General features: G+C 53.6%; 221 protein-coding genes, 2 other RNA genes, 13 pseudogenes and 2 riboswitches (2 of these 238 only partly in view). Of the genes and pseudogenes, 58 read left to right on the top strand and 178 right to left on the bottom strand.

Going from position 1 to position 230686, the window contains the following annotated elements; translation table 11 throughout:
• A protein-coding gene (locus B9L21_RS08285; RefSeq protein WP_063167356.1) for a thioredoxin family protein crosses the window boundary here: on the bottom strand, nt 1–463 show its 5' portion. The gene continues 101 nt to the left of window position 1, outside the view; only the first 463 of its 564 coding nucleotides appear in the window; the start codon lies at nt 461–463; its stop codon lies off the left edge, out of view.
• 132 nt (nt 464–595) lie between these two features.
• On the opposite strand from B9L21_RS08285, the gene B9L21_RS08290 reads away from it, so the two are divergent.
• The 3 genes from B9L21_RS08290 to B9L21_RS08300 all read left to right on the top strand — a co-directional run bounded on the left by B9L21_RS08290 (nt 596) and on the right by B9L21_RS08300 (nt 3427).
• Nucleotides 596–1582: a hypothetical protein gene (locus tag B9L21_RS08290; RefSeq protein WP_225995640.1), complete on the top strand. Its 987-nt coding sequence runs from the start codon at nt 596–598 to the stop codon at nt 1580–1582.
• Between the two features lie 187 nt (nt 1583–1769).
• Complete coding sequence (locus tag B9L21_RS08295) at nt 1770–2774, top strand: LLM class flavin-dependent oxidoreductase (RefSeq protein ID WP_063165969.1); 1005 nt, start codon at nt 1770–1772, stop codon at nt 2772–2774.
• A gap of 5 nt (nt 2775–2779) precedes the next feature.
• A complete protein-coding gene (locus tag B9L21_RS08300; protein WP_063165970.1) occupies nt 2780–3427 on the top strand; it encodes an MOSC domain-containing protein in 648 nt (215 codons plus the stop codon).
• 142 nt (nt 3428–3569) lie between these two features.
• On the opposite strand, the gene B9L21_RS08305 is transcribed toward B9L21_RS08300, so the two are convergent.
• The 8 genes and pseudogenes from B9L21_RS08305 to B9L21_RS08345 form a co-directional block, all read right to left on the bottom strand.
• A complete protein-coding gene (locus tag B9L21_RS08305) occupies nt 3570–5369 on the bottom strand; it encodes an ABC transporter ATP-binding protein (RefSeq protein WP_063165971.1) in 1800 nt (599 codons plus the stop codon).
• On the bottom strand, nt 5353–7089 hold the full coding sequence (locus B9L21_RS08310) for an ABC transporter ATP-binding protein (protein ID WP_063165972.1): 1737 nt from the start codon (nt 7087–7089) through the stop codon (nt 5353–5355). The genes B9L21_RS08305 and B9L21_RS08310 overlap by 17 nt, the downstream gene beginning before the upstream one ends.
• Before the next feature lie 271 nt (nt 7090–7360).
• The gene (locus B9L21_RS08320; RefSeq protein ID WP_063165974.1) at nt 7361–7786 is read right to left on the bottom strand and encodes an STAS domain-containing protein; all 426 of its coding nucleotides are present in this window, start codon (nt 7784–7786) and stop codon (nt 7361–7363) included.
• Nucleotides 7787–7850: 64 nt separating this feature from the next.
• Nucleotides 7851–8285: an ATP-binding protein gene (locus B9L21_RS08325; RefSeq protein ID WP_023817603.1), complete on the bottom strand. Its 435-nt coding sequence runs from the start codon at nt 8283–8285 to the stop codon at nt 7851–7853.
• A 12-nt stretch (nt 8286–8297) separates the two neighbouring features.
• Entirely contained in the window at nt 8298–9743 is a 1446-nt protein-coding gene (locus B9L21_RS08330; protein WP_063165975.1) for a SpoIIE family protein phosphatase, read from the bottom strand.
• Nucleotides 9744–9971: 228 nt separating this feature from the next.
• The gene (locus B9L21_RS08335) at nt 9972–11075 is read right to left on the bottom strand and encodes a GerAB/ArcD/ProY family transporter (RefSeq protein ID WP_063165976.1); all 1104 of its coding nucleotides are present in this window, start codon (nt 11073–11075) and stop codon (nt 9972–9974) included.
• Between the two features lie 64 nt (nt 11076–11139).
• Nucleotides 11140–12345: a Ger(x)C family spore germination protein gene (locus tag B9L21_RS08340; RefSeq protein WP_063165977.1), complete on the bottom strand. Its 1206-nt coding sequence runs from the start codon at nt 12343–12345 to the stop codon at nt 11140–11142.
• Nucleotides 12342–13968 (bottom strand): annotated as a pseudogene (locus B9L21_RS08345) (spore germination protein). The gene B9L21_RS08340 and the pseudogene B9L21_RS08345 overlap by 4 nt, the downstream one beginning before the upstream one ends.
• Before the next feature lie 129 nt (nt 13969–14097).
• Between B9L21_RS08345 and B9L21_RS08350 the strand changes: the two are divergent.
• Nucleotides 14098–14325 (top strand): hypothetical protein, encoded by a 228-nt coding sequence (locus B9L21_RS08350; protein ID WP_063165978.1) that lies wholly within the window; start codon nt 14098–14100, stop codon nt 14323–14325.
• Between the two features lie 299 nt (nt 14326–14624).
• Here the strand turns inward: B9L21_RS08350 and B9L21_RS08355 are convergent, their stop codons facing one another.
• From B9L21_RS08355 to B9L21_RS08370, 4 genes are all read right to left on the bottom strand, one after another.
• Complete coding sequence (locus B9L21_RS08355; protein ID WP_063165979.1) at nt 14625–16334, bottom strand: ABC transporter permease; 1710 nt, start codon at nt 16332–16334, stop codon at nt 14625–14627.
• A complete protein-coding gene (locus B9L21_RS08360) occupies nt 16309–17208 on the bottom strand; it encodes an ABC transporter ATP-binding protein (RefSeq protein WP_063165980.1) in 900 nt (299 codons plus the stop codon). The genes B9L21_RS08355 and B9L21_RS08360 overlap by 26 nt, the downstream gene beginning before the upstream one ends.
• Nucleotides 17205–17582, bottom strand: a complete 378-nt coding sequence (locus tag B9L21_RS08365; protein WP_128733422.1) for a GntR family transcriptional regulator — start codon at nt 17580–17582, stop codon at nt 17205–17207. The genes B9L21_RS08360 and B9L21_RS08365 overlap by 4 nt, the downstream gene beginning before the upstream one ends.
• A gap of 387 nt (nt 17583–17969) precedes the next feature.
• Nucleotides 17970–18695 (bottom strand): YetF domain-containing protein, encoded by a 726-nt coding sequence (locus B9L21_RS08370; protein WP_063165981.1) that lies wholly within the window; start codon nt 18693–18695, stop codon nt 17970–17972.
• 158 nt (nt 18696–18853) lie between these two features.
• Between B9L21_RS08370 and B9L21_RS08375 the strand changes: the two genes are divergently transcribed.
• The 5 genes from B9L21_RS08375 (at nt 18854) to B9L21_RS08395 (ending at nt 25307) form a co-directional block, all read left to right on the top strand.
• Nucleotides 18854–19945, top strand: coding sequence for a GerAB/ArcD/ProY family transporter (locus tag B9L21_RS08375; protein WP_063165982.1), 1092 nt, complete (start codon nt 18854–18856; stop codon nt 19943–19945).
• Complete coding sequence (locus B9L21_RS08380; RefSeq protein WP_063167358.1) at nt 19945–21480, top strand: spore germination protein; 1536 nt, start codon at nt 19945–19947, stop codon at nt 21478–21480. Before B9L21_RS08375 ends, B9L21_RS08380 begins: the two co-directional genes overlap by 1 nt.
• Nucleotides 21477–22625: a Ger(x)C family spore germination protein gene (locus B9L21_RS08385; protein WP_063165983.1), complete on the top strand. Its 1149-nt coding sequence runs from the start codon at nt 21477–21479 to the stop codon at nt 22623–22625. Before B9L21_RS08380 ends, B9L21_RS08385 begins: the two co-directional genes overlap by 4 nt.
• 121 nt (nt 22626–22746) lie before the next feature.
• The gene (locus B9L21_RS08390; protein WP_063165984.1) at nt 22747–23940 is read left to right on the top strand and encodes an MFS transporter; all 1194 of its coding nucleotides are present in this window, start codon (nt 22747–22749) and stop codon (nt 23938–23940) included.
• A 74-nt stretch (nt 23941–24014) separates the two neighbouring features.
• A complete protein-coding gene (locus B9L21_RS08395; protein ID WP_063165985.1) occupies nt 24015–25307 on the top strand; it encodes a sensor histidine kinase in 1293 nt (430 codons plus the stop codon).
• Between the two features lie 308 nt (nt 25308–25615).
• Here B9L21_RS08395 and B9L21_RS08400 read toward each other — a convergent pair whose 3' ends face one another.
• The gene (locus B9L21_RS08400) at nt 25616–25822 is read right to left on the bottom strand and encodes a DUF6501 family protein (RefSeq protein WP_063165986.1); all 207 of its coding nucleotides are present in this window, start codon (nt 25820–25822) and stop codon (nt 25616–25618) included.
• 191 nt (nt 25823–26013) lie between these two features.
• Between B9L21_RS08400 and B9L21_RS08405 the strand changes: the two genes are divergently transcribed.
• Together B9L21_RS08405 and B9L21_RS17615 are read left to right on the top strand one after the other, a co-directional pair.
• Nucleotides 26014–26787: an SDR family NAD(P)-dependent oxidoreductase gene (locus B9L21_RS08405; protein ID WP_063165987.1), complete on the top strand. Its 774-nt coding sequence runs from the start codon at nt 26014–26016 to the stop codon at nt 26785–26787.
• Nucleotides 26788–26853: 66 nt separating this feature from the next.
• Complete coding sequence (locus B9L21_RS17615) at nt 26854–27030, top strand: hypothetical protein (protein ID WP_168157883.1); 177 nt, start codon at nt 26854–26856, stop codon at nt 27028–27030.
• Nucleotides 27031–27235: 205 nt separating this feature from the next.
• Here B9L21_RS17615 and B9L21_RS08410 read toward each other — a convergent pair whose 3' ends face one another.
• From B9L21_RS08410 to B9L21_RS08480, 15 genes are all read right to left on the bottom strand, one after another.
• Nucleotides 27236–27430: an NETI motif-containing protein gene (locus B9L21_RS08410; protein ID WP_063165988.1), complete on the bottom strand. Its 195-nt coding sequence runs from the start codon at nt 27428–27430 to the stop codon at nt 27236–27238.
• 104 nt (nt 27431–27534) lie between these two features.
• On the bottom strand, nt 27535–27684 hold the full coding sequence (locus B9L21_RS08415) for a DUF2639 domain-containing protein (protein ID WP_071880193.1): 150 nt from the start codon (nt 27682–27684) through the stop codon (nt 27535–27537).
• A 79-nt stretch (nt 27685–27763) separates the two neighbouring features.
• Entirely contained in the window at nt 27764–29821 is a 2058-nt protein-coding gene (locus B9L21_RS08420) for a transglycosylase domain-containing protein (protein WP_063165989.1), read from the bottom strand.
• Between the two features lie 162 nt (nt 29822–29983).
• Nucleotides 29984–31657 carry a DHA2 family efflux MFS transporter permease subunit gene (locus tag B9L21_RS08425; RefSeq protein ID WP_063165990.1) on the bottom strand — a complete coding sequence of 558 codons (1674 nt, stop codon included), beginning with the start codon at nt 31655–31657 and terminating at the stop codon, nt 29984–29986.
• 10 nt (nt 31658–31667) lie between these two features.
• Nucleotides 31668–32306, bottom strand: coding sequence for an HlyD family secretion protein (locus B9L21_RS08430; protein ID WP_063165991.1), 639 nt, complete (start codon nt 32304–32306; stop codon nt 31668–31670).
• 3 nt (nt 32307–32309) lie between these two features.
• Nucleotides 32310–32750: a MarR family winged helix-turn-helix transcriptional regulator gene (locus B9L21_RS08435; protein WP_063165992.1), complete on the bottom strand. Its 441-nt coding sequence runs from the start codon at nt 32748–32750 to the stop codon at nt 32310–32312.
• A 210-nt stretch (nt 32751–32960) separates the two neighbouring features.
• A non-coding RNA gene (ssrS, locus tag B9L21_RS08440) (6S RNA) lies at nt 32961–33149 on the bottom strand.
• Nucleotides 33150–33212: 63 nt separating this feature from the next.
• Nucleotides 33213–34772 carry an acyl-CoA carboxylase subunit beta gene (locus B9L21_RS08445; RefSeq protein ID WP_063165993.1) on the bottom strand — a complete coding sequence of 520 codons (1560 nt, stop codon included), beginning with the start codon at nt 34770–34772 and terminating at the stop codon, nt 33213–33215.
• A gap of 289 nt (nt 34773–35061) precedes the next feature.
• Entirely contained in the window at nt 35062–35844 is a 783-nt protein-coding gene (locus B9L21_RS08450) for an enoyl-CoA hydratase (protein WP_063165994.1), read from the bottom strand.
• Entirely contained in the window at nt 35822–36772 is a 951-nt protein-coding gene (locus B9L21_RS08455) for a hydroxymethylglutaryl-CoA lyase (protein ID WP_063165995.1), read from the bottom strand. The genes B9L21_RS08450 and B9L21_RS08455 overlap by 23 nt, the downstream gene beginning before the upstream one ends.
• A gap of 104 nt (nt 36773–36876) precedes the next feature.
• Nucleotides 36877–37089: an acetyl-CoA carboxylase biotin carboxyl carrier protein subunit gene (locus B9L21_RS08460; protein WP_063165996.1), complete on the bottom strand. Its 213-nt coding sequence runs from the start codon at nt 37087–37089 to the stop codon at nt 36877–36879.
• A gap of 22 nt (nt 37090–37111) precedes the next feature.
• Entirely contained in the window at nt 37112–38464 is a 1353-nt protein-coding gene (locus B9L21_RS08465; protein WP_063165997.1) for an acetyl-CoA carboxylase biotin carboxylase subunit, read from the bottom strand.
• Between the two features lie 63 nt (nt 38465–38527).
• Nucleotides 38528–40162, bottom strand: coding sequence for an AMP-binding protein (locus B9L21_RS08470; RefSeq protein ID WP_063165998.1), 1635 nt, complete (start codon nt 40160–40162; stop codon nt 38528–38530).
• 59 nt (nt 40163–40221) lie between these two features.
• Nucleotides 40222–41364: an acyl-CoA dehydrogenase gene (locus B9L21_RS08475; RefSeq protein WP_063165999.1), complete on the bottom strand. Its 1143-nt coding sequence runs from the start codon at nt 41362–41364 to the stop codon at nt 40222–40224.
• Nucleotides 41365–41502: 138 nt separating this feature from the next.
• On the bottom strand, nt 41503–42129 hold the full coding sequence (locus B9L21_RS08480; protein WP_063166000.1) for a TetR/AcrR family transcriptional regulator: 627 nt from the start codon (nt 42127–42129) through the stop codon (nt 41503–41505).
• A gap of 258 nt (nt 42130–42387) precedes the next feature.
• Between B9L21_RS08480 and B9L21_RS08485 the strand changes: the two genes are divergently transcribed.
• Together B9L21_RS08485 and B9L21_RS18050 are read left to right on the top strand one after the other, a co-directional pair.
• Nucleotides 42388–42636: a hypothetical protein gene (locus B9L21_RS08485; protein WP_063166001.1), complete on the top strand. Its 249-nt coding sequence runs from the start codon at nt 42388–42390 to the stop codon at nt 42634–42636.
• A gap of 5 nt (nt 42637–42641) precedes the next feature.
• Nucleotides 42642–42776 carry a hypothetical protein gene (locus tag B9L21_RS18050; protein WP_257722303.1) on the top strand — a complete coding sequence of 45 codons (135 nt, stop codon included), beginning with the start codon at nt 42642–42644 and terminating at the stop codon, nt 42774–42776.
• Between the two features lie 49 nt (nt 42777–42825).
• Here the strand turns inward: B9L21_RS18050 and B9L21_RS08490 are convergent, their stop codons facing one another.
• Nucleotides 42826–43614: a GNAT family N-acetyltransferase gene (locus B9L21_RS08490; protein WP_063166002.1), complete on the bottom strand. Its 789-nt coding sequence runs from the start codon at nt 43612–43614 to the stop codon at nt 42826–42828.
• A gap of 180 nt (nt 43615–43794) precedes the next feature.
• Here B9L21_RS08490 and B9L21_RS08495 point away from each other — a divergent pair, with 180 nt between their 5' ends.
• Nucleotides 43795–44052, top strand: coding sequence for a DUF6154 family protein (locus B9L21_RS08495; protein ID WP_063166003.1), 258 nt, complete (start codon nt 43795–43797; stop codon nt 44050–44052).
• Between the two features lie 247 nt (nt 44053–44299).
• Here the strand turns inward: B9L21_RS08495 and ilvA are convergent, their stop codons facing one another.
• Nucleotides 44300–45508 carry a threonine ammonia-lyase gene (gene ilvA, locus B9L21_RS08500; RefSeq protein WP_063166004.1) on the bottom strand — a complete coding sequence of 403 codons (1209 nt, stop codon included), beginning with the start codon at nt 45506–45508 and terminating at the stop codon, nt 44300–44302.
• Nucleotides 45509–45744: 236 nt separating this feature from the next.
• On the opposite strand from ilvA, the gene B9L21_RS08505 reads away from it, so the two are divergent.
• The 4 genes from B9L21_RS08505 to B9L21_RS08520 all read left to right on the top strand — a co-directional run bounded on the left by B9L21_RS08505 (nt 45745) and on the right by B9L21_RS08520 (nt 50174).
• Nucleotides 45745–46911 (top strand): MFS transporter, encoded by a 1167-nt coding sequence (locus B9L21_RS08505; RefSeq protein WP_063166005.1) that lies wholly within the window; start codon nt 45745–45747, stop codon nt 46909–46911.
• A gap of 221 nt (nt 46912–47132) precedes the next feature.
• Nucleotides 47133–47408 (top strand): hypothetical protein, encoded by a 276-nt coding sequence (locus B9L21_RS18275; protein WP_143424847.1) that lies wholly within the window; start codon nt 47133–47135, stop codon nt 47406–47408.
• A 38-nt stretch (nt 47409–47446) separates the two neighbouring features.
• The gene (locus B9L21_RS08515; protein WP_063166007.1) at nt 47447–48712 is read left to right on the top strand and encodes a two-component system sensor histidine kinase NtrB; all 1266 of its coding nucleotides are present in this window, start codon (nt 47447–47449) and stop codon (nt 48710–48712) included.
• A gap of 94 nt (nt 48713–48806) precedes the next feature.
• Nucleotides 48807–50174: an MATE family efflux transporter gene (locus B9L21_RS08520; RefSeq protein ID WP_063166008.1), complete on the top strand. Its 1368-nt coding sequence runs from the start codon at nt 48807–48809 to the stop codon at nt 50172–50174.
• Between the two features lie 126 nt (nt 50175–50300).
• Here B9L21_RS08520 and B9L21_RS08525 read toward each other — a convergent pair whose 3' ends face one another.
• The 7 genes from B9L21_RS08525 to B9L21_RS08555 form a co-directional block, all read right to left on the bottom strand.
• On the bottom strand, nt 50301–51194 hold the full coding sequence (locus tag B9L21_RS08525; RefSeq protein ID WP_063166009.1) for a DUF1028 domain-containing protein: 894 nt from the start codon (nt 51192–51194) through the stop codon (nt 50301–50303).
• Between the two features lie 141 nt (nt 51195–51335).
• The gene (locus tag B9L21_RS08530) at nt 51336–51467 is read right to left on the bottom strand and encodes a YjcZ family sporulation protein (protein WP_020959727.1); all 132 of its coding nucleotides are present in this window, start codon (nt 51465–51467) and stop codon (nt 51336–51338) included.
• 33 nt (nt 51468–51500) lie between these two features.
• Nucleotides 51501–51599, bottom strand: coding sequence for a YjcZ family sporulation protein (locus B9L21_RS08535; protein ID WP_011231081.1), 99 nt, complete (start codon nt 51597–51599; stop codon nt 51501–51503).
• A gap of 131 nt (nt 51600–51730) precedes the next feature.
• Entirely contained in the window at nt 51731–52660 is a 930-nt protein-coding gene (gene rarD, locus B9L21_RS08540; protein WP_063166010.1) for an EamA family transporter RarD, read from the bottom strand.
• A 180-nt stretch (nt 52661–52840) separates the two neighbouring features.
• Nucleotides 52841–52930 (bottom strand): YjcZ family sporulation protein, encoded by a 90-nt coding sequence (locus B9L21_RS08545; protein WP_108209749.1) that lies wholly within the window; start codon nt 52928–52930, stop codon nt 52841–52843.
• A 90-nt stretch (nt 52931–53020) separates the two neighbouring features.
• A complete protein-coding gene (locus tag B9L21_RS08550) occupies nt 53021–53206 on the bottom strand; it encodes a CorA family divalent cation transporter (RefSeq protein WP_225995655.1) in 186 nt (61 codons plus the stop codon).
• A 15-nt stretch (nt 53207–53221) separates the two neighbouring features.
• Nucleotides 53222–54112 (bottom strand): cation diffusion facilitator family transporter, encoded by an 891-nt coding sequence (locus B9L21_RS08555; protein WP_063166011.1) that lies wholly within the window; start codon nt 54110–54112, stop codon nt 53222–53224.
• Between the two features lie 174 nt (nt 54113–54286).
• Here B9L21_RS08555 and B9L21_RS08560 point away from each other — a divergent pair, with 174 nt between their 5' ends.
• Complete coding sequence (locus tag B9L21_RS08560; protein WP_063166012.1) at nt 54287–54985, top strand: class I SAM-dependent methyltransferase; 699 nt, start codon at nt 54287–54289, stop codon at nt 54983–54985.
• Nucleotides 54986–55198: 213 nt separating this feature from the next.
• Here the strand turns inward: B9L21_RS08560 and B9L21_RS08565 are convergent, their stop codons facing one another.
• From B9L21_RS08565 to B9L21_RS08575, 3 genes are all read right to left on the bottom strand, one after another.
• Entirely contained in the window at nt 55199–56017 is an 819-nt protein-coding gene (locus B9L21_RS08565; protein WP_063166013.1) for a D-alanyl-D-alanine carboxypeptidase family protein, read from the bottom strand.
• A gap of 33 nt (nt 56018–56050) precedes the next feature.
• The gene (gene deoD, locus B9L21_RS08570) at nt 56051–56761 is read right to left on the bottom strand and encodes a purine-nucleoside phosphorylase (protein ID WP_063166014.1); all 711 of its coding nucleotides are present in this window, start codon (nt 56759–56761) and stop codon (nt 56051–56053) included.
• 281 nt (nt 56762–57042) lie between these two features.
• Nucleotides 57043–57447, bottom strand: coding sequence for a hypothetical protein (locus B9L21_RS08575; protein ID WP_063166015.1), 405 nt, complete (start codon nt 57445–57447; stop codon nt 57043–57045).
• A 131-nt stretch (nt 57448–57578) separates the two neighbouring features.
• On the opposite strand from B9L21_RS08575, the gene B9L21_RS17625 reads away from it, so the two are divergent.
• Nucleotides 57579–57737 (top strand): hypothetical protein, encoded by a 159-nt coding sequence (locus B9L21_RS17625; RefSeq protein WP_017437412.1) that lies wholly within the window; start codon nt 57579–57581, stop codon nt 57735–57737.
• Between the two features lie 35 nt (nt 57738–57772).
• On the opposite strand, the gene B9L21_RS17630 is transcribed toward B9L21_RS17625, so the two are convergent.
• Together B9L21_RS17630 and B9L21_RS08580 are read right to left on the bottom strand one after the other, a co-directional pair.
• Nucleotides 57773–57937 (bottom strand): hypothetical protein, encoded by a 165-nt coding sequence (locus tag B9L21_RS17630; RefSeq protein WP_168157884.1) that lies wholly within the window; start codon nt 57935–57937, stop codon nt 57773–57775.
• 119 nt (nt 57938–58056) lie between these two features.
• A complete protein-coding gene (locus tag B9L21_RS08580) occupies nt 58057–58374 on the bottom strand; it encodes a hypothetical protein (protein ID WP_063166016.1) in 318 nt (105 codons plus the stop codon).
• Between the two features lie 156 nt (nt 58375–58530).
• Between B9L21_RS08580 and B9L21_RS08585 the strand changes: the two genes are divergently transcribed.
• Nucleotides 58531–59655, top strand: coding sequence for a DUF2515 domain-containing protein (locus B9L21_RS08585; RefSeq protein WP_063166017.1), 1125 nt, complete (start codon nt 58531–58533; stop codon nt 59653–59655).
• A 32-nt stretch (nt 59656–59687) separates the two neighbouring features.
• On the opposite strand, the gene B9L21_RS08590 is transcribed toward B9L21_RS08585, so the two are convergent.
• Nucleotides 59688–59867 (bottom strand): YozD family protein, encoded by a 180-nt coding sequence (locus B9L21_RS08590; protein ID WP_008879287.1) that lies wholly within the window; start codon nt 59865–59867, stop codon nt 59688–59690.
• Between the two features lie 132 nt (nt 59868–59999).
• On the opposite strand from B9L21_RS08590, the gene B9L21_RS18055 reads away from it, so the two are divergent.
• Nucleotides 60000–60122, top strand: coding sequence for a hypothetical protein (locus tag B9L21_RS18055; protein ID WP_257722304.1), 123 nt, complete (start codon nt 60000–60002; stop codon nt 60120–60122).
• On the opposite strand, the gene B9L21_RS08595 is transcribed toward B9L21_RS18055, so the two are convergent.
• From B9L21_RS08595 to B9L21_RS08610, 4 genes are all read right to left on the bottom strand, one after another.
• Entirely contained in the window at nt 60104–60748 is a 645-nt protein-coding gene (locus B9L21_RS08595; RefSeq protein WP_063167359.1) for a hypothetical protein, read from the bottom strand. The two genes, B9L21_RS18055 and B9L21_RS08595, sit on opposite strands and share 19 nt — an antisense overlap.
• Before the next feature lie 131 nt (nt 60749–60879).
• A complete protein-coding gene (locus B9L21_RS08600; RefSeq protein ID WP_063166018.1) occupies nt 60880–61098 on the bottom strand; it encodes a YozE family protein in 219 nt (72 codons plus the stop codon).
• A 426-nt stretch (nt 61099–61524) separates the two neighbouring features.
• Entirely contained in the window at nt 61525–62523 is a 999-nt protein-coding gene (bioB, locus tag B9L21_RS08605) for a biotin synthase BioB (RefSeq protein WP_063166019.1), read from the bottom strand.
• 197 nt (nt 62524–62720) lie between these two features.
• Nucleotides 62721–64160, bottom strand: a complete 1440-nt coding sequence (locus tag B9L21_RS08610) for an NAD(P)/FAD-dependent oxidoreductase (RefSeq protein ID WP_063166020.1) — start codon at nt 64158–64160, stop codon at nt 62721–62723.
• A 181-nt stretch (nt 64161–64341) separates the two neighbouring features.
• Between B9L21_RS08610 and B9L21_RS08615 the strand changes: the two genes are divergently transcribed.
• Nucleotides 64342–64935 carry a DUF502 domain-containing protein gene (locus B9L21_RS08615; RefSeq protein WP_063166021.1) on the top strand — a complete coding sequence of 198 codons (594 nt, stop codon included), beginning with the start codon at nt 64342–64344 and terminating at the stop codon, nt 64933–64935.
• Between the two features lie 62 nt (nt 64936–64997).
• Here B9L21_RS08615 and B9L21_RS08620 read toward each other — a convergent pair whose 3' ends face one another.
• Nucleotides 64998–65936 (bottom strand): magnesium transporter CorA family protein, encoded by a 939-nt coding sequence (locus B9L21_RS08620; protein ID WP_063166022.1) that lies wholly within the window; start codon nt 65934–65936, stop codon nt 64998–65000.
• A 294-nt stretch (nt 65937–66230) separates the two neighbouring features.
• Nucleotides 66231–66377 carry a hypothetical protein gene (locus B9L21_RS17635; RefSeq protein ID WP_168157885.1) on the bottom strand — a complete coding sequence of 49 codons (147 nt, stop codon included), beginning with the start codon at nt 66375–66377 and terminating at the stop codon, nt 66231–66233.
• A gap of 182 nt (nt 66378–66559) precedes the next feature.
• Between B9L21_RS17635 and B9L21_RS08630 the strand changes: the two genes are divergently transcribed.
• Nucleotides 66560–66850, top strand: a complete 291-nt coding sequence (locus B9L21_RS08630) for a HesB/YadR/YfhF family protein (RefSeq protein WP_063166023.1) — start codon at nt 66560–66562, stop codon at nt 66848–66850.
• A gap of 24 nt (nt 66851–66874) precedes the next feature.
• On the opposite strand, the gene B9L21_RS08635 is transcribed toward B9L21_RS08630, so the two are convergent.
• From B9L21_RS08635 to B9L21_RS08710, 17 genes are all read right to left on the bottom strand, one after another.
• Nucleotides 66875–67282, bottom strand: a complete 408-nt coding sequence (locus tag B9L21_RS08635) for a hotdog fold thioesterase (RefSeq protein ID WP_063166024.1) — start codon at nt 67280–67282, stop codon at nt 66875–66877.
• A complete protein-coding gene (locus tag B9L21_RS08640) occupies nt 67279–67596 on the bottom strand; it encodes a hypothetical protein (RefSeq protein WP_063166025.1) in 318 nt (105 codons plus the stop codon). The genes B9L21_RS08635 and B9L21_RS08640 overlap by 4 nt, the downstream gene beginning before the upstream one ends.
• A gap of 14 nt (nt 67597–67610) precedes the next feature.
• Nucleotides 67611–68027 (bottom strand): acyl-CoA thioesterase, encoded by a 417-nt coding sequence (locus B9L21_RS08645; RefSeq protein ID WP_063166026.1) that lies wholly within the window; start codon nt 68025–68027, stop codon nt 67611–67613.
• 113 nt (nt 68028–68140) lie between these two features.
• A complete protein-coding gene (gene tlp / locus B9L21_RS08650; RefSeq protein WP_063166027.1) occupies nt 68141–68368 on the bottom strand; it encodes a small acid-soluble spore protein Tlp in 228 nt (75 codons plus the stop codon).
• A gap of 29 nt (nt 68369–68397) precedes the next feature.
• A complete protein-coding gene (locus B9L21_RS08655; RefSeq protein ID WP_011231056.1) occupies nt 68398–68541 on the bottom strand; it encodes an acid-soluble spore protein N in 144 nt (47 codons plus the stop codon).
• 55 nt (nt 68542–68596) lie between these two features.
• Complete coding sequence (locus tag B9L21_RS08660; protein ID WP_011231055.1) at nt 68597–68728, bottom strand: FbpB family small basic protein; 132 nt, start codon at nt 68726–68728, stop codon at nt 68597–68599.
• A gap of 123 nt (nt 68729–68851) precedes the next feature.
• Nucleotides 68852–69379, bottom strand: coding sequence for a TlpA family protein disulfide reductase (locus B9L21_RS08665; RefSeq protein ID WP_063166028.1), 528 nt, complete (start codon nt 69377–69379; stop codon nt 68852–68854).
• Nucleotides 69380–69515: 136 nt separating this feature from the next.
• On the bottom strand, nt 69516–69665 hold the full coding sequence (locus tag B9L21_RS17640) for a hypothetical protein (protein WP_008879304.1): 150 nt from the start codon (nt 69663–69665) through the stop codon (nt 69516–69518).
• A 102-nt stretch (nt 69666–69767) separates the two neighbouring features.
• Nucleotides 69768–70616, bottom strand: coding sequence for a sulfurtransferase (locus B9L21_RS08670; protein ID WP_063166029.1), 849 nt, complete (start codon nt 70614–70616; stop codon nt 69768–69770).
• A 119-nt stretch (nt 70617–70735) separates the two neighbouring features.
• The gene (locus B9L21_RS08675; RefSeq protein WP_063166030.1) at nt 70736–71008 is read right to left on the bottom strand and encodes a YpbS family protein; all 273 of its coding nucleotides are present in this window, start codon (nt 71006–71008) and stop codon (nt 70736–70738) included.
• Nucleotides 71005–71193, bottom strand: coding sequence for a hypothetical protein (locus B9L21_RS08680; protein ID WP_063166031.1), 189 nt, complete (start codon nt 71191–71193; stop codon nt 71005–71007). The genes B9L21_RS08675 and B9L21_RS08680 overlap by 4 nt, the downstream gene beginning before the upstream one ends.
• On the bottom strand, nt 71190–74945 hold the full coding sequence (locus tag B9L21_RS08685; RefSeq protein ID WP_063166032.1) for a dynamin family protein: 3756 nt from the start codon (nt 74943–74945) through the stop codon (nt 71190–71192). Before B9L21_RS08685 ends, B9L21_RS08680 begins: the two co-directional genes overlap by 4 nt.
• Nucleotides 74946–75128: 183 nt before the next feature.
• Complete coding sequence (locus tag B9L21_RS08690) at nt 75129–75710, bottom strand: isoprenylcysteine carboxyl methyltransferase family protein (protein ID WP_063166033.1); 582 nt, start codon at nt 75708–75710, stop codon at nt 75129–75131.
• Nucleotides 75707–76774 carry a type III polyketide synthase gene (locus B9L21_RS08695; protein ID WP_063166034.1) on the bottom strand — a complete coding sequence of 356 codons (1068 nt, stop codon included), beginning with the start codon at nt 76772–76774 and terminating at the stop codon, nt 75707–75709. The genes B9L21_RS08690 and B9L21_RS08695 overlap by 4 nt, the downstream gene beginning before the upstream one ends.
• A gap of 213 nt (nt 76775–76987) precedes the next feature.
• Nucleotides 76988–77932 carry a hypothetical protein gene (locus tag B9L21_RS08700; protein WP_063166035.1) on the bottom strand — a complete coding sequence of 315 codons (945 nt, stop codon included), beginning with the start codon at nt 77930–77932 and terminating at the stop codon, nt 76988–76990.
• A gap of 156 nt (nt 77933–78088) precedes the next feature.
• Entirely contained in the window at nt 78089–79396 is a 1308-nt protein-coding gene (locus B9L21_RS08705; protein ID WP_063166036.1) for a nucleobase:cation symporter-2 family protein, read from the bottom strand.
• Nucleotides 79393–79980, bottom strand: a complete 588-nt coding sequence (locus tag B9L21_RS08710) for a xanthine phosphoribosyltransferase (protein WP_063166037.1) — start codon at nt 79978–79980, stop codon at nt 79393–79395. Before B9L21_RS08710 ends, B9L21_RS08705 begins: the two co-directional genes overlap by 4 nt.
• 117 nt (nt 79981–80097) lie before the next feature.
• A riboswitch (purine riboswitch) is annotated at nt 80098–80199 on the bottom strand.
• A gap of 595 nt (nt 80200–80794) precedes the next feature.
• Between B9L21_RS08710 and B9L21_RS08715 the strand changes: the two genes are divergently transcribed.
• From B9L21_RS08715 to B9L21_RS08725, 3 genes are read left to right on the top strand one after another with little or no spacing between them, the layout of a single operon-like run.
• Entirely contained in the window at nt 80795–80956 is a 162-nt protein-coding gene (locus tag B9L21_RS08715) for a hypothetical protein (RefSeq protein WP_047818297.1), read from the top strand.
• A 21-nt stretch (nt 80957–80977) separates the two neighbouring features.
• A complete protein-coding gene (locus tag B9L21_RS08720; protein ID WP_063166038.1) occupies nt 80978–81448 on the top strand; it encodes a cytochrome c oxidase subunit II in 471 nt (156 codons plus the stop codon).
• Between the two features lies 1 nt (nt 81449).
• Nucleotides 81450–83099 carry a b(o/a)3-type cytochrome-c oxidase subunit 1 gene (locus tag B9L21_RS08725; protein WP_063166039.1) on the top strand — a complete coding sequence of 550 codons (1650 nt, stop codon included), beginning with the start codon at nt 81450–81452 and terminating at the stop codon, nt 83097–83099.
• Nucleotides 83100–83139: 40 nt separating this feature from the next.
• On the opposite strand, the gene B9L21_RS08730 is transcribed toward B9L21_RS08725, so the two are convergent.
• The 18 genes from B9L21_RS08730 to B9L21_RS08815 all read right to left on the bottom strand — a co-directional run bounded on the left by B9L21_RS08730 (nt 83140) and on the right by B9L21_RS08815 (nt 105607).
• Nucleotides 83140–84645 carry a carboxypeptidase M32 gene (locus tag B9L21_RS08730; protein WP_063166040.1) on the bottom strand — a complete coding sequence of 502 codons (1506 nt, stop codon included), beginning with the start codon at nt 84643–84645 and terminating at the stop codon, nt 83140–83142.
• A gap of 115 nt (nt 84646–84760) precedes the next feature.
• Nucleotides 84761–86698, bottom strand: a complete 1938-nt coding sequence (locus B9L21_RS08735; RefSeq protein WP_063166041.1) for an ATP-dependent DNA helicase — start codon at nt 86696–86698, stop codon at nt 84761–84763.
• A 148-nt stretch (nt 86699–86846) separates the two neighbouring features.
• A complete protein-coding gene (locus tag B9L21_RS08740) occupies nt 86847–87983 on the bottom strand; it encodes a THUMP domain-containing class I SAM-dependent RNA methyltransferase (protein ID WP_063166042.1) in 1137 nt (378 codons plus the stop codon).
• Between the two features lie 143 nt (nt 87984–88126).
• An RNA gene (gene rnpB / locus B9L21_RS08745) (RNase P RNA component class B) lies at nt 88127–88524 on the bottom strand.
• Between the two features lie 100 nt (nt 88525–88624).
• On the bottom strand, nt 88625–88921 hold the full coding sequence (gene gpsB / locus B9L21_RS08750; protein WP_063166043.1) for a cell division regulator GpsB: 297 nt from the start codon (nt 88919–88921) through the stop codon (nt 88625–88627).
• A 228-nt stretch (nt 88922–89149) separates the two neighbouring features.
• Entirely contained in the window at nt 89150–89386 is a 237-nt protein-coding gene (locus B9L21_RS08755) for a CotD family spore coat protein (protein ID WP_063166044.1), read from the bottom strand.
• A 429-nt stretch (nt 89387–89815) separates the two neighbouring features.
• Nucleotides 89816–91087 carry a ribonuclease H-like domain-containing protein gene (locus B9L21_RS08760; protein WP_063166045.1) on the bottom strand — a complete coding sequence of 424 codons (1272 nt, stop codon included), beginning with the start codon at nt 91085–91087 and terminating at the stop codon, nt 89816–89818.
• A gap of 109 nt (nt 91088–91196) precedes the next feature.
• The gene (locus tag B9L21_RS08765; protein WP_063166046.1) at nt 91197–93488 is read right to left on the bottom strand and encodes a DEAD/DEAH box helicase; all 2292 of its coding nucleotides are present in this window, start codon (nt 93486–93488) and stop codon (nt 91197–91199) included.
• Nucleotides 93489–93558: 70 nt separating this feature from the next.
• Complete coding sequence (locus tag B9L21_RS08770; RefSeq protein ID WP_063166047.1) at nt 93559–94344, bottom strand: IclR family transcriptional regulator; 786 nt, start codon at nt 94342–94344, stop codon at nt 93559–93561.
• A 139-nt stretch (nt 94345–94483) separates the two neighbouring features.
• Nucleotides 94484–95272 carry a fumarylacetoacetate hydrolase family protein gene (locus B9L21_RS08775; RefSeq protein WP_063166048.1) on the bottom strand — a complete coding sequence of 263 codons (789 nt, stop codon included), beginning with the start codon at nt 95270–95272 and terminating at the stop codon, nt 94484–94486.
• Nucleotides 95273–95278: 6 nt separating this feature from the next.
• A complete protein-coding gene (locus B9L21_RS08780; protein WP_063166049.1) occupies nt 95279–96496 on the bottom strand; it encodes an NADP-dependent malic enzyme in 1218 nt (405 codons plus the stop codon).
• 179 nt (nt 96497–96675) lie between these two features.
• Nucleotides 96676–98859 carry a malate synthase G gene (locus tag B9L21_RS08785; protein ID WP_063166050.1) on the bottom strand — a complete coding sequence of 728 codons (2184 nt, stop codon included), beginning with the start codon at nt 98857–98859 and terminating at the stop codon, nt 96676–96678.
• A 107-nt stretch (nt 98860–98966) separates the two neighbouring features.
• On the bottom strand, nt 98967–100412 hold the full coding sequence (locus B9L21_RS08790; RefSeq protein ID WP_063166051.1) for an FAD-linked oxidase C-terminal domain-containing protein: 1446 nt from the start codon (nt 100410–100412) through the stop codon (nt 98967–98969).
• Entirely contained in the window at nt 100409–101767 is a 1359-nt protein-coding gene (locus B9L21_RS08795) for a (Fe-S)-binding protein (protein WP_063166052.1), read from the bottom strand. The genes B9L21_RS08790 and B9L21_RS08795 overlap by 4 nt, the downstream gene beginning before the upstream one ends.
• 2 nt (nt 101768–101769) lie before the next feature.
• Nucleotides 101770–103092, bottom strand: coding sequence for an FAD-binding oxidoreductase (locus B9L21_RS08800; protein ID WP_063166053.1), 1323 nt, complete (start codon nt 103090–103092; stop codon nt 101770–101772).
• Between the two features lie 178 nt (nt 103093–103270).
• A complete protein-coding gene (locus tag B9L21_RS08805; protein WP_063166054.1) occupies nt 103271–104167 on the bottom strand; it encodes an NAD(P)-dependent oxidoreductase in 897 nt (298 codons plus the stop codon).
• A complete protein-coding gene (gene hyi, locus B9L21_RS08810; RefSeq protein WP_063166055.1) occupies nt 104164–104958 on the bottom strand; it encodes a hydroxypyruvate isomerase in 795 nt (264 codons plus the stop codon). Before hyi ends, B9L21_RS08805 begins: the two co-directional genes overlap by 4 nt.
• Before the next feature lie 64 nt (nt 104959–105022).
• Entirely contained in the window at nt 105023–105607 is a 585-nt protein-coding gene (locus tag B9L21_RS08815; protein WP_063166056.1) for a TetR/AcrR family transcriptional regulator, read from the bottom strand.
• A gap of 176 nt (nt 105608–105783) precedes the next feature.
• Between B9L21_RS08815 and B9L21_RS08820 the strand changes: the two genes are divergently transcribed.
• Nucleotides 105784–106671: an ABC transporter ATP-binding protein gene (locus B9L21_RS08820; protein WP_063166057.1), complete on the top strand. Its 888-nt coding sequence runs from the start codon at nt 105784–105786 to the stop codon at nt 106669–106671.
• The gene (locus tag B9L21_RS08825) at nt 106668–107468 is read left to right on the top strand and encodes an ABC transporter permease subunit (RefSeq protein WP_063166058.1); all 801 of its coding nucleotides are present in this window, start codon (nt 106668–106670) and stop codon (nt 107466–107468) included. Before B9L21_RS08820 ends, B9L21_RS08825 begins: the two co-directional genes overlap by 4 nt.
• Before the next feature lie 55 nt (nt 107469–107523).
• Here B9L21_RS08825 and B9L21_RS08830 read toward each other — a convergent pair whose 3' ends face one another.
• The 3 genes and pseudogenes from B9L21_RS08830 to cysK form a co-directional block, all read right to left on the bottom strand.
• Nucleotides 107524–108162: a Bax inhibitor-1/YccA family protein gene (locus tag B9L21_RS08830; protein WP_063166059.1), complete on the bottom strand. Its 639-nt coding sequence runs from the start codon at nt 108160–108162 to the stop codon at nt 107524–107526.
• A 412-nt stretch (nt 108163–108574) separates the two neighbouring features.
• Nucleotides 108575–109096 (bottom strand): annotated as a pseudogene (locus B9L21_RS08840) (AbrB family transcriptional regulator); the annotation flags it as partial.
• A gap of 42 nt (nt 109097–109138) precedes the next feature.
• A complete protein-coding gene (gene cysK / locus B9L21_RS08845) occupies nt 109139–110062 on the bottom strand; it encodes a cysteine synthase A (RefSeq protein ID WP_063166060.1) in 924 nt (307 codons plus the stop codon).
• A gap of 221 nt (nt 110063–110283) precedes the next feature.
• Between cysK and B9L21_RS08850 the strand changes: the two genes are divergently transcribed.
• Together B9L21_RS08850 and B9L21_RS08855 are read left to right on the top strand one after the other, a co-directional pair.
• Nucleotides 110284–111387, top strand: a complete 1104-nt coding sequence (locus tag B9L21_RS08850) for a histidine kinase N-terminal domain-containing protein (RefSeq protein ID WP_063166061.1) — start codon at nt 110284–110286, stop codon at nt 111385–111387.
• A 44-nt stretch (nt 111388–111431) separates the two neighbouring features.
• Nucleotides 111432–111788, top strand: coding sequence for a hypothetical protein (locus tag B9L21_RS08855; RefSeq protein WP_063166062.1), 357 nt, complete (start codon nt 111432–111434; stop codon nt 111786–111788).
• Nucleotides 111789–111863: 75 nt separating this feature from the next.
• On the opposite strand, the gene B9L21_RS17645 is transcribed toward B9L21_RS08855, so the two are convergent.
• Together B9L21_RS17645 and B9L21_RS08860 are read right to left on the bottom strand one after the other, a co-directional pair.
• Complete coding sequence (locus tag B9L21_RS17645; protein WP_168157886.1) at nt 111864–112004, bottom strand: hypothetical protein; 141 nt, start codon at nt 112002–112004, stop codon at nt 111864–111866.
• Between the two features lie 73 nt (nt 112005–112077).
• A pseudogene (locus B9L21_RS08860) lies at nt 112078–113471 on the bottom strand (hypothetical protein).
• A gap of 196 nt (nt 113472–113667) precedes the next feature.
• On the opposite strand from B9L21_RS08860, the gene B9L21_RS08865 reads away from it, so the two are divergent.
• The 3 genes from B9L21_RS08865 to B9L21_RS08875 all read left to right on the top strand — a co-directional run bounded on the left by B9L21_RS08865 (nt 113668) and on the right by B9L21_RS08875 (nt 115624).
• A complete protein-coding gene (locus B9L21_RS08865) occupies nt 113668–113853 on the top strand; it encodes a hypothetical protein (RefSeq protein ID WP_063166063.1) in 186 nt (61 codons plus the stop codon).
• A 20-nt stretch (nt 113854–113873) separates the two neighbouring features.
• Complete coding sequence (locus B9L21_RS08870; RefSeq protein WP_063166064.1) at nt 113874–114164, top strand: spore coat protein; 291 nt, start codon at nt 113874–113876, stop codon at nt 114162–114164.
• 95 nt (nt 114165–114259) lie between these two features.
• The gene (locus tag B9L21_RS08875; RefSeq protein WP_063166065.1) at nt 114260–115624 is read left to right on the top strand and encodes a S8 family peptidase; all 1365 of its coding nucleotides are present in this window, start codon (nt 114260–114262) and stop codon (nt 115622–115624) included.
• Nucleotides 115625–115829: 205 nt separating this feature from the next.
• Here B9L21_RS08875 and B9L21_RS08880 read toward each other — a convergent pair whose 3' ends face one another.
• The 4 genes from B9L21_RS08880 to B9L21_RS08895 all read right to left on the bottom strand — a co-directional run bounded on the left by B9L21_RS08880 (nt 115830) and on the right by B9L21_RS08895 (nt 117295).
• On the bottom strand, nt 115830–116408 hold the full coding sequence (locus B9L21_RS08880; RefSeq protein WP_409071362.1) for a YitT family protein: 579 nt from the start codon (nt 116406–116408) through the stop codon (nt 115830–115832).
• A 194-nt stretch (nt 116409–116602) separates the two neighbouring features.
• Nucleotides 116603–116773, bottom strand: a complete 171-nt coding sequence (locus B9L21_RS08885) for a twin-arginine translocase TatA/TatE family subunit (RefSeq protein WP_011231011.1) — start codon at nt 116771–116773, stop codon at nt 116603–116605.
• Nucleotides 116774–116881: 108 nt separating this feature from the next.
• Nucleotides 116882–117061 (bottom strand): H-type small acid-soluble spore protein, encoded by a 180-nt coding sequence (locus B9L21_RS08890; RefSeq protein ID WP_063166066.1) that lies wholly within the window; start codon nt 117059–117061, stop codon nt 116882–116884.
• 3 nt (nt 117062–117064) lie between these two features.
• On the bottom strand, nt 117065–117295 hold the full coding sequence (locus tag B9L21_RS08895) for a hypothetical protein (protein ID WP_225995642.1): 231 nt from the start codon (nt 117293–117295) through the stop codon (nt 117065–117067).
• A 65-nt stretch (nt 117296–117360) separates the two neighbouring features.
• Here B9L21_RS08895 and B9L21_RS08900 point away from each other — a divergent pair, with 65 nt between their 5' ends.
• Nucleotides 117361–118356, top strand: a complete 996-nt coding sequence (locus tag B9L21_RS08900) for an acyltransferase family protein (RefSeq protein WP_063166067.1) — start codon at nt 117361–117363, stop codon at nt 118354–118356.
• A gap of 60 nt (nt 118357–118416) precedes the next feature.
• On the opposite strand, the gene thiE is transcribed toward B9L21_RS08900, so the two are convergent.
• The 15 genes and pseudogenes from thiE to B9L21_RS08975 all read right to left on the bottom strand — a co-directional run bounded on the left by thiE (nt 118417) and on the right by B9L21_RS08975 (nt 134914).
• A complete protein-coding gene (thiE, locus tag B9L21_RS08905) occupies nt 118417–119082 on the bottom strand; it encodes a thiamine phosphate synthase (RefSeq protein WP_063166068.1) in 666 nt (221 codons plus the stop codon).
• A gap of 5 nt (nt 119083–119087) precedes the next feature.
• Nucleotides 119088–119891, bottom strand: a complete 804-nt coding sequence (thiD, locus tag B9L21_RS08910; RefSeq protein WP_063166069.1) for a bifunctional hydroxymethylpyrimidine kinase/phosphomethylpyrimidine kinase — start codon at nt 119889–119891, stop codon at nt 119088–119090.
• A 15-nt stretch (nt 119892–119906) separates the two neighbouring features.
• Nucleotides 119907–120716 carry a hydroxyethylthiazole kinase gene (gene thiM / locus B9L21_RS08915; protein WP_063166070.1) on the bottom strand — a complete coding sequence of 270 codons (810 nt, stop codon included), beginning with the start codon at nt 120714–120716 and terminating at the stop codon, nt 119907–119909.
• 185 nt (nt 120717–120901) lie between these two features.
• The gene (locus B9L21_RS08920; RefSeq protein WP_063166071.1) at nt 120902–121924 is read right to left on the bottom strand and encodes a glycosyltransferase family 2 protein; all 1023 of its coding nucleotides are present in this window, start codon (nt 121922–121924) and stop codon (nt 120902–120904) included.
• Nucleotide 121925: 1 nt separating this feature from the next.
• Nucleotides 121926–123605 (bottom strand): DUF6044 family protein, encoded by a 1680-nt coding sequence (locus B9L21_RS08925; RefSeq protein ID WP_172796408.1) that lies wholly within the window; start codon nt 123603–123605, stop codon nt 121926–121928.
• Nucleotides 123606–124157: 552 nt separating this feature from the next.
• Nucleotides 124158–125138, bottom strand: a complete 981-nt coding sequence (locus B9L21_RS08930; protein ID WP_063166073.1) for a phosphotriesterase — start codon at nt 125136–125138, stop codon at nt 124158–124160.
• On the bottom strand, nt 125138–126820 hold the full coding sequence (locus tag B9L21_RS08935) for a long-chain fatty acid--CoA ligase (protein ID WP_063166074.1): 1683 nt from the start codon (nt 126818–126820) through the stop codon (nt 125138–125140). The genes B9L21_RS08930 and B9L21_RS08935 overlap by 1 nt, the downstream gene beginning before the upstream one ends.
• A 201-nt stretch (nt 126821–127021) precedes the next feature.
• Entirely contained in the window at nt 127022–127858 is an 837-nt protein-coding gene (locus tag B9L21_RS08940; RefSeq protein WP_063166075.1) for an HAD family hydrolase, read from the bottom strand.
• Nucleotides 127859–128012: 154 nt separating this feature from the next.
• Nucleotides 128013–129206, bottom strand: a complete 1194-nt coding sequence (locus B9L21_RS08945; protein WP_033009290.1) for an NRAMP family divalent metal transporter — start codon at nt 129204–129206, stop codon at nt 128013–128015.
• On the bottom strand, nt 129203–129973 hold the full coding sequence (gene pxpA / locus B9L21_RS08950) for a 5-oxoprolinase subunit PxpA (RefSeq protein WP_063166076.1): 771 nt from the start codon (nt 129971–129973) through the stop codon (nt 129203–129205). The genes B9L21_RS08945 and pxpA overlap by 4 nt, the downstream gene beginning before the upstream one ends.
• Nucleotides 129960–130940, bottom strand: coding sequence for a biotin-dependent carboxyltransferase family protein (locus B9L21_RS08955; RefSeq protein WP_063166077.1), 981 nt, complete (start codon nt 130938–130940; stop codon nt 129960–129962). Before B9L21_RS08955 ends, pxpA begins: the two co-directional genes overlap by 14 nt.
• Nucleotides 130933–131629 (bottom strand): annotated as a pseudogene (gene pxpB, locus B9L21_RS08960) (5-oxoprolinase subunit PxpB). The gene B9L21_RS08955 and the pseudogene pxpB overlap by 8 nt, the downstream one beginning before the upstream one ends.
• Nucleotides 131626–132375 (bottom strand): IclR family transcriptional regulator, encoded by a 750-nt coding sequence (locus B9L21_RS08965; protein ID WP_063166079.1) that lies wholly within the window; start codon nt 132373–132375, stop codon nt 131626–131628. The pseudogene pxpB and the gene B9L21_RS08965 overlap by 4 nt, the downstream one beginning before the upstream one ends.
• Before the next feature lie 132 nt (nt 132376–132507).
• Complete coding sequence (locus B9L21_RS08970; protein ID WP_063166080.1) at nt 132508–132936, bottom strand: GNAT family N-acetyltransferase; 429 nt, start codon at nt 132934–132936, stop codon at nt 132508–132510.
• Nucleotides 132937–133393: 457 nt separating this feature from the next.
• Complete coding sequence (locus B9L21_RS08975; protein ID WP_063166081.1) at nt 133394–134914, bottom strand: bifunctional ADP-dependent NAD(P)H-hydrate dehydratase/NAD(P)H-hydrate epimerase; 1521 nt, start codon at nt 134912–134914, stop codon at nt 133394–133396.
• A gap of 188 nt (nt 134915–135102) precedes the next feature.
• Nucleotides 135103–135210, top strand: a riboswitch (SAM riboswitch).
• Between the two features lie 87 nt (nt 135211–135297).
• Between B9L21_RS08975 and B9L21_RS08980 the strand changes: the two genes are divergently transcribed.
• Genes B9L21_RS08980 through B9L21_RS08990 form a run of 3 tightly spaced genes read left to right on the top strand, consistent with a single transcriptional unit; the run spans nt 135298 to nt 137853 of the window.
• Entirely contained in the window at nt 135298–136311 is a 1014-nt protein-coding gene (locus tag B9L21_RS08980; protein WP_063166082.1) for a methionine ABC transporter ATP-binding protein, read from the top strand.
• Nucleotides 136301–136966 carry a methionine ABC transporter permease gene (locus tag B9L21_RS08985; protein ID WP_063166083.1) on the top strand — a complete coding sequence of 222 codons (666 nt, stop codon included), beginning with the start codon at nt 136301–136303 and terminating at the stop codon, nt 136964–136966. The genes B9L21_RS08980 and B9L21_RS08985 overlap by 11 nt, the downstream gene beginning before the upstream one ends.
• A 41-nt stretch (nt 136967–137007) precedes the next feature.
• On the top strand, nt 137008–137853 hold the full coding sequence (locus B9L21_RS08990) for a MetQ/NlpA family ABC transporter substrate-binding protein (RefSeq protein WP_409071361.1): 846 nt from the start codon (nt 137008–137010) through the stop codon (nt 137851–137853).
• A 263-nt stretch (nt 137854–138116) separates the two neighbouring features.
• Here the strand turns inward: B9L21_RS08990 and B9L21_RS08995 are convergent, their stop codons facing one another.
• The 11 genes and pseudogenes from B9L21_RS08995 to B9L21_RS09045 form a co-directional block, all read right to left on the bottom strand.
• Nucleotides 138117–138512 (bottom strand): ClpX C4-type zinc finger protein, encoded by a 396-nt coding sequence (locus B9L21_RS08995; protein ID WP_063166085.1) that lies wholly within the window; start codon nt 138510–138512, stop codon nt 138117–138119.
• 58 nt (nt 138513–138570) lie between these two features.
• Nucleotides 138571–138975 (bottom strand): thiol-disulfide oxidoreductase DCC family protein, encoded by a 405-nt coding sequence (locus B9L21_RS09000; protein ID WP_063166086.1) that lies wholly within the window; start codon nt 138973–138975, stop codon nt 138571–138573.
• A 15-nt stretch (nt 138976–138990) separates the two neighbouring features.
• Nucleotides 138991–139242 carry an SOS response-associated peptidase family protein gene (locus B9L21_RS09005; RefSeq protein ID WP_225995656.1) on the bottom strand — a complete coding sequence of 84 codons (252 nt, stop codon included), beginning with the start codon at nt 139240–139242 and terminating at the stop codon, nt 138991–138993.
• Nucleotides 139243–139269: 27 nt separating this feature from the next.
• The gene (locus B9L21_RS09010) at nt 139270–140205 is read right to left on the bottom strand and encodes an alpha/beta hydrolase (protein ID WP_063166087.1); all 936 of its coding nucleotides are present in this window, start codon (nt 140203–140205) and stop codon (nt 139270–139272) included.
• 37 nt (nt 140206–140242) lie between these two features.
• Complete coding sequence (locus tag B9L21_RS09015; protein WP_063166088.1) at nt 140243–142084, bottom strand: monovalent cation:proton antiporter family protein; 1842 nt, start codon at nt 142082–142084, stop codon at nt 140243–140245.
• 406 nt (nt 142085–142490) lie between these two features.
• Nucleotides 142491–144170 (bottom strand): acyl-CoA dehydrogenase family protein, encoded by a 1680-nt coding sequence (locus B9L21_RS09020; RefSeq protein ID WP_063166089.1) that lies wholly within the window; start codon nt 144168–144170, stop codon nt 142491–142493.
• 18 nt (nt 144171–144188) lie between these two features.
• Nucleotides 144189–144754, bottom strand: a pseudogene (locus tag B9L21_RS09025) (AMP-binding protein).
• Nucleotides 144751–145140, bottom strand: coding sequence for a MerR family transcriptional regulator (locus B9L21_RS09030; RefSeq protein ID WP_063166092.1), 390 nt, complete (start codon nt 145138–145140; stop codon nt 144751–144753). Before B9L21_RS09030 ends, B9L21_RS09025 begins: the two are co-directional and overlap by 4 nt.
• 146 nt (nt 145141–145286) lie before the next feature.
• The gene (locus tag B9L21_RS09035; RefSeq protein ID WP_063166093.1) at nt 145287–146075 is read right to left on the bottom strand and encodes an ABC transporter permease; all 789 of its coding nucleotides are present in this window, start codon (nt 146073–146075) and stop codon (nt 145287–145289) included.
• A 2-nt stretch (nt 146076–146077) separates the two neighbouring features.
• Complete coding sequence (locus tag B9L21_RS09040) at nt 146078–146851, bottom strand: ABC transporter permease (RefSeq protein WP_063166094.1); 774 nt, start codon at nt 146849–146851, stop codon at nt 146078–146080.
• On the bottom strand, nt 146841–147818 hold the full coding sequence (locus B9L21_RS09045; RefSeq protein ID WP_063167362.1) for an ATP-binding cassette domain-containing protein: 978 nt from the start codon (nt 147816–147818) through the stop codon (nt 146841–146843). The genes B9L21_RS09040 and B9L21_RS09045 overlap by 11 nt, the downstream gene beginning before the upstream one ends.
• Before the next feature lie 164 nt (nt 147819–147982).
• Here B9L21_RS09045 and B9L21_RS09050 point away from each other — a divergent pair, with 164 nt between their 5' ends.
• Nucleotides 147983–148243: an MbeD/MobD family mobilization/exclusion protein gene (locus B9L21_RS09050; RefSeq protein ID WP_063166095.1), complete on the top strand. Its 261-nt coding sequence runs from the start codon at nt 147983–147985 to the stop codon at nt 148241–148243.
• Nucleotides 148244–148310: 67 nt separating this feature from the next.
• Nucleotides 148311–148466, top strand: a pseudogene (locus tag B9L21_RS17925) (DUF1259 domain-containing protein); the annotation flags it as partial.
• Between the two features lie 327 nt (nt 148467–148793).
• On the opposite strand, the gene B9L21_RS09060 reads toward B9L21_RS17925, so the two are convergent.
• The 23 genes and pseudogenes from B9L21_RS09060 to B9L21_RS09170 all read right to left on the bottom strand — a co-directional run bounded on the left by B9L21_RS09060 (nt 148794) and on the right by B9L21_RS09170 (nt 172029).
• Entirely contained in the window at nt 148794–149486 is a 693-nt protein-coding gene (locus B9L21_RS09060; protein ID WP_063166096.1) for an ABC transporter ATP-binding protein, read from the bottom strand.
• A complete protein-coding gene (locus B9L21_RS09065) occupies nt 149470–150249 on the bottom strand; it encodes an ABC transporter ATP-binding protein (RefSeq protein WP_063166097.1) in 780 nt (259 codons plus the stop codon). Before B9L21_RS09065 ends, B9L21_RS09060 begins: the two co-directional genes overlap by 17 nt.
• Before the next feature lie 11 nt (nt 150250–150260).
• A complete protein-coding gene (locus tag B9L21_RS09070) occupies nt 150261–151250 on the bottom strand; it encodes a branched-chain amino acid ABC transporter permease (RefSeq protein WP_063166098.1) in 990 nt (329 codons plus the stop codon).
• Entirely contained in the window at nt 151247–152119 is an 873-nt protein-coding gene (locus tag B9L21_RS09075) for a branched-chain amino acid ABC transporter permease (protein ID WP_063166099.1), read from the bottom strand. Before B9L21_RS09075 ends, B9L21_RS09070 begins: the two co-directional genes overlap by 4 nt.
• 18 nt (nt 152120–152137) lie before the next feature.
• A complete protein-coding gene (locus B9L21_RS09080) occupies nt 152138–153346 on the bottom strand; it encodes an ABC transporter substrate-binding protein (RefSeq protein ID WP_063166100.1) in 1209 nt (402 codons plus the stop codon).
• Nucleotides 153347–153841: 495 nt separating this feature from the next.
• Entirely contained in the window at nt 153842–154432 is a 591-nt protein-coding gene (locus tag B9L21_RS09090) for a hypothetical protein (RefSeq protein ID WP_063166102.1), read from the bottom strand.
• Between the two features lie 55 nt (nt 154433–154487).
• Nucleotides 154488–155612, bottom strand: coding sequence for a cupin domain-containing protein (locus tag B9L21_RS09095; RefSeq protein WP_063166103.1), 1125 nt, complete (start codon nt 155610–155612; stop codon nt 154488–154490).
• Between the two features lie 13 nt (nt 155613–155625).
• Entirely contained in the window at nt 155626–156114 is a 489-nt protein-coding gene (locus B9L21_RS09100; RefSeq protein ID WP_063166104.1) for a DinB family protein, read from the bottom strand.
• Entirely contained in the window at nt 156105–157052 is a 948-nt protein-coding gene (locus B9L21_RS09105) for a fumarylacetoacetate hydrolase family protein (protein WP_063166105.1), read from the bottom strand. The genes B9L21_RS09100 and B9L21_RS09105 overlap by 10 nt, the downstream gene beginning before the upstream one ends.
• Nucleotides 157052–157480: an acyl-CoA thioesterase gene (locus B9L21_RS09110; protein ID WP_063166106.1), complete on the bottom strand. Its 429-nt coding sequence runs from the start codon at nt 157478–157480 to the stop codon at nt 157052–157054. The genes B9L21_RS09105 and B9L21_RS09110 overlap by 1 nt, the downstream gene beginning before the upstream one ends.
• 15 nt (nt 157481–157495) lie before the next feature.
• The gene (locus tag B9L21_RS09115) at nt 157496–158722 is read right to left on the bottom strand and encodes an FAD-dependent oxidoreductase (protein ID WP_063166107.1); all 1227 of its coding nucleotides are present in this window, start codon (nt 158720–158722) and stop codon (nt 157496–157498) included.
• A 44-nt stretch (nt 158723–158766) separates the two neighbouring features.
• Complete coding sequence (locus B9L21_RS09120) at nt 158767–159036, bottom strand: hypothetical protein (RefSeq protein WP_225995657.1); 270 nt, start codon at nt 159034–159036, stop codon at nt 158767–158769.
• An 82-nt stretch (nt 159037–159118) separates the two neighbouring features.
• Nucleotides 159119–159784: an MFS transporter gene (locus B9L21_RS09125; RefSeq protein ID WP_063166109.1), complete on the bottom strand. Its 666-nt coding sequence runs from the start codon at nt 159782–159784 to the stop codon at nt 159119–159121.
• Nucleotides 159785–159848: 64 nt separating this feature from the next.
• A pseudogene (locus tag B9L21_RS09130) lies at nt 159849–160271 on the bottom strand (DUF6444 domain-containing protein); the annotation flags it as partial.
• A gap of 87 nt (nt 160272–160358) precedes the next feature.
• Nucleotides 160359–160532, bottom strand: coding sequence for a hypothetical protein (locus B9L21_RS17930; RefSeq protein WP_225995643.1), 174 nt, complete (start codon nt 160530–160532; stop codon nt 160359–160361).
• 6 nt (nt 160533–160538) lie between these two features.
• Nucleotides 160539–161075, bottom strand: a complete 537-nt coding sequence (locus B9L21_RS09135; protein ID WP_225995644.1) for an MFS transporter — start codon at nt 161073–161075, stop codon at nt 160539–160541.
• Between the two features lie 132 nt (nt 161076–161207).
• A complete protein-coding gene (locus B9L21_RS09140) occupies nt 161208–162386 on the bottom strand; it encodes an acetyl-CoA C-acetyltransferase (protein WP_063166111.1) in 1179 nt (392 codons plus the stop codon).
• Nucleotides 162387–162467: 81 nt separating this feature from the next.
• Nucleotides 162468–164180 (bottom strand): acyl-CoA dehydrogenase family protein, encoded by a 1713-nt coding sequence (locus B9L21_RS09145; protein ID WP_063166112.1) that lies wholly within the window; start codon nt 164178–164180, stop codon nt 162468–162470.
• A 36-nt stretch (nt 164181–164216) separates the two neighbouring features.
• The gene (locus B9L21_RS09150; protein WP_063166113.1) at nt 164217–165791 is read right to left on the bottom strand and encodes an AMP-binding protein; all 1575 of its coding nucleotides are present in this window, start codon (nt 165789–165791) and stop codon (nt 164217–164219) included.
• Nucleotides 165792–165906: 115 nt separating this feature from the next.
• Nucleotides 165907–166686 carry an enoyl-CoA hydratase/isomerase family protein gene (locus tag B9L21_RS09155; RefSeq protein ID WP_063166114.1) on the bottom strand — a complete coding sequence of 260 codons (780 nt, stop codon included), beginning with the start codon at nt 166684–166686 and terminating at the stop codon, nt 165907–165909.
• A 69-nt stretch (nt 166687–166755) separates the two neighbouring features.
• Entirely contained in the window at nt 166756–167616 is an 861-nt protein-coding gene (locus tag B9L21_RS09160) for a 3-hydroxyacyl-CoA dehydrogenase family protein (RefSeq protein WP_063166115.1), read from the bottom strand.
• A 104-nt stretch (nt 167617–167720) separates the two neighbouring features.
• Nucleotides 167721–169940, bottom strand: a complete 2220-nt coding sequence (locus B9L21_RS09165) for a helix-turn-helix domain-containing protein (RefSeq protein WP_063166116.1) — start codon at nt 169938–169940, stop codon at nt 167721–167723.
• A 100-nt stretch (nt 169941–170040) separates the two neighbouring features.
• Nucleotides 170041–172029, bottom strand: a complete 1989-nt coding sequence (locus B9L21_RS09170; protein ID WP_063167363.1) for an acetoacetate--CoA ligase — start codon at nt 172027–172029, stop codon at nt 170041–170043.
• A gap of 237 nt (nt 172030–172266) precedes the next feature.
• Here B9L21_RS09170 and B9L21_RS09175 point away from each other — a divergent pair, with 237 nt between their 5' ends.
• Genes B9L21_RS09175 through B9L21_RS09185 form a run of 3 tightly spaced genes read left to right on the top strand, consistent with a single transcriptional unit; the run spans nt 172267 to nt 174611 of the window.
• Nucleotides 172267–172521, top strand: a complete 255-nt coding sequence (locus B9L21_RS09175) for a FeoA family protein (RefSeq protein ID WP_044744400.1) — start codon at nt 172267–172269, stop codon at nt 172519–172521.
• Nucleotides 172514–173248, top strand: coding sequence for a FeoB small GTPase domain-containing protein (locus B9L21_RS09180; protein ID WP_063166117.1), 735 nt, complete (start codon nt 172514–172516; stop codon nt 173246–173248). Before B9L21_RS09175 ends, B9L21_RS09180 begins: the two co-directional genes overlap by 8 nt.
• On the top strand, nt 173217–174611 hold the full coding sequence (locus tag B9L21_RS09185) for a nucleoside recognition domain-containing protein (RefSeq protein WP_063166118.1): 1395 nt from the start codon (nt 173217–173219) through the stop codon (nt 174609–174611). Before B9L21_RS09180 ends, B9L21_RS09185 begins: the two co-directional genes overlap by 32 nt.
• Nucleotides 174612–174860: 249 nt before the next feature.
• On the opposite strand, the gene B9L21_RS09190 is transcribed toward B9L21_RS09185, so the two are convergent.
• The 9 genes and pseudogenes from B9L21_RS09190 to B9L21_RS09225 form a co-directional block, all read right to left on the bottom strand.
• On the bottom strand, nt 174861–175487 hold the full coding sequence (locus B9L21_RS09190) for a histidine phosphatase family protein (RefSeq protein ID WP_063166119.1): 627 nt from the start codon (nt 175485–175487) through the stop codon (nt 174861–174863).
• A 61-nt stretch (nt 175488–175548) separates the two neighbouring features.
• On the bottom strand, nt 175549–175716 hold the full coding sequence (locus tag B9L21_RS09195; protein WP_225995645.1) for a hypothetical protein: 168 nt from the start codon (nt 175714–175716) through the stop codon (nt 175549–175551).
• Between the two features lie 186 nt (nt 175717–175902).
• A pseudogene (locus B9L21_RS18060) lies at nt 175903–176121 on the bottom strand (zinc ribbon domain-containing protein); the annotation flags it as partial.
• A pseudogene (locus B9L21_RS18195) lies at nt 176122–176298 on the bottom strand (DUF5634 family protein); the annotation flags it as partial.
• Between the two features lie 77 nt (nt 176299–176375).
• On the bottom strand, nt 176376–178355 hold the full coding sequence (locus B9L21_RS09205) for a putative bifunctional diguanylate cyclase/phosphodiesterase (RefSeq protein ID WP_063166121.1): 1980 nt from the start codon (nt 178353–178355) through the stop codon (nt 176376–176378).
• Nucleotides 178356–178488: 133 nt separating this feature from the next.
• A complete protein-coding gene (locus B9L21_RS09210; RefSeq protein ID WP_063166122.1) occupies nt 178489–179226 on the bottom strand; it encodes an IucA/IucC family C-terminal-domain containing protein in 738 nt (245 codons plus the stop codon).
• Entirely contained in the window at nt 179226–180038 is an 813-nt protein-coding gene (locus tag B9L21_RS09215) for an ABC transporter ATP-binding protein (protein ID WP_063166123.1), read from the bottom strand. The genes B9L21_RS09210 and B9L21_RS09215 overlap by 1 nt, the downstream gene beginning before the upstream one ends.
• 18 nt (nt 180039–180056) lie before the next feature.
• Entirely contained in the window at nt 180057–181109 is a 1053-nt protein-coding gene (locus tag B9L21_RS09220) for a FecCD family ABC transporter permease (RefSeq protein WP_063166124.1), read from the bottom strand.
• Nucleotides 181106–182107, bottom strand: coding sequence for a FecCD family ABC transporter permease (locus B9L21_RS09225; protein WP_063166125.1), 1002 nt, complete (start codon nt 182105–182107; stop codon nt 181106–181108). The genes B9L21_RS09220 and B9L21_RS09225 overlap by 4 nt, the downstream gene beginning before the upstream one ends.
• A 202-nt stretch (nt 182108–182309) precedes the next feature.
• Here B9L21_RS09225 and B9L21_RS09230 point away from each other — a divergent pair, with 202 nt between their 5' ends.
• Together B9L21_RS09230 and B9L21_RS09235 are read left to right on the top strand one after the other, a co-directional pair.
• Nucleotides 182310–183281 carry an ABC transporter substrate-binding protein gene (locus B9L21_RS09230; RefSeq protein WP_063166126.1) on the top strand — a complete coding sequence of 324 codons (972 nt, stop codon included), beginning with the start codon at nt 182310–182312 and terminating at the stop codon, nt 183279–183281.
• A gap of 234 nt (nt 183282–183515) precedes the next feature.
• Nucleotides 183516–184004, top strand: coding sequence for a PCYCGC motif-containing (lipo)protein (locus B9L21_RS09235; RefSeq protein WP_063166127.1), 489 nt, complete (start codon nt 183516–183518; stop codon nt 184002–184004).
• 82 nt (nt 184005–184086) lie between these two features.
• Here B9L21_RS09235 and B9L21_RS09240 read toward each other — a convergent pair whose 3' ends face one another.
• From B9L21_RS09240 to B9L21_RS09260, 5 genes are all read right to left on the bottom strand, one after another.
• A complete protein-coding gene (locus tag B9L21_RS09240; protein ID WP_063166128.1) occupies nt 184087–184815 on the bottom strand; it encodes a 3'-5' exonuclease in 729 nt (242 codons plus the stop codon).
• Nucleotides 184808–185851 (bottom strand): DUF294 nucleotidyltransferase-like domain-containing protein, encoded by a 1044-nt coding sequence (locus B9L21_RS09245; protein WP_063166129.1) that lies wholly within the window; start codon nt 185849–185851, stop codon nt 184808–184810. Before B9L21_RS09245 ends, B9L21_RS09240 begins: the two co-directional genes overlap by 8 nt.
• 17 nt (nt 185852–185868) lie before the next feature.
• Entirely contained in the window at nt 185869–187170 is a 1302-nt protein-coding gene (locus B9L21_RS09250) for an ammonium transporter (RefSeq protein WP_063166130.1), read from the bottom strand.
• Between the two features lie 176 nt (nt 187171–187346).
• On the bottom strand, nt 187347–187754 hold the full coding sequence (locus B9L21_RS09255; RefSeq protein WP_063167364.1) for a VWA-like domain-containing protein: 408 nt from the start codon (nt 187752–187754) through the stop codon (nt 187347–187349).
• Nucleotides 187755–187938: 184 nt separating this feature from the next.
• Complete coding sequence (locus B9L21_RS09260) at nt 187939–188133, bottom strand: YozQ family protein (protein WP_063166131.1); 195 nt, start codon at nt 188131–188133, stop codon at nt 187939–187941.
• A 149-nt stretch (nt 188134–188282) separates the two neighbouring features.
• On the opposite strand from B9L21_RS09260, the gene B9L21_RS18070 reads away from it, so the two are divergent.
• On the top strand, nt 188283–188411 hold the full coding sequence (locus tag B9L21_RS18070) for a hypothetical protein (RefSeq protein WP_255396856.1): 129 nt from the start codon (nt 188283–188285) through the stop codon (nt 188409–188411).
• 15 nt (nt 188412–188426) lie between these two features.
• A complete protein-coding gene (locus B9L21_RS09265; protein WP_063166132.1) occupies nt 188427–188939 on the top strand; it encodes a YndM family protein in 513 nt (170 codons plus the stop codon).
• Between the two features lie 226 nt (nt 188940–189165).
• On the opposite strand, the gene B9L21_RS09270 is transcribed toward B9L21_RS09265, so the two are convergent.
• Both B9L21_RS09270 and B9L21_RS09275 read right to left on the bottom strand, forming a co-directional pair.
• Nucleotides 189166–190356 carry a toxic anion resistance protein gene (locus B9L21_RS09270; protein ID WP_409071360.1) on the bottom strand — a complete coding sequence of 397 codons (1191 nt, stop codon included), beginning with the start codon at nt 190354–190356 and terminating at the stop codon, nt 189166–189168.
• A gap of 2 nt (nt 190357–190358) precedes the next feature.
• A complete protein-coding gene (locus tag B9L21_RS09275) occupies nt 190359–191003 on the bottom strand; it encodes a 5-bromo-4-chloroindolyl phosphate hydrolysis family protein (protein ID WP_063166134.1) in 645 nt (214 codons plus the stop codon).
• A gap of 161 nt (nt 191004–191164) precedes the next feature.
• Here B9L21_RS09275 and B9L21_RS18075 point away from each other — a divergent pair, with 161 nt between their 5' ends.
• Together B9L21_RS18075 and B9L21_RS18280 are read left to right on the top strand one after the other, a co-directional pair.
• Nucleotides 191165–191293 carry a hypothetical protein gene (locus B9L21_RS18075; protein ID WP_255396855.1) on the top strand — a complete coding sequence of 43 codons (129 nt, stop codon included), beginning with the start codon at nt 191165–191167 and terminating at the stop codon, nt 191291–191293.
• 6 nt (nt 191294–191299) lie between these two features.
• Nucleotides 191300–191513: pseudogene (locus B9L21_RS18280) on the top strand (SIMPL domain-containing protein); the annotation flags it as partial.
• Here B9L21_RS18280 and B9L21_RS09285 read toward each other — a convergent pair.
• From B9L21_RS09285 to B9L21_RS09320, 8 genes are all read right to left on the bottom strand, one after another.
• Nucleotides 191503–192237 (bottom strand): hypothetical protein, encoded by a 735-nt coding sequence (locus B9L21_RS09285; protein ID WP_063166135.1) that lies wholly within the window; start codon nt 192235–192237, stop codon nt 191503–191505. The pseudogene B9L21_RS18280 and the gene B9L21_RS09285 overlap by 11 nt on opposite strands.
• A 137-nt stretch (nt 192238–192374) precedes the next feature.
• On the bottom strand, nt 192375–193640 hold the full coding sequence (locus B9L21_RS09290; RefSeq protein ID WP_063166136.1) for an MDR family MFS transporter: 1266 nt from the start codon (nt 193638–193640) through the stop codon (nt 192375–192377).
• Nucleotides 193641–193781: 141 nt separating this feature from the next.
• A complete protein-coding gene (locus tag B9L21_RS09295) occupies nt 193782–194522 on the bottom strand; it encodes a CAP domain-containing protein (protein ID WP_063166137.1) in 741 nt (246 codons plus the stop codon).
• 464 nt (nt 194523–194986) lie between these two features.
• On the bottom strand, nt 194987–197626 hold the full coding sequence (gene mngB / locus B9L21_RS09300; RefSeq protein ID WP_063166138.1) for a mannosylglycerate hydrolase: 2640 nt from the start codon (nt 197624–197626) through the stop codon (nt 194987–194989).
• A 19-nt stretch (nt 197627–197645) separates the two neighbouring features.
• Nucleotides 197646–199541 carry a PTS 2-O-a-mannosyl-D-glycerate transporter subunit IIABC gene (gene mngA, locus B9L21_RS09305; protein WP_033011134.1) on the bottom strand — a complete coding sequence of 632 codons (1896 nt, stop codon included), beginning with the start codon at nt 199539–199541 and terminating at the stop codon, nt 197646–197648.
• 121 nt (nt 199542–199662) lie between these two features.
• Entirely contained in the window at nt 199663–200400 is a 738-nt protein-coding gene (locus B9L21_RS09310) for a MurR/RpiR family transcriptional regulator (RefSeq protein WP_033011117.1), read from the bottom strand.
• 83 nt (nt 200401–200483) lie between these two features.
• The gene (locus B9L21_RS09315; protein WP_063166139.1) at nt 200484–201233 is read right to left on the bottom strand and encodes an SIS domain-containing protein; all 750 of its coding nucleotides are present in this window, start codon (nt 201231–201233) and stop codon (nt 200484–200486) included.
• A gap of 115 nt (nt 201234–201348) precedes the next feature.
• Nucleotides 201349–202785: an NAD-dependent malic enzyme gene (locus B9L21_RS09320; RefSeq protein ID WP_063166140.1), complete on the bottom strand. Its 1437-nt coding sequence runs from the start codon at nt 202783–202785 to the stop codon at nt 201349–201351.
• 251 nt (nt 202786–203036) lie between these two features.
• Here B9L21_RS09320 and B9L21_RS09325 point away from each other — a divergent pair, with 251 nt between their 5' ends.
• Entirely contained in the window at nt 203037–203930 is an 894-nt protein-coding gene (locus B9L21_RS09325; protein ID WP_063166141.1) for a DMT family transporter, read from the top strand.
• 175 nt (nt 203931–204105) lie between these two features.
• Here B9L21_RS09325 and B9L21_RS09330 read toward each other — a convergent pair whose 3' ends face one another.
• Complete coding sequence (locus B9L21_RS09330; RefSeq protein WP_063166142.1) at nt 204106–204657, bottom strand: DJ-1/PfpI family protein; 552 nt, start codon at nt 204655–204657, stop codon at nt 204106–204108.
• Between the two features lie 146 nt (nt 204658–204803).
• Here B9L21_RS09330 and B9L21_RS09335 point away from each other — a divergent pair, with 146 nt between their 5' ends.
• The 3 genes and pseudogenes from B9L21_RS09335 to B9L21_RS09345 all read left to right on the top strand — a co-directional run.
• Nucleotides 204804–205532: an NAD-dependent deacylase gene (locus B9L21_RS09335; protein ID WP_063166143.1), complete on the top strand. Its 729-nt coding sequence runs from the start codon at nt 204804–204806 to the stop codon at nt 205530–205532.
• Nucleotides 205529–206401: a fructosamine kinase family protein gene (locus B9L21_RS09340; RefSeq protein ID WP_063166144.1), complete on the top strand. Its 873-nt coding sequence runs from the start codon at nt 205529–205531 to the stop codon at nt 206399–206401. The genes B9L21_RS09335 and B9L21_RS09340 overlap by 4 nt, the downstream gene beginning before the upstream one ends.
• Nucleotides 206402–206468: 67 nt before the next feature.
• Nucleotides 206469–206762 (top strand): annotated as a pseudogene (locus B9L21_RS09345) (L,D-transpeptidase family protein); the annotation flags it as partial.
• Nucleotides 206763–206801: 39 nt separating this feature from the next.
• Here B9L21_RS09345 and B9L21_RS09350 read toward each other — a convergent pair.
• The 4 genes from B9L21_RS09350 to gltB all read right to left on the bottom strand — a co-directional run bounded on the left by B9L21_RS09350 (nt 206802) and on the right by gltB (nt 215926).
• Nucleotides 206802–208895, bottom strand: coding sequence for a GDYXXLXY domain-containing protein (locus B9L21_RS09350; protein WP_089134999.1), 2094 nt, complete (start codon nt 208893–208895; stop codon nt 206802–206804).
• 146 nt (nt 208896–209041) lie between these two features.
• Nucleotides 209042–209626, bottom strand: a complete 585-nt coding sequence (locus B9L21_RS09355; RefSeq protein ID WP_063166145.1) for a phosphatase PAP2 family protein — start codon at nt 209624–209626, stop codon at nt 209042–209044.
• A gap of 114 nt (nt 209627–209740) precedes the next feature.
• Entirely contained in the window at nt 209741–211225 is a 1485-nt protein-coding gene (locus B9L21_RS09360; RefSeq protein WP_063166146.1) for a glutamate synthase subunit beta, read from the bottom strand.
• 141 nt (nt 211226–211366) lie between these two features.
• Nucleotides 211367–215926, bottom strand: a complete 4560-nt coding sequence (gene gltB / locus B9L21_RS09365; RefSeq protein WP_063166147.1) for a glutamate synthase large subunit — start codon at nt 215924–215926, stop codon at nt 211367–211369.
• Between the two features lie 125 nt (nt 215927–216051).
• On the opposite strand from gltB, the gene B9L21_RS09370 reads away from it, so the two are divergent.
• Nucleotides 216052–216963 (top strand): LysR family transcriptional regulator, encoded by a 912-nt coding sequence (locus B9L21_RS09370; protein ID WP_063166148.1) that lies wholly within the window; start codon nt 216052–216054, stop codon nt 216961–216963.
• Nucleotides 216964–217185: 222 nt separating this feature from the next.
• Here the strand turns inward: B9L21_RS09370 and B9L21_RS09375 are convergent, their stop codons facing one another.
• Nucleotides 217186–218172, bottom strand: a complete 987-nt coding sequence (locus tag B9L21_RS09375) for an NADPH:quinone oxidoreductase family protein (RefSeq protein WP_063166149.1) — start codon at nt 218170–218172, stop codon at nt 217186–217188.
• A 201-nt stretch (nt 218173–218373) separates the two neighbouring features.
• On the opposite strand from B9L21_RS09375, the gene B9L21_RS09380 reads away from it, so the two are divergent.
• Nucleotides 218374–218961, top strand: a complete 588-nt coding sequence (locus B9L21_RS09380; RefSeq protein WP_033011094.1) for a Uma2 family endonuclease — start codon at nt 218374–218376, stop codon at nt 218959–218961.
• A gap of 222 nt (nt 218962–219183) precedes the next feature.
• Here the strand turns inward: B9L21_RS09380 and B9L21_RS09385 are convergent, their stop codons facing one another.
• From B9L21_RS09385 to B9L21_RS09400, 3 genes and pseudogenes are all read right to left on the bottom strand, one after another.
• On the bottom strand, nt 219184–220536 hold the full coding sequence (locus B9L21_RS09385; protein WP_063166150.1) for an aspartate aminotransferase family protein: 1353 nt from the start codon (nt 220534–220536) through the stop codon (nt 219184–219186).
• Nucleotides 220537–220729: 193 nt separating this feature from the next.
• Nucleotides 220730–221050, bottom strand: a pseudogene (locus tag B9L21_RS09390) (helix-turn-helix domain-containing protein); the annotation flags it as partial.
• Nucleotides 221051–221620: 570 nt separating this feature from the next.
• Nucleotides 221621–222127 (bottom strand): annotated as a pseudogene (locus B9L21_RS09400) (PucR family transcriptional regulator ligand-binding domain-containing protein); the annotation flags it as partial.
• A 217-nt stretch (nt 222128–222344) separates the two neighbouring features.
• Between B9L21_RS09400 and gabP the strand changes: the two are divergent.
• Nucleotides 222345–223742: a GABA permease gene (gene gabP / locus B9L21_RS09405; RefSeq protein WP_172796427.1), complete on the top strand. Its 1398-nt coding sequence runs from the start codon at nt 222345–222347 to the stop codon at nt 223740–223742.
• Between the two features lie 210 nt (nt 223743–223952).
• Entirely contained in the window at nt 223953–224261 is a 309-nt protein-coding gene (locus tag B9L21_RS09410; protein ID WP_063166155.1) for a hypothetical protein, read from the top strand.
• A gap of 146 nt (nt 224262–224407) precedes the next feature.
• Here B9L21_RS09410 and B9L21_RS09415 read toward each other — a convergent pair whose 3' ends face one another.
• Both B9L21_RS09415 and B9L21_RS09420 read right to left on the bottom strand, forming a co-directional pair.
• The gene (locus B9L21_RS09415; protein WP_063167366.1) at nt 224408–225832 is read right to left on the bottom strand and encodes a site-specific DNA-methyltransferase; all 1425 of its coding nucleotides are present in this window, start codon (nt 225830–225832) and stop codon (nt 224408–224410) included.
• A gap of 568 nt (nt 225833–226400) precedes the next feature.
• A complete protein-coding gene (locus tag B9L21_RS09420; protein ID WP_063166156.1) occupies nt 226401–230168 on the bottom strand; it encodes a bifunctional RecB family nuclease/DEAD/DEAH box helicase in 3768 nt (1255 codons plus the stop codon).
• A 403-nt stretch (nt 230169–230571) separates the two neighbouring features.
• On the opposite strand from B9L21_RS09420, the gene B9L21_RS09425 reads away from it, so the two are divergent.
• Nucleotides 230572–230686, top strand: the 5' portion of a protein-coding gene (locus B9L21_RS09425; protein ID WP_413229274.1) for a hypothetical protein. 506 nt of this gene lie beyond the right edge of the window; the window shows 115 of its 621 coding nt (coding positions 1–115); its start codon is at nt 230572–230574; the stop codon falls past the right edge of the window.

Genomic DNA, 230686 nt, shown 5'->3' on the forward strand with positions numbered 1-230686 from the left:
ATTCTCCGGTGACCGGAATGCCGTTGTTTGGGCGCGAATCGTCAAGCTGGCCGCGATAGACGCATTTCAGTTCGCGGTCAAAAATGTAAAAATCCGGGGTGCAGGCGGCGTCGTATGCTTTCGCCACTTCCTGCGTCTCATCGTATAAGTACGGGAACGGATAGCCGAGCTCTTCGGCCACCTTTTTCATGTTTTCCGGCGAGTCCTCCGGATATTGTTCAGCGTCGTTGGCGTTGATCGCGACAAACGACACCCCATTTGGCATGTAGTCGTTCGCTAAGCGGACGAGTTCGTTCTGTACATGTTTCACAAACGGACAATGGTTGCAAATAAACATAATGACGGTCGCGACATCCGATTTTACATCGTCAAGGCGGACGAGTCGGCCATCAACGGCGTTCGTGAGAGCAAACGGCGGCGCCTGTTTGCCAAGCGGAAACATGTTCGATTCAACGGCTGGCATCGTGAACACCCTTTCTCTCCTTTTTTCTTCCTCATTATACCAAAGGGCAGACCTCCCTACAAATATGCCGCCCAAACCGAACAAACAGGCATCGCATATGATGCCACATAGGCGAATGGAAAGGAGGTTTTTATGCCATTGATTTACATGAACAAGCAAATGAATCCCCGTGTATACAGCGCGGCTCCTCCTCCATCCTCACACGTCATGTTCTACCACCGCCGAACGGCCGCAGACGAACTGCTCGACGAGCAAAAACAGTTATTTGAACAGCTGGCAGAAACGCTCGCCCGGCTCGAGCGGGCGGTCGAAGAGGGGAAAATGAAACAGGCGCAACAGTGCGAGCAGACAGCTGGCGCCTTCGCCCACCTTGAACAATCGCTTGTCGCCGGACAGGAGGAACAGACAAAGCTTGGCGGGCAGCTCGTTCAGGCGCTCGCTGATCTCAGGCAGACGATGACAGCGGGGCAAGCGGAGCAAACAAAGCTCTATCGGGAGCTCGCCGAAGCGCTCGCTCGCCTTGAGCGATCCGCTGAAGCCGGACAACAACAGCAGGCACAGCGAAGCGAACAGTGGACGGCAGCGCTCGCACGCATCGAACAAACCCTCGCTGCCAGACAGAAAGAGCAAGCCGAATTCACCAACATACTCGTTCGCCTTGAGCAATCGCTCCTCATCCAGCAGCAAACAGAAAGCGAGCGGCAGCGTACATGGGAAGAACAATTTGCAAAAGAAAAAACAGCGCGCCAAGCCGTCATTGAAGCGTTGACCGTGCAAAGCGAAGCGGTGCGCCGACTCGAACAGCGGACGGCCGAGCGGGAACAGCTGGCCGAAGGGATGGCCGCCCGCCTTGAAGGGCAAGAAAAACTGTACCAAAAGCTGATCGACCAGCTCGAGCTGCAGCATGTCTTTCATCAGACGGTGATCGAACGGCTCGAAGCGCAGGAAGCGGCGCAATACAAAATCACCCGTCAGCTTGACAGCTTAAAAGAGGCGCTATACGAACGGTGTTCATTTATCGTTGACAGCGTGAAACAGCTGTTTCATTCCTTCTTCCCCGGGCGCAGCCAAAAAGCCCGTCGTCAAACGGCCGAACAGAAAGAGTCGATCCACCTTTAGGCTTAGCGGCCGACCGCAAGCGGGCAGGCCGCCTATTGGACTCCTTCCTTGCCCAGTCCGCCGCCAAAAACGGCGGACTATTTTTTGGTCTCGCTGCGAGACTAGGCAAATCAATGGACAAAACAGAGCCAAACCGCGCATAATAAGAACTATCTATTTGCACCTTGAACAAAGAGGAGGAACGATGATGGCGCTCGAGCTCAGCGTCCTTGACCAATCGCCGATCGCCGAAGGCATGACGGCGGAAACGGCGCTTGAAAACACCGTCCGGCTCGCCCAATTTGTCGAAGAGCTCGGCTATCAGCGGTTTTGGGTGTCCGAGCATCATGACACGAACAGCCTCGCCGGCTCATCCCCGGAAGTGCTGCTCGGCCATATCGGGGCGAAAACGTCGCGCATCCGCATCGGCTCCGGCGGCGTGATGTTGCCGCATTACAGCCCTTATAAGGTAGCGGAAAATTTCCACGTCCTTGCCGGACTCCACCCCGGCCGTGTTGACTTAGGCATCGGGCGGGCGCCCGGCGGCATGCCGCGGGCGACGATCGCCCTGCAAGGCGACAGACGCCGACCGGTCGACCGCTATCCGGAGCAAATCGATGACTTGCTCGGCTACTTGTATGACACCCTTCCGCCGGTGCATCCGCTTTATGGGGTGAAAGCGACGCCGATCGTCCAATCGCCGCCTGATGTATGGCTGCTCGGCTCGAGCTCGGAAACGGCCAAGCTGGCAGCGGATAAAGGGTTGCCGTACGTGTTCGCTCAATTTATTAACGGCGAAGGCGGCGAACAATATGCAACACTGTATCGTGACCGATTTACCCCATCTCCGTATTTGGCCGAGCCGCGCGCGATGGTCGCCGTGTTTGCGATTTGCGCCGAGACTGATGAAAAAGCAGAATGGATTGCCGGCAGCCTCGACTTGACGCTGCTGATGATCGAGCAAGGGATGGCGGTGAACGGCACGCCAAGCCCGGAAAAAGCCGCGGCGTATCCGTACAGCCCGTACGAGCGCAAACGGGTCGCGGACAACCGGAGACGAATGATCGTCGGCAGCCCGGCGCGCGTCAAAGACGAATTATACCGGTTAAGCGAAGCGTATGAAACAGAAGAGATCATGCTCGTTACGATTACATACGATTTCCATGACAAGCTCACCTCTTTTCGGCTGATTGTCGAGGCGGTATGGGGGTGAAACGAATGCGAATCCTTTCGATTAACATCGGAAAGCCAAAAACAGTGGAGGTCCATGGCGAGCTGCTAGTGACCGGCATTTACAAAACGCCAGTCGCCGGACCGGTCGCTGTCGGCAAACAAAACGTAGCCGGGGACGGGCAAGCGGATCTTGTCCATCACGGCGGGGAAGACAAAGCCATTTGCGCCTATCCATCAGAACATTTCGCCTATTGGGAACAGAAATATGCCCGTCCGTTTCCCCCAAGCTCGTTTGGAGAAAACTGGACGCTCTCTGGACTGACCGAAGAAAATGCATGTCTTGGCGACATTTATGCCGCCGGCACGGCGCTCGTGCAAGTGTCGCAACCGCGCCAGCCATGTTCGAAACTCGCCCTTCGCCACCGGCTCCCGGATTTGCCGAAAGCCGTCTGTCAAACGGGAAAAAGCGGATTTTATTTTCGGGTGCTGAAAGAAGGCATCGTCGAGCCGGAAGCCCCGCTGGTCCTCATTGAGCGTGGCGCCGGGGAGCTATCGATCGCCTATATAAACCACATTTACTATCATGAGCGGGACAACATCGCAGCCCTAGAACAAATCGCCCATCACCCGGCCCTATCAACGAGCTGGCGCGAAGCGTTTCTTCACCGCCTCACCAACGAGAGAAAACGGTAAACCGTTAAGATAACATCGTTCGCCTATTTAGCGTAACTTGCGAAAGATCGCCAATCACAAAACAGGCGCCCCTGTTTGAACGGCACTCCTGCATGCTTTGCAGCACTCCGTTCGCCTGTCGGGGCGCCTTTTTCTCTTCTCGCTACGCTTGCTGCACACCGCGCTCCCCATAGCGGCGATACAAATGGAAATAAAAGCCTCTCGCCGCCAACAACTCTTCGTGCGTTCCTTGTTCAATCACCTTGCCTTCGTTCAACACGAGAATGCGGTCAGCATGTTGAATCGTATTCAGCCGATGGGCGATGACAAAACATGTCCGGCCGTCCATCAGCCGCGCGAGCGCTTCTTGAATGCGCACTTCCGTCACCGTATCGATATTGCTCGTCGCTTCATCCAAAATCAATACGGACGGGTCAGCGACCATCGCCCGGGCGATGGCCAACAGCTGCCGCTGTCCTTGGCTGATCCCCCCACCGCCCGACGTCAAGACGGTGTCATAGCCGTTTGGCAGCTTCATAATAAAAGAATGGGCGTTCGCCTTCCGCGCCGCTTCCTCCACTTCTTCATCCGTCGCCTCAAGCCGCCCGTAGCGAATGTTGTCGCGAATCGTTCCTGAAAACAAAAACGCATCTTGGAGCACAAACGCCATATGCCGGCGCAAGCTTGCCCGCCTGATCGTCCGGCTGTCGCGGCCATCGATGAAAATCGCCCCCGCGTCCGGATCATAAAAGCGGGTTAACAGCTGAAGCACCGTCGTTTTGCCCGCTCCAGTCGGACCGACGAGCGCGACGGTTTCCCCAGGAGAAACGGAAAAGGTGACGCCGCAAAGCGCGGGGCGCTGCTTGTCGTATGAAAACACCACATCGCGAAACTCGATATGCCCATCGAGCCGATCAAGCACTTCCGCTTCCTGCTCATCTTCCGCTTCGCGTGGGGTATCCAACATTTCCAACACCCGCTCCGCGCCGGCTAATGCGGACAGCAACGTGTTCCATTGGTTGGCCAAATCGTTGAGCGGGCGGGTAAACTGGCGGGCGTATTCGGCAAATACAACGATCGTGCCGACTGACACGGCGCCTTTCGCCGCAAGCCATCCACCGATGCCGGCAATAAGCGCGAAACTCAAGTTGTTTAAAAAGTTCATCAGTTTCGGAATGAAGCCGGAATACGTTTGCGCCCAAAACCCGGCCTGTTTCAGCTCGGCGTTTTTGCGCGCCAACTCCGCTTCCATCCGCTTCTCTTGAGAAAACAGCTTCACGACTTTTTGGCCGGAGATGACCTCTTCAATAAAGCCGTTCATCTCGCCAAGCGCGCGCTGTTGTTCGCGAAAGCGCGCCTGCGTCCGGCGCGTAATCCAGCGCATCCCGGCGTACATGAGCGGCACAACGACGAGCGTTACGCCCGTCAACACGATGCTAAGTGAAACCATCACTGCCATCGCGCCGATCAGCGTCAACGTACTGGCGATCACTTGGGTGACGGTGCTGTTAAACGTTTGGCTCATGTTATCGATGTCGTTTGTCATCCGGCTCATCAATTCGCCTTGCTGGCGGCGGTCAAAAAAAGAAATCGGCAGCTCATGAAAATGGCGAAACAGCCGCTTTCTGATCGCATGCACCGTCCGTTGGGCAACATCGACCATCCAATAGTTTTGCAAAAACGTCGCCGCGCCAAGGGCGGCATAAATGGCAAGAAGCAAAAGCAGCATCAGCACGAAGCCGTCCGTCTTCCGCCCGACAATATACCCGTCAATCATCCGGCCGATCATGTACGGACCGGCAAGCGCCAGCGCCGAGCTGGCGACGACCATCGCCACCGCTGCGAACAGCTTCCGCTTTTGCGGGGCAATAAATGCCCAAAGCCGCCGCAATGTGCCTGCGCTGTTTTTTGCCCGCTGACCTGTCCCAAGGCGCGCTCCGTGGTGGCTATGGCGTAGTAACATTGCTTTGTCCCTTCTTTCCTTCCTGCGTAGCGACAATCCGCCGGTACAGTTCGCTTGTCGCCAGCAACTGCTCGTGGCTTCCTTGGGCGATTAAACGGCCGTCTTCCAAAAGCAAAATCGTGTCAGCCGCCATCGCCGTGCTCACCTTTTGCGTCACCATCACCGTCGTGCACGCATACCGACGCAATGCATCGAGCAGCTTCGCTTCCGTCGCCGCATCGAGCGCGCTCGTGCTGTCATCCAAAAGTAAAATGTGCGGATCGCCGACCAATGCGCGGGCGATCGACAGCCGCTGCTTTTGCCCGCCTGATAAATTGACGCCTTTTTGACCTACGAGGGCGTCATACCCATCGGGAAACTTGGCGATCGTTTCATGGATTTGTGCATCGCCCGCCGCCCGCATCATCTCTTCCGCCGTCGCCGCCGGATGGCCGAACCGGAGGTTATCGGCGATCGTCCCGGAGAATAACAGCACTTCCTGCGGAACGAAACGGACGGCCGCCCGCAGCTGCTCTAACGAGAATTCGCGTACATCGATGCCGTCAATCAACACCCGCCCGGCGCTTGGCTCATACAAGCGGGGAATCAATTGAAGAAGCGTCGATTTCCCGGATCCGGTCGCCCCCAAAATCGCTGCCGTTTCTTGCGGACGGATGACAAATGATACGTCGGAAAGGGCGTCATGCCCGCTGTTTGGGTAGCGGAACGAAACGTGCTCAAACCGGATTTCGCCGCGCCGGACTGTCAGTCCGTTCATCCCGCCCGCTCCGCCTCGCTCTTTCGGCTCATCAAGCAGTTCGGCAAGGCGGGCAGCTGAAGCGCGCGCCCGCGACAACGCCATCGTAATAAAGGTGAACATGGATAAGGCGGCCGTCGCCCGCGTCGCATAGTTGACAACTGCAACGACTTGCCCGGCGCTCGCCGTCTTGGCCTCGACACCGAAGCGGCCAAAAAACAGCACCGCGACGATGGCCGCGTTCATGACAAACAATAATACCGGCGCGATCGTCTCGACGAGACGGAGCACGCTCATCGTCCGCCGCATCAGCGCATCGTTTGCCGCTGCAAACCGCTCTTGCTCATAGGCCCCCCGCATCCATGCCTTAATGAGGCGCATGCCGGCCAAATTTTCGCGCATCACGCCGTTGACGCGGTCTAACGCCCGCTGGACGGCGGAAAACGATGATACTGCCTTTTTCATCCCCCACAATAAAAAAGCGGCCGACAGCGGAACAGCTACTGCCAAAATAAGCGCTAAACGGGAATGAACGACAAACGCCATGCCGACGCCAAAGACGACGAGCAGCGGTGCACGCAAGGCGATGCGCAAACTCATAAACAGCATGTTTTGCACTTGCGTTACGTCGTTTGTCATCCGGGTAATGAGCGAAGCCGCCGACAGCTGTTCAATGCGCGCTAACGAAAACGACTGAATTTTGGCAAATAGCGCCGTGCGCAGCGCAAAGCCGTATTCCTGTCCAACGTAAGCGGCAGCAAACGAATTGGCGATGCCGGCGGCAAACGCTAACAGCGAGGCGCCAAGCATGACGGCGCCCCACGTCAAAATGGCGGTGACATCCCGTTTGATCACGCCATCATCAATGATTTTTCCCATCAACAGCGGCTGCCAAAGTTCAATCGCCAGCTCTGTCAACATCAACAGCCACGCTAAGGCCATCCATTTCCGGTACGGCCGCAAATAAACAAGCACTCGCCGCACGCTGCGCCCCCCTCTCCTGTTCCGACCTTGGCGTCAGGCCGCACGCTGCCTCTCTTCCTAGTTTTATTCTAAACTCGAAACATTTTTTTGACAATGATGGCGCCTTTCCGAACCCGTTTGCCATGTGAACAAAAAAACCCCGAACGGACGATCATGGCCGCTTGGGGTTTTGCAGCGCCAACATTCTCGCTGCCAGTCAACAGTTGCCCACCGGCGGCTGCAAACCACCGCGGGCATCTTTTTGTCACAGCGCCGTTCCAACGAGGGCGGTTTACGGCCGGCATTTCCGCCATGCCGAATAGAGCTCCTCTTGGCCGACTGAATCCGGTAAGCGCAGCGGGGGGAGCGACAGCAGCTGCTGCTCATCGGCAACGATTGGCAATAGCCGGTCAAGCTTGGCAATGAGCAAAATCTTTTCTAACACAGCATTATCCCGGACGATCATGGCCATGGCCCGGCTGGCGCTGACCACTTGCTTGAAAAAGCGGACAAGAAGCGCCAACCCGGTGCTGTCCAAAAATTGGAGGCCGCTGACATCGATCAAAACAAGGCGGCGTTTGACGGCAACTGCCGCCATCGCCAGTTTTTGTTCCGCGGCAAGCTGTGTATCATAAGCGAGCCGCCCGGTCAGCTTAATGCACTCGTATGCAGACTCCGTAACCATTTCAAGTTCAAACGACAACCGATGCTGTTTCATCATATCCCCCTATCGTTGACCAGCCATGCCCCACCCCCGCTGCCCGCGTTCACCGAGACGCCGGCTAAAACGGTCTATGTTGCGCTCTTTGCATTTTCATCACCAGCACCCGCCGCCCGCCTGCCCGCTCCACTAAAGCCGTCGCGTCCATAATTTCATGAATAAGCAATAGTCCGCGCCCCGATTCAGCGAGAAGCACATCGGCGAGCGTTTTTCCGCCGAGTTGTTCCATCGTTTCCTGTGGGATGCCGCCGCCGTCATCCTCGACCGCCACCGTCACTTCATCGTCTGTCATAGAAAAAGACAACGAAACGACCCCCTCTTCCAATCCCGCCTGCCGGACGGCTTTGACGGCATTAACTACCGCCTCATGCACCGCCAGCACAAACAATTCGGCATCGCGGACAGCAAATAACCAGGCGGCTTGCTCTGCGATCAGATCGCAAAATGCAATCGCCTCCTCGCTCGCCTCGCAGCGCACCATCCACTCGGCTATCAAGTTGGCTCCCGCCTACCCATGGACTGTAATTGACAACAAACAAATGTCATCGGACGGACGAGCGAGCGAAGGACTTTGACTAATTAACTGTTCTAGGAAACGTTTATCCGGCAAATGGCGGTACGTTTGGGTGCATGTACGAATTTTCTCGATGCTTTGCAAAATGGACGGATCCATTTCCTCTAAAATGCCGTCTGTATACAACAGCAACCGGGCTCGCCGGCCGTAGTCGATCACCCCTTTTTCAAACGGCAAAGAAAACGGGCTGCCGATCGCCAGGCCGCCTTTATCGAGCTCGTGCACGCTTCCATCGTCAAAGACGAGCAGCCCGGCCGGATGGCCGGCGTTCGTGTATTCAATTTTTCGCTCTTTCGTATCAATGACTAAGTAAATCATCGAAAACAAATAACGGATGTCATTTGCCTCATCCGGAAATAAGCTTTGCACATGCTTCTCCAGCTCACTCGCCACGGAAACGGGGTCAATGACGCGCACGATCAATCCGCGCAAAAGCGAGCGGAGCAGCATGCTCACTAACGCCGAGGAAATGCCGTGGCCCATCACATCGATGACGATCACTCCATAGCGGTATAAATCGATTTGGTAACAAGCGTAAATATCGCCGGATAAATCATCGGACGGAATATAAACCGCTTCCATCGTCACCGCCTGATTTTGAATGAGCGGCGTCAACAAATTGTGCTGGATTTTTTTCGCCAGCTCGACTTGGCGCCGACGCTCGGCCTCCTTTTGTTTCCGCTTGGTGATATCTTCCGCAAGGACAACATACCCGCTTGAGCTGGACACCGGAATGACCGTGTAGGCAATATGGACCGGCGTACCGTCTTCGCGTTGCACCATTCCTTCCCCGGATGGCCGCTTCTCGAGCGAAAACGGAAGCGATGTTTGACCGCCATGGCGGAAAAGCTCCCAGATCGGGCGGCCGACCGCTTCCTCTTTTCGGCGTCCAAACAGCGTTTCAGCGCTGTTGCCCCAATCTTGCACCGTCCCGTCCGCTCTCACCGGAACAACGGCAAACGGCGCAGAAGCATAAATGGCGCGCAGCACCTCCGCCGGCGTCAAAGAGGCGGCAGGCAGCGCACAATCCCGTTCCGCAAACCGCCAAACGAGCCATTCCCCTTCGCTGCCTGATAGCCGATAGACGTTCATCCAACTCGTATAGGCTTTCCCGCTTTTCGCTACATGGCGCGCTTCTCCTTGCCAACATCCGTCCTTTTTTACCGCCTCGGCGATGCCATCTAACAACGCGGCCGACCACTCGGCTGAAAACAGAACGCCGACCGGCTGCCCGACTAATTCATGTTTGGCAAATCCGAGCCATCTTGGCGTCAGCTCGCTGACCGCAACAATCAAAAGTTGATGGTCGGTCATCACCATGCCGCTGCCCAACTGTTCCGCGTCTAGCTGATCGATCGCCTGTACATTCGCTTTCACCATCGTTCAACCCTTTTTTGTTATAATCAACATCCATCGCTTTTAGCTGACACCGGCTTCCCGAAACAAACACGCGCATCGGCGCCGGGTTGTTTCCACCCCGCCTTCGGGTTGCATGTTCAGCACCACATTTCGCCCCATTGTTCCTCGTAGGAACAGGTTATTGTTGTATTCGTGTTTTTTTGCGGTTTTTCCTGCTTGCTGCCGCATAAATCTTCTAGTCCGTTTTTCTTATTTTGCTGATTGTCCAAACCGCCGGCGAATCGCCGCAATCACAAGCAAGAGCACCGGAATGATGATTTGCAGCGGGATGTGCAGATAGAGCGTGACAATCTTTAATCCTTCATGAATATGTTCCGCATAGTTGCTGGCGATGGCGACCGACAAAAACAGCACGAGCAGCCCGAGCGGATAGACGAGCCGCTGATAGCTCGAAATGCCAAACAAGTTGGCCGCCCCGACGACCCCGGCATAAAAAAAGATGGAGACTTTAAAAAACCCGCCAATAATCAGGGCAATCATAAAAAAGACATCAAGCCGCTCTAAAAAGTGAGCGACTTGAATGCGGCGGATCGTATCCAAAAGCGGAAACGACGAACGCGACGCCGCATCAGGACCGAGGACGGCCATATTGATCGCCATAATGATCGCCAAATTGACTCCGCTCAGCACCATGCCAGCGACCCCGACTCTTCCTACTTTTACCGGATTGTTGATATATGGAAACAGCATCGTAAACACGATCATCTCTCCGAACGGAACATATAGCGTTTCGGTCAACACCGTTTTCCACACCCGCCTCCAGCCTTCCTCCAACACCGGCTGCAGCTGGGTCACGTCAACCAGCCCGGAAACAAACACAAGGATAAATCCGGCGAGCGCCAAAAAGTACAACACCGTCAAAAACAGCTCACCGGTGCGCGCCAACACCTCGAACCCTTTATAGACGCCATACATAATGGTCAGCGCCATAATGGCATTTAACACGAACAACGGCGTTTCCGGGTAGGCAAACGTCAGCAGCAGTTCGCCAAAGTCGCGCAGCACACGGGCGGCAATGTAAAGAAAATATGTAATATAGACAACCGCCAACAGTTTGCCGAGCGGCGCCCCGACGATTTGCGGCAAATAAGCGGTCAACGGCTGGTCGGGATAATACTCGAACAATTGGCGATAAACGAAAAACAACAGCAGCCCGAGCGCCAAGCCGAGCAAAATGGCGATCCATACATCTTGCTTGGCGCTCACGCCGAGCGGAATGACGATGGCGCTGCCGTGTTCGAACAGCACAATTAACACAAATAGCTGGCGTGCGTTAATTTTTATGCGCTCCAACTGAATCTCACCGCCTTTGCCTAGTCAACTCCCCTCCCCCATGCCGGCTTTGGCCGGCGACCATTTATTCTTCTATATATGGCTTATTCCGCAGCCCGGTGCGGCGGATGTACAGATCAGCCGTTACAGTGACGTCAAGTTCGGGAAAATAGCGGTCGTGCCACTCTTTCTCGATCTTCTTCCATAAGCGCGGGGCAGCGCGGTGAACCGCGTCGCCAAACCCGAAAATATCCGTTTTTTCACGCTGGGCCGTTTCAATGGCTTTTGTAACCTCCTGTTTGACGTTCCGTTCCAGTTCTTGTTCTAAACGGAATACCACGCCGGCGTCGGCTAGGTTAATGGGGACGCGCGCCTCGCTGATGTCGCCTTCCGCCTTGATATGAACGGAGATGGATGGCCGACCGTTGTTGACGCGCGCCTCTACATTCGTTTTCGCCCGCGCCGCCCGATAGCCGATCGCTTCCTGTTTTCCTTCCCACGGAATAGTGAGATTCGTTTGATGAATGCGGTCAAGCACCCACATCATGCCGCGCGCCGTCGGCCCGTCGGCCCAGCCAATCAGGCGGCCGTTTTTAAACAGCGCCAGCCCGTTCAACGTGACGCGGGCATCAGGCACGGACGACTGCACGTTTTCTTGCCGCTTCCCTTTTTTTAAGCCCCCTTCAATCGATACCCCGGTTATGACCGGGTTTCGGCCGGGCGAAGCGATGCCGCGAATCGCCCACCAAACGTCTACATTAATCGTTTGTCCCCAAGCCATTTCGGAAAATTCAAGCGTTCTAATAATTTGATTGGCGGAAATTTTATCGATTGGCGTCAGCACCGAAAGCGTGTCTTTCGCCGAATGGCCGCGGGCGATGACAAGGCGCGCCGTCGTCCGGAACTGCTGACTGCGCTCCATCGCATCGAACACCCCGTCCAGCCCTTCGCGCGCCAGCTCTTCGCCGACGACGACTAAGTTCGTATGGGCGTAATACAGAAGACGCGACACTTTTTCCGACGCTTTCCGGCTTGCCTCGACCAAACTGTCCCCGGTTGACGTATAAATCGACACCGGCACCCCGGCCGCCCCGCCGCCGCGCTGCGTCGCCCCGGCGACGTTGCCCGGGTTGACGACTTGAAAGGAAGCGAGATACTTGCCGTCTTCTGTTTTATCGAGGCCAACGGCAATGACAAACGCCAAATCGGTCAGCTCTTTTTTGCTCCAACAGCCCGAAAGCAAACAGACGCAGGCGGCAAACGGCAAAAACATGCCAAGCAGCCGTTTCATGACTCATCCCCCTTCTCTTGGCGCGACGGCGCCGGCGGCTGCGGCTTTTGGTCGCCCGATTGGCGAACGATATTTTTTTGGTTAATCAGGCGCGGCCGCTCGCGAAACATCCATGTCGGGACACGGAACAGCGTATCGCCTATATTTGACGGCGTAAACGGAGCGAGCGGCGACATATACGGGACGCCGAACGAACGCAAGCTGCATAAATGAATCGTCATGACCAAAATGCCCATCATAATGCCGTAAAACCCGAACATCGCCGCCAAAAACATGAGACCAAACCGGATGAGCCGCGCCGAGATGGCAATGGCAAATGACGGCGTCGCAAAGCTGGCAATCGCTGTAATCGAAACGACGATGACCATTGCCGACGAGACAAATCCTGCCTCCACCGCCGCCTGGCCGATGACCAAAGCCCCGACGATCGACACCGCCTGGCCGACGGCGCGCGGCAAGCGGACGCCGGCCTCGCGCAACACTTCAAACGTCACCTCCATCATGAGCGCTTCAACAAATGCCGGAAACGGCACCGCCTCGCGCTGGGCGGCGATGGCAATGACGAGCTGGGTCGGGATCATCTCTTGATGAAACGTCGTCGCCGCGATGTAAATGGCCGGGGCGACAAGGGAGATAAAGAAAATGAGCACGCGTAAAAAACGAAGGGCTGTCGCGATGTCAAAACGGGCATAATAATCTTCAACCGCTTGGAAAAATTGAATGAACAATGCTGGTGCGACAAGGACAAATGGCGTCCCTTCGACAAAAATAGCGACCCTTCCTTCAAGCAAATTGGCGGCGACAATATCGGGCCGCTCCGTATGGTACGTTGTCGGGAAGGTGGTAAACGTCTGATCTTCAATCAATTGTTCGATATAGCCGGACTCGAGCACGCTGTCAATGTCGATGCGGCGGAGGCGCGTCTTCACTTCCTCGATGATTTCGTCATTGGCGATTCCTTTCACATACATGATGGCGACATCGGTTTGCGTCACCGTGCCGATTTGCATCGTCTCCAGCCAAAGGTTCGAGTTTTTAATGCGGCGGCGGATCATCGCCGTATTCGTGCGCAGTGATTCCGTAAACCCTTCGCGCGGGCCGCGAATGGCGATTTGCGTCTGCGGTTCTTCAATCGAGCGGTATTGCCCGCCTTTTGTGCTCGCGCTAATGGCAAACGGCACCCCGTCAATGAGCATCACCGTCTCCCCGGAAAACAGATCAAAAAACAGCTGCTTCCATTCGGCGACATGCTTGACGCCGCCAACCGCAGCGAGTTTTTTTTTCAATCCATTGAAACCGCTCTTTTTCCTCGAGCGCGAGCGGAAACGACGCCGTAAGGAGCGGCATAAGCAAAAACTCGTACACATTTTTTTCATCGACGAGCCCGTCGACAAAGACGATGGCCGCTTTCATTTGCGTTTCCTGGCCGAGGGAAAAACGGCGAATGACGACATCGCTGCTTTCTCCGGTCGCCCGCCGAATGATGTCGATGTTCACCGCCAGTTCAGGTGACAGCGGCTCTTGCGGGACGTCCGCCGCTTCGCCGCTATGGTCGGTCCCTTCTTGCTGCACACCGTCGTTCATCCGATCCTTTTGCCGGCGCATCCCCCACTGAAACAACATGCCCCTCTCCTCCTTGCTCCGTGTCACTTTTATCTTCCATTATAGGCAATCAGCCAAAAGTGTATACGGGGGTGCATCATTCCTCCCTAGCCGGAGAACACTAAACGAAAAAGCGGCAGGTGGCTTGCATTGAAAGTCGTATTCCTCTCCCTCGCCTTTATGCTGCTGTTGGGCGGAACGGCGGTAGGGATGGACTTGTTGCTAGGATTAACGTTGCTTCAATCGTTTCATAACGTGCTCAATCCGTTTCGCGTGATGGAAACACCTGAGCTGTTTCTGTTATTCCTTTTTATCGCTTTTTGGCTGCTTGACTTGCTCACCGTATGGCTTTGGCGTCGGAAAAAGACGGCGTCTTAATCGAGTAGGAGAGGGTGACTAACCCTCGTCCTCTCACACCACCGTACGTACCGTTCGGTATACGGCGGTTCCATTAAGTCTGACGCAGAGATTCATATCGTTGATAAAGACTCTTCAGCCCTTGGGGAAGTTTGCCGCCCGCTTCCTTCAGATTCTGCGTCGCCGCAGACACCCTTGCGTTAAGCTAACTGCTACTTCTGCCTTCGCAGTTCGGGACTTTCACCCTATAGACTGCACCCATGCCGGGCGCACACGGACAAAACGGGCAGAGGATCGGCCCCTGCCCGTTTTTTATTCGTTCATTTTTTGATCAAGTCATCTCCCACATGCCGCCGTTCGAGCCATTGGCGCACATGTGTATAGTTTTCCGCGAGCCCCAAGCCGAACGAATCGCCGTCGCTTTGCAGCAGTTCGACGTCTCCGTACCATATGCTCACGGTGCCCATCATGTTTTCGACCGGTTCGTTCCACAAGTCTTGTTTCAGGGCGCCGATAAACGATTCAATTTCCTTCGGCTCAGCTAAAACAAGCACCGGCTGCCCTGTATTCATGTTTCGTATCGTCACTTGGCGGATCGGCGAATAGCCGCCCGGGCGAAGCAGTAAATGGTACTGCTGTTTATACTCTTTCGACTCCATAATGCGGCGAAAATGCGTCATATACGGTTCGACCGGCACTTCATAGCGGCGGAGGAGGCGCGTGCCGTCTTTGAGCACATAGCCGATCACCACCGACTGAACGTTGCCAAGACGGGGCGGCGACGGTTGATCGTGCGCGAGCTGCTGATGAAACGCCCGCACCGCCTCGATATTTTCTTTCGTGCGGAGAAATTGGTCATATTCTACAAACGAGCGGCCGATCTGCTCCGGGTGTTCAAAGTTCATCGTCGACTGACCAAAGTACACTTGCTTAATGTCTGCCACTGCCGGCACGCGCTGCTCATAGCCGGTAAGATCGATGCGGATGAGAAAGGCAAGAACGGCCATCACCGCCGCAAACGCGACGTACCCTTTCCAGCGGTGAAATACACGCCACGTTTTCGCGATGACCATCTGGGCAATCGCGTACCCAAGCAAAGAAAACGTTATATAGCCGAAGACGATCCAGCCCCATTGCCGCTCCACTTCTCCAAAATAAAAGCCGCCGACAAGCCACGAGCAAAACGCGACCCCATACACAAACAGCGGACGGAGCGCCGGAAACGCCAGCGCCTGCCCGGCCGCTTCTGACGGCCGCCGCTCATACAGCCAAACCGCGAGGCCAAACAAAAGAAGCGCCAACAGCAGCAACAATCCCGTCTCCCCCGCGTTCATCGCCTGATCCATCAACATCGCGTAGCGAAGCGGAATCACCAGCCGATCCAACTCTGTTGACAAATAATACACATCCGGAAACCCAGACAATAATAATGATAAATTCGTGTAAATCAAAATCAGCATGCCGGCCGGGAAAAAGAGAAAAATATTCGTCAGCACGACATGAAGCGCCGATTGGCCGACGAGAATGCCTACAGCGATGCCAAGGGCGAAGATGACCGTTTCCATGACAACCGTTTCACCGAACCAGCGCCATACGTCCGCCGGCTCGATCGGCCATGGCAGGTCAAGTCCATACAGGCAGCCGATGGCAACAAGAGCTACTGTAAAAAGCGGCACAACTAACATGAGCCAGCCGAATACGATTTGGCTTGTGAGCAATTCGGTGCGGCGGATGGGTAAACTATGAATAAAGTCGGCCGACCGTTTGTCATGCATATAGCGAAGCGCCCCAGCCGATGCCAGCACGGGGACAAGCCAGGCGATCAATGTTTCCAACCCATTGGATATATAGTATACATTTTCCCACTGCGGCACATTGCCCACTTTCGGGTCATATTCGGAATACGCGAGCGCGATCGGCAGCACGATCGCCGCCAGCCATAGCAGCGAATGAATGATGGCAACCCAGCCGATTTGACGAAGATTTTGCGTCCACATGGCACGATTAGCCGACCACCGTTTCACGGACATGAGCATCGCCCCCCATTTCATACATAAAAATTTCTTCGAGCGACAGCGGCAGCACATCAAGGATTAGCGGATGAAACGTGCGGACCGTCTCCTCTATGCGCCGCTTTTCCCCGCGGACAATCAGGATGGCGATGCTGCCGCGCTCCTCGCGGTGGACGATATCGAGGCGTTCGGCCAATTCGCCCGGAAATCCATCACGAAACGCCAGCTGCAGTTTATGCATGCCGGCTCGCAATTCATCCAAATCGCGCTCGAGCTGCACCACACCGCGCGCCATCAATCCGACCGTGCCGCATAAATCTTCGAGTTCTCGCAAATTGTGCGATGAGATAACGACGGTCATCTCCCGTTCGACCACCTCATCAATCAACAATTGTTTGACGTGGCGGCGAACGAACGCATCGAGCCCATCGAGCGGCTCATCCATAATGAGCACATCCGGCTGAACGGAAAAAGCGAGCCAAAAGGCAGCTTGGCGCTGCATGCCTTTGGAAAACTGCTGAATCTTTTTGTTTGGATCAAGCGCAAAGACGGACTGCAATTCCAGAAACCGTCCGCGGCTGAACGAAGGGTACAGTTGCTCGTAAAAATCCGCCATTTGCCGAATTGTCGCGTGCGGAAAAAAGTAGACAAAGTCTGGCAAAAATAAAATTCGCTGCTTCACTTGAACGTTTTCCCACAACTCCTCGCCATCAATTGTAATCGTCCCGCGGTCTTGGCGGAGAATGCCGGCCATCATCTTGAGCAGCGTCGTTTTTCCGGCGCCGTTCGGGCCGAGCAACCCATAAATCACTCCTTTTGGCACCATCATGTTCGCGCCCTTGACGGCCGCAAACCGATCAAACGTTTTCGTCACGTCCACAAGTTGAATCACGATCCTCCCCCTCTTTCTTCCCCTTCTCGAATCCATTGCCATAACTGCTCATTCGTCACCCCTAAAAACCGCGCCTCTTTGACAAGGCGGACAAACTGCTCACGGACCGCGGCGACCGCCTCGATGTTTGGTTCTTTTGAACGCGGGGCGACGAAACTGCCTTTCCCTGGAATCGAATAAATCCAGCCTTCGCGCTCCAGTTCGCGGTACGCTTTTTGAATCGTATTTGGGTTGATCATCAGCTGTTTCGCCATCGTCCTGACCGATGGCAGCTGATCGTGCGGCTGCCATAGTTCGCGAACGATCATTTCTTTCATTTTGTCAATCAGCTGCTCGTAAATCGGCTGGCGGCTTCGCAAATCGAGCTCAAACATCTCCCCTCCTCCTCTCATTGTCACAACCGTACTATAACCAATAGTACACATAAAACAGAAGAAACACAAGCACTTTTTTTAAATGAAAGTTAAGGAATGCAGCCGATCCAAGAAGGTTGGCGACCGAGTGAAAAATGTGCCTCGACAACGTTGTTTTCCTTTGAAACGTCTTATAGAAGACCGTGTTTTTATCACGTTGGATGGTCGATCGAATGGGAATGATGGTTTTTCACTCCTCTTGAGAAGGGCGTGATTTCATAGAAATGCGGTATTCCCCTGAGTGAGAAAGGCATAAAAGCAGCCGTTCTCCGCATTTCGAGGAGGGGCGGTTTTTTAAGAAATCGTTGTTTTCCGCCTCCAGCTTCCTCATTAGTCGTCCCGCCACGATCATGATTCTTCCTTCAATCCTTGCTGCTTCGGCATCTTCCCCTCAGACGGTCGATACGTCTGTACAAACAATCCCTTCCCTTCCAACCACTCGGCAATCAATACCTCTTGCCATGAAGAGACTCCTTGTTTGCGCAGTTCCGCGGTGAGCCACTGCTCATTTTTCCCAAGCTCCATAAGTTCATCTCGCAACAGCTGGCCGTCGCGAACGAGCGTCACCGGCACATAGACGGGATGAGGCGGCAAGTGGAAATCTTCGCGCGTCGTTTTTTGATGATCCGCTTGTTTCAGCACGCTAATTTCTCCATCCGCTTCCAAAAAGCAAAACGCCACTTCACGGATCGAAAACGTCTCATGTTTGCGAAGCAAGCTTTGCAGTTGGTTGAGGGTGAGGCGGCTTTTTTTCAATGCCTCGTAATCAATGGCGCCGTTTCGAATAAGCACTGTCGGTTTTCCTTCGCTCCACAGGCGGAAGGAAAGCCACTTTTGGCTCGCATACTCGACCAAAAGCAACATCCCTCCCCAAAGGGTGATCGAATAGATGATGTACCAAAGGTGAATATGGTCGTCATACAGCGCATTGCCAAGCAGCTCGCCAAGCACGATGGCAGCGATAAACGTAAACGGGCTCATTTGGCTGATCAACTTTTTGCCGGCGATTTTGACGACGGCGAACAACAGAATAAAGCCGATGACAAGTTCAAGCGTCAACTGGAGCCATTTCATAGCACGCCCTCCTTACCATGCTGTGAATTTTCGCTCTTCCTTTGTATTGTGCCTCTGACTCCTCAGAAGTTTCGCTATTGGGTTGACGTTTGAAAGAATAAATCCCCCTGCACTGGAAACAATACTTAAAGATAGTCATAGGAAGAAAGGGATTCATAATGAATGGACAGACGCTCAGCGTTCTGCAGGTTTTATGTATGGTTATGCTGTCAGTTGGGCTGATGAATCATGTGATCGTTATCCCCTTTATGCTCGAGGCCGCTCACCGCGATGCATGGATCGCCGCCTTGGGAGCATTGGGGGGCTTGCTCATCTGGCTGCCGCTTCTTTATTTCATCCTCAAACAATTGAATGGCGAGCGGTTGTTCGACTGGCTAAAAAACCGTTTTTCAAGCCCAGTAGCCTATATGGTGGCCGGTGTCAGCACCATATTCTTGCTTCTTCATAGCTTTGTTACATTAAATGATACCATCACGTTTACCACAACTTCTTATTTGACGGCGACGCCGCGGTGGGCGCTGATTGTTCTCATCGTGATCGCCTGTTTTTATAACGCGTATCGAGGCATCGACTCGATTGCTAATACAGCGATGATTATTTGGCCGTTTGTCATTGTCTTCGGCTTTTTTGTCATGCTGTCAACCACTCCCCATAAAGACTATTCGCTGCTCAAGCCGATGCTTGAGCACGGCATGGCGCCTGTGCTTCGTGGCATGATGTATGCTGGGGCGGGGTATGCGGAAGTGGTCGTTCTTTTATTCCTCTCTCACCGCCTGCCGCGCCCGTTTTCATGGAAAGCGCTTGCCGCCATTGCCTTCTTGACGGCCGGTCTGAGCATCGGTCCGACGATCGGGGCCATTGTCGAATTCGGACCCGAACAAGCGACACGTCTTCGCTATCCGGCGTTTGAACAATGGCGGATGGTCAGTTTAGGGACGTACATCGAACATGTTGACTTTCTGTCGGTCTATCAGTGGCTGTCCGGTGCTTTCATCCGCCTTTCTTTGGCAACGGCGCTGATTGTGGAACTATTCCCGATCCGCCATTCGCAAACGCGCCGTTGGGTGCTTATCGTTCTTTACTTAGCGATCACATTGGCGGCCTTGGCACCGGGTAGCGATGAACAATTTTTGCGTTTTGTCAAACATTGGGTATTGCCATCATCACTGCTGTTTAGTCTTGCACTGTCTGTTGTGTTAGTCAGCTTAGCTCTATTGACATACCGTAAAGAGAAAAGAGGGATGGCATGATGAAACAGCTCATGCGCGCCGCCCAAGGTAAGCGGCTGAAAGACGATTACACCGGATTGGAGACTGTGATCATCTCCGAAGAAGCATTGCGCATGATGTATGCCAAATGCTCTGACGTCATCATGACGGAAACAACGATTTCATCGCCTTTGTCTGACGGTTCGTCGGCTGTAGTGCATTTGCTGTTTATTTATTGTGAAGAATTGTGCGATACACAAATGTTGCAAAAGACCATCTATCCGATGTTTCGTGCGCTGTGTGAACGGCATCCGTGCTTCTCGCCTGCTGACATCGAAACACGCAAGCCGCCCGCACTCGAATACATGGGACACGAAGTGCGGATCGATGATCTCAACTTGAGACTGTTTAGCGGCGATTTGCTCATTTACTTTCGCGAAGCGGACGTCTTATACGCAATGCCACTCGCCAGCCCGCCCAACCGCGACCCGGAGGAGCCGAACACAGAAGTGTCGATCCGCGGGCCAAAAGACGGATTCATTGAGGAAATCAGCAAAAACGTAGCTCTCATCCGCAAGCGGCTGCGCTCGCATCGACTCGTCTATGAGCCGTTCATCATCGGTACGCGCAGCCAGACAAAAGTCGGGCTACTCTATGTTGATGATATTGCGAACACAGCCATCATCGATGAGGTGAGAAGCCGTCTGCTCAGTTTATACATCGACTCGGTGACCAGCACCAACCAAATTGAGGAATGGCTATCCGACAGTCCGTTTTCTTTGTTTCCGATGTTTGGTTATACCGGACGGCCTGATTTTGCTGTCAATTCGCTTCTTAACGGCCGTTTTATCATCTTAGTGGACGGGGCACCGACCGCCTTGATCGGTCCGGCCAATTTAACCTTTTTGCTGAACACATCGGAAGATAACAACACGTTTTTCCTGTTTGTTGTGTTTCAGCGTCTGCTTCGGCTGGTTGGTACGTCGGTTGCCATTTTTTTGCCGGGCGCCTGGGTCGCGCTCACCTCGTTCCATCCAGATCAGTTGCCGTTCACCTTGCTGGCCACGCTGATTTTATCGCGCCAGGGGGTGCCGCTTCCGGTACCGCTGGAAATGTTTGTGATGATGATTTTGTTTGAAGTGTTTAAAGAAGCTGGAATGCGGCTGCCGATCGCCATCGGGCAGACGCTGTCGGTTGTTGGCGGCTTGATTATCGGACAAGCGGCGATCAACGCTGGACTTGCCGCCCCAGCCACACTCGTTATTGCTGCCATTTCTGTCATCTCAACATTTACGCTTGTCAATCAAAACATCGCCGGCAGCGTCACTTTGCTGCGCTTTATCGTTCTCACTTTCGCTTCCGTTCTTGGTTTGTTTGGGTTTATCTTGTCGTTGTTTCTCATTTTGACTTATGCGGTCAACTTGCGCACTTTCGGCATTCCCTATTTGACGCCGCTGGCGCCGCCTTCAAAAGATATCGGGAAAGTGTTTATCCCGAGCACGTGGAAACAGTTCCGCACGCGCGACCGCATTGTTCGTCCGAATGATCTCGTTGCAAAAGAGAGGGAACGAAAATGAGGAAGCAGGTCATTCCCATCATCGCCTCTATCATGCTGCTTGGCGGTTGCTGGGACACGCGCAACATCGATCACATTGTCTACATTCATTCAATCGGGGTCGACTACAAAGATGGCCAAGTAATTGCCTACGTGCAGTTGGTCGGTTTCACCGCCCTTGCCAAAGTCGAAGCGGGGGGCGATAAAGAAAAAGCGGCGGTTTCCATCGGCAAAGCGCTGGGCGAAACATTTAACATCGCTACCGACAAGATCTATCCTTCCATTCAACAAAGAGTGTCGTGGGGCCATGTCAAAAGCATTGTCTTTACGAAACGCGCCTTGCAAAAAGATATTGTGGCCGATGTGATCGATGTGCTGAACCGTTACAATGAAATTCGCCATACAGCGTGGGTGTACGCTACTGATGAGCCGCTTTCCGACTTATTTGAAACAACGCCGCTGCTAAATGCTTCCTCATATTATTCACTGTTGTCTAATCCGGAAGAAATTTTCCAACAAAGTTCGTTTATCCGCCCGATCCGTCTCAGCCGATTGATTGCTGCGATGGATGAAAAAGCTGATACAGCTAGACTCCCTTATTTAACAATCGAAGACAATCGTTGGGCGGAAAATAAGAAGCCAAAACAAATGTTGGCTATATCCGGCGTTTGTTTTCTTCATGATTACCGTTTGCAAGGGTGTGAGCGCCGTTCCGATTTGCAAGGGCTCCGCTGGATTGAGCGGGACATTCGGCGCACCCCGATTTATGTCAAGCAAAAAGGGAAAACTGTTGCCTCTCTAATCGTCCATGATCCAAAAACGAAGTGGTCGGTTGGCGTGAAGGACGGAGAGCCTGCTTTTACTATAAACGTTGAGGCGCAAGGAAGTCTCCTCGAACTGCGTGAACCGCTCTCACGAAAACAACTGACCAAACTGGCGGAACAAACGGTGAAACAAGAAATCCACCGCTTATATGAACTGGGGAAAGAGCGACAGATCGATATATTGAATCTAGCGGAACAACTGTATCGCGAGCGTCCGAATCTCTGGAAAAAACATCAGACCGACGGCCTCATCCCGCTCAATAACCACACGCTGTCCGTAAACGTCAAGCTCGTCATCAGCGCATCCGGAAAAGAAAAACTGAATTTTCGCGCCGGCGATTGAAAAGACAAAAACGGAGCGCCCTCTTGCCTGCGCTCACGCCGGGAAATGGGGCTTTCTCCGCTGGCGAAGATCAAGTATAATTAGCCATATTAAGATCGATTTTGCGGAACGGGGGAGAACGATGGACGCTCATACGGAACGAACGAGCGCCGCCAACATGACTGTCTATCCGATTTTGTTCGCCATCAGCCTCGGACATTTCTTGAATGATGCCATGCAGGCGGTCATCCCGGCGCTCTTTCCGATTTTGCGCTCGACGATGGAGCTATCGTACACCGAAATCGGCTGGATTGCGTTTGCGCTAAACATGACGTCGTCGGTCATGCAGCCGGTCGTCGGTTTATGGACGGACCGGCTGCCGTCGCCGCGTTTTTTGCCGCTCGGCATGGCGGCGAGCTTGCTCGGCATGGCCGGGCTCGCCTTGGCGCCGAATTTTTGGTTTGTCTTGTTGTCTGTGCTGTTGGTCGGAATCGGTTCAGCCGTCTTCCATCCGGAAGGATCGCGCGTCGTTTATTTGGCGGCCGGTGCGCGGCGGGCGTTCGCCCAATCGATTTATCAAGTCGGCGGCAATACCGGCAACGCCTTGGCCCCGCTGTTTACCGCCCTGATTTTTGTGCCGTTCGGCCAAAAAGGAGCCGCTTGGTTTATGCTTGCCGCGGCTGTCGGCATCACCTTGCTTTGGCGCGTTTCGCACTGGTATGGTCATGAACTTGGCCGCCGTCCGGCGCCAAGCCAAACGAAAAAGGCGCAGCGCACCGATCCCGGACACCCGGTGGCGTTTGCGCTTGCCTTGCTCGTCTTTTTAGTGTTTGCCCGTTCATGGTATTCGGCCGGCATCTCGAACTATTACCAGTTTTACTTAATGGAAACGGCCCACATCTCGGTGCGCGAGGCGCAAGTGTACTTGTTCGCCTTTATGATCGCCGGTGCGATCGGAACGCTCGTCGGCGGGCCGCTCGCCGACCGGTTCGGCAAGCGCAACTTGATTCTCTGGTCGACGCTTGGAACCGCACCGTTTGCGCTCGCCTTGCCGCACGCGCCGCTTTCGCTTGCGCTGCCGCTGTTGCTGATCGCCGGCTTTGTATTGTCGTTAAGCTTCGCAACGTTTGTCGTCTACGCCCAAGAACTGCTGCCAAACCATGTCGGCATGGCGTCCGGCCTGATCGTCGGCTTGGCATTTGGCATGGGGGCGCTTGGCGCCGTCGTGCTCGGCAACATCGCCGACTTGTCGTCGCTCAACACGTTGATGATGCTTTGCAGCGCGCTGCCGCTGTTTGGCGCCTTGGCGGTTTGGCTGCCGAAAGACAAATCATAAAACTATTTTTCTTTCAACCTCTTTCCGATTATAATGGAAGACGATGATGTCCATCCGGTTAGGAGATTTTTTGTATGGCAGGCTTATATATTAATCAGCACGTCCTCAATAACTTATTTTATATTTTAGTCACCGTGTTTGCCTTTTCATTCATTTATGACCACAGCCCGGCGATTCAGCGCAAACCGCTGTACAACCGGGCGCTCCTTAGCACCTGTTTGGCGCTGGCGTCTGTGCTGTGCATGAAATTTCCGATTTATATTGATCCGACGTGCATCCACGATTTCCGGCAAATTCCGTTTTTGCTTGGAACGCTCTATGGCGGCGGTGGCGTCGGAGCTGTGCTGTTTGTCGTGTCAATGCTGGCGCGCACGATTTTGTATGGGTTTCAGCCGTTGACATTGATCGTTTACGCCATTATGCTCGTTGCCGCGGCGGCCGCCTCGCCGCTGTTTCGCCGGCTGCCCCGGTCCGGCAAGCTGTTCACCGCCATTTGGCTGACGTTTTTACTGGCGGTGCTCACCACGTTTGTCGCTATCATCATCGCCGATTTTCCGGTGACGAAGCCGTATATCGTGTATTTCATTTTGATGCCGCCGTTTGTGATGATGTTTGCGGTCTATTTGATGGAAACGCTCCATGAGGCCCAGCTCGCCCGGGCGGAACTAATGAAGATGGAAAAAATGGAGATCGTCAGCCAGCTGGCCGCCAGCATTTCGCATGAAATTCGCAACCCGCTCACTGTCGTAAAAGGGTTCATCCAGCTGCTGCAAACCGGGCCGCTGCCGCGCGAGACGGAGGAGCGGTACATCCGCATCGCCTTAGAGGAAGTCAAGCGGGCGGAAGCGATCATCCACGACTATTTGACGTTTGCCAAACCAGCGCCGAAAGAAACGGAGCCGATCGATGTAGCCGTCGAGCTTCAGAAAGTATTGCAAATGATTGCGCCGATGGCGCATATGCATTCGGTCGATCTCGCTTCCTCTCTTGAACACGCCGTCGTCACTGGCAATGTGCAATATTTCCAACAATGTTTCTTGAATTTATTCAAAAACAGCATTGAAGCGATGCCAAACGGCGGCACGCTTCGGGTGACGGCCGAGAACCGGGAAACATCGGTCGTCATCACCATTTCCGACAACGGCATCGGCATGACGAAAGAACAAGTGCGCCGCTTCGGTGAACCGTATTTCAGCACGAAAGAGAAAGGAACCGGACTTGGCGCCATGGTGGCAGTGAAAATCATCGAGCAAATGGGGGGAACGTGGAAGATCGAAAGCGCCGTCCAAAAAGGAACGACGGTGACGATTACCTTGCCGGCGCGCCGGGTGCGGCCGCCATCGGCGCAACAGAGCACCGCCGGCTGAATCGAGTAGGAGAGGGTGACTAACCCTCGTCCTCTCACACCACCGTACGTACCGTTCGGTATACGGCGGTTCCATTAAGTCTGACGCAGAGATTCATATCGTTGATAAAGACTCTTCAGCCCTTGGGGAAGTTTGCCGCCCGCTTCCTTCAGATTCTGCGTCGCCGCAGACACCCTTGCGTTAAGCTAACTGCTACTTCTGCCTTCGCAGTTCGGGACTTTCACCCTATAGACTGCACCCATGCCGGGCGCACACGAAAAACGGATGTCCGGTTTCGGACACCCGTTTTTTCATGGCCGCTAACGCAGTTATTGTACTTCTTCAAAATAATCTTTGTAAAACCCGCCGACTTTTCCGCTGTTGTCGACCACAAAATAAAACTCATCCGTTTCATTTTTCACTTCATACACGTTTCCCGGCGTCAAGACATGGTTGACGATGTATTTTTCCGCGTTCGTATGGACGCATTTCACTTTCTTGATCGTCGGCCGGGTCGCCCATGTGTAATGGATCATGGCGTCATCTCCTTTTCTTTATAGTTTTCCCCTTTCTTTATTGTAGCGGCCCGGACAACCAGCTGCAACGTTCAATTTGCCGCCATGGCCGGCTCCTCAATCGTTGGCGGCGGCAGACAACCGTGCTATAGTGAAACTATGCGGACACCCGCCAGCAAGCCGGGTCATCATTTTCGAAAGGGGAGACTCTTATGTTTTTGCCTTCATTCCGTTTGGACGGAAAAACGGCGCTTGTGACCGGAGCAGGGCGCGGCATCGGCCGGGCGATCGCCATCGGATTTGCCGAAGCCGGAGCGGACGTAGCGCTCATCGCCCGCACCAAAGCGGATTTGGAAGAAACGGCAAGCCACATTGAATCGCTCGGGCGGAAAGCGTACATATGGCCGGCCGATGTCACCGACCGGGAAGCGGTGCACAAGGCGGTCACCGGCGTCAAGCAACAGGCTGGATCCCTTGACATCATCGTCAACAACGCCGGAATGAACATCCGCACCCCAGCTTTGGATGTGACAGACAACGAATGGGAAACGATCATAAACACCAACTTAAAGTCAGCGTTTCTCGTCTCGCAAGAAGCAGGACGCGTGATGAAAGAACAAGAACGAGGCGGCAAAATCATCAACATTGCCTCGGTCGCCGGCCATGTCGCCTTGCGCACCGGTGTGGTGTACGCGGCGACCAAAGCGGCGCTCATCCAAATGACGAAAGTGCTGGCGTTTGAGTGGGGGCGCTACGGCATTCTCGTTAACGCCATCGGCCCGTGGTATTTCCGAACGCCGCTCACGAAAACGCTGCTTGAAGACGAAGCGTATGTGAACGACATTTTAGCCGTCACCCCGCTCAGACGGATCGGCGAGCTGCCTGAACTCGTCGGCCCGGCCGTGTTTCTTGCCTCCGATGCGGCCAGCTACATCACCGGTCAAACGCTATTTGTTGACGGCGGCATGACGATCCATGGCTTTTGATAAAGCGGGGCCAAATCGTACACCCTATAAATGCGCCCAGACTATATCGACAAGGAGGCCGCAAACATGAGCGACCAAGAAAGCAAACGGCAATTTCAAGACGACTTGGATCAATACCGGATGGACAATGTCATCCATGCCCCGAAACACTACGTGTACCAAGTCGGTTACGAAGCGTCAAGCGGCAACCCGACCGGCGACCATCGGGAAGCGAAAAAAACGCGCGAATGGCCGCACAGCTGAAGGAGCTGGCCCTAAAAGACCGTTGGCCGAGGCGCAAGACAAAAGGGTTTTTACCGGAGTGAATACGCATAATGCAGCGATAAGGAGGGGGCTGACTGCCTTTGTGAGACTCCCCTCCTTTTGCTGTCGGCATGGAAAGTCGGCAACGATGGTGCAAGCCGAAAGCGAAACGCAAGCCATGGCGGCCGGCTAAGGACGCCCCTGGCTACGGCTCGTCGCGCACCGCCTCAAATTCGATGATGCGCCCGCACGGCTCAACTGTCGTTTCGCCGTTTGTTTTCACTTCGCGGAAAATCGGCTGCTCAACGCGTCGGATAGGGCGGTATCCTTCTTGTTTCATCCGCTCTAAACAGGCGGCAATCGTTTCACCTTCGGCTACAGTAAACCGTTTTTTCTTCATTCCGTTCGGCGTTCGTTCCTTTCCCGGCCAAACGACCGGTGCGCCTCCCTCCTTTCCTTTGTTATTTTGCCCGAAAAAAAGAAGCCGGATCCTTTTTGTCCGGCTCAGCGCGTCTTTTGCACATATTTTCGGTACAGCCCGTACAGCTCCGTCGCCTTGTACGTTTCGATTTTTTTCCGCCCGACCGGATGACGGGCGATGCCTGCCTTTTTCAACTCGGCGACAAGCCATCCTTTCGATCCGAAATGCGCCATGGCGCTCCCCCCTTTTTCGCGCGGCTTGTCTTTATATATATGCGCCTAAACAGGGGATAAGAACGCCTTTGGCAACAGCTTATTCATGCTTGCCGCCATGCCTTTTTCCATGCTTTTTTTCTTTTTTCTCTTTTTTGTTTTTTCCTTTTTCATGACCGGGCGGGCGCGGTTTTTCCTTCGTTTCCTTCACCTTTGGCGGCGCGGATTCAGGCGCGCGTTGCCCGCGCTTTTTGCGCTCTCGTTCCTCTTGTTTGACGAGCGGCAGTGAAAAACGAGCAGCTGGCTGGCCGGCCAGCGCCTTCTCCATGATGTGGCGGAAAATGACCGCCGCTGTTTCCCCGCTTGTCGTCGTCAAATAATGCGTGCGATCCGGCCGGTCATAGCCGAGCCAAAGCGCGCCGACGAGCTGTGGCGTATAGCCGACCATCCATTGGTCTTTCACTCCGTCGATGCCGGGGATCGTCATTTCCGTCGATCCGGTTTTGCCGGCGAGCTCCCGTCCAGGGATGGCGGCGCGCTTCCCGGTTCCTTCGCGGATGACGCCTTGGAGCAACAACGTCATTTGCTGCGCCACCTTTTCGGACGTGACGATCGTTCGCTGCGGCTTCCATTCCGCCACCTCGCGGCCATAGGCATCGACGATTTTCGTAATGAGATGGCCGTCCGGGCGGGCGCCATCGCTGGCAAATGCGGCGTACGCTTCCGCCATCTCGAGCGGCGAGACGCCGCGGGACATGCCGCCAAGCGCGATGCCGAGCTGGCGGTCCTCTTTTTCCAAAGGCAAGCCGAATCGGTGCAGCGCATCCATCCCTTTGTCGAGGCCGATTTCGTTTAACAGCCAGACGGCCGGCACGTTGAGTGAATGGATGACCGCTTCATACATCGTCACCGTGCCGCGGTACGTGTGATCGTAGTTTTGCGGGCGGTAGCCGCCGAAATCGAGCGGCTCGTCTTTGAGCGGCGAAAATGGCCCGTACCCTTGTTCGAGCGCCGGCGTATACACAGCGAGCGGCTTAAGCGCTGATCCCGGTTGGCGCCTGAGCTCCGTGGCGCGATTAAAGCCGCGGAACACATGGCGGCCGCGGCCGCCAACTAACGCCTTCACCCCGCCTGTTTTCGGATCGAGCAGCACCGCGCCGCTTTGGACGGGCACCTCATCCGGACTTGACGGGAACAGCGAATCATCCGCATACACCGCTTCAAGCGCTTGCTGCATGTTCGGGTCAAGCTCCGTGTAAATGTGCAGTCCGCCGGAAAGGACATCGCTTTGCGTCAAGCCGTAGCGCGTGATCGCTTCGCGGATCAGCTCATCGACATAATAAGGATACTTCCCGGCATACGGGTCACGCTTCGGCTCTTGCTCGATCGCGATTCGCTCGCTTTTCGCGGCGCTCCATTCTTGATCGTCGATATAGCCTTGCTCTCTCATCAGCGCCAACACCACGTTGCGCCGAGCGATAGCTTTGTCGTAATGGCGGAGCGGCGATAAGGCGGACGGCGCTTTTACAAGGCCCGCTAACAGCGCCGATTCGCTTAGCGTCAGTTCGGAAACGTCTTTGCCGAAATACGTTTTCGCGGCGCTCGCCACTCCCCAAGCTCCGGCGCCAAAATAAACACGGTTGATATACATTTCTAAAATGTCTTTTTTGCTGTACGTGCGCTCGATTTTTTGGGCAATCAGCCATTCCTTCCACTTCCGAGCCAACGTTTTTTCATTCGTCAAAAAAACGTTTTTCGCCAGCTGCTGGGTGATCGTGCTGCCGCCTTCGACCCATTCCCCGGCGCGAACGTTGCGCCATACAGCACGCAAAATTCCGTAATAGTCGACGCCGTTATGCTCATAAAAGCGGCGGTCTTCCGTCGCGACGATGGCTTGGAGAAAATGGTTTGGCACGCGCTCAATCGGCACTTCTTCGATGTTCGCCGCCGCCAGCTTGCTTGCCACGCGGCCGTGTTCGTCATAAATGACCGTTGCTGTCGGCAGCGGCTTCTCAAGAGCGGCGATATTTTGCCGGTTAATCGCCCAATGAAGGGCGGCAACGAGGGCACCCAACGCCAAAGCGATGGCAACGAGCGCTCGGAACCAAAGCCGTCTTCGCCTCGCTTGTCTCATGTGCTGTCTGCTTTGCCGCTCCACCTCTCCCCCCCCCTGAACATTCGCTGCAATTATAGCGTTCGCAAACGGCCGTTTGTTTTCGGCTGTCGTCCGGCCGTCAACGGCCAAAAATGTTCATCAGGAACGAAAAAGGTCGTGAAGATTTAATTGTGGAGTAACATTTTACACGAAACCACCAGCCTCTTATGCTGACGGTGATTTCTGTTTTTTTCCTTTTAAGAAAAACGCCATGACAAGCGCCACCACCGTTAAGCCAGTCGCGACGAAAAAGGCGTCGTTGATTCCTTCCACCGTGGCGCGTTGCTGCACCAAACCGTACAGCAGCTGGGCAATGGCGTCATCGCTCGGGATGACTTGCTTCAGCTGGCTGACGAGCCCCATAAAGAACGGATCGTTTTCCGTCATTTCATTGCGGTACGTTTCGACATGAAACTTGGCTCGGTTGGACATGATCGTCACCAAAAACGCCGTTCCGAGCGAAGCGGCCACTTGGCGAATTGTATTCGACATGGCCGTGCCATGGCTGTACAGATGGCGCGGCAAGGCGTTTAACCCTTCGGTCATGATCGGCATCCCGAGCATCGACATGCCGAACATCCGGAAAATGTAAAGCCAAATCAAATGGCTGTATGGCGTATCCATCGTCAGCTTGCTGAACTCCCACGTCGTCACAGCGGTGATGATCAAGCCGACAATAGCAAGCAGCCGCGCGCCGATGCGGTCGAACACCCAACCGGAAATCGGCGACATGATCGCCATGACGATCGCCCCCGGCAGCAATAGCAAACCGGCATCGAGCGGCGTAAAACCGCGCAAGTTTTGCAAATACACGGGGAGCAAGACCATCGCGGCAAACATCGCCATGTTAATGACCGAACCGATGACGGTCGCCAACGTAAACACTGGGTAGCGGAACACACGGAAATTGAGCACCGGATGCTCCGAGCGCAGCGAACGCCATGTGAACATGATGAGGAACAAGGCGCCGATGACAAGCGAAACAACCACTTCCGTCTCGCCCCATCCTTTGCTTCCGGCCTCGCTGAAGCCATACAGAACGCCGCCAAACCCGATCGTGGAGTAGACCGCCCCTTGCACGTCCAGCACTGGATTGCCTTTACGCGGCGTATGTTTCAGCCAGACGGAGGCGAGCACAATGTCTAAAATCGCGATCGGCAACACAACATAAAACAAAAGGCGCCACGTATAATGCTCGACGAGCCAACCCGAAAGCGTCGGACCGACCGCCGGCGCAAACATCATCGCAATCCCGACTGTTCCCATCGCCACCCCACGGCGTTCCGGCGGGAAAATCGACAGCATAATGACCATCATGAGCTGCATAATAATGCCCGCTCCAACCGCTTGCGTCAGCCGTCCCGCGAGCATGACGGCAAACGTTGGAGCGATCGAGCAGACAAACGCACCTATGGAAAAAAATGACATACCCGAGATAAACAACGTTTTCGCCGGAAACTTGGCGATTAAAAACGGGCTGATCGGAATAAGCACTCCGTTGACAAGCATGTAACCAGTAACGAGCCACTGGATTGTTGCGGTTTCAACATTGAAATCTTGCATCATATGCGGCAAGGCGACGTTGATCAACGTTTGATTTAAAATGGCGACAAACGCTCCTAGCATGACCGTTGCCACGACTTTGCCGCGGCTGCCGATGTCGCCCAACCCGCCTTGGTTTTGTCCGGACGAGGCAGCTGGCCGCGCGGCTCCTGCCGGCTCGGCCCCGCCTGCTGTCTCACCCACGGCCGAAGCCGGTTTGCGCCGGCGCAGCGCGATGTTGATGACGGCTAGGACGAAAACGGCAAAGACCATGTAGCTAATGACAAATGTAGACATCGCTCATCACCTACTTATGAATGCGGACGGTGACGTTCATGCCCGGCACAAGTCCGGCTCCGCTGTAGTTGTCGATGGAAATCGTCACCGGAATGACTTGAGTCACTTTCGTGTAACTGCCCGTTGCGTTGGAACTCGGCAACAAGCTGAACGTATTCGCTGTCGCATAGCCAAGCTTTTCCACTTTTCCGCTGAATTGGCGGTCTGGATAGGCGTCGACATAAATATCGACATCTTGACCGACTTTGACATCCTCGATATCTGTCTCTTCAATGTTCGCCGTCACCCACAAGTCGTTTAAATCAAACCCGCGAGCTAGCGGCGTCCCCGCGGCGACAAACGAATCTTTGATCGCGCTTTGCTGGGCGATCGTCATCCGGTGCGGCACGGTTACCGGCACCGTCGTTTTCCCATCAGACACCGCACCGATTTCTTCCCCGGCAGAAAACGTTTTTCCTGTCTCCCCCCGCCAAGATGTCAGCTTTCCGGACAGCGGCGCAGCAACCGAGATCACTTGGCCGTCAATGCGGGCGTTGTCCGTTTTAATGTAGTTGGTCGTTTCATTGATATAATAATAGGCGGCAAATCCCCCGCCGACAAGCAAAATGAGCACGATGATGTTCAGTACAAGCAATCGTTTCACGTTCACCGTTTATTCCTCCCCGAGCAAAATGGTTTTTACTTTCTCTTGCAGCCGCAAAAACTGTTCAATTTCCTCCGGCGGGACGAGTTCCTGAATGCGTTGGAGCCGCCGGCGCAGCACCGACTGCTCGCCGAACGCCAAGGCGACAATTTCTTTCCCTTTTTCCGTCAAGCTCAAAATGACCGCGCGCCGATCTTGTTTCGACGGCTCGCGAACAACAAGGCCGGCGCTAACGAGCCGGTCAACCGTGCCGCTGACATTGCTGTTGCTTAAGTTCAGCTTTTCCGCCAAATCGTTTAGACGGATATGCTCTTTTTTCAACAACGTGTACAGAACCATCAGCTGCACTTCCGTAATCCCGACGCGGGCCGCATCCTCGCGGATCAGGCGATACAGCGCCTTTTGCGCCCGAAAAATGGCGTACATAATGTCTCGGCTCGTTCCTTCCATTGATCCACCCCCTTTACTCACCAACCCGAATAATTTCAATACGAATTATTTTTACACGAAATATGATTATAGCATGGAAATAAGAAAAATCAACTGTATTGTTTCCTTCGCCTACAAAAATCACCGCCGCCCTGTTGAAACAAGGCGGCGGTGGATGCCGTATAAACAAAAAAGGCGCCCGTTTGGACGCCTTCGCCGATTATGTAAGGGATCCGCGCCGCGGTTGCCGTCGGCTGAATGCAGTTTCTCAACCACGCTCTACTAGGTGGGTGTTCGCAGAAACGTTCCTGCCGTCCTCGCTGACGAATTGGAGGCATGGCATTCCGGTTTCGATATAGAACTCCCTTTTCATTGCCATCGGTTGAAACTTCATTCTACAACGCACAACGCAGCAGCGGATTGGTGATTATTATCATACACGATCCTTAGTTGTTTGGCAAGGGGGACAACCATCCATTTTTTTCAAACCGGATACACCCCATGCTTCCGTTCGGAAAAGGCCATGTATTTGGACGTATACGCGGCAAATCGGCGGATGAGCTCGCCGCGCAGCTCGTTCGGTGCAACGATCCCGTCGATGACAAGCTCGGAGGCGAGACGGTAAATGTCGATGTCGCGCCGATATTCTTCCCGCTTTTGCTCAACAAACGCCGGCCGCTCTTCCGGCGGCAGTTCGGCAATTTTGTTCGCATAGACGGCGTTAACAGCCGCCTCCGGTCCCATCACCGCGATTTGGGCGTTCGGAAACGCAAGGCAGCAATCCGGTTCAAACGCCGGTCCGGCCATCGCGTAAAGCCCGGCGCCGTATGCTTTGCGGACGATGATCGAAATTTTTGGCACTGTCGCTTCCGACATCGCCGCAATCATTTTCGCCCCGTGGCGGATGATGCCGGCTCGCTCGACTTTCGTACCGATCATAAAGCCCGGGATGTCAGCCAAAAACAACAGCGGAATATGGAACGCATCGCAAAGGGTAATAAACTTTGCCGCTTTATCAGCTGAATCATGGAACAGCACCCCGCCTTTGACGCGCGGCTGATTGGCGATAATGCCAATCGGCTGGCCGCCAAGACGCGCCAAGCCGGTGATGATTTCCGGCGCAAACAGCTTTTTCACTTCGCAAAACGATCCTTCGTCAATGATCCGCTCAATTAAATCATACATATTAAACGGCGCGTTTTGGTTCGCCGGCAAAATGTCTTCAATCGTTTTGTCGAACGATTTCGGCGGCTTCGCTTCTGCAACCGGCGGTTTTTCGCTATAGTTGGACGGAAAATATGACAAATAACGGCGCGCATAAGCGATCGCCTCTTCTTCCGTTTTCACAAGCACATCGCCGCACCCCGAAACAGTGCAGTGCATGCGGGCGCCGCCCATTTCTTCAAGCGTTACTTTTTCACCGATAACCATTTCTGCCATGCGCGGCGAGCCTAAATACATTGACGCATTGCCTTCCACCATAATGACGATATCGCAAAACGCCGGAATATAGGCGCCGCCGGCCGCCGACGGACCAAAGAGCAAGCACACTTGCGGCACTTTCCCCGACAGTTTCACTTCATTGTAAAAAATGCGCCCCGCCCCGCGCCGGCCGGGAAACATTTCGATTTGATCGGTAATGCGGGCGCCGGCCGAATCAACTAAGTAAATGAGCGGACAGCGCAGCTTTTCCGCCGTCTCTTGGATGCGGATGATTTTTTCGACCGTGCGCGCCCCCCAAGAACCGGCTTTGACGGTCGAGTCGTTCGCCATCACACAGACAGTCCGGCCGTTGATTTTGCCGATGCCGGTCACAACCCCATCCGCCGGCAGCCCGTCAGCCAGGCAGTTGGCAAACAGCCCGTCTTCCACTTCCAAGCCGTCATCCAGCAATAAGTTCAGCCGGTCGCGGACAAACAGCTTTCCTTGGGCGGCGTTTTTCTCATGATATTTCGGCGCCCCGCCTTTTTTGATGTCGGCCGCCCGTTTCTCCAGCTCTGCAGCCAGCGCAGCACGTTCCCTAGCCGTTTCCTTCATCCCCATGTCGTCCCCTCCTTGCTTCGTTTACGCCGCCCGTTTCGCAGGCGGCATGTTGATCCGTTGAATGTCATGCCCGCCAACACCGTTCAATGGCATGACACACCGCGGCCAGCCACTTTGAGGCAGCACTTTGACAGCAAGTTCCCCATGCGCGCTCCGCAAGCAGCCCGCCCCGGCGCAGCACGTTTGGCCGCGCCGTTTTGGACGGCGGCATTGAAGCGCCTGCGGTCGTTTGTTTAGAAACGTGCCAACGACCGTTCCCGATGCTTTTGGCCGGCCGCGTTGAAGCGCCTTACTCCCCTTTGTATACCGGTTTCCGTCTTTCTTTAAACGCCTGCAAGCCTTCCAACCGGTCTTTTGTCGGAATCGTCGCCTCATAGGCGAGCTGCTCGATCGCCAGGCCGGTCTCTAGGTCGACGTTAAACACACTTTGCACCGCCCGTTTCGCCTGGCGGACGGCAATCGGCGCGTTTTCGGCGATTTGCCGGGCCAATTCAAGCGCCCGCCCCATCAGTTCAGCGCGCGGCACGGCGTATTCGACGAGGCCGATTCGCTCCGCTTCCTTGGCCGTGATCCGTTTGGCGGCAAAAATCAGCTCTTTCGCTTTTCCGATGCCGACAAGGCGCGGCAACCGTTGGGTACCGCCCGCTCCCGGAATGATGCCAAGCGACGTTTCCGTCAACCCAAGCTGGATGTCATCAGCAGCGAAACGAATGTCGCACGCCAAAGCGAGCTCGAGCCCGCCGCCAAACGCCGAGCCGTTTAACGCGGCGATAACCGGCTGCGGCACTTTCTCCACCTCGTTGATCGTTTTGCTGATCAAGGCGACCGCCTGCCGCACTTCCGTTTCATTCATTCCCGCCCGCTCCTTCAAATCGGCGCCGGCGCAAAACACTTTTTCTCCCGCCCCGGTCAAAATCACAACACGTACATCTTTTCGAAACTTGATCTCTTGCAAAAGGCTGCCAAGCTCTAGGAGAAGCGCTCTGGAAAGCGCATTGGCCGCCTCCGGGCGGTTTAACGTCACGATGGCAATGCCATTTTCTTGCATTTCAAACGATACGAGCGTCCCCACTTTTCTCTTCCTCCTTGAATGAATTTGCTGATGATGAAATCGTTTGTAAATAGCGGCTTGGGAGCGGGCGGCCGATTTTGTCGCGAATAAACAAGGCCGCTTTCGTCAGTTGCTCCACATTAATGCCGGTGTCAATTCCCATGCCGTGCAGCATGTACACTAAATCATCGGTGGCAACGTTTCCTGATGCTCCCGGAGCGTACGGGCAGCCGCCGAGGCCGCCAAGCGAGCTGTCAAACGTTGTGATCCCCATCTCCATCGAGACTACAATATTGGCGAGCGCTGTCCCTCTTGTATCGTGAAAATGCATGGCGATCCGCTCGGCTGGAAAACGGCGGAGCACCTCGGCAAGCACGTCCTCGACTTGTTTTGGCGTCGCCACGCCGATCGTATCGCCAAGCGACAGCTCATCAATCCCCATCGTAAACAGCCGGTCAGCGACCGTGAGCACTTGATCGACGGCAACTTCCCCTTCGTACGGACAGCCAAACACCGTCGAGACGTAGCCGCGCACTGTTTTTCCTTCTTGCTTGGCCGCTTTCACGACTCCTTCCAACACCGGAAACGTAGCGGCGATTGTTTTGTTAATGTTTTTTTGGTTATGCGTTTCGCTTGCTGACATGAAGACGCCGACTTCATCGACCCCGGCGCTAATCGCCCGCTCAAGCCCCTTCTCATTCGGGACGAGCGCGGCATACGCGACGCCGTCCTTGCGGCGGATGCCGGCTGCGACTTCGGCGGCATCAGCCAGCTGCGGAATCCATTTTGGATGGACAAATGACGTCACTTCGATATACGACAACCCGGTTTCCGACAATAAATTGATCCAGGCGATTTTGTCAGCCGTCGCGACCGGCGCCGCTTCGTTTTGCAAGCCGTCGCGCGGACCGACTTCTTTAATCGTCACCTTCGTCGGCCATCGGCCCATGTCCGCTCCCCCTTTTCGCTTTGTCCCCCGTCCCCTTGCCTTTTGCCATACCGAACGGCAAATTCCCCCCTATTGTTAGCGGAACGGTTCGCGCGCCTGTTTCCTTACTCAATCTCAACGAGTACGTCGCCCTCGTTGACGAAATCCCCTTCTTGCACATGAATGTGCTTTACTGTGCCGGACGTCTCGGCAGCGACGGGAATTTCCATTTTCATAGATTCTAAAATAATGACATCTTGCCCTTCTTCGACGCGGTCGCCGACGGCGACGACAATTTTCCATACACTTCCGGCCATGGTGGCAGTGACTTGGTTCATCGTTTCTTCCTCCGTTTCTGCTTCATTTTGTTTTCGTTGGCTGCCAATAGTTTGAAAGAAAATCGGTCGTCGTTTCCCCGGCACGGAACGCCGGATGGGACAATACCGCTTTAAGCAGCGGGATGTTCGTTTTAATTCCTTCAACGCGATAGTCCCGAAGCGCCTCGAGCAAGCGTTCAATCGCCGATGTCCGATCCGGGCCTTTGGCGATCAATTTGGCGATCATCGGGTCATAAAACGGCGTAATGGTGATCCCGCTTTGGACCGCCGTTTCATGACGAATTCCTCCCCTTTGAGGAACGGAAAAGACGGCAATGCGGCCGGGCGACGGGTAAAACGTGTTTGGGTCTTCGGCATAAATGCGCACTTCAATGGCATGCCCATCGCGGCGAATGTCTTCCTGCTTATAGCGGAGCGGCTCGCCGGCGGCGATGCGCAGCTGCTCTTCAACGATGTCAATGCCGGTAATTTCTTCGGTCACCGGATGTTCGACTTGGAGCCGAGTGTTCATTTCAAGAAAATAAAAGTTTTTTTGTTCGTCGACCAAAAACTCAATCGTGCCGGCGTTCGCATAACCGATATAACGTGCTGCCCGCACGGCAGCTTCGCCCATCTTCCGCCGCGTTTCTTCATCTAAAAACGGCGACGGCGCTTCCTCCACCACTTTTTGATGGCGACGCTGGATCGAGCACTCGCGCTCCCATAAGTAGACGCAGTTGCCGCGCCCATCGGCGAGCAGCTGAATTTCAATATGGCGCGGACGTTCAATATATTTTTCAATATACATCGTCCCGTCGCCGAAAAACGAAGCGGCCCGTTTTTGGCTGCCTTCAAACGCCTGGCGCAGCTCCGCTTCATCGCGGGCGATGTGCATGCCGATGCCGCCGCCGCCTGATGATGCCTTCAGCATGACCGGATAGCCGATCGAAGCCGCGGCTGCCGCCGCTTCATCTGGACTGTCTAACGCAAAGGAGACGCCTGGGACGATCGGGACGCCGGCTTTTTCCATCGTCCGCCGCGCTTCGATTTTGCTGCCCATCGCGGCAATGACATCCGCCTTCGGACCGATAAAGACGATTCCTTCCTCCTCACAGCGGCGGGCGAACGCCGGGTTTTCCGAAAGCAGCCCGTAGCCGGGATGGATCGCTTCCGCTTTCGCAACCTTGGCGACTTCGATCATTTTTTCGATATTTAAGTAGCTTTCCGCCACGCGCGGCTTGCCGATCAAATACGCCTCATCAGCGAGCTGGACGTGAAGCGAGTCAGCGTCCGCTTCCGAGTAGACGGCGACCGTTCGGATGCCGAACTTTTGGCACGTGCGGATGACGCGGACGGCGATTTCGCCGCGGTTGGCAATCAACACTTTCGTAAACATCCTCTCACCCTTTCGCAAAAACTGAGAATGCCGCCGGGCGGATGAACCGCCCGGCACGGCCGTTTAAGTCGTTAAGCCGAGGCGCTGTTTCGCCATTTCCCGCAGCTTAAATTTTTGAATTTTCCCGGACGCCGTCATCGGGTACGAATCGGTAAACTCGATGTAGCGCGGGATTTTATGGCGGGAAATGTTGCCGCGGCAAAACTCGCGAATTTCCTCAGCGGTCGCCGTTTCGCCGTCCTTTAAGATGATCCACGCCATCACTTCTTCCCCGTACGTTTCATCCGGCACGCCGACGACTTGAACGTCCAAAATTTTCGGATGTTTGTATAAAAACTCCTCGATTTCGCGCGGATAAATGTTTTCGCCGCCGCGGATAATCATATCTTTCAGCCGGCCGGTGATGCGGCAGTAACCGTTTTCATCCATCGTCGCCAAATCGCCGGTATGCAGCCAGCCGTCTTGGTCGATCGCTTCGTTGGTCGCTTCCGGGTTGTTGTAGTACCCTTTCATCACATGGTAGCCGCGCGTGCACAGCTCCCCTTGCACGCCGCGCGGCACTTCGTTGCTCGTGCCCGGCTCAACGATTTTCACTTCCACACCCGGCAGCGCGCGGCCGACCGTTTCGACGCGCAGCTCAAGCGGGTCGTCGGTGCGCGTCTGGGTGATGACCGGGGACGATTCGGTCTGGCCGTAGGCGATCGTAATATCGGTCATGCCCATTTTGTTAATGACCGCTTTCATCACTTCGACCGGGCAAGGGGAGCCGGCCATAATGCCGGTGCGCAGCGACGACAAATCGTATTTGTCGAAATCCGGGTCGTTCAGTTCGGCGATAAACATCGTCGGCACGCCGTGCAGCGCCGTGCACCGTTCCGCCGCCACCGTCTCGAGCACCCGCTTCGGATGAAACTCAACAACCGGCACCATCGTCGCCCCGACAGTGACGCACGCGAGGGTGCTCATGACGCAGCCAAAGCAATGGAAAAACGGCACCGGAATGCAAAGACGGTCACCTTCGCCAAGCTTCATGCATTGCGCCACTTGGTGGGCATTGTTAATGATGTTATAATGCGTCAACATGACCCCTTTCGGGAATCCGGTCGTCCCTGATGTGTATTGCATGTTGATCACATCGTGCGGATCAAGGCGCTCTAACCGTTCATCGAGCTCTTCTTCCGTCACCTCATGCGCCATCGTCAAGATGTCATTCCATGTAAACATGCCCGGATAGCGCCGATCGCCGAGCAAAACGACGTTTTTCAGCTTCGGCAGCCGCTTGGACTGCAGGTTCCCCGGTTCGGCCGTGCGCAACTCTGGGACAACGTTGTACAAAATGTCGATGTACGAAGAATCGCGGTATTGTTCGATCAAAAAGAGCGTCGTTGAATCGGACTGCTTCAGCAAATACTCAAGCTCGGCCGCTTGGTAGTTTGTATTGACCGTAACAAGCACTGCGCCCATTTTCCCGGTCGCAAACTGGCAGGTGATCCATTCCGGGACGTTTGTCGCCCAAATGGCGACATGTTCCCCTTTTTCAATGCCAAGCCGCATCAAACCGCGCGCGACAAGGCGGCAATAATCATTAAACTGCCGGTACGTCAGGCGCAAGTTGCGGTCGGCATACACGACCGCCTCATGATCCGGGTATTGCCTGGCGCGCTCCTCTAACAATTTCCCCACAGTCACCGCTAACATCGACCGTCTCCTCCCCTTTGTCCGAATTCACTGTTATGGATATGCGCATCGTTCCGCTTTTAGCATCCGAGTTGGCGGGCGATGACGAGACGCTGGATTTCCGATGTGCCTTCGCCGATTTCCATGAGCTTGATATCCCGCAAGTGGCGTTCGACGCCGTATTCTTTCATATAGCCATAGCCGCCGTGAATTTGGATCGCCTGATTGCAGACGCGGAACCCCATTTCCGACGCAAACAGCTTGGCGAACGATGCTTCTTTGGTAAACGGTTTCCCTTGGTCTTTCAACCAAGCCGCCTTGTACACCATATTGCGGGCAAGCTCAATTTCCATCGCCATGTCAGCGAGCTTAAACTGGATCGCTTGAAACTTGGAAATCGGCTGGCCAAACTGAACGCGTTCTTTCGCGTATTGAAGCGCTTTCTCAAACGCCGCTTGCGCGATGCCGACGGCCAAAGCGGCGATCGAGATGCGCCCGCCATCAAGCGTGTACAAAAACTGCTTAAACCCTTTTTGCGGATCGCCCAACACGTTTTCTTTCGGCACGCGGACGTTCTCAAAAACAAGCTCACACGTATTGGAGGCGCGGACACCCATTTTGTCGTAATTCGAACGGATTGTAAATCCTGGGGAGTCGGTTGGTACGATGAGAGCGGTGATGATGTTTTTGCCGCGCGCGTCTTTGCCCGTGACGGCGGTAACGATCACTTGCCGCGCGTATTGGGCGTTCGTAATCCAGCATTTTTCGCCGTTGATGACATATTCATCGCCGTCAAGCACCGCGGTCGTGCGCGTGCCGCCGGCGTCCGACCCGGCGTTCGGTTCAGTGAGCCCGAAGGCGCCAAGCGTTTCCCCCTTTGCCATCGGCACAAGCCACGTTTGTTTTTGTTCTTCCGTCCCGAAGTAATAAATCGGGCTCGCCCCGAGCGAAACGGCAGCCGCGTAGCTTAACCCGGTGCCGCCGCAGGCGCGGCCGATTTCCTCAACGGCAATGGCGTATGAAATCGTATCGCCCCCGGCGCCGCCATACTGCTCCGGAAACGGCAAGCCCAACAGCCCCAGCTCGCCCATTTTGCGGAACACTTCACGCGGAAAATGCGCCTCTTCATCCCATTTCGCCGCGTATGGGGCAATTTCCTTCTCCGCAAAGTCACGAACCATCTCTTTAATCATTTGTTGTTCTTTCGTCAACGAAAAATCCATCTTCTCCCTCTCCCCCATTTGAAAAATGACTATATGAAAACCGACTAGCCGGTTTTCAGCTGGAACGGAAATAGACCAACGGTTATTTGCTTCGGCGACTATCGAGACCGACTAGTTGGTCTGTGCGCAACAGACCGCTTATTCGGCGGGTGGCCGCAGCAAAAACTGTGCCGCCGCCGGATGCTCTGGGTCGCGAAGCACCGCATGCAAAATGAAATCGGCAAAATAGCTCGCAATCTCCTCAATCGACAGCGGCCCGTCCGGATTGTACCATTTGTACGTCCAGTTCACCATGCCGATGATTGACATGCCGGCAATCTCCACCGACAGCTCCGGACGAAACTCGCCGGCCTCGACTCCCTCGCGGATGACGCGAAAAATAATCTGTTTAAATTCTTCGCGCTTTTCATTGATCAGCTCGGCGTATTCCGGTTTTAAGTACGTGCTTTCCTGATAAAAGACGGTGATATGCGGTTTATATAAATGAAATACTTTGACAAACGATTGAACGATGGCGTACAAGCGCTCGGTCGGCGTCGAACAGCTTTCATACGCTTCCTGCGCTTTTGTCAGCGCATACGTAATAAAGACGTCATGAATATGGTACAGCAACTCGTCTTTCGATTTAAAATTATGGTAAAACCCGCCTTTCGACGTGTCGCTTTCCGCGACGATGCGGTCGACCGTCACGCCATGGTAGCCATATTTCTCAAACAAATGAAGAGCGGTGTCGATAATGCGGTCTCTGAGCGGTTTGTCAGCCATAACAGTCTCCTTCGCATCGATCGTAAAACATTTCAAAAAAAACGAAATATTCTTCTTGTTTATTAAGATACTCGACAGCTGCAACCATTGTCAACAAAAATCGTTCCGGCGCCCGAAAAATGGAGGCGTCTTTCGCCGCACACCGTCCGACCGGCTGCGCGAGCCCTGTCCCCTAGCCGCACGAACTGAAACAAAACAGATGCCTTATACATAATCACGGCCGTTTTTCCAAAAGATAAAAACCGGAGGTGGCTTCCATTGGAACCGATGTTATGCCCGAACTGCAAAACGAACCGGACGCGGTTTCACCTCATCGAGCAGCACCCACGGGCGGTCAAGCTCGACCCGCATACCGGCGATATTGAGCACGAGTACACAAATGACGCGCTCGAACCGTTCCATCTCCCGTACCGCGGCCCAAGCTACCGCGTCCAATGCGGCGTCTGCGGGCTGATTGAAGATGCAGATATGTTCATTCAGCGCGCCAAATCTTCTCCATTGGGGTGATGAACATGACAAACAAAAACCAAACACCGTCCTCCATCGTTGACCAAAAGCAGCTCGTCAACGACAAGGCGAAAGCGATGCGGGAGCGCGGCGGCGAGCACATTCGCCGCGGCACGCCCAACGGCGCAGACGGACAATAACCGCCAGCTTGCTTTTGCCCACAAGCAAGCTGGCGGGACTTCCGCCTTTCTAACGGTACATCGCCCACAATCCGATATCGCAAAAGCCAAGGCGATGATAAATGCGGCCGGCGTCTGGATTGTCATAAAACAAGCACGGCATCTTCCCTTCGGCAAGCAAATCACAAACGAGCTTCGCCACGATGGCGCTCGCATATCCTTTCCCGCGATGTTCTTGATCGGTGCAGACGCCGACGATCATCGCCGACAGCGAATTTTCCGCCGCTGTCGATGCCGCCGCCACCATCTTGCCGTCTTGTTCAATATAGTACGTTCTCGCTGAATTCGTTTCCATCGCCTTCACCAGCATGTCGCGCGCCGTCGGCCTCGTGTCAAACTCAGGAATGCGGCGCCGCAAGTCAATGATCCGATCAACATCGGCCCATCCGGCTGTTTTGACGGCGAACGCCCCCATTTCTTGACGGGCGCATTCATCCGTCCGGCACTCGCAAAAGTAAAGGGTCCGCTTCGCCCCGAGCGGCAGCCGCTCTTCAAACTGCCTGGCAATTTCCTCTTTACCGGACAGCTCGACAGGCAACGAGCGGGCGGTCTCGCGGATGAGACGAGCAAAGCCATCGGCATCAAAATCGCCAGGCGCGTACGGAATGTAGGAATCATAATAACGGAGCAGCACTGCCTTCAGCGAGCCGTTGCCGTCAAACTGCCCCCAGACGTCCTGGAAATCGGCGTCATAGCCAAATGACTCAATATCGCCGATAATAAACAAGTTGAACGATGGGTCTTGCTGTAAAAATAAAAACACTTGCTCATGGTCTTCCTTCGTTAACCGACGAATCATGGCGCCCCCCCGCTTTTCGAATGATATTTTTTCCATTATACTATAGTGTATATCCGTTGCCAATGGCGGAATGATCAGGAAGAAGGAGACGGCCGGCAACTGTGAGCGGCGGATGCTGTCAACCGGCGCCGGCCAACTACGAAGAGAGGAGGAAGCCCGCTTTCCATAAGCGAGGCGGCGATGCCGATGAAGTTTATTGATGATCTATATGAATATTACAAAGACCGGCTGACCGGGGATGAAGAAGACGCTGAAGCGGTGGCGATGTCCATTTTGGATGAACTCGACCGCCGCGACGTGCTGAAGCTGATCGGTGAGATGACCGATGAAGAGCTGCTCGGCATGTTCGGCCTGTACTTGTTTGAAAGCTTGAAAGCGAAAATGGCCCGTGAAGGCCTCGGGGCCACGCGACCGCAAGAGGGACCGCGCGTCCATTGATAAAAAACGGCTGCCCCGGCCAGACAGAGCCGTCTGTACGGGGGACAGCCGCATGTTGCGAACAAAGGCCGGGGCTTGTCATGCCTAACAGCCTTTAACGGAACGATGAACTGCGCAAACCGTACGGAACGTGCTCCGTCATCAGCCCGCCGCGAATGCGTCTTCCGCTTTCCCCGCTTAAAAGCCGAAAGGCTGTCTTCGAATGGAACGCTCTCCCACTTGCGCTGACGCTTCTAGTTCGAGCCGCCTACCGGTAAAACTGTACGTCATATCCTTCTTTCAATAACACTTGATAAATCTGCTGGATATGATCTTCATTTTTCGTCTCGAGTGAAAAATGAATTTCCGCCTGGCCCGGCAGCACTTTGGCGCCGATGCGCTGGTGGTGGATCGACATCACGTTTGCCTCGAGTTCGGCGATAATGCGCAGCAGCTTGTTCAATTGCCCCGGCTTATCGGAAATGATCGTCGTAAACGTAACAAAGCGGCCGGCCTCGACAAGCCCCCGCTCGATGATGCGGGAAATCAACGTCACATCAACATTGCCGCCGCTTAAAATGGCCGCGACTTTTTTGTCGCGAAACGGGAGCTTTTGATACAAAAGCGCCGCCAGCGGGCAGGCTGCCGACCCTTCGACGAGCAGTTTGTTCCGCTCGAGCAAATAAAGCATCGTCCGCGAAATTTCCGCCTCCTCCACACAAACAACGCCATCGACGTACTGCTCGATATATTGGTACGTAATATTGCCCGGCTTTTTCACCGCGATGCCGTCGGCGATCGTATCCGACGCGGCGATGGCGACCGGCTGCTTATGGCGGAGGGCGGCGGTCATGCCGGGGCAGGCTGACGACTCAACGCCATACACCTCGACGGACGGCTTCAGCTGTTTTAATGTCAACGCCAGCCCCGCAAGCAAACCGCCGCCGCCGACCGGGCAAAGGACGACGTCCACATCGGGAAGCTGCTCCATCAACTCTAAGCCGATCGTTCCTTGGCCAGCCATGACGGCCAAATCGTCAAACGGGTGCACAAACGTCATTCCCCGCTCGCGCTGCAGCTCAAGCGCATATTCGAGCGCCTCATCGAACACATCGCCATGCAAAACAACTTCCGCTCCGTAGCTTTTCGTCGCTTCGATTTTGCTTAGCGGCGCCCCTTTCGGCATGACGATCGTGCACGGAATATGAAGCATACCGCTTGCGTAGGCGACTCCTTGGGCATGATTGCCGGCCGAGGCGGCGATAACACCGCGCGACCGCTCTTCGTCGGTCAACGACATAATTTTATTGAATGATCCCCTTACTTTAAACGACCCCGTTTTTTGCAAATTTTCAAGCTTCATATACACGTCATTGCCGGACAACCGGCTGAACGTTTGCGAATGTTCAAGCGGCGTTTCATGGACAACGCCTTTCATTTTCGCCCTTGCTTGTTCAATGTCTGTTAACGTCAACATCCCCAAACCACCCTTTCTGATCAGGCGATCGGTCCTTTTTTGCCCCGCTTTGCGATAGAAACAGCGAACGGAAAAGCCGAGCTCTTTAGAGATGGAATGAAGGCGCACCCTGCATTTCATCAACGACGGAAATATTGTATCATAAAATCACCGCTTCATCATTCATCGATATGGTTTGCGTTGCTTTTTCCTTGAGCGATGGCGTACGATAAAAAGAGTGAAGGAGGGAATAACTTATGCAGCAACGCCGCCCTTTGTTGCTTTTATCGATCGTCATGTTTTTCGTTATGTCAGGTTTTGGCATCATTATTCCCGTATTGCCGTTTCTCGCTGAAGAAGTAGGGGCTACTCCGCTTGAGCTCGGGTTGCTCATGGCGGTGTATTCGCTCATGCAGCTGTTGTTTTCCCCGATGTGGGGACAGCTGTCCGACCGTTATGGCCGTAAGCCGGTATTGCTCATCGGCATCACCGGGCTGTCGTTATCGTTTTTCCTTTTTTCCGCAGCCGAAACGCTCATGATGCTGTTTATCGCCCGCTTGCTTGGCGGGGCGCTGTCAGCGGCAGCGATGCCGACCGTGATGGCGTATGCAGCCGACGTCACCACACCGGATGAACGCGGAAAAGCGATGGGAGCGATCGGCGCCGCAACCGGGCTCGGCTTTATTTGCGGACCGGCCATTGGGGGAATGTTTTCGCAAACAAATTTGCAGCTGCCGTTCGCCATCGCAGGAGCGCTATCGGCGGCGACAGCGCTGTTCGTATGGTTCGTTTTGCCGGAATCGATGCGCCAACCAGCCGCCATCCGATCGACCAGCCGGCAGCCGCTCGGAGAAATGATGAGAAGCCCGTTTCTTTATTTGTATTTGCTGCAATGGACAGCAACGCTCGCTCTCGCCGGGCTTGAGGCAACGTTTGCTTACTTCGCAGATCGCCGCGCCGGGCTCGGTTCAGTTGAGCTCGGATATATTTTTATGGTGATGGGAATCGCCAGCGCCTTCGTCCAAGGGGCGCTCCTTGGACGATTGATCAAACGGTTTGGCGAGGGCCGTGTCCTTCAGGGCGGGCTTGTCGTCTCGGCTCTTGGCTTTGCATCTATTTTACTCGTGCAAGACTTTTGGACGGCCGCCCTTTTTTTATCGATCTTCGGCATCGGCAACGGTGTCATCCGTCCTTGCGTCTCCTCGCTCATTACAAAGCAGGCGGCCGGCCGGCAAGGGAGGGCGGCCGGACTATTGTCATCATTTGATTCGCTCGGCCGCATCATCGGCCCGATTATCGGCGGCGGTTTGTTCAGCTATATGGCCGGGCTTCCTTACTTGTTCGGCATCGTTCTTTGCCTTGTCGGTGCGGGATTGTACGGGCTGTTTGCCGCCCGCAGCCAGGCGCGCCGTTTGCTTCCTTAATCCGCTCCTCTGATGGCGGATTTTTATTGATTATTTAGCACATAGTTTTATAAAAAATACAAAGAGATAGATAAACAACTGTCACTGGCATCTGTTTTTCTTGTTCATCATTTAGCACATCGTTCGATTAAGGCAAACAAACTCGTTTGAGAATAGGCAAACATAGATGAATTTGCTAATATGGAAGAAAAGCATTCGGAGCACGAAAGAATGAAACGGTGGTGACCGAAAAATGGCATGATACAGCGCCGGGCGTCGCGGCGTGGACAACGACGGCAACGAGCGGCCGTCAAGACGATGATACATACGTTGTGACATTGGCTGAAACAGCGTTTTACCCGAAAGGCGGCGGCCAGCCGTCTGACACCGGCATGATCGCCGGCTTGCCGGTTCGAAACGGCAGGCAACGATGGCGGCCTCCATTGATGCCAACTGTCACTGACCGTTCAGCACATATAAGGGCGTTCCTCATAGCCAAAGACGAGTCACTTTTGTAAAATAGGAAATGAGATGTGTAGCTAAGGAGTTTGGAAGGATGAACGATCGATTGGTACAACAACAAACTGAAGAGCTCGAGCGAAAGTTGCGCGCTTATGAGCGGCTCATCGAACAGCTTCCGTTCCCATTTGTGTTTACCGATTACGAAACCGGAATCACCATCGAAAAAGGCCGCGGCAACGATGCCCGGCCGCGCCTGCACCCGGTCCCGGCCGCCCCTGGCAAGGAAGCGGAATGGCAGTGGGACATTGACTTGTATCACGATGTGCCATTTGAAAAGGTTGAGGCGTTTTTAACACCGCTCCTTGACCTTGTTCCGCATCATATCGTTTTCGTCGACAGCCATGGCATCATTACGCTTTGCAATTTGCAGGCGGCCATCGACACCGGCGTCGACCGCGACGCCATCATCGGCAAACATATTCGCGAGTTGCTGAAGCTTCCCGACGAGCTGATCGCAACACTTCAATCGCTCGAAAGGGGCGAACCGCTTTACAATCACGAAGTGCTCGACCGCTTTTACGGCATCGTCAATACCCGCTTTATTTATAATGATGACGGATCGGTCAAACGGGTCATTAGTATGTTCCAATCGCTCAGCATGATGAAAGAAACGGAAAAGTTGGCCGTCGCCGGCCGCATTGCCGCCGGCATCGCCCATGAAATCCGCAACCCGCTGACGACGGTGCGCGGCTATTTGCAGCTGCTGAAAAATGATTTGCCGGATCGCATCGCGTCGCTCGTTGAGCGGCTGCTCATCCCTGAACTCGACCGGGCGAACAACATCATTACCGACTTTTTAAATATCGCCAAACCGGCCGACGTGAAAATGGAGACGTTCAACTTGCACCGCTTTTTGCGTGATGACGTCGGTGTTTTGCTGCAAAGCGAAGCGCTGCTTCATAATGTGAACGTCCATTTTGATCTTGATGAACAGCTTGACGATTATGAAATGAACGGCGACCGCAGCCAACTGCTGCAAGTGTTTTTAAACTTATTCCGCAACGCCGTCGAGGCGAAAGTCGCGAAGACGATGAATGTGACGGTCAGCAGCTGGAAAGCAAACCATATCGTCCAGCTTCGCTTCTGCGATGACGGGCCCGGCATTCCGTCGTCGGTCATCGATCATATTTTTGATCCGTTTTTCTCAACGAAAGAAACGGGGACAGGGCTTGGCCTTTCATTGTCGAAAAAAATCGTCGAACTGCATCGGGGAACGATGAAAGTGCAAAGCGGCGGGGGCGGCGCCTGTTTTCTCATGGAATTTCCGCTCCGCAGCCAGCCGCCGTTTCTTACGTCGTAAACGGCTTCCGGAAGGGGATGGCGCCCTGTCTCGGGAGCGGAAGATTGATGATTTAGCACAATGTGTTGTTTCTTAAGCTAAAGGAGGGGCCGCTATGGCAATGACCGCTCCAGCCGCCGGAAAATGGCGACGTCTGTTCGCTTTGTTTCTCCCTATTTTTGTTTCGCAGGCCGGCCAATATATGATGAATTTTACTGACGTCGCGATGTCCGGCCACGCGAGTGCCGAAGATCTGGCCGGGGTGGCGATTGGCTCCAGCCTATGGGTGCCGGTGTTCACCGGGGTCGGCGGTATTTTGCTCGCCCTGTCGCCAATCGTCTCCCAGCATTTCGGCGCCGGACGGCATGAAGATATTTCCCGCACTGTCATCCAAGCGCTTTATTTGTCCGTCGCAATCGCACTCGCCCTCGTCCTGGCCGGCGCGGTCGCCGTGTCGTTCATTTTGGAACAGATGCAGCTTGAAGAAAGCGTCCGGTACATCGCCTCCCATTATTTGCTGGCGTTGTCGCTCGGAATCATCCCGCTGTTCCTTTATGCCGTGCTTCGCTATTCGATCGATGCGCTTGGGCAGACGAAAGTGACGATGTGGATTACGCTCACCGCCTTGCCGATCAACATGCTGTTCAACTGGCTGTTCATTTACGGACACGGCGGATTTCCGCGCCTTGGCGGCATCGGCACCGGCTATGCGACAGCAATCACGTATACGTACTGCTTTGTGTCCGCCGCCTTGGTTGCTGCCAAATTTCGCCGCTTTGCCCCATATCGTGCGTTCGCGCGTTTTTATCGCCCTTCATGGGCCACATGGAAAGAGCTGCTCAAAACAGGGGTGCCGATCGGGTCGGCCATCTTTTTTGAAACGAGCATTTTTGCCGCTGTAACGCTGCTTGTCGGCCGATTTGGCGCCGAAACAGTCGCCGCCCATCAGAGCGCCCTTAACTTCGCTTCGCTGTTGTATATGATTCCGCTCAGTTTGTCAATGGCGCTGACGATCGCGGTCGGCTTCGAAGCGGGGGCCAAACGGTATGAAGACGCGAAGCAGTTTTGCCGAATCGGCATTGCCATCGCCTTGGCCGTCGCTGCGGCTGCTGCTCTGTTTCTTTACGCCTTCCGCGGCCATGTCGCCCGGCTGTACACGAACGATCCCGCTGTGGCGGCGCTGACCGGAAAGTTTTTGCTGTATGCGATCTTCTTCCAGTTTTCCGATGCCATCGCCGCTCCCATTCAAGGGGCGCTGCGCGGCTATAAAGATGTCAACGCCGTGTTTTGGGCCGCTCTTCTCGCCTACTGGGGCATCGGACTTCCCGTCGGCTGTGCGCTCGCTCTGCTGACCGCCGCCGGGGCGTTCGGCTACTGGATCGGCCTCATCACCGGGCTGGCGGCCGGAGCGCTTTTCCTCAGTTTTCGCCTGCGGGCCATCTGGCGCCGCCACGGAAGCCGGCGCACGCCGCTCGCCTCGTAAGGCAGAGGCGCCCGGGCCAGCGGCTATAAACAAAGCGAAGGATGCCCATCATTCGGGGCATCCTTCATTGCGACGATGTCAAAACGGACAAGCCGCAAAACGTTCCGGTTGACAACCGGCTGCTGTTTAGTCCGCCGCCTTTGGCGACGGCTGTTGTTTCATATACGCCAGCACGTCAAGGTCGATCTTTCCTTTTCCCGCTTCGCGCTCTTCAAAGTTTTCCGTATGTATATACGCCGTCAGCGCCTGATGGAGCGCCTCGCTGTCCCCCGTTTTTTCCTCCGGCAAATAGCCAAGGCGGACCAGCTCGGCGGCAACTTCCTCCTTGACCGCTCCTTCAATCGCTGCCACCTTCTCCGGCCGCGGCTTCTCGAAATACAGCTGCCGCAATTGATACAGGCGGATCAGCTCCTCGATCGGCTGCGAATGGTCATCGACGCGCAAATCGATATAACGGTCATTGAAGCCGCCGTATCCCCCTCCTTCTTTTACGACAAGCAAGGCGGCCGACTGTTGGCCGCGGCGATCCCCTCCTGCCGCTTGGCCTGCTTGGAGCGCCTTTAACAGCCGTTCGGCGAGCGGGCCTTTCGTCTGTTCAAACGTTTTTCCCATCGCCAACACGGTTTCCTCTCCAGCTAAAATGTTGCCTTGGGCTGCATAGTTCGGACCGGTGATGCCGCCGGCCCACGAATAACATTTTTTCCCGGTGAACGTCGCCGCCCGGCCTTTGGCGTCAACGATGCCGACTTGCCGCAAATCGCGCTCGCTGTCATCAGCAATGAGCCGTTCGAGCGTTTCTTGTGCCGTTTTTCCTTCGGCCATCCACTCGAGGCCGCGCGGGCCGTACGACGTGTTGGCGTACGACTGCGTCGCCACCGCCCCGACGCCTGCTTTCGCCCATGGCACAACCGCGCCAACGCCTAAAAATTTCGACTGGACAGCAATGCCAAGCTCCCCGGTCGCCGGATCGAACGCGACGATCGAAAACGTCGCGACCACGTCTTTCGGAATGCGTTTCATTTTCCCGCCCTCCACGTTGCGCTGAATTTTTTATTCTCCTTTATAGTTCTCCTCTTCCCTCCGGTCTTCCTGCCTCTTTCAAAAAAATGACGGGGGAAACGGCCGTTGCCCGGCCGCCTCCCCCGCTTGCCCATCATCTGCTTAGCACCAAGTTGCCCCGACGATAATGAGCAAAATAAACAGGACGACGATCAACACGAAACCGAAGCCGTAACCGCCGTAGCCCGGATAACCGAAGCCATAGCCGCCCCAGCCGTAGAAGCCATATGGCATATTCGTCACCTCCTTGCTAACAGGTAGGGTTCATTAATACACCCAACCACCGATACATGCACATCCGACAATAATTAACAAGATGAACAGAACGACGATCAGCGCAAACCCGCCGCCGTAAGCTGCACCCATTTGCCAGCACCTCCTTCGTTTTTGTACTAGTAGACTATTCACGGAGCGGGGAATTGGTTAGGTGTTTCGGCAAAAATGGGTATTTGCCGCGCGGGGGCAAAAAGAAAGACGGCCCGCCATCCGGGCCGCCGTTACGCTTGCAGCGAATTTTGCTTCCATTTTTTTCGCTCCGGCGCCTGCCTAATTTGTACGATAGAAAACAGGATCAACGCCGCCCAAATGCAGCTGAATGCGTACAAATGGGCTTTCGTGAACGGTTCACCGAACAAAAAAACGCCAAGGAGAAGGCTGATCGTCGGCGAAATGTATTGCAAAAAGCCGAGCATTGTCATCGATACGCGCTGTGCCCCTTTGGCAAAATACAAAAGCGGCACAGCGGTGGCCGGTCCAGCTCCAGCAAGGAGCACCCATTGCCACCATGCCGCTGCCCCGATGAGCGCCGGCGTTTCGTTGTATAGCCATACTAAGTAAATGACCGAAATCGGCATCACCGCCATCGTTTCCAACGTCAGACCGACGGATGAGTCAACGCTCGCCAACTTTTTCACTAAGCCGTAAAATCCGAATGACAAAGCGAGCGATAGAGCCACCCACGGAAATGAACCGTATTCCACTGCCATCACGGCCACGCCGACCGCAGCGAGAAAAAAGGCGATCCATTGCCCAGCGCTTAGCCGTTCGCGCAATACCACCGTCCCGAGCGCCACACTGACCAGCGGGTTGATATAATAGCCGAGGCTGGCTTCAACGATACGGTGATGGGTCACTGCCCATATGTAAATAAACCAGTTGGCGCTAATGAGCAGCGCAGCGGCGGAAATCCCCCACGCTAACGCCGGCCGGCGGCGCATCGCCCCAAGCTCTTGGCGCCAGGCAGCGAGCCGTCCAGTCGCCGCCAAAAGAATAACCATAAAGCCGAACGACCAAATGATGCGATGGGCCAAAATCTCAAGCGCCGGACGCGCCTCAAGCAGCTTCCAATAGAGCGGCAGCACCCCCCATAACAAATACGAGGCGGCGGTATATAGGATCCCTTGTTTTTCTTCACTAAGATGCCCCACGTCATGATCCCCTTTTCCTTAATATCTCCGTTCCATTATACCGCCGCTGCCTAATTTTATCTATACAAAAGTCCGGCGGGCCACAGCAAAACGGGGCGGCGCCCGTCCCCGTTCCCTTGCAGCCTTGCTTGGCCGCGCCGTTTGACTTGTTTCCGCTTTTATGTTTTTTCAGGCTGCCGCTTACCAACCGACACAAGCACAACCGACAATAATCAATAAAATGAACAAGACGATCACAAGTGTATAACCGCTGCTGACGAAACCGCTCATAGCGGGCACCTCCCTTATGGATTCACGGGACCATCATATGCGCCCGCCCGCCCAAATGGCCGGGCAAATGCCCACTTTCCGGAAAAACCCCTATTTTTCTTTCGTCCCCGTCTCCCCCCACCAACCTTTTCGTTTGAAATAGAGGGCGATGAGCGCGGCGACAGTAGCCATAAGGAGCAACGCGAGCGGAGGATAACCGTATCTCCATTTCAGCTCCGGCATGAACGTAAAATTCATGCCATGTTGGCTGTACCGGAAACGCTCGCTGCGGAGCACCGGCAAGCAGGTGTCTTACCCTTGCCGATCCACCTGCGCTTCCGGCTCGACATGGACGTGCGTCGCCCGGATGTTATGCCGTTTTTTCATCAGCCGTTCGACTTCGTCGGCGATTTCATGACTTTTCGCCACTGTTAAGCGCGAATCGACGCGGATCGTCACTTCAAGCACAATATCGTTGCCTAGCGTGCGCGCCTTAATGTCGGCAACATCGCGCACACCGCCCACCGCAGCGATTTCTTCGCGGTAAACGGCGAGCTTCCTTTCATCAAAACCGTCGGTCAACGTATGCGCCGTTTCCATAAAAACTTCCCATGCCGTTTTGCAAATGATCGCGCCGATGATGAGCGCCGCCAGCGGGTCAAGCCATGGCCACTCGAGCCGCGCCCCGACGATGCCGATCGCCGCTCCGGCGCTGACAAGGGCATCCGATAAGTTGTCTTTCGCCACGGCGGCGAGCGCCGCACTGTTCGTCCGCCGCGCCAACCGGGCATTGACGGCGTAAATAAGGAGCATGACTGCTGTCGAGGCGAGGGCGACCGCCGCCGCCAGCCAATCAGGGGCGGCCTTCTTTCCGCCATGAAGAAGCGTACCGGCGCCGCTGATGACAACATCAATGCCGATCGACATCATTAAAAAGGCGGCCAAAAGCGACGAGATGTTCTCCGCCCGCGAATGCCCGTACGGATGATTACGATCGCGCGGTTTTTTGGCGATTTTCATGCCGATATAGACGGCCGCTGAAGCGATCACATCGCTCAAATTATTCCAGCCGTCCGCCTTCACTCCGTCCGATCCAGCGGCTGACCCGGCGAAAAGTTTGCCGGCCGCCAGCAAAAGATAAACAGCGATGCTTAACAGCGCGCCGGCCTCAGCCCGTTGTTTCCATTCCACATGCTTCACCAACCTAGCCGTTTCATTCTTGCACGTATCAGTGTACCAGCTTGATATCGGTTGAGTCTACAGCAAGAAAATTGCCTCCCTTCACGAGTATAGAGACAAGCAAACTTTTTTGCCTAAAAACAAAATCGAACTCTTTTGCGTATGATAAACCAATTCAAGCGAAAAGGGGAGAAACAGATGACTTCGTATTTGAACTGGTTGGCGGAAATGGGGATCGACGGCGCCCATCCAGGCGGCTTTGAGTTAACAAAAAATATATTACGTAAACTTCATATTGACCGTTCATCCTCAGTGCTTGACGTCGGCTGCGGAACGGGGCAGACCGCCGCGTATATTGCCGAACAGTACGGGGCGGATGTGACAGCGATCGATCTCCATCCAACGATGATCGCCAAAGCGAAACAGCGCTTTGCCGCCATGGCTGTTCCGGTTCGCCTGCACCGCGCTTCGGTCGAAGCGCTGCCGTTCCCCGCTGAAACATTTGACCTCGCGCTTTCTGAGTCGGTGCTCGCCTTCGTTTCACTGCCGAAAGCGCTCGCCGAAATTCGTCGGGTGCTGAAAAAAGGCGGCACGTTCATCGGCATCGAAGCATGTCATGAGCGGTTAACCGGCGCCGCGCAGCAGCGAATCACCGCTTTTTATGGCTTCCGGCAGCTGATGACGCCGGCCGAGTGGAAAGGGACGCTTGAACAAAGCGGATTTCGCTGCCGCCATTTTTCCTACACAGCCGCGGCAGAAGCACCGAGCCAAGGGGCGCCGCTCATCATCGCCTTTCCTTCGACACCGGAGATGGCCAATATGTGGCAGACGCATCAGCAGCTGACGGCACAGTTCGGCGACCGACTCGGCTATTGCATCTTTTGGTGCGAAACATAACCTTCATGCAGCCATCGCCGCCGCGCCAAACAAAATAAGGTGTCCTCTTTCGAGTCAGTGAACAGCACGGCTAGCCTAAAAGGACGCCTTTCTCCATGAGAGACATAAAATGTTGTCCTGCAGAAAACGTTCATCATGTATGCAGCAATGAAAAAAGGGGGCCCTGCCGCTTTTGCGACACCCCCGTCCAAACTTTTTGAACTCTAGTTCTGCTTACACTTTTTTTACTGTTTGAAAATATTCTTCAAGCGTCAAGCCGCGCTCTTTGATCACTGCGGCCGCCTTCCGCCCGACATAACGGATATGCCACGGCTCATACTTGTAGCCGGTCACCGCTTCCTTTCCTTTCGGGTAGCGGATGATGAACCCGTACTCGTGCGCATGGGCGGCAACCCATTGCCCTTCTTTTGTCGCTCCGAACGCCTCCGTCAGCTGATAGCCGGCCGAGCGGCTGCTAATGTCGACCGCAAGCCCGGTTTGGTGCTCGCTTTGCCCCGGATGGGCGACCGCTTGGACGGCTTTTTCTTTCCCTTTTTGCCGCACTTCTTCGGCAAAAACCACCTGCTGCCGTTCATACGACCGATAGGCGGAGACGGCCACAAGTTCAATGCCGTCGCGGCGGGCAGCGGCAAACATCTCTTCAAGCGCCGCAGCCGCCTCAGCCCGCATATGCCGCTTTTCTGCCTTCGGGTCATCAAACGAAAACGGCACGCGCGGCACGACTAAGTCGGCCGGCTTGTAGCCGGGCGGAAGCGACTGTTCTTTATTGACAAGCACTAAAATGTTGTCCGGATTCATGATCACCTTTTGCCCATTTTGCACCTTGATGACGTTCCAATATTTCTCCTCAAGCTGCAAGTCGGGGTCAACCGGACGGTCGTCTGCCTTGCCCGATCCATCGCCGCCGGGCTGCACCGCGCTTTCCGGAGGCTGTCCGGATGGGCCGGCTGGGCTGCGGTCGCCGCTTTCCCCTGTTTGGCAGCCGGCGAGCAATAGGCACGCCAGCATTGCCGCTTGCCATCGCTGTTTCATTCGTCTTCCCCTTTTCCGTTTCCTAGCAAGTCGTTACACACCGCTGCGGATCGCCGCTTCGAGCGCCACTTCAATCATTTCATTAAACGTCGTTTGCCGTTCTTCGGCCGTCGTCTCTTCCCCGGTGACAATATGATCGCTTACGGTCAGCACAGACAACGCCCGGCAGCCGAATTTCGCCGCCAGCGTATAGAGCGCCGCCGTTTCCATTTCGACAGCCAGCACGCCGTAGCGCGCCCACGTTTCCCAGTTTGGCTCATCGTTGTAAAACAGATCTGCCGTAAAGACGTTGCCGACTTTGAGCGCCAGCCCTTTTTCCACGCCAACGTCATACGCCGTCCGCAGCAAGTGGAAATCAGCCGTCGGCGCGTAATCGCGGCCGCGGAAAATGAGCTGGTTCATGTTCGAATCCGTTGAGGCGCTCATCGCCAAAATGACGTCGCGCACGCGCACATCCGGCTGAATCGCTCCACATGTTCCGACACGGATGAGCGTCTTGACTCCATAACTTCGAATTAATTCATTGACATAAATTGAAATGGATGGCACACCCATCCCGGTTCCTTGTACGGAAACGCGGTGCCCTTTATACGTTCCGGTAAAACCAAGCATGCCGCGCACTTCGTTGTAGCATGCCGCTCCTTCTAAAAACGTCTCAGCAATATATTTGGCACGCAGCGGATCGCCCGGCAGCAAAATGCGCTCGGCAATCTCCCCTGGCTTTGCTCCGATATGTACGCTCAATGTGATTCCTCCTTCTGTTCAAACGATCATGATCGAGTCAGACTCTTGTTTATCATATCATATGTTTGCGGAAAATGGCAGTCTCGTCTCGAGTAGCTGGGGCAGCGAGCGGGTATACTATTCGTGCCCACTTGGCGGGAAAGGAGGAAAGACGGTGAAAAAGAAACTAGAGCAGGCGGTGGAATACGCCAATAAAACAAATCCATCGTCAAAAGCAAACAACCAACCGTCGACGTCAAAAAAAGAAAAGACAAAATTTTAAGGGAGAACTGCTCTCCCTTTTATGACGTTTTGGAACGGTAATCGTCGCGGTGGCGGCGCGCTAAATACCTTTCGTTGATATACAGCACTTTTTTATCTTTGCTGCGCGTATATTTCTTCTCGCGCCCACGCCGCCTGGCGAGCAGCCAGCAAGCCAGCAAATACAGCGGCAAAATCAGCTGCATCGCTCCGGCGAAAACGTACCAAAATCCGCTAATATCAGCCAGGTCGCGCAAGTAAACGTCAATGCCGCCAAACCGATAGTACATCGCAGCGACAATGGCAGCAACGGCGACGATATTGGCGGCGTGGAGAAGAGGAATGCTTCTCCAGCGGAACAAAAACCGCTCGACCTGCCCTTTGATCCAAAGCGACGCGGCGATCAAGACAACGCATAAAAGCAGCGACAACGCAAGTGCGGCCATCGTTTCGTCCCCTTCCCACATCTCTTCTATTCGGATCCGCCCGCCTGAGGCCGCTTGCAAACATTTTCCGCCGATGAACCCCCCTTTTGCCGCATACACTAACGACGACAACGGTTCAAGGAGGGAACACGATGGGCAAAAAACACCGCAACCGCATTAACGGGCAGAAAAAGAATAACCATATTCCAAAAGAGGCGTTGATCGCCGAAGACGCGGCGCACGCCAAAGAATATTCCGCCGCCGGCGGCCGGAAAAACGGTCCAGGCCATCACGACAACCCCGAATCATAATTAATCGTAGAAACCCTTGTGCCACACAAGGGTTTCTATCGCGGTTCCGACGGTTCGACTTCGTCCCAAGCAAGCGTGACGACTCTCGTATAGTCTCCGCGTTCGATTTCTTCTTTCGTTGCTTTTTCGTTCAGCTCCTCGTCATCATCAATTCCTGGCGCCACCGTCGGCGCATCGCGGCGCTGGCTGTGATTTTCCACCGAATCCGCCCCCTTTCCTTTCTTATCCGTTCCCTAAACCGCCAGGCTTTATTCGGTATTTTTTCTTTTATTATACCATCATCAGCCATCAACGCGCGATTATATTTTTGAATATTCCGTCAACAAACACGCTGGCGCTCTACCGGTTGCCAGCCATCCGGGCAGAGGCGGTAATACGTCTGTCCTTTCCGTCCTTCGTCGATGAGCACAATATCGCCCGTCCCCATAAACCGGGCCTGGCAGTTTTTCGGCATCAAATCCGCCACGTTAAACATCCGGTACAAGATCGACAACGCCTCGTGATGATCAGCCGCCGTCACCGTAAGCCGGCATACTTGACGATAGCCTTTCGTTTCCCCGAAGCGCGGCGTTTGAAAAATGGCCGCTTCATAAGCGCGTTTTGCCATCCACATCTTTTTCCCCCATAAACGAACCATTGTTTTCCTCTCCCTTCCCCTGATAATCGACCGTCTGTATCCTATACTATTAGTGATTGCGTTTGTCGATTCCTTCGGCAAAACGGCGCACCTTTTGTCGAAGCGGTCGTAGTCTTTTTGACAAAATCCGCGACCTATGCAAGGAGGGACACCTGGATGCCGACTCGTCTGCTCGCCTTATTGCACCGCCCGCTCCAATACGCGTACCGCTCTTTTTTATACCGCCACCCGGTTCGCCTCGCCGATGCCGACTTGCTCCGCCGGATGATGACCGCCCGCCTTTCCCCTTCGCCTCCTCGGCAGCTCAGTGCCGAGGAGGCAGCCATCGTCGCCGCCATCCGGCGGAAAACAGCGGAACATAACCGCAACAACGTCACGCGTACGGCGGCCTATTTGGCGTTTTTCGAGCGCCATTTGGAAATGCACTGGGCGTTTTTGGCTCACCTCGTCTCGCGTAACGGCGGCTGGAACATGACCGACTTGCGCGGCGGCCTCCTGCCGTTGTTGTTGCCAAAAGAAACGGTCGCGCCGCTCTTTTTGTTTCTGGAGCGAGCCAATGCGCTCATTTTTCACGACGCTTATCCGCAGCTTTTGTTGTATGAGGAAAGCAAGCGCCAAGGAACGCCGCTGTTTCATTTGCTGCCGTTTTTCTCCGTCTCTTCGTTTATGAAGCCGCTTTGGGAACATTTTTGGAAAACGGGCGACGCCGCGCTGCTTACCGTCGCGTTAATTATTAACGAACAGCAGTACATCCAGCTTCGCGTCATTGAACACCCGTTTTTCCGCGCCCGTGTGCTGTCGAGCTGGCCGTTTATCGCCGAGCAATGGCTCGGGTTCAATGATGTGCTCATCCCTCTAGCCCGCGGCCGCAGCGGCGCTTTAGTTGGAACGACCGTGCGCGATTTTTCTGATGTTCATCACCGCATTCACATCGGCAAAACGCTGTACAGTTTGCTGCTGTTTGATCCGCGCCTGTTTCGCCGCGCCTACCGCTTTGCCCGCTGCGTTCCCCATAGCGGCTCGCGCGCCGACTATTGGCCGCAAACGTTTGCCGCAACATATGATGGACGCCGCCTGTACAGCCCTCGTCTCGAGGCCGCCTGGCCGGATCTTGCGCACTCTTTTGACGACCGGCGCGACTGGTTCACTGATGACACGATCATGCGGGCGCTTGAGACGCTTCCGCTGCCGGCCTCGGGCGAAATGACAGACCGCTACAAGCGGCATTTGGCCATGATGAAAGCGGCCGCCATCGCGGCGGCCAAGCCGGCGGGCGTCTAATCCCGCCTCGAACATCATAAAAACGACGAGGGTTACTCGTCGTCGACATCAATTTCTTCATCGATAATGCATTTTTCTAGCAAATAGTCAAACGTAATATCGGCGAGCTCCTCAAGCTCCTCCTGCGTCGGCACAAAGCCGCGGCGAATGAGTTCTTGGTAAAAAAACTCGGCGATTTCCTCCGTGTCAATAATCACTTCAATTTCCTTCACCGCATCTCGCCCCCTTTGTAATGTTGTATGTCGCCGCCTTCCGTTTTATGTCAAAAATCATGTTGTACTACTTTTTCTGTCTTCGCCATACATATGTACTAAACAAAACAAACATACGGAGGGCGGAACGAAATGGACAAGCTGACTACATTGGATAAAATGATGGAAACAGTTGTCAACGGGCTGGCTGCGCTCGTCATCTTCGCCGGCATTCCATATTTTCTCTTTATTCTTTGTCAGTTTCTATTATGGTGATTGACGATCGCTTGTAAACGCTGAACAACCGTTTCCATCATCCGTTTATATTGATCATCGCCAAACCATTCATACAGCGCTTTATAGTCGTTGTACATATCGAGCAGCTCGTCGACCGACGGTCCGCTGTTTTCGCCATTAGTCAGCGGCAGCAAAAGCGACGCGTTCATCGGTGTGGCGATGACAATGTCCTGCACGAGCGTGACGGACGTTTCCTCCCCGTCGGCAAGCGGAATAATGTCTTCAAGATGAACTTCAATTTCCCAGCCGTCCGTCAGCCGCTTCAATTCATAAATCGTCTCTTCCCATCCTTCCCCGTAGTAGCGGTAAATTTCCGTCCGCACCCCGACGACTTTGAACAAATGGCCGCCATAATCGCGGACGCGGACAATTTCACCAAGGAAAAACGGCAGCTCAATTTCAATTTCCTCAGCGATCCATAAATCGCCTGTAAACTCAGACAATAAAACGAGCGCCTGCTCGGTAAACAAACTGTGGCCATGGTTAATTTCGTATAAAAACGTGCCGTCAATTTGTTGGATATCGGTGACGGTCCCGACCGTTCCGTACAATGTGTTGACAACGATATCACCGACGGAAAATTTCGGGCGTTTCGGCGCGCTCATCGGCATCTCCCACCCTTTTGAACAAATGGTTAGTATAGTATATGCATGCATGAAAGGGTGGACACCTTTGCCAGCGCGGAAAAAGCGGTTTGAAAGCGCTCCCAATACACAAAACAGGAGCGTTTTCCTAGTTACGCTTCATGCAAAAACTGCTCCCACAGTTCATCAAAAATGACCATGCTTTCCAAATAGTCGCCGTGTAACTCCAAATAGACGCTTAATTCTTCATAATCCGCTGATCCTTTCGGAAAGCTGTGGTCGTCATACGCCCCGTTCGCAAACCGCACGACCGGGTCTTCTTCACGCCCGTGGCGGAAGCGCAATAAATAGCGGTAAAACGATCTTGCCATGTTTCCCCATCCTCTTCCTTTCTCTTTGTTGCTATTATAATGAGCTTTTTCATGTTTGTGAAGCCTTTTTTCGCCGCTTGTATTGCCATCGTACGCGCTAAGCCTGCTTTTCATGCCAAAGATCGAGGACTTTCATGAATCTACATGCAACCGTCCTTTCCGTCATACGAGCGAAGAAGCGCGAATATCCTAGCCTTCCCCACTAATCGGGCTGCCTTCGATCATAAAGCCCCCGCGCATAGGCCGCCGCTCCCGGCATGCCGTCTCCGCCTGTCACCACCTCGAGCAGCGCGCATGAAAAAAGAGTGTCCCGAAAGCAGCCGGGACACCCTTGTCCGTTGCTAGATACGCACTGAACACTTCGGTAATACCATATCTTCCATCTTTCTTAAGGAAAGGCGGCCTTTGAGGCCACCCCCTCAACCGTTATACAGCGCCGGCTTGCGGCGCCGGAGCAAACTCGATCTCAAACCCAAGGTCTTCAAGCATCTTGTAATCGGCCGACTTTTCCTGCCCGGCGGTTGTTAAATAATCGCCGACGAAAATGGAGTTGGCGGCATACAGACCGAGGGGCTGAAGCGAGCGCAAATTCACTTCCCGTCCGCCGGCGATGCGAATTTCTTTTGTCGGGTTCATATAACGGAACAGCGCCAACACTTTTAAGCAATAACGCGGATTCAATTCATTCGTTCCGGCGAGCGGCGTCCCGTCGATCGCATGCAAAAAATTGACCGGAATCGAATCGGCATCGAGCGCCCGCAGGCTGCGCGCCATATCGACAACATCTTGCCTCGTTTCTTTCATGCCGATAATGACGCCCGAGCACGGCGAAAGCCCCGCTTCCTTCACCGTTTCGACCGTCCGCACCCGGTCATCATATGTATGAGACGTCGTAATATGCGGATGGTGTTGTTTCGACGTGTTAATATTATGGTTGTAGCGGTCCACCCCCGCCTCTTTCAGCCGCGCGGCTTGTTCCGGCTTTAACATCCCAAGGCAGGCGCACACTTTCAGCCCGAACCGTTCCTTAATTTCTTTGACGGCGGAAACGACCGCGTCTACTTCCTTATCGCTCGGTCCGCGGCCGCTCGCGACGATGCAATACGTTCCGATGCGCAAACGGTGCGCCTCTTCCGCCCCACGTAGCAACGTTTCTTTATCGATCATTTTATACGTCTTCACCGGTGCCGTCGACACGGCGGACTGCGAACAGTAGCCGCAGTTTTCCGGACAAAGGCCGGATTTGGCGTTGATGATCATGTTCAATTTCACCTTATTTCCATAATAAGTCGAGCGGATTCGGTACGCCCCTTGCAAAAGAAGGAGCAGCTCCTCGTCCGGACAGTCGAGCATCGCCAGCGCCTCTTCATCAGCCAGCTCGTACCCTTCAATCACTTGTTCGGCTAATGACAGCCAATCAGCCATCTTTTCCTCTCCCCTTTCCCATCATTACATTTATCGTAGCGGACAAAATCGATTATTGTCAACCTATTTTTGTTTTCTGTTTACCAAATCGTACAGCAGCCAAACCACCATGCTTCGGCGTGATGAACAGCCGCCTTCAGCCCATGCAAACAAAACAGGCTGCCGTTCTTAGCGACAGCCTGTCTCGTTTCGTTCGCTTAACGCGTCAATTTTTCAACGATGTCGCGGGCGATCCAAACGCCGCAAGCGCTTGCCTGAGCGAGGCCGCGCGTAATGCCGGCGCCGTCGCCGCCGACATACAGCCCGGCGATTTCCGTTTCAAACCGATCGTTCAGTTTTGGCCGCGCTGAATAAAACTTCGCCTCAACGCCGTAAAACAGCGTATGCTCAGACGCGAGCCCCGGAGTGACATGATTGAGCGCTTCTGTCATTTCGATCAAACTTTTCATCGTGTTGTACGGCAGGACAAGGCCTAAATCGCCCGGCACCGCTTCTTTTAACGTCGGTTCAATAAACCCTTCCTTGATCCGTTTCTCCGTCGATCGCCGCCCTTTTAAAATGTCGCCGTATTTTTGCACGATGATGCCGCCGTTAGACAAGGCGTTCGCCAGCCGGGAAATGTCACGGGCGTATTCGTTCGGCTTATCAAACGGATCGGAAAATTTGTGCGAGACAAGAAGCGCAAAATTCGTGTTGTCGCTGCCGAGCTTCGGATCTTTGTACGCATGGCCGTTGGCAAGCATAATGCCGGAATGGTTTTCGACGACCACATGCCCGGACGGATTGCTGCAAAACGTCCGCACTTGCGTCCCGACTGACGTGTTGAAAATAAATTTTCCCTCATATAAATGCTCGTTAATTTCCTGCATCACAATGTTCGACGTTTCGACGCGCACCCCGATATCGACTTGGTTGTTAATCATCCGCAGACGGCGCTTGCGCAACACTTTGTTCAGCCAGACCGAGCCGTCGCGCCCCGGGGCGATGACGACTTTTTCTGCCGTCAACGTTTCACCGTCTTTCAGCACGACCCCTTTCACTTCATGGCCGCCTTCCGTCCGTTCCGTCACGATGTCATCCACTTCTGTTTGAAAGCGCATCGTAATTCGCTCGCGCAAATATTCAAAAATGCTTTGTAAAATTGCTAAGTTTTGCTCTGTTCCTAAATGGCGGACATAAGCGCGCAGCAGCTTCAGCCCGGCGGCATAAGCGCGCCGCTCGATCTCTTTCACTTTGTCTGTCATCGGATCGGTCATCGACGTCGTCGCCCCGTGTTTTAAGTTGATTTCATCCACATAACGGATGAGTTCAAGCACGGTTGAAGCCGGCAAATAATCGGTCATCCAGCCGCCGAATTCGCTCGTGATGTTGAACTTGCCGTCCGAATACGCTCCAGCCCCGCCGAAGCCGTTCGTAATCGAACAGGCGGGCACACAGCCGGCATAATCTTTTTTGCCGGCCGGCGGCGGGCATTTCTCAATTTTTTTCTGCAAAATCGGACAGTTGCGCTTATATATATCATGCCCTTTGTCAATCAGGAGCACGTTCGCCCCGGGCAGTTTGAGCGTCAGTTCATAACAGGTGAAAATACCGGCCGGCCCGGCGCCGACCACAATCACATCGTAATGATTGGTCATTGTGCCATCCCCCATTTCTTATATTCCATTCGGAAGTATACGAGACATTCATTGATTCGTCAAGAAAAAATACGAACTTTTTATGTAAATTCGGTCATGAACGTTCGATTTTATTGCTAGTTGTGCAAAACGAAAAAAATTGGTATGGTGAGAGAAGACATAAGGAAAGGGAGGAGAACGGATGCGCTTTTTTGTGAAAAATTTTGTAAACGGCATGCTGACGATCGTGCCGATTTTGTTAGCGGTGTATGTGTGCTACAAAGTGTTCGCTGTATTGGACGGGCTGCTTGGCCAGTACGTCCGCCCGTATTTGGACGGCCGCTACATCCCCGGCCTTGGCTTGCTCGCCACGGTTGCGCTCATCACGGTGTGCGGCTGGCTGTCGACGCAATATGTAAGCGGCCGCCTCATTCGGCTTGTCGAGCGGTTGCTTGAAAGCATTCCTTTGATGAAGACCGTTTATTCGGTCGCGAAAGATACGATCGCTTCCTTCGTCGGGGAAAAACGGTCATTTTCGCAAGTCGTGCTCGTTACGGTGCCCGAGAGCGGCTGGAAATGCCTCGGCTTTATTACAATGGACGATGTCGGCGCGTGGCACGATCCGCTTGCTGATTATGTTGCTGTTTATATTCCACAGACATTTCAAGTCGCCGGGCTTACCCTTCTCGTCCCGAAAGAGCAGGTCGAAGTCATCGACATCTCGCCGGAAGAAGCAATGAAGTTTATCCTCTCCGGCGGCGTCGCGGCCCGCAAGCAAAAACGGCTGCCCCAATGACAGGGCAGCCGTTCATATTGCCAGCCGAAATACGTGTTTGCTGACGAGAATTCGTTCGACCGTCAAAAATATCGTTTTTTCCAAAAAATGTACGCGGTCGCCGCCGACAGCGAACCGGCGAGCACCATGGCGACGGCAAAGGCGTACGGGGAGTGCTGGAACGGAATCGGCACGTTCATGCCGTAAAAACTCGCCACCATCGTTGGCAACGAAATGACGATCGTAATGGCAGTCAAAAACTTCATCACGATGTTTAAGTTGTTCGAGATGACCGAAGCGAACGCATCCATCATGCCGCTTAAAATGCTGCTGTACACTTCCGCCATTTCGATCGCCTGCTTGTTTTCAATAATGACGTCTTGCAGCAAATCTTGGTCATCTTCGTACATGCGCAAATAGTTGAGGCGCATGAGCCGTTCCATGACGATATTGTTCGCTTTCAGCGACGTCATAAAATACACTAAGCTTTTTTCCATGCTAAGAAGCGAAAACAGCTCCTTGTTTTTCATCGACTGGTGCAGCTCTTTTTCGATTTCGCTCGTCCGCCGGTTGATTTGCTTCAAATAGCGCAAATAATACGTCGAAATCATGTAGAGCATTTGCAAGGCGAACCGCGTTTTCATAAACGTGTAAAAGTTTTTGATCTTGTTTTTTGAAAATTCCTCAAAAATCGGATTTTCTTGTAAACAGACGGTGATAAAGCATATATTCGTAATAATCATGCCAATCGGAATCGTTTCGTATATCGGGCCGTCGATCTCGTCATGGGCGACGATCGGGATGTCGACGATAATCAACACATGGTTATCCTCTTTTTCGATGCGCGACCGCTCTTCGTCGTCAAGTGCGTCTTTGATCGAGTCGATCGGAATGTCCAAATGGTGGGCGATGTAACGAATTTCGTCCTCCGTCGGGGCGACGAGGTTGATCCAGCAGCCGTTTTCAATCCGGTCGATTTCCCGCATTTTGCCGCTGGCATCGGACAAATACATTTTCATCATCTAGCATCCTTCCTCCTTTTCACGCGAGGAAGGCGGCGGCTCTTCCTTTCCGTCCGGAGCCCGTTTTCGTATGATGAGCAGCGGGCGAGAAAAGGAACAGGCCGCGTTCCCCGCTATATTCGGGTTCCGGTTCGTTCGAGCTTGAACTACTCATATACGAAAACGCCACTCCTTTCAAAAAATATCCCTCAAATAATGATAGCGCGGACCGGCCCATTTGTATAGTAGCTGCCATAAAAAAAAGCAGCCTACTGGCTACTTTATTCATCAAAACCCATTGCTGTTCCGGCTGCCTTATTCACTTGATGGCGTCGTGTTGAAAAAATCGGGCGCTTGTTTGCCGGTTGGTTGTCGTTCCGAGCGGTGCGGATGTGTTTTGCTGTTTTTCCCCATCACCCCGTCGGATTCGTAGCTTAGCGCAAATGGCCGCTTTTTATTCACCGTCCTCACCTCCTTCGCTATTACTGTTTGCCGCCATCCGCTATTTTACTCAGGCGAGTGAAGGCAAGAGGCCACCACTTTGTGGAAAGCGTTTGAACCTGACATTGTCAGCCAATGTTCACACAATCGTTTTACCGGCCGCCGCCTATTCGCTTATAATAAACAAGTGAGGAGGGGAAGCCATGAACATTGTGATCACGAAAAAAGCGTTTGATTGGTACAAGCGGGAGCTCGGATTGAAGCCGGGCGATGCGATTCGCTTTTTCGCCCGCTACGGGGGATGCAGCACCGTGCAAAAAGGGTTTTCGCTCGGCATGGCGAAAGACGAGCCGGCAGGAGAGCCAGCGGCGCAGACGACGGTTGATGGCGTGACCTTTTTTGTCGAAGATAGCGACCAATGGTATTTTGACGGGCACGATTTGACGATCGATTTGGACGAAAAAGGCGATGAACCGGTATTTTTGCTCCAATAAACGGCGAAAAAGCTAGCCTTGGCGCTAGCTTTTTCGAATGATGGCGATCGTGCAGCGGGAGACGCAGACGAGCTGCCCTTGTTCATCGGTGATGCGTATATCCCACACCATCGTCGTCCGGCCGCGGTGCAGCACTGTTCCCGTTGCCGTCACCGTTCCGCTGCGGACAGCGCGAATATGGTTTGCATTAATTTCCAATCCAACGACGTTTTCTGTTTGCGGATCGACAAGCGCATACGCGCCGATGCTCGCCACCGTTTCAGCGAGCGCGACCGAGGCGCCGCCATGCAGGAGTCCGGCCGGCTGGTGCGTGCGCCGATCGACCGGCATCGTCGCCACGACGCGTCCTTCGCCGAGCTCGACCAGTTCGATGCCGAGCGTGTCGATTAACGTATGTTTCGCCATTTCTTTCACTGCTGCCAAATCGATCATGATCCCTTCTTCCCCCGTTTCGTCAACCGTTCCAGCTCATCAAGCCGCCCTTCTTGCCGCAAAATGCGCACTTGCGTCTCACCGAGCAAATCAAAGTGCGGAAACTCGTTGCGCCGGTCGATCCACTCTTCTTTCAGCCCGTATTGCCGCCCCCAAGCGGCCAGCTTATCGATGTCGCCGCAGCCGACTTTCGTCACCGTCGTGCAATGCGGAAACCGTTCGTCATACCAATAATGGGTCAAAAAGGCGATTTCCCCGCGCTTTACTTTCTCTTTCCACGCCGCGAGTTCATGCCGGCGGATGCCAAACGCCATCGCACCGCTCCCCTTTACCGTTTCGCCCGCTCGTACGCTTCGTGCCAGTCGGGAAAATATTTGCGAATGACGATCGGCCGAAACGTCTCGCGCCTGACGCAAACGTGCTGCGACTTGCCGGTCACCGCCACTTCGCCGTCCGGGGCGAGAATTTCGTAGCCATACGTGACACGGATGCCGTCATAAGCGTCGATCCATGTGCGGACGGTCGCCGTCTCCCCGTAGTGAAGCGGTTTTTTGTACGACACTTGCAAGTCGATGACCGGCGAAATGACGCCCTCTTTCTCCATCTCGGCATAATGGAAGCCAAGCTGTTTGATTAACTCCGTGCGCCCCACTTCCATCCAAACTAAGTAGTTCGCATGGTAAACGACGCCCATCTGGTCCGTTTCCGCATAGCGCACTTCGATTTGTTTTTCTGCTACTTTCACGTTCGTTCTCCCTCCATTTTTTGCCGGGCCTCCTCTTTATGTTACCACTCGTCCGTCCGCCGGCTCAAGCGGCAAGCAGAAAAAATGAAGCCGCCCGATTCGGGCAGCTTCGGTTATTGGTAGCCGTGTTCACGTGCAGCCGCTTCATCTTTAATTTCCGCGCGCATGGCGGCAATCGCTTCCTCGCGGCGGCGATTTTTCTCGCGAATTTGCTCCCGCTCTTCGGGGGAAGCAAACTGCATGGTTTCTTCGGCTTTTTCGATGTTTTCAATTGTATTTTGCACCATATCTTGCAACTTTTCAACGTTGTCGCTGCGGTCATCCGGTTTCGGACGTGGCATGACGCTTCCTCCTTCACGCGAGTTTCGGTTCATTCACCCTTCGTTTGGATGACTTGGGCGTGCTGGCCGGATTGGTCTTGCATTTGTTTGCCTTTGTTTCCCCCAGCGGCGCGAGGCTGTGTTCCGATATGGTTCGGCACAAAATGTTTGCGGCTTCCTTTCGGATTGCTCATCATCTTCGCCTCCTCGCCATCTAGTCTGTCCGCCCGGAGGACCGCTATGCATGGGTTATTCTGCTTTCTTGAGCATCCGCTCTTCCAGCTTTTTCTCGATCTTTTCGAGCGCTTCCCGGTCATTTAACAATTGTCGCTTATTCTCGCTGATCAATTCTTGGAGAGTCATTTTGCGGGATCGTCTCATCGCTCCAACCTCCCCTCATTTTTATTGTAATCCTATTCATGCCCAAAAAAGATAAAAATTATGACAACTTTTCGAAAAATAACGAATCAAGAAAAAAGCCCTTTCGCTAAAACCAGCTGATGGTTAACGAAAGAGCGCTGTTTCTTTCTCGAGCTGAGCGGCGGTCACCGGACCGACGATTTTTTGCCGGATGACGCCGTTCGGATCGATGATATACGTCGTTGGAATCGTTTGAACCCGATATTGATGGAGCGCCTCGCCGCGGACATCGAAAGCGACCGGCAGCGTCAGCTTCCCGCTTTTTACAAATCGCTCCGCGTTATCGAGCGTGTCTTGTGTGGTCAAATGGACAGCGAGCAACATGACTTCACGGCCATGCTGTTTGTAAAACTTCTCAAGCTCCGGCATTTCCTTTTTGCACGGCGGACACCATGACGTCCAAAAGTTAAGGACGACCGCCTTGCCGCGCAAATCGGACAGCTTGACCGGCTCGCCGCCAAGCGTCGGCATCGTCAAGTCGGGGGCTGCATGGCCGATTTCCGGGCCGATTTCGGTTTCGCTTGTCCCATTCGGTTTCTCGGCGGCCATCGCATCCCAAAGGCCGTAGCCGGTGACGGCTAAAAACAAAAGAACGAGCAACCATTTTCGCACCTTTTTCCCTCCCTGCCGGCCAGCGCCCCGCTTCGCGTCCAGCGCCCTTTGCCGTTCTGTCCATGATTATAGCACATACGTTTGTCTTTGCCAACGCTGCTGCTCACGACAAAAAACGAGGGGCGCGCCCTCGTCGTTACCGGATGTTCTTATGGTCATTTTTCATTTTTTCCGCTTCCACTTCAGCGTAGGAAGCGAATTCGCTCGTCCATTCGTTAAAGCCGTTTTTCTTTTTCGCATTGTTGTTTCGTTGGGCATTAGCATTGCCGAGCTTTGTCCGGCCCATGCGCTCTCCTCCTCTTGTTCAGTCGGTTCACGCATAGTATCGCCCGCCGGAGAAAAACTATGCGCAGGCCCAAGCGTTCGTAGCTAGACGTTTAGAAAACACTTATGCAGAAGATGATGGATCGCCCGTTTCGACCGGATGATCCGGGTAGGAAATCCAGTCGCTGAAACTGCCGACATACAACCGGACATTTCGGTAGCCGGCTTCTTTTAAGGCGAGCACGTTCGGACAGGCGGTGACACCGGAGCCGCAGTAGACGATCAACGGCGTACCGCGGTCAAGGTCGGCGAAGCGCGCCGCTTGATCGGTTGCGCGTTTCCAGTAGCCGTCTTCTTCCACCCCATCTTTCCAAAACCGGTGCACCGCTCCCGGAATGCGGCCGGGACGGCGGTCGATCGGTTCTTCTAAGCCGGCGTACCGCTTCCACTCGCGCGAATCGATGAGCACGGCCGAGCGGTTGCGCACAGCGGCGCGCACATCCTCAACCGTTGCGAGCCATGATCGGTCGGGCCGCGGCTGAAACCGCCGCGGCGCTACCGCAGGAATAGCGTCCGTCACCGGGCGCCATTTCCTTTTCCATTCGCTGTAATTGCCGTCTAACACGTAAACGCGCTCATGGCCGAAATAGCGAAGCAGCCACCAACAGCGCGCGGCCATCGCCCCATCTTGATCATCGTAGACGATGACCGTCACCGTTTCATCGATGCCGGCGCGGCCAAACACGGCGGCCGCTTGAGCGGCCGATGGCAGCGGATGACGTCCGCCATGCTCCGACACCGGACCGGACAAATCGCGCTCCAAATCCATATACACTGCACCGGGAATATGATCGTCTCGGTAAACGGATGCGCCTTTAGACGGGTCACCGAGCCAAAACCGGCAATCAAGAACGCGGATGTTTTCCTCGGACAAATGGGCGTGCAGCCATTCGTGGGAAACAAGAGACGCCATGTTCTTCTCCCCCTTTTCGTTTTGCCTGCCGATCAACCTGCCCACGGGATTCATGCGCGCCAGTCGGCCGCCATCCCTATGGGCTCTAGCGTAACGGCCGTCTGATATGTTCCTTGCTGTTACGGTCGCTTCCCTTCAAGCCGGCTCACATAGTCGCGCACCATTTCTGGCGTTACGTACTTGCGCGTCGGCACGAGGCCGCCTTTAGCCAGCTCGTTCATTTGTTTCGTCACTTCGTTGATCAGCTCGACCGTAAACGGCTCGCCGCGGCGGCACCGCTCGACCGCTTCTTCGATATGCCGCTCGCGCTCGGCGTCGAGCATGGCAAACTTTTTCAAGACGGCATGCTGTTTTTGTACGTGGGCGGTAATCGCTTGATGCACTTCACTCAATCGTTCTCGTCCTTTCTTGCTTCTTTTTCCATCAAACGCTGGACGTTCGGTTTCGGCGTCCAGCAGTTGAACTGGTAGTTCGGTTTCGTCGCATAGCCAAGCCGGCGGCAATACGTGTAGAGCCCGTCGGCCCGTTTTTCGATGCCGTAGTGGATGCATGTCGCACAAGCATGAAACCGGTTCATCGGCGCGCCTCCCGGTCTTCCCTCGAAAGAAGGCCGAAAAGCGCCGCTTCGATTCGGTTGAGCGCCTCGGAGTCCGCCGTTTCGGCGAGCGCCGCCATGAAACCGTCCATATAGCTGTCGACCTGGTCGGCGAGCGCGGCGGCAAGCGCGGCGGCGGCAGCCTCGTATTGCTTGGCGTATGCGGAGACGAGCCGCTCTTTTTGCTCGGCCAAATATCGATCCACCGGCTCAACGAGCGCTGCTTCCATCTCTTCTTTCATCCGCCGCTTCTCATCACGTTCAAAAAACGATTTTGCGTTTTTATAGAGCGAAAGCGCCTTGGCAAACCGCGCCCGATCCACATCGCTAAAGGCGTTGGCGAACTCCGGCGCCGCAAAGGCAAACGGCTCCGGCAGCACGAGGGCGAGCGCCTCATCAAGGCGGCGAAGCTCGTTAGTCAGACGGGCGAACTGCTCGGCAAGCCGTTTATGCAAAAACGCCTCAACCCGCAAGCTCGTCGCCCGCAGCTCTTGCGCCAAATCAAAGCCAACGGACGCCAGCAGCTCATCGAGGCAACGCTCAAGCGCCCGCCGCACCGGGCCTTGATCGTCGCGGAGCACCGCCGGATTAAACGCCTCTTTAAACGCGTCGTTCAAGCGGAAAAAGACGCGCTGTTTCACGTAATAAAGCAGTTCGTCGACTTCTTGGCTGAGCGCTTGTCGGCCGTAGGCATCGCCGGCATCGGCGAGCACGGTGCGCATTTTGGCCTTAACCGCCTCAAGCTCCCGCCGCTTCGCCGCTTTTTCCGCCTCGCTCTGCCCGGCGGCCCGCGCGTATTCCGCCGCCGTCTGATACGCCCGCTCGAGCTCGGCGTAGGCGCCCTCGACCGCCACCTCGGCCAGCTCCTCTGTCAAGAAGCGGAAAAAGTCCGCTTCAAAGGCAGGCAAGCCGGAGTCCGTCAAGACGCCGCGCGGTCCGGGCTCCGCCCCTGTTTTTTCCGCCAGCGCCATGCGGCTTGAGAGCGCATAAAGGCGCGGAAAGCGGATGCCAAAACGGGCGAGCTCACCGCTCATGTAGGCGACGACAGCATCAAGTTCTTCTTTCGACTGGGCCAAATCGGCCGCATTGATGATGAAAAACATTTTGTCAAGGGCAAACGCATCTTTGACGCGCCCGAGCTGAAGCAAAAACTCGCGGTCCGCTTTCGAAAACGCATGGTTGTAGTATGTCACAAACAGCAGCGCATCGGCATGCTTCATATAATGGAACGCCACTCCGGTATGACGGGCGTTTAACGAATCAACTCCCGGCGTATCGACAAGCGTCACTCCTTGGCGGGTGAGCGGACAGTCGGCATACAGCACGACCTCATCTAAGAAACACGACACCGCTTCATCCGCCACATACTCTTCCAGCTCCTCGAAACGGATCGACAGCGTTGCCCCAAATCGACCGCACATCCGCTCATAGCCGGCCGCAGCGGCCGCCAAAAAAGCAACGTGCGGCTTTTGCGCCGGATGTTCGGCCCCAGACTCAGCGAGGCGGGCGCAAATGCGAAGCGCTTCCTCCCAAGTATTCGCCGCATGGCCGAACTGGCTGAGCGATGCTTGCACATCAGCCCAAATTTGCGGTTCGCTTTTCACTTTCACGATCGCCGTACCGTGCGGATGTTCCTTGTCAGGCGGCGCGATTTTGCTGATGGCGGCGGTCGTCGGGTTCGGCGAGGACGGCAAAAGCGGTGCGCCGAGCAAGGCGTTGGCAAGCGATGACTTGCCGGCGCTGAAAGCGCCAAACAAAGCGACCGTAAACGCGCGCTCACGGAGCCGGCGCGCCTTGTCGCGCAACGGGGCGGCGAAACGGCGCAGCAAATCCGTTTGTTCAAGGTAAGCTGCCGCTTCATCAAGCCGGCCGGCGGCCTGTTCGCTTCGCCGCTTTCCACCGGCTGACGGCGTACGGGATTCCCCCGTTCTTTCGTTCTCCACTCCGCCGCCAGCCGCCCCCCCTCTCCGACCGAGCGCTTGCTCTTTGACGGCATGATCAGCTGCCGGCGCAGCTGCGGCTTGCTGTTTTGCCGTTTCCACATGGCGCGCCTTGCGGAAATCAGGCGGCGCGGTCAGCGCGGCAAGGCGGTTCTCATCAAGCGCTGCGGCATCGCCCGGGGCGGCGATGAGCTGCCTAAACGCGCGTTGGCGCTCTTCCCGCTCGGCTTTGAGGCGGGCGAGGCGGCTGATAAGCTCCGCTTTTTCGCGCGCCTTCGAAAGTTCGCTGCTCAATGCTTCCGTGTGAGCGGCTGCCTGTTTGGCAACTTGGTCCGCGAGCTCAGCAAACAAAGCAAGCGCCGAATCGCGGTAACCTTTTTTCAGCGCCGCAGCGACCTCGTCCGTATAGTTTAATAGCGCCGCGCCGCTTGTATCCGCGCCTTGTTTAACGAGACCGGCGAGCAGCCCTTTCTCCCACCCCACCGTCCATTGCTGGCACTTGCCAAGCCAAGCGTGCTCAGCGTTCCATTCGTTTCCAAACCGAAGAAGCAACTGGCGGACGTGCCATTCGATTTGCGCCTCCGCTTGCGCTTTGACGCTTTCGTAAAACGCATCGAGCCGCCGCTGGCGCTCCTCTTCTGTTTTTGTCTTCGCAAACCACCATCCAACTTTAAAATCGGGCCGCATCGCCTGCAAGTACGCTTCAGCCCGCACTCTTGTCTCAAACGGCATCAAGTAGGCGTTTTGCAGCACGCGCTCCAGTTCGACGCGAAAAGCCTCTTCAGCCCGTGCCGGCGCCGTTTGCCAATCGACAAGCTCCGCCTCCAGCCGTCTGAGCTCCTCCATGGCCGCCGCTTCATCCCCGGCGCCGCCGAGCTCCTGAAGCTGCATGCGCATCTCTTGTTCAAGCGGCTCATGACGGGCGCAAAGCTGTTCGAAATGGCGGGCGGCGATTCCGTTTAACCCGGCTTCAGCGCCGCGGACGAGCCATTCATCTTTATCCGCAAACAGCCGGCGCAAACAAGCTGATAGCTCATGCCATTCATTATGCGGATGGGTCGGCGCTTTTAACGAGAGAAAAAACAAGCGGGCCGCCTCGACTCCCCATCGCCGGAACGCCTCAACCGCCGAGGCGCGAAACGCAGCAAACGGCAGCTCGTCCTCCCGATGTTTGTCGATTTGGTTGATGATCAAATAGACGGTTTTCCCTTCATCCGTTAATTGTTTCGTAAATTGAAAGTTTAATTCCGCCTGTACATGGTTATAATCCATGACATAAAAGACGACATCGGCTAAATGGAGCGCGGACTCGGTCGCCAGCCGGTGGGCGTCGTCCGTCGAGTCGATGCCCGGCGTGTCCAAGATGGCGACTCCCGGCGGAATGGCGTCCGTTTCGCGGCTGATTTCAATCCATTCGATCGTCTCCCCGTCGCGGCATTGCGCGCGGATAAGGTCCGGATCATACGGCGGTTCGTACTCGACCGGCGCATCGCGGTGGTAAAAAACGCGCACATAATCCCGGCCGGCCTTCACTTTCACAAGATTGGCGCTCGTCGGAATCGGGCTTGACGGCAATAGCGGCTCGCCGAGCAGCGCATTGATCAAACTCGATTTGCCGGCGGAGAAATGGCCGCAAAACGCGACAACAAGCTCTCCGGACGCCGTCTTTTCCATAAGCTGCTTCACTTTGTCGGCATTTTCTTTGTCATTGGCCTCCCGAAGCTGCTCATACATTTCGATCATTTTCGCCAGCCACGGCCGCAATGACGACCGCGCAGTCGCAACATGTCCCATGACCAAAACCCCTTGCTTGCGTCAATATCGTTTACATTCATTTTACTGTATTTCGTCCCGTTTCCCAATAGAAAAACAAAAAAATCCCGCCCCGTTCGTTTGGCAGGAAGGAGTTGATCAGAAACATTCTTGTTTTCTTTTGCATTAACCGCAAAAGAGCGGCCGCTGCTCTTTCACGCAGCCTTACATGCGCGCGGCTGTTTTTCTTCTTAGCGGCGGCAAAAAACGCGGCCGCTCCTGAAACGCTTCCTCATAATCGGTAAACGCCGACAGCGCCTGCTCTTCAGCCGTAATGCGAACGGACAACATAAGCGCGTTAAGAAGTGAAAATACGAGCGCGGTCATAGGCGCCTGAAACAAAAGCGGCAGCAACGCGATCTCCAAAACGACGACCGCATAGTTCGGATGACGAATCCACCGGTATGGTCCTTTTTTCACGACCGGGCGGTTGGGAACAATCAAAATTTTCGTATTCCAAAAGCGGCCAAGCGACAAAATCGTCCATGCGCGCAGCCCTTCGACGGCGAGAAAGAGCGGAAACAAAAGCGGCCAGCGCCGCGACGGGCGGGCGCCTTTTCGAAGCGCCTCCACAGCCAGCGACAAAAGAAAGAGCACATGCATCAACACGATCCACGGATAATGGCGGGCGCCAACCTCTTTTGCCCCGAGCGCTTTCACATACCGTTCGTTTCGTTTCGCAAGCCAAAGCTCAAACAAACGCATCCCGACCACCGCAAAAAATACGAAGGCAAACCGCATCATCATCCCTCCCATTTGAGCAGCACCATCTCGGCGCTAAAGCCGGGACCGAGGGCGACGAGCAGCCCATACCCGGGCGCAAGCGGCTGCCGCATCACTTCCTCAAGCACGAAATAAACGGTGGCTGACGACATATTGCCATATCGGGCCAGCACCTCTCTGGAAGCCTTTGTCTGTTCCATGTCGAACCCGAACGCTTCTTCGTACGCCTCCATCACCTTTTTCCCGCCCGGGTGAGCGATAAAATAGCGAAGGTCGCGAAGACTCAGCCCGTTCTCCTGCAAAAACGACTCCACTTGGGGGCGCAGCCATGCGCGGACGATCGACGGAATGTCTTTTGAAAAGACGACAAACAGCCCTTCATCGCGAATATCCCACCCCATCACGTCCTCCGAGCGGGGCATCAGCGCCGACCGGGCGGCGATGATGCGCGGCGCGCCGCTGTTTGGCGCTGCTTCATCGCCGGCGACAAGCACGCAGGCCACACCGTCGGAAAAAAGCGATGTGCCGATCACATTGCTTTTTGATAAGTCGTGCGCCTGAAATGTCAAACTGCAAAACTCAGCGGCAATCACAAGCGCCTTCGCCTTCGGAAACGCCCGGCAATAATCGGCCGCCCGAGCAAGGCCCGCTGCCCCGCCCGCACAGCCAAGCCCCCAAACCGGCACCCGCACGGCGGAAGGAGAAAACGGCAGTACGTTCATCAGCCGCGCCTCGATGCTTGGCGTGGACAAACCGGTCGTTGAGATGTAAAACAGCGCATCGACCGCCTCATGCGGAACCGGGCCGGCGGGAGCATTATGCAAACAGTTGTTGGCTGCCTCGCCGCTGTAGCGAACGGCGCTGTCGATGTACACCTCATTTTTCTCCCCGAAACCATGTGGCTCGCTGTACCAAACAAGCGGCTTAACAAACGTGCGCGTACCGATGCCGCCGTTGTCAAACGCCTGCAGCAACCGCTCGGCGCGCGCGAGGCGTCCGGCAAACAGACCGGCGACATGCCGCTTCACTTCGTCTTGGGAAACGATATATGGCATCTTTGCCGTGCCGATCGATAAAAGGGTCGGCATACAAACACCTCGGTTTGTTCCTCTTTTCGTTTAGGATGCGCAAGCAAGCAAACTGTATGCAGACAAACAGGCATCCCGTGTGTCTTATCATTTGGAAACCGCTGATCATCCAAAAGGGCGGGAACATGCAAAAAACAGGCGCGGACAAAGCCGGCCTGTCTTTTCAGGAAGAACAACCGTCTCAAGCGAGGAGTTTAACTGAGATGTTTAGCGTTATTTCGCTTTCAAAGCGCGGATTTCGCTCTCATGCTCAAGTAGATGCAACGCGAGGGATTGAAGAACGAGCTCTTGCCTAGCTTGTCCGGTGATGATTTCATCGATTTTCTGCTGCGTTTGGGCAACGGTTTGCTTGATCGTTAACACGTCTCGAAGCGTTTCTAATGTCTCCACGACGGCTTGCCGAATGAACGGCAATTCGGCGACATCTTCTTTCGTCGCCATCGTCTGCTCGATGCGCTCGACGCGTTCTTCCATGCGCCCGACGCGCGCATCCAACGACGCCACGTCCTCCCGCACGGCCACCACCGTTTGTTCCAGTTGCCCGATGCGTTCGTTCGTCTGCGCCACGTCTTCTTTCGTCGCCATCGTCTGCTCGACGCGCTCGACGCGTTCTTCCATACGCCCGACGCGCACATCCATGTGCTCAACGCGTTCTTCCATGCGCCCGACGCGCGCATCCAACGACGCCACGTCCTCCCGCACGGCCACCACCGTTTGTTCCAGCTGCCCGATGCGTTCGTTCGTCTGCGCCACGTCTTCTTTCGTCGCCATCGTCTGCTCGACGCGCTCGACGCGTTCTTCCATACGCCCGACGCGCACATCCATGTGCTCAACGCGTTCTTCTATGCGCCCGATGCGCGCGTCCATGTGCTCAACGCGTTCTTCTATGCGCCCGATGCGCGCGTCCATGTGCTCAACGCGTTCTTCTATGCGCCCGACGCGCACATCCAACGACGCCACGTCCTCCCGCATGGCCACCACCGTTTGTTCCAGCTGCCCGATGCGTTCGTTCGTCTGCGCCACGTCTTTTTTCACCGCAGTCATCGTCTGTTCAAACCGCTCGATGCGCTCATTCGCTCGGGCGATGTCGGCCTTCGTTGCCATCTCCGCCCGCATTTGCCGCAGCTCGTCAAACAGGCGCACCACCCATTCGTCCACGGTTTCACCTCCTTTTCCCTTTCCATTATATCATTGCGCTTCCACCATCTTCTACTCTTTTCTCTACGAATCGACACGCGAACAAAAAGCCATCTTCGTTTCCCAAGCTGATCGCGGGAGACGAAGACGGCGATGAAATCGATGACCTTCACACGTTTACGAGATTTTTTGTTCCTGCAGCGGCAAGGTAGCTGATTTTCTCGCCTTGCCGAGATGGAAGACGGCGTTTAAGAGGATAGCGGTCATGCTGCCAGCGACGATGCCGCTATCCGTCAAAATGCGGAGGCCGGCCGGCAGTTCAGCAAACAAGTTCGGCACCGCTGTCACCCCGAGCCCCACGCCGATCGAGCAGGCGATAATGAGCAAGTTTTCTTGCACCGTCAAGTCAACTTGGCTTAACATTTTCACGCCGTAGGCGATGACCATGCCAAACATGGCGAGCATCGCCCCGCCGAGCACTGGGGCTGGAATGATTGTCGCCACAGCCGCGATTTTCGGCACAAATCCAAGCAAGATGAGAAACAGAGCGGCGGCGTAAATGACGTTTCGCGTTTTCACGCCTGACAATTGAACGAGGCCGACGTTTTGTGAGTATGTCGTATACGGGAACGCATTCAGCAACCCGCCGACGATGATTGCCAGCCCTTCGGCGCGGTAGCCGCCCGCCAAATCCTCATCCGTCAGCCGGCGGCGGCAAATGTCAGACAAAGCGAAGTAGACGCCGGTCGATTCGACGAGGCTGACGATGGCAACCAACACCATCGTCAAGACGGCCGGGCCATGGAACGACGGAACACCGAAATAAAACGGCTGCGGCAGATGAACCCACGACGCTTCGGTGACAGCCGTCCAGTCCACTTTTCCCATCGCCGCCGCGGCAGCGGTGCCGACGGCCATCCCAAGCAAAATGGCAATGGAGCGAACGAAGCCTTTGAAGCAGCGGTAGAGCACAACAATGAGCGCGAGCACGCCAAACGACAACGCCAAGTTGGCCGGGGCGCCGAAATCCTTCGCCCCTTGCCCCCCAGCCATATTGTTCACGGCCGCCGGGATGAGCGTCAAGCCGATCACCGTGACAACCGAACCGGTGACAACCGGCGGGAACAGCGCCCGCAGCTTGCTGAAATACGGACTGATGAGCACGACGACAAGTCCGGCGCAAAGGATCGACCCATACACGGCCGGCATTCCGTATTGCCCGCCGATGGCGATCATCGGCCCCACCGCTGTAAACGTACAGCCGAGCATAACCGGCAAGCCGATGCCAAACCACTTATTTTTCCATACTTGCAGCAATGTCGCGATGCCGCATGTCAATAGGTCAACGGCCACTAAATACGTAAGCTGCTCTCCCGACAGCTGAAGCGCACCGCCGACGACAAGCGGGACGACGATCGCCCCGGCGTACATCGCCAACACGTGCTGGATGCCTAATGACCCGACTTGCCACCATTTCATTTTCATCCGTTCATCACCCCTTCGTGAAATCGAATGACGCCATCCGTAAGCGAGCCGATGCGAGCGAGCGAAACGACGCGGAATCCGCGCGAACGAAGCAGCCGGCCGCCGTCTTGAAATGCTTTTTCAATGACAATGCCGATGCCAACGACATCCGCTCCTGCTTGATGGACGACTTCCACCATCCCGAGCGCCGCTTGACCGTTGGCTAAAAAGTCGTCGATAATCAGCACCCGGTCGCTGCTATCCAGTAGCGGCCTGGAAACAATGATCTCGTTCGTTTCCTTTTTCGTAAAAGAATACACTTCTGCGCGATACACTTCACGGGTCATCGTCAACGGACGCCGCTTGCGTGCAACGACAAGAGGAACACCAAGTTCATAGGCAGCCATAAGTGCCGGGCTGATGCCCGATGACTCAAGCGTCAGCACTTTCGTCGGCCGCTCACAGTGAAACTTGGCGGCGAACTCCTCCCCAATCCGCTTCATCAAATGCGGGTCGACTTGATGGTTTAAGAAGCGGTCGACTTTGAGCACTCCGTCCGTGACAACCTCCCCTTCAGCGACAATTTTTTCGAGCAATTCGCGCATACCGATTCCCTCCAATAAAAAAAGCTTAAAAAACACCGGCCTCACCCATTCCATGAGTCAGGCAATGTCTTTTAAGCCAAAAGCAAACAGAAGGCGCAAAGCGGCCATGGCCGACTCCCTTCCGACATTGCCACTCATAGTCAGCCGATTTACGGTCGGCTGGTAGAGACTCGCAAGCCGTATTCTTGCGATTATATGAGTGAGTCAGCGTGATTCAGTTATTAGCAGTATACCATGACCAGCGGCAGTTGAGAAGCGTTTTTTGCTAAAAAGACGAACGTTAAAGTATAAAAAATATGGATTATTCGTTTTTATTCCTTTGCTGATACGAATCCGCCGGTTTGATTTTTCACCCAGTTAAGAACAAAACCGTTTCTATATAGACGCAATTTGAAGCTTTACCATTTGCATCCTTTCCGAAGATTTGACCCGACTGTCGGGCGACCGAACAACGCCGCTTCCAGGCCCATCGATGGGTCTGTGAAGCAAAGGGTTGTTCGGTCCTCCGTCAGTCGAAAATGGACAAACCGCTTTTCCGTCAAGGATCTGTTCAACTTCTTCGTTGCATCTATATAGTTGCACCCGACCGAAGAGCAATCATTCGTTGCAGCTCCTTTTTCCTCCCATCTTTTTCATACATTTTTCACAATCGTCACCATTTGTTCAAACTTCCCGCGCCGTTTTTGTGAGAAAAGTCACTGTTGCCACAGTTTCCTACAGTTATGATAGTGTCAAAGCAGGGAAATCCGCCGGTTGGCGCGCCTGCCTCACCGATGTGATGGGGGATGAATTCAAAAAAGAGGAGGGAGACAACATGACAAAACCAGAGTGGACAAAACCGACCGCGACGATCCGGCAAACAAAAAAAGAGAAAGAGCCGGCGCTCGGCGGCACGCTGGCGTCTGTGTTTTTGCTCGGCTTTTTCATCATTTTCGCCTGGGTCAGCGTCTACTTGTTATTTTTACACCGCCTGTAAGCGGCAAGGGAGGGACTGGATATGCACATTCATAAATACGAAAAAATTTGGCTGACGTTCGGCATCGGCTGTCTCGTTGTCTTTTTAACCGTCGTCGGCGTGAGCGCTTTCGCTGCCGGACAGCAGCCGCCAAGCTACCTGACGACGATCGATCCAGAGAAAGTGGACACGACCCCGCCATTCAATCAGCCTGGGCTTGTCAAAAAAGGAAATAACGAGTACGAACTAAACATTGTTGTCGCGGCGTTTTCCTTTACGCCAAATGCCATCGAAATTCCAAAAGGAGCGAAAGTGACGATTAACGTCACCTCGAAGGATGTGATCCATGGATTTCAAATTCCAGGAACAAACATCAACATGATGGTCGAACCTGGCTACGTCAACAGTTTGACGACGACGTTTGATGAGCCCGGCGAATATACGATTCTCTGCAATGAATATTGCGGCGCCGGCCACCATATGATGACGGCGCGCATTAAGGTGGTGGAGTAACATGGTACAATCGTTGGAAAAAGTCGATCGCCGCGACGCCAAACTGGCGCTGGCGCATTTAGCTGTCGCTTTTGTTGCTCTCGCATTAGGCGGCTTCGCCGGCCTGTTGCAAACGCTCGTCCGTTCCGGCAAGTTTGAACTGCCGGCCGGCATCAGCTATTATACGATTTTAACGACGCACGGCGTCCTGCTTGGTCTTGTATTGACGACGTTTTTCATTATCGGCTTTCAGTTTGCTGCCGTCTGCCGCACGACCGGAGCGCTTTCGAGCAGTTCGCGCCGGTTTGGCTGGACCGGCTTTTGGATGATGACGATCGGAACGGCCATGAGCGCTTTTTTCATTCTTACTGGGCAAGCGGCCGTATTGTACACATTTTATGCACCGCTGCAAGCGCACGCCGGCTTTTATATCGGCCTGACGCTTGTGGTCGTCGGCAGCTGGGTGAGCGGTTTTGCAATGTTTGCCCATTATGCACGCTGGCGGAAAGCGCACCGCGGCGAAGCGAGCCCGCTGTTGACATTTATGTCGGTGACAAATATGGTATTATGGCTCGTCTGCACGCTCGGTGTCGCTGCGACCGTCGTCTTTCAGCTTATTCCGTGGTCGCTTGGGCTCACCGACCGGGTGAACGTGCTATTGAGCCGGACGCTGTTTTGGTATTTCGGGCATCCGCTCGTTTACTTCTGGCTGCTGCCGGCGTATATGGTTTGGTACGCCGTCATTCCGAAAGTGATCGGCGGCAAAATCTTCTCTGATTCGCTCGCACGGCTGGCATTTATCTTGTTTTTGCTCTTTTCGATTCCGGTTGGTTTTCACCATCAGTTGCTCGAGCCAGGGATTTCGCCGTTTTGGAAATACGTGCAAGTCGTCTTGACGTTTATGGTCATCATTCCATCGTTAATGACGGCATTCGCCATGTTTGCGACGTTTGAATCATATGGCCGCGCGCAAGGGGCAACCGGCTTGTTTGGCTGGTGGCGGAAACTGCCGTGGGGAGATGCGCGCTTTTTCGCGCCGTTTGTCGGAATGCTGTTTTTCATTCCGGCCGGCACCGGCGGGATTATTAACGCCTCGCATCAACTCAACCAAGTCGTCCATAACACGATTTGGGTGACCGGCCACTTCCATCTGACCGTGGCTACAACTGTCATCCTTACCTTTTTTGGTGCGTCGTACTGGCTCATCCCGCATTTGACCGGCCGGGTGATGACGAAGGCGATGAACCGCCTCGCCATCATTCAAACGATCGTTTGGGCCGTTGGGATGACGTTTATGTCCGGCTCGATGCATTTTGCCGGCTTGCTTGGAGCGCCAAGACGTTCAGCGTTCTCGACGTACGGCAATTCGCCGCAGGCGCTCGAATGGATTCCGTATCAAATCGCACAAGCTGTCGGTGGAACGATCTTATTCATCGGCATCATTCTCATTCTCGTCATCGTCATCAACTTGGCATTTTTCGCCCCGAAAGGCGAAACGGAATTTCCGGTCGCCGAAGCGGCCGCCCCGCAGGAACGGGCCGCACTGGCGCTTGAAAACTGGAAACTTTGGATCGGCCTTGTCGTTGCGCTTATTTTGATCGCGTATACGGTGCCGCTGATCGACATTATCCAAAACGCCCCGCCGGGGTCGAAAGGATACAAACTATGGTAAAGCCATCCCCCCTCTTCGCTGCTAAAGAGGGGGGATTCGTTTATAAGCAGTAAATCGCCTTATATTTTTCTTCCAAATATTGAATGAGGTAATCGGCTTTCAGCGGTTCGCCCGTCGCATCGCGCACGAGGTCGAGCGGCTTTTTCGTTTTGCCGAACCGGTGAACGTTGGCGGTCAGCCATTCACGAATCGGTGTGATGTTCCCTTCCTCAAGCAATCGGGCAACATCCAGCTCTTTTTCAAGCGCTTGTTTGAATTGCGCCGCGTACATATAGCCAAGCGCGTACGACGGAAAATAGCCGAAGCTGCCGCCTGACCAATGGACGTCCTGTAAAACACCGACCGAATCGTTGTGCGGGCGGATGCCGAGATACTGTTCGTATTTCTCGTTCCATACGTCCGGCAAATCAGCAGCTTCAATCTCTCCAGCAAACAGCTGCTTTTCTATTTCATACCGAACAATAATGTGAAGCGGATACGTCAGTTCGTCAGCCTCAATACGAATCAACGACGGCTTCACCTCATTGATCGCCCGGTAAAACGCATCAAGCGAAACGCCTGCAAACTGTTCCGGCGCGTATCGCTGCAAACGCGGATAATGCCGTTTCCAAAACGACAGATGGCGGCCGATCATATTTTCAAAAAAAAGCGACTGCGATTCGTGAATGCCCATCGACGCCCCACTCGCGAGCGGTGTGCCGACAAGTGTTGCAGAAATGTGCTGTTCATACAGCGCGTGGCCGCACTCGTGGATCGTGCCAAAAACAGCGGTGCGGAAATCGCGTTCATCGTAACGTGTCGTAATGCGGACATCATTCGGATTGAGTCCAATTGCAAACGGATGAATCGTCTCGTCAAGCCGTCCCTTTCCGAAATCGTAGCCGAGTTCGACAAGCAGCTCCAACAGAAAGGCGCGCTGCTTTTCCTTTGGAAACGTCGCAAATAAAAATGATGTATCCGGCTGATCGGTGGCAGCAGAAATGGCGTGCACAAGCGGAACGATGCGCTCGCACAATTGACCGAACAATCCGTCAAGCAACTCGACCGTCATGCCTGGCTCGTACTGATCGAGCAGCGTATTATACGGATGCCCTTCATACCCCCAATAGCCGATAAAGCGGCGCTGAAACTCGATGATTTGTTCCAAATACGGACGAAAACGGTCAAAATCAGCGGCCGCTCTCGCTTCTTCCCACACGCTTTCCGCCTTTGAGCAGAGCACAACATACTGCTTATACTCCTCGACCGGAATCTTTTTATTTCGTTCATATTCTTTTTTGCATTCGTTGAGCGTATGCCGCGTCACTTCATCAAGCTGTTCGTAAATCCCTTTCGGTGACAGCTTGGCGATAAACGCTGCCATTTCCTCTGACGTTGACATGTTAAACGCTTCTTCCGACAGCATGCCGATCACTTCGGAACGCTGCTCCACCCCTTTTTTCGGAGCGCCGGTCCGCAAATCCCAATACATTAAATTGATGGCCTCATGATACCCCATCATTTTTTTGACATACTGCAAAAACTGTTCTTCTATTCGCTTCACCATGCTCAGTCCCCCTATTCGCTTTGGATGGCCCTATCATCATTTCCATAACTAGGTGCTCTTTTCCTCCTTGATCGCGAAGAAACGCCGTTTTGGGGCAAAAAAAGAGGGAAGAATGCTATTCTTCCCTCACGGACGTCGGCAAGACGTCTTTGATCGCAGCGATCACCTGCTTGTCTTCCTGGTCGGTGACAAAAATGGAGACGATGCCGCGATCGTCGCGCGTGCGGATGAGCCGTCCAACCCCTTGGCGGAGACGGAGAAGCATATACGGCACATCGACGTCCCAAAACGAATCGCTGTATGCCTTCCGCTTCGCCTGAAACACCGGATCATTCGGCGGGTACGGCAGCGACCAAATGATGACGTTGGACAGCGACGGTCCCGGAATGTCCAGCCCTTCCCATAAATGTTCCGAACAAAGCACCGTCTCTTCGGTGCGCTGGAACTCGGCGACTAAATCGCTTATCTCGCGATCACCTTCAAACAAAAACGAAAACGGTTCGCCCGCTGCCATTTCTTTGAACTGAAGCAATTCCTCGCGCGTCGGGAACAAGATGAGCGCCCGCCCGCCCGTTTCACGCAATTTTTCAAGCGCATAGGCGTATTTTTCAGCAAACAGCGTCTCATCGGCGCGAAACGTCGGCATGTAAACCGTCATTTGTTCGTCATAGTCGAACGGCGATGGCACACTGAACGATAAATATTCATCAATGCCTAAGCTGTCGGCCATATATTGGAACGACTTGCCGTTCGATAGCGTCGCCGATGAGAAGATAAACGGCATGCGCTTCGCGAACACTTTTTCGCGCAGCACTTCCTGCACGGTGCGCGGCATGACGACCAGCGTCGCCTCTTGGCGCGACGACTCGAGCCATGCGATGGCATCGGCGCTCGTTAAAAACAAATCGAGCAAATAATGAATTTGGTCTAAGTATTCATCAACGATATTGAGCTGATAATGGTCAATCGTATACGTTTCGCTTTCAAACACGAGCTCGTTGCCGATTGTAACGACTTGGTCGCGCAGCCGCTCCGCCCATTGCTCGAGCTTCAGCGACGGCGAAATTTCTTTCCGGTTCGAGCCGGGGACGTCTTTCGCGCACGCTTTCAGCTCGGCAAAAAAGCGTCCGCTCGTCTCGATGGTTTCTTCAATTAAATAGGCGAGCTCTTCGCGAATATCGTTTTCGAGAAGCCGTGTCAGCAACATCTCAAGCGTCGTTTCCTTCATCCGGTACGTAAGCGCCTTTTGCGCGGCAAACTCAAGCAAGTGTCCCTCGTCAAACACGACGCAGCTCGCCTCAGGCAAGAGCGGCAGCTGCCCTTCCCGCTTACGCGCCTCATACGTCCATACATGTTCCATATAAAAGTCGTGCGAACAGACGATCAAATCGGCGGCCTTCCGATAATAGTCGCGCCAAAGCGTCTGGCCGCAGCGGTGGCGCTTTTCGCACGTAAAGCAATCTTGAAACGGGTCCCAGGCGATTTTTTTCCATTGTTCGTCCGTTAAATGAGCGTATTCTTTCCGATCGCCGTAGCGATAAAATGACTGCATTGTTTTATTGTCATGGACGAAAGCTGGGAGCTCGTCATAAATTCGTTCATATAGCTCGATATCGTCATCGTCATATGTAGTCGCTTCTTCGAGCTTATTTAAACATAAATATTGATCCGGCGATTTCGCCAGCCGGACATCGATATGCAGCCCGAGTACATCGGACAGTTTGGCGATATCGCCTTCTTTTTTCACGAGCTGCTCAATAAGCGTCTCGTCCGCGCAGGCGATGATAGCCGGCTTGCCGGTATAGCGGGCATAGCAAATCGCATATAGCAAGTAGACGATCGTCTTCCCTGTGCCGACTCCGGCTTCAGCGAACATCACCTTTTTCTCGCGAAATGCGCGCTCGAGCTGGAACGCCATATAAATTTGCTCATCGCGCAGCTCAAAGCCGGCCTCCGGCAAAATATCGTAAAAGACATCGCCGATCCACTGGCTCAGCTTATCAAAAAAGTTTTCGTTTTTTTCTAATAGAAACGGATAACGATTATGGCTCATCGCCGCCACCCCTCCAATTGGCATAAACTCCCCCGGCATCATCATACATAAGCGCGCAACCACACTGTTGCGCGCCTTACTTCTAGTAACAAGACAATATCTAGTAACAAGACAATATTATGATGGATGGCCATCGAGAAGTCAACTTCTAGCCTCGACGCGGCGGCCGCGGCCCCCAATATTGATAGTAATGCGTCTCAATGAAACCGTTAAACAGCTTGCGCCGCTTCGTTGCCGGACGCCCGTAATGGGCTTCAAAGCCGCGATGGGCGGTTAAAATGTACACTGACCATGTGTCTAAGGCGGCAAAGGCGCGGCCGATGGCACGGTAAAGGGCTTCGACTTCCCGCTGTTCGCCGAGCCGTTCGCCGTATGGCGGGTTGCTGACAATCACTCCGTACGATTTGTCTGTCCGAAACTGTTCCGCCCGTCCCGTTTGAAAAGAAATGAGATCGGCCAACCCCGCTTCGGCCGCATTCGCCCTAGCCATTTCCACCATCTGCGGGTCGAGGTCAATCCCGCAAATATCGAGCAGCTCATCATAGCGCGCCATATCTTCCACTTCTTGGCGCGCCTTCTCCCATGCGCACTCCCCGATCCACGGCCATTGCTCGGAAACGAAATCGCGGTTAAACCCTGGAGCAATGTTTTGGCCGATGAGCGCCGCCTCGATGGCGATCGTGCCCGAACCGCAAAACGGATCGACAAACGGGCGATCCGGCGTCCAGTTCGTGAGCAGCACTAACGCGGCGGCAAGCGTTTCCCGAAGCGGCGCTTCCCCTTGGCGGGCGCGGTACCCGCGCTTATGCAGCCCGACGCCGCTTGTGTCGATCGTCAATGTGGCAATATCTTTATGAAGGGCCACTTCAACGCGGTAAAGCGGGCCGGTTTCCGGGAACCATGATAGACGGTAGCGCTCTTTTAAACGTTCGACGATTGCTTTTTTGACGATGGCTTGGCAGTCGGAAACGCTAAACAACGCCGACTTCACCGATTTCCCGATGACCGGAAACTCCGCGTCTTTCGGCAAATAATCGGCCCACGGCAGCGCCTTCGTTTGTTCAAACAGTTCCTCAAACGTTGTCGCTCGAAACTCACCAACCTTCAGCTTTACACGGTCGGCAGCGCGCAGCCAAAGGTTGGCGCGGCAAATGGCGAGCGCATCGCCTTCGAACGTCACTTTGCCGTTCTCCACTTGACATTCGTAGCCGAGCCGGCGCACTTCTTCGGCCACAACTGACTCGAGCCCCATCGCGGCTGTGGCGATGATGGAAAATGATTTCATTCTGTTCCCCCTCGCAAACGGTATGTATCTCCGTTAATTGCACATACTTCCATTATATCCATTTAGCTGTGAAAACCACGCACACGAAAAGCCCTCCTTCATGCAGGAGGGCTTTTCACGCTTCCATCACCACGTTAATCATGTTCTGTAAGCCATGTTCTGTACCTTCGTACTGCCAGCGGCTTTGCGCCTCGTACTCCGGCGGTAATCATCTATCTACAGGCAGCATGTGCCGCCTGTCCTTCCCTCCGTTCATTTCCTTCGGGAAGGTGCCCCTACCATCATTTGGGTTTCTCGCTCGTGGGGTTTACCGCGTTCCACCTCTAAGGTTTCCCTTAGAGCTCCGTCACTGTGGCACTTTCAGGGTAATCGAACCATATCCGCATCCGGACGTAGGTTCTTTCCCCGCCGTCAGCCCAGCCGAAGCCAGACTGCCCTAGCTTATGGATTCGCTAGGCACGAACACTACGGGCATCTCAGCACCGTGCGAGCATGGACTTTCCTCTACGGCCAAAATCGGCCGCAGCGATTACCCGAACATGATTAACGCTGCAAGCATCTTACAGTATAGTCGATTTTCCGAATGAGATCAAGAGAAAAAATTTGGAACTTGTATATACCGACCTTGTTCGCCCAGCCGCCTATTCATACAGTTTTCGGCCAAACACATGTTTTTCCAAGTTGGAAAGGCGCTGCAAAATATCGTAGTTCGTCGTCCCTGCCGGTGTGGCCGGCCGCTTTTGCAGCTCCTCGACTTGCCGCCTCAGCCGGGCATTTTCTTGGCGCAGCTCGTCAATCTCTTGCTGAAACGCCTCGTAATCTTTAATGACGATGTCCAAAAATTGATCCACTTCGTCTTGGTTATACCCCCGCATGCTTACTTTAAATTCTTTTTCCAAAATGTCTTTCGGCGTCAGTTTCACCTGATTGGCTGACATGGCTTTTCACCTCAATCCGCATTCAACAATCATCTTTCCTTTATTTTTTCAGAAATTACGCCGGTTGTCAATTGACGTTTACCTTGCCTAAGCCGCGGGAGCGGACAGCCTGACGGGACTTTCTGCCTGCACCGGAAAACCGTTTCCTCGCTAGGACGGCGCGGCCGGCAGCGCCAGCTGTCCACCGCAAAAAAACAGAAGCCGACAAAGCGGCTTCTGTTTTCACGTCTAGTAGCCAACCGGAAACGGCGGCATCGGTCCCGGACAGTACAAGTGCCGGCTGGCGGCCTGAGCAACGGCCGATTCCGTGTGCGGGAAATAATGACGATGCTCATACAAATGATGATAAACGTGCGTTGTGTGCGACGGATGAATATGCGGCACAATCGTTGCTTGGAAATGGTGTTGGACACAGCATCGAGGCGGATGGACGATCGGCGCCGTCACATATGGTGGGCAATGCATGACATCCTTCTCCTTTCATCGTCTAGGCTGTTGATTGACAATACTAGCCTATGATGAACAGGACGGACTCGTACTAGTATAGATACCCATTTTATGCCTGTTGTACAGCCGCACCGCATCTATTCCCCCACCTTGCGGCCCGGAGCGCTGCATAGCCCGGCCCCGCCATAGCTGCACTTAGGAAAACGTTCAGAGGCCGCCGCGTTAATACACATAATTGAACACGACAAACGTCAAGCCGACAACAATAAAAAAGAGGTACAAAATTTTTTTGTACATGCTCCGCATTGTGCTCTTCTCCCTGCCATCGTTTTCGTTCATTCCGATGCCATTGTACACATTTTTTGTTTTTTCTACAAGATTCGCAGCAAAAAGGCACAATTTTTCATTTTTCTGTCACATTTTGCGCTTGCCAGGGAAATGAGCGTTTCATTTCCCCACCCCATTCTTCTTGCGCGCCAGCCGCTCGAGCCGCTTGCGCCATTCCTGTTCCTCCTCTATGCCTTGCCGGCTCGCCTCAGCAAGCGACCGCCATGCTTCATACGCCATAGCGGCATAGCGGTGCGCTTCAGCCGCATTGCGGAAATGGTGCTCATATGCTTTCGAAAGCTCAAGACCGGCCTTCACCTTCCAAAGGCCGCTCCCATGATCGAATAAGTCGCGCCAAATGGCAGCCGCCTCTTCGTAACGTTTTTCTCTCCGGTGTAAAAGCGACAACTGCCATTTCGCCGCCTCCGCCTCCTTTGCTTCTTTGCCGCTCGCTTGTTCATACACGCACCGAGCGGCCGCTGTTTCCCCGACCGCTTCGAACCAACGGGCGGCGGCCAGCTGTTCCCTCGGATCAGAGAGCTGCGCCGCTTCAAGCAGCTGCATCGATAAATGAACGTAGAGCACAATGAGCGACAACACGTCATGCTCGTTATGGCGCAATACCGGCATGAGCCGCTCCGGATGAGGTGTTTGCAAAAATTCTTGATAAATCATCGGCGCTAAAAAGCCGGGGACATCATCATCCCGCTCGATATGAAGAATATGCCGCTCCACCTCCGCTAGGCGAAGCGAATCGAGCTTGTCTTTCCATAAGCGGCGGGCGGCGTGATACAAATCAAAATGACCAAACGCCGGCAGTTTCGGCACTAGATCGCGGACAAGGGTATGGCGCGTTTTCAGCCGCGGCCAGTCAAACGCTTTTCCATTATACGTCACGAGCGTCGTATAGTCGACATCCGATAAAAAGCTTTGATACAGCGCCACCTCCGCCCCCGGATGCGGCAACACGTGCTGGCGGACGATGACCCGATCATCAAGGACGCGGGCATGGCCGAGCAAAAACATGACGGTTCCCGCTCCGCTTGAGAGCCCCATCGTTTCCGTATCAAAAAAGAATAAGTCGCCAACAGAAAACCCGCGGCACGAGAGCGGATGGGAAAACGCTGCTTCCTGCCAGCGCCGGTGCACGTCATACAGCGCCCCGAGCCGGTAGCGGCCGCGCTCGTAATCAAGCGGGTGCACCGTCTCCCGGATGAGGCAATAATCACCGGCAAACCAATACGGCTTAACCCCGTATTCGCGCCAAACGTCAGCAAACGGCACATCTGTCGCCTCACGTTCGCCCGCTTCTCCTTTACTTTCTTCGCTTTCCGTTTTCCTTTTATGCCGGGCGGCAAGCAGCTCTTTCCATTGCGATAACTTCGGTTTCATTTGTCCGATCGCCCTCCTTTCCGTTCGCTCCCTTCTATTGTTGCGTGCGAACGCGTAAAACCGGCCCATTTTTCTCCGCTTAAAAAACATTCAAGCCCGGCGGCGCTCATCATTCTTCGCAGGAGCGAGGCGAAACAGGCGAACCCCCTGCAAGCTGTTCGGTCAAAAACTGAATAAGCTCTCGTTTCACCGGCCGCCCTGCCGTCTCAGAAACGCCGATGCATGATGGGCAGCCGTCGGTGCACGGGCAGCGCTTCACCCATTCCTTTACGTTTTCGAGCATTTCCTCATACCGTTCAAATACAGCTTCCGATAAGCCGATGCCGCCCGGATAGCGGTCATAAAGAAAAATCGTCGGCCGCCCGGAGTGCGGCGCCTTCAGCTGCGGGACGACATGAACGTCCGAACGGTCGCACATGACAAAGATGGGAACAAGATGGCCAAGCACGTTGGCGATGCCGACAAGCAGCTGTTCAAACAATGCCGGGGAAACCCTTGATGGAACTTCCTTCCATTCAAACCATGCTGCTGACGTATGAAGCGTTTCTTCCGGGAGGTGGATCGGTCCTGAGCCGATGTTTTCAAACGTCGACAGTTTCAGCTTTTTAAATATCGTCGCCATTGCCCGGACGGATACATCGCCGTAGTGCACCGCCATCAGCCCCCGCTCTTCGCTCCGGTCATCAGACAATACATCAAGCTGGACGGCCAAATTGGCATCGGTAAAATATTCGACATCAACTTGGCGGACGTACGCTTTTTTCTCTTCCCAATCAAGTTTTTCGACTTGATATTGCGTTCCTTCGTGCAAATAAATCGCTTCTTCATGGAGCAAAGTCATCGCGCTGAAGCGGTCCATTTCGCCGATGACGCGGTGGCGCGCGATATTCGAAATATCGATGATCACCACGTTCTCCTGCGCCGCCGAGCGCAAGCTGATGTTTTGCGCCGGAAAGGCGTCGCTCATCCAATGCCAGCGCCCGGCCCGTTCGTGAAGCACTCCTTGGTCGACCAAAAAATCGAGCACGTCTTCGATCTCAACGCCGCCGAACGTCTCGCCGCGCCGAAACGGAAGCTCATACGCCGCACATTTCAGATGATCGACGAGAATGAGCATATTGTCCGGATTGATGCGGGCTGTCTCCGGTGAACGGGCGAAAACGTATTCCGGATGGGAGACGATGTATTGATCGAGCGGGCTCGAGCTGGCAACCATGATGACGAGCGAGTCGCCATGACGCCGTCCGGCGCGCCCTGCTTGCTGCCACGTGCTGGCGATCGTTCCCGGATAGCCGGTCAAAATGCACGCCTGCAGCTGGCCGATATCGACGCCGAGCTCGAGCGCGTTCGTACTGACGACGCCGATAATATCCCCGCTGCGCAGCCCTTTTTCAATGGCGCGCCGTTCGTTTGGCAAATAGCCGCCGCGATAGCCGCGAATCGTCGTTTCCCCGATTCGTTCCTTCACCGCCGCTTGCAAATGGCTCAAAATGAGTTCAGCACGGACGCGGCTGCGGGCGAAGACAATCGTCGGGATGCGATTGACAAGCAGCTGCCGCGCTAGTTCCACCGCCGTTTTTGTCGCGCTTTGGCGGACGTTCATCGCCCGCTCGACGACCGGCGGGTTGTAAAATACGATATGTTTCCGTCCGCGCGGCGCCCCGTTGTTGTCAATGAGCGTCATCGGCTCGCCCGTCAGCCGCTCGGCCAGCTCTTGCGGATTGGCGATCGTTGCCGACGTACAAATAAATGTAGGGGAGCTGCCATAAAATGCGCATATCCGTTTTAAGCGGCGGATGACGTTGGCCACATGGCTGCCGAACACGCCGCGATACGTATGCAGTTCATCGATGATGACGTAGCGCAGCTGTTCAAACAGTGAAACCCATTTCGTATGATGCGGCAAAATCGCCGTGTGGAGCATATCCGGATTCGTGATGACAATATGGCCGGCTTGGCGGATTTTTTGCCGCAGCGCCGGCGCTGTATCGCCGTCATATGTATAGCTGTAAATCGGCACGCCCATCTCAGTGATCATTTCATTCAATTCATTTTTTTGATCTTGGGCGAGCGCCTTCGTCGGAAATAAGTAAAGGGCGCGGCTCTCCGGCGCTTTGGCGATCGCCTGAAGAACAGGCAAATTGTAGCAAAGCGTTTTTCCAGAAGCGGTCGGCGTTACCGCCACGATGTTTTGTCCGCGCTGCACCGCCTCGTACGCCGCCGCCTGGTGCGTATAAAGCGAGGCGATGCCGCGCGCTTCAAGTGCCGCGCGCAGCCGCGCATCGAGTTCGGCCGGAAACGGGACGGTATCGGCTTCTTTCGGTTCGATTTCATGCCAATACGCAACATTCGGGTCTTGGCGGAGCTGTTCGATCCATTCGGAAAGCGTCTGTTTTTTCACGTCGCAAGTCACCTCGTTTCTATTTTACATGCATCGTTCGCCTGTTTGCACGAAAAAAACCGCCCAACTGTTACAGCTGGACGGAATGGGCCGGCCGATGGCCAAGCCGCGCGGAGAGTTCTTTGCCGATCTGGCGCATGCGCACAGCGAGTCCGGCGATGCGGTCGTCCGTCATACGGATCGTTGGGCCGGAAACGCTGACAGCGGCAACGACGCTGCCGGTGTAATCAAAAATCGGCACAGCCACACAACGGATGCCGTATTCATTTTCTTCTAAATCGAGCGCATATCCGTTTTGCCGGACGGTGTCGAGCTCGCGGAAAAACGCCTCGCGGTCGGTGATCGTCAAATCGGTATGCTTTGGCAACCCTTTCCGGTCAATAATTTTTGCAGCGACTGCCGGCGGCAAATAAGCTAAAATCGCCTTGCCGACCGCCGTACAATGCATCGGCGCCCGCTTGCCGACTTTCGAATGCATGCGCAGCGTTTCTGTTCCTTCCAATTTTTCAATGTAAATGACTTCCCCTTGGTCATAAACGACAAGATGGACAACTTCGTTCGTTTCTTTTTCAAGCTGGCGCAAATATGGCCGCGCTTCCTGGCGCAAATCGATCGAATCAAGCAGCTTCGAGCTAATTTCCAAAAACTTGTATCCCAGCTTATACCGCTCTGTTTCCGGATGTTGCTCGATATAGCCGTATTGGGCGAGCGTCGTTAAGATGCGGTACACTGAACTTTTGTTAATGTCCATTTGTTTAGCGATTTCCGTGACGCCCAGTCCATCTTTTTTCGCACTGACGATGTCAATAATTTGAAGCGCCCGGCTGACGGATTTGACGATATTTTCTCTTTCCATTCTGTTCACCTCGATTTGTTCTCCCCGCTCGCCATTATACACGAACGGCCGGGCGTTTGCAGGCGCCGCTGCAGACACAGTGTATAACGTCGGGCGTTAGGCCGGGGCACGCCGCTTCTAAACATCGGAACATAGCACGTTATCTTTGTTGAGTGGAAACAGCCGGCGCTTTCGCGGCGACGAACGTATTGCGGAGCGTGCCGATGCCATCGACTTCGCACTCAATGACTGTTCCCGGACCGACGAACTCAGCGCCGACCGGGCTTCCTGTTAAAATGACATCACCCGGCTGCAGCGTCATTACATACGATAAATACGAAATCATTTTGCTGATCGAAATAATCATCAGCTCGGTCGGGCTGTTTTGTTTTTCCTCGCCATTGACCCGCGCTTTGACCGCCACCGACCGCGGATCGAGTTCCGTTTCAATAACCGGACCGAGCGGCGTGAACGTATCGAACGATTTTCCAACCGTCCAATGGCCATCCGGGTGGAAAAATTGCGGCGCAGTAACGTCGTTGGCGACCGTATAGCCAAAAATGTACGCCCATACGTCGTCCTCGCTCACTTGTTTTGCCTCTTTGCCGATGACGACAGCCAGCTCGGATTCAAATTTCACTTCGCTGATTCCGTTCGGAATGACAATATCCGCTTCCGGACCGATCACCGATGAAGACGGTTTAAAGAAAAAAACGGGAATGTCCGGCAGTTCAGCCGGCAGCTGTTCGCGCGCCGCCACATAGTTGGCGCCAATGCCGATTACATGGCGCGGCACAAGCGGCGCTACGAACGAAACGCCGTCGCAGCGGAATACGTTTCCGGTATAATCCCAAGCAGCAAACATGTCGCCTTCAATTTCACGGATGACTTCGCCGCTCACTACACCGGCGCGAATGGCGCCCTCGGCGATAAAACGGGCAAACTTCATTGACAGTTACCCCTCTCTTACACGATTTTTTCTTTCATACTTCTCCTTGTTTCGGGCCACCCCGGTCTCAATGGCAGCGCCGGCAACAGCAGAAGCGACCGCCGACACAACGCGCTGGTCGAACGGGTTCGGAATGACGTACTCCTCGGTCAGTTCTTCCGGCTGAATGAGTCCGGCGATGGCCTCAGCAGCGGCAATTTTCATCGCCTCGTTAATTTGCGTCGCCCGCACATCGAGCGCACCGCGGAAAATGCCCGGGAACGCCAGCACATTGTTCACTTGGTTCGGCAAGTCTGATCGGCCGGTCGCCACGATGGCAGCCCCAGCTGCTTTTGCCTCATCCGGCATGATTTCCGGCACCGGATTGGCCAAAGCGAATACGATCGCTCCCCGGTTCATCGACCGAACCATCGCCGGCGTCAGCGCGCCGGCAACCGAGACGCCGATAAACACATCGGCTCCTGAAATGACCTCTTCAAGCATTCCAGAGACGCGGCGCTGATTCGTTTGTTTCGCCAATTCCTCTTTCATGGCATTCATCCCGTGTGGGCGCCCTTCATAAATCGCCCCTTTTGTGTCACAAACAATGAGGTCACCGACCCCGATCGTCAACAGCAGCTTGGCGATCGCCACCCCGGCAGCGCCGGCGCCGTTGATGACGACCCGGCAATCGGCGAGCCGTTTGCCGACGACTTTTAAGGCGTTCGTCAACCCAGCGGCGACGACGATCGCCGTGCCGTGCTGATCATCGTGAAACACTGGGATCGCCATTTCTTGGCGCAGCCGCTCTTCAATGACAAAACAGGCAGGAGCGGCAATATCTTCCAAATTGATGCCGCCAAATGTTGGCTCGAGCAGCTTGACGGTTTGGATGATTTGTTCCGGATCTTCGGTGTCCAAGCAGATCGGCACCGCATCAATGCCGGCGAACGCTTTAAACAAGGCAGCTTTCCCTTCCATCACCGGAAGCGCTGCCCGCGCACCGATGTTACCGAGCCCGAGCACCGCCGTGCCGTTTGAAACAACGGCGACGAAATTGCCTTTCATCGTATAATCATACATCTCATCTTCGTTGGCATAAATTTCTTTGCACGGTTCGGCCACTCCCGGCGAATAAATAACACTTAAATCATTCGCATTCACGACCGGCACTTTCACTTCAACCGACAGTTTTCCTTTTGCCTGTCGATGGACAAACAATGCTCGTTCCCGCAAATTTTCCATAGCCGATCCCTAGCTACTAACCTCGTCCCATCGATGCCGCCTTTGTGCTGCTTCGCGTTCTGCAGCCGGCCAGTAGCAACTAGGAGCTGCCTCCTTTCCGATTATTTTTAGAATTTTCTGATTGTTATGAGTAGGAAGGAACAAGGGCACTCAGCCCCTGTTCCGGAGCGACAAGTCGCTTATTGCTGAACGGCGGCAAACTTCGCTTTCGCCTCATGGCGGCGGCGGTGCAAAATCGGCTCCGTATAGCCGTTTGGCTGTTCATAGCCGAGGAAGATGAGATCGCATGCCGCTTGGAATGCCACCGAATCATCATAGTTTGGCGCCATCGGCCGGTAGTTCGGATCGCCGGCGTTTTGTTCATCGACGACTTTCGCCATTCGCTTCAGCGTCTCGAGCACTTGCTCTTTCGTGCAAATGCCGTGGTGGAGCCAGTTGGCGAGAATTTGGCTCGAAATGCGGAGCGTCGCCCGGTCTTCCATCAGTCCGATGTTATGGATGTCCGGCACTTTCGAGCAGCCGATCCCTTGGTCAATCCAGCGGACGACATAACCTAAAATGCTTTGGCAGTTGTTGTCGAGCTCTTCTTGGATTTCGTCCGCCGTCCATTGCGGGTTGTTGACGACCGGAATTTGCAAAATGTCATCGCGGTAATCGTTCCGGCCGTTAGCCAGCTCGTTTTGTACAGCGGCAACGTTCACCTGATGGTAATGGAGCGCATGGAGCGTGGCGGCTGTCGGCGACGGCACCCATGCCGTATTGGCGCCTGCTTTGAGCTGCGCTCCTTTTTGCTTCAGCATTTCTGCCATCAAATCCGGCATCGCCCACATTCCTTTGCCGATTTGCGCCCGGCCGCGGAAGCCGGCGGCAAGCCCAACGGCGACGTTCGATTTTTCATACGCCTGCAGCCAAGTCGATGATTTCATCTCGTTTTTGCGCAGCATCGGCCCCGCTTCCATCGACGTATGAATTTCGTCTCCGGTCCGGTCGAGGAAGCCGGTGTTGATAAAAATGATGCGGTCGCGCACTTGGTAAATGCAGTTTTTCAAGTTGAGCGACGTCCGCCGCTCCTCATCCATGACACCGATTTTAATCGTATTCCGCTTGAGGCCGAGCATATCTTCGACGCGGTCAAACAGCTCGTTGGCAAACGCCACTTCCGCCGATCCGTGCATTTTCGGCTTGACGATGTAAATCGAACCTTTGCGCGAGTTCAAGTAACGCGTGTTGCCGATCAGCGAATGTTTCATAATCAAGCTTGTAATCACCGCATCGATGATCCCTTCATGCACTTCTTCGCCGTTCGCATCCAAAATGGCGTTGTTTGTCATCAGATGGCCGACGTTGCGCACAAACATGAGCGAGCGGCCCGGCAGCACAAGCTCTCCGCCATCCGGCGTTTTATATACGCGGTCCGGATTCAAGGCACGCGTCAACAGTTTCCCGTTTTTCTCAAACGTCGCTGTCAAATCACCTTTTATCAAACCAAACAAGTTGCGGTACACGACCACTTTATCCTCGGCATCGACAGCTGCGACCGAATCTTCGCCGTCCATAATCGTCGTCACGGCCGCTTCTAGGACAATGTCTTTGACCCCGGCTTGATCCGTTTTTCCGACCGCATGCTCGCGGTCGATTTGAATTTCAATGTGAAGGCCATTGTTCTTCAGCAACACCGCTGTCGGATGTTGCGGGTCGCCTTGGAAGCCGACGAATGTTTCCGGCTCTTTCAGCCCTGTTGTCGCCCCGCCTTCTGTCGTCACGACAAGCTGCCCGTCAACAATGGCGTACTGGACAGCGTCTTTATGGGAATATTGCGCCAGCGGCACCGCTTCATCTAAAAACTGCCGCCCGTAGGCGATGACTTTCGCTCCGCGAACCGGGTTATACGATGAACCGCGCTCGGCGCCGTCTTCTTCACTGATGGCGTCCGTGCCATACAACGCATCATACAAGCTGCCCCAGCGGGCGTTGGCAGCGTTTAATGCATAGCGGGCGTTCGTCAACGGAACGACGAGCTGCGGCCCGGCTTGCACGGCAATTTCATCATCGACATTGTCGGTCGTAATCTCAAAGTCCTCGACTTCCGGCTCCAAATAGCCGATGTCTGTCAAAAACGCTTTATATTCGTTAAAATCAAAGCGGCCGCGATGCGCTTTATGCCACTCATTCAATTTTTCTTGAATTTCGTCGCGGCGGGCGAGCAATTCTTTGTTGCGCGGCGTCAAGTCGGAAATGAGCGCGCCGAAATCGCTCCAAAACTTGTCTTGATCCAACCCGCTGTTCGGCAGAAGCTCCTCGTTGACAAAGTCGTACAACACTTTGGCGACTTGGATGTTCCCTTTTTGTACGTATTCGCCCATTATTCTCTTCCCCTCTCTTGTTTCTTATTACGAAACATCGTTTCTCAATTTCTCTAAAAAGATGATACCATGAAACGAAATGACTGGCAATCGTTTTCAAAAAATTTTCATTTCACTGTCGACGGCATCTTTGTCTCTACACAACGTCCCGGCGTCGGGAACAGCTTGCCGGCGTTGAGCAAGTTTTTCGGGTTAAACACGTCGCGGATTGCCGTTTGCGCCAAAATTTCCTCATCAGTGAAAATGAAGCGCATCTCTTCTTTTTTCTCAATGCCAACGCCATGTTCCCCTGTAATTGATCCGCCGACCGCCGCGCACGCCTTGAGGCATTCGCTTCCGGCGGCAAGCGCCCGCTCCGTCTCCCCAGGCTTGCTCGCATCAAACAGCACAAGCGGGTGCAAATTGCCGTCGCCGGCGTGGAAAATGTTTGCGATTCTCAGTCCATACTTGCGGCTGATATCGGCGATTTCCCGCAGCACTTCCGGCAGACGGCTGCGCGGAATGACGCCATCTTGCACTAAATAGTCAGGCGAAATCGCCCCCATGGCGCCAAAGCCGGTTTTCCGGTTCGCCCACCAGCGGGCCCGCTCTTCCTCTGACTGGGCGACTTTCACTTCGCGCACATGGTGGCGGCGGCAAATCGTTAAAATATCGTCGATTTGCTCGTCAATCCCGGCGGAAATGCCGTCCACTTCAATGAGCAACAGCGCGGCGATGTCTTTCGGATGGCCGACTGGAAACGCGGCCGCTTCAACCGCCTCGATGGCCGTCTGGTCCATCATCTCCAGCGCCGCCGGCACGATTCCAGCGGAAATGATGTCGGAAACGGTCTGGCTCGCATCTTCCACTTCGTCAAAATAGGCGAGCACCGTCTGTTTGGCCTCGGGATTTTTCAGCAGACGGACGGTAATTTTCGTCACGATGCCAAGCGTCCCCTCCGATCCGGTCAACAACCCGAGCAAATCGTAGCCGGGCGGGTCGGGGACGCCGTTTGCGCCGATTTCAATCACTTCGCCGTTCGGCAGGACGACTTCAAGCCCCAAAATATGGTTCGTCGTCACCCCATATTTCAAGCAATGGGCGCCGCCGGCGTTTTCCGCGACGTTGCCGCCGATCGTGCAGCAGTATTGGCTTGACGGATCGGGCGCATAGTAATAGCCGCGGTGGGCGACCGAGTTCGTCAACTTCAAGTTGACAAACCCCGGCTCGACGACGGCGCGCCGGTTTTCGAGATCGACGTGCAACAGCCGCTTCATCCGCGTTAGGCTGATGACGACTTCGCCGTTTAGCGGAATCGCCCCGCCGCTTAACCCCGTGCCGGCGCCGCGGGCGAGAAACGGCAGTTCGTGCTCATGGCAATATTTGACGACCGCCGCCACTTCCTCGGCGCTGTTTGGGAATACGACTGCCTTCGGCAAATGGCGATGGACGGTAAAGCCGTCGCAGTCATAGGCGATCAAGTCTTCCTTGCGGTACAAAATCGCCGTTTCGCCGACAATGCGGGCGAGCGCCCGAATGTGCGGGTCGTTCGTTGCAATGGGCCGTTTTCTCATATGCGCACGTCCTTCCCTTCCTCTTTTTGGTATGCCCAATCAAGCAGCTGCACCGTATGGACGATTTTTTGGTTCCGCCCGTGTTTCATGACGCCAAGCGCCATTTGCAGCATGCAACCCGGGTTGCCCATCGAGATGAGTTCCACATCTTGCGGCACGTTTTGCATTTTGCTCTCCAGCACCGCTTGCGCCATTTCCGGGTGGGTGATGTTGTAAATCCCTGCGCTGCCGCAGCAGCGGTCGGCGTTCGGCATGGCGACCATTTCCACGCCCGGAATGCTGTTGATCACAGCGCGCGGCTCCTGGCGGATGCCTTGACCGTGGGCTAAATGGCACGCATCATGGTACGTGAGGCGCACGTTCAGTTCTGCCTTCGGCGGCTTGAAACCCGTGTCATGCAAAAATTTGGACACATCCTCGACTTTGGCGGCAAACTGTTCCGCTTTTTCATGCCATGTTGGATCATGCCGGAACAACTCCGGATATTCCTTCAACATCGCGCCGCAACCGGCGGCGTTGACAATGACATGGTCGACCTCTTGAAACGCCTCAATGTTTTGCTTGGCGAGCTTCCGCCCCGTTTCGCGGTCGCCGGCATGAACATGAAGCGCCCCGCAACACGTCTGGTTCGGCACGATGACGACATCGTTGCCGTTACGCGTCAACACGCGGATCGTCGCCTCGTTAATGTCGGAGAACATCACGTCCATCACGCAGCCGGTCAAGATCGCGACCGTCCGCTTCGTTTCCCCTTTGGCCTTAATCAGCGGCTCACGCTTATACTTTTTCCGTACCGGCGTGCCGACTTCCGGCAAAATGGCCTCCATCTCAGCCAAATGGTCCGGCATGACCCGCAGCACCCCGGTCTTACGCGCCACCGTCTGCAGCCCGCTTTTTTGGTATAGCTTCAACAGGCGGCCAAACCAATCAAGGCGCGACGGGTGCGGGAACACCCCTTTTAAGAAAAAGTCGCTGACAAACGCCTTCCAGCCCGTGAGCGGCACCGCTTGGCGGAGCTGACCGCGCACTTGTTCAATGAGCCCGCCGACATCGACATCAGCCGGGCAAGCCGTCGTGCAGGCACGGCAATCCAAGCACGTAAAAATCGGATCGAGCAAATCAGGCGTCAACTCAAGCTTCCCTTCGCCGACCGACTTCATCAAATGAACGCGGCCGCGCGGAGAGTGCTGTTCTTCACCCGTCTGTTCGTACGTCGGGCATGATTCTAAACACATGCCGCAATGAACGCAATCAGCCCACTTGCTCGGGTCCGGCAAATCGTGAAAACGATAGTTGCCGAGGCTCGCGGTCGCACACGCCGGGCTGTCCGCCCGCTCATTCATCACTGTGCTCATCGTTAAATCCCCCCAATAAAGCGCTGATCGTTGACCGTTTTGTTTGGATCGACTTTCCGTTTGATGCCCTCAAGCAAGAAAAAGTATGATGGCTTTCCGCCCCAGACATCAATGCGCTGGCGCAGTGAAAACGGCAAATGCTTGACGACCGCATAGCCGCCCAAGCGGACCGCTGTTTGGCGCAACTCCTCAATGGCGGCGGCGACCCCCTCTTTACTGCCGCGCACATACGCCTGACAAAGCCCATGGCCCAATCCGCCGTGCGCTTCGACTTGAACGTGGCAGCGATCAGCGATTAACGCGCTTTCCCGCAAGATCGAGAGCACGTCCAAGTTAACGACGCCGATTTTCACTGCCGCTTCCACGCTGTCCCCCACGGTTGTCAGACGCCCGTTCGGCGCGATCGTGTAAAACATCCGCCAAAAAGCTTCCACCTTCTCACCGGCTAAAATGGCCATCGCAGCCGTCCTCGGACAGAGGCGTTCCACCCACTGCTCTTGATAATGGACGGCCTTTTCCACGTCTTCAAACCCGATCGCGAGCGTATAGACAGGACGTCCCGTCAACCGCTCGGCAAGCGCCGGGTTGAGCAGTTCAAAACAAACCGGCTCCATCATCGTATCAAGGAACGAAACGGCGAACGAGCGAATCTCGTGAACATCGCCGCTTGGGAACGATAACAAAACAACGCTTTCATATTTCGCGAGCGGCCGGAGCTTCAGCGTGATCTCGCTCAGCACGCCAAGCGTCCCCATCGCCCCGATAAACAGTTTGTTCATGTCATAGCCAGCGACGTTTTTCACTACTTTGCCGCCGGAGCGGATGACCGTGCCGTCCGGATACACGCTGCGCAGCCCGATGACCGAATCGCGCGCCGATCCGTAGCCAAGCCGCTTCGGCCCGCTGTCGTTCGCGGCAATCACTCCGCCGATCGTCGCTTCATCCGGCCAGAACGGATCTAACGCTACTTTTTGCCGGTGCGGGGCAAGCGCGCGCTGCAAATCACCGAACACCGTTCCCGCTTTCACGGTGACGGTCATGTCGGCGGCCGCGTGTTCGACAATGCCGGCATAGTTTTCCAAAGACAGCAAAATATCTGCCTGTTCCCGCTGCCCGCCAAACCCTCGTTTCGTGCCGCGGCCCGTGACGACGACTTTTTTGCCATGATGGTCGGCATAACGGAGCACCGCGGAGATGTCTTCTTCCGTCTGCGGGTAAACGGTCACCGCGCCGCTATTGCCAAGCGGGTGAGGAGATTCATTTGTTTTGATTTGTTCTGGACGCAAGAAAGCGCTTAACTCATCGAGCCATGTCAACGAGAGCATTGTCGCCCCTCCTTTGTTTCGCGATAGGAAACAACGTTTCTTTTTTAATTTTTAAAAAAAGCGAAACGCGCTCAACGTTTCAGCCAAATTCACCTCCTGCAGGAGGTGCCGCTACCTCTATTAAATCATTGATGACCCATTTTTTCAATGAATTTTTTGAATTTCCATATCATTTTGTTCATTCCGTCTCTTTTACCGTCACCCCGACTCGCCGCTCGAACAGTTGGATGACCGCGGACATATCCAAATCAGCGAGGCCAGCGTCCATCGCCGCCGCAAACGTTTCTTCAGCCTCGGCTCCGAGGCAGCGATTGATGCCGATTTCGTTCATGAACGCATTCGCCAAGCGCACATCTTTATGTACATACTTCACCGCCCCGCCAGGCGCGAATTGACGCGGCAGCACGAACTGCTCCATATGGCGGCGCAGCATCCGGCTGTCTCCGTAGCTTTCTTTTAGCAGCCGATACAGCTTCCCGGCGTCGAGCCCGTAAGCGACGCCGGCGGCCATCGCTTCCGCCGCGGCGACGGAATGGACGGCAACTAAATATTGATTGAGTATTTTCGCCGCACTGCCGGCGCCGCTTTCCCCTAAATATTCGACTGTTTTTCCTAACACGCTCAGAAGTGGCCGTACCCGCTCCCATGCTGCTTGATCGCCACCGACCATCATCGTGAGCGTCCCTTGTTCCGCCCCTTCCGGCCCGCCGCTGACCGGCGCATCCAAATAGGAGACGCCGCGCTGACGGGCCCATTCGGCCACAAGCCGGCTCGTCTTTGGGCCGACGGTCGTAAAATCGAGGCAAACCGCTCCCGGACGGGCCGCATCGAGAATGCCGCCTTCCCCTGTATACACATTGATGACATCATCCGGCATCGATAAGCATGTGCAAATGACCTCCGCCCCGCCGGCCAGTTCTGCCACTGTCGCCGCCTGTCGGGCGCCAAGGTTGACAAGCGGAACCGCTTTTTCTGGCGTACGGTTGTACACCGTGACATTGAATCCCGCTTCCACCAGGCGTCTGGCCATGCGCGAGCCCATCACGCCCAACCCGATAAAGCCGACATTCGTCATCGTCCTGCACCTCCTCTCATGCGATATGCTTCATACCAGGCAAAGCTCTCGCTGCTTTCCCGCGCCGGGATGTACTCGAGCCCGACCGCCCCGCTGTAACCGCGCTCCTGCAAAAACGAAAAAATGTCGCCATACGGCAGCGCCCCCGTCCCCGGCTCATGCCGCCCGGGGGCATCGGCGAATTGAACATGGGCAATGAGCGGCTCGTAAGCAGCAAACGTGGCCGCCACATCGAAGCCAAGCCGCGCCATATGATAGATGTCATACTGCAGCTTGATGTTCGGCCGGCCGAGATCGCGGATGATCGCCGCTGCTTCCGCAATGTCCGTTAAAAAGTAGCCGGGCATATCGAACGGATTGATCGGTTCAAGCATCAGCGTCAGCCCATGAACCGCAAGCGCGGCAGCCGCTTCGTCGATGCGGTGCATATACGTTTCCTTCGCCCGCTCGCGCGGCATCTCCTTCGGCACGATCCCGGCCATGCAATGAAGATGCGGCACGCCAAGCTTTAGCGCATAACGCACACCGTCCTCAAGAGCGCGGCGGAATTCATCATGACGGTCGGGGAAAATCGCGAGTCCGCGCTCTCCCTTTTCCCAATCGCCAGCCGGCAAATTGATCAACACGAGCGACAACCCGTGCTCTCCCAACTCGTCAGCCATCGCTTCCGGCGCCGCCGCATACGGGAACTGGCACTCCACAAGCGAAAACCCGTGCTGCTTCGCCTTCGCGAATCGAGCAAGAAACGGCACTTCAGTAAAAATCGTTGACACATTGACGGCAAATTTCATCCTGTGACTCCTTTCCCCCTTTTGTTCTTTTTGTTATTCTCCTTACCCTCTGTCGATTCCTGCCTCACCGCGTCTCCCCTTTCACACCGTAAAAAAACAGAAGGAGCAGCTCATCAATCAGCCGTTCGCTGTACAAAGAAACAGGGATTTTCTCTGACACGTCGCGCCATAAGTTCAAATACAAAAGCAGCGTATCAATGGATAAGTACGGGGCAATCTCTCCCTTTTCTTGGGCTTCGCGAATCATTTCGATCACCAGCGGCAGCACCCGCGTTTCGTAAAGCACATCGACCGAATGGCGAAATTCATCATCCTCCTTTATAAGGCGATGAATGAGGTCAACTTGGATTTCTCCCAACACTTTTTTCTTTTGAAAAATGATATATTTCACTTTTTCTGCAAATGAGCGGTCTTCTTTTAAAAAGGCTTCGTATTCTTCCACCTGGCGGATCATATAATCGATAAGCGTTTCGCGGACGAGATGTTCCTTGCTCCCGAAATAATTGTAAATCGTCACTGGCGACACGTTAGCCTGCTTGGCGATCATTTGGATCGTCATCCCGCGCGGATCGCTCGTCCGCAGCAACTCCAACACCGTTTGCTTGATCGCCTGTTTTTTTTGTTCCGTCCGCCTGGTAAATCCATTCATCAAAAACCACCTTCCGTCTCGCTTTTCTTTTATTTTCTTCATTCTACCCTTAATTTTAATAAAATAGAAATAAAAATTACAAAATTAATTGATAAACACTTAAATTTTAAAATATAATAGGAATGAAATGTTTTTATATAAATATTTCAAAATTTATCTCTAGGGGAGATCATGTCATGATCGAATTGCAACAGTTAACGAAAGTCTTTCCGAACGGTCGGGGCATTTTTGATGTCACCTTCACCGTCCACCAAGGCGAAGTATTCGGATTTTTAGGGCCGAACGGCGCGGGAAAATCAACAACGATCCGGCACTTGCTTGGATTTCTGAAACCGACGAAAGGACGCGCTTTCATCTATGGATTCGACTGTTGGCGAGAGTCCGTCCGCGTGAAGGCATTGGTCGGCTATTTACCGGGTGAAATCGCTTTTCCCGAAGGAATGACCGGAATGGAACTGCTTGACCTGCTCGCCGGGATGCGGCGAATGAAAACGACACGCTATCGTGATGAACTAATTGAACGGTTGCAATTAGACACCCGCCTCCCGATCCGGAAAATGTCCAAAGGAACAAAACAAAAAGTCGGCCTTGTCGCCGCTCTCATGCATAATCCCGAAGTGATCATTCTCGATGAACCAACATCCGGCCTCGACCCGCTGATGCAGCAAACGTTTATCGATCTCCTTCGCGAAGAAAAACAGAAAGGAAAAACCATCTTTTTATCTTCGCACATCTTCCCTGAAATCGAGCGGACATGCGACCGGGTGGCGATCATGAAAGACGGCCGCTTGATGGCGGTCAACGATGTTCATGAATTGCAATCGATGCAGCGGAAACTGTTCGATGTCATGTTGTCTCGTGAAGAGGAGGTTGCCCAATTGCTTTCCTCGCCGCTCGAGGTCATCCACCATGACGGCCGCCGCGTTTGCATCGCGGTGCAAGGAAACTACAATGCCTTCATTCGCGAGCTGGCCCAATACCAAGTGCAAAGTCTCGATCTCCGCACACAAAGCCTAGAAGATATTTTTATGCATTACTATGACCACCGGAGGGATGAACAATGAATGTCTCCTTATACAAACAAATGCTCAAAGCACAGACAAAAACGATCATTGGCTATTCGGCCGGATCTGCCTTTTACATCGCACTGGTGGCTGCCCTTTATCCATCGTTGGCCGACTCGAAAATCATTAATCATTATTTACAGCAGCTGCCAAGCGGGTTTCTAAAAGCGTTCAACATCACCGGTATGGGCAATTTGCTTGAATTCATCGCCGGAGAATATTACGGATTGCTGTTTCTTTTGCTCGGGTCCATTTATTGCGTTACCGCTGCCAATCAACTGCTGGCTCGGCCCATCGACCGCGGTTCGATGGCATATTTGCTTGCGACGCCGAATTCCCGGCAGACCATCGCCTTCACCCAAGCGCTCGTGCTGCTCACTGGACTAGCAGCCATCATTCTCACCTCCGCAGCGGCCGGCTTTGCTGCCGATGCATGGCTAGTCACGAATGATGCTCTGCACCAAAAACGATTTCTCGCAATCAATGTCAGTGGCTTTCTTCTCTTTTTCGCCATTAGCGGCTATTCATTTTTCTTTTGCGCCGTAGCCAATGACGAAAAACGAGCACTGTCGTTATCGGGCGGAGCCACCGTTCTGTTTTACAGCTTGGATCTCATCGGCAAACTGACTGAAAAAGCGGAATGGCTCCGATATGGATCGATCTTTGCCGCTTTCGAGCCTGGAGCCATCGCTCAAGGTCAAGCGGAATGGCTCCCATCCTGTCTGCTATTGGCAATCGGCGTTATCAGCTACACAGCGGGGATTGTCACTTTTTCCAAACGCGATTTGCCGCTTTAATGACACCATCACGGAAAAAGGGCTGCTCCTTTGGGAAGCAGCCCTTTTTTGGCGCTCAATCTTCATCGCTGGCGAAAAAACGCAAAATGTAGACAAACAAGTTGATGAAATCAAGGTAAATATTGACGACAATCATCGGAATGTCCGCTTCCGTAAAGCCGTAGCGGGCCAAGCGGTTGATGTCGTAAATCGTAAAGCCAAGGAAAATCAAAATCCCTAGCGCCGCCACTCCCATTTGCCCGACGCTCGAGAACGGGATGAACCATTGAATGATCAATAGGCCAAGGAGCGCAAACGCGCCAAGCATCAAAAATCCGCCGAGGAACGAAAAATCTTCTTTCGTTCTCGCCGCATAAATGGCAACACCCGTAAACGAGACAACCGCTAGGGCAAACGCTTTGAACACCGCCGCGGCGCCAATGATGGAAATGTAATAGCCGATGAGCGGATAGAGCGTCGCGCCCGAGACGAGCATAAACGCAAACATGAGCGGATAGCCGACCGCTTTTTTGCGGCGGGCGAAAATCATCACCAAAAGCAAAATCAGTTCAAGCGCATAAAGCGGTAAATAAAGGCCGGCCGGCACCCATTGCCCGGCGTACAGACCTGCAGTCGCAACGGCCAAAGCCGCGAGAAATGAAACCGCCAGCTTGGCGACCGGGCTGTGCGGGCGGTAAACAGTCGATTGATTCATCACGATTCCCCTCCCTCTAGAAATGTTGATCTATCAAGGCTTTTCGGCCTCTCAGGGGTGTCCAAAAAATATTTTTCGACAAAATCCCTTACATCCTTTTTCAGTTTTGTGGATATCTTACAGACCTAGGGTGCGGGCGTAGTGGGTTCGTTTCGCGATATCAATACCCACGACAAGCGTTTGTTCGGTTACTTGATCAATTTTATAGTTTTGTGTACAATTCATCTGAAGTCCTCCTTGGTATGGTGAGTGATGTGGTTGACACCCCTGTATCATACCAAGAGGGCTTTTTTTGATCAAGTCCCCGGAAAAGCTCCTAACGGGAATGCTCCTTTTTCTTTCTAGTTTAGCATATGTTTGTCACTTATCACAGCCCCCACTTTTTCCGCCGCTATAGCCATCGTAGCCATCCTTATCCGCCGTGCCGCATTGGCCAACGTTCGATTCGTTGAAACCAGCGGGTAGCGAACAGTTTTTTCAGCACTGGCGGGACGACGAACAGGATGAAAAAAATGCGGAACATTTGGTAACTCGTCACGATCGCAAGGCTCGCGCGCGCTTCCTGCGCCAAAATCCCCATCTGATCCATGCCGCCCGGCGCCAAAGCGATAAAGGCGGTCAAATAAGGGACGCCGTGCAAGCTTGTTAGCACAAACGCGGCAGCCATAGAAAACAAAATGAGGGAAAAACCCGTGACAGCCGCCGCAAGCATCATTTTCCGTTTCTCCTTGATGTCAGCCGGCTTAAGCGTTAAACCGAGATAAGCCCCCATCGTAATTTGCGCGATGTCCAATATCGGCGCTGGCAAATCCGGTGCAGGCACCCCAGCGATCACCAGTGCTGCCGTCCCGATGATCGGGCCAAGCAAATAAGCGGTCGGCAGTTTCATGCGCTTGCCAACGAGTGCGCTAGCCACGGTAACGACGAAATACAATGAACGGCAAGGAGACGTGACGTCATCTTTTGCGCCGTCTGGTTAATCAGCGAATAAATCCGATGACAAGTACCGTTCGCCCGAATCAGGCGCCATGCAAAGGACGCGCGCTCCTTTCGGCAGCTGCCTGGCCACTTTGATGGCGTAATAGGCGCTCGCAGCAGCCGAGGCGCCGACCAACATGCCTTCCTTCGCCGCCAGTTCGCGTGCCATCTGCTGGGCGTCTTCATCTTTGATCAAAAAAATGTCGTCATAAATCGAACGGTTTAAAATGCTTGGGATAAACCCCGGACCTGTGCCGGGAATTTTATGCGGCCCCGGCTTGCCGCCCGACAAGACGGGCGAGCCGTACGGTTCGACGACATAAATGCGCAAATTCGGAATCCGTTTTTTCAATTCTTCTCCCGTTCCCGTCACCGTTCCCCCGGTGCCGGCAGTGAGCACGAACGCATCGAGCCGTCCAGCGAACGCTTCGTAAATTTCCACCGCCGTCGTATGCCGATGTGCGTCCGGATTGGCCGGATTTTCAAACTGCATCGGGATGAAGCTATCCGGGATTTCGCGAGCGAGCCGATTCGCCTCGTCGATCGCTCCTTGCATCCGTTTCTCCGCCGGCGTCAAATAGACTTCTGCTCCGTACGCCTTTAAAATTTTCACCCGTTCGACTGTCGCGTTATCTGGCATCGTGATGATGCAGCGATAACCGCGGGCGGCGCATACCATCGCCAAACCGATGCCGGTGTTGCCGGACGTCGGTTCAATGATCGTGCTTTCTCCCGGCGTAATTTTCCCTTCCGCCTCGGCGCGGCGAATCATTTCCCAAGCCGGTCGATCCTTGACGCTGCCGCCCGGATTGAACGATTCGAGTTTCATATATACATCCGCCCCGTTCGGGTCCGGAAGGCGCCGCAACTTCACGATCGGCGTGCCGCCAATTAGGTCTAAAATGGAGTCATACAGTTTCACAGCGTTCCCCAACCTTTTTGGAAGAGATTTCTGACTGCTTCATTATACATGATTTTGCCTTTTTTCTTCAAACGGTCTGCCTCGCCTCATGTGGACGGGCATTTCCTAGCTTTTTTGTAAAAGAAAACGAGTTTTATCGGACATATCGCGATTTTCCCTCTGTTCTAGTTCGATATTCCCCCTTATAATGATAATAAATGACGGAAAGCGAGGTGGCTTTTTTGGCATCTGCCGCACAGCAGCTCGTCACCCATTTGGAAACCCATCTGCCCAGCTTCCTTTCCTATTGGCGGCAGCATATGAAAATTGCCGACGATGATAAATACATTGACCGCGTTGAACAAAATGGCTTGGCAATGTTTGCGCTAGTCAAAGAAGCGTTGCTGCGGTCGCTGTCCGGTGAGACAGTCGAACGGCTGGCCAATAAAATTGCCAAGGAACGGGCGGAAATGAACGCCGGCATCGGCGCCCTCGTCTACAACGTAAATTTGGGGCGGCGGTTGATCATTAAGCACGCGTTAACCGCACCATTGCCGATCACCGAGCTGGCTCCGCTCGTCGACCATATGAACGAGCTGTTTGATCAATTTTTGTTTCATGCCGTTAAGAAATATAACGAACTGAAGGAAGCGGAGCTGCACGAGAAAAATCTATTGATCGCCAGGTCGCACCAAGATCGGCTGACCTTGCTCGGACAAATGTCGTCCAGTTTTGTTCACGAATTTCGCAATCCGCTGACAGCCATTATCGGTTTTATCCAACTGTTAAAATTTGAGCATCCTCACTTGCCATATTTAGACATTATCGACCATGAGCTGCAGCAGTTGAAATTTCGTATTTCGCAATTTCTGCATGCCTCGCGCAAAGAAATTGCCGAGAGCGAAAAGAAAACATTTTCGCTGCGCCAACTGTTAGAGGAAATCATAGATTTTTTATACGCGACGATCGTCGACAGCGATGTCGACATTTCGTTGGCGATCGATGAATCCATACATATTTTTGCCTATAAAGATCAGATTCGCCAAGTATTAGTAAACATTTTGCTCAACTCGATCGAAGCGGTGAAAGAAAAGGAAAAACCGCGCCGCATCAAGATCGCTGCCCGTTCTCAGAACGGAACGGTCACTGTCGAAATCGCCAACAACGGTCCGGCGATCCCCGCCGATATCGTCGAGACCATTTTTGAGCCTTTTTTTACGACCAAAAAATTAGGGACGGGCATCGGCCTTTACATTTGCAAAAAAGTGATTGAAGACCATGGGGGCAAAATCAGCTGTTCGTCTGATGCCAATATGACGACCTTCTCCATCCGGCTGCCTGTATAGCGAGCGGCGGAAATGGGCATGCTGGATGAAAAAAGGTGATGCTGATGAACTCGTCATGGAAAAATTGGCTGAAACAAACAACCGCTGCCATCCGTGAATGGATGCAGCGGGAAACCCATTCGTTCGCCGAGCTGGCCGAACTCATTCGCCATCATCCGGATACCGTCCGGTCTGAACGGACATGGCTCGGCTTGACGTACCGATTTTACTCGCTGACGCTCGATGGCGCGGCGCTCAAAATGGAAACAAAGGTCACCCCTACGGGAAGGGAGCGCATTTTACAATTGTCGCTCCACACCCCGCGGGCCAAGGCGGCGGTGTACCGTTGTTACGACGAAACATGCGGCTTGGATGACACCGTCGCCACCCCGCCGCTTTCGCCAAAAACCGCACCGGTTTGATCACGGTGCGGTTTCGTTTGTCCTCTTCACCGAAGCGGACTCCGCTTTCAAGCGGGATGAACGCGGGAAAAGAGATCAACCTTTCATGCCTTGCAGCCATTCTTGGTAACACTCCGGGCAGAGCGTTTCCTCACGCTCCTCGCCGTTGGTATGGAACGAAACGTAATGCACGTTGTCGTCGCACTCGCACTGGCAATAAAAGCATGTTTCGTTCATCGTTTTCCCTCCCTTGCCTAGTAGTGTGAGCCGCTAAACAGCAGCTGTTGCAAGGGAACTGTTCCCAGGGCGGTCAACGCGATGTGAGCGACAACAAATAATCCAATACCGCTTCTTGCTCCTCCTTCGTAAATCCGGCTTGACGGTCGATCCAATATCGATGCCCCTCCCCTGTCACATGCACTGTCGGCAAGGCGGGATCAGTGGTATTCGCAGCGATGACGCGCTGGCGCCACGTCCGGTCAATAAGCGCCCGCAAGCTGTTGCGCGCGTCGGGGACAATGCCTTTTCCGACCGTGCCCGCCAGCCCGAGCTCCCCGTTCGGTCCAACCGCCACACCGCCATCATGCAAGTATGGAGCGCTCCAAGCGAGCCCGATCAGGCTCGGCACTGATTGGCGGCATTTTGCAAAATCGTGCCGAGATACACTTCCTTGTCAATGCCAAAGAGCGCCTCGCTAATTTCCGCCTGGGCCAACGAATCGGCATTTTGCGCATGCACGTTGTTGCTGAAAGCGGACAAACCGCGGAACGGGCCAACGGCGGCGAAACCGCTCCACCCGTACGGATGGTCGCCGCGTGTAAACGAGTCGGGAATTTGCGCCGGATTCGCTTTCATGTCGATCGTCGAATCGAAATTGCCGCGCGGCCAGCTGGCAAAAATGCGGTCGACTTCCCGCTCAAGCCGCTCCGGGTCCGGAAGCGCCGCTTTACGTCCGCGCGAGTCAACGATCGTCCGATTGAGCGAGTCGATATAGTCGCGCAACGAACGAATGTTGGCATGAGTGAAATAGGCGGCCGAATTCGTCGCTAGTGCCATCAACAGCCCGGCATTTAAGTCATTGTTTGGCGCCCCTTCCACCACTTTTTTCGTCTGCGGATCGACCGTCGCGTGACAAGCCGCGCAGCTGATGCCGACGCGCACGCAGCCGCCATCGGTCACAATCGGCATCCCGAGCGGCAAGTATGACCCTTTCGGCACATCGATGCCGGTGTCAATCAGCTCCCCTTTTTTATACGTCCGGTCGCCGATCGTTACATCTTCCGCAAGCGGCACGCGCAAGTTCGTCGTCCCTTCCCCTCTTAGCGCGGCAATCGCTTTCGCTATATTGGCGAGCGTCAGCGGCCCGTCGACGATGCCCATAATGTCGGTTAAGAACACTTCATTCCCAAATGTTTCCTTATAAAACACCTCTTTGCCGAGACGAAGCAGCCGGTCATCGACGAGAACCGCTCCGTCCTCTTCCCGTAAGCGCCCGTTTGCCGTCGACAATGTTTTCACGCGGCCGTCATCCGCGCCGATCCAACGTCCCCACCAGTCGATCCCAGTTCGCTCGCTTGCTTTATACGGCTTCACCGCTTCGTTGTCCGGTACAGCCGCGTACTCACCCCGGCGCAAAAGAAGAGCGGCCCCGGCAGCCAAAAGAAGGAGAACCGCGATGCCTAACGCAATGGCTGCCTTTTTCATCCGTTCATTCACCCCCTGCATGAAAATGGATTGCGGACATAGTATGCCCCGCCACCGGTAAAACTTGAGGCACACCGCCGGCGCTTTTTTCCGATGGGACAGCTGCCTCGAAGCGCCATCCCCGACGTTTCCATCACTCCCCACCTATACGGCAGGCAAATGGGCACATACTATGTCACGGAAGGTGGTGAAAGGGATGAAAGCGGCAGGAACGCACGAAACACTCGAGTTGCACGAGCTGCTGATGTTTAAAAACACATGCCTCGCCAAAAGCATGGCCATGCGGCAAATGGTGATCGACCCGCAACTGAAATCGCTCATCGAGCAAGACATCCAAAAAACAACGCAGCATATCCGCGACTTGCAAAACTTATTATCGTAACGAACGAAGGAGGGACAATGATGCAGGCAACAATGACGCCGACCGGCGTATTAAATGATCAAATGATCGCCGCCGATTATCTCATTGGGGCGAAAAGTGCGATCAAAGGGTGCGCGATGGCCATTGCCGAAGCAGCCACCCCGGAAGTGCGCAATACGCTGAAGCAACATTTAAATGATGCGATTGCGTTTCATGAGCAAATTAGCCAATATATGGTCAACAAAGGGTATTACCATCCGACCAACGTTCAAGAGCAGTTGCGTATGGATATACAGGCAGCGCAACAAGTGCTGCAATCAGCCGGACGCTAGATGAATTCATGGGATTCGCCCATTAAAGGGAGAATCCCATTTTTTCATCATTTGCCCGCCATTCGCCCATCCTAACAAAGAAGGAGGTGAACATCATGAATCGCCGATTGACGATATGGGCAGCCATTAGTGCCGTCGTAGTTTTGGCCGTCGTCACTGCCATCAGTTTCAACCGGCCGGCGACCGAACGAAACGCCCCGGCCCCGCCGCGGCTTGAACCGTTTGACATAAAAGACGCGCGCACCCACCCAACCGTCATCGCCTTAGACAGCCTCGGCGCAGGGGAACAGCTGAAACAACAATTGAACGAGCACCCGCGCGTTCGGGAAATCCGCCATAACCAACGTGGCGACCGAAGCCACTATTTTGAGAACGAAATCGTCGTCCGTTTCCGGACGACGCCTGCGGACCGCGACATTCAGCAAATGGAGGCGGCCATTGCCGGACGGCTTGTCAAGCGGCTTGACCATGTGTTTGTGTTCCGTTCGCGCGAGCGGACGTATGAGGAAATGCGCCGCTATTTCCGCACGATTCCGGCGATCGATTATTGCGAGCCGAACTACATTTACATGCAAAATGACCTTTCGTGGCCAACGGAAGGGCCGAACGATTCGTTTTATGCCCGTTACCAATGGAATTTGCCAGCCATTTATACGGAAGCCGGATGGACGTTGTCGCGCGGCAGACAAACGGTGCCTGTCGCCGTGATCGACAGCGGTGTCGATGTAACTCATCCGGATTTGGTGCGCCGCCTCGGTCCGGGGTACAACGTATTGGCCGACAACCGCTCTCCGGATGACGAAAACGGCCATGGCACCCATGTTGCCGGCATCATCGCTTCGCAGCCAAATAATGGCGAAGGGGTCGCCGGCATGACATGGTTTAACCCGATCATGGCCGTCAAGGTGTTAAACGCTGACGGCTATGGGACTAGCATTGATGTAGCAAAAGGAATCCGCTGGGCGGTCGACCGCGGAGCGAAAGTCATCAATTTAAGTCTTGGCAATTATCAGCCGTCCTCGGTGCTCGAGGAAGCGATCCGCTATGCTTATGCCCATGACGTCGTGCTTGTGGCGGCTTCCGGCAATGACAGCACGTCCCAGCCGAGCTTTCCGGCCGCTTACCCGGAAGTGATCAGTGTCGGAGCGGTAGACCCGGATCTTTCGTATGCGTTGTACTCCAACTATGGTGATTATGTAGATGTCGTCGCGCCCGGGACGAACATTGCCAGCACGTTTACCGGACACCGGTACGCCGCCCTTTCCGGCACGTCGATGGCCGCGCCGCACGTCACTGCGCTCGCCGCCTTAATTCGCTCTATCAACCCGCGCCTTACAAACGACGAGGTGCGCCGCATGATTATTCAGAGCGCCGACGATTTAGGCGAACGCGGAAAAGACCCGCATTACGGCTATGGGCTTATTAACGTCTACCGCGCGCTCGAGCTGGCGAAACAGTGAACAAGCGCCCGCCTTCCATCTGAAACAGCTTGCATATCGCCCGCTGCAGCGGATTGCCTCCATTGCAGCGGATCGTTGCAGGCTAGGGGCATCCAAGTTCGATGACGCCCGCATTCCCCTCTTTATCATATGTCCAACGGAAAAGTTCCCGCCTCTTAACCGGCGGGCAGGCGGGGAATGTTCATGAAAAACGATGGGGGCCAAGTTACACCCCCGTCGTTTTTTCGCTCGTTAACATTGTCGTCACCGCTCCGACGACCGTGACGACAACTAACGAATAAATAAACGGCACCGAGTCAATCATGAGACTCCCGGTCGAAATAATGCAAGCATCAATGACAAAGATAATCACCCCCACGTTCCAATTCGTCCACTTGGCAATAAACTGAGCGAGCAAATCGGTGCCGCCCGTGCTTGTCTCCTCGCGCAGCATCAGGCCGATCCCCGCGCCGACGAGCATCCCGCCGATGATTGCGCTCAAGAGCGGATTCAACGTAACTATGCCGCGCAAAATCGACAATACGTCAATCATCCACGAGGAGAATAGAAGGCCGTGCAAGCTGTTGTAAAAAAACGGACGGTAATAAAACCAAGCCGCCAAATAAAGAGGAACGCTTAAGATGACCATCGTCAGGCCTGCTTGAACGTGCCAGACGTATTTGGCGATCAGTCCAAGGCCGATCATCCCCCCGTCAAGCAAATGATGGGGAACTAAAAAGACGTTAATGCCGATGCCAAGCAGCACGCTCCCCCCAACGATTGCCATTATTTTTCTCATCACCATGGTTGATCCCCCCGCCACGTTGGCCATTTGGCCGACAAAAAAAACGAACAACATGTTCCCACATGTATGTATATGGCCTTTCGCGGTCAAGCTTGTCTCTTTTTTGCTGCGCTGGCGCAGGAAAGCAATGAATCGTTTGGCGGCTCGCGGACAAAAAACAAAAAATAAGAGGCTAAGCCTCTATGCCTAGCCTCTTATTTTTGTGCTTTTGTCGTCTCGTCGTCGTCGATGATGCCTTTTGTTGCATTTTTAAATTCACGCAACGTTTTCCCAGCTGCTTGTCCTAATTCGGGCAGCTTTTTCGGACCAAAAATCAACAAAGCGAAAAAGACGATGAGCGCAATTTCCCCAAAGCCGATGTTCATGTTTGTCACTCCAATGTTCAAACGTCATTTTTTAAGTCATTATATCATACTGGGGCCATACGTGTCATCGGCTTTCCCTTGACAAACGAGCGGCAGCTTGCCCGGCGCTTATCGCTCCTCGAGCAGGCGCACCGGCACATCTTGCTCGCGTTCCGGCTCATCGGCGAAATAAATGCGCGCCATTTCCTGCTCTTCATCGACGTGTTGGATGATCACCGGTTTTCCTTCATACGTCACCGAGACGATCTCCCCGGCCTCGGCAATCCGTTTTGCCCGGAGCAGCTCCATTTCTTATTCGCCCCCTTTCGCGCTGTCTTCCGCTTGCGTCCGCAAGCTTTTCCAAAACAACTCATCGCTGCAGACGATCTCATGCAGTTCGCCTTCGTCCCCTTTAGCATTAATGATTTGCAACAACTGCGTCATATCCTCGGTTTCATGCTGACCGTTTTTCACGAAATCATCACCTTTCTTTGGCAAACTGATGTCCACGGACAGCCGTTCCCCACAGCCGCCATGTTTCAACTGTTGACTCCCCCAAAAAGAAGGAGTATGATTCGAATTGGTGTGTATAGAAAGGAGGAAACACCGTGAAGGAGCGGGACTATTATTTTGACAACGCGAAGTGTGCGTTAATGCTTCTTGTCGTGTTTGGCCACTTTCTGCGCCCGTACATTGACAGCGTCTTATGGGTGCACAGCTTGTATACGTGGATTTTCTTTTTCCATATGCCGGCGTTCATTTTCATCTCCGGCTATTTCGCCAAAAAGTTCCATGAGCGCGGCTACTTGCAAAAAATCACAAAAAAGCTGCTGTTTCCGTATATTTTGTTTCAACTTCTATATTCCGTCTATTATTTCTTTTTGTATGACAAGCGGTCACTTGAGCTCGATTTATTGACCCCGCACTGGAGCTTATGGTTTTTGCTTAGCCTGTTCAGTTGGAACGTCTTGTTGCTATGGTTCGGCCGGCTGCCAAAGCGAATGGCGCTGCCGCTCGCGCTTTTGCTTGGGCTCATCGGCGGCATGATGGAAGCGGAAAAATGGCTGAGCTTGTCAAGAACGCTCACGTTTTTCCCCTTCTTTTTGCTCGGGTTTTTCTTCGAAAAGCCGGCAATCGAGCGCCTGTTTGCCGCCTCGATGCGCCTCGTTTCGCTAGTCGTGCTTGCCGGCATGTTTTTGCTCATTCACTTTGGCTTTCCGGATTTGCCGCAAGATTGGCTGTACGGTTCGAAGTCATACGATACGCTTGGCGTCTCCGAACCGGCCGGCATCGCGAGCCGCCTTGCCATTTACGGGGCAAGCTTGCTGATGATGTTCAGCTTCTTATCGTTCATCCCGAGACAGCGCTTCTCTTTTTCCGTGCTGGGAGCGCGCACGTTTTACATCTATATCTTGCACGGGTTTATTTTAAAATATTTGCACGAAACGCCGTTCCCTGACTTTATTATGGATGTGCATGGCTATCCGCTTCTGCTTGCCCTATCGGTTGCCGTGATGCTCATCCTCGGGAGCAAACCGGTCATTCGGCTCGTGCGGCCGCTTTTGGAATGGCGGCTGCCGAAATGGCGACAGACAGCATCGTAGCGCGAAAAAAAGGGTGTCCCGCAAATGGGACACCCTTTTTTCTGGCGGTTTCGCCGCCGTTTAGCGCGGGCCGGCGGCCCGCACCGCCGCTGCCAACGCTGCAGCCGCCGCTTTTGGCTCCGGAGCGGAAGCGATGGCGCTAATGACTGACACGCCATCCGCTCCGGCTTCAATGACCGCTGTTGCATTGTCAACCGTAATGCCACCGATAGCGACAATCGGGATTGTGATGCCTTGTTCGCGCAGATGGCGGAGAACGCCGGGACCTTGCGCTTCGCTCGCATCGTCCTTTGAGCGTGTCGGGTAAATCGGGCCGACGCCGATGTAGTCGGCGCCCGCTTCGATGGCCGCTCTCGCCTCTTCGGCATTATGCGCCGAAACGCCAAGAATTTTATCGCCGATCTTCTCCCGCACGCGCCGTGCGTCTTCATCGTCTTGACCGACGTGGACGCCGTCGGCATCAATGGCGAGGGCCAGTTCAACATCATCGTTGACGATCAACGGCACGCCATACGCGCGGCAAAGGCGCTGCAGCTGCCGAGCCAGCGCTTCTTTTTCCGCCCCTTTTAAGGCATTGGCTCCTTTTTCGCGAAATTGAAACAGCGTCACGCCGCCGTCAAGCGCCTCTTTGAGCACATCGGCGGCCGGGCGTTCACTGTTTTGGCTTCCCATAATAAAGTAAACGGCAAGCCGCTCTTTCATCTCCTCACTCGCAATGCGCGCCATCGCTCTCACTCCCCGTATTGCCGGTATGCCCAATGGTTCGTCGGCCCGTGGCCCTGGCCGATGCCGAGCGGCTCGGAGATCGCCGCCTGCACGAACGATTTCGCCGTCCCGACGGCATCGACCGGATGTCTTCCTTTTGCCAGCTCAGCCGCCACCGCTGCGGCGAACGTGCAGCCGGTTCCGTGCGTATGGCGCGTGTCAATCCGCTTGCTTTTGAAATACGAAAATTCGCTGCCGTTATATAATAAGTCAACCGTCTCCTCGCCCTCATCGTCATGGCCGCCTTTAATGACGACATAGCGGGCACCCATGCGGTGAAGAAGGCGCGCCGCTTCCCGGCGGTCATCCATCGTGCGAATGGCGATGCCGGTCAACGCTTCCGCTTCAGGAATGTTCGGCGTAATGACAAACGCCAGCGGTAACAGCGCCTCTTTTAGCGCCGCCACCGCCTCTTCCTGCAACAGCGGGGCGCCGCCTTTAGCGATCATCACCGGGTCGACGACAAGCCGCTCCCAACCGTGCTTTTTCACTTGTTCCGCAACGGTGCGGATGATATCAGCGCTAAACAACATCCCGGTTTTAACCGCATCCGCGCCCAAGTCGGCCGCAACCGATTCGATTTGTGCGGCCACCGCTTCAGCCGAAAGCGGGTAGACGCCTTGCACGCCGAGCGTATTTTGCGCGGTCACCGCCGTAATCGCCGACATGCCAAAGACGCCAAGCTCTTGAAACGTTTTTAAGTCCGCTTGAATGCCGGCGCCGCCGCCGCTGTCCGACCCGGCAATCGTCAACGCTTTATACACCGTCATCGTTCTCCTCCCCTTTCACCGTTGTTCGACCCGTCCATCCCGCTTCACATCATCGACGCCAATGCGAGCCAAGGCGTCCAAAAACGCCGCCTGAAAGCTGCCTGGGCCGTGTTTTTCGGCTTCAGCGGCCGCCTGTTCAGCCGCAACCCCGTAATACGCTAGCGCCGCCACCGCCGCCTTCACAACATCCGGCTCAACGGCGGCAAACGCGCCAACTACCGACGTTAGCAAACAGCCTGTTCCCGTCACTTTCGTCAACAGCGGATGGCCGTTGCGGATCAAATATGTTGCCTGTCCATCTGTGACGACATCTTCTTTTCCGGTAATCGCCACAACGGTGCCAAGCTTGGCGGCCGCCCGTTTGGCCAAGGCGACCACGTCCCCGCTTCCTTGGCCGGCATCGACCCCTTTAATCATCCACGGTTCGCCGATCATATTGGCGATCTCCGCTGCATTGCCGCGCACGGCCGCGAGTTTGATCTGTTCGGCGATGTAGCGTGCCGTCTCCGTTCGGTAGCTGGTCGCTCCGGCGCCGACCGGATCGAAAATCACCGGCACGCCAGCCTCATTGGCCGCCCGGCCGGCCATAAGCATCGCCTCGACTTCCGTCGCGTTCAACGTTCCGATATTCAACACAAGCGCCCCGGCAAGCTTCGCCATCTCGGCCACTTCCTCTTTCGCATACGCCATCACCGGCGAAGCGCCAAGCGCCAAGAGTCCGTTCGCCGTAAAATTCGTCACGACGACATTCGTGATATGATGGACGAGCGGATTCGCCTCTCGCACCCGCTCAAGCAATTCCGCCCATTTGTGCCAGTTGTCCATCTCCGATTCTCCCCTTTCCGAGCGAAACCCTTTGCTAGTTTTTCTGCTTGGCAGCGTAAGTGCGGCTGCCATGCTCCGACTAACGAAATGATGAGTTCGTCCCATCCATCAGTCTACTCTTTCTTTTTTTCAATTGCAAGAAAAGAAAAAAAGGCGGCGCCAAACGCCACCTTCCTTTCCTCCTGCTACGGCCGCGTCCATTCCGCGGCATCCGGCTTGTCGGTCGGCGCCGCCGGCGACAGCCGCTGCGGCAGCGGCCAGTTCCATAAATCTAAATCAACGATATAGCGCGGCCGCCGCTTCGTTTCTTTGTAAATTTTCCCGATATACTCACCGATCAGTCCAAGGGCGATGAGCTGCAATCCGCCCAACAGCCAAATCGACGTGATCAGCGATGTCCAGCCTGTTTGCGTATGCCCGGCCCACTTTAAAAAAAGAAAATACGCGCCGAACATCAGACTGACGACAAAAGAAACGAACCCAATGAGCGAAATGAAACGGATCGGCGTGATGCTGAACGATGTCACGCCATCGAGCGCAAAAGCGATCATTTTTTTCAACGGATATTTCGTTTGCCCGGCCAGCCGCTCCTTCCGATCGTAATAAACGGATGCTGACCGGAAGCCAAGGAGCGGGACGATGCCGCGCAAAAACAAGTTCACTTCCCCAAACTGTTCCAACGCGTCAACAGCGCGCCGGCTCATGAGGCGGTAGTCGGCATGGTTGTAAACGAGGTCGACGCCAAACATCTTCATTAACCGGTAAAATCCTTGGGCGGTATGGCGTTTAAACCACGTGTCCGTGTCGCGCCGCCGGCGCACGCCGTAAACGATATCATAGCCTTGGCGAAACTTTTGCACAAACTCGCGAATGGCTGACAAATCGTCTTGCAAGTCAGCGTCAATCGAAATGAGACAATCGGCGTGCGCTTTCGCCGCAAACAGTCCGGCCAACAGCGCGTTTTGGTGGCCCGCGTTGCGCGCTAGTTTCAGCCCCTTCACTTCCGGGTAGCGCAAGCTCGCCTTGTAAATGAGCTTCCACGTGCTGTCGCGGCTGCCGTCATCGACGAACAGGAGCGCACTTTTTGGCGAAATGAGCCGCTCTTCGATCAGCTCTTCGCGCAATGCCCGCAAGCGGCCGATGGTCTCAGGCAGCACTTCCTCCTCATTATAGCACGGCACGACAATGGCCAATATCGGGTCAGACATGTCATCTTCCTCCTTCCCGCACCACTTTGTATAAGTAGATCGTCCAAGCCGATTCATCAGAGCGGAACACCCGTTCAAGGCGAAGGGCGTTTTCCGCTGCGTTTTCAATCGGCAGCGCCGAAAAAATGTAGCGCCCGCCCATCTCGTAAAACGCCTCCGTGTTCAATTCAAGATGGCGGATCGTCCGTTTCGAGTTTTTCTTAAACATATAGCGCTTGCCGAGCTCATCGACGAACAAGTAGCAGCGCCCGCCCCACTCATCGAAATACTCACGCAGTTTTTTGTTTTTTTCAAGTTCTTTGGCAATGATGCGGCGGAAGCGGTATTTATATTCCAACGGATAGAAATTGTTGTACGTATCAAGTGTGTAAAAGCCGTTGTATTGCGCGATCGCCGGATGGATGCCAATGCTGGCGACGCGGTATGTATGCACAGGACGGCCGATATATTCACGAATGTCAGCAAACTGTTTTTCGGCGTAAAATTCACGGAACGACGGTTTATTTCGGTAGACGATTTCCTCGTTGTACGAGATGAGCACCAACAGCTGCAAAGCGATTGCCGCCGCACCGACCGCCCGCCACCTTCGCCCTTCCTGCCAAACAATTTTCAGCGCCATCGCAAACAAGACATAAATGACCATCGGGCGCAAGAAATGATAGCGGGCAAAATTGAACTTATCGAGCAAATCAAATCGTTCGGTAAGCGGCAGCCATCCTTTGTAAAACCAAAACGCATACCACGTAGACAAGGCAACGTTCAGCACGTGCAGCACGACAAACGGCATTTCCTGTCGCCAGCGCTTCCGTTTCCAAACGAAATACAAGGCGATCAACGTCACCGGCAAGATGACGAGTCCGTGCACGGTCATCACATGCGTGTGCCCGAGCACGTAGTTTTTGAACGTCAACCGGATGACGCGCCAAAGCGGCAAACGGGCGTGGAAATACTCGTCACGGCTCGTCGGTTCATCAGAAAACAAAAGCGAATGAACGAGCCGGTAATCGACCGCCAAATAGAGCGTTGTCATATAGGCGATCGCGGCGAAAAACCGCCAGTTCCAGCCTTTGCCGCGGATGATGTCAATAAGCCACCAAACACCGAGCGCGCTTAAGAAAAAGAAAAAGCCGAGAACAAAACTTGAATACAGCGGCAAGAACGTCAACACCGCCCAGTTCACCCATGAGCGCTCGCCGTTGCGGATGTTTAAAAACGCCCAAAGTGCAAGCGGCATGCCGAGCGTGCTTAACATTCCCGACGGCCAAAACGGCGTCAAGGCAAACGTCAAAGCAGCACCGATGCGAATCCATAGCCAACGCCGGTCTGGCAAGACATGCGTTTTCAACAGCAAATACATGCCGATGAACGCAAAGACGCGAGTGATCGCTTGGCTGATTCCGTAGGCATAAACGGACGGAAACAACGCATGGAGCCAAACGATGCCGCTGAATTCCGTGCCGAACGCGTTGCGCGGCAGCCCGTTAATGATCTGCGGAATGATCCCATCGACCGGCCCGAACAATTCGCCGCTGCGGGCGAGCACTTTATACCAAGCGATGTTCGAGTCCAAATTGTCGTGAACGCGCATATGGGCATCTTCACCGAGGACAAAATACGGCGACACGTACAAGGCGATGGCAAGCAGCGAGAAGAACAGGAGTCGCTTTTCAATCGCCGGCACCTTTTCTCCTCCTTTCGCCCGGCTCATGTCTTTCCTTATTTTTCAACACATCAGGAAAATTATTCATGATGGTGGAAAAAAGCGGGTGTCAAATAAAAAGCCGCTGGCGGCTCGGCTAAGCCAAGCGACAGCGGGTTTCGCATTCATCTCTTCAACCTTGTACAAGAAAAGGGGCCGATACGCAGCGAGCTTTTTTCGCTGCGCACGGAACGATCATAATGAAACGGTCCCTCGCGTAAACTACCCGTCGCCTGTGCTTCTAGGGGCGGGGGCTTCAGGCGATTGGTGCGTGTTCACCGAACGGTAAGCCACACAGAAAAACCCTTTCGTTCGTTCCGACGGGGTCCGTCCGAACCGTAAACGCCCAATTCGTCGGCGATGGCCACCCGGCGTTCCTCTCCCGCCTACCTATTGAGCGATTGCCCTGCACGTTCCTTGAGGCGGAAGACTTCTTTCGGAAATGACGTTAAAGACAGACAACCTGTTTGGCCGGCCCGGCACTCGGAACGATGCCGCCGTATGATCGGCCAACTCGTTTTTCTTTCGGCCGTGTTAAGCGGAGAACAAGGCGGCCGGATTGCGGACAAACATTTGCTCCAGCTCTTTGTCGCCAATCCCTTCGTTTTTCAACGCCGGGAGGATGTTCACAAACAAATGCTCAACATGCCAGTTGTTCATCATTTCGGCAAACGGCTCCGGCAGCGTGAACGAGCGGCCAAGCCAAAGGCTGACCGTATCATGGGAAAGCATGATCCGATCGGCATATCCGTCACGAAGAAGGACAAGCAGCGTGCGAACCCGTTCGTCATCAGCCGGCGCGCCGACCATCCCTTGAATGCCGAAGCGGTCAAAAGCGATATAGACGCCGTAAGCTAGCGTTCGGCGGTGGTAATCTGGGTCGGTGTTGCCGCACATATGGCCGATGACGATTTTTTTCGGATCGGCGCCATGCTCAAGCAAATAGGCAGCTTGCTCCGGCCCCATCGTTCCTTCTTGCGTGTGAGTGATGATGACCGCGCCCGTTTCTTTTTGCGCGCGGGCGGCGGCGCGGAAAAACAGCTTCTCGTACTCGGTGATGCGCCCTTTGCTTGAGGCAAGTTTAATGACGCCGGCTTTGACCCCCGTGCCGGCGATGCCTTCGGTCAATTCGGCCATAAACATATCATAAATGTCGTCCTCGGCGGTCCCAAGCAGCCGGCGGAATTGGAAATACGGCGGCGCCCCTTCCCCTTCATAGTAATAGCCGGTGGCGCAAATGATGTTCAGCCCGGTTTCTTCAGCGACGCGCCGCAAAAACGCCGGATTGCGCCCGCAGTCATTCGGCGTCGGGTCAACGACCGTTTGGACGCCGTGCCGTTTCATTTTCTCCGCCGCTTCGATCGCCACGCGAAGCGCTTCGTCTTCGCGGAACGGACCGTGTGTCACATCTCCTTGAAACCCCGGATAGCCGAAGAGGAAATGCTCATGGATGAGCGTTTTGCCAAGCTGATCCGCCGCTACTGGGCCAAGGACCGTCTCTACCATCGTTGCCATTAGGCGTTCGCCCCTTTCCCCGCTTTTTCATATTCTTCTTCTTGCAATTTTCGCCAAAGCAGCTTGCCGCTTGATGTCATCGGCAGTGACGGACGGAACTCGACGAGACGCGGATATTTGTACGCCGCCATTTGCGTTTTGGCCCACTCGATGATCTCTTCTTCCGTCACTTTACCGACATATTCGTCGTGAAGGACGATAAACGCTTTAACCGTTTCGCCGCGGCGCGGATCCGGCACGCCGACGACGCACGCCTGCTGGACGGCTGGGTGTTTGTACAGGAACGATTCGACCTCGGTCGGCCACACTTTATACCCGGAAGCATTGATCATCCGTTTGACGCGGTCGACGATGAAGAAATAACCTTCCTCGTCCATCCGCCCGATGTCACCGGTGCGGAAAAACCGTTTTCCATCCAATTCAATGAACGCCTCTTCCGTTTCCTTTTCACGCCGGTAGTAGCCACGGAACACTTGCGGGCCATGGACAACGATTTCCCCGACTTCACCAACGCCAAGCTCCCGTCCGGTCGCCGGGTCGATGATGCGTGCGTCAACATCGAAGGCCGGCACGCCAAGGCATTGCAACTTCGGCCGATCCGGCGGATTGAAATGCGTCTGCGAAATCGTCTCCGACAATCCGTACCCCTCAAAATAGCGGACGCCGGTGAGCTCAAACAATTTTTCCCCGACCGCTTCCGGCAGCGCCGCCCCGCCGCCGGAAATGCTTGAGAGCGAGGAAATGTCATACCGGCCAAGCGCCGGGTTGGCCAAAAAGTCGATCAACATCGTGCTAATGTTCACCCAATGGGTGCAGCGATACCGCTCGATGAGCCGCGCAGCGGCGTCCCGGTCCCAGCGCGTCATGAGCACGATCGCTGAGCCGGCAAAAATCGGCACATGCATGCTGTGCACCATCCCGGTGACGTGGAAAAACGGCAGCGTCGCCAAGGCGACAGAATCGCTCGTCACATTGCCCCAATAATAGGCGCCGACCGTGTTGGCGTTCACCGTCCGGTGCGGGTGGATGCAGCCTTTTGGCACCCCAGTCGTCCCAGATGTGTACGGCAAGACAGCAATGTCATCAACATGGCCGTGATATGGAAGCGGCGGCAAGCCGGCATCAAGGCAATCGGCCCATAAGGAGAGACGCACATCCTTGGCCATCCGCCGCGGTGCTGCCACTTCCGCAGGCAAGGCAACCGGTGATTCATTGGACGCGTAATCGGAGTACGCGGCGACAATGACATGCTCAAGCGGCGTCCGGTCGAAAAGCGGAACGGCTTTGTCAAGCAGCTCCTGTCCAACAAGACCGACTTTCGTTTCACAATCGTTGACGTAAAAGGAAAGCTCTTCTGAGGTGTTCATCGGGTTGATCGGCACGACAATGGCTTCGGCGCGCAAAATGGCATAGTAGGAGATGATAAATTGCGGAGAATTTTGCATGTACAACAGGACGCGATCGCCCGGCTTGACGGACAGCTTTTGCTGCAAGTAGCCGGCAAGCGCATTGACGTCATCGAGCAGCTGTTTGTACGAATACGCAGCCCCGTAGTAATAGACCGCCGTTTTGTTCGGATAACGCTTTGCCGTCGTTTCCAAATGATCAACGAGCGTTGTTTCCGGAACGGTCAGCGTTTTCGACAGCCGCTTCGGCCAGTATGGGTAGTGACGTGTATTCATGAAACTCCCTCCTTTTTCAAACGATGCCGCAACGCAGCAACCTCCACTCCAGGAAAGCGGTTACAATACTATCGACATGCCCAAGCTCCTCGGTCATGACGCTTACTAACCGGTTAGTATGTACCCCATCTCTTTTATTGTACATAAAATTGCACTGAATATCAATAACATTCAGACAAATAGAGGCAAAAGAGGCGCCGCCTACAATAGGCGGCGCAGCACCGGCACGCACGCGGATGTTGAAGCGACGATGACATCGGCATCATCCGGCTTCGCCAAACCGTACGCGTCAATCAACATCGTCTGACAGCCGAGCTGGCGGGCGGGAAGAATATCGTTTCCGACATTGTCGCCGACGCACAGCATTTGCTTGTACTCAACCCCAAAGCGCGCCCGAATCGCTTCCAAATGGGCAACCGTTTTAACCGGCTTAGCGGCTTGGAAAATTTTATAATGGAATACATCCGCCAGCCCCAGCTTTCGCAAAATCGCTTCACTGTCCGGTTCCGGGCTGTTTGTCATCAACACAAGCGCCGTTTTCTCGCGCAGCTCGGCGAGCGTCTCGGCAAACCCCGGAGCCCCCTTCATAGTAAACTCCGGCCCCATCATCCATTCGCGCGTTTCTAAAAATGCGGCATATGTATCCTCGTTCGTCAATCCGTAATGGCGGCCAATCGAACTTGGCACCCACCAAAGATCGCCGATGCTGAAAAACCGATCCAAGTCGATCGTGACCGCCCCGGGATAGAGCGCTTCGGCAGCGCGGGCCTCCAGCTGTTCGCCGCTCCAGCGGCGCGCCTCGCGAACTGCTCCTTTCTCAAGCTGTAAAATCAAATCTTCTTTCGTATCATACACACTGCCAATGCGAAGCGGGTGGCGTCCGGCAAGCACCGCCCGGTAATCGTTCCAAAAAGGCGGTCGCTCCGTTTCCTGAAGCCGTTTCGCCACTTGTTCGGCGTAATAGTCGAAATGCTCTGTTTCCTCGTACAACGTTCCATCGAGATCAAACACGATGACCTTAATAGTTGCCTCGTCCATTGTTCGGTTTGTCTCCTTTCCCCACCGCTATGGCCTTGGTGCACTGGGCCATAAAGACCGCAATGCCGCTTCCGTGAACCCGTTTCTATATTACAAAAGGACGGCGGAGAAATGCAAATGTTGGAAACGGACAAAAGGCATCACAGTTTTCATTTCATTGAAACAGCTGCGGCAGCTGCTGTGCGGCTGTATACACGCCCATATATGCCATCAAGGCGACGACAATAGCGCCAAACGCGGTGAGCCAAAGCGGATGGCGATAGTCGCCGACGATGTCCCGCCTATAGGCGGCGACAAGCATCACCCCAAGCGACAGCGGGAGAATGAGCCCGTTTAGCGTTCCGGCTAAAATTAACGTTTTCACCGGGCGGCCGATCGAGATAAACACGACCGTTGAGATGAAGATAAACAACACAATGATCCAGCGATGGAACCGGTCCAAAACAGGATGGAACGTGCGGATGAACGACACCGATGTGTAGGCCGAGCCGACCACCGACGTAATGGCGGCCGCCCACATAACGATGCCGAACAGGCGGTAGCCGATTTCGCCAGCGGCGAGCCGGAACACCGAAGCTGGCGGATTGGTTTGGTCAAGTGTCAATCCTTGGGCAACGACGCCGAACGCGGCCAAAAACAGCAAAATGCGCATGAGCGAGGCGACACCGATCGCCGAAACCGCACTTTTCGTCACTTCCGTCAAACTGTCTTTCCCTTTGATGCCGGCATCAAGCAGCCGATGACCGCCGGCAAACGTAATATACCCGCCGACTGTTCCACCAACGAGCGTCACAATGGCCAAAAAGTCGATTTTTTCGGGAACGACCGCCCGAACGGCCGCCTCACCAAGCGGCGGCTTGGCTGTAAACACAACATAGAGCGTCAGCGCGATCATGACAAGCCCAAGCAGTTGGGCAAAACGGTCCATCGCCTTGCCGGCTTCGCGGATGAGAAAAATGGCGATGGCGATGATGGCGCTCACGATCGCCCCGGTCTTTGGAGACATGCCGAACAGCACGTTGAACCCAAGCCCGGCACCGCCAATGTTGCCAATGTTAAAGGCAAGCCCGCCAAGGAGCACAAACGCCGCCAACACATAGCCGAGACCGGGCAGCACGGCGTTGGCGATATCTTGCGCCCGCCGCTCGGAAACGGCGATAATGCGCCAAATGTTCGCTTGGGCGCCGATATCAAGCAAAATGGAAAGCAAAATGACAAACCCGAAGCTAGCCGCCAGTTGAGCGGTAAATACGGTCGTTTGCGTCAAAAATCCCGGGCCGATGGCGGATGTGGCCATTAAAAAGACAGCCCCAATGAGTACGCTTAATCTGCCTTCTTTCCTGTTCATCGTCTCTCCTCCTGCCGCATCGCCTCAATGGCGACGCCTTCCTTTTGCAGCGTTTCACGCAGCCGTTTGGCAAACCGCACCGCCTGCTCATTGTCGCCGTGCAGGCAGACAGTGTCGGCTTCAATCGACACGTCTGTCCCTTGCACCGAGCGGACGCGCCGGTCACGGATCATCGTGAGCACTTGCTTGACCGCTTCGTCTTCATCGGCAATGACAGCCTGCGGGTCGCTCCTTGGTGTGAGCGAACCGTCTGCCTGGTAGGTGCGATCAGCGAACACTTCACTCGCCGTCCGCAAGCCGTATGCTTGTCCGGCGCGGATGAGCTCGCTGCCTGCCAAGCCGTATAAGACGAGCGATGGGTCCACATCATACACCGCTTTGACGATCGCTTCTGAAAGCGCTGTATCTTTCGCCGCCATATTGTACAGGGCGCCGTGCGGCTTCACGTGCGTCATCACGCCGCCTTCCGCCTTGACGAACGCCGATAGCGCGCCGATTTGGTACACGACGTACGCATACACTTCCTCCGGCGAAACGGCCATCATCCGCCGCCCGAAACCAAGCAAATCGGGAAATCCCGGATGAGCGCCGATGGCGACGCCGTGCCGGATGGCGAGCTGCACCGTTTGCCGCATGACGAGCGGGTCGCCGGCATGAAACCCGCAGGCAATATTGACGGAAGTGACATACGACAAGATCTCTTCCTGCCCAATCCGGTACACGCCAAAACTTTCACCAAAATCACAGTTCAAATCAATCGTTTTCACTATTCTCCCCCCATTGGCGGCGAATGGTCGCGACCCATCGGCCGAGCCGCTGCTGTTGTTCGATATAAAGCCGCGCCGCTTCTTCCGGCGCAATCGGCTGAAACTGAACGCAATCACCCGGTCGCGCCTGTGCCAATACAGGCAGATCGGCTGCCGCCACTTGGGCGATGCGCGGATAGCCGCCCGTTGTCTGGCTGTCGGCCATCAACACGATCGGCTGGCCGGATGCGGGGACTTGCACCGTGCCGAACACAACCGCTTCCGACACCATCTCCCGCTCACGCCCAAGCGCCAGTGCCGGACCAAAAAGCCGGTAGCCAATCCGGTCAGACTGCGGTGTCACCTCGTAACGAGCGGCGAAAAACTGGCGGCGGCTTTCCGGCGTAAACTCGCCATACTCCGGGCCGGGGACAGCGCGCACCGTTTTCGTTTTTCCGCCAATATATCGGCTGGCTGAACGGGCCAGCCCCCAGCGAAGCGGCTTGGCAACACGGTGCCGGCATGCAGCGCCCGTCGGCAGCACATCCCCTGGCTGGAGCGGGCGGCCTGATAAGCCGCCGAGCCGTGCGGGGACGTATGTCGAGCGGCTGCCCATGACAGGCGGAACAGCGATGCCGCCTGCCACCGCGATATACGCGCGCCACCCCGCCCGGCACACGCCGATCTTTAGGACGTCCCCCGGCCGAACGATTGCCGGTTTCCAAAGCGGAAGCGGCCGGCCATTGAGCGTGCACGGGAAATCACCGCCACATACAGCGATGACCGTCTCAACGTGAAAGCGAAGGGTCGGGCCGGCCATCGTCGCTTCGAGCACCGCTTCATCCCCCTCATTGCCAACAAGCGCGTTGGCGAGGCGGTACGCCCAAGCGTCCATCGCTCCGCCGACCGGAACGCCGGCATGTCGGTAGCCGCTGCGCCCGCCATCTTGGACCGTTGTAAAAAATCCGCCATCCATCACATCAATCATGTTCCTCTCTCCAAACGTGCAAATTCCTCGACACCAATCGGCTGAAACTGGACGATGTCACCGGCTGAAAGCAGGCTTGGCTCCTCCCGGTGCGGGTCAAACAGCTTTAGCGGCGTCCGGCCGATCAACTGCCAGCCCCCTGGCGTCGCGAGCGGATAGACGCCCGTCTGTCCGCCGGCAATGCCGACCGAACCGGCGGGCACCGTTGTGCGCGGCACCGTCCGCCTCGGCGTCGCCAAACGCGACGACAAGCCTCCTAAATAGGCAAACCCCGGAGAAAAACCGATCATATAGACGCGGTAGCGTCCCGCAGAATGAAGCGCTGCCACTTCGTCCTCTGTCATCCCATGAAAGCGGGCGACATCCGCCAAATCCGGGCCGAACTCGCCGCCGTAACAGACGGGAATGACGATGGTTCGCGTCAGACGGCAGGCGTCCTGTCCGGACGATCTGATATTCTCGCGCAGCCAGGCGCATACGTCGGCATAATTCCCCGCCACTAACGGATCGTAATAGACAGTGAGCGATGAAAACGCCGGCACGATTTCCATGATGCCTTCTTTTTGCGCGGCCTGAAGCCGGACCGCTGTTTGGTGAACGATGTCGTTGACGGCTTCATCAATGCAACTGGCAAACCGGACGGTTACCGCATATTCGCATAATGGAACCAACGTGTACTCCATTGTCATCCCTTCCCTTGAAAGCCGAGCTCGCGCGAGATGTCCATCGCCGCCTGTTTCAATCGCGGAACAATGCGCGCTACATCGTCCGGCGAAAAACGCTGCTCCGGACCGGCGACGCTCAACCCGGCGACTGCCGCCCCTTCATGGTTGAAAATGGGCACGGCAACAGCGGCAGAATAGTTTTCTAGCTCGGAATAGCTGACCGTATAGCCGCGGTTTCGGCCTTCCTCTAGCAATCGGCGCAGCACTTGCTTGTCCGTCACTGTACATTTAGCGATTTTTACTAACTCCACTTGTTCGACATATCGTTCCCGGTCAGCTTCAGCCATAAACGCGAGCAAGACGCGCGGGCACGCCCCGGCGTACAGCGGCGCGCGCCGCCCGACTTTCGTATAGACGCGCACCGGTTCGGACGTCTCGACTTTTTCAATATATAGCGCTTCATCGCCATCGCGGACGACGAGATTGACCGCCTCCTTCGTCTCCTCTTTCAGCCGCTCCATGACCGGCAGCGCCACCCGGCGAAGATCGAGCCGCTCAGCGACGAGCATTCCAAATGTCAACAGCGACAAGCCGAGTTCATAATGATCTCCTTGTTTTTGCAAAAAGCCAAGCGCTACGAGCGACTGCGCCATCCGGTACACCGATGTTTTCGGCATCCGAAGACGCGCGACCATTTCGGGCAACGTCAACCGCTCACAATCGAGAAACAAATCAAGCAGTTCTTTTGTTTTCAAAACCGTTTTGTTCATGGTCTCCTCTTGTTCCGAATATCGGAATAATAGTTCCGAAATATGAATTATATTGCTATTATAATGAAAAGTCGAACCATTTTCCACTAAAAAATCAACGGCGCCCATTCTGCAGACGCCGTTTCGCCATAATTATAACCGTTTTAAAAAGACATAACTCACTTTTTGGTATTCCATTTTTTCCTCGTAGAAACGATGGGCGTCAACGCGCTGCAAACCGGATGACAGTGAAACAATCCCGTAACCATGCGCTTTTGCCCAATCATGCACATACGAAAGCAACGCTTTTCCATACCCTTTCGACCGCTCGCTTGAAGCGGTGACGAAATCGCACACCCAAATAAAACGGCCGTTATAGAGGGTGATCATCGGCATGAACCCAACGACAGCGACCATCTTGTCCTGATCATATAATGCCACCAGCTTATACCCTTCTTTTTCTTTCGCTTCGCGCACAAGCGCAACATACGTTTCCTCATCCAAGTGAGTGCGCAGCTCGCGCATGATTGGAAAAGCGCTTCTCACTTCCTCTTCGGTTTCAAGCCAAACGAATGGCGGCACGGCTTCTCCCCCCTTCCCGCTTTATGATACACCATTGTACCACATTGATCTGGAAATAGAAGGAAAATGTCCTCCATCCTCACGAAACGCCGTACACCCGTATAAACAGCGTCCCGTTTTTTGATCATAATCGCGAAGCGGAAAGGGGAAGCAAAAATGAGGACAAAGGCAAGCGGAACAAGCAGGCAGCTCCATGCCGCCCGAACTCGAGCGCGCCGATGCCATGCTCCGCCGCTTATACGAAACGGAACAGTCGCTTCGCTTATAGCGTTGTTGTCTGATGCAAGCCGCTCCTGTCAGCGGACTATAAGGGAACATAGAGAAGTTGGCGACCGAACCATCGAATCGCCCGTTTCCTCCAAAAAACGTGTGCCAAAAGCGGAAAATGCCAGCCAGCTCGCTATGACTGGCTGGATCTTTTTATCCCCCAGACCCCTTCTTTCCATCGGCGGGCTGATCACGTCAGCGAAGCCAGCACAGCCGGCAAAGCGTCAATCACGTCCGACGCCAGTACATCCCATGGAGAATGGCCGTGTTGAACAAGCCAATCAGCGGCCTTTCCATGCACGAAAACCGCATTGCTCACCGCCGGCTGCACCGCCTCATGCTGCAACAAAAACGCCGCAACGATGCCAGTCAGCACATCGCCGCTTCCCCCTTTCGCCAATGCCGGGTTGCCGGTCGCGTTCACATATTGCGCCCCGTCCGGCGCCGTGACAATCGTATACGGCCCTTTTAAGACAACATACACACCATATTCCATGGCCAATCGCTTCGATACGCCAAAGCGGTCATGCTCCACCTCGCGAACGGAACGATGGACGATGCGCGCCATCTCCCCCGGATGCGGAGTAATGACCGTCGGCGCGTTCCGTCCGCGCACCCGCTCAGCGTAATCGTCCCAAAAAAACAGAGCGTCTGCATCAATAACAAGCGGCACTGGATGGCGCACAAGTTCGCCCACTAAGCGGCGCACGCCGTCTGTCCGGCCCATTCCCGGGCCGATGGCCATCGCATCGATGTCCAGCCCGTCCCAATCGGCCGCGCCGGCAAATGCGCCATCCTCTGCCGGCCATAATCGGCACATCGCCTCCGGCACGCGATTGGCCGCCGCCTCGTACACCGTTTCCGGAACCGCCATCGTCACAAGACCAGCCCCGCTGCGAAGCGCCGCTTTCGCCGTCATCGTCACCGCCCCGCTCATCGCCTTGGATCCACCGACAATGAGCAGCTTGCCGTGCGTCCCTTTATGCGAGGACCGCGTTCGCTTTGGCATCGTCCGCACCACATCTCTCTGTTCCCACAAAAACCGGGCAGCCGCCTTCGCCTGCACCGCTGCGGGCGGAATGCCGATATCGACAACAGCGATCTCTCCGTAATAATCCGCCGCCGGAAATGTATACGCCCCAAGCTTCGGGCATTGGATCGTGAGCGTGGCATCAGCGCAAATGGCGGTGTTGACATCACCGCCGTCCGCCGGCACCCCGCTCGGCACATCGATCGCGTATACCGTTGCGGACGTGTGGTTCACTTGTTCAATGATTTCTTTGTACGGTGGGCGCACGTCTCCTTTGACGCCAATGCCAAGGAGCGCGTCAACGATGGCGTCGTAATGCGGCACGCGCGCCGCAAACACCTGTTCATTGCCCTCATAAGGCAGCCATGAATAGCCGGATCGCTCGTACACCTCAAGCGCTAGGCGCGCCGCCCCTTTCACCTTTTCTCGCGGCGGGATGAGCCAGACATCGGTTTCATAGCCATAACTTTTCAGCATGCGCGCGATGACGAACCCATCGCCGCCGTTATTGCCCGTCCCGGCGAGCACCGCGACCCTATCAGCACGCGTGATCCGCTCTTTCAGCGCCCGAAACAGCGCCTGTCCGGCGTTTTCCATCAGCGAGTCGTCGCGAATGCCGATCCGCTCCGTCACTTCTCGGTCGATGGCATACATTTCATCAGCTGTTACGATCGAAATCATGGCCATTCCCCTTTCCATTTCCAGGCTATGTTTAGTGTACAATGTTTCCAAGCAAAAGACGAGCACAAATATTTCTCTAGAAACGCAATTATGTATGCGCTTTCTAAGGAATGGGGCTATAAAATACATATTGACAACAAACAGCTGCCGCATTATGATGAATCTTGTAAAAATTACATACGGCAACCCGCTTATCAAGAGTGACCGAGGGAACAGGCCCGATGACGTCCGGCAACCTCCCCTTGAGGGAACGGTGCCAATTCCTGCAGAATGGCTTTCATTCTGAAAGATAAGTCGGAAGTTTACATACCGATGCCTCTTTCTGAATGAAAGAGGCATTTTTGTTTGCTAAATTCCGCCAATCAGCATAGGGGGAAACGGACATGATCGATATTCAAAACGTTACAAAGGTGTATACAACGAAAAAGAAACAAACGATTGCAGTGGACAACGTATCGCTGACTATTCGCGACGGTGAAATTTTTGGCATTATCGGCTACAGCGGCGCCGGAAAAAGCACGCTGTTGCGCTGCTTGAACGCCCTAGAGCGGCCCACATCCGGGCGCGTTCTCATTGATGGCATTGATTTAACGGCGTTAGATGGCAAAGAACTGCGACAAGCGCGTCAGAAAATCGGCATGATTTTCCAACACTTTTCTTTAGTCAGCTCGAAAACGGTATTTGAAAATATCGCCTTCGCCTTAAAAGCGGCCAAAAAAACGAAAGCGGACATCGAAAAACGGGTCAATGAGCTGCTTGACATGGTCGGGCTATCCGACAAGCGGGACGCCTATCCAGCGCAACTGAGCGGCGGACAAAAACAGCGCGTCGGCATCGCCCGGGCGCTCGCCAACAATCCGACCGTTCTGTTATGCGACGAAGCCACATCAGCGCTTGACCCAAGCACGACCAAATCCATTTTGGAACTACTGAAACAGATTAACCGTGAGCTCGGTATTACGATCGTCTTGATCACCCACGAAATGGAAGTGGTCAAACATATATGCGACCGCGTTGCCGTCATGCAAAACGGCAAAGTGATTGAAATCGGCACTGTGTATGATCTGTTTACCAATCCGAAAGAGGAATTGACGAAATCGTTTATCCATAGTGTCTTGCATGTTGACTTGCCTGCACATTTATGGGAAAAGCATACAGGGACGATCGTGAAAATCCAGTTCCAAGGGGAAAGCGCGACGGAAACAATTGTTTCCGATATGCTGCAGCAATTCACAGTAAAAGGAAATATTTTGCATGCTAAAATTGAGTATATTCAAGACAAACCGCTCGGTATGTTTGTGATGGAGCTGATCGGAGAAGAAGACGAAATTAGGCGGGCGATGGACTATATCGCCAACCGGACGAACGGATTGGAGGTGATTTCGCATGCTGCTTGATACATTCATAGGCTTGCTTCCGGAGTTGAATAAGGCGTTTTTCGAAACGATTTATATGGTGGCCATTTCCTTGTTCGTCGCGATCATTGTTGGGTTGCCGCTTGGCGTTTTGCTTTTTGTCACCGACCGCGGCTTGTTTTTGGAACATGCCATATTGAAATCGGTTCTTGGCTTTCTTGTCAATATGATTCGATCGATTCCGTTTATCATTTTGCTTGTCGGCCTCTTGCCGCTGACAAAGCTCATCACCGGAACTACGATCGGGCCGACGGCAGCCTCTGTTTCCTTATCGGTGGCGGCTATTCCATTTTTCGCGCGAATGGTGGAAACCTCGATGCGCGAAATTGACAAAGGCGTCATTGAAGCGGCAGTAGCGGTTGGCGCGACGCCATGGATGATCATTAAAGATGTTCTGCTCCCGGAAGCCCGGCCCGGTATTGTGCAAGGAATAACGATTACAACGATCAGTTTAGTCGGCTATTCCGCAATGGCAGGGATTGTCGGCGGCGGCGGTGTCGGCGATTTAGCCATTCGTTTCGGCTACTACCGTTATGATAATACGATCATGATCACCACCGTCGTGATTTTAATTTGTCTTGTCCAAATCGTTCAGTTTGCTGGCGACCGCATCGCCCGTCTTGTCGACAAGCGATAGGCCGCTCACTATAAAACTCACTTGTATAGGAGGACTTCATGATGAAAAAATGGTTGATGGCACTCGCATTGCTTCTTATGTTCGGCGCGCTTGCCGCCTGCGGCAACAGCAACTCCGCATCCGAGAGCAGCGCTGAACCGAAAGGGAAAAAAGTGTTGACGATCGGGGCGACTTCCGGCCCATACAGCGATATGGTCAATAAGGCGATCAAGCCCATTTTGGAGAAAAAAGGGTATGAGGTAAAGGTCGTCGAATTCAGTGATTATATCCAACCAAACTTGGCTTTAGCTAACGGCGACTTGGATGCAAACTTGTTCCAGCACAAAATTTATATGGAGAATTTTGCGAAAGAGCACAACTTAGATCTTTCCGAGGTCATCGTTGTGCCGACCGCCCCGATGGGCATTTATTCGAACAAGTTTAAAACGCTGGATGAAGTGGCCGACGGAAGTGAAATCGCCATCCCGAACGACCCAACGAACTTGGCGCGGGCGTTGTTAATTTTGCAAGATCATGGCTTAATCCAACTTGATCCGGCGGTCAATCCGCTCACAGTGTCGGAAAAAGACGTTAAGAAAAATGTAAAACATCTTCAATTTAAGCCAATTGAAGCGGGCCAACTGCCACGCACGGTCGAAAGCGTTGATTTGGCTGCCGTCCCTGGCAACTTTGCCTTAGCAGCGAAAATGGATTTAACCGACGCCTTGGCGTTGGAAAACATGCCGGATGACTACCGAAACCGCATTGTTGTCAATACAAAAGATTTGAACCAACCATTTGTCAACGATCTCAAAGAAGCAGTCGAGTCGAAAGAATTTGAGAAGGTAATTGATCAGGAGTTTCAAGGGTTCGGCAAACCGAAATGGATGTTAGAACGAAACAAATAACGCAAGGGCGCGCCGCCGTACAGGCGGCGCTTTCTTCTGTAGACGATCGGGCTGAAAACGCAGTATAGTAGAAGTGTTCCGTATATCTTCTTTTCTATTATTTAGGATCCAGCCTCGCCGGAACGGCCGGCGGCTACGTTTGGGCTCACTTTCATTGGGGCGGTGTCATCGCCTTTGTTTTGGCATTGCTTGCCTTCTCCTATCCACTTATCCAGTTTGCAGAAAAACGGCGGCCATCGCATGGAAGATGACCGCCACTTCGCTTACGGTTGCTTCGCCATGACTTGCAGCCCAAATTGCAGGCAATCTTCACAAATCGCGGCCAGCGGCCCATTAACGAGCCGCGGCTTTTCTTTCAGGCAAAACGAACAGCGGCCGTCGCGGGCTTCTTGCGCTTCGAGCGCCAAAGCCTCTTCCAGCTTGTCGAGCGGGAAGGCGGCAAGCGCCTCATACACGTTATTAAGCAAATGATCGTCAATATAGCCGCATTTTCCTTCCCAACGCAGCGCCGTCAATTTCGCCGCCACCGCCATCCCTTCGTAAAACCGGCGGCGGGCTTCGTCCCCGCTCTGTTCAGCCATCGCAGCGACCTCATCGGCAAACCGCTCCAACGCCGCGGCCGTGCATTCATCGAGCCACCGTGTTGTTCCGCTTGTCATGATCTCCCCCCTTGTTTCTTTCCCTTTTCAATACGACAAACGGACCGATTTTCCTTCTTCACCGCGGCAATTCGTCTAGAAAACGGGCGCGCAGCTCAGGGGGCGGCAGCGGACAGCGATTTTGCCGGCGAATGAGGCGGTGGCGGCGGACAGCGATTTGGTCATAGACAAAGTCGCGAAGCGGCCGCGGAACGAGAAACCCGGCCGCGGCCAGCCCATTCCATGGCCAGACCAGACGCCGGCCGATGCGCAAAACGGCATCCGACTTTATATAATAGCGGGCGTCTTCGATGAGGACGATCGTGTCTCCCGCTGGCACGTTCCCCTTTTCCAACAACGCCCGGCCGACGGTGCTTTGCTGCGAGGCAAAACGGAATACCGCCTTCCGGTCGCGAGCGGCCACCCACCGGACACCCGCATGACAAAACAAGCAATCGCCATCAAACAAAATGATCGGAGGCATCCCTTTTCCCTCCCGTTATCGGCTGTTGACCGGCTCAATGCAGGCGCTGACATCGTTTTTTGGCGAATTGACAAGCGGCGCCACCTCGTACATTTGCATTTGGTCGCTCAGATACGGCTGCAGGAACGTTTTCAAATACTCGCTATCATCGAAGCTTGGATCGAGCCAGTCGTCATGCCGCTCGGAAGGCAGGATGACCGGCATCCGGTCGTGAATGGGAGCGATAAGCTCGTTCGCCCTCGTCGTAATGATCGTGCACGTCTCCAGCGGCCCACTTTACGAATGGCGGCCACCTTAAGAAGAAGTGTTTTCCAATGAGCGCAAAAATGTCAACACTCGTTCGACATACTCATCGCCGTAGAGGGAAAAACTTTTCACATGATCGGCTTTTTCCGTCAGCCATAGTTGAAAGACATCGGAATGAGTACGGTACAACTTCACACTTTCTTCGTAAGGAATCGAACGGTCGTCTTTGCTGTGGATGAACAAAATCGGCCTCGGCGCTATACGATCGACCGCACGAATAGGGGAAGACAAGTCTAAATCAAGATCCGCCAGCGCGGGAACGATCGCTAAAATCAAATACGTAAACGGCACATCGGGCAAATGCGTCCATACGGGCATGTTGGCGCGCAAATACGATTCGAGGTCGCTAAACGGGCTGTCCGCAATCACCCCGCGAACATCACCATCCTCTGCCGCCGCCAAAATCGACGTCGCCGCCCCCATCGAAACACCGTACAGCGCGATCGGTTCATGGAAGTGTTTCTTCGCGTAATCGATGACGCCAAGCAAATCATCTTTCTCTTTGACGCCGATCGTAATCATATCGCCTCCCGACTCACCGCTGGCGCGGAAATCAAACAAGACGACGCGATACCCTTCGGCAGCGAGCCGCTTGGCGAGCGGCAAAAACGGTACATTTTCTTGGACGCGGTTGTTGCCGTATCCGTGGGCAAAAACGACTGTCATACGCGCCGGTTTCTGCGGTGAAATGATCCAGCCTTTAAGCCTCGTCTTCCCGTCTTTGCTGATAAAGGTGGCATTTTCATATGTCATCCCGTAGTCATGAGGCGTCTCGGTAATCGGCTGGCGCTCTTTATGGGTCAGCTGCCAGCCGACGTAAACGGACACCCCGATGCAAGCCAACACTCCGAGCGCCACAATCGCCAACGATAACGGAACCCACACGCGCCGTAGTAGACGATGTGGTGTGCGTCCTAATTCCATTGCGTTCTCCCCTCACTGGTATTGATATCGATCATTTTTATGCTTTCTCCAGCCGATGGCGCAACTGCTCGACATATTCGCCCGAACCTGTTACAATCAGCCGATCGCCTTTTTGCAATTCCGTATCACCATGAGGCACGATAAATTCGTTTTCACGGAAAATGCGGACAATAATACAGTCGCCCATAAATGGGAAGCGACGGAGTGGAATCCCATCATAATCCGGATTATTCATGGCCACTTCATGCAGTGTTGTATCTTTGTTGATCATCATCCGCGCCACCCTTGGTGATTCGATGGACGCCCGCAGCATGGAACTGGCTGAGCGGAGCACGGATAACACTTCAATACCCTCGTCGTTCAACCGTTCCACTTGTTTCGGGCTTTCTGCAAGCACTAAAATTCGCCCAACCCCTTGTTCCTTCGCAGCCAGCGCCATATCAGCGTTCACCTTCTCATTTCCAGTCCAAGCAACAACAATGTCAGCCGCAAACGCTCCCTGCTCTTCCAACGCTTCCTTTGTGTAATCAGCGATGTGAACGATGGAGAAAACGTCACCCGCTCCTGTTCGTTCCATGTCTTCCCGCGTTGCATGAAACAGCCTTACGTCGTATCGATGCAAATCAAGCTCCCGGGCAGCCGCCAAGGTAAACTGATTCACTCCGATGAGGGATACAGCGATTTTTTCTTCGTCCTCCGGGCGAACAAACAACTTTTTAAACAAAATCGGTGCAACAATGCTAGACAAAACAGCTACTAAAACAAGCGCCCCTTCCATCGTCTCATCGATCATCCCGATCCGTTTGGCGATGGCAGCTGCCGCAATGACAAGCGACAATGTCGACACAAGCAAAAATGAGGCAGCCAACGTCATTCTCGTATCATACCAAATGCGGAGCAAAAAAACGGGGACGACTTTCGATACGACCAGCGCCAAAAAAAGAAGCGGAATCATCATTAAAATCGTTGGTTCGGTGATGAGCGAACGTAAATTCAAATCAACACCGACCATGACAAAGAAGATCGGGATGAGAAAACCGTAGCCAAACGAATCAAGCTGGTGGCGCAACTCCTTATTCGGCGACAACAGCGAAACGAGCACTCCGGCTAAAAATGCTCCTAAAATGTTTTCTGCACCAAACGTTTCGGACAATGCGACGAGCACAATCATCAAAGTAAATACCGCTCGGGTCCCGATTTGAATCGTTCCCTTGGCCATTGTCTCGACAAATGATCGTCTCTTAAAGTGTTTTCCAACGAAATAAAACACAACCCCACAAGCAAATAAGCCAAGCAACAGCCATGTACTTCCGTGTTCAGGCTCATAAAGCGAAACGAATACAGCCAGCAAAATCATCGTCGCTAAATCAGCAATCACGGCAACAAGTAAAATGGCCTGCCCAATCGTCGTCTCCATCAAGTTGGTATCTTTTAACGTCGGCACAACGACCCCAAGGGAAATCGTTGAAATGATGAGCGTCATGAAAAACGCGTTGTCTATATAACCAAAGACGACAAACAAATAAGAAAGACCGTAAGACAAAGCAAAAATCGCCACAAAAATGAGTGGAGCAACTACAAACGGATTCGGTTCTTTTCGATGTTTGCCGGCTGTTTTCGGTTGATTGGCAAACATCGAAAAGTCAATTTCCAGCCCACTTAAAAACATTAAGAATAAAAAACCAAGCGTAGACAACGTCTCAATCCACATGTCCGGCTGTACAAGATCAAAGCCCGTTTTTCCGATCACAATGCCAACAAGAATTTCCGCCACCACGACCGGGATCACTTGCAGCCGAAGCCGGTTTAATACAATGGGCGTCAAAAACGCCGCAACAACAACAATCAATAACGAAGTGAGCGATGACTGTTCGGCCATAACGTTCCCCTTTCCAAACGAACATTCCTAAAAGGCCGTCGCAACCATGTCCCTGCCAAACACAACAGAGCGGCCCATCCGTTTTTAGCGGCGGCCACCGCCAAAATCATTTTACGGCCTTCTAGACTTTTCATCTTAACGAATTTTCAGGCGCGGCGCAACCAAATCGCTGTTTCCATTTGGCAAACGCGGTGCACTTCGGCCGATTTGAAGCAGTCATCGTTTTTGCAGAGAACGAACAAGATGGCATCGAAGTGAGAAATGACTCTTTCTTTGGGGTAGTATATGTGCTTGACATGTTGCCACTTAACCAATGTTCGTGTAGGCAGCTATCCATCCAGCAAAAAGAGATGCCCGCAGACGAACGCGCATCTCTTTTCCCCATTGTCCCTCACTTGCCATCCGCTCACGAATGGGAAAGCGGCGCCGCTCCTTTCGCTCGAACAATCAAATCAAACTCACGCACCGATGTCATCCGTTCGTCGACAAGCCCCCGCTCCCAGATGCGGTGCAAAAACAACTCAGCGATCAATCGGTTTCGTTCATTTTCCTGCCCACGTTCGAGGGCGACGACGCTCAAATACACATCACACATCCGGTTGGCCACCGTTTTCGCATGAAACGTCTGCACTTCCTCCGCTTGGCCGCCAAGACGCGCGAGCGCTGACACCCATTCCTTAAGCCCCGCTGCCACCGGGCGAGCGAGCGGCTTCATCTCGTCCGCCACCCTCTCAAGCCGCGCCTTCATCTCGGCGGCAAACCGTTCGTGAATGCGGTATTTGCGCATGAGCCGCAGCACTTCGAGCGCCAAAATGTTGGCTGTCCCTTCCCAGACGGTCAGCACTTGGGCGTCACGAAGCAGGCGCGGGGTGACAAAATCTTCAATGTATCCGTTGCCGCCGTGCAGTTCAATCGCCTCATGGCTGAACGCGATCGCCTCTTCGGCCGTACGCATCTTAAGGAGCGCAATCAGAAGCCGGAGCCAGGCTTTCTCCGCCTCATCTGCCTCATGCGGCGCGGTCATGACGCGGTCAAACAAGGCGACCATGTCAAAACAGGCGCTCGTTTCCACCTCTTGACGCGCCGTCAAGTCGGCGAGCGTCGCGCGCACCATCGGGTAATCGGTCAGTTGATGGCCAAACGCCGTGCGCTGCTCAGCGTATTGTTTCGCTTCCTCGAGCGCCCGCTTCATGATGCCGACCGAGGCGATCGCATTGCAGACGCGCGAGAGATTAAGCGCTTCCATCATATAATAGAAGCCTTTGCGCGGATCGCCGACGACATACGCCTTGGCGCCATCAAACACAACTTCGGCCGACGGCACCGCGCGCACCCCTAATTTATCTTTTAAGCGGCGGATGGTGATGCCGTTTACTGTTCCATCCTCGTTGCGCCATGGGACGAGAAACAAGCTCAGCCCCTTCGTCCCCGGACCGCTCCCGTCAATGCGCGCCAACACGAGCGCCACGCCGCAGCGTCCGGCATTGCTGGCAAAATATTTTTCCCCGTACAGTTTATAATAATCGCCGCACGGCACCGCGCGCACGGCGTTGGCGCCAACGTCCGACCCGCCTTGCCGCTCCGTTAAAAACGTCGCCCCTTCATACAGTTCGACCTCGCCGGTGGAAATGACATGGGGTAAGTACCGTGCTTTTAACTCGTCATCGGCGAAATATTCAAGCACGTACGCCGTTGCCATCGTCAGCGTCACGGGACAATAAAACCCAGGCTCGGCTTGGGATAAAATGTACCCTTGGGCGTACGAATACATGTAGTTTCCTTTTCTTCCAAGCTCGGGAATCGGCTTGTGCACATAGCCGACGATTCCCGTTTCATACGTTTGTTTTGCCGTCTGTTCGTATCCTTCGTTCACCCACACTTCGGAAATGTCGTTTCCAAAGCGGTCATATTTGATCAGGCGCGGCTGTCCTTCACGATCGGTATGCACAGCGCGGCGGTCGACGTCCGTCAAGCAAAACTCGTAAAACGATGAGAGTTTTTCCTCTGCATATTGGTACAACTCATCATCCAAATACCGTTTCAAATTCCCTAGCAAATTCGGATCGACTTCACAAAGCGGTTTCATCGTCCCTCCCCTTTCTTATTATCCCTGTACTTCCTGCGCCGTCTCGCGCGCCCGCAGCGCTTGTTTCAGCACTTTTCCCGTCGCGTTGCGCGGCAATTCAGCGATTGCCTCATACAAGCGGGGAATTTTATAGTCAGCCAGCTTGTCGGATAGGAAGCGCTTACACTCGTCAGCAAGCGACGCAAGCGGCGCACTCAGCACAATGAACGCTTTCGCTGTTTCGCCCCACTCCGGATGCGGTACGCCGATCACGGCGACATCGGCGATCGCCGGATGCGTCCGCAGCACATCTTCCACTTCCTTTGGGTAAATGTTGACGCCGCCGGAAAAAGACGGGCGTTGATCGGCACGACAACCGCGCCAAGGCGCAAAACGGCAAAGTACGAAATGGCAAACTCCTTCGTATTCGGCATATACAGCGCGACTTTATCACCGCGGCCGACGCCAAGTCGAGCCAATGACGAAGCCAAGCGGTTGACCGTTCGGTCGACCTCGGCATACGAAAGCTCCGTTTCCCCATCAATAACGGCCGTTTTTTGAGGAAATTTTCTCGCTTGACGGGCGAGCAACTCCGAAATGTTCATCCTTCTTCTTCCTCCCATTCTCGCAATCGCTTTTCAAAATCGGAAAGCAGAGATTCCATCTCCGCCTTCAGCTGCAACAAATCGTCAATTCGCTCGCTCACCTCCTTAATTTTTTTGCGCCCGTATTCGACCGTTTTTTCGAGTTGTTTCCTTCCCGTGCGATCCTCATCAAACAGCGCGATCATCTCATGGATTTCGTCAAGCGAGAAGCCGAACCGTTTGCCGCGCAAAATGAGCTTGAGTTTCGCCCGCTCCTTTTTCGTATACAGCCGTTGCCCGGACTCCGTCCGCATCGGGGTAAGCAGCCCGCGCTCTTCGTAATAGCGGATCGTCCGCGTGCTCACATCAAACTCATGCGCCAAATCGGAAATGGTGAAATAATGCATCGTCATCCCTTTCTTAGATATAATATTCTGAATTTTATTTTATTTTACGTTGACGTAAAAGTCAACCAATATCGTGCTTGGGGAACAAAGAAAAAAGGATGTCTCAGCAAAAACGAGACACCCTTTGCCTGAAGATGGATGAATCCTCACCCGCCCGCTCCTGTATAAAAGCGCAAGGCAAAGCACCAAAAGCGGCGGGCAATCCATAAAAAGAGGAAGGACACAACCAAAGCGGCAATCGCTGTCCGAGCACTCCATTTGCCTAGCAGCGCCAGCGCGGGGGTGTTCGTGATTAATACGGCCGGCAATATGTAGGTGATCACCATCCGAACCACTCCGCGATACATGCTGCCGGGGAAGCGGGCCGTTTCAAAAAACGAGTCGAAAATAAACGACAAGTCGTCGATGCGCACCACCCAAAACGATGTCGTCATCAGCATCATCCATAGCGAATAAATCAACAAAAGCGAAGCAGCCATCACAACAAGAAACATCAATACGTCAGCCGCCGACGGAACGTAGCGCCCGACAGACAAACCGTAGCCGATGACGCCGAAGCCGAGCACGACATCGATGAGCCGCCAAAAGACAAGATGGCGGAAGCTGACGTAAAACATGCTATCGACCGGCTTTGTCAAAATGTAATCGAGCGTGCCGCGCCTAACGTGTTCAAGCAGCCGCGGCATGTTCGGACGGAGCGCAAAGTCGATGAACCCGCGCAGCGTATTAAAGACGCCGAGCAAGACAAGCACCTCCGCGTACGTCCAGCCGCCTAAATCATCCGTCTGATAAAAAAAGATATGAACGGTGAGCAGCGCCATGCCAACGCCAAAAAAACTGGCTGCGAAATTGCCGAAAAATTCGCTTCGATACTCCATTTCCTCCACGACACAGGCGCGGAAAAATTCGCGGAACACCCGTCCATACCGCCGCATATTCATCCACCTACCGCCTGATTTTTTTTCATTCCCGCCTTCCACAGCCATTGCAAAACGGCAGCGAACACAAACAGCCACCCTGCCGCGATGGCAAAGCCGTGCACCAATTCCCCTCGACTTGCGGCTCCGGTGGCGATTTCAATCGGAAAGCTAATCATATAGCGGAACGGCAGCCACTCGCTCCATTCCCGAAGCTGCGGCGGAAGCAGCTCGAGCGGCGCGATTCTTCCCGACAAAAACAGCGAAATAACATCGATGACGCCGTACACAGCCGCCACTTTGGTCACCCAAAACGCCAGCAGCCCGCACGAGTAGCTCAACAAAAAACGAAGCGCCGCGCCCAATACGACCGCCAGCAAAAACCACCCGATTTGGCTTCCGGTCATATGTGGGCGAAGCGCCGGCCAAAACACCGTCCCCACTGCCCAAACCGGCACTAAAATGACGAGAAACAGCCATTTATAGATGATATTTTCCGCAATCGCCCAATGGATCGGATGAAGCGGCCGCAACAACAAGTTCGAAAACGTCCCTTCGCGGATTTCACGGTCAAGCTCCCATACATCCCACGCACTCGTCATCCGCTCGACAAAAATGACCGCCATAAAATAAAAGACAAACGACTCACTCTCTTCCGGATGAATGTTCATCCAAACGAACATCGTAATGAGCGGCTGGGTGATGGCGCCCGTCATCCAGACGAACGTCGCCAAGCGGTACGCGATCATTTCAATATACTTCATGCGCAACAGGGCGATATATTTACGCACCATATCCATCCCCCTGAAACGCGCGCGTAATCACTTCCTCAAGCGGCGGATCTTCGATATTGATATCACGGACTTCAAACTGCTGAAGCAGCCGCGCCGCCGTCCCCGCTGCCGTCTCGCGCGCCACCCTGAGCACAACCGTTCCCTCTTCCATTTCCGCCACTTCCCCATACTCGTCCCAGTTGATGTTTGGCAGCTGCGCAAACCGGACTTCCAACCGCTTGTACGGCGCCAGCTTCTCCGTCAGCACCGAAAGTTCCCCGTCGTAAAGGAGCCGACCGTAGTTAATGATCATCACCCGGTCACAAAGCGCAGCGACATCGCCCATGTAATGTGACGTCAGCAAAATGGTCGTCTCGTGCTCTCGATTGTAGTCAACGATAAAACGGCGCACGTTTTCTTGCGTATGAACGTCAAGCCCGATCGTCGGCTCATCTAAAAACAACACGTGCGGCCGATGCAAAAGCGCCGCCGCCAGCTCGCAGCGCATCCGCTGCCCGAGCGACAAGCTGCGCGTCGGCTTGTCCAACAGCGGCGCCAAATCAAGCAGCTCGGTGAGCTCCTCAAGCGTCTGGCGGAACGACCGATCATCAATATCATAAATGGCTTTATTGACCAAAAACGTCTCCATCGGCGGAATGTCCCAAATAAGCTGGCTTTTTTGTCCCATCACTAAGCTCATCATCTTTTTAAACTCCGGCTTTTGTTCAAACGGCACAAAACCGCCGACCGTAATCTCCCCTGATGTCGGATGCAACAGGCCGGCAAGCATTTTCATCGTCGTCGTTTTCCCCGCCCCGTTCGGGCCTAAAAAGCCGACAATCTCCCCTTTTTCGATCGTGAACGAAACGTCTTTGACCGCCTCGATGACCCGGTAGTCGCGGCGCCATAAATGGCGCACCGCCTCAAGCCATCCGGCTTCGCGACGATGAACGCGGAACGATTTATGCAAATGGCTGACACGGATCACCACATTCATCCCCCAATATGTGCAATGCTGTTGACATTCTTTTGTTATATCACATTCAGAGGGAGTGCTGCAAAGAAAAACATTTCGTCATCTTTTCTCTATCGTTCCCATCTTTCGTCATGTATAATAATAGAAGAGAATCGAACGAGAAAGAGGGGTGTCGAATGGGGGAAATCACCAATGAAATGATTTGGCAAGCCATCAAAGAGCTCGCCGATCAGCTTCAGCAAACAAACGGACGAGTCGAGCAGCTCACCAAACAAGTGCAACAGATGAACGAACAAGTGCACCGGTTAAGCGAACAAGTGTCCGACATGGATCAGCGGCTCACCGACGTCGCCAACGGCCAAAAAATTTTAGTGGAAGAACTGTTTGAAAACAAAAAGGAGATCAAGCGCGTCAAAACGGCGCTCAACCTGTATTAAGGCTCATCCTTTCACCCAGTTTATGATTTCGCTGCTTTCCTCTCGATTTGTTTCTCATCTTTGCTGCACTCATCGGAAAAAACGGGGCATTTCCGTCACCGCTGTCCACAACCACTGGTTATTTGAGTAACCGCGGGCCATGTATATGCACTTTCAGTCGATCGAGCCCCCGCTTGAGTTTGCCCGTAACGTGCGAGAGGCATTTCGGGTGTTAAAAGACTAGCGGATAAGAGTGGATTGGCCCTTTTGCTGCCTCGACAGGCCGCCTCATCGACCGAGCGTCACCAAACGGTTCTAGCAGTTCCTGCTCGGAAAAAGGTTTGCCGCGAAAACTTTCTTTCTCTCCTGTTTAGGAGTCCTTCGCCCATTTTCAGAGATAGCAGAGCACCATCCGAGCCCCATCGGCTAGACGATTGGAAACAGCCGAGACTGAGGCGAAGGGCTTTCAACATCACTTGCATCCTATTCTAAAATCCTTCTTTTTTGAAACCATCCCCCCGACCTATGCCTCGGGGGGACTTTTTTACCGACCTTCTAGCAGTTCGTAAAACTAAGAACTCAACAGCAAATACTTGTTTTTGACGTGGATATCCAATTCGTTCGGCGTTCCGCCAAACACAACCGCTCCTTTGTTCAAAATATAGACGAAGTCAGCCAGTTCCAACGCCATCGCTAAATTTTGCTCGACCAACAAGATCGTCAGCCCTTGTTGTTTCAATTGCCGAATAATTTCCGTCACTTCTTGCACCATCAACGGCGACAATCCTTCCGACGGCTCATCAAGAAGCAGCACTTTCGGATTGGTCAACAGCGCTCTCCCGATCGACAGCATTTGCTGCTCCCCCCCGCTTAAATCGCCACCCATCGACGACTCCCTTTCCTTTAACCGGGGGAACATGGCGTATATTTGATCCAACGTCCAACCGTTTTCGGCCGGACGATATGTTGTCATTAAGTTTTCCTTTACGGTCAAATTCGGGAAGATTCGTCTCCCTTGCGGAACAAGCCCAATTCCTAACCGCGATATTTGAAAACTCGTCTTATCTTGAATTTCTGTCTGTTCCAACACGATCTTCCCTGTTTTAGCCGGAACCATCCCCATAATGGAGTGGATCGTCGTCGTCTTCCCCATTCCGTTCCGACCTAACAAAACGGTCACTTTTCCTTTTTCCACCGTCAACGAAACGTTGTGAAGGACATGGCTGTCTCCATAAAACGTATTCATGTTATAGACGTTCAGCACCGACCGTTTTCCCCTTCCCGATATAAATTTCGTTGACCCGTTCGTCACCCCGCACTTCATCAGGGGTTCCATCGATTAAAATATAGCCGTCATACAGTACAATCATGCGCTCGGCCAATCCAAACACAACATCGAGATCGTGTTCGATCACCATGACGGTAAGATCCTTTGGCAACTGGTGAAGCAACTGGACAATGTAAGTGGTTTCGGCTTGGGACATGCCCGCCGTCGGTTCATCAAGCAAGAGCACATCAGGCTCCATCGCAATGCCGAGCAAGATCTCGACTTGCCGCTGCTCACCGTACGACAACGTTTTTACTCGTTCATTGGCAATCTCCTTGAGCCCCCACGTCTCAAGCAAATGTTCCGCTTCCGCAAACAGCGCCGGCGCCCGGCGGGCATTTCTCGGTTTGAACCATACATTCGCCATTCCGCGCTTCCGCTGCAATACTAATAACAAGTTGTCGAGCACTGTCAATTCATTAAGCAGATTATTTTTCTGAAACGTGCGCACAATCCCTTCTTGCGCTCTTTTAAAATTCGGCATGTTTGTCATTTCTCTTCCTTTGTAATAGATCTTGCCTCCGGTAGGAAGGAGATCGCCCGCTAACAAGTGAAAAAACGTCGTTTTTCCCGCCCCATTCGGGCCGATCATTCCGATTCGCTCGCCTTTTCTCACGCTGAGGGATACGTCCTTAATAATTTGCAAGCCGCCGAAATGCTTGCTGATTCTCTCAACATGCAATATGACATCCTTTTCCATTTTCCTCCCCCTTATTGATTGGCCTCATTATTCACCAATGGTTTCGTGCCTTTTTGTGAAATCGGCAGCCTATGGGCGGCTAGTTTTTGAAACAGACGCGCAAAACCGACAAGCCCTCGCGGCATAAAAACAACGAAAAGAATGAAAATGATCCCGATAATCATCGTCCACACCGTTGTATAAGAACTGACGATCGTCTCCAATATAACGATAAACGCCGCTCCCAACACAGGGCCGATCATCGTTCCGGCTCCACCAATCAACACCATAATGAGCACCGATCCCGACATCGTCCAGTACACATCGTTCGGCGAAACAAAACCGTTCAAGTTCGAATATAAGGCGCCTGAAATCCCGCCGATGGCTCCTGCTATGATAAAAGCAATGTATTTATACAGGGCGGTGTTATACCCCATCGCTTTCATCCGCATTTCATTTTCGCGAATTCCGATTAACACATGACCAAATGGAGATTTAACAATCAATCCTAAGACGATGTAAACAACGACAAACACGAGCACAATTGAATAATAAAGGAACACAGGATTGGAAAGATCTATCGTCCCTAACATCGGGCTCGGCAACCCGGACAGCCCGTTCGATCCGCCCGTTATTGTGGTCGATTGATGGACAAACGAGTAAATCATTTGCGAAAAGGCTAGCGTCAACATAAGAAAATAAAACCCGTTCACTTTCACGCAAAAAAGACCGATGACGGCCGACGCCGCCGCAGCAATTAGAACCGAAGCCAAAAGGATCAACAGAAACTGCGGTGACCACTCTTTCGCCAGAAGGGCCGACGCGTACGCGCCAATCCCGAAAAAGGCGGCATGCCCTAATGAAACGAGTCCCGTATAGCCGACAAGCACGTTCAAGCTGAGGGCGAAAATCGCTAAAACCAAAATTTCAGCAAGCAAATTGAGATAAAACAAGGAAAAGAAAAAAGGGACGGCAATAAGCAAGATGACAGCGACGATGCCAATGAAAACTTGTCTATTCAATGCTTGATCACCTGCTTTCCAAGTAATCCATTCGGTTTGCTAATTAAAATGACGGCCATAAGCGCAAATACAAGAAATAAACTGAGTTCCGGTACAAGAAAACGACCAAACGTTTCGACAATCCCGACAACTAAACTGGCGACAAACGTCCCGGCAATCGAACCGAGACCGCCGACAACGAGAACGACTAAAGCTAAAATTAACGTTTGAAACTCCATGCTTGGGTATAAGCCAAGAATCGGTGAAGCAATCACCCCGCCTATCCCTGCCAAATACCCGCCGACAAGAAAAACGACGGTAAAGACGAGCTTAATATTGACTCCTAATGCGCTAATCATTTCTTTGTCACTCAACCCAGCGCGGATCATAGCCCCCCAACGCGTTTTTTCTTGGACAAACCATAAACAAGACGCCAACACGACTCCAGCAACAATAACAAACAATCGGTATGCTGGAAATTCTTGATGAAAGAAATGCAGCGTTTCCGATAAAAAAGAAGGGAGGGGAATCGATAAAACATCCGATCCCCATATGATGGACGTCACATCGTGAATGACATACGCCAATCCGAATGTTAACAACACTTGGGATAAATGCCCTAAATGGTAAGTCGGCCTAAGCAAGATGAGTTCGATGATGAGGGATAAAACGGCTACAATGAGTGGTGCGATGAGTAGGGCGAGCCAAAAGTTTTCGAATAGTTGCGTCGTCAATGTATAGGCAACATACGCTCCAATCATATATAACGAACCGTGGGCCAAGTTCAATACCCCTAATATTCCAAATACTAATGATAAGCCGCAAGTAATCACAAACAACAACATGCCATATGACACGCCGTTGACGAGTTGAGCGGCAATGATGTCCATCTTTTTTCTCCCTCCGTTCTATTGTCCAGGATCTTTCACTTTCTCGATCACTTCAATCACTTTGTTTTCAGCTTGACCGTTCACTAGGTTCGTTTCGATGATATACATATTTTGAATAATATGATGGGTTTCCTTATCAAACTGAATCGGTCCGCGCGGACTCACAAACTGCACGTTGGAAATCGCCTCGACCACTTTGTCAGGATCAGAAGCATCACCGCCGACCGTCTCTAATGCCTCCGCAATAATTTTTGCGGCATCGTAACCTTCCAACGCTTCAATCGTTGGGCGTGCATTGTACTTTTTCTCAAACGCGGCGATAAACGCTTTATTTTCCTTTGTATCTAAATGATAGTCCCAGAAAATGGACGCGATCGTCCCAACTCCTGCATTTCCTTGCTGTTTCCGGACATCTTCCGACACAAGCCAGCCGGATCCAATTAATTTTTTCTCCTTTTTCAACCCAAACTGTTCGTATTGCTGAACGAATTTCACTGCGTCACTTCCCGCAAAGAAGGCGTAAACAGCATCTGCATTGGCGTTTTTGATTGTCGTTAAATACGAGGAGTAATCGTTGTTTCCTAAAGGCGGATACACTTCACCGACTACTTTTCCGCCCGCCGCTGTATACGCTTCTTTAAATGCGGCGGCAACTTCGCGGCCGAAGGCGTAATCGGCTGCAGCGATATACACTGTCTTTCCGATATGGTCGTATGCCCATTGACCAAGCGAATAGCCGATCTGCCATGAAGAGAAAGACGATCGCCAAATGTAATCGCTCCGTTTGCTTCTTGTCAAATCATTTCCTCCGGCATGGGAGACAAGAAACGGCATCTTTTTCTTATCCACCTCATCCCGAATCGCGTAGGCAACGGCCGTGCTCACTGTTCCTGTCAATAAATCCACTTGGTCTTGATCGATCAACTTTCTTGCCTTCCTAAGCCCTACTTGCGGGTCGGCTTCCGTATCTTCCACAATGAGCTCAATGTCCTTTCCAGCGACTTTCCAACCAATGCTTTCAAAATAGAGCTTCATCCCCATCTCCAAGTTTTTTCCTAAAGACGCGTACACTCCTGATTTTGGCAAAAGAGCGCCAATTTTGATCGTTCCATCATTCTTGGCCGTTCCCCCTTCGTTCTTCGTTGTCGACTGGATTGCGCTGTTGCCGCAGGCAGATAAAATCGTTAACAAAACAGCCAACACGATGACATAAACCTTTCTTTTCATTGAAAATCCCCCTTTATCATGTTCTTGACTTTCTAAAGCGCTTTCATTTTTTTAAATTAAATTCATCTTTCTGTCCTTCACCTCCTATTTTCACTATTTTAAATATCCTAACTTTTATAATATATAATAACTTTAGAAAATTAAATATATTATTTCTGCTTTAGTTAAAAAAACATATAGGCAAAATCACCTAAATAATGCTGATTTATATGTAAGAATGCGTATTTTCCCGAAAATACACATTTTGTTTTTTATCACTTCGTATTCTTTTCGTAATACTTATATTTTCTATATCGTTCAATTAATAAGGAGTAAGGTGGCAGGAGAAAGCTTCGCATGGCCAACATCGCCAGCAGCCATCGCTCCATTGGTGGACAACCGGTCACTATAGAGCTCTCGAACGTCCGTCCATGCCCATACCGCCGGGATCTCTCGCGGCCATAAAAGAAGCCCAAGAGAGTTTCCGTAACGGATCTCTTGGGCTTTTCCTATCATCTAAATAACAACAAACTGGCCGTTAACAACCCCTAACGGCCAATGGCCGCGTTCTAGCACAGCAATGAGAAAGTAAAACGGATTGGTCTCCCATCCTTCAAGATCGGACAACAGTTCCCAAGCACAAGCCATTCCACCGATGTACATCATATAGCCGACCGCGGTAGTCACAACGTTGTCCCCATATGGACGTAACACCGCAAATAACTGGTCAAAACTGTGTTGAAAAATCACAGGCGGCACCTCATCGGCCAGTGCCAAAAGCGCTTCCAATCTTCCTGCCCGTTCAGCCTGGTGCTTGAATTGATCAGGAACATGCCGCAGCGCCTGCCAAATGCCATCCTCTTCGAGACGAATCGCCTCGATTGCTGATCGCAATTCTTGTTCAGCCAGCCACTTCACCTCGACGTGACGGACGCCGAAAAAATCGGCAAATTGGCGGAGCGGATGTTCAACCTGTTCATTTCCCTGCCGGCCAAGCGAAGAAAGCCAATCGATATTTACGAAGCGGTCGAACAGACGACGGACTGCCGCGTTTTCCGTCCCCGCCGCCCCTGTATGGTTGATTCCCTTTTCAGAAACTGTGCTCATCGTCTCCCTCCTTATTTATAATCCCCTGCAGCTGCCGATCACAGGGGAACGGCTTTTAACTGCTTACCGCCTCGGCCTCAAACTCCCCGACGATCGATTGATATCCGTTGTTATTCGGGTACGCTTCTTCACGCTGCAATCCGAGCTTTTCCATAATCGGCAAATCGTTGGCGCAGAAGAGAAGCGCATCCTCATTGGACGTGTTCACATGTTCGTGCCACGCCCAGTTCGGAATGACGAAATAATCGCCTTTTGTCCAGTTGAACCGAACACCGTTAATGACTGTATATCCTTCTCCTTTGAACACGTGATAAATCGCTGAATACGTGTGGCGGTGCGCTTTTGAGTGATAGCCAACCGGCAATTTTTGCATCCAAGCGGCGATGTTCGGGTTGGCCGTATGGCCGTTCGATGGATTAATGTACTCGACCGCAATGCCATCATACGGATCCGGTTCCAAATCGCTTAACCCTGTCAACGCCGCTTCGGTCTGTTTCCACTTGTACAACCCAAGCGGTGCGACTTGCGGCTTCCGGTCACCGATCGGCCGAACCATGCCGCCGCGATACTTGCGCGCCGAGTAATCATCCGGAAGCGACGGCGGCTCAATGCCATCCGGGTACGGTTCAAAGAACGTGCCGCCTGTCGAATAAATAAACGGGATATCTAAACAATCCATCCAGAACATCGGCTCTTCTCCCGGATGGCTATGGCCATGCCATAATCCGCCTGGGGTGATGAGAAAATCACCTTCTTCCATAAACAGCCGTTCGCCCTGGACGATCGAATACGCCCCTTTTCCGTCTGTGATAAACCGCATGGCGCTTTGTGTATGGCGGTGCGATGGCGCCGTTTCCCCAGGCAAAATGAGCTGAACAGCCGCATATAGCGTGTTGGTCGTCGACGCCCATCCCCATGGCTGCCGCTGTTTGAGCCCGGGATTTTGCAAGTAAATGGCCCGCCGCTCGCCGCCGCGCTCCGGTGTGAAAATTTGCGTCGCCTCTAAAAGAAGCTTGCGGAGCGTTTCCCCTTTCCATAAGTACGGCACCGCTTCCGGCTTCGGCTCTTTATGCATTAAATCTGGAATCGCTTCCCATAGCGGCCCTAAATGGTACTGTTCAATTTTTTTCGTAAACTCTTTTACTTCTTTGCTTTGGAAAAACGGATTGGCTTCTGCCATGGTTTCTCCCCCCTTAGGCAGTCTCGTATTTTTTCATGTTCCGTTCGATTTGCTTTAAGTGGCCGGCCAAATGATCGGTAAGAAAATGTTCAATTAAAAACGTCATCGGCTTCACGCCAAATTTCGGATTGCGGTGTGGCGCTTCCAACGCCAACTGTTCGTCATTTAGCGCCGCCAGTTGTTGATCGGCTGATTCCGCCGCCTCTTGAATCCCGTGAATCACCTCATCGACATGGCGGGCGTCCGCTTGGCGAACCGCCGCCAGCCTCGCTTCATCATTGAGCCCCCGCCCCCATTCGCCGCCACCGGCTTGAATGACACGAACAAGTTCCCTTGTCCAGTAGCCGATCACTTCTTCAATGTGACAAAGAATTTCCATGATCGACCATTCGTCGGCAGACGGTTTCCAGCGGATCTCTTCTTCTGTCAACGTGCTAACTTTTTGGATAATCTTCTCTACCGACTCTTTGATTTCTTGGCGGTATTGCTCGATCAACGGCATGACGGTTCCACCTCCACCGGACTCGGTACAGCGGCGACCCGGTTCTCGAGTGCGCCAATGTTCTCCACTTCAATGCGTACGATATCCCCGTGCTGCAAAAAGACTTGCGGATTGCGGGCAACGCCGACACCGCCCGGCGTTCCAGTGCAAATGACATCGCCCGGTTCAAGCGTCATAATATGAGACAAAAATTCTACAAGATAATGAACATTAAACACCAAGTTTTTCGTATTCGACCGTTGGCGCTCTTCCCCATTAACGGTCAATGAAATCTCCAAGGAATGCGGATTGGGAATTTCGTCTTTTGTCACAAGCCACGGTCCCATCGGCGCGCTCCCATCAAGCGTTTTTCCTTGCAGCCATTGGATCGTCCGCCGTTGCAAGTCCCGTGCTGTCACATCATTGACAATCGTATACCCAGCCACATACTTGAGCGCATCCGCCTGCTTTACATTCCGCGCCCGTTTGCCGATGACGAACGCAAATTCCGCTTCGTAATCGAGCTGACTCGTGATCGGCGGCAACGGGATGTCATCTTCCGGACCGATGATCGTATTGCTAAACTTGGCAAAAATGACAGGGTATTCAGGCAGTTCTCGTTTCATTTCGAGAATATGCTCACGGTAATTATGGCCGACGCAAATGATTTTGTTTGGCTTTAACACCGGTGCTTCCATTTTGACATGGGCGCGGTCGATCGTAAGCCCATGTGCCAAGGCGAATTCAACCGCTTTTTGCGCCTCTTCCAAACTTTTCTCTCCGCCTTCAAGCAGCCCGATGGTATCGGCTGGAACAAGCGCGGCGGCAAGCTGCTCGGCGCGCGGATGCCCGTTGGCTTTTAGCCGGGCCACATACGCTTGATGGAGATCGATGACTTTGTCTTCAACGATACACCCAGCGCGCACCGCATCACCCAATCGGTAGTTGATGATTTTCATCATTGTCCCTCCTCACGTGTGGTCATGGCCGCTGTCTGCCTCATATTCTCACGAAGCTCCGCCGGGATGGGAGCGGCTTTCGGCCTGTCGCCAGCGAATGTCGTCCACACCCGCACCTCATACCCGTCAGCCACGAGCTGGTCCCCGCGGAAAAACTGATGCTGGATGCGGAACGATTTTTCTCGCAGGTCATCAATAGACGACTTCACACAAACGTGATCTTCAAAAAAGAGCGGGGCATGAAACTGGCATTTCGCTTCCACAATTGGCATGCCGATTCGCTCTTCTTGAAACCATTTCCATGTCGAATGCCCAAGGCTGGCAAAAAAGTGGTGGGACGCTTCATCCATCCACTTATAAAAATTCGGGTAAAAGACGATGCCTGCCGCGTCAGTATCCCCCCATCGCACTTGAAAAGCGTACTCCATCGCGTTTCCTCCTGATCAATATTTCGTTGACAACTGCGGCGGTCCCGATTTCGGTCCATATGGCCCTTCATCAAGCCATTTGCCGAGACGCGGCAAAATCGGAGCAAGCGAAGCTGCTACTTCACGCTTCAGATGAATGGCCGGATCGGTGCCTTGAATATGCTCTAAGGCGATGCCTGCGCAATCGCGATTGTATCTTGCCGCGATCAGCCGCTCGTTGGCAGCTGCCGCAATGGCCGCTTTCGCGTCTTCGCGGTTTTCCGCGTCAAGCGCCGCTCGAATCGCTTTCGCCGCCATGATCGCATCCGGTACGCCGGAGTTCATGCCGCGCGCGCCAAACGGGGCAAACAAGTGCGCAGCCTCGCCAGCTAACAGCACACGATGATGGCGGTCGGTGAGCGATTTAGCAACCACCTGGAAAAAGCGGTACGTCGACACCCATGTGATGCGGTCCGCGTATTTGTCCGGCATCACTTTCGGCAGCCATTGTTTCACGCCCTCCACACTGCCGAACTGTTCCGGATCATCCCCATCCAACAGCTGCAAGTCAATGCGCCATCCGCCGGCAAACGGCACAAAGAGAACGTTGCGCCCATCCACAGCCGGGTGTTGATAATGAAACACCCGCTCGAGCGGCAGCGGATCCGCTTCATCTTCTTTCACATCGACGACAACAAAATAGTCTTTCGTCCGCGGCCCTTCCATTTCAATGCTGACCGATTGGCGGACAGTCGAGCGTGCCCCGTCAGCAGCAATGAGATAATCGCACGACCACCGTTCGCCCGATGCGGTGATGACAGTGACCCCTTCCTCATCGGTCTGGACATCGAGAACCGGCGTCTCCCAGACGAATTCGACCCCTGCCTCAAGGCAGGCGTTATACAAAAATTTTTCCGCTTCCACCTGCGGCAAACTCGTAAACGGCGGAAGCGCGTTCGGATCAGGAGACGGATACCGCTTTACATACACTTCCTTGCCGCGGAATAATGTGCGCTTGATCGGCCACACGACGCCATGTTCGGCAAATGTTTTTCCTAACCCTGTATAAATATCCTCTAAATGCTGGAGCGTCGCCTTATGGAAATAAATCGCCCGGCTTCCTGGCCGGAGACGGTCTTTTGGTTCTGCCTCGATCACCGTCGCTGGCAGTCCGAAATGACGCAATGCCAAGGCCGCAGTTAATCCGATGGGTCCTGCCCCGACGACGAGAACAGGGCGCTGTTGAACGTTAGCTTGACTCATCGTCTCTTCTCCCTTCTTTTCCATGACTTTTGTTTCTCTATTGATTAACCCACTTGTTGTCGATGATTGCGCTCGTCGATAACCCGCTTTGCCTTCATCGAAAAACGGGGTAATGATCCCGGCGCAACCCGTTCGACATCGATGCGGATGCCGATCCGTTCTCTGAGACGGTCGGCTAAACGCCGTTCGACATCCGCTTCCGACTCGATTTGCACTTTTACTTGATTCATTTCCTGCTCTGTGTAATAGACAATGCGAAACTCTTTAATTTCTATAAATTCTCTGACAATCGTTTCAATCGATGATGGGAAAATATTTAGACGATAAACAAGGGGAGGCTGCCCCCATTGTGATGAACCTTTTTTGGCAGCCTCGTACTATATGATTTTCCGTCTTTCATACTAACTCTGCCTTTACATTAGCATCGACGGTTGGCTGTTTGCTCTTCAAAATGATGGTCGTGCACATCCCTATGGCGGCTAAAGCGGCCAGTAAAAGCATTCCGCTTTTAATGGTGACGAGCCCGAAAATCATCGGCCCGACAAATCCCCCTAAGGAGGCAAAGGAATTAACGAGCGCAATTCCAACTGGAGCAGTAGACTCTGTGAAGAAAAAAGTCATATAAGCCATATAGACGCCGGCAAAACCGTATAAACCAATAGCAGCGAACGACAATAAAATGATCATTATCACGGAGCTCGTTGCAAAAGCGCTTGCCCCAAATCCAATTAGAGCAATCAGAAAACTAATGACGATATGAATCCGATGGGAATTCGTTCTGCTCGCGTTCCAGCCCATAAACAATAAGGAAATCATTCCGACTAACGCGGGAATCATGGTGATCCAGCCGATTTGCAAATTGGATGAGACGTTTTCTGTTAGGGATTTTACAATAGATGGGAGCCAAAACCCTAGTCCATACATGGCGGTGTAGTTGGCGAAGTAGACAAGCGTCAATTGCCAAACTTTAATATCTTTTAACATCTCTTTCTTTGTTGTGTAACTATTCACCCCAGTGCTAGTGTATAAAAAAGCCCAGCACAAATAGGGCATTTCGGTCATAGAAAATGCCCTAGGTAGCGGAAAGAACTCGATCGATCGTTTCGCCTGCCAACAGAAGACATAAGACATCAAACACTTGACGGATATCGACTTTGAACGGTTTGACTTCACGCAAAGAAGCTCCACATCCTTGACACGTATGCACACGGTGGACGACACGATGATGTGGATGTTCCACTTGACGGAGCGTCGTTCCTTGATGTCCTTCTTGTCCGCCTGGCTTGTTGCCAGATGGTTGACGAGAAGAACGTGTGTTGGCAAAACGGTCAGAAGATGGGGGCAAATGGCTATTAGAGCTGTTTTTTTTCGTGCGTGCTTCCAGCTCTTGAACACGGTACTTCAGTTGTTCATTTTCTTTGCGTAGCTGTTTGTTTTCTTTCAACAGTTGCTCAATGACTTGTTGTTGGTGAGTAATGAGCTGCTTTTGTTGTTGGACTTTGCTGATTAAGCTTTCAACTGTAAATACAGCTTGTTGTACCGTCAACATGCGATTCACCTCCTTGTCTATCAATATTCACATCATGGACAGGAAAAGCAAAAAATATTCAGCTCACTTTATGATGTGGCTGAATAGTTACTTTGTTGTTTTATTAACTCGTTTGCTTTCCACTCTTTCTTTTTCCAATTCCCCTTCGAGCCAGTCGCTTTCTTCTTTCGTTAACCATTTGGCTTGTTTCGGAGTATTTGTCAAATAAAATAGGACAACAATGCCTAACACCACTGCCGGAATCCCTTCTAATATGAACATCCATCGTCAACCGGACAATCCACCCCATTGAACAACATCCATAATCCATGTTGATAATGGAGCGCCGATAATTGATCCAATCGGTAATGCCAGTATTAAGACAGAAGTGGCAATCGCCCGTTCCCGTTTTCGGAACCAATAGGTGAAATATAAAAGAATCCCGGGGAAAAATCCTGCTTCTGCGACCCCTAATAAAAAGCGTAAGACATATAAATGGGCGGCCGATTGTACAAATCCAGTTAATACGACAATAATTCCCCACGTAATCATAATGCGGGCAATCCATACTCTTGCGCCAACCTTGTGCAAAATCATGTTGCTTGGCACTTCAAACAGAAAATATCCGATAAAAAATATCCCTGATAATAAACCAAACACCTCCGCAGAAAGAGCCAACTCTGCATTCATGCTCAGTGCTGCGTATCCAATATTAACGCGATCCAAGTGAGCGACAATATATAAGATGAGAATAAAAGGTAAAATTCTTAACATTGTCTTTCGAATGACTCGTTGTTTTACGACTTCCACATTCATATTTTCCATAAATACCCTCCTTTTGCCACCAAGAGATGAAAATTAAAACGTAAATAGTTGTAGTCCCCCGTAAACGGGGGCACCATTACGGTCGGTCACAAACTTCCCGTGTTCTTTTTCTCTATTCACTAACGTTACGAGTTATAGCCTCTCCCAAATCGCTGCTATGCCTTGGCCGCCGCCGATGCATAGCGAGGAAGCGCCGTATTTCTTTCCTCTTCTTTCGAGCTCATACAGAAGCGTCAATGTAATCCGCGTTCCTGAAGCGGCCAGGGGATGGCCAAGAGCGACCGCACCACCATTGACATTGCCTTTGTCATCCTCAAAGCCTAACTCCTTCTGGCACGCTAAATATTGGGCTGAAAACGCTTCGTTAATTTCGATTAAATCGAGATCATCGATCGATAAATTCGCTTTTTCGAGCGCTTGGCGGATCGCTGGCACAGGGCCAATCCCCATATACTGCGGCTCGACGCCGACGACTCCCCACGAAACGAGACGGGCAAGCGGTTTCAACCCACGCTTGGCGGCATATTCCGCCGAAGCGACAATGACTGCCGCCGCCCCGTCGTTCATCCCGCTGGCATTGCCTGGCGTCACGACTCCGTTTTCCAGGAAGCGCGGTTGGAGTGACCGCAACTGTTCCAAACTTGTTCGACGCGGGTGTTCATCCGTATCAATGACCGTCTCCCCTTTTCTTGCTTGCACGGTGACGGGGGCAATCTCTTGTCGAAAATACCCTTTTTCGATCGCGGCAAGCGCCCGCTCGTGGCTGCGAAGGGCGTGGCGGTCGACTTCTTCGCGGGTAATGTGATACTTTTTCGCTAAATTCTCCGCTGTTATGGCCATGCTGCAACCGCCAACCGTGTCATACAACCCGTCCCACAGCCAATCTTCCACCGTCGGGCTGCCTAACGCCGTTCCCCAGCGCATGCCGCGAATGACGTGCGGCACTTGGCTCATATTTTCCGTGCCTCCCGCCAGCACGACGTTTGCTTCCCCAGTTAAAATGAACCGTGCGGCCATAATGATTGCTTCTAACCCCGTCCCGCATAATCGGTTAACCGTCACGGCCGGTACATCGATCGGCACCCCAGCCTTTAAGCCGACGTGGCGGGCCAACAAGTGGGCGTCACGGCTCGACTGCTGGACGTTGCCAAATACGACATGGTCGATTTCTTCCGGCTCGATGTTCGCCTTTTTCATCGCCTCCCGTGCTGCGATGGCCCCTAGGTCAGTGGCGGAAATATCGCGAAACGAACCACAAAATTTGGCAAATGGTGTACGTGCTCCTTCAAGCAATACGATCTCGGTATGCATCATCGTTCCCCTCTCCGTCTTTTTTGCTTTTTTCCATAGGAAATTCCCCAGCCAAAACGATCGGCATTCACTGATCGTTGACTACTTGACATACTTTTCGTGTTGAATCACTTTTTCAGCGATTTGGCGCTTGAGCGTGACCGTATCAACCAGCGGCCCTCGCATAAATGTCTCTATACTTTGTGAAACTCTTTTTACTAGTTGTTCATCTTGCAAATAAGGGATAACATTCAGCGAGCAGCCGAGCAGTTGCTGGATTGTCTCTTGAATATACACTTGCACATAGTTTTTCTTTTGTTCTTCCATGTCGACCGCATTTTGTGCTATAGCTTTTTCTGCCCTTAACAAAGCGCTTTCCATTGCGTAAATTTGTATGGCCATATCCGCTAAATAGGCTAACAGTTCTTGTTCCGTTCCATTCTCGACATGCCGTTTTTGGATCGCACCGGCCATCGCCCAAAACAACGACTTCACATCATAGAGCTGCTTTGTTTCGTTGGCAAACGCGACAGCCTGTCCCTCTTGGCGGGAAATCCCTTTAGATGGAGATGGACAGTTTCGCAACAAGGTTGACGCGATGATGATTCGATTGATTTCATTCGTTCCTTCAAAAATACGGTAAATTCGTGCATCACGATAAAGCGTTTCGACCTCATACTCCGCCATATAGCCGTATCCGCCATGAATTTGTACCGCTTCATCAACAACAAAATCGAGCACTTCAGTCGAAAACACTTTATTGATCGAACATTCCACAGCGTAATCGGCAATTGTTTGAGCGATATTGCCATTTTCCCCCTTCCATCCTTGTTCGAGAGCACCGGCCGTGCGATAAATCATACTCTCATTCACATATGTCTTGACCGCCATATCGGCGATTTTATGTTGAATTAAACCGAACTCGGATAACGAACGGCCGAACTGCCTTCTTTCTTTAGCATATTTCACCGATAATTCGAGTGCCCTCTTCGCCATCCCTAACGCGGTGGCGGCAAGTTTATGGCGGCCGATGTTTAAGATATTAAAAGCAATGATATGCCCTTTCCCGATTTCACCTAATACATTGGCAACTGGAACTTTTACGTTATCAAGAATCAAAGAACGGGTCGAGGAACCTTTTAATCCCATTTTTTTCTCTTCGGGTCCAACCGACACTCCCATATAGTCTTTATCGACGATAAACGCCGTAAACCGTTGTCCATCCACTTTGGCGAAAACGATAAAGAAATCCGCAAACGCCGAGTTCGTAATCCACTGCTTTTCACCGTTCAAGATATAATATCGCCCGCACTCAGATAAGCGCGCCGATGTTTTTGCAGCTAGCGCGTCTGTACCGGAAGTTGGTTCTGTCAACGCATAAGCGCCGATCTTTTCGCCGGTAACCACATAAGGCAAATAGGCTTTCTTTTGCTCCTCTGTGCCAAAAAAGACAATGGGCAACGACCCGATGCCTACCTGTCCGCTGAACGTCACAGCAAACGACCGGCCTAAGGCCACCTTTTCGCTGATGATGCATGAACTGATCTTATCCAAATGAAGCCCGCCGTATCGCTCAGGAATATCGGCACCCAATAACCCGAGCTCCCCTGCTTTCTTTAATAGACGGACAGTTTCGTCAAACTGTTGAGCCTCAATGTCCCCTAAGACGGGCAGCACTTCCTTCATGACAAACTTTTCTGCCATATCAGCCAGCATGTGATGTTCGTCGGTAAAGTCCTCTGGAGTAAACACTTCACTGGCGGAAACATGTTCATGGATGAAACACCCGCCTTTATATTCTTTTATCTTTGCCACAGCTAGCCATCTCCTTACGTCATCATTTCAGCCATATTAACGAAGGGTTGATTTTAATTGTTCTTCCATCATTTCCCGAAGGGCTACTTTTTTAATTTTTCCACTCGGTGTGACAGGCAGCTCTTCGACAAACACAATGCGGTCCGGCACTTTATAGTCGGCTACTTTGCCTTTCAGGTATGCCTTCATCGATTCCTCATCTTCTATGCAGTGAGGCCGCAGTTTTATGACGGCACAAGAGATTTCTCCTAAAACCGTGTCTGGCAATCCGATGATGGCTACCTCCATGACACTCGGATGTTTGTAGAAAATTTCTTCGATTTCCCGAGGATAAATGTTGTAACCGCCGCGAATAATCATTTCCTTTTTGCGCCCTACAATCCGCACATACCCGTTTTCATCAATCGTCGCTAAATCCCCGGTATAAAACCATCCTTCCTCATCGATCACTTCCCTCGTTTTTTCCGGCATTCCGTAATATCCTTTCATGACGCCAAAGCTTCTGCAAGCCAACTCCCCTACTTCACCAGGTTTCACCTCTTGGCGGTTGTCATCAACGACTTTCACCGCCGCCCCTGGTACCGCTTTTCCCACCGTCTCTGAACGTACGGAATCGCTGTCATCAAAGCCTGTAATCGTTAAAGTAGCGGATGTCTCTGTCAGCCCGTACGAAATGACAACATCGCATCCCATTTGCGTGCGAATTTTCCTTACCACTTCCTCAGGACACGGAGCGGCGGCGATAATGCCCGTACGCAACGAAGACAATTGATACCGGCTGAAATTCGGATGGTTCAACTCTAAAATAAACATCGTCGGGACGCCGTGGTGGATCGTCACCTTCTCCTGTTCAATCAACCTCAGTGCTTCTTCCGCCTTATATTGTTCCATAAAGACAAGACGCGCTCCGCATAACACCGCTGATAGTATGGAAGGAACCATGCCAAACACATGAAAAACAGGAACAGCGACTAAAAACACGTCATCCTCGGTACATTTCATGGCTTCGATCGTAGCGTTGGCCGAGTAGAATACATTTTGGTGCGTCAACATCGCCCCTTTTGGCTTTCCTGTTGTACCTGATGTATACAAAATCGCGAAGACATCTTCTGCGGCATCGATAGTGATTGAGGGAACAGCGGGAGAACGTTTTCCTAATTCGATTAAATCAGCAAACGAATGATATCCTTTCTGTTGGAAGCGTACGGTAAAAATATATTTCAGCGAGCTGCCCGCTGACGGGTGCGATGTAAATATATCGATATGGCCAAACTCACCCATAAGAAAAGCGGCCGTCGCTTTCGAATTTTCCAGTATATAAACTAACTCTTCTGTGCGGTAGCGCGGATTGCAAGGAACAAGAATGGCGCCAAGGCGGGCGAGACTAAAGTAAATGACCATAAATTCGTTCCAGTTAGGCAAGCAAACAACCACTCGATCCCCTTTTTGGATTCCTAACACCGCCAAAGCGGAAGCCATGTATTCGACACTGTCGACTAGTTCTCTATACGTCATGCGTCGGTAGCCGTCATACGCTACCTCTTTCCCCTCGGAAACCCGTTGAAAGGAACGGTTTAACACTTCATGCACGGTGAAAGATTTTCCTGTCATCCACAACACCACCCTGTCTTAATTTTTCAATCCCTTTGATTTGAACACAAGGACGGTTGATGACCGAATTCAGTGTGCAGTTATACCGGTTTTGTTGCTCTCCTTACGGCCGAAATTACTTGCCGACAAACACCGGCTTTCTCTTTTCGGCAAACGCCCGCATGCCTTCTTTTCGATCTTCGGTCGCAAAGGCGTTTCCAAAGCAGGCAGTTTCCACCATCAACCCTGACTGCAAGTCAACATTGGCTCCCGTGTTGACCGCTTCTTTGAGCATGCGCATGGCAATGGCCGGTTTTTGCGCCAATTTTCCGGCCCATTCTTTCGCCGTCGGCAAAAGTTCGTCGGATGGGACGACTTTGTTTACCAAATGAATGGCAAGCGCCCGCTGGGCATCGATCATTTCGCCGAAATAAAGCAATTCTTTCGCCACCCCTTGACCGACGATGCGCGGCAGCCGCTGCGTCCCGCCGCCGCCCGGAATAATGCCGAGGTTGACCTCTGGGAAGGCAAACTTGGCATTGTCAGAACAAATGCGTAAATCGCATGCGAGCGCTAGTTCGCAGCCCCCTCCGAGCGCCAGCCCGTTCACCGCCGCGATCACCGGTTGGGATGCGTTTTCAATTTTCGAAAACGCGCTTCGCGATATTTTGTTCATTTCCATCATGCCGGCCAAATCCAAGTCCATCATTTCATGAATATCGGCACCGGCCACAAACGCTTTTTCTCCCGTTCCGGTAATGACTATCGCCCCCACTTGTTGGTTGGCTTCGAGCTCATCGATCAAGGCAGATAGCTCTTGAAACACTTTTGTATTCAACGGATTGAGCGGAGGGCGGTGAATGGATACAACCGCCACTCGGTTTTCGATTTCACATTGCAAAAATTCGTAGTTCACAACTCATTCCTCCTCCTAGAATGTTTAGCGACGTAGTGGTGGCGTACAACGAACATCGCCGTTTCACCCTTATCGGGCATCATCGTAATCATAAAACCCGGCTCCTGTTTTTCGGCCGAGCCTTCCTGCCCGGACAAGCTGTCTGAGCAATAAAGGAGCGGCAAACCGATCGTCCTTAAACTCTTCGTAAAAATAGTCCATAACATGAAGGCCGATATCGACTCCGGCGAAATCTTGCAACGTAAACGGCCCCATCGGGTAGTTCAAACCGAGCGTCACTGCTTTATCGATGTCTTCCATCGAAGCCACTCCCTCCTCGACGAGGCGAATCGCTTCGATAAACTGCGGAATCATAATGCGGTTGACGATGAACCCCGGGGAATCTTTTTTCACCTCAACCGGCTCTTTTTTCAGTTTCCGGGCGAGCTCTTTCACCTGCTCCACTGTTTCATCGCTCGTTTTGTATCCGCGTACTACTTCGACGAGTTTCATCAGCTGCGGGGGATTGAAAAAATGCATGCCAACGACTTGGCTTGGACGGTTGGTGGCAGAAGCGATTTCTGTGATGGACATCGATGATGTGTTCGTCGCTAGGATGGCGTGTTCTGGTGCAATGTTGTCCAATTGTGAAAAAACTTCTTTTTTCACCTCCATGTTTTCGATGACCGCCTCAATAATGACATCCGCCTGCTTCATGTCCTGCAAGCTGATCGATCCCTTCACCCGTTCTAGCGCCTCATGTTTTTGCTCGGCGGTCAGCTTCCCTTTGGCCACGCTTTTATCCATAAATGCTTCCATTCGCGAGCGCGCTTTTTGCAGCGTATGCTCGTCGATGTCTACTAAAATGACATTAAATCCTGACAACGCAGCTAAATTGGCGATGCCGCCTCCCATCGTACCGGCTCCCACGACTCCGATCGTTGCTACCATTCGTCAAATCCTCCTTTATTTTTTGAATTTTCTATATTATCTTTGCTATTAATTATAAAAAAGGTGAATATAAAAAAATACCTGCATGATGCAGGAAAACACGCTTATCTTTTCAGCGATTTGGCGGAGGACAGGCCATATAAATCGTACAACTTTAACGCCATCATCAAGTTGAACCGCTGCTCTGCCCCGCCTAAGGAGAAGCCGAGCATTTCTTCAATCTTTTCGAGCCGATATTGAAGGGTGCTGCGGTGAATATACAGCTTTTCGGCGGTTTCGGTCAAATGGCCGTTGCAATCGAGAAAGACACGAATCGTTTGCAGCCAATCCACGTTTCGTTCCGCCGAATGCCGGATCAACGGGCCAAGATATTTGTCGACAAACAGTTTCGCCGCCTCCAGCTCTTTTAAATGGTGCAATACCGTGTACGCCCCAAGCTCGTCAAAAAATGCCAAGCTTGTCCCTTGAAAACTATGGAGAATGACTTGCAACGCCTGTACCGCCTGCTGATAGCAAAAATAATAGTCACGGATCGATGTTGTTCTCCCCCCGATCCCTAAAAGCGCTCGGCAAGACGCCCCCTCCTCCTTCATCCACTCGTTGATCCGATGATGCCACTCGTTCCAATATTTCGCGGGCTGCTTCCTCTCCTTGCTTGCCGGAACGATCAAAATATACCGATCGTCGATGGCCCCGTATAAGAGAGCAGGGTCTTCGATGGCGATCCGCGCTTTTAAGCGGTCCCATAACGCTGTTCTCTCGACATTCCGCTTGAACAAATCCACCTGCTCTTCCGATTCAGAAAACTGCAAATGCAAGACAGCAATGCGATGCTCATCAAAAATATTCCACTGAAATACATTAGCGTATTGGATAATGCTCTCTTCCTCTTCGATTTCCGCGGTCAACAGTTTATGCAAAAAGCTATCTTTCAGCTGTTCCCTTGTATCAAAAACAAGCTTCTGTTTCATAAACTGGATGGAAAAAATATTAAGAGCCAGTTCGACGCTGAGACGGAAAAAATCATCGATTTCTTGCGGATGCACATCAATGGCTAAATAACCGACCACGTCTCCCCCGCTGTTGATCGGCCAAACCGTCAGCGAAACGTCCGGCCAGCCATCAAGCAGGATATATCCCCCCATTCGGCTTTGCCCAACGGCTTGTCTTAATGCCTCGTTGGCGATGTCTTGCAGCTGCTGCTCGCTTAGCCGCCCCAATTCATAAGCGATCGGCCGCGTAAAGCGGTCAAAGACAATGACCGCTTTACCAAACATTTGGCTGAATGTTTTCGTAATGCCATGAAAGTTTTCATACCGGATCGTCTCTTTCATCAATTTTTGTTGATATTGAAGGAGAAGACGGAGGCGATGGGTATGATCCCGTTCCTGCTGATACAGCCGGACATTTTCTAGCATGACGGCAACGTAATTAGCCAGCATGTCTAAAATTCCTACATCTTCTTTCGTAAATGTTCCTTCGTTTTTTCGTTCGACGTGCAAGACACCGATCGTTTTGAAGTTGACAACAAGCGGAACCGTTAACTGATCCCCGCCCGGTTTCTCTAAAAAGGGAAAATAGTCGCTTACCCGGTAGTTATTTTTCATCATAATTTGCTGCGGGCCGCTGACTTTGCCATACGCAGGAGGATGAAACACAAAGCTATCGTCTTCTTCCCGGTACAAATACATACAGGCACCGCCCGCGTTCGTCCCTTTTCCGGCCCGCTCGACGATTTTTTCAACAAACCGCTCAAGCGGCGTATCGAGCGAAAAGTGTTGCGCAAGCCACTCGAGGCCAACCATTTTTCGCCGCTGACTTTCGTTTTTCTTGGCGACCGTAATGGCTAGGGCGACATCCTCGCCGAAATCGTCAAACAGTTGCCGCGCCTCGGCCAGCAGCGAAACATAGCGCCGAAAACCGATCATACAAATGCCGTATTCGTTTTCTTCATCTTTAATTGGAACGCTAAACCACGTTTTGATCCCATTTCTTCTCAATAAGTCAATCAATCGGCATGTGCACGCTTCATCCACCTCTTGAAACGTCGTGCTCCCTTCAAACAGACGCGGCAGGCAGCTGGTAATCGCGATGGGCGGATGAGAAATCCCACGGCGGAAATCGCCCTGATACAATGTCGGTACGACATCATCCCCTTCCTTTAACACGATGGCGATCAAGTCACATTCCAGCTCCGCCCGAAATGAAGTCACTAAGTATTGCAGCGCTTCTCCTTCTGTATTAAACTTGACGAGTTTTCGCGCTGTCGTTCGCAAATGGCTTTCAATTTTTTTCATCAGCCTTTGCCGCTTGCTTTCATCCATAGCCCCTGTCCCCCTTGCTTATGGTCTTTCGACAAACAGAAAGGTTGTTATTAAGCCCATCTACTTAATAACAACCTTTCGCTCCGTTTCGGAAAAGAGTTCAGCTCGTTTTTGATTTCGCTGCCAATGTTTTTGCCAGTTCGAGGAAAAAGTCGAGCGCCTCCGGATTGGCCATCGAGCCTGGGTTGACCGCTTTTTCGAGCGGGAAACCTAAGAGCAGCTTGCGGATCGGAATTTCCATTTTCTTTCCGTTTAACGTTTTCGGGATTTGCTTTACCTCGTAAATGTCGTCCGGAATAAAGCGCGGCGAGACATGCTGCCGGATCGACTGGCGGATGCGTTCTTTCAGCTCATCATCGAGCGCCACGCCCGGCTTGAGGACGACAAACAGCGGCATGAACGATTGCTTGCCCATCATTTCTAAATCGACGACAAGGCTCTCAAGCACCCCGTCGACCGCTTCGACGGCGCGGTAAATTTCACTCGTGCCCATGCGGACGCCGGCGCGGTTGATCGTTGAGTCGGAGCGGCCGTAAATGACGCAGCCGCCTTGTTCATCAATCTTAATCCAATCGCCGTGCTTCCAGACGCCCGGATACGTGTCGAAATAGCTGTTCCGGTACCGCTCGCCGTCCGGGTCGTTCCAGAAAAAGAGCGGCATCGATGGCATGGGCTTCGTAATGACGAGTTCACCGACCTCATTCACAAGCGGCTGGCCGTTTTCATCAAATGCTTGTACATCAGCGCCAAGCGCACGGCACGAGAGGACGCCGGCGCGCACCGGCAAAATCGGCGAACCGACGACAAACGCGGTACACACATCCGTTCCGCCGCTGCACGATGCCAGGCAAATGTCATCCTTCACATTTTCATACACCCAGGCAAACCCTTCAACCGTGAGCGGTGAGCCGGTCGAAAGCACGGCCTCAAGCTTCGATAGGTCATAGTGCTCTTTCGGTTTGAGGCCGAGCTTCATGCAGACGTTAATAAACGCCGCGCTCGTGCCAAAATGGGTGATCCCCGCTTTCTCTGCGAGTTCCCATAAGACGTTGCCATCCGGGTACGTCGGGCTGCCGTCATAGAGCACCACGGTCGCCCCAGCGAGCAACCCGCCGATCAAAAAGTTCCACATCATCCATCCGGTCGTCGTGAACCAGAAAAATGTGCTCTCTGGCGTCAAGTTATCGGCAATCGACAGCGCTTTCAAATGTTCGAGCAAAATGCCGCCATGCCCTTGGACGATTGGCTTTGGCAAACCGGTCGTCCCCGAAGAATACAAAACCCAAAGCGGGTGGTTAAACGGAACGTCTTCATAGACAAGCTTCGCCTTATTGGCGACGACATCGTCCCACAGCACCACCCCGTCACCGGGCGCTTCGAGTTGTTCGCGCCAATACGGAAGCAGCACCGTCTTTTTCAATGACGGCAGCTTGGCGCGCAACTCCGAAACGACCGGCATTTTGTCAAACTCTTTGCCGTTGTATTGGCAGCCATCGATGGCAAACAACACGGTCGGCTCGATTTGCACGAACCGGTCGATGACGCTGCCGGCGCCAAAGTCGGGTGAGCAGCTTGACCAAATGGCGCCAATCGAGGCGCAAGCCAAAAACGCCATCACCGTCTCTGGAATATTCGGCATATAGGCGACAACGCGGTCGCCGCGCTTCACCCCCATTTCCCGCAGCGCTTGGGCGATCGCCGCTGTCTTTTCGGCCAGCTCCTGCCACGACACTTCCCGATACGGGACGCGCTCAGAGCGGAAAATCAGCGCCGGTCGGTCAGCGCGCGCATGACGGAATACATGTTTCGCATAGTTGAGCGTCGCCCCGGGAAACCATTCCGCCCCCGGCATCTTCCGCTCCCGCAGCACACATTCGTACGGTGTCGCTGCCTGCACACCGGCATATTCCCAAACCGTTTCCCAAAACTGTTCAAGCTGTTCGACTGACCATGTCCATAGCTGGCGGTACGAGGCAAACGACAGCCCTTTATGTTCTTTCAGCCAGTCCATATACCGCTGAATGTTGGACTGTTTGACTTGCTCGTTTGTTGGTTGCCAAAGGATCGTCCCTTCCGTAATCGCTTTCATTTGATCGTGCGTCAATGGACGCCGTCACCGCCTTTCTGCCAATAGTTTGTTCAGACTATTCATATGATAACATGATTTCCTACTGTTTTGAATAGTTGTCGGTTCGACAACTCTGTCAGAAAAAGAAGAAGCAAATGGGTTGACAACAGCGAGGCAACTGGAATATGATAAATTCAAAAGTTGGTCTAATCCAAAAAAATGTCCTTAACAAAAAATATTAACCGGAGGGAAACTTTTATGGCAAAAGCAAAACACTGCCGCCTCTCCGATACGAAACCGGGTGATCGCTTTCGCATCGAAAAGGTTGATGTTCCTGATCCTGTGTTAAAAAGGCGGTTGCTCGATTTGGGATTTGTACCCGGCGGGGAAGTGAAGGTTGGACAAAGAAGCCCGCTTGGCGACCCGACCGCCTATCGCGTTTGTGGAACGACGATCGCATTAAGGAAAGAAGAAAGCGACTATATTTACGGGGAGAAGATTCACCATGACTGATAGGACGTATACAGTTGCCCTAATGGGAAATCCGAACACCGGCAAAAGCACGTTGTTCAATGTCTTAACGGGCCTGCGCCAACATACCGGCAACTGGCCCGGGAAAACGGTCACTCATGCGGAAGGAGAATGCCGCCACCGCGGCGCATTGTACCGGATCGTCGACTTGCCGGGAACGTATTCGCTCTATTCCAATTCAGCCGATGAAGAGGTGGCGCGCGATTTTCTTCTGTTTCAACGTCCTGACGTCACGGTCGTTGTCGTCGATGCGACGGCATTAGAACGCAACTTGAATCTAGCGCTTCAAGTATTGGAAATGACCGATCGGGCCATTGTCGCCATCAATTTGATGGATGAAGCGAAAAAGAAAGGCTTTCACATCAACACAAAAAAATTGGCTGCCAAACTCGGTGTGCCGGTCGTGCCGATTTCGGCCCGCAACCGGGAAGGAATCGATGCACTGCTTGATGCGGTGGATGCCATGGCGCATGGCCGCATTCACACCACCCCGCTTTCCATCCGGTACAGTCCGGAAATCGAACGAGGCATTGCCAAGCTCTTGCCCCTTGTCAAGGAACTGATGGGTGACACGCATCCTGCTCGCTGGATCGCTCTTCGTCTCCTTGACGGTGATGCATCGCTGCTTCAAGCGCTGAAACAACCGCCGCAACGATTGATCAAGGAGGGGAACGCGTATGCCTGCTGCGGATCTGTCAAATCAGTTTGACCAGCTCATGAACGAAGCCAAGTCATTAGCACCGGCTGACACGCGTGAACAGATCGTGTCTGCCATTTTCCAAACGTCCGCTGCGCTTTCTCAAGAATGTGTCACGCATACAGCGGCCGCAAAACGCGATCGAACGGAACAAATTGACCGCATCGTCACGTCGAAGCGGTGGGGATTTCCGATTATGCTGGCGCTGCTCGCCGCTGTCCTGTACATGACAATCGCCGGCGCCAACGTCTTTTCCGATTCGCTCGCCCGCTTGTTCGGAACGATCGAAACGTATCTCACCATGGCGTTTCAAGCGATGCACGCCCCCGACTGGCTGCACGGCCTCCTTGTGCTTGGTCTATACAGAGGCACGGCTTGGGTTGTCAGCGTGATGCTGCCGCCGATGGCCATTTTCTTTCCCGTATTCGCGTTGCTCGAAAACTACGGCTACTTGCCCCGTGTCGCCTTCAACATGGATCGCTTGTTTCAAAAAGCGGGAGCGCATGGCAAACAATCGCTGACGATGGCCATGGGCTTCGGCTGCAACGCGGCGGCCATCATGTCGACGCGCATTATCGAATCGCCGCGCGAGCGGATGCTCGCGATTTTGACGAACAACTTCGTCCCGTGCAACGGACGTTGGCCAACGCTGATTTTGCTTTCTTCCTTATTTATGGCAGCCGGCTATACAGGTGGATGGAACACGTTCGTGACAGCAGGTGTGGTCGTCGCCATGGTGTTGTTTGGCATCGTCGTCACGTTGACCGTTTCATGGGTCTTATCCAAGACGGCCTTGCGCGGCATTCCGACCCATTACACGCTGGAGCTGCCGCCGTACCGACGCCCGAAAATCATGGAGACGATCATCCGGGCCACCCTCGACAAATCACTTTATGTGCTGAAACGGGCGGTAACGGTTGCGGCGCCAGCCGGCGTAATCACATGGATTCTCGCCAATCTTCATATCGGCGACACAACCGCGCTGGCCGCTTTCGCCCACTGGCTTGACCCATTTGCCCAATCATTGGGATTGGATGGCTACATTTTGATGGCGTTCGTTTTAGGCTTGCCAGCCAATGAAATTGTCGTGCCGATTTTGCTGATGGGCTATTTATCCGCGGGGGCGCTCATCGAAGCCGATGGTCTGCATTCTCTTAAACAACTTTTGCTCGACCACGGCTGGACGTGGCTCACCGCCCTCAATATGATGCTGTTTTCCTTGCTTCACTACCCATGCGGCACGACGCTCGTCAACATTTACAAAGAAACGAAAAGCGCAAAATGGACGTTCGTCGCCTTTGCCTTGCCGACAGCGATTGCCATTGCGGTCACCTTTACGACCGCACAGCTGGCGAGATGGCTCGGGCTCGTATAAACGGCGCAGCCCCGCTTCCCGATCGAGGAAAACGGGGCTGTTTTTTTGGACAACTAGACTTGATAAGAAAAAGCAGTTCTTCACCAAACGTTGTACTGGAAGGCGCCCACTCATAGCTTTCATCCATTTCTTGAATCATGAATGAGGTTGCATGATGGCGCAAGAAACCGATCCGATTGGCCAAGCGCATATTATGGCGATGAACCGAAGAAACAGCGCCGCCTCCAATTCTCCATCCTTCTTCCCTATCTATACTTCCTTGACTTCTTCTAGATGGGAAACATCGCCTTCCACAACCAGGTGAAACACGTCCGCATTCACCTCCACAATCGTCACGCTCGTGCCGTACATATACGGCGGCGCCCACAGCTGGTCAAGCGGCGCGCCCTTGAACGCCGCCACAAGCGTTTTCAGCACGACGCCGTGGGTGACGATTAACACCGTTTCTCCCTCGTGCCGCTCGATGATGCGCCGCACCGCTTCAAGCGCCCGCTGTTGCACGTCGCAAAACCGCTCGCCACGCTGTGGAGCGTACAGATGGGGGGCGTTCCAAAAATGGTCGAACGCGATCGGATCCATTTCCCGGATCTCGTCATGCGTCTTGCCTTCCCAATCGCCAAGACGAATCTCGCGCAGCCGCTCGTCTTGATAGATCGGAATGAGCCGCCCGCCGCGGACGAGCTCGGCCGTTTCCAGCGCCCGGCCGCTTGTGCTTGTGTAAATCGCGGCCAATTCCACCGCTTCAAGCCGCTTTCCAAGCCGCATGGCGTCTTGCCGCCCTTTTTCCGTGAGCGGCGAGTCTTGCCATCCTTGCATCCGCTTTTCGACGTTCCACTTCGTTTCCCCATGTCTGGTCAAATACAAGGTTGTCCCCATGTGTTCCTTTGCTTCTCCTCTCTATTCATCTATCGATCATTCAACCGCCCGCTCAGGCAAGCTAGCCAAAAAAGCGCTCGCCACATCGTTGCAGAGAAGCGATCGTATCGTGAAGCGGCGGGAGCGCTGTGCTGCTGATGAGCTGCGCCTCGATCGCATACGCGCGCCGCTGCAGGCGCAGCACCATAGCGGCCGTTTTCTCATCTGCGATCTGAAGTTCCGCAATCATGTTCCTCTCCCTTTCGATGGCGAAAAAGCGGCCGAGCCCGGCCGCTTGTCGTTAGTCAACTACCCCCACTTCGCTAACACTTGAAGTGGGGGCTTGCAACTCCCCAGAAGTACGAGCGGACTTCGTCCTCCTTCCTTGACTTGGGGTTGCATCAGGGGCAGGTTGACAGCTGCCCAACGACGCAGGTCATGCCTGTGTCGTTCCTTCAACGATGTACTCTATTCCTTTTCGTTGAAGGTTCATAGCACCAATGCGGTCATCGTTTGAGGTATATCCGCATGTTCGACAACAAAAGGTGTGTGTACGTTTCTTTCGATTGGCTTTTTCCGTATGACCACACTTTGGACATGTCAAAGAGGTGTAATGCGGAGCAACCACCATCACTTTTGACCCATGCAAACGTGCCGGCATGTGAATGGTGATCATCTCGTCGTCTTTGTTGATCGTATAACCGATATAATAGCGATTGCCTTCACCATGCTCTTCAAAAATGCCGACTTGGTCGAGGCCATACGCTTCCATCATCGGCTCAAGCGTGTCGATAAACTCGTCGATCACGACGCTTCTTGGCACAAATTCCATCTTCTTTTCCTCCTCTTTGCCCATGCTCAATGTTAGTGTGCGGCAAAACGAGGAAAAGAATGAACGGAAATGATCGGCTACGCCGGCGGTTCGCCGCAAGCGTTGCGGTTGTGTTCTTCTAGCCATTGTTGCAGCTTTTCCGCTTCAAGCGAACGGCTGAAATAAAATCCTTGCGCGTAGTCGCAATCCATTTGCGACAGAAGCGCCACTTGCGACTCCGTCTCGACTCCCTCCGCCAACACTTCAATATCCAAACTTTTGGCTAAATGAATGATCGTATCGACAATCGTCGCATCTTTCGAATTTTCCGCAATGCCTTGAATAAAACTGCGATCAATTTTCAACAGCGACACCGGCAAATTGCGGATATACGCGAGCGAAGAGAAACCGGTGCCAAAGTCATCGATCGCCGCCTGTACACCAAGTCGCTGCAGTTCGGTTAAAATGTGTCTTCCTGTCTCAATGTTTTCCATCAGCCCGCTTTCTGTCACTTCTAAAATGAGCCGATCAGGCGCTAGCCCCGTCTCGCGCAAAATGCGCTTCACATGCTCGACAAGTTCGGGGCGGTTGAGCAAAAACGGCGATAAATTGACCGCTAACTTCAGTCCGGGAAATTTTCTTTCCCATTCTTTCACTTGGCGGCACGCCCGTTCCAACACCCATAGCGTAATTTCAAAAATAAAGCCGCTCTCTTCAGCCAGCGGGATGAAATCAAGCGGCGGAATGTCGCCAAGCGCCGGGTGGCGCCAGCGCAACAGCGCCTCAACGCCCATTGCCCGGCCTTTGGCAAGCCTCACTTTCGGCTGATAGCATAAATAAAACTGCCCGCGCATAATAGCAAACGGCAAATCTTGCTCAATCACCGCATGCCGATGTTCCGTCGGCCGATAAAAGGCATAGCCGTTCCGTCCCCGCTCCTTCACCTCATACAGCGCCTGATCGGCGTATTTCATCACTTGCTCGATCCGGTCGCTGTCTTTCGTGAAAAAAGCGATGCCGATCGATAAGGTCGATTGGATGAGCTGTTTGTCGTAATAAAACGGCTCATGAAACGAGCTGACAAGCCGCTCGGCCAAGGCGGTCATCTCCGTTTTCGTGATGTTTGGCAACAAGAGAACAAACTCATCGCCGCCGACGCGCGCGAAAAAATCACCATGACGCAGCGCCTGCCTAACGCGTTTCACCGCCTCGCGCAAAAAATAATCGCCGGCTTGATGAGAAAAATGGTCATTGATCCATTTAAATTTGTCAAAATCTAAATAGCATAGGGCAAACGGCGTACCGCTCGCGATCAACTCATCGATATGCCGCTCGAAATAGCTGCGGTTGGCGATGCCGGTGAGTGAGTCAAAGTAGGCAAGCTGACGCAGCTTTTCCTCATACTGCTTCCGCTCGCTAATATTTTTTACCGTGACAATGACGCAGTCAAGCACGCCTGCTTCATCGACGATCGCTTTTCCTTGCGCCTCCATCCAAACCCATTCGCCATGCCCGTCTCGCTTGCGGAACTCTGCCGTTTGCGCCTCGTATGTATCATACAGCTCATCCAGTTTTTGGGTTACGACCGGCACGTCATCGGGGTGGACAAACGCCAACACCTCATCGTATGAGACCGGAGGGCGCTTGTTTGTTTTTCGCTTCCATGACGGCGGGATATACGATAATTCCCGATGGCGGGAAAAAATCAAGACATAGTCGCTCGAATGTTCGACGATCAGCTGCAGGCGCCGCTCCGCTTCGGCAAGCCGCGCTTGCAACCCATCCACTGAGGCTTGGCGGCGCAGAACGCATAGCATGGCCGCCGGTTGGCTGCGCTCGTCGATGATTGGCGACATGACGGCGACAAAAGCGCCGCCGGGCAATTCAACCTGAAAAGCGACCTTCTGTTCTTTCATCCGCTCGGCCAACGCTCGTCCCTCAGCGGCGAGCGCCTTTTTCTCGTCCCGGCTCAGGGCCAGACGGCCAAAGGCTGGATTTTGATAAATGATGACGCCTTGCCAATTCAAGATAACGACTGCTTCTGTGAAGTGATGGAAAAAGGCCGTATACTTGTCCATGCGATGGTTACCTCGCCATTAATCGAAATATACCGTGACCCTCACTTCCATTTTTACGAAAACACGAGCAAAAATCAACAAATTTTGCAAAAGTTTTGCCAAAAACATGAAACTGCCCGCTAGCGGCCGGCAGTCACCCCGTTTGCCGCTGGCGGGCTTTGAGCGGACACGTTTGGCAGCACGTTCCCCCTTTTGTTTGGACGTAAAGGCAGCACGTCGTCCGTTGCATGCCGCTCGCTCCTTTAAAGAAGCGGCGGAGCGGATTGTCCTTTTGGCCAAACAGGCGGCCATCAGCTTCATGAACGAGAAAGCGGAAATCGTCCCGCAGCCGATCGGCGACCGGGGCAAGCGACTCATCCTCTAACCAACGTTCATATACCCAATACACATAAATGGCGACATTTTCCCATAAGATGAGGGGCGAGATGCGCGTCAGACGCCGCAACCGGGCGATGAGCGGAGCGAACAAACCGGCGAACACGTCGCGAACGGCCTGCTCGCGCCAACCGCTGCGCTCAATGCCGCACATCTCCGCTTCCGGCGGCGCAAGGCGAAAGCGCGGCATCCAGGTCTCTCCTTCACCGTCCGTATCAAGCCAAATGCGCCCAGGCTCGAGCACAAGCCGCTTGTTCCATGCCGACATGGCGTATAAAGCCATCGGCGCTAAAAAGCTTAGACGCTTGACAAGCATCGACGCCGCAACGGCGTCATTCGCCGCCCCCATCTCATCACGCACGTGCGCGACATACTTAGCGAGCTGTTCGTCATCATGAACCAGCCAGGCAAACAACATCGATGACGAGACATCAGCAGCTTCGCTTGAAAAACGGTACGTTTCCAACGCTTTGACTTCTTCTTCGCTTAACCTCATCACGATACGCCTTCTTTCTGTAGGATGCGCCGCCCTTTTCCGTACGGGATGCAAAGCGGGGTGCCAAAGAGCGGATCGTACGTAATTTGGCAGTCCATCTGAAACACATCTTTTACGAGCTGGCGGGAAATGACGTCTTCCGGTCTCCCTTCGGCGTACACTGCCTTGTCGCGAATGGCGACGAGATGATGCGCATAGCGGCAGGCCAAGTTTAAGTCGTGGAGCACCATGACGATCGTCCGCCGTTCTTTTTCATTCAGCTCAAACAATAAATCTAAAATGTCAATTTGATGTGCCAAATCAAGATACGTCGTCGGCTCGTCAAGCAAGATGATGTCCGTTTCTTGCGCCAGCGTCATGGCGATCCATGCGCGCTGGCGCTGTCCGCCGGAAAGCGAATCAACCGGCCGCTCGGCGAGCTCTGTCAGCCCGGTCGCCGCCAAAGCGCGCGCAACGGCACGCTCATCTTCTTCGCTCCATTGCTTAAGCCACGTTTGGTATGGGTAACGCCCTTGCTTGACGAGCTGCAGCACGGTCAGCCCTTCCGGAGCGACAGGCGACTGCGGTAAAATGGCCAACCGGCGGGCGATTTCCTTGGTCGGCTGTTTGGCAATCTCTTTTCCATCAAGCAAGACGGCGCCGCCTGCCGGCTTTAGCAGACGGGCCAAGGCGCGCAGCAACGTCGACTTGCCGCAACCGTTCGCGCCGATCAACACCGTCACTTTCCCTTTTGGAATCGTTAAATGCAGCCGATCAATAATCAGCGTTCCCCCATATGATAAAGTCAATTCTTTCGTCTGAAGCGCGTGCATGCTTGCCCCCTCCTTCATTTATGCCTTCCGGCTTTGATACAATAAATAAATAAAATATGGCGCGCCAAGGGCGGCGGTAAATACGCCCGCTGGAATTTCTGTCGGCGCTAACAGCATTCGCCCGGCGAGATCCGCTCCCATGACTAACACGCCGCCTAACAGCGCAGCCGTCGGAAGCAGCGCACCAAACGCCGAACCAACAAGCCGGCGCGCCATATGCGGCGCCATCAACCCAACAAATCCGATGCCGCCGGCAAAGGCGACCGCTCCCCCAGTGAGCGCTGTGCTCAGCAGCACAAGCCCTAGCCGTTGCCGTTCGACTGCACTGCCAAGCCCAATCGCCAGCTCGCCTCCTAACTCCTGCACGTTGACGTGTCGGGCTGCGAGCATGGCCATAAGGAGCAGCCCGATGATCGATGGCGCCATGAACGAGACGTGTTGCCAAGATGCGCCATATACGCTGCCGGTGATCCAAACGTTCGCCTGGCTCGCCCGGTAAATCGGCCCGACGATCATCAATAACGTTGTCAACGCCTGCATCAGCGCGGAAATGCCGATGCCGATCAGCACGAGCCGAAGCGGGGCGAGGCCGTTTTTCCACGCCAGCATATACACGAACCAGGCGGCGGCCGTAGCCCCCAAAAAGGCCGCGAGCGGCAGCCAGTGGATGCTGACGGTGAGGGAGTTGTTTTCATCACTAAACAGCGCCAAAAAAGCGACGACCGCGGCCGCCGCTCCGCCGGTAATGCCGAGCACATCCGGCGAAGCGAGCGGATTGCGCACCATCCCTTGCAAAATCGCGCCCGCTGCGGCAAGCGCCATTCCAGCTAGCCAGGCAACCAACACGCGCGGCAGTCGAAACGTCAAAATGACCGTCTGATGAATTTCCTCTCCATAGCCAAGCAGCGCAGCGGCCGCTTCCAACGGCGAAATGCGCATCTCCCCGCTGCCGATGCTGATAAGAAAAAGCAGAACCGCCGCCGCCCCGAACGCGGCGATCACGACAGCCGCTTTTTTGTCATAGAAAAACGATACATAGCTTCCCATCCGGACAGTGACGTATTTTTTCATTTTGCAGTGATCCCCCTGCGGGCAATGTAGACGAAAAACGGAACGCCGATCAATGCGGTGACAATGCCGACTGGCACTTCGCGCGGCATGAGCACATAACGCGCCCCAATATCAGCAGCCAAAAGCAAAATTCCGCCAAGCAAGGCGCAGTACGGAAGCAGCCAGCGGTGGTCTATGCCGGCCAGCGCCCGCGCCATATGCGGCACCATAATGCCGATAAAGCCGATCGGACCGGCAACAGCGACCGAGCCGCCGGCGAGCAGCACGACTAACAGGGCGGCGGCGGCCTTGATCACATTCGTCCGCTGCCCAAGTCCTTTTGCTACATCGTCTCCCATCATCAAAATGTTGACATGGCGCGCCAACAGCATGGCTCCGAGCCAGGCGGCGGCCAAATACGGAAAAACGGCGGCCAATAGCTCCAGCTTCCTGCCGGCGACTGACCCGGCCAGCCAAAAGAGCACTTCTTCGAGCGCCTTTTCGTTCATTGCCAACATCCCTTGCGTCAACGAGGCAAATAAGGCAGCGACTGCTGTGCCGGCAAGCGTCATCTTCAGCGGTGTCAGCCCGTCTTTCCCTGCGGCGCTGATCACAAACACGATCGCCGCCGCGGCCGCCGCCCCAATAAACGCGACCCATGACAACATTTGCAATGAAGAGATGGAAAAAAACGTAACCATCACGACAATGAAAAAGCCAGCCCCGGCATTAATACCAAAAATGCCCGGCGAAGCGAGCGGGTTTCGCGTCAGCGCTTGCATGAGCGCCCCGGCCATCGCTAGGCTCGCGCCGACCGCCGCGGCAATGAGCGCCCGCGGCAACCGGACCGTCGCCACAACTAAATGGGCGTTCGAACCGTTGTTGTCGATCAAGGCGGCTATCGCCTGCCGCCAGTTCGTATCAGTATACCCGTACACAACGCTCATCCACATGGCGGTAAGAAGCAAGATGAACAGCCCAATGAGGCCAAACGCTTTTTGACGGTTCGTTGCTAACATTCTCCTGAGATCTCCCTTGCTTCATTAATTATATATCTACCGTTAAGTCTATTTGATAATGACTCTCATCGTCAATATTTTTTACCGTCTTTTTATGATATTCTCATGATTTTTTCATTTTTTTATTGACAATGATTATCACTGTTATTTATTATATTAGCGTAAATGAAACTCATTATCAACACCAAAGGGGGATTTCACTGTGAAACGGAAACACCTCACTCTTCTTTCCGCCTTCATCCTTTCTCTCCTTCTTCTCGCCGGCTGCGGCGGAAAACAGGAAGAAACGGCCAAACCGAAGGAAAGCAATGAACCGAAAGCGGAAGAAAGCTACACGGTCGAACACGCCATGGGCACGACAGAAATCAAAGGGACGCCAAAACGAGTCGTCATTTTAACGAACGAAGGAACGGAAGCGCTGCTTGCGCTAGGCGTGAAACCGGTCGGCGCCGTCAAATCGTGGACCGGTGATCCGTGGTATGACCACATTAAAGACAAAATGGATGGCGTCAAAGAGCTTGGTTTGGAATCGGAGCCGAACGTTGAAGCGATCGCTGCTTTAAAACCAGACTTAATCATCGGCAACAAAATGCGTCATGAAAAAATTTATGAACAGTTGAAACAAATCGCTCCAACCGTGTTCGCTGAAACGCTGCGCGGCAACTGGAAAGACAACTTTATGCTCTATGCGAAAGCGGTGAACCAAGAAGAGAAAGGGAAACAGGTCATTGCTGAATACGACAAGCGCATTGAGGACTTAAAAGCGAAACTCGGCGACAAGCTGAAGATGAAAGTGTCGGTCGTCCGCTTTATGGCTGGTGACGTCCGCATCTACCATAAAGACTCGTTCTCCGGCGTCATTTTGGACCAACTCGGCTTCGCCCGCCCGGAATCGCAAAACGTGAACGACTTCGCGGAAACCGGCGTGACGAAAGAACGCATCCCGGCCATGGACGGCGACATCCTGTTCTATTTTACATATGAAACAGGTGACGGCAAAGCAAGCGAAATCGAAAAAGAATGGATTAACGATCCGCTCTTTCAAAACTTAAACGTCGCGAAACAAGGCAAGGTGTACAAAGTGAGCGACACGATTTGGAACACGGCTGGCGGTGTGCTCGCTGCCCATCTGATGCTGGACGATATTGAGAAATATTTCTTGCAGGAACAATAATCTTACGTAAAGGCTGTGCGAAAGATTGCATACCGAATCTTCTGCACAGCCTTCCTCTTTGTTCCCTACTCCCGTATTCCCACAAAGCACCCGGGCACAAAACCGATGATCTGGATGAATTGCTTGGACATTCCTATGCCAGGCAAGAGCGCGCCTGACAGCAAGTCCGTTGCCGCCTGGCGCAAAGTGTGATACATTCAAACTATGAAATAAGGAAAGAAAGGGAGAAGAAGATTGAAACGTCCGACACAGATTGCAGCATGCCTGTTGTCGCTTAGCGTTCTATTGTCAGGCTGTGCTGATGACAGCAGCCACGAACAAAGCCATTCGCATATGACGAAAACCGCTGCTGGCGATATTCGTGAGACAACGAAATCGGTTGAGCATTTGCCAAGCTTTTTAGGCGCGTTCGAGGAAGAAATGGCCGTGTTGTACCAACAAGCCGCCGAGCACCGCGAACTGCTCGAGAACATCCCGTGCTATTGCGGCTGCGGCGAATCAGCCGGGCATCAAAACAATTACGACTGTTTCGTCCATGAAAATAAACAAGACGGAGCAGTCGTTTGGGATGACCACGCGACAAAATGCGGCGTCTGCCTAGAGATCGCCGCTGAGTCGATCGCCGCTTATGACCAAGGGAAATCGATCAAAGACATCCGGCATATGATCGACGAAAAATATAAAGAAGGCTACGCCGAACCGACACCGACGAAACCGCTCTAATATCGACAAAAAAGCGCCGATTCCGGCGCTTTTTCTATTCAGATCGTCCGTTTCCCGCTCAGAAACCTCTCCGCTCGGAAGCTCAATGACGGCTGAGCGCGGCATACAAGTCATGCAACGTTTCGATGCCGAGCTCGTGCAGTTCGCCGAGCAAGATCGCCCATAGCTTCACCATCGCTTCTACATCCCCGTCCGCCGTATGGCGGCGCGGGCAGTCAATGCCATAGCAGGCGAGGGCGTCGTCAAGCGTTGGGCATGGATGATGGACAAGGCCGACTATTGGCTGCATATCGATAAAGCGGCCGCTCCATCTTTGCCGATAATGATGCCAAAGCACATGGCGCAAAAACGACACATCATGGCCAATATGGTAACCGACTAAAACGCCTGTGGCGATAAACGGCACAAACGTGCGCAGCGCCTCGGCAAGCGGCGGAGCGAACATGACGTCTTTCGCCGTAATGCCGGTCAAGTCGGAAATATGCTCAGGAATCGGTTTTTCTGGTTTGACGAGCGTCATATACGTGCCAGTGACGAGGCCATTGACCGTTTTCGCCGCTGCCATGGCTAAAATTTCGTCACCTTGCTGCGGCGAAAAGCCGGTCGTTTCCATATCCATGATGACGAACGGAATGTCGGGCAAACGGTCATGCCAATCAATAGAATGGCTGTTTTCCCTTTGCAGCGAGCGAAGCCAGCGTTCCTGCTGCAATGAATGATCGCTGCCCAATAAAGCGGACGACGCTTCGCGCGGAACGCCGAGCGACAACAAGCGGAGCGCCCGCTGCCAAAAGCGGTGCCGTTCATTCATGCATCCCGACCACCCGGCGGGCGACGAGGCGCTGCAACCGCTTCGCGGTGCGCATCGCCTGCTTCAGTTGCTTTTGCTCCGTCCGATTGAGCGTCTGCCATAATACATAGTCCCGTCCGTCTTCCGCCTCGGTGCTGTACTTGAGGCGAATGGAATAGTAAACCGAAAGCGCCTCTTGAACATCCATAGAGAGAGCGGCTGGCAATATGCCAGCCTCTTTGAGCGCCCGCTGCCGCTCTAGTGTCGTCACCGCCGGCACGCGCGCCAGACAGGCGAGCCATTTCAAGGCGTTCGTGATTTGCACGTAACCGCTTTGTTTCATATGAATCGCCCCGCTATGCGGACCCCATCGTACCGCTTGCACATTGCCAAACCAACCGAGCGGAACAGGCGGAAATTGAACCTGTTCTCCCATGCGCGCCAACAGCGGCGGCCGGTCAGCGACCTCGGCAAACAGCGTCCGCCTCCTTGCCTCGGCCAGTTCGGCGTCTCCATAAAGCGGCCGCATATCCATCGCGATGTACAAAAAGCGAAGATCGTTTGGCCATCCGCTGCCTAAATAGGAAGAGAGCTGCCGTTCCCAATCGCTCGTCGATTGCGCCCAACGCCTGTTTGTTGCCATCACATAGCCGGAGCAATACGGATAGCCGACCTCATGCAGCATCTTCGCCCCGATGGCCGCCGCATGGCGAATAAACTCGTAACAGGCCGGCTCCTCTTCGCGGGCGCAAGTAAACAAAATGCCGTGATCTTGATCCGTCCACACCGTCGGCTCGCGCCGGCCGATGCTCCCCATCACATACCAACACCAGGCCGGCGGCCGGATGCCGACAGAGCGTTTTACTGTCTCCTGTTCAGCAAGGAAAAACACGCGGCGAAGCACGGCTTCATGCACATCGGCTACCTCTTCCGCCAGCTGTTCGATGTGCTTAACCGCCAGCCATCGGCGCAACTCGCGCACCAACTCATCGTGGCAGAAACGAAGATCGGTAACCGACTCGGCCGTTTTCAGCCGATCGGCAATCGCTTCTACCATCGTTTTCGTCTCCATATTTATCGCTGAACGGCCGTTTTCGGCTGATAGGCTGGATCAAGCTGTTCCGGATAGCCGTAAGCGCCGTGTTCGCTAATATCAAGCCCGGAAATTTCTTGCTCCGCCGTGACGCGCAGCCCGATTGTTTTCTTCATGACAAATAAGATGACAAACGAGACGATCGCTACATATATCGCTGCGCCCACCACGCCGACCGTTTGTACAATCAGTTGGTCAAACCCGCCGCCGTACACGAGACCGGCCTTGCCGATTCCGGTTATTTCCACTAAACGCGGCGAGGCGAAAAATCCGGTTGAAATCGTGCCGATAATGCCGGCAATCCCATGGACGGAAAAGGCGTAAATCGGATCATCAATCCCTTTGCGCTCGAAGTAGATGGACGTCCAGAACGTGAATGATCCCGCCACTGCCCCGATGATGACCGCCGCCCACGGTTCAACGAACGCGCACGCGGCGGTAATGGCGACAAGCGCGGCCAGCACGCCGTTGACCATCGCCGGAATGTCCGCTTTGCCGACCAGGATTTTCGCCGTCAAGATCGCGGCAACCGCCCCTGCCGCGGCAGCCAAATTCGTCGTCAGCGCGACATACCCGAAAAACCCATCGCCAACCGCCATCGTGCTGCCCGCGTTAAATCCGAACCAGCCGATCCATAAAATCAAACCGCCAATCACGGTATAAACTTGGTTATGCCCAGGAATGACATTCGGTGTTTTGTCTTTATTAAACTTGCCGATGCGCGGGCCGAGCAAGACCGTGGCGATGAGCGCCGCAATCGCCCCCTGCAAATGGACGACCGTCGAACCGGCAAAATCTTGCATCCCGAGTTGCCCGAGCCAGCCGCCGCCCCACACCCAGTGGCCGATGACCGGATAAATGGCAATCGTAAAAATCGTTCCGAAAATGAAATAGACAGACAGCTTCGCCCGTTCCGCAAAGCCGCCCCAGGCGATGGCAAGCGACACGCCGGCAAAACCGAGTTGAAACAAAAATTTAAGCGCCAGCGGCACGTTCGCCCACGACAGCGAATCAAACGTCCCTTCGTCTTCTTGTAAAAACCAGCCTTCCGTGCCGATGAAGCCGTTTCCTGTTCCAAACGTAATGGCAAAGCCGAACGCCCAAAACGCTAAAGACGCGATGGCAAAGCTTAACATTTGCTTGCCGGCCACATGCCCAGAGTTTTTCATGCGCGTTGACCCCGCCTCGAGCAAGGCAAATCCGGCCTGCATGCCGATGACGAGCACCGCGGAGAGCATCACCCAAAGAGCATCAAGCCCAACCATTACTGTTTTCTCATCCATTTGCATCTCCCCCTATTTGTCATTTGTTATACCTCTTATATGTCATAATATATAACATATATAAACCGAAAGCAACGGGTATTTTTCGTTGAAACCGATTTCAACCACAAAAATTTTGTTATATTTCCTGACAACAAAAAGGAATGCCCCTCATCATGAAGGGCATTCCTATATTGTTACGCAACGCGAATCGGCTTGCCAAACGGAACGCGCGGCATGTAATCGTCCGGAACAAGCCAAAACACTTCATAATCGACTTCGAGTTCTTCATAAAAATATCCGGTCACATCCGTGATATAAAACAACGTATCGATTTTTTGCGCAGCGGCCCATTCGAGCACTTCGGTGTACGACGATTTCCCATGCTTGAAATATTTAATCGTGGCCACGCCAACCGGAGATACATCGCGAATTTTGAAATCCGCTTGAACGAGCAGCGTGTCCGGGCGCAATTTCTCAAACAGCTTGATGATGTTTTGAATGAGCACCGGACGGGACGGCCGGTTCGACGTATCGATCGCCAATGCGATCGAGTGGTCTTTCCGTTCTTTGAGCAACGCCAACAAAGCCCGCTGCCATCTCACGATGATCATCCCCCTTGTATTGGTGAGTCGCCGTGCGCACTACTAGTATAGACGGCAACGGCGGAAAGTACGAACTGTTTTTCTTTCCTTTTTCCCCTCCCTTTTCTCAAACGAGCCGAGGGCTTTGCGTCAGCACAAAACGCCAAGGACGCATTCCTTGGCGTTTTTCCCGCCGCTTGGCGCTTTACTCGGGTTGGGAGAGAGGAATGTCCGGCCCGTTTTCCCGGTCAACTGCCGCCTCAACCGTCCCTTCCATGTAGGCATCACTTACTTGTTCATGCGTTTCAGCCAACGCCGCGCCAAGAAACGAGGCCGATCCATAATCGGACGGGTCATACTGGCGTCCGGCGATCTCGAGCGATTGTTTGTTTTCCGTCATCGTTATTCCTCCTTCATTCATGCCGTTCATTATATTAATGTGAAACAGGTGCGGAAAATAAAAAGAGGAAGTTTATGGGTTGTGCGTGCATACATTGCATCCAATGCGGCAAACTAACGATAAACGACGGAAAGAGAGGATGATGGCCAATGAGACAGCCAAAACCAAACGACAGCCTTGAACAACAACGGAAAAAACAACAGCCGGAAAAAGAGATGGAAAAGCAGCCGGGATACGGGGATAAAAAACTAGAGGGCCCGAACTACCCGGCGGAATAAAGGCGGCAGGGCAAGATGAGACATTTGCTTGCGTTGGCGCTCAAATATTTGCTTACGGCGACCGTCATGTTCGCCATTTTGCCGCTGTTTTTGCGCATTTCGTCGGCGGAACTGCTATGGTTCAGCCTTTGGCTGACGCTTGTCGCCTATGCGCTCGGCGACTTGTACGTTTTGCCGCGCCTCGGCAACGTTTCGGCGACGATCGCCGATTTTGGCCTCGTATTTGTCGCCACATGGATTGGCATCGGCGCGTTTTATGACATCGCCGGCGGCGCCATTTTAAGCGCAGCGTTTTTCTCCGCCTTGCTCGCTGCGTTCGGGGAGTTGCTGTTTCACGCTTACGTGCTGCGCTTTGTCATCGGCCAACACGGAGAGGAAGACGTGCCACTTGTCGGCCGCCAATGGCAAACGGAGGCGGCGGAAGAGTTTGACGTCCGTGCCGCCGACCCTGACGATCGGGAAGGCGAACAGGTGAAACAAGAAGGCGACCGACGGGAACAAGAACCGCCCCATCCCCCTATTTTGTAAGCAGCGAACAGACGCCAAATAACCAACGCTCATCAGCGATGGCCGAACGCCGGCCGGTCTGTTCGCTTCTCCGCCAATCGGAACGTTATAACAGCAAAAAACGGGTGTCTTCTCGCCTGCGAGACACCCGTTTTATTATGGTGATATTCACCCTAATCGCTTGTTTCCGCACTCAACGGGCCGCCCTCTGCCCGTTCGGCCAATGGCAAAAACCATAGCGTCTTTTTTATTGTTCCGGCTGCTTCAGCGAGAGCAGCGTCTGCTTTAGTTCCGCCTCCATCGCCGCCAGCTCGCGTTCGGCCTGTTGCCGTTTCAAGCGGCCCTCGGCTTGAATTTTTAACGTTTCTTCGAGCGTAGCGATCAAGTTTTCTTGCGTCCGCTTCAGCGTCTCCATGTCGATGAGGCCGCGCTCATTTTCCTTCGCAATTTCAATACTGTTCGTTTTTAACATTTCCGAGTTGCGCAGCAACAGTTCGTTTGTCGTTTCGGCAACCCGCTTTTGCGCCTCAGCCGCCTTTTGCTGGCGGAAGAGCGTCAAGGCGATCACGACTTGATTTTTCCAAAGCGGAATCGCATTTAAAATCGATGACTGGATGCGCTCAATAAGCGTTTCGTTCATATGCTGGATCATGCGGATTTGCGGCGCTGTTTGGATCGTCACTTGCCGGCTGAGCTTTAAATCGTGCACCCGCTTCTCAAGCCGGTCAGCGAACTGCCGCAAGTCCTGAACGTCCTGCCATGCCATTTGGTCACCGGAGCGCTCAGCGGCCGCCTGCTTTTCGGGGATCGTTTTCGTCCGCAGTTCCTCAAGCTTATATTCGGCCGCCGCAATATAAATATTGAGCGCCTCAAAATAGTCTTTATTTTTCTCATAAAGCGTCTCGAGCATCATCACATCGCGAAGCAGTCCATGCCGATGTTTCTCAAGCTGGTCGGCGATTTTGTCAATTTCGACGCCGATTTTTTGGTATTTGGCGACGATCCCTTGCAACGGTTTGGCCACCGTGCCAAACAGGCGGGACAGCCATCCTTTTTTTGCCGGCATGAGGTCATCCGGGTTGACTTCTTTAATTTTCGCCATCAGCTCGCTGATCACTTCACCGACCGGGCCGGCATCTTTCGTTTGTACATGATGCAAAATCGTATGGGAAAACTTCGACAGTTCCGCTTGTGCCGCCACACCGTATTGTAAAATGGCCTGCTGGTTGGCCGGATCGATTTGTTTGGCAAGCGCTAAGGCTTTTTCCCGGTGTTCCGGCTTTAACGTCTCAAGCACGCTGGCCGGCTGAGCCGCCGCTTCGGTCCGCGGCGCAGCCGGTGCGGAAAACGGCTGGGCCAACAGCTCATCAAGCGTGCTTGTCCGTTTCTGTTCGCGAAACCAATCGGCTCGTTCCATCTCACGATTCCGTTCGTCCATGGTCATTCCCCTTTCTTTGCCGACAGCAAATGAAGACGATCCGGCTGTTGGAGCGATTGCTCAAGCACTTTCGCTTCCGTCTGAAGCGACCAAACGTCACTGGATAACACTTCGAGCAGCTGCCGCTCCGCCGTTTCGGTCAGCTCGCCGAGCAGCCGTTCCGTCTTCCGCAGCGCCTCGGCCATGTCGGCGCTTTGCACCGGCTGTTGCGACAAGTATACATATTTTTCAACCATCTCCACTGCCGTCGGCCACTCGTTTAAGAAAAACGGCTGGGCGAGGCGGAGCTGATGCGGCTTTTGCTCAACCGCACGAATGATCCGGTCGACGACCGCACTCAACCGGGAAACGGTTTGCCACATGGCCACCGAACGAAGCCGGTAGCGGGCGCGGCGCAGCCGTTTCCATAACGCGCGTGCCTCGCAAAGCTGGCTGCGGACGTATGCCTGCTCCTCGGCCGGCACGTCAGCTGCCAAGCGGCGATGCCGCCTTTTCATCACAGCGGACACTCCCCACATCGCTCCCATTCCTGATAAGAGCGAGGGCAAAACGCGAAAATCGGCGGCAATAAATACCGTAACTGCAACGATGATCCCAGCGTTCCATGAAACAAACCAGCGCCATATCGTGCGAAGCAGTTGCTTCATTGTCCATCCCTTTCTTCATCTTTTCTTCCATTATAACACGTCCATTCCATGATACGTACAAGCTCCTTGGGAAGTTTCATTGCCGCCCGGATCCGCACGTATAGGACAATAGCTGTTTCGAATAGGCTATACTAAACGCGGCAAACAAAAGGAGGAGGACTATGAAGGGGATCGATTGGCAGCTTTTGTCGTTTGTCACCGTCTCATTGTTAAAAGAATACTGGTGCTATATCGGCCTGCCACGCGTCTATTACTGGCGGGCAGCCGATGACGATCAAAAAGCCGCCTAGCGGCCAAATGCAAAAGAAAAAGCGCTGGCCATCGCCCGCGCTCTTAGCTTGCCGCTTCACGACATACCGGTTAGGCTGAAGGAACGGACAACAAGCCCGCCGGCGCCATACGGGCCGGCCGTTCTTGGCGCTTCCTCATCAGCGCCGCCTTGGGCAGACGCACGTTGTCGTCATTACCGCTACCGTCGAAGCGGTATTTGCCTATTCACTCATTTCGTGATATCAATTTCACGAACGCGGGCGCCGCCGAACAACTCGACGCGGACCGTCTTCTTTTTGCCCTGCGGATCAACAGCGGTCACTGTGTACACACCGGGCAAATACGGGCCGATTTTTTTGATGAATGGATCTTTTGTCGCCCCTCCCTTCACTTCCCTTCCATTGACGACAAGCGTTGCCTCGGGATCGTCAAGGCGGACGTGGACGAAATATAGAGCCGGCTCAAACACATATCGGTTTTCAAACACATGAATGGTGAACACCGGCGGATGGGACGTCAAGCCTTTAATATACACATGCCCGCCCTCGCGCTGGCGGGCGAACTCCTTATCAAGCGTTTCATACGCCTCCGGATGCTGGTCGAAATAGGCAAACAAAGGCGTCAGCGTTTGGCCATTGATCGGCGCCGTTTCATCCGCCACCCGCAGCAACGCCTGCAAAGCGGCGGCATCGCGATCTTCGATGGCCTCTTTTAACCGCATAATGGCGATCTCACGGCCCGCCGTCGTTTTTAACGCCCCGTATCCGCTCCAAATCAGCGCACCTGCTCCCCAGAAGACAGCGATAGCGAAAAGCAGCCAGCCGATGAAGCGGTATTGTTTTTTTCTCTTTTCCCGGGACAAAACGCGTGCTTGCTGGCGCCTGCCGTAGCGCGCCAACACCGCAGCGCCGTCTTGTCCGCCACCCCCCTCGATCGCATCCCGTTCAGGCGTGTGTGGTTTCATGATCGCTTCCCCTCTCCTTCTCTCTATCTAGTTCCACTTTATGTCAGAGACAGGGAATATATGTTACACGAACAACGACGCGCTTTCTATTATAATAATAAACAAAAAAAAACGGGTAGCGGTTTGCACCGCCCCCGTCACCTAGAAAGGGAAACATCCGATCGCTGCGCCCGCTGCCCGGCTTGCCGGAACATCCACGCATACAGCCCCGCGCTGGCCAATGCGAGCATGCTGAGAGCCACAAATGTCCATGTATAGCCGATCCAAGTCACCGCCGCAAGCGACAACGGCGCCAGCATCCGGCCGATCGTAAAGCGAAGGCTCGCCGCGGCAAAATATTGGCCGCGCATGTCCTCAGGCGCCAGCTTCGACACAAACGACTGCTGCAAGCCGGCCGTCATCAGCTCGGCCAACGTAAACAGCGCCATCACCGCCATCAGCTCGACAATCGATGTTGCATGGCTAAACAGCCACATCGTGACGCCGTATAACATCGACGAACCGATAAACGCCCACCGCTCATCGTAGCGCGCCATATAGCGCGCCACCATCACCGTGCCGAGTACGACAAGCAGCCCGTTTTCCGCAATGAGCAAACCAAACGCATTAGCCCCGTCAACTGTAAAGCCGCCCCATAATGTTTCCTCTTCGATCGTTTCTTTTGTATACACAGGAATTAACAAATCAAGCTGCATGAACGTTTGTGCCACCAACACCCCGGCAGCGATAAACAAGAAAAAGGTGCGATCGCGCACAATGACAGTGTATTGCCTTAGTTGTTCGCGCCAAAACTGCGGCCATGACTCCACTTTCTGTTCGCCCGCCGCCAATGGGGCCGTTTCACGCAGCTGCCTCGCCAACAGTGTCGCCATCGCGAAACATGAGCAGGCCGCGGCAAAAAGCAACGCAAACTGGTGATCCGCATAAAATACCCCGCCGATCGTCGGACCGATGACAACGGAGACGTTGACAGATGTGTAAAATACGGCAAACACATGACTCCGGTCTTTTTCCGGCACGACATCCGCCACCATCGCCTGGCTTGCCGGCCAGTAAAACGCCCCGCAAATGCCGGCAAACGTAAAACAAAGAAAGCCGACAAACGGTGACTGCCACCATGGGGAGCTGGCCAAAGCAAAAATGAAAAACGCCATCCCCTGTCCATAGGCGGACAGCACCATCATCCGCTTGCGCCCGAACAGATCGGCACAATAACCGCCTAGCAAATTAGCAACGACAGAAAATACTTGTGAAACGATCAATAACATGCTTGCATTTTCTTTGCCAAACGAGTCGGCAAAATAAATGGCCATAAACGGAAAAAACATCCAAAAGGTAGTATTCATCAGCGCTTCGCCAAACAAGCGCACTTTCAAATTGCGGTCCCAGTCACGTATTCGCATCCGCGCATCCTCCATAGTCGACAGACTCATTTCAGCCTGCTGAACATTATAGCATAGTTTTCTATTTTTTGTTAGAGAACTATTTCAGCAAAAAAAATCCTGTCCATCAGACCGGTGGACAGGATGGGGAGGACGCCGCTCTTACTTGCGGATAAATTGTTGCGTCCAAATATAGCCGTTTTCTTCAAAACCAACGCCGATATGCGTAAAGTTTTTGTTCAAAATGTTCGCCCGGTGGCCTTCACTGTTCATCCACGCATTGACGACTTCTTGCGGGGTGCGTTGGCCTTTGGCGATGTTTTCCCCGGCGGCTGTGTACGAAATGCCGAATTTTTTCATCATCTCAAACGGGGAGCCGTACGTCGGGCTGTTGTGCGAGAAGTAGTTGTGGACCGCCATATCGCGTGATTTTTCGCGGGCGACTTTGCTGAGGGCTAAGTCGACTTGAAGCGGCGGCAAACCGTATTTTGCCCGCTCTTTGTTCGTCAGCTCAACGACTTGCTGCTCATAGGCGTTTAAGCCGGTTGTTTTTTGTGTTGCAGCCTTTGGCGCCGTTGCTGGCGTTTTTGCCGGCGCTTGCGTATTAGCTTGCGGTTTTGCCGCCGGCTGTTTGACCGTTGCCGGCGCCTGCGGTTTCGCCGTTGCCGGCTGCTTTACAGCCGGTTGCTGTGCTGCCGGTTTAGCCGGTTGGAACGACACAAACGGGAAGTATTGTTTCAACCATTTCTCTAAATCTTGAACGTTTGTGCTTGCATATTTTACTTGATACACGTTCGCCGTCGGGCATGTCGTCCCTGCCGCTTCCGTTTTTGTTGTTGCCGCAAACGAAGCGCCGATGAGCGCAACCGAAGCGGCGATCGTCGCTACCATTTTTTTCTTCATCGGAATTCCTCCTTGTTTTCTATTTTCAAAATTAGTTTCTATTTTCAAAGTTTCAAAGGCCGTTGCGTCCGTCAGTGATGCCTGCATTGTTCGGCGAGGACCGTTTGGACGTCCTCTCGCCTGCATCCCCATTATAACATGGGGTTTTTGTAATATTTTTGGTCCAAAATGGAAAATGGGGTGTATTGGCAGCCCCGGTAAAAAAGACGCTTGTTTTCATTGCCAAATCAACACCGATTATTGACGGCTGCAATGATTGGAAGACGCATCCTTTCACTAACGATGATTCCTTTTTTTCCTCTACTCCTCTAACCATCTATATTTTTCTTGCAAAAAGGGAGTTGACAGCCTCCGATTTCGGCCATTTCGTTTAACAATTGTTACAGCTGTGTTACAAAACAGAGAGAAACTCAACGTTTTGTTATAAAAAAAGAAGCTGCGGCATTTAGCCCCAGCTTTTACGTCTATTCGTCCTTTTGCTCTTGATCGACAACAAGTACCGTTTTCACTTCGTTCGGCTTCACTTGTACAGTAAATTGCTGCTTTGCATCCATCACTAGCGGCGCAAGTGGGGTTTCGTTTAAGTTTGTGCGCCATATCGCCGATAACGGCCCGTGCCATTGGAATGACGCCTCCGTCTTCTGCGGCGTCGGGTTAAAGAAGCGGACAATGACGCCGCGGTGGTCTTCGCTCCGCTTCACCGCGCTTAGCACGACCTCGCCTTCCTGTTGGGAAAACAGGCTATATTCATACGGCACCGAGAACGCCACCGGATTCATCTTCATGGCATCGTACGGCAGTTTGTTGTACGTATACAGCGGCGTTAAAAACTGTTTCGCCCGCTTGGCGACATTTGCTTCTTCCGTCGTTCCGCGATGCGTCGTCAACGCGAAGTGCAGCTCGCTCACACCGAGCATTTGCGAGTCCGGCGTTGCCATTTTAATGCCGGACGGACGGCCCGGGCGACGCACGAGCTCCTCTTTGCCCAGATAGCCGACGCTGCGTAAAAGCGTCACCGCGATCGTATCGCGCTGTTCCCCGACAATCTCGTACTCTCTCGTGCTGTTCGTCAGCACGGCGATGCCGCCCGTTTCATCCGACAGTCCGACATACGTGAGCATCGGGTAGATCGCATCCGGACGTTCATCCCATCCTTCTTGTTCCCACACGTCGATCGCCGGGTCGACGACCGGCCGCCGAATGACACCGAACTGGTTGTCAGCGACCGAATGGGTAGAGGTGATGCCGGTTGGTACGTATAGGCGGACGCGGTGGTCTTTCGCTTCGTTATTGATGCGCACCCGGACATCGATGAGCGGTTGGTCCATCGGAACGGTCAACCGAATGGCGACATCAAGAAAACGATCATTCCGTTTCGCTTTCCGGCTGTCAAGATCGGCCGGCACCGGCAGCCGGTAAGTGATATCGGCATAAGCGAAATAGCTGTTTTGCCGGAGCGAATACGTCGCCTTCACGCCCTTATTATCAATCGGCTCATCGCCCGGCAGCGGGGAAAAGTCATATTCGTCTCCATCATCACCGACATCTTCAAGCAAGAGCACATCGCGGAACGTTCGCTGCAGCTGTTTGTCATATATGTTAATTGTCCCATTCTCATTGACGGTGATCGTATAAAACGGCGTATCCACTTGCTCAACAGCCGTTGGCGCTTGTTTGTTCATCTGTTCCGCCTCTTGCACTAAATACGCTTTATACCCCATCGCCGGAATGCGGTCGCGGAAATGGATCGTATAGCGGACGAACGGATCGTAGTTGCCGTAATGGACGATTTGCCGGTCAATCAGGCCCGGGTCGACGATCGTTTCATCCACCACTTCAAACTCCACCGGTTCCCCGCGTTCATCGACGAGACGGAATGCTTTCCACTTCGTCGTAATTTCCGCTTCGATCGGCTCGTTCCGTTCGTACGGAAGCGTATTGTACACAACCAGCTTGTCGACCGACCGATCCGACGGCATCGCATCGGCCATTTTGCGCATATAAAATGTGATGAGCCGGTCGGCCCGCTCTTCCGCTAGCGCAAAGCGCCCCAAAATGTCGCGGTGAACAAGATCTGAACAGCAGCAGCCGATGCTGTCGTGCGCATGGTTTTTCATCATCTCTTTCCAAATGAGCTCCATCAGCCGGTGCTCATACGGAAACCCAAGCGTCGAGGCGATGGCGGCCAGCGGCTCAAGCACGTTCGTCACTTTGTTTTCGATGCGGGCGTTCGCCGCTTTAATGTCCATGCGCGTCGAGTAAATGCTGCGGTGAACGCGCATATATTTGCCGTCCAAAAACTCGCCGCGGATGACCGGAAGCTGTTCCTCTTTTTCCAGCTGTTCAAACACATGTTCATAGCGGCTTAAGAAAAAGGTCCGTTCCGGATAGAGCGTTTGCAGCTTGTCGATCACCTCAAAAATATTTTTTTGAATCGGCATTTGGTCATGACCGTTCGGAATGAGAATGTGATCGGTCGTCGCCCCGCGGTCCAAAACAGCAAAGTATTTGTCCATCCGCTCTTTCAGCTTTGCTTCATCAGTCGGAAGATATTTGCCGATCGCATAGCCGAGCGGGAACAGCTGCACAAGCACTTTCGAGCCGTCATCGCTCACCCAGTAAAACTCGGTTTTGTCTGTGCCATGCCGTTCCGACACGCCGCGCCAAAAAATGGCCCGCTTGATGCCAAAGCCGTTTAAAATTTGCGGCATCTGCGCCGATTGCCCGAACGAGTCAGGGAGATAGCCGATTTGCATCGGCTCCCCGAACTCTTGGCAATCTTTCAGCCCATAGAGCAAGTTGCGGACAATCGACTCCCCGCCGACGACCATTTCGTCCGTTTGCGTATACCACGGGCCGATGATCAGCTTTCCTTCTTGGACAAGGCGGCGGATGCGCTCTTTTTGCTCCGGCTTGACGGCCAAATAATCTTCCAACACGACCGTCTGCCCGTCAAGAACAAAGTATGGGTAATCACGATTCGTTTCCAACATCTCCAATATTTCTTCCATATCGTTCACTAACAAAATGCGCGATTCTTCCGCGGAAAAATACCATTCGCGGTCCCAATGCACATGAGGAACGATGTGAACGTATCGCTTCAATATTTTCACCTCATTTGTCTTATCGTTGTTGCGCCTTTAGCTTTTGCACGCGTGTAGCGACTAACAGCACCGTCGAAATCAACGCCCCGATCAGCGCGGCGCCAAGCCAGATGACTCCCGCTTTCCATAACGGTGCGCCTTGCAGGACAAACAGCGAGAAAATGCCGGCTCCCGGAACGTTCAGCCCGATTTGCGACGCTGTGACGATCGCCCCGGTGACCGCCGACCCGATGCAAAGCGACGGAATGACGCGCAGCGGGTCGTTAATCATAAACGGAATCGCTCCCTCGGTAATGCCGGCTAAGCCAAGAATCCATGTCGACTTGCCGACTTCGCGCTCGTATTCTTCAAAATACCGTTTGAACAACAGCGTCGCGGCGGTGACGGAAAACGCCGACACCATTTTCACCGAGGCGAATGCCGCATACGGAATGAAGTTGCCGCTTGCCATCGCCCCAATGCAGAACGTATATGCCGCTTTATTGACCGGCCCTCCTAAATCAAACGACACCATGACGCCTAAAATCGCACCGAGCACAATGGCGTTGCGGCCCGACAAGTTGTTCAGCCACTCAAGCAGCGCATTGTTCAGCCCGGCGACCGGCTTGCCGAACACAAACAGCATCAGCGCTCCGACGACGAGCGAACCGATGACCGGGTACAGCCAAAAGCTGATAAATCCGGAGAACGCGCCTTTTGGCGGAAGCTGCTTTTTCAACCACTTCATAAAGTAGCCGGCCAAAAAGCCGCCGAGCATGCCGCCTAAAAAGCCGCCGTTGATCATCGTCGCGGCAATCCCCGCGGCAAACCCCGGACCGAGCGCTGGCTTGTCGGCGATCGCATACGCCATGTACGCCGACAGCACCGGAATCATGAGCGTGCCAAGCATATTGCCGCCCAGTTTGCGCAGCATCCAAAGCCACGAGTTTTCCGTATCGTATACTTGTTGAAGCCCAAACGCCTGGGCGATAAGCACCGCACACGCCAAAATCATCCCGCCGGCGACGATAATCGGAATAATATGAGAAATGCCGGTCAAAATGGCGTTTTTCACTTCCGTTTGCCATGAAACGCGCTCAGGCATTGTCTCCTTTGTCGGCTCATATTCCCGCTTTCCTTCCTTTTCGGCCTTCTCAAGCGCTTTCAAAAGAACGCCTTTCGCATCTTTCAGCGGCGCCGCAACTGTCGTTCGGTACACCGGCAAATGGGCAAACCGTTCTTCGTTTTTCACCGCCACGTCTGCAGCAAAAATCGCCGCTTCCGCTTTTCGCAGCCGCTCCTCGGTATGGCGGTCTTCGATGCCGTTTGCCCCTTGCTTTTCGACGAATACGGCAACCCCGATCTCCCGTCCGGCTTGCTCTAACGCTTCAGCCGCCATATACGTATGGGCGATGCCAGCCGGGCAGGCCGTGACGGCGACAATCGTTTTTCCTGCTGGCGCTGCAACGGCCTCCGCCTTTTCCCCGTCAAGGGCGCGATACAGCTCTTCCGCCGTGCGGCATTGCTGCAACCGCTTACGATAGTCAGCGCGCGCCAGCCGTTTAGCAAGTTCGGCAAGCAAATCCAAGTGCGTCGATCCGGCTTCCTGTTCCGGAATCGCTAATAAAAAAACAAGCTCCACTTCATTGGACGGATCGATGCTCTCCCAATCGCGAATCGGCCGAGCCAGCTTCGCCACCGCAAAGGCCGCCGATTTTACCGCTTTCGACTTCCCGTGCGGAATGGCTAGCCCCGCTTCAAGCCCCGTCGGAGAGAGCGCTTCCCGCTCCATCACCGCTTGATAAAACGATTCAGCCGAATACAAATTCCCCTCCTCGTCCAACTTGCGGACAAGATGGCGGATAACTTCCTCTTTCGTGGACAACGACAATCCTACATCGATCAGCCGAACGTTCGTCAGCTGTTTCAGCTCCATTTCTCCCATCCTCTCTTTCCATGCCGTTTGTCGACTTCATTATAAAAGAAAAAAAGCAAGAAGACCGAAATCTTCTTACTTTTTCACCATCCTCGCGCCATGATTCGTTTCGTGTGTGTATTTATACACATCCGCCGTACTTTTGCCAATACCGTTCACTCAACGCCCGCAGCACGAGATAAAGGGATGTGCGGTCGGTGACATCATACTTGTTTAAAAACTGCTTGGGCGCCCAGCAATACAAGCGGAAATCGGCAAGATCGGCGAGCGAATTGGGAGAAAAATGCGTCAAGCTGATGACAAACGCCCCGTTTTGCTTCGCGGCCGCAACCGCCTCAAGCACTTGCTTCGTTTCCCCAGATACGCTAATGACAAAGACGACATCCTTTTCCCCGCAGCGGTCCGCATTATACAACATATCGTGGCGCTGGACAAAAAAGTCGGCCGGCTTGCCGACGCAACGCAAATGTTTCGCCATCATCTCGCAAAAATAGGCGGAATCGCCGATGCCGTAAAAAAAGACGTGTTTCGCCTCATGCAGCTTGCGAACAGCATCTTCGATGAGCTGCTCGTCGATCAGCTCTTTCGTTTTTTCGATGGCCGTTTTTCCGTCCGCCTTTATCGCCGCCTCGGCCCGCCGCTCGAGCGCCAACGCCGCCTTCAGTTCCGCAAACCCCTTATACCCTAATTTTTTGGCGAACCGGACGATCGTGTTCGGCACTGTATAAAGCGCTTCCGCCATTTTTTGAATCGGAATGTCGGCGATCTCGTCGCGGTGTTCCATAATGTAATCGACAATTTGGTCATCTGTATCGTTCAGCTTATCGGCATACAGCCTCACCCGTTCATCAAAACGCATCGGTCTCCATCCCCCACCGTCTTCTCGTTTGCTACTATTTTAGCAAGAACCGATGGCGGTTGGCTACAGCGCCTGTTTCCGATCTATGGCTGATGCCCCTCGACCAACAACGGAATGCGTGCTTTATATTTCTCAATCCATCGGCGGTTATGTTCGTCCGCCCCCTCGATGTTGCCGCTTAAAAAGACTGGCGGTTCTACTCCATTTTCTGCCACAAGAGCAATCGCCTCGGCGAAAACGGCGTTTAAAATCGCGCTGCCGATCACTGTGGAAGTAGGCGCAAATGGAACAGAAACGTTTGGGTGGGCTAAAATCGCATCACCTTTCACAGAGTGGTTGTCAATCACAAGATCGACGACCTCATACAGCAACCGGCCGCTCTTATGCCGCGAGGGCTGGCTTTTGGAATATTCCAAGGACGTTACCGCAATGATATAAGCGCCTTTCGCTTTCGCCGCCAGCGCCACATCAATCGGGACCGGATTGCGCCCTGATGTGGACAAAACGAAAAACACATCTTCAGGACGGATATCCTCATGATCTATAAAATTTTTTGCGAAATCATTCATTCTCTCCAACATGGACGAACGGACCGCCCCCTCATGAAGCATAAGGGGCTCAAAAAATATTGGTTTAATTGGCACAAGCCCTCCAGCACGGTAGAACACTTCTTCCGTTAAAATGTGGGAGTGGCCACATCCGAACAGTTGAATAATTCCACCTTTTTGAATGGCTTCACTTACTACATAAGCGGCTTTTTTTAGATTGCCCTTTTCATGTTTTAAAACGAGTTCTAAACGTTCGTTCACTTTTTGGAAATATTGATCGAGCACCGGCCGCCCCCCTTAAGCACTCGGCTTCTTATTTCTCGCAACAGATGCTCCTGCAGCCAAAAAAGGCTTCCCCTGCAAAGGAAGCCGTCCATTCGTTCGTGGTATTTTGGTTCTTTTACTGTCCCGTATACCCGCCAACTGGGATGTTGTCTTTCCGGGCAACGCCGGTGCGGTATGCCGCTTCGACGACCGCCTGACGGACGCGTTCCACGACTTTGCTGTTGAACACGCTCGGGATGATGTACGATTCGCTTAGCTCGTCTTCGGTGACGACCGAAGCAATCGCTTTAGCAGCAGCGAGCTTCATTTCCTCGTTAATTTCTCGCGCCCGGCAGTCGAGCGCCCCGCGGAAAATGCCCGGGAAGCAAAGGACGTTGTTGATTTGGTTCGGATAGTCGGAACGCCCGGTCGCCATGACGCGCACGTACGGTTCGGCCAGCTCCGGATCAATTTCCGGAATCGGGTTGGCCATCGCAAACACGATCGGATCGCGCGCCATTTTTTTCACATCTTCCACTTTTAAAATGCCCGGGGCAGACACCCCGATAAACACGTCGGCGCCGGCGATGACATCCGACAAGCTTCCTTTGAGATTATCGGGATTGGTGATTTGTGCATATTCTTGCCAATACGGATTTTCGTACGTTTCATCGCGATGGATGGCGCCAAGGCGGTCGACCCCGATAATGTTGCGCACGCCGGCGGCAAGCAAAATTTTCGTGCAGGCGATGCCGGCCGCGCCGATGCCGGTTAAGACAACCTTGATGTCCTCGAGCTTTTTGTCGACAATTTTCAACGCATTGAGCAGCCCGGCAAGCAAGACGACCGCCGTGCCGTGCTGGTCATCGTGAAACACCGGGATGTCGAGCTCTTCTTTCAGCCGCTGCTCAATTTCAAAGCAGCGCGGCGCGGAAATGTCTTCGAGGTTAATGCCGCCAAACGCCGGGGCGATCGCTTTCACAATTTGAATGATTTCTTCCGTGTCTTTCGTATCCAAACAAATCGGGAACGCGTCCACTCCGGCAAATTCCTTAAACAGCATCGCTTTCCCTTCCATGACCGGCATCGCCGCGTACGGGCCGATGTCGCCCAGCCCGAGCACGGCCGTGCCGTCCGAGACAACGGCGACCGTATTCCGTTTAATCGTCAGCGAATACGCCTTGCGCGGATCTTCAGCGATGGCCGTGCAAACGCGCGCTACACCCGGCGTGTATACCCGCGACAAGTCATCGCGCGTTTTCACCGGAATTTTCGAGTTCGTTTCAATTTTTCCCCCGATGTGCATTAAAAACGTGCGGTCGGAAACGTTCACAATTTTCACGCCGCGAATTTTTTTCAGCGCTTCGATGATCAAGTCACACTGCTTCGTGTCAAGCGCGCTGACGGTAATGTCGCGCACCGTATGGACTTTGCTTGAGGAAATGACGTCAATCCCGACAATGTCCCCGCCCGCTTTGCCAATGGCTGCGGCGATATCGCTAAATGAGACGATATCTTTTTCAAACTGGAGACGAATCGTAATGTTCATCGCTGCCCCGCCTGGTAATGCCATAACAATCGTCCTTCCTTTTCTCTATTTTTTATAAACAGTCCTACGGTACACATGTTATCTTATGAGTAAAAAAAAGACAACCCCATCTTGTTCGGGCAGGCCAAACGAGCGAAGGACGCCGGGAAGCGGCATGTTCCCTTAAATCACCGGCCCTCTAAGATGATAAAAGGAAAAAGAAAAAAGGAAGAGACGACGGGGAAGGCGAAATAAACGTAAAAGACAGGAAAAAACAAGACAGGAGCGAAAAAAAAATGAAAGAAAAACTATTTCTAGTCTTGGCCAACTTGTTTTGGGCAGGTAATTACGTGGTCGGCAAAGTGGTCATCGCGGAAACCGGTCCGTTTTGGCTGACTTTGATTCGTTGGTGCGCCGCCTTCATCATCCTAGTTCCTGTGTCCTATTGGCTTGAACGGCCGCACTACTGGGATGTTATGAAACAATATTGGCTGCCCCTCGTTGCGTCTGGGGCGCTCGGCATTATCGGCTATAACTTGCTTTTGTACGGCGCGCTTGTCTATACGTCATCGATGAACGCAGCGATCGTCAACTCCCTCAATCCGGCCATCATCGTCGTGTTGTCGTATATGTTGCTGCGGGAGCGGCTGTCAACCGTGAATATCATCGGGTTTCTATTGTCGCTCATTGGCGTGCTGTTTATTTTGACGGACGGGCATATAACACATATTTTCCAAACAACCTACAATCGCGGGGATTTGATGATGCTCGCAGCCGGCGTCGTCTGGGCGCTTTATTCGATTATCGGCAAAAAGCTCCCGGTTCCGCCGATCACGGCGACGGCATGTTCTGTCTTTTTCAGCTTGTTCATGCTATGGCCGTTCGCGATATTGTATCCATTTCCTGCTGATCAGTTGAGCGCCATCGGGTTCGCTGGGATTACCTATATTTGCTTGTTTCCGTCCGTTCTTTCCTTTTTGTTTTGGAACATCTCGGTGCAAAAAGTCGGCCCGAGCCATGCCGGTGTATATTTAAACTTGATTGCCGTATTTACCGCTGCGATCACGTTTTTGCTTGGCGGCACGCTGTCAGTGCCACAGCTTGCGGGCGGCGCTGTCGTCTTGCTCGGCGTCTATTTGGCGACGAAAGCGCCAAAAGCGAGACCGGAACAAGTGGACATCGCCGGGTGACGATCCGTTTGCTGCTTCCCTGCAGGCCGCCCGCCCGGCTTCTTTCTGCCGCATCGGCCGGCACCATTCTTCACCGTCAAAACAACTAGTGTCAGCCGCAAACGGTGCGGCAGCCGCTTTTTTTTGCATAAGGAAAAGCGGCCTTCCCGTTTGTCAGAAGACCGCTGCCTTTCCGCTATTGAAGCAGGCGGAGAAACTCGCGCATAAACGCCGGCAAATCCGGCCACGCATGGGCGGAGACGAGGTTGCCGTCAACGTGGACTGTATGGTCAGACACATACGTCGCTCCTAGCGCCTCAACCCCCGGCTTGCAGGCAATATACGCTGTCAAACTCCGTCCTTTCAGCAAATCCGGCATTGTTTCAAAAATGAGCGAGGCGTGGCAAATGGCGGCAATCGGTTTGTTCGCCTCAAAGAAATGGCGAACGATGCGCTGCACGTTCTCATCAAGGCGAATGTACTCCGGAGCGCGCCCGCCCGGAATGACTAACGCATCGTATTGCGTCGGGTCGATCTCGGCGAACGATGCATGGGCATCGATCAAATAGCCTTGTTTTTCCACATACGTATCCCAGTCGGCAAAATCATGGACAACGGTATGCAGTTTCTTTTTCTTCGGCGCGGCAATCGTTACGTCATGTCCTTCCTCCAACAAACGATAGTACGGATAATACACTTCAAGCGCCTCAACAGCGTCGCCGGTGATGATCAACACTTTTTTGCCCACGGTTCTAACCTCCTTGTCCGTTTTTTTCCTTCTCTTTTATCATAATGGAAATAGACGGAAAGGAAAAGCAAAATGATTGTCGAACATATATGAATGACCCATTGAACTGTGAAATGGGGAGAGAAAAAGGGAAAGGAGGAAAAACAGTGACCATTGCCTCCTGGCTCGCCCACTCGCGCCGGACGGTGGTGCTCACTGGCGCCGGCATGTCGACCGAAAGCGGACTGCCGGATTTCCGCTCGCCGCGCACCGGGCTGTGGGCGCGCTTCAATCCGAGCGAACTGGCCACCGTAGAGGCTTTATACCACCGCCGCGAGTCGTTTGTGGAGTTTTACCAATATCGCATCCGCACCTTGCAACAATGCCAGCTGCATGATGGACATCGCCTGCTGGCTGACTGGGAGCGGCGTGGAATGGTGCAGACAATGATAACCCAAAACGTCGATGGTTTTCACCAACAAGCCGGCAGCCGACGCGTCATCGAACTGCATGGCTCACTGCGCACCGTCCATTGCCAACAGTGCGGGCAGAAACAGCCGAGCCGCGTCTATTTGCGCGGTGTATTGGCGTGTGAATGCGGTGGTGTTTTACGCCCATCGGTCGTGCTGTTTGGCGAACCGCTGCCTGAAAGAGCCATCACCCAAGCATGGGAGGCGGCCCGCCAGGCGGACTTGTTCCTTGTGCTCGGCTCATCCTTGCAAGTATCGCCGGCGAATCAGCTGCCGCTTGTCGCCAAGCGAAATGGCGCCAAATTCGTCATCATTAATTGGGAGCCGACGGAACTCGATGATCTTGCTGATGCCGTCATCCATCAACGAAAAATTGGCGAAGTGCTGAAAGAACTTGATGAACAGCTGACGGGGGGAGCACAATGAACCGGGAAGCGATGCTGCAAGAGGCGCTTCGCTCGATCGGCGATGATTCACGAATCCGCCATTGGCGCCGAGTATCAGGCGGCGACATCAATGACGCCTACCGCGTCCAAAGCGGCAAGCAAACGTATTTCATCAAAATGCAACCCTTCCCACCAGCCGGCTTTTTCACCGCCGAACAGGCAGGATTGAACTTGATCAAGCAGGCGAAGGCGATCCGTGTTCCAAACGTCTTCGGCACGGGAGAGGCGGACGGATGCGGTTGGCTTGTCCTCGAGTGGATCGAAGGAACGGAAACGGCGCAGACGGCTGAACAGCTCGGGCACGATCTCGCCCGCCTCCATCAATGCCGCGGCCCGGCATTTGGACTCGATCGAGATACATATATTGGGACGCTGCCGCAGCGAAACGGCTGGTACGGCCGCTGGCTCGACTATTACCGCGATGCCCGCCTTGTGCCGCAAATGAGACGGGCAGTGGCAAACGGCCTCCTGCCCGCCGAGCGGCAACGGCGGCTTGAGCGGCTGCTCGAGCGGCTTGACCGCTGGATTCCAAACGATTGTTTTCCGTCGCTGTTGCACGGCGACTTATGGAGCGGCAACTGGCTCCCTGGCCCCGACGGCGTCCCGTATGTGATCGACCCGTCCGTTGTTTATGGCCATTACGAATTTGAAATCGCGTTTACCGAACTGTTTGGCAGTTTTCCGGCCCGATTTTATGCGAGCTATCAAGAGCTGATGCCGCTCTCAGCTGATTATCATGACCGAAAGCCGATTTACCAGCTGTTTTATTTACTTGTACACTTGAACCTGTTTGGCGAAGTGTATGGCGGCTCGGTCGACCGTGTGCTCGAGCGTTACGCGTGGGAGTAACCTCCCCCCGGCTCCTCGATCTTGACATCCGACGCACAGTTCTGTCGATTATTGGGTCGACGATCCGACATCCAAAGACTACAACCGCTGGATCTATTACCGCGGCAACCCGCATCGGCGCTGGAAATCGTTTGAACGCCTCACCCACCCGCTTTATAAATATGCCGTTGTCGTCCGCTACAACGACAACCCGATCGTGAAAGGGAAAGGAAGCGCCATCTTTCTGCACATCTGGCCGCGCCCTTCCGGTTATACGCTCGGCTGCATCGCGATGGCCGAAAAAGATCTCTTACTCGTCATCAAACGGCTTGACGCCAAAAAGAAGCCCGTCATTCTCATCAGCGAACAACGAAAACTATGAATCAGATGCAAAAAAACAAGCCCGCTGCCTCCTGCGGGCCTATTTTGTGCTAATCGCCTCAAGCAGCGCATCGCCATGTTGACTGACGCGCACATAAGCGAAACGGGCGTCTTCCTGCCGCTTTATTCCCGTTTTTTCCGGCACGAAATACGACTCAATCCCGTATACGACTTGCGTACCATAAAAAGTGCCGTTAATCAAAATATCCCCTTGTTGCCGCGTAAATCCGGGCCATTTTTCTCCATTCACGGCGTACACCCCAGCAAAGCGATGCACCCCATCCGGTCCCTTTCGCAGCGCAACTTTCACCTTGCCGCTTCCATCCAACGACCGAATCGTAGAAATGTCATAGCGAAGCTGAATATAGTCCCCTTGCAGCACCGAACGCGGATCCACCGGCTCAAGTTCCAACTTTACCACATCACCATACCGCAACAAGCGCTCCTTTTGCCATATCGTATACCCTACAAAAACAAATTGAACGGCGACAACAAGCAGAACAAAAAATGAAACGCCCCGGCGCCAGCGCACTCCTTCCGATAACGTGAGCCGATTCCGTTTTTCCAACCAGACGGCCCAAGCAAGCAGCATAACCCCAGCAGCCAGCAAACTGACCGATTTATGAAGCAAATTCCATGCGAGTTCATAATATTTCAGCACGAAATATAGCCCTAAATATCCCCAGGCAATCTTTCGCTCCCGGCGCCGCCGTTGAAATAAGAAAAACGCGAGAGCGGCCACCATAGCAAGATTGGCAGCTATATACATCCCGTCGGCGGCGAACACATCAACGCTTGTCGCAATCCCGAGCGCACCTAGCGCCAGTACGAGCGGGGTGAGAGCTGTCCTCCCGCTCCATCGGCCGTATGCGTACAAACCGCCGTTCAACGCAGCAAGCGCCAGCAGCACAAACCGTCCATCTTCAACAGCCGGATCGAGCGCCGCCGACAAGTAAAGCGTCAACGCCACCGTCGTCAGCCGGTGCACCCCGCGATCGGCGGAGCGGACCAGTCCGATCGCCAACACGGCCGCATAAAGAAACAGCACAGCCGCCGATAGTTCCCAGGCTACCGTTAACCCGAGCCCGTAACCGACTGCGAGCAGCGTATAGCGGACAACGGCGTTCCACCGCCGGCCAAGCCAGGCAGGAAGGACGAATCCGAAGACCGCGGCGAAAAAGAGCACGTACGGCGACCATGACTCTGCCCAAAGGAGATACAAGCCGAGCAAACTCGCCGTCGCCAATGCCGAGGCCGCAAGCGTAATCACCGCTTGAAACGCTGTCAAAGCCCATGTCCCAGTCCGCGTCCCCGCCGAAAACACCCCCGTCCGCCGCAGAAGCATGATCCCACCATACAGAATCACCCCTGCCGCTGCAAGCCCAATGAAAAGCATCCATGTTTCAAAATGATCAACAAGGAGACGAATATATTGAATCAACAAAAACAAGCCGGCAAATAAACTTGTCAGCAACGCATATGACCGTTGCTTTGTGACTGCGAAAAAGTAATATAGCAACCCGGCAAACAGCGCTGCATACACGTATGGCCACCAGACATCACGCTCATACGAAAAACCAGTTACACTGATCACGAGCAGCCAACCGTGCATGGCTGCGTAAGCGAGATGAGCTGCCCACGGGGAACGGCTGAGGCCAAAGATCGCACCGTTCACAGCCGCAAACAACAACAGCCGGCCAAACGACGCCCATTCCGCCCACTCGATATGGTAAGCGGAAGGAAAGTAATAAAACCAGCAGGTGAGTTGCAGCAGCACGACAGCGATGACCGAAAGCGCGGGATCTTTCGTCAGCCGCGCCAGCAACGCCGTCGGCACAAGCCAAACGAGAAACAGCCAATAGCTGTCAGCGTGGGAATTGTAAATTTGCCCAAGCAATGCCAAGGAGATGCCAAATGACAACACTCCGCCAATAAACAGCCATCGCCTTACAAAATGATGACGCCCTGCCAATGCTGCGGCGGTCCCATAAAACACCGCCATCACTCCGATGCTCGTTCCCGCTTTCGCTTCCCTCCCCATCTCCGGCCAATTGGCCGCAAAAAAGTAAACAATACCGGCAATCATGCATAAAAGCGCCAACATGTACCCCGTCTTCACAATACGGGTAACCACTCGCCTCTCCCCTTTGTATGTTCTTTTTTTATTCGTATGCAACAAAAGATGATCTAGAATGCCAGCAGAAAACGATTATGTTCCAATCATCAGCCGTCTTTCCAACTAAAAAACGGCGGATGCCCGCCCTGTTTCTCGCCTGCAGGCTACGGACGCTCAAGCCGCCGGAGCATTATGCGGTAAAGGGCGAGGCAAGCGGATAAATAAGCAGTCCCAAGCACAAACCCGCCGAGCACATCGGACGGATAATGCACTTGCAAGCTTAACCGACTCAAGCCGGTGAAGAGAGCCAGCACTGCAAACACGCTGTAAATGGCCGCCCGCTCTCCTCGCTTTGTGCGCGTTTGCGCCAAAAAATACGCCAAAAGCAGCAAGTAAATCGTCCCAATCATCGCATGACCGCTCGGAAAGCTGAACCCTTCGACCCCAGCATACGGGGGACGTTCCCGCCCGACAGCGTGCTTGATCCATTCATTGATGCCATACCCTCCGCCAACGGCAACAACGACAAGCAGCATCCCATATACATCGCGGCGGAAAAACCATAAGCTGATGACGAGCATCACACGAACGATGCCAATGGTTTTCCCATTGCCGAGAAACGTAAACGGATCGAGCCATTGCCATGAAGCAAACAACTGCAGCCCGCCTTCGTCAGCCGCCTTTGTCAGCCCGGCCGCCACGCTTACCCAAACAAACAAAAAAAGGACCGCACCGGCAGCCGCTATCATCCATAATGGTCGATTCACTCTGATTCCTCCTCCTTTGTTCTTCCTTTACTTATTTTTGCAAACCAATAAAAAATCCTCCTTAAAAAGCAGCGCTTTTTAAGGAGGAATCCACCATTACGACGGCAGCTTCGTCTCTCCCATCAGGAACCGGTCCACTTCACGGGCCGCCCCCCGGCCCTCGTGGATCGCCCAAACGATCAGGCTTTGGCCGCGGCGGGCGTCGCCGGCCGCAAACACGCCTTCAATGTTTGTCGTATATTTGCCGTACGGAGCCTTCACCTTATTGTTGACTGTTTCCACGCCGAACTGCTTCAACACCGGCTGCTCAGGCCCTTCGAAGCCAATGGCGATGAAAACAAGGTCGCACGGCCACACTTGTTCTGTCCCCGGAATTTCGTGAAAGATGGCTTTGCCGTTTTCATCGACGGTTTTTTCCATTTGGATCGTATGCAGTTCTTTCACCCGGCCATACTCATCGCCAACGATTTTTTTCGTCTGGATGCAATATTGACGCGGATCCGCGCCGAACTTTGCTTTCGCTTCTTCGTATGCATAATCAAGCGTAAAGACGAGCGGGTATTGCGGCCACGGATTGCTGTCTAGACGCTTGTCCGGAAGAGCCGGATGTTTGCCAAACTGGACAACGCTTTTACAGCCTTGCCGCAGCGCGGTCGCTACACAGTCAGCCCCCGTATCGCCGCCGCCGATGACGATGACATGTTTATCTTTGGCATCAATAAACTGTCCATCGGCAAAATTCGAATCGAGCAAACTTTTCGTCACCCCGGTTAAATAATCCATGGCAAAATGGACGCCCTCAAGCTCCCGCCCCTCAATAACCAAGTCGCGCTGCTTTTGCGCTCCGACGCATAAAACAACCGCATCATACTCAGCACGCAGCTCGTCGGCCGTGATGTCCTTGCCGACTTCCGTGTTCGTAATAAACGTAACACCTTCTTCCTCAAGCAAACGGACGCGACGTTCGACGATTTCTTTTTCCAATTTCATATTCGGAATGCCGTACATCAACAAACCGCCGATGCGATCGGCCCGCTCGTACACCGTCACCGAATGGCCGGCTTGGTTGAGCTGATCGGCACAGGCGAGCCCAGCCGGACCGGAGCCGACGATGGCCACTTTTTTCCCGGTGCGCGCTTTCGGGATACGCGGTTTCACCCATCCTTCGGCAAACCCTTTATCAATGATGGCCCGTTCGATCCCTTTAATCGCCACTGCCGGATCGGAAATCGCCACCGTACACGAGCCTTCACACGGTGCCGGACAGACGCGGCCTGTAAATTCCGGGAAGTTGTTCGTTTTCAAAAGCCGATCAAGCGCTTCTTTCCAACGGCCGCGGTACACTAAATCATTCCATTCCGGAATTAAGTTGTGCACCGGGCAACCGGAGGTGAGGCCGTTCAGCTCCAATCCCATATGACAAAACGGCGTGCCGCAATCCATACAGCGAGCCCCTTGGCGCGCCAGCACCTCCTCGGAAAACGGCTGTGCATATTCTTTCCAATCGTCAAGACGGGAAAGCGGGTCACGCTTTTTCTCTTCCTCGCGAGCATATTCCATAAATCCTGTTGTTTTTCCCACGATGGTTCCCCTCCTTCTTTCCGTACACGTCCTCTCTTCTCTCATGCGGCCTTCCCGCCTGTTTAGCCAGTCAAAAAGCGAGCCCCGCGCGGGCCGCGGGGCCAAGGCGTCGCCATGTTGCAGCCGCCCAAAAGGGTGGCCTTATTTTGCGGCCACTTGCAGCACATGGGCGCTGGCGGCAGCCGCTTTTTTCCGTTTCGCCACCGTTTCAAACGCCGCCATGGCAGCTTCTTCATACGAAAGCCCGGACTGTTCAAGCATTTGAATCGTTTCAACCATCAGTTTGTAGTTGCGCGGAATCACTTTGACAAACCGCTTTACATAGACGTCCCACTCGTCAAGCACTAACGCCGCCCGCTGGCTTCCCGTATAGCGGTAATGGTTTTCGATCATCCGACGCACTGCCAGCATTTCTTGCTCGTCTTCGAGCTGTTCAAACGCGACGAGCTCTCGGTTGGCTGTTTGTTGCCAGCTGTCTTCATCAGCGAGAACGTAGGCGATGCCCCCCGACATGCCGGCGGCAAAGTTTTTGCCGACCGAGCCGAGAATGACCACACGGCCGCCGGTCATATACTCACAGCCGTGGTCGCCGACGCCTTCGACAACGGCATGGACACCGCTGTTGCGCACCGCAAACCGCTCGCCGGCGCGGCCGCGAATGTACGCCTCGCCGCTCGTCGCTCCGTAGAAGGCAACGTTGCCGATAATGACGTTGTCTGCCGACGCAAACGACGCCTCAAGCGGCGGACGGACGATCACCTTTCCGCCCGAGAGCCCTTTGCCGACGTAGTCGTTCGCGTCACCGACAAGCTCGAGTGTCATTCCTTTCGGCGCAAACGCCGCAAAGCTTTGCCCGGCTGATCCGACAAAACGGAGGCGGATCGTATCTTCCGGCAGCCCTTCCTCGCCGTAGCGCTTCGAAATTTCGCTGCCGGTCATCGCCCCAACCGTGCGGTGAACGTTACGGATCGCGAGTTCGAGTTCAACCGGCTCTTGCCGCTCAAGCGCTGGCTGCACCGCCGGCAAAATTTCTGTATAGTCAAGCGTCGTTTCCAAACGATGGTTTTGTCCTTTGCCGCAAGTGCGCGGGCCATCGACTTGGTGCAGCAGGCGGGACAAGTCGAGATGTTTCGCTTTCCAGTGCGCTTTCGCCCGCTCGCTCACTTTCAGAATATCGACGCGGCCGACCATTTCATCGATCGTGCGGAAGCCGAGCTCAGCCATAATTTCACGCACTTCTTGGGCGACAAAGTACATGAAGTTGACAACATGTTCCGGCTCACCCGCAAACTTCTTGCGCAATTCCGGATTTTGTGTCGCCACGCCGACTGGACACGTATCCAAATGGCAGACGCGCATCATGACACAGCCTAAAACGACGAGCGGTGCCGTCGCAAACCCGAATTCTTCGGCCCCAAACAGCGCAGCCATCACAACGTCACGGCCGGTCATGAGTTTGCCGTCCGTTTCTAGGACGACACGGTCGCGCAAGCCGTTGAGCATCAGCGTTTGGTGCGTTTCCGCCAAACCAAGCTCCCACGGCAGGCCGGCATGTTTAATGCTCGTTTTCGGCGAAGCGCCCGTGCCGCCGTCATAACCGCTGATGACGATGACATCGGCGTTTCCTTTCGCTACCCCGGCAGCGATCGTGCCAACGCCCGCTTTCGCCACGAGCTTGACGCTAATGCGTGCGTCTTTGTTCGCATTTTTCAAATCATAAATCAACTGGGCCAAATCTTCGATCGAGTAAATGTCATGGTGCGGCGGCGGAGAAATGAGCTCCACCCCCGGCGTCGAGCCACGCACTTTGCCGACCCATGGGTACACTTTGTTGGCCGGAAGCTGTCCGCCCTCGCCTGGTTTTGCCCCTTGGGCCATTTTAATTTGCAATTCGTCGGCGTTGACTAAATAATGACTTTTCACGCCAAAACGCCCGGAAGCGACTTGCTTGATCGCGCTGCGGCGCCAGTCGCCGTTTTCGTCCTTCACATAGCGAGCCGGGTCTTCCCCGCCTTCACCGCTGTTGCTTTTCCCGCCGATCCGGTTCATGGCAATCGCCAACGCCTCATGCGCCTCTTGGCTGATCGAGCCAAACGACATCGCTCCGGTTTTGAAGCGGCGGACGATCGACTCGACCGGCTCGACTTCGTCAATCGGCACCGGCGTCCGGTTCGGATCGAAGTCGAACAAGTTGCGCAAGAACGTCAACTGTTCTTCATTGGCCAGTTTCGAATATTGCTTATAAAGATTGTAATCATTTTTCCGGCACGCCCATTGCAACAAATGGATCGTCTGCGGGTTGAACGCATGGTGTTCGCCGTTGCGCCGCCATTGCAGCTCGCTGCCGGTATCTAACACATCGTCTTCGTGACGGGCGCCAAATGCTGCTTCATGGCGCATTTTCGCTTCCTGCGCAATTTCGCCGAGCCCGATGCCGCTAATTTGCGACGCTGTGCCAGTGAAGTATTCATCGATGACCTCGTTGCTGATGCCGACCGCTTCAAAAATTTGGGCGCCGCGGTAGCTTTGCACGGTCGAAATCCCCATTTTCGACATCACTTTGACAACGCCGTCGACTGCCGCTTTCATATACGCCTTCACCGCTTCACGGTACGACAAGGCGATCGTACCGTTTTCCGCTGCCTGACGGATCGTCTCGAGCGCCAAATACGGGTTGATGGCATCCGCGCCGTAGCCGATCAGCGCCGCAAAATGGTGCACTTCACGCGCTTCGCCGCTTTCAACAAGCAGGCTGACGTTCGTCCGTGTCCCGTTCCGGACGAGGTGCTGGTGAAGCCCACTTACCGCAAGCAACACTGGAATCGCCACATGTGTTTCATCAACGCCGCGGTCGGACAGAACGAGAAGCGTCGCGCCGCTTTCAACCGCCTCATCCGCTTTGGCGAACAGCTCGTCAAGCGCTCGTTTCAAGTCATCCGTAAACAGCGTCGGCAGCACCGCGCACGAAAACTCTGGATACGGATTGGCTTTCAGAGCTGCCAGTTCCTCGTTTGTCAATAGCGGCGTCTCAAGGCGAATGCGCCGCGCTGCCTTGGCGTCCGGATGCAAAATATTCCCTTCTTTGCCGAGCAGCGTCATCGTTGACGTGACGACATACTCGCGAATTGCGTCAATCGGCGGGTTCGTGACTTGGGCAAACAGCTGCTTGAAGTAGTTAAACAAGCTTTGCGGCCGTTCCGACAGCACCGCCAGCGGAGCGTCCATGCCCATCGCACCCGTCGGGTCTTTCCCTTCCGTCGCCATCGGCAAAATCATTTTTTCGACATCTTCGAACGTGTAGCCGAACGCTTTTTGCAACTTAATGAGCGATTTCGGCGCTTCAACCGTTTCCGGAACGTTGAAGTCGCCAAGCGTCACCATTTGCTCGTCAATCCATTGACGGTACGGCTGTTGGCTCGCCATTTCTTCCTTAATTTCCTGATCAGAAATGATCCGCCCTTGCTCCAAATCAACAAGCAACATTTTCCCCGGGCTCAGCCGTTCTTTATATAAAATGTTGTTCGGGTCGACATCGATGACGCCGACTTCGGACGAGAAAATAATGTAGTCGTCTTTCGTCACGTAATAGCGGGCCGGACGCAAGCCGTTCCGGTCCAAAATGGCGCCGATTTGCCTGCCGTCGGTGAACGAAATCGCCGTCGGGCCGTCCCACGGCTCCATCAAACAGCTATGATACTCGTAAAACGCCTTTTTCGCGTCATCCATTTGTTCATCCCAAAACCACGGTTCCGGAATGAGCATCATCGCCACATGGGCCGGCTTCCGGCCAGCAAGAACGAAAAATTCAAACGCATTGTCCAAAATTGACGAATCGCTTCCGTTTGTATCTAAAATCGGCGTCACCTTTTCCAAATCGGCGCCGAACGCTTCCGAGACAAATTGTTTCTCGCGCGCCGCCATCCAGTTGACGTTGCCGCGGAGCGTGTTGATCTCGCCGTTATGGATCAAATAACGGTTCGGATGAGCCCGCTCCCAGCTTGGGAACGTGTTCGTGCTGAAACGCGAGTGCACAAGGGCGAACGCCGAGCGGAACCGTTCATCCTGCAAATCCAAATAAAACGCATCAATTTGTTCCGGCGTCAAAAGCCCCTTATACACGATCGTCCGGCTCGAGAAGCTCGCCACATAGCACTCATTGTTTTCCACGCACTTTTCAAACTGTTTGCGAATGACATACAATTTCCGTTCAAATGCCAGTTCTTCGGTAATGTCGTCGCTCGCAGCAACAAACACTTGGCGAATGAACGGTTTGCTTTGCCGCGCCAGTTTGCCAAGTTTGTTGTCGTCAACCGGCACCGTCCTCCAGCCGAGCAGCTGCTGTCCTTCCCGGGCGATGATTTCATTTACTTTTGCTTCATAATGCGCCCGTTTCTCTTCATTTTCCGGCAAAAAGAACATCCCGACCCCGTAGCGACCTTTTGCCGGCAAGTTCATTTCGCCGCACACCGCTTGAAAATACTCGTGCGGAATTTGCATCATAATGCCCGCACCGTCGCCCGTTTCCGGATCGCTGCCTTGGCCGCCCCGGTGTTCAAGCTGGCGAAGCATATGGAGCGCTTTTTCAATAATGTCATGTGACGGTTTTCCTTTTAAATGAGCATAAAACCCGATCCCGCATGCATCATGTTCAAATTCCGGGCGATACAGCCCTTGTGCTTTCGGTAATCCGTAGTGTTTCATGCTGCCTTCCCCTCCCGTTCCGAATTGTCTGTAATATTTATTGTAGTTTTCAAAATTAATATAAACAATATATAATTTAGATGAAATCAATCTCATTTTTCGATAAAAGGGAAAGGGGTGGAAAAATGGAATTACGACAGCTGCAATATTTCGTTGAAGTCGCCAAGCGCGAACACGTGTCTGAAGCGGCCGATGCGCTTCACGTCGCCCAGTCGGCGATCAGCCGGCAAATTGCCAACCTCGAAGCGGAGCTTGGCGTCCAGCTCTTTGAACGCGAAGGGCGGAACGTGAAGCTCACCCCGATCGGACGCCACTTTTTGCCGCACGCGGAAGCGGTGCTAAAAGCGGTCGACGATGCAAAGCAACAAATTGAGGAATATTTGGACCCGGAACGCGGGACGATTAAAATCGGCTTCCCGACAAGCCTCGCCAGCCATATGATGCCGATGGTCATTTCCGCTTTCAAAGGCGAGCACCCGAACGTCTCGTTCCATCTTCGTCAAGGATCGTACCATTATTTGATTGAAGCGGTGAAAAAGAGGGAAATTGATTTGGCGTTTCTTGGACCGATTCCGGCGCGCGAAATCGGCATTAAGGGAGAAATTTTATTTTCCGAGCCGTTTGCCGCCCTCTTGCCAAACAGCCACCCGCTCGCCCGCCGCGACCGGATCGTATTGAACGAACTGCGCCATGATCCATTTGTAACGTTTCCAAAAGGATACATTTTGCATCAAATCGTTATTGACGCTTGCCACCAAGCCGGATTTTCGCCCAACATTTCATCGGAAGGCGAAGATCTCGATGCCATTAAAGGGCTTGTCTCCGCTGGCATCGGCGTCACTCTCCTGCCGGAAAGCGCCTTGTCAGAAAGCTTGCTTCGTTACGCCGCCAAGGTGCCGATTGAAATGCCGCAAGTAAAGCGCAACGTCGGCATCATCATTTCCGATCATCACGAGCTTGCCCCATCGGTGAAAGTATTCTACCGGTTTGTGAAAGACTTTTTCTCCGAGCTGGAGCGGTATCAATTGCGGGGATGAACGCTCCCCCACCTGCGCTCACGTCGAGAAATGGGTTCAAGATCACAAAAAAGACGCAGGTGCTTTTTCCTGCGTCTTTCTCTTATATTCTCCCGCACACTTGCCTGTTCGTCCCCTTCACTCTTTTTCCTTCAGGGAGGGCTACTATCAAGGACAATTGAAAAAGGGGTATGAAGAGCATCGGGCTTTTGGTGCTGCTTCAATCAGATCGCGTCCCAAACGTCATCCCAGCCGCACCACCATCCGGCCGCGCAGTTCGCCGCGCAAAATGCGCTTAAGCGCTTGCGGCAATTCAGCGAGCGAAATCTCTTGAGCAATCCGCTCCAAATCCGGCTTTAAGTCGCCAGCGAGCCGCTCCCAAATGCGGAGGCGCACATCCATTGGACAATAGACAGAATCGATGCCAAGCAAGCTGACACCGCGCAAAATAAACGGATGGACCGTCGTCGGCACTTCCGCCCCTCCGGTCAGTCCGCTCACCGCCACCGCTCCGCCGTAGCGGATGCGGCTTAACACCGTCGCCAGCGTCCGGCCGCCGACCGGGTCGACCGCCGCGGCCCAGCGCTGCTTATCCAGCGGACGAATGCGTTCAGCCGTGACGTCTTCGCGCGTCAACACTTCCTTGGCGCCGAGGGCGCGCAAATAGTCGTGCTCCGCCGTTTTGCCTGTGCTCGCTTCCACCGTATAGCCGCGCTTCGCGAGCATCGACACAGCCAGACTCCCGACGCCGCCCGTCGCCCCCGTGACAAGCACCGGTCCGCGTTCCGGCGTCAACCCATGCTCCTCAAGCCTGTGAATGGACAATGCCGCCGTGAACCCAGCCGTGCCGATCGCCATCGCTTCTTTCAACGTCAACCCTTTTGGCAGCGGCACGAGCCAATCGCCGTGCAGCCGGGCGTACTCGCTGTAGCCCCCGAAATGCGTCACACCGATTTCATAACCGGTCGCAATCACCTCATCCCCTTCGCGAAAACGCGGATGTTGCGACGAAACAACCACCCCGGCCAAATCAATTCCCGGCACGAACGGATACGTTTTCACAATTTTGCCGTCCGGAATGGACGCCAATCCATCTTTGTAGTTGACGCTTGAATAATGGACGCGGACAACGACGTCTCCTTCCGGCAAATCATCCATGGATATCGTCTGCACGCCGGCGGTAAATTCTGTTTCGGTTTTGTTGACAACAAACGCTTGAAATGCGGACATCATTCTCTCCCTTTCCCCATACATTCTTCACTCATGTCATTCGACAAACAAACGCCAGATTCCTTTTTTATCATCCTGAACCAAGAAGACCCTCACTCCCGCTTGTGAGCGTAAGCGGGTGATAAATAAACGTCTAATGAAAGTCCTTCCTACACTTCCTTGACTTCTTTATGTTAAACTGTAAACAAACATATCTTTAAGATGAAAGAAGGTGAAACAGTGGGCAATACCCCTGACTTGAACAAAATTTACACGTACGCTGACTGGAAAACATGGGAAGGTCGCTGGGAACTGATAAATGGAAAAGCCTATAATATGACACCTGCTCCATCTTCGGAACATCAATTTGCCGTCGGAGAATTGTATTTTGCTTTGCGCCATTTTTTCCAAAACCAACATTGTTACGTCTTTATGGCGCCGTTTGATGTATTCCTTAGCAAAAATGAAACGTATGAAACCCCTGATGACATTGTCCAACCCGATATTGCCGTGATTTGCAATAAAAAACAGATTGTCCAAAAAGGATGTTACGGGGCGCCTGCGCTAGTTGTTGAAGTTTTGTCACCTTCAACCGCTTTAAAAGATTACAACGAAAAATTTTACACGTACCAACACTACGGCATTGCAGAATATTGGATCGTCGATACGGCTAACAAAATGATTCATGTATACCATTTGCACGAAGGAGCCTATCAACGGCATGCCACCTACGGGCAACAAGACACGCTGCATTCCGCACAATTTGAGGACTTAGCTATTCCACTAACGTATGTATTTGGATGGAGTTAAAACGGTTCTGACCATTCAGTGTTCATGATCGATCTTTCGTCAAACGCACAGGAATCGATGATCCAGCAGCCTGCCCTAAGGCAGATGTCTAAGAATCTCCCATCTCGAAACCGGGAGAACGTCCAACCCTAGCGACAGCGGCCTGCTTCTATGTTTTTCCGAATGTCTGCACGAAGGCAAACAAAACACCAGCCTGTCGACCCAAGCTGGCGTTTGTTCTTCTTATTGAATGGCCGCTAGCGCCCCGCTCAAGACGCGGACCACAAACGAAAGTTCATCATCCGTGATGCACAGCGGCGGCGACAAGGTGAGCACGTTGTTGTACCCGGCGACTGTCGTTCCGTTTTTGCCGATGATGAGGCCGTTTTCTTTGCATCGATGGATCACTTGATTGACAAGCGACACATCAAGAGGCTCTTTCGTCGCTCGGTCGGCGACCAATTCAATGCCGACAAGCAGCCCTTGGCCGCGCACATCCCCGACGTACGGATGGTCGGCCAGTTTCGTTTTCAGTGCCGAAAGCAGCCATTCGCCCGCTTCACGCGAACGGTCAAACAGACGCTCCTCCTCCATAATCTCGATGTTTTTCAGCGCCACCGCACAAGCAGCCGGATGGCCCCCAAACGTATTGACATGGCGGAAATAGTCGTATTCGCCTGTTCCTTTGAACGCCTCGTAAATCTCTTTCCGAACCGCCATTGCCGCCAGCGGCAAATACGCGCTCGTAATGCCTTTCGCCATCGTGATAATGTCCGGCTTGACGCCGTAGTGTTGAAATCCGAACGCCGCTCCCGTCCGGCCGAAGCCGCAGATGACTTCATCGACAATGAGCAATGCGCCGTGTTTTTCACACACTTCTTTGACCGCTTTCATATACCCGTCCGGAGGAATGAGCACACCGCCCCCGGTGATGATCGGCTCCATAATGACGGCCGCAATCGTTTCACTCAACTCCCACGTCATGACATCATCAATGGCCTTGACCGCCCGCAACCGGCGCGGGTCATCCGCCGCATCCGGGTCGCGGTACACATCCGGCGGCGGCACGTGGATGAACCCTGGCGCGAGCGGTTCGTATTTGTATTTCCGTTGCGCCTGCCCGGTCGCTGAGAGCGCCCCCATCGAATTCCCATGGTACGCCCGGTAGCGGGAAATGATTTTGTACCGGTGATGCTCCCCGCGTTGCTGATGGTATTGGCGGGCGATTTTAAACGCCGTTTCGTTTGCTTCCGACCCGCTGTTGGAAAAGAAAATGACATACTCATCGCCTAACAGTTCGTTGAGTTTTTCCCCGAGCCCGATGGCCGGCAGGTGGCTTTGCGTGAGCGGGAAATATGCCAGCGTTTTCAGCTGCTCGTACGCTGCTTCCGCCAGCTCCTCGCGTCCGTACCCGACGTTGACGCACCAAAGCCCGGCCATCGCGTCCAAATAGTTGTTTCCTGCGACATCGGTCACCCAGCACCCTTTTGCCTCGGTTACAACAACCGTGGCACTCGGATTGTATGGCTTCAACGAATGCCAAATGTATCGGTCGTCTTTGTCGAGCCATCGTTGATGGCTTTGTTCGGTTCTCATCACCGCTTGGCTCCCTTCCATTGGAAATCGTTCTATTTTACAGCCATTATCGCTCATCCCGCACCACGGTTCATTAGACAAAGTGTAAAAATAGTCGTTTCATCCGTTCCACAGTTTGACTACCATTTTCACCCTAAACCACTAGAGACGAATCGCTGCTAGGACTGCGCACATCCCTCTAGGGCTATGGCCTTTACTCGGCTCCAAGCGCGGCCCTCCGTTGCCCATGCATCTCCCCGCCGCTCATCAAGTAGTCGTACGCTTTGAGCATCAACTCGAGAGCCAACCGCTTGTCCGCTTCCATGAAATCAGTCCCAAGGAATCTTTCTAGCTTTTCCATGCGGTGGTACAACGTCTGCCGGACGATAAACAGCCGTTTTGCCGCCTCTTGCTTCGAACCGTTGCACTGCAGATACACTTTGAGCGTTTCAAGCAGCTTTCCATTATATTTCCGGTCATACTCAATAATCGGCCCTAAATATCGGTTGATGGCCTCACGCAAATCGCTATATTTGTCCAACACTATAATCATCCGGTGTGAACTACCCCCACTTAATTTTCTAGCGAAAATTTGAAGTGGGGGCTTCCAAAGAAGTTTGACTGCTTCAAGCAATCCTTATTCTTTGAGGCGTGTCCACTTCGCCGCTAGAGCATAAGACACTCAGGTCTACAGCTTTACTTTTCTTTAAGATGTTTAATGCGCCATTGCTATTAGAGCTGTTTTTTTTCGTGCGTGCTTCCAGCTCTTGAACACGGTACTTCAGTTGTTCATTTTCTTTGCGTAGCTGTTTGTTTTCTTTCAACAGTTGCTCAATGACTTGTTGTTGGTGAGTAACTCACATTTCGCACCCTCCCAACGAAAATCGGGAGGATTTTTTCGTTCCGATGTCGAATGAATCCTTGACACACAAGGAAAGTGAAGGAGTTTTTCTCTCATGAACGTTCAAGTCAAAAAGGTCTGTACAATCCGACGTTGTACATGTTCTTGGCAATATGGCACAGTTCTCGAAGAGTCAAGTATTCTTCTTTGGTCAAACCATTTAGCTGTTGTTTGATACAAAAATACATGTTTTCACCTCCCATCTAGGCAGCTGTGCAAAAACGTTAAAATCTCCCGATAATGATGAACCGTCAGCAGCTTTTTATTCAACTCTTGAGAATACGACTCAAGCTGGGAGATCATTTGATATTGCTGATTAATCAAATACGTGTGAATGTCATGGGTAATCTCGACGAAAGGAACTTCCTCAAGAAAAAGAATGAGCGGGAAATGGTGGCGGTCAGCCAGCTCTAATGCCTCCTTTGGGATCGAGGAGGCGTACGTTCCCAATTCGATGCATAGCCCCGAAGCGTCACATTCAATCAACTGCCGAAGCAGCGATAAAAACAATGCGTCATCTTCCCGCCACCCGACACCGGTAGACAAAATGAGCTCTTTGCCGCGCAGCAAGTTGCTGATTTTTGTGACCTCGACGACATGCACCCACTTGACTGGCCTTGACAGCCCTTCTTTTCCAGCGACAACAACCGCTTTTTGGAAATAGTTTCTCTTTAATACATCAGCGACTGTCAGAGGAAAGCTGTACTCCATCCTTCCCTCTCCCCTCTGTTTCATCCTTGTTAAGAATATTCGCAACTTTACGACCAAACTCCTTCTAAAATGGCAACGTCTATTGACAAATTGTCCAATCGTCCTTTGTTTTTTGTTGGCACTTTGTCTAATGTGGGGGACGGCTCTTCCATATACACTAAAAATAATTATATAATCGGACTATTCCACCAATTCAAACTACTATTCCGAAGGGGGAATGCAGATGAATCATTCCGGTCTGCAAAAAGGATTGAAAGAACGCCATATGGCGATGATCGCCATCGCCGGAGTCATCGGCGCCGGGTTGTTTGTTGGAAGCGGAGCTGTTATCCACTCGACAGGACCGGGGGCCATTGTTTCTTACGCTCTAGCAGGTGCGCTCGTCGTGCTTGTCATGCGGATGCTTGGGGAAATGGCGGCGGCCCGTCCGACGAGCGGATCGTTTGCCGCTTACGCCCATGAAGCGATCGGCCCGTGGGCAGGATTCACGGTTGGGTGGCTGTACTGGTTCTTTTGGGTGATTGTCATTGCGATTGAAGCGAATGCGGGAGCGGCGATCATCCAATATTGGTTTCCTTCCATTCCGTTATGGCTCCTTAGCCTTGTTCTCACCATTTTGATGACGCTTACAAACGTTTGGTCCGTGAAATCTTACGGGGAGTTTGAATATTGGTTCGCCTTCATCAAAGTGGCGAGCATCGTGCTTTTCCTCATTCTTGGCTTAGCGTTCATCTTCGGCCTTGCTCCGGGCAGCGAACCGATTGGGCTGAAAAACTTAACCGGCCACGGCGGATTTATGCCGCATGGCATCGGTTCGATCCTTGTCGGAATCGTCATCGTCATTTTCTCGTTCTTCGGGACAGAAATCGTCACGATCGCCGCCGGAGAATCAGCCGAGCCGCAAGAAGCGGTGTCGAAGGCGACGAAATCGGTGACATGGCGAATTTTAGTCTTCTATATCGGATCGATTGCCGTTGTCGTCACATTGCTGCCGTGGAACTCGGCAAGCGTCTTGAAAAGCCCGTTTGTTGCCGTGTTAGAACATGTCGGCGTCCCTGCGGCCGCCCAAATCATGAACTTTATCGTATTGACTGCCGTTTTGTCCTGCCTCAATTCCGGACTGTACACAACGTCGCGTATGCTTTACTCTCTCGCTGAGAAAGGAGAGGCGCCAAAATCATTTTTACGGCTCAGCAAAAACGGCGTTCCGGTCCGGGCGGTCATCGCCAGCACGCTGTTTGGCTACATCGCCGTCATCATGAACTACGTTTCGCCTGATAAAGTGTTTCTCTTTCTGGTCAACTCTTCCGGAGCGATCGCGCTGCTCGTCTATTTAGTGATTGCCATCTCACAATTGCGCCTGCGGCAAAAGCTTGAACGCGAAAACAGCACCGACTTGAAGATCAAAATGTGGCTGTTTCCATATTTAACGTATTTTACAATTCTCGTCTTGCTCGTCATCCTCGCCTCGATGCTGTTCATTGAATCAATGGTTTCACAGTTGCTGCTAACGCTGCTCATTACCGCCGTCGTCATCGTTTGCTACTTCCTCTTTGTCCGGCGCCATCTTCATCCAAATTATCGGCCGACGGCATCGACGACTATAAAAGAGTAGCGTTCATTATGGCTGAACGAGAATAGCGCCCATCATCGAGGGGCGCTATTCCTTTTGAACAGCCTGTTTCCTCTGCCCGCCCGCAACCACGTCCACACGGACATCCAAAAGTGACAACTTTTCAAACTTCCACCGATCCCTATATACATGGATGATCCCACGTTGTATACTGACATTGAGAATAATTTCACAAACTAGGAGGCCTAAACCATGATTGTCCACGAACTGATGGACATGGAACATTTATTTGCCGAGCAATTGCAGGAAGGTTACTACATCATCCGCGAAACGTACCAAAACGTGCTCATTGAACCAAAAGGCGGCGACGCCGTCCGGCAAGTGGACGCCGGAACCGAAGAAGTCGTCACCCTTTTGTTCGACCCGGGCGATGAATATTCGCTTCTTTGTCTTGATACGTACACGTTTACCGGCGGCATTCCGTCGTTAACCGAGCTGAAAGAAACGATTGCCGCTGAATATGACGTGTTTGTCAACCGTCATCGCGCGGCATCCTTGTAGCCGTTGCCCATAAAGACAGCACCCATAGGGAAAGCCGCGTCCAGTCCGGCTGGAAATGCACTCCCATGACCGCGGCCGAACTAAGGGCGAGAACACGCTGCAAAACTGTTTAGAAAAGGAACCAGCCCGTTCGCCTAGCGAGCGGGCTAGTTTGATTTCCGTTCAATTTGAAACACTTTAAAGCCGATATCGAGCTCCGTCTTCCCTGTGTCCCGTACGAGTTTCTCCCCCGCGCGCCGGATGCGCTCACGGCCGATGTCGCAAATCGTCCGCAATCCGGCTTGATATGCCGCTGACGTTTCCGCCAGCCGTTCAGGAAGCTGCACCATGATGAACGACCGCCGTCCCCCGTCTTCGGCGTTTTGCTGCATGACCGCATGGGCGGTCGTCGCCGAACCGGAAAAAAAGTCGAGGATGACATCATCGTTCTTCGTCGTCAGTGCGATCATACGCTGAATCAGCTTAACCGGCTTCGGGTAATCCATCACCGCCACCCCACCAAACAGCTCCTTCAGCTCCTTTTTCGCCTCCTGCGAATGGGACACCTCGTCATGCGTCCAGATCGTGAGCGGTGTCATCGTCGGTTTCACCTCGTGCAAAAACCGCTTCAGGCGCGGCACCCCGTTTCCGTCCTTGCCAAACCAAATGCGGTTGTCCGCCGCCAATTCGGCAAAGCGCTCTTTCGTCACCCGCCAGCAATACCCATTCGGCGGGGGAACGACCCGGCCGCCCGGGGTCACGATGTCATAAACTTTTTCCGGAATGGGCGGACCGACCGACAAATCGCCGGACGTCCACGGTCCGCGCGGGTCATTGTCCGGGTTGGCATACCGCCCATCCGCTTCCGGATGGCGCGGCAAGCCGTACCAAGCGAGGCGGTCGATATCTTTCGCATAACATAAAATGAAATCATGATTGCGCGAGGCGAACTTGTTCATGTTCACCGGCGAAAACGCCCGCTGCCAAATGAACGTCGCGACAAAATTGCGCTCGCCGAAAATTTCATCGCACATTTTTTTCAAATTCGCCTGTTCCGTATCATCAATAGAAATAAAGATCGCCCCTGTTTCAGCCAACAACGCCTTCGCCGCCCAAAGGCGCGGGTACATCATGTTGAGCCAGCCGGCATGGGCAAGCGCCTCTTCCCGCCCTAAACCTGAAGCGGCGCGTTTTCGCTTGCGCCAATTGTCTTTGTACATCAACGCTTTTCCTGTATTGTAAGGCGGATCAATGTAAATCATCTGCACTTTTCCTTCATGCGAGGAGCGCAAAAGCTTTAACGCTTCCAAATTGTCTCCTTCAATATACCAGTTGTTCGTCGTTTCCCACCGCTTGCTTGCCGCCCGGTCGGGCCGCAGCACTCCCGTGGCGGGCATCTCCGCCAACCGCTTCGCCTCCGCTTTTCCTGGCCACGTAAACTCATACACTTCGTCCTCCGCCTGGCAGCCAAGCGCCTTTTTCAGCCGCTCCCAGTCAATCGCCTCGCCCGCCACCGCCTCCGGAAAAAGCTCCTTAACCAGCTCCAGCCTCGCGCTTGTTGCTTTTTTCGCTCTCCTGCCGCCGTTTGCCATCGCACGCCCCTCCCCCACGCCGCCTTGCTGCGGCGTTTCTTGTCCGCGAAAAAGTGCTCGTGTTTCCATTATTTCGCCATGGCAAACGGTTTTCCTGCCTCCATTTCTAGCCGAAAAACACCCCCGCCTCCTGCGAACGGAAGCGGGGGGTAGAATCCTCTAAACGAGGCTTTCCTCTTTCAAGATATTGAGAATTACACTAAAGAAGAAATGGAAGAATGTTTCAATCCTCTAAACGAGGCCTTCCTCTTTCAAGAGCACCTTCATTTTACCATTGATTTTCTAAGGCGGCAAGAGGCCATTTTGCACACCCCTTCCACCCCCTCGAAAAATAAAATGTGGTTATGTCAACTTGTATGATTGACTAAAAACGTCAACTGTCCAAACTTTTGATAAATCAAGGTCATGTTTCGTTTCGCGAAAGAAAAACTGCCATGCACACCTCCCCCGTTTTTTCACCGTTTTTGGATCGTGCACCGCGCAAAATGCGCGGGAGCGATCCAAACGGTTGGGCGGGGAAGGCGGCATGGCAGCTCGAGCAGTCAGCGGCTGCGCTATTCCCTTTTCCTTACTGGCTGCGGGAAGCCACCTGATCGAACACGCGGCAACCGACTCGATACATGTGCAAGACGGCACCGTCAACAACGAACGTTCGGGCTTCTCCGTGCTTTGATGCATAGTGCTCAAGACTCAACATAAAGTTGACCCCTTCGCGATACTCGTCGTTATCTAACACGTGCAGCGAGGGGGACAGCAGATGGCGGGAAAGGAAAAGAATCGTCTTTTTTCGCGCGCGTGTGAGCGAGACGTTCAATCGGTTGAGGCTGTAGATGAACTCCCCTTCCATCGCGGCCAGTTCCGGGTCGGCGACGCCGTAGCTGATGATCGCCGCTTCTGCCTCTTGCCCCTGCATTTTGTCGACCGTATCGACGAAAAACGGCGAGCGCAGCCCTTCGCGTTCAAGCGCACGGCGGATGGCGCGGATCTGCGCCCGGTGCGGTGAGATGATAAACAAGCCGCGGCGCCAAAACGCCTTGTCGCCGTCTGGCGTATCGTGATATCGTTTTCCGTCGTCATCAAGCAGCCGCTCCCGAAGCGTTTTCGTTACACTCGCCACCCAACGCGCTTCCGCCTCGTTTTCTTGCGCACCGTACACGCCGTCATACGTGCAGACGACAAGCGGATAGTCAGGATCGATCGCCGCTTCCACCCATTCATCGGCAGTTGGAGCGTCGACGAGCGCCAGCGTTTGTTCGGCAATTTGGCGGGTGAACGCCGTATAGTCACGTCCATAAATCCGATCGGCCGGGTAGCGGCAAAGCGCCTCATTCATACGGAAATTGTCCGTCAATTGGCGGGTATACCGCTTCTCGACATCGGCGTCAAACAACAGGCGGAAAATCGAGTCGAACAAGTGCGGCTCCCCTTCGCCGGCCGCATACGTCCCTTGAATGATCGGCGGCAGCTGGAAATGGTCGCCGACGATAAGCAGCCTGCCTGCTTTTTTGACATGGCGTAACGCCAACAGTGAATCGGCCACGCGGACTTGCGACGCCTCATCAAGGACGACGACGTCAAACCCTTCTATATAGCCTTTTTCGTATGCCCTTTGAATGCCGTACAGCGTGGCGCCAAGCACCCGATGGCCGCCGCTGCCAAACCATCCGAGAAGGTCACGGTCCGCCACCTCGGCGATTCCTTTGGCGTTTTCCGTCTGAATCTCACCAAGTTTCGCGATATGGACGCTGCGCCGCGGCGCAAGCTCCTGAATTTTGCGCAGAACGTTTTCGATCGCCGCGTGAGTGAAGCCGGAGATGAGAATGGCAAGCCTCCGCCCCTGATGTTCGTAAATCGCCATAAGCAACTGAAGAGCGGCGGCGATAAAGTGCGTTTTTCCAGTGCCAGGCGGCCCCCAGACGAGTGTCAACGTATGGCGGAGAAAGTGGAGAAACGCCTGGCGCTGGCTTTTCGTCAGCCCGCTTTGGCGGAGGAGCGCCTTCACCTCCTCTACATCCCAGTTGGGACGAAACGTTTTCCGATAGCGAATCGGATCGCGAATCAAGTCCAAGATGCGATGATTTTCCTGATCCAACTGTTGCAACGCCTGCAAGACGCGCCGGGTGGTAAAATCGGCATGCCGGATCGACAGCCGATACTCCTCTCCTTCCACAAGCGGGAACCGGTCGAGCCATTTGGGCAACTCGAGCTCGAGTTCAGCTGTCTTGCCATCATCTTCGATGGCGCGAATGCGGGTAAAGTACAAATTGGCCCATTGGGGCGGCTTCCATTCGCTGGAATACTTATAATCTGGAAACGCCTGTTGCGCCTTTTCCCCTTCCTCATTGCACTCCGTCAAAAGCCAGCTCGCCCTTTGATCGATCGCTTCAAGCGCCTGGCGGTTGTTCAATCGGAACCGATCGCCGCCAAGGTACGTGACATGAAGCGTCACTCCGTTCTCAAGCCGCTCCGAAAGCGGGAGCAGGCGGCTTCGGCGAATTTCCAAGTAGTTTAATAGCGCCTCGTAGCGCGCCATAAACGCCAGCTTGGACACAAGCGGATCACGGTAATCAGCCAGATCGGGAAAAGCAAATTTTTCCGGCCAGACCATAAGTGGCGAAGGATCGACGCTCTCGGCCCACGCACGGATTCCTTGAATGATGCTGTGAGCGGCCCAAAGACGCCGGCTTAGCTCCTTCTCGACCGCTTTTCGTTTTTCCTCGTCCCCCGTTTGCCAGGCGTCGTGCAGCACATCCAGTTTCATGGCGTTTGTCAAACGAAATGAAAAACGCTCACTCGCCGAGTACAGAAACGGCGAATCATTGTAGGCCGCAATATATCGCGACAAGTCTTCAAGACGGTACGCGACATGCGCCGGCAAGGCGAACAGCTGGCTCACGGCCGTTGTCAGGACAACGACAGGAAGCGGAACCATTTCGCTTGGGTGGTCGCTGGCACTTGCTAATGAGCTGCTATGAAAATAAGACAGCAACCGAACGGCTTTTTCTTGATATTCTGGATCGAACAAAAGCTCTTGAAGCAACTGTTGCACATTGTCCCATTCATAGTTGTCGACGACATACGCCTGCACGGACTTTTGCGCCCGCCACTCTCGCTCTCGGTTGTAATCGTGCACCGTATGAAGCAGGCGGTCCAGCGCATCGGCCAGCTTTCGGCCAACCTCGTCGCATTCCTCAAACGAACCGGCGATAACATGATGCATTTCTGATCCCGTTCCAAACACATCTGTTCCACCAACACGGTACAACGATGCCGCCGCAATCTTCCCCGTCAACGGATCGCGTTGCGCGGTGAGAATCAGACGGATGTCTTCCCATATCGGCATATGCGTCACCGCCTGGTCATACGGAACGACCTTTTCCTCCGCAATCGCCTCAAGCTGCGCTTCAAGCCGCCGAAGTTGGCGCGCCAGCCCGGCGTTTTGTTTCAGCACATGCCTGTTTTCTTGACGTTCAAGAAATTGGCGAAACTCACCGATCGTCTCAGGCAGCTGCCGCTCACGGATGAAGCGGGACGTGTAGTTCGATAAGTACGGAACGAGGGAAATATGCGACTGTTTCCGCGCTTTGTCGAAACAGTAATCATAGAACGGGCACCATTCACAGCGATAATCCAAATGCCAAAACAGCTCATCAAGTTGCTTCCCAGCCAGCGCCGTCAGTTCGCCAGCCAAAAACTGTTCGAGATACGGGAGCAACTGGCTGATATCCGCTGCTTGCGGCTGCTCGGTTTTGTACGTCCATACCCCCGCTTCGCGCCAATCCACATTGCCCCTAATGCCGTGCTCCTCTAAAACGGAAGACAAAATCAAGGCGTACAACGCCGTTTGCACGCGGTGGGAAAGCTTCAACACGTCTGATGATTTGATGTCGATGATGCGAAACACAAAGCCGTTTTGTCCCGGTATGCACTCAATCAAATCCGGGCGGCACGCCGCAAAATGGATGTCGTCCCGATCCAACCCGTACCGTTCGTAAAAGCGCGGCGGCGCGATCAATGTCGGCTGATACAAATATCGCTTGCTCGGCCGCTTCAACTCGCGGATCGTTTCCTCGCCATCCAAATAGCAGTGGGAAATCGGTGCGCCAGGCTCTCGCTTCCCCATCTGCACTTGGCCGGCCAAATAGGTCGTAATCACTTCCTCTTCCCACTCAACCCCTCGGCGCAGCACGCTCTGATGCACCGCGGGCCGCTCAAACAGCTCTTCCGGCACATCGAGCTCGCCGCGCCGCTCTTTCGCCAACGACTGAAAATAAAAATTCCGCTCGCACTCATGATAAAAATAGCTTGCGATTTTGGCAGGAGAAACGTAAAGCATACATCGATCCCTTTCTAAAACGTACTGGCCGATGCCCGCACTGAGATTTGTCAGTTTGTTTATCCATTGTATCATATGTTTGTACGCTTTCCTATATACACCATTCCTGCTTGTCTAACAAGAACATATGTGCTATAATGAAGGAAATTAAGATGAAAGAGGGGCCAACATGAGCGAAGAGATCCTCTTGCAACTGTTCGACCGGCTCGGTCATATCGAAAACACGTTGCATCTCCTCGTCGAAAGCCACAAACGGCTGGAAGCGGAACAACAAGAAATGCGAAAAGAGCAGCAGGAGATCCGAAGAGAACAGCAAGAAATACGGAAAGAGCAGCAGGAGATCCGAAGAGAACAACAGGAAATGCGGAAAGAGCAGCAGGAGATCCGAAGAGAACAGCAAGAAATGCGAAAAGAACAGCAGGAGATCCGAAGAGAACAACAGGAAATGCGGAAAGAGCAGCAGGAGATCCGAAGAGAACAGCAAGAAATGCGAAAAGAACAGCAGGAGATCCGAAGAG

It is taken from the genome of Geobacillus uzenensis, from assembly GCF_002217665.1.
In the GTDB taxonomy this organism is placed as follows: domain Bacteria; phylum Bacillota; class Bacilli; order Bacillales; family Anoxybacillaceae; genus Geobacillus; species Geobacillus subterraneus.

Coding starts and splice junctions, on each gene's coding strand:
- B9L21_RS08920 (WP_063166071.1), bottom strand. CDS start 121,924: ATGTCTGACCCGATATTGGCCATTGTCGTGCCGTGCTATAATGAGGAG.
- B9L21_RS09150 (WP_063166113.1), bottom strand. CDS start 165,791: ATGACAGGAAAATCTTTCACCGTGCATGAAGTGTTAAACCGTTCCTTT.
- B9L21_RS09320 (WP_063166140.1), bottom strand. CDS start 202,785: ATGGCATTACCAGGCGGGGCAGCGATGAACATTACGATTCGTCTCCAG.
- B9L21_RS18070 (WP_255396856.1), top strand. CDS start 188,283: ATGAGACAGCCAAAACCAAACGACAGCCTTGAACAACAACGGAAAAAA.
- B9L21_RS08365 (WP_128733422.1), bottom strand. CDS start 17,582: ATGTTTGAGCTCGATTTGCGAAGCCGCCAGCCGATTTACGAGCAGCTG.
- B9L21_RS09245 (WP_063166129.1), bottom strand. CDS start 185,851: ATGGTAGAAGCGATTGCCGATCGGCTGAAAACGGCCGAGTCGGTTACC.
- B9L21_RS08320 (WP_063165974.1), bottom strand. CDS start 7,786: ATGAAACAGCATCGGTTGTCGTTTGAACTTGAAATGGTTACGGAGTCT.
- B9L21_RS08410 (WP_063165988.1), bottom strand. CDS start 27,430: ATGAAGAAAAAACGGTTTACTGTAGCCGAAGGTGAAACGATTGCCGCC.
- B9L21_RS17640 (WP_008879304.1), bottom strand. CDS start 69,665: ATGGGCCGGACAAAGCTCGGCAATGCTAATGCCCAACGAAACAACAAT.
- B9L21_RS09355 (WP_063166145.1), bottom strand. CDS start 209,626: ATGATAGCGGCTGCCGGTGCGGTCCTTTTTTTGTTTGTTTGGGTAAGC.
- B9L21_RS08670 (WP_063166029.1), bottom strand. CDS start 70,616: ATGGCGTCTCTTGTTTCCCACGAATGGCTGCACGCCCATTTGTCCGAG.
- B9L21_RS08730 (WP_063166040.1), bottom strand. CDS start 84,645: ATGGTGAAGCGAATAGAAGAACAGTTTTTGCAGTATGTCAAAAAAATG.
- B9L21_RS08940 (WP_063166075.1), bottom strand. CDS start 127,858: ATGGACGAGGCAACTATTAAGGTCATCGTGTTTGATCTCGATGGAACG.
- B9L21_RS08660 (WP_011231055.1), bottom strand. CDS start 68,728: ATGAGACGATCCCGCAAAATGACTCTCCAAGAATTGATCAGCGAGAAT.
- B9L21_RS08495 (WP_063166003.1), top strand. CDS start 43,795: ATGCCGATGAAGTTTATTGATGATCTATATGAATATTACAAAGACCGG.
- B9L21_RS08405 (WP_063165987.1), top strand. CDS start 26,014: ATGTTTTTGCCTTCATTCCGTTTGGACGGAAAAACGGCGCTTGTGACC.
- B9L21_RS09340 (WP_063166144.1), top strand. CDS start 205,529: ATGAACCGGGAAGCGATGCTGCAAGAGGCGCTTCGCTCGATCGGCGAT.
- B9L21_RS09190 (WP_063166119.1), bottom strand. CDS start 175,487: ATGGGGACAACCTTGTATTTGACCAGACATGGGGAAACGAAGTGGAAC.
- B9L21_RS09325 (WP_063166141.1), top strand. CDS start 203,037: ATGAAAGAAAAACTATTTCTAGTCTTGGCCAACTTGTTTTGGGCAGGT.
- ilvA (WP_063166004.1), bottom strand. CDS start 45,508: ATGTTGACGTTAACAGACATTGAACAAGCAAGGGCGAAAATGAAAGGC.
- B9L21_RS08610 (WP_063166020.1), bottom strand. CDS start 64,160: ATGACCAATCATTACGATGTGATTGTGGTCGGCGCCGGGCCGGCCGGT.
- B9L21_RS09385 (WP_063166150.1), bottom strand. CDS start 220,536: ATGAGAACCGAACAAAGCCATCAACGATGGCTCGACAAAGACGACCGA.
- mngA (WP_033011134.1), bottom strand. CDS start 199,541: ATGGAGCTGAAACAGCTGACGAACGTTCGGCTGATCGATGTAGGATTG.
- B9L21_RS08425 (WP_063165990.1), bottom strand. CDS start 31,657: ATGTCTACATTTGTCATTAGCTACATGGTCTTTGCCGTTTTCGTCCTA.
- B9L21_RS08770 (WP_063166047.1), bottom strand. CDS start 94,344: ATGGAAAGAGAAAATATCGTCAAATCCGTCAGCCGGGCGCTTCAAATT.
- thiE (WP_063166068.1), bottom strand. CDS start 119,082: ATGGCGCGCATTGCGAGTGAGGAGATGAAAGAGCGGCTTGCCGTTTAC.
- B9L21_RS08505 (WP_063166005.1), top strand. CDS start 45,745: ATGCAGCAACGCCGCCCTTTGTTGCTTTTATCGATCGTCATGTTTTTC.
- B9L21_RS09260 (WP_063166131.1), bottom strand. CDS start 188,133: ATGACGGAAAACAAACAATCGCTCGAGATCGCCGGACGCCAGTATGAC.
- B9L21_RS09080 (WP_063166100.1), bottom strand. CDS start 153,346: ATGAAAAGAAAGGTTTATGTCATCGTGTTGGCTGTTTTGTTAACGATT.
- B9L21_RS09375 (WP_063166149.1), bottom strand. CDS start 218,172: ATGTCCGCATTTCAAGCGTTTGTTGTCAACAAAACCGAAACAGAATTT.
- B9L21_RS09220 (WP_063166124.1), bottom strand. CDS start 181,109: ATGAAAAAATACGTCACTGTCCGGATGGGAAGCTATGTATCGTTTTTC.
- B9L21_RS18055 (WP_257722304.1), top strand. CDS start 60,000: ATGGACAAGCTGACTACATTGGATAAAATGATGGAAACAGTTGTCAAC.
- B9L21_RS08415 (WP_071880193.1), bottom strand. CDS start 27,684: ATGGCGCATTTCGGATCGAAAGGATGGCTTGTCGCCGAGTTGAAAAAG.
- B9L21_RS09225 (WP_063166125.1), bottom strand. CDS start 182,107: ATGTTAGCAACGAACCGTCAAAAAGCGTTTGGCCTCATTGGGCTGTTC.
- B9L21_RS08885 (WP_011231011.1), bottom strand. CDS start 116,773: ATGAACATCGGCTTTGGGGAAATTGCGCTCATCGTCTTTTTCGCTTTG.
- B9L21_RS08965 (WP_063166079.1), bottom strand. CDS start 132,375: ATGAACAAAACGGTTTTGAAAACAAAAGAACTGCTTGATTTGTTTCTC.
- B9L21_RS08990 (WP_409071361.1), top strand. CDS start 137,008: ATGAAAAAATGGTTGATGGCACTCGCATTGCTTCTTATGTTCGGCGCG.
- B9L21_RS18050 (WP_257722303.1), top strand. CDS start 42,642: ATGACAAACAAAAACCAAACACCGTCCTCCATCGTTGACCAAAAGCAG.
- B9L21_RS09165 (WP_063166116.1), bottom strand. CDS start 169,940: ATGGATGAAAGCAAGCGGCAAAGGCTGATGAAAAAAATTGAAAGCCAT.
- B9L21_RS08305 (WP_063165971.1), bottom strand. CDS start 5,369: ATGTTACTACGCCATAGCCACCACGGAGCGCGCCTTGGGACAGGTCAG.
- B9L21_RS08380 (WP_063167358.1), top strand. CDS start 19,945: ATGAAACAGCTCATGCGCGCCGCCCAAGGTAAGCGGCTGAAAGACGAT.
- B9L21_RS18075 (WP_255396855.1), top strand. CDS start 191,165: ATGAAGGGGATCGATTGGCAGCTTTTGTCGTTTGTCACCGTCTCATTG.
- B9L21_RS09010 (WP_063166087.1), bottom strand. CDS start 140,205: ATGGAATTAGGACGCACACCACATCGTCTACTACGGCGCGTGTGGGTT.
- B9L21_RS09270 (WP_409071360.1), bottom strand. CDS start 190,356: ATGGACGAACGGAATCGTGAGATGGAACGAGCCGATTGGTTTCGCGAA.
- B9L21_RS08560 (WP_063166012.1), top strand. CDS start 54,287: ATGACTTCGTATTTGAACTGGTTGGCGGAAATGGGGATCGACGGCGCC.
- B9L21_RS08830 (WP_063166059.1), bottom strand. CDS start 108,162: ATGAATCAATCGACTGTTTACCGCCCGCACAGCCCGGTCGCCAAGCTG.
- B9L21_RS08545 (WP_108209749.1), bottom strand. CDS start 52,930: ATGAGCGGTTTCGTCAGCAGCGGTTATACACTTGTGATCGTCTTGTTC.
- B9L21_RS09420 (WP_063166156.1), bottom strand. CDS start 230,168: ATGCTTTACGTTTCTCCTGCCAAAATCGCAAGCTATTTTTATCATGAG.
- B9L21_RS08290 (WP_225995640.1), top strand. CDS start 596: ATGCCATTGATTTACATGAACAAGCAAATGAATCCCCGTGTATACAGC.
- B9L21_RS08535 (WP_011231081.1), bottom strand. CDS start 51,599: ATGGGTGCAGCTTACGGCGGCGGGTTTGCGCTGATCGTCGTTCTGTTC.
- B9L21_RS08565 (WP_063166013.1), bottom strand. CDS start 56,017: ATGAAACAGCGATGGCAAGCGGCAATGCTGGCGTGCCTATTGCTCGCC.
- B9L21_RS08480 (WP_063166000.1), bottom strand. CDS start 42,129: ATGGCTGACAAACCGCTCAGAGACCGCATTATCGACACCGCTCTTCAT.
- B9L21_RS08755 (WP_063166044.1), bottom strand. CDS start 89,386: ATGCATTGCCCACCATATGTGACGGCGCCGATCGTCCATCCGCCTCGA.
- B9L21_RS09180 (WP_063166117.1), top strand. CDS start 172,514: ATGACTGATAGGACGTATACAGTTGCCCTAATGGGAAATCCGAACACC.
- B9L21_RS08945 (WP_033009290.1), bottom strand. CDS start 129,206: ATGAACAGGAAAGAAGGCAGATTAAGCGTACTCATTGGGGCTGTCTTT.
- B9L21_RS09290 (WP_063166136.1), bottom strand. CDS start 193,640: ATGCGAATACGTGACTGGGACCGCAATTTGAAAGTGCGCTTGTTTGGC.
- B9L21_RS09205 (WP_063166121.1), bottom strand. CDS start 178,355: ATGGACAAGTATACGGCCTTTTTCCATCACTTCACAGAAGCAGTCGTT.
- B9L21_RS08400 (WP_063165986.1), bottom strand. CDS start 25,822: ATGATCCATTACACATGGGCGACCCGGCCGACGATCAAGAAAGTGAAA.
- B9L21_RS09210 (WP_063166122.1), bottom strand. CDS start 179,226: ATGAGGTTAAGCGAAGAAGAAGTCAAAGCGTTGGAAACGTACCGTTTT.
- thiD (WP_063166069.1), bottom strand. CDS start 119,891: ATGACGGTGTATAAAGCGTTGACGATTGCCGGGTCGGACAGCGGCGGC.
- B9L21_RS08490 (WP_063166002.1), bottom strand. CDS start 43,614: ATGATTCGTCGGTTAACGAAGGAAGACCATGAGCAAGTGTTTTTATTT.
- hyi (WP_063166055.1), bottom strand. CDS start 104,958: ATGAAATTTGCCGTCAATGTGTCAACGATTTTTACTGAAGTGCCGTTT.
- B9L21_RS08680 (WP_063166031.1), bottom strand. CDS start 71,193: ATGAACCGGTTTCATGCTTGTGCGACATGCATCCACTACGGCATCGAA.
- B9L21_RS08355 (WP_063165979.1), bottom strand. CDS start 16,334: ATGTCCGTGAAACGGTGGTCGGCTAATCGTGCCATGTGGACGCAAAAT.
- B9L21_RS08575 (WP_063166015.1), bottom strand. CDS start 57,447: ATGGCCGCACTTGCGTTGTCGCTGCTTTTATGCGTTGTCTTGATCGCC.
- B9L21_RS09415 (WP_063167366.1), bottom strand. CDS start 225,832: ATGGCAAACGGCGGCAGGAGAGCGAAAAAAGCAACAAGCGCGAGGCTG.
- B9L21_RS08825 (WP_063166058.1), top strand. CDS start 106,668: ATGAATGTCTCCTTATACAAACAAATGCTCAAAGCACAGACAAAAACG.
- B9L21_RS08375 (WP_063165982.1), top strand. CDS start 18,854: ATGAATGGACAGACGCTCAGCGTTCTGCAGGTTTTATGTATGGTTATG.
- B9L21_RS09095 (WP_063166103.1), bottom strand. CDS start 155,612: ATGGCAGAAGCCAATCCGTTTTTCCAAAGCAAAGAAGTAAAAGAGTTT.
- B9L21_RS08720 (WP_063166038.1), top strand. CDS start 80,978: ATGCACATTCATAAATACGAAAAAATTTGGCTGACGTTCGGCATCGGC.
- B9L21_RS08995 (WP_063166085.1), bottom strand. CDS start 138,512: ATGACAAGCGGAACAACACGGTGGCTCGATGAATGCACGGCCGCGGCG.
- B9L21_RS08600 (WP_063166018.1), bottom strand. CDS start 61,098: ATGGCAAGATCGTTTTACCGCTATTTATTGCGCTTCCGCCACGGGCGT.
- B9L21_RS08340 (WP_063165977.1), bottom strand. CDS start 12,345: ATGAAACGGCTGCTTGGCATGTTTTTGCCGTTTGCCGCCTGCGTCTGT.
- B9L21_RS09265 (WP_063166132.1), top strand. CDS start 188,427: ATGAGACATTTGCTTGCGTTGGCGCTCAAATATTTGCTTACGGCGACC.
- B9L21_RS08815 (WP_063166056.1), bottom strand. CDS start 105,607: ATGAATGGATTTACCAGGCGGACGGAACAAAAAAAACAGGCGATCAAG.
- B9L21_RS08760 (WP_063166045.1), bottom strand. CDS start 91,087: ATGAAACCGAAGTTATCGCAATGGAAAGAGCTGCTTGCCGCCCGGCAT.
- B9L21_RS09215 (WP_063166123.1), bottom strand. CDS start 180,038: ATGCACGCGCTTCAGACGAAAGAATTGACTTTATCATATGGGGGAACG.
- B9L21_RS08930 (WP_063166073.1), bottom strand. CDS start 125,138: ATGGCAACGATGGTAGAGACGGTCCTTGGCCCAGTAGCGGCGGATCAG.
- B9L21_RS09115 (WP_063166107.1), bottom strand. CDS start 158,722: ATGAGTCAAGCTAACGTTCAACAGCGCCCTGTTCTCGTCGTCGGGGCA.
- B9L21_RS08725 (WP_063166039.1), top strand. CDS start 81,450: ATGGTACAATCGTTGGAAAAAGTCGATCGCCGCGACGCCAAACTGGCG.
- B9L21_RS17625 (WP_017437412.1), top strand. CDS start 57,579: ATGGGCAAAAAACACCGCAACCGCATTAACGGGCAGAAAAAGAATAAC.
- B9L21_RS09065 (WP_063166097.1), bottom strand. CDS start 150,249: ATGGAAAAGGATGTCATATTGCATGTTGAGAGAATCAGCAAGCATTTC.
- B9L21_RS09185 (WP_063166118.1), top strand. CDS start 173,217: ATGCCTGCTGCGGATCTGTCAAATCAGTTTGACCAGCTCATGAACGAA.
- B9L21_RS08635 (WP_063166024.1), bottom strand. CDS start 67,282: ATGATCGATTTGGCAGCAGTGAAAGAAATGGCGAAACATACGTTAATC.
- B9L21_RS09410 (WP_063166155.1), top strand. CDS start 223,953: ATGATTGTCCACGAACTGATGGACATGGAACATTTATTTGCCGAGCAA.
- B9L21_RS08385 (WP_063165983.1), top strand. CDS start 21,477: ATGAGGAAGCAGGTCATTCCCATCATCGCCTCTATCATGCTGCTTGGC.
- B9L21_RS08585 (WP_063166017.1), top strand. CDS start 58,531: ATGCCGACTCGTCTGCTCGCCTTATTGCACCGCCCGCTCCAATACGCG.
- B9L21_RS08595 (WP_063167359.1), bottom strand. CDS start 60,748: ATGAGCGCGCCGAAACGCCCGAAATTTTCCGTCGGTGATATCGTTGTC.
- B9L21_RS09140 (WP_063166111.1), bottom strand. CDS start 162,386: ATGCATACCGAGATCGTATTGCTTGAAGGAGCACGTACACCATTTGCC.
- B9L21_RS09035 (WP_063166093.1), bottom strand. CDS start 146,075: ATGCGGCGGTATGGACGGGTGTTCCGCGAATTTTTCCGCGCCTGTGTC.
- B9L21_RS08790 (WP_063166051.1), bottom strand. CDS start 100,412: ATGAGAAAACGGCCCATTGCAACGAACGACCCGCACATTCGGGCGCTC.
- B9L21_RS08465 (WP_063165997.1), bottom strand. CDS start 38,464: ATGTTTACGAAAGTGTTGATTGCCAACCGCGGCGAAATCGCCGTCCGC.
- B9L21_RS09380 (WP_033011094.1), top strand. CDS start 218,374: ATGAAAGAAGGTGAAACAGTGGGCAATACCCCTGACTTGAACAAAATT.
- B9L21_RS17645 (WP_168157886.1), bottom strand. CDS start 112,004: ATGAACGAAACATGCTTTTATTGCCAGTGCGAGTGCGACGACAACGTG.
- gltB (WP_063166147.1), bottom strand. CDS start 215,926: ATGAAACACTACGGATTACCGAAAGCACAAGGGCTGTATCGCCCGGAA.
- B9L21_RS08980 (WP_063166082.1), top strand. CDS start 135,298: ATGATCGATATTCAAAACGTTACAAAGGTGTATACAACGAAAAAGAAA.
- B9L21_RS09020 (WP_063166089.1), bottom strand. CDS start 144,170: ATGAAACCGCTTTGTGAAGTCGATCCGAATTTGCTAGGGAATTTGAAA.
- B9L21_RS08780 (WP_063166049.1), bottom strand. CDS start 96,496: ATGGAAAATTTGCGGGAACGAGCATTGTTTGTCCATCGACAGGCAAAA.
- bioB (WP_063166019.1), bottom strand. CDS start 62,523: ATGGCTGATTGGCTGTCATTAGCCGAACAAGTGATTGAAGGGTACGAG.
- B9L21_RS09015 (WP_063166088.1), bottom strand. CDS start 142,084: ATGGCCGAACAGTCATCGCTCACTTCGTTATTGATTGTTGTTGTTGCG.
- B9L21_RS08445 (WP_063165993.1), bottom strand. CDS start 34,772: ATGGGGATGAAGGAAACGGCTAGGGAACGTGCTGCGCTGGCTGCAGAG.
- B9L21_RS09100 (WP_063166104.1), bottom strand. CDS start 156,114: ATGCCGTTGATCGAGCAATACCGCCAAGAAATCAAAGAGTCGGTAGAG.
- B9L21_RS08615 (WP_063166021.1), top strand. CDS start 64,342: ATGCGCTTTTTTGTGAAAAATTTTGTAAACGGCATGCTGACGATCGTG.
- B9L21_RS17930 (WP_225995643.1), bottom strand. CDS start 160,532: ATGTTCATATTAGAAGGGATTCCGGCAGTGGTGTTAGGCATTGTTGTC.
- B9L21_RS08955 (WP_063166077.1), bottom strand. CDS start 130,940: ATGATTGATGTGATGGATGGCGGATTTTTTACAACGGTCCAAGATGGC.
- B9L21_RS08460 (WP_063165996.1), bottom strand. CDS start 37,089: ATGAACCAAGTCACTGCCACCATGGCCGGAAGTGTATGGAAAATTGTC.
- B9L21_RS08805 (WP_063166054.1), bottom strand. CDS start 104,167: ATGACGAATGTCGGCTTTATCGGGTTGGGCGTGATGGGCTCGCGCATG.
- B9L21_RS09000 (WP_063166086.1), bottom strand. CDS start 138,975: ATGCCTCCGATCATTTTGTTTGATGGCGATTGCTTGTTTTGTCATGCG.
- B9L21_RS08655 (WP_011231056.1), bottom strand. CDS start 68,541: ATGAGCAATCCGAAAGGAAGCCGCAAACATTTTGTGCCGAACCATATC.
- B9L21_RS09105 (WP_063166105.1), bottom strand. CDS start 157,052: ATGAAAATCATCAACTACCGATTGGGTGATGCGGTGCGCGCTGGGTGT.
- B9L21_RS09175 (WP_044744400.1), top strand. CDS start 172,267: ATGGCAAAAGCAAAACACTGCCGCCTCTCCGATACGAAACCGGGTGAT.
- B9L21_RS08695 (WP_063166034.1), bottom strand. CDS start 76,774: ATGCCGACCCTTTTATCGATCGGCACGGCAAAGATGCCATATATCGTT.
- B9L21_RS09170 (WP_063167363.1), bottom strand. CDS start 172,029: ATGAAAGCGATTACGGAAGGGACGATCCTTTGGCAACCAACAAACGAG.
- B9L21_RS09295 (WP_063166137.1), bottom strand. CDS start 194,522: ATGAAGAAAAAAATGGTAGCGACGATCGCCGCTTCGGTTGCGCTCATC.
- B9L21_RS09135 (WP_225995644.1), bottom strand. CDS start 161,075: ATGGAAAATATGAATGTGGAAGTCGTAAAACAACGAGTCATTCGAAAG.
- B9L21_RS08890 (WP_063166066.1), bottom strand. CDS start 117,061: ATGGAGCTGCTCCGGGCAAAACGGATTGCCGAGGCCGGGGAGATCGTC.
- B9L21_RS09370 (WP_063166148.1), top strand. CDS start 216,052: ATGGAATTACGACAGCTGCAATATTTCGTTGAAGTCGCCAAGCGCGAA.
- B9L21_RS08395 (WP_063165985.1), top strand. CDS start 24,015: ATGGCAGGCTTATATATTAATCAGCACGTCCTCAATAACTTATTTTAT.
- B9L21_RS08330 (WP_063165975.1), bottom strand. CDS start 9,743: ATGGTGAAAGCGAATGTACAGGCGATCGATCAGCTAGACGCGGAACAG.
- B9L21_RS08295 (WP_063165969.1), top strand. CDS start 1,770: ATGGCGCTCGAGCTCAGCGTCCTTGACCAATCGCCGATCGCCGAAGGC.
- B9L21_RS08775 (WP_063166048.1), bottom strand. CDS start 95,272: ATGAAGTTTGCCCGTTTTATCGCCGAGGGCGCCATTCGCGCCGGTGTA.
- B9L21_RS08855 (WP_063166062.1), top strand. CDS start 111,432: ATGAACTCGTCATGGAAAAATTGGCTGAAACAAACAACCGCTGCCATC.
- B9L21_RS08300 (WP_063165970.1), top strand. CDS start 2,780: ATGCGAATCCTTTCGATTAACATCGGAAAGCCAAAAACAGTGGAGGTC.
- B9L21_RS08880 (WP_409071362.1), bottom strand. CDS start 116,408: ATGGTGATGAGAAAAATAATGGCAATCGTTGGGGGGAGCGTGCTGCTT.
- B9L21_RS08870 (WP_063166064.1), top strand. CDS start 113,874: ATGCAGGCAACAATGACGCCGACCGGCGTATTAAATGATCAAATGATC.
- B9L21_RS08935 (WP_063166074.1), bottom strand. CDS start 126,820: ATGAATACACGTCACTACCCATACTGGCCGAAGCGGCTGTCGAAAACG.
- B9L21_RS08795 (WP_063166052.1), bottom strand. CDS start 101,767: ATGAGCACAGTGATGAATGAGCGGGCGGACAGCCCGGCGTGTGCGACC.
- B9L21_RS08390 (WP_063165984.1), top strand. CDS start 22,747: ATGGACGCTCATACGGAACGAACGAGCGCCGCCAACATGACTGTCTAT.
- B9L21_RS08630 (WP_063166023.1), top strand. CDS start 66,560: ATGAACATTGTGATCACGAAAAAAGCGTTTGATTGGTACAAGCGGGAG.
- B9L21_RS08710 (WP_063166037.1), bottom strand. CDS start 79,980: ATGCGCGAATTGCTCGAAAAAATTGTCGCTGAAGGGGAGGTTGTCACG.
- B9L21_RS09275 (WP_063166134.1), bottom strand. CDS start 191,003: ATGAAGCAACTGCTTCGCACGATATGGCGCTGGTTTGTTTCATGGAAC.
- B9L21_RS08740 (WP_063166042.1), bottom strand. CDS start 87,983: ATGAAATCATTTTCCATCATCGCCACAGCCGCGATGGGGCTCGAGTCA.
- B9L21_RS08785 (WP_063166050.1), bottom strand. CDS start 98,859: ATGGGCGAATACGTACAAAAAGGGAACATCCAAGTCGCCAAAGTGTTG.
- B9L21_RS09040 (WP_063166094.1), bottom strand. CDS start 146,851: ATGGTGCGTAAATATATCGCCCTGTTGCGCATGAAGTATATTGAAATG.
- B9L21_RS17615 (WP_168157883.1), top strand. CDS start 26,854: ATGAGCGACCAAGAAAGCAAACGGCAATTTCAAGACGACTTGGATCAA.
- B9L21_RS08370 (WP_063165981.1), bottom strand. CDS start 18,695: ATGAAATGGCTCCAGTTGACGCTTGAACTTGTCATCGGCTTTATTCTG.
- B9L21_RS08520 (WP_063166008.1), top strand. CDS start 48,807: ATGGCAATGACCGCTCCAGCCGCCGGAAAATGGCGACGTCTGTTCGCT.
- B9L21_RS08865 (WP_063166063.1), top strand. CDS start 113,668: ATGAAAGCGGCAGGAACGCACGAAACACTCGAGTTGCACGAGCTGCTG.
- B9L21_RS09075 (WP_063166099.1), bottom strand. CDS start 152,119: ATGGACATCATTGCCGCTCAACTCGTCAACGGCGTGTCATATGGCATG.
- B9L21_RS09310 (WP_033011117.1), bottom strand. CDS start 200,400: ATGCGTTTTGATGAACGGGTGAGGCTGTATGCCGATAAGCTGAACGAT.
- B9L21_RS08620 (WP_063166022.1), bottom strand. CDS start 65,936: ATGATGAAAATGTATTTGTCCGATGCCAGCGGCAAAATGCGGGAAATC.
- B9L21_RS09110 (WP_063166106.1), bottom strand. CDS start 157,480: ATGGAGTACGCTTTTCAAGTGCGATGGGGGGATACTGACGCGGCAGGC.
- B9L21_RS08715 (WP_047818297.1), top strand. CDS start 80,795: ATGACAAAACCAGAGTGGACAAAACCGACCGCGACGATCCGGCAAACA.
- B9L21_RS08525 (WP_063166009.1), bottom strand. CDS start 51,194: ATGAAACGCATTCCGAAAGACGTGGTCGCGACGTTTTCGATCGTCGCG.
- B9L21_RS08975 (WP_063166081.1), bottom strand. CDS start 134,914: ATGATTTCGATCGTAACAGCTGATGAAATGTATGCCATCGACCGAGAA.
- gabP (WP_172796427.1), top strand. CDS start 222,345: ATGCAGATGAATCATTCCGGTCTGCAAAAAGGATTGAAAGAACGCCAT.
- B9L21_RS08685 (WP_063166032.1), bottom strand. CDS start 74,945: ATGGGACATGTTGCGACTGCGCGGTCGTCATTGCGGCCGTGGCTGGCG.
- B9L21_RS09160 (WP_063166115.1), bottom strand. CDS start 167,616: ATGGTAGCAACGATCGGAGTCGTGGGAGCCGGTACGATGGGAGGCGGC.
- B9L21_RS08735 (WP_063166041.1), bottom strand. CDS start 86,698: ATGAGCCATAATCGTTATCCGTTTCTATTAGAAAAAAACGAAAACTTT.
- B9L21_RS09090 (WP_063166102.1), bottom strand. CDS start 154,432: ATGAGCACAGTTTCTGAAAAGGGAATCAACCATACAGGGGCGGCGGGG.
- B9L21_RS09125 (WP_063166109.1), bottom strand. CDS start 159,784: ATGACCGAAATGCCCTATTTGTGCTGGGCTTTTTTATACACTAGCACT.
- B9L21_RS08820 (WP_063166057.1), top strand. CDS start 105,784: ATGATCGAATTGCAACAGTTAACGAAAGTCTTTCCGAACGGTCGGGGC.
- B9L21_RS08800 (WP_063166053.1), bottom strand. CDS start 103,092: ATGCTCTCGTTGACATGGCTCGATGAGTTAAGCGCTTTCTTGCGTCCA.
- B9L21_RS08475 (WP_063165999.1), bottom strand. CDS start 41,364: ATGGATTTTTCGTTGACGAAAGAACAACAAATGATTAAAGAGATGGTT.
- B9L21_RS09240 (WP_063166128.1), bottom strand. CDS start 184,815: ATGAATGAACGGCACCGCTTTTGGCAGCGGGCGCTCCGCTTGTTGTCG.
- B9L21_RS08985 (WP_063166083.1), top strand. CDS start 136,301: ATGCTGCTTGATACATTCATAGGCTTGCTTCCGGAGTTGAATAAGGCG.
- gpsB (WP_063166043.1), bottom strand. CDS start 88,921: ATGTCAGCCAATCAGGTGAAACTGACGCCGAAAGACATTTTGGAAAAA.
- B9L21_RS08640 (WP_063166025.1), bottom strand. CDS start 67,596: ATGGCGTTTGGCATCCGCCGGCATGAACTCGCGGCGTGGAAAGAGAAA.
- B9L21_RS08435 (WP_063165992.1), bottom strand. CDS start 32,750: ATGGAAGGAACGAGCCGAGACATTATGTACGCCATTTTTCGGGCGCAA.
- B9L21_RS09195 (WP_225995645.1), bottom strand. CDS start 175,716: ATGATTGCGGAACTTCAGATCGCAGATGAGAAAACGGCCGCTATGGTG.
- B9L21_RS09050 (WP_063166095.1), top strand. CDS start 147,983: ATGGGGGAAATCACCAATGAAATGATTTGGCAAGCCATCAAAGAGCTC.
- B9L21_RS08875 (WP_063166065.1), top strand. CDS start 114,260: ATGAATCGCCGATTGACGATATGGGCAGCCATTAGTGCCGTCGTAGTT.
- B9L21_RS08705 (WP_063166036.1), bottom strand. CDS start 79,396: ATGAAAATGAAATGGTGGCAAGTCGGGTCATTAGGCATCCAGCACGTG.
- B9L21_RS09285 (WP_063166135.1), bottom strand. CDS start 192,237: ATGAAACCACACACGCCTGAACGGGATGCGATCGAGGGGGGTGGCGGA.
- B9L21_RS09250 (WP_063166130.1), bottom strand. CDS start 187,170: ATGGATGAGAAAACAGTAATGGTTGGGCTTGATGCTCTTTGGGTGATG.
- tlp (WP_063166027.1), bottom strand. CDS start 68,368: ATGCCACGTCCGAAACCGGATGACCGCAGCGACAACGTTGAAAAGTTG.
- B9L21_RS08690 (WP_063166033.1), bottom strand. CDS start 75,710: ATGATGATGCGGTTTGCCTTCGTATTTTTTGCGGTGGTCGGGATGCGT.
- B9L21_RS08580 (WP_063166016.1), bottom strand. CDS start 58,374: ATGGTTCGTTTATGGGGGAAAAAGATGTGGATGGCAAAACGCGCTTAT.
- B9L21_RS09030 (WP_063166092.1), bottom strand. CDS start 145,140: ATGCATTATTTCACCATTTCCGATTTGGCGCATGAGTTTGATGTGAGC.
- B9L21_RS08530 (WP_020959727.1), bottom strand. CDS start 51,467: ATGCCATATGGCTTCTACGGCTGGGGCGGCTATGGCTTCGGTTATCCG.
- B9L21_RS08455 (WP_063165995.1), bottom strand. CDS start 36,772: ATGGGCCGATGGCCGACGAAGGTGACGATTAAAGAAGTCGGTCCGCGC.
- B9L21_RS08470 (WP_063165998.1), bottom strand. CDS start 40,162: ATGTTAGCGGTGACTGTGGGGAAATTGTTAGAGGAGCGCGCCAGGCAA.
- thiM (WP_063166070.1), bottom strand. CDS start 120,716: ATGGACAACTGGCACAAATGGGCGGAATTGCTTGAGCGGGTGCGAGAG.
- B9L21_RS08515 (WP_063166007.1), top strand. CDS start 47,447: ATGAACGATCGATTGGTACAACAACAAACTGAAGAGCTCGAGCGAAAG.